This window comes from Streptomyces nojiriensis (assembly GCF_017639205.1).
GTDB classification, from domain to species: domain Bacteria; phylum Actinomycetota; class Actinomycetes; order Streptomycetales; family Streptomycetaceae; genus Streptomyces; species Streptomyces nojiriensis.
Map to the genome: position 1 here is coordinate 7,951,661 of NZ_CP071139.1, position 230,686 is coordinate 8,182,346.

Below are 230,686 nucleotides of genomic sequence, written 5' to 3' on the forward strand. Positions count from 1 at the left end.
CCCCGCATCCCGGTCGTGTCCAACCTGACCGGCGCCCTCGTCACCGACGAGATGGGCTCGCCCGACTTCTGGGTCCGGCACGTCCGCGAGGGGGTCCGCTTCCTCGACGGCATCCGGGCCCTGGAGGACGCCGGGGCGACGACGTACGTCGAACTCGGCCCCGAAGGCGTCCTCTCCGCACTCGCTCAGGACTGCCTCACGCGCGACGGCGCGGCCTTCCTCCCCGTCCTGCGCGCGGACCGCCCCGAGGAAGCCACCCTCGGTGCGGCCCTCGCCCAGGCGCACCTGCGGGGCATCGCCGTCGACTGGGACGCGTACTACTCCGGCACCGGCGCCCGCAGGGCGGACCTGCCCACCTACGCCTTCCAGCGGCAGCGCTACTGGCTGGAGGCACCCGCCCACGCCCTCACGGGCGACGTCGCCTCCGCCGGGCTCGGCCCGACCGCGCACCCGCTCCTCGGTGCGGCGGTCGACCTGCCCGACTCGGACGGTTTCCTCTTCACCGGGCGCCTCTCCCTGCGCACCCACCCCTGGCTGGCCGACCACCGCGTCGCGGGCACCGTCCTGCTGCCGGGTGCCGCGCTGGTGGAACTGGCTGTCCGTGCGGGCGACCACGCCGGGTGCGGCCGCCTTGACGAGCTCACCCTGGAGGCGCCGCTGGTGCTGACGGAGACGGGCGGGACGCAGCTGCGGCTCGCCGTGGCCGAGCCGGACGCGCGGGGCCGCAGGGCCTTCCAGGTCTACTCGCGCCCCGAGCGGATCACCCCCGATGAGCCGTGGACCCGTCACGCCGAGGGCGTCCTGGCTCCCGACGCCCCGGACGACCCCGACGCCACGGACGCCCGGGACACCGGTGTCCAGGCGCTGGGGGAGTGGCCGCCGGCCGGCGCCGTCGCCTGCCCCGTCGACGACCTGTACCCGGGCTTCGACGCCATCGGACTCGGCTACGGCCCCGCTTTCCGGAACCTCCGCCGGGCCCACCGGCTCGGCGACGAGGTGTTCGCCGAGGTCGCCCTCGACGAGGACCGCCTCCCGGAAGCCGCCCCGTACGGACTCCACCCGGCGCTGCTCGACGCCGCCCTGCACGCCGTCGGGCTCGGGGAGTTCTTCCCCCAGGGCCCGCAGGGCGCGCGGCTGCCGTTCTCCTGGGACGGCGTACGGCTGCACGCCGCCGGCGCCGCCGCGCTGCGCGTACGGATGGCACCGGCCGGCCGGGACGCGGTGACGCTGACCCTGTGGGACGGGACCGGAGCCCCGGTCCTGACCGTCGACTCGCTCGTGCTGCGCCCCTTCGCCGCCGACGGCATCGCCGCCGGTTCCGGCACCGGACCCGTCCGCGAGGCGCTGTTCCAGGTCGACTGGACGGCGCTGGCGCTGCCCGAGCCGCCGCCGGGCTCCGGCGACGGCCGCGTGGCACTGCTCGGCGCGGACCCGCTCAAGGCCGGCGCCGGTCTGGAACGGGCCGGATTCCTCGAAGACCCGCACGGAGCGGCGTACCCGGACCTGAACGCCCTGGGCGAGGCCTTCGACATGGCCGAGGCGCTGGGGGAGCCGGCACCGGAGACGGTCCTGCTCTCCCTGGCGTCCGACCTCGCCGCGCCGGCCCCCGGCCCGGCCGCGCACGCCGCGACCGCGCACGCCCTGGACCTCGTCCAGGGGTGGCTGGCGGACGAGCGGTTCGCGGCGTCCCGGCTCGTGGTCGTCACCCGCGGCGCCATCGCCGCCGACCCCGACGAGGACGTCACCGACCTCGCGCACGCCGCGGTGTGGGGCCTGGTGCGCTCCGCGCAGGCCGAGCACCCCGGCCGGTTCGTCCTGGTCGACCTCGACGGCGAGGACCCCTCCTACGGGGCCCTGCCCGCCGCGCTCGCCACCGACGAGACCCAGCTCGCCCTGCGCGGAGGAACCGTACGCGCGCCCCGCCTGGCCCGCGCCGCCCTCACCGCGTCCGCGGCCCCGTCCGAGGACGCCACCCGCACCGTCAGTCCCGAGGGCACGGTCCTGATCACCGGGGCCACCGGCACCCTCGGCGGCCTGCTCGCCCGGCACCTCGTCGCCGAGCACGGCGTACGGCACCTGCTGCTCACCAGCCGTCGCGGCGCGGCGGCCGACGGCGCCCCCGAACTCGCCGACGAGCTGACCGCGTCGGGCGCCCAGGTCACCTGGGCGGCCTGTGACGCGGCCGACCGGGACGCGCTGGCCGCCGTGCTCAAGGCCGTCCCGGCGGAACACCCGCTGACGGCCGTCGTACACACCGCGGGTGTGCTCGACGACGGCACCGTCACCTCGCTGACGCCCGAGCGGATCGCGAAGGTGCTGCGGCCCAAGGCCGACGCGGCGTGGAACCTGCACGAGCTCACCCGGCACCTCGACCTGGCGGCGTTCGTCCTGTTCTCCTCGGCGGCCGGCGTGTTCGGCAACGCCGGCCAGGCCAACTACGCGGCCGGCAACACCTTCCTCGACGCGCTCGCCCAGCACCGCCGGGCACAGGGCCTGGCGGGCCTCTCGCTCGCCTGGGGCCTGTGGGACGACGAGGCCGGCATGGCCGCCACCCTCGACGAGCAGGACCGGCGGCGCCTCGACCGCGGCAGCATGAACGCGCTGTCGGCGGCCGACGGGCTGGCCCTCTTCGACGCCGCCGTGCGGGCGAGGACGGCCGCCGTCGCCGATGCCGGGGAACCGGGGGCCGCGAGCCTGCTCGTGCCCGCCCGGATCGACCTGGCCGCCCTCCAGGCCCAGGTGGGCGACACCGTCGCCCCGCTGCTGCGCGGCCTGCTCCGTACGCCCGTACGTCGCAGGACGAGCGGCGGCGCCCCGGCGGACGCCCCGGGGACGCTCGCGGAGCGGCTGGCCCAACTCCCGCCCGCCGAACGGGACCGGGTGCTGCTCGACACGGTCTGCACCCACGTCGCCCAGGTACTGGGCCACAACGGCGCGGCCGCCATCGAAGCGGGCAGCGCGTTCAAGGAGCTGGGCTTCGACTCGCTCACCGCGGTCGAACTGCGCAACCGGCTCGGCGCGGCCACCGGACTCCGGCTCCCGGCCACGCTCATCTTCGACTACCCGACCCCCGAGCAGCTCAGCGGATACCTGCGCTCCGCCCTGCCCCTCGGCGCCGACGGACCCACCGTCTTCGGCGAACTCGACCGGCTGGAGACCGCCCTGGGCGCGGTGGACGCGACGGACGCGGACACCGTGACCCGCTCGCGGATCACGATGCGCCTCCAGGCCCTCATGGCCAAGTGGAACGCCGGCCAGGACACCGGACGGCACACCGGCGCCGACGAGGACACCGACGACGACCTCGACGCGGTGACCGACGACGAGCTCTTCGACCTGCTCGACGACGAACTCGGCGCCTGAGCAAGCCGGGCGGGGCACCCCGCCCCGCCCGGCAACCCGAACATCCCACGGACAGACCCGTACGACCGCCTCTCTGGCATGGAGCCCACGCACATGGTGAACGAGGACAAGCTTCGCGACTACCTCAAGCGGGCGACCGCCGATCTGCGCCAGGCCCGCAGGCGGTTGCGCGAGGTAGAGGAGCAGAACCAGGAACCCATCGCGATCGTCGCGATGAGCTGCCGCTACCCCGGCGGCGTCCGCACCCCCGAGGACCTGTGGCGGCTCGTCGCCGACGGCGACGACGCCATCTCCGGGTTCCCCGCCGACCGCGGCTGGGACGTGGAGTCGCTCTACGACGCCGACCCCGACAGCGCCGGATCCAGCTACGTCAGCGAGGGCGGATTCCTCTACGACGCCGCCCGCTTCGACCCCGCCCCCTTCGGGATCTCCCCGCGCGAGGCCCTGGCCATGGACCCGCACCAGCGGCTCCTGCTGGAGACCTCCTGGGAGGCGTTCGAGCGGGCCGGCATCGACCCGACGTCCCTGCGCGGCAGCCGGACGGCCGTCTTCGCCGGCGTGATGTACCACGACTACACCGCCCGCCTGGACTCCGTCCCCGAGGGCGTCGAGGGCTTCCTCGGCACCGGCAGCTCCGGCAGCATCGCCTCCGGCCGCGTCGCGTACACCTTCGGCCTCGAAGGCCCGGCCGTCACCGTCGACACCGCCTGCTCCTCCTCCCTGGTCACCCTGCACCTGGCCGTGCAGGCCCTGCGCGCAGGGGAGTGCACCATGGCGCTCGCCGGCGGTGTCACCGTGATGGCGACCCCGGCCACCTTCACCGAGTTCAGCCGCCAGCGCGGGCTCGCCGCCGACGGCCGCTGCAAGCCCTTCGCCGCCGCCGCCGACGGCACCGGCTGGGGCGAGGGCGTCGGCATGCTCCTGGTGGAGCGGCTGTCGGACGCCCGGCGCAACGGGCACCCGGTGCTGGCCGTGATCCGCGGGTCCGCGATCAACCAGGACGGTGCGAGCAACGGCCTGACCGCACCCAACGGGCCGTCCCAGCAGCGCGTCATCCACCAGGCGCTCACCAACGCCCGTCTGACGACGGCCGAGGTGGACGTCGTGGAGGCGCACGGCACCGGCACGACCCTGGGCGATCCGATCGAGGCGCAGGCGCTGCTGGCCACCTACGGGCAGGACCGGCCGGCGGACCGGCCGCTGCTGCTCGGTTCCATCAAGTCCAACATCGGGCACACGCAGGCCGCCGCCGGTGTCGCGAGCATCATCAAGATGGTCGAGGCGATGCGGCACGGCGTCGTACCGAAGACCCTCCACCTCGACGAACCGACCCCGCACGTGGACTGGGAGGCGGGCGCCGTCTCCCTGATCGGCGAGAACCTGCCCTGGCCGCAGACCGGTGCCCCGCGTCGTGCGGGTGTGTCGTCGTTCGGGTTCAGTGGGACGAACGCGCATGTGATCGTGGAGCAGGCGCCGGAGGCGGAGACGGCTGAGCGGGTCGCGGGCTCTGGGATGCCGGTGGTGCCGTGGGTGCTGTCGGGCAAGAGTGCGGGGGCGTTGCGGGGTCAGGCGGAGCGGCTCGCTGGTTGGCTGGCGGGTGTGCCGGGTGTGGATCCGGTGGATGTGGGCTGGTCGTTGGCGTCGACGCGTGCGGGTCTGGATCACCGGGCGGTCGTTTTTGGTGATCATGTGGCTGGTGTGGCCGCGGTGGCTTCGGGTTCGCTGGCCGCCGGTGTGGTGACCGGGTCCGTGGTCGGTGGCAAGACGGCGTTCGTGTTCCCGGGTCAGGGCTCGCAGTGGGTCGGCATGGCGGCGGGGCTGCTGGATGCCTCACCCGTGTTTGCCGCTCGGGTGGGGGAGTGTGCGAAGGCGCTGGAGCCGTTCACGGACTGGTCGCTGATCGACGTCCTGCGCGGCGTCGAGGGTGCGCCCACCCTCGACCGGGTGGACGTGGTGCAGCCGGCGCTGTTCGCGGTGATGGTGTCGCTGGCCGAGGTGTGGCGTGGGGCGGGTGTGCGTCCGGGTGCGGTGATCGGGCATTCGCAGGGTGAGATCGCGGCCGCCTGCGTCGCCGGGATCCTCTCCCTCGAGGACGCGGCCCGGGTCGTGGCCCTGCGGAGTCAGGCCATCGGCCGTGTGCTGGCGGGGCTGGGCGGCATGGTGTCCGTTCCCCTGCCGGCGAAGGAGGTCCGGGAGCGGATCGCGTCGTGGGGTGAGGAGCGGATCTCCGTCGCCGCTGTCAACGGCCCCTCGTCGGTGGTGGTGTCTGGTGAGGTCCAGGCGCTGGAGGAGCTCCTTGCTTCTTGTGAGGCGGACGGGGTTCGTGCCAAACGGATCGCCGTGGACTATGCCTCGCACTCCGCTCAGGTGGAGCTGCTGCGTGAGGAGCTCGACACCCTCCTCGCCCCGATCGCCCCGCAGGCGGCGGAGGTTCCGTTCCTGTCGACGGTGACGGGGGAGTGGGTCAGTGGTACCGAGCTGGATGCCGGTTACTGGTTCCGCAACCTGCGTCAGACGGTGGAGCTGGAGCAGGCGACCCGCACCCTCCTCGAGCAGGGTTTCGGTGTGTTCGTCGAGTCGAGTCCGCACCCGGTGCTGACGGTCGGCATGCAGGAGACCGTCGAGGACGCCGGCCGTGAGGCCGCGATCCTGGGTTCCCTGCGCCGTAACGAAGGCGGTCTGGAGCGTTTCTGGCTCTCCCTCGGCGAGGCCTATGTGCGTGGCGCGGCCGTGGACTGGGACGCCGTCTTCGCCGGTACGGGCGCCCAGCGCGTGGACCTGCCGACCTACGCCTTCCAGCAGGAGCACTTCTGGCTGGAGTCCGGTACCGCCCCGGACGCCGGGCCCGCCCTGTCCCCGTCCGACGCCGCCGAACCCCACTTCTGGGAAGCCGTGGAGCGCCAGGACGTGGCCGCCCTCACGGCCGAGCTGGCCATCGAAGGGGACGAGACGCTCACCGCCCTCCTGCCCGCGCTGTCCTCCTGGCGGCGCCGGCGGCAGGAGCGCTCCACGGTCGACGGCTGGCGCTACCGGATCACCTGGAAGCCGGCTCCCGAACCCGCCGCCACCCGTCTCACCGGCACCTGGCTCGTCGCGGTCCCCGAGGCCGGTGAGGGAGCCGACGCCGTCGTGCGCGCGCTCGCCGAACACGGCGCCGACGTACGGCGGATCGCGGTCCCCCGTACCCACGACGCACGGGCCGACCTGGTCGAGCGGATCCGTCAGGCGCTCGCCGACGGCCCCGCCGTATCGGGTGTGCTGTCCCTCCTGACCCCCGCCGGGGACGAAGCGGAGCCGATCGGCTCGGCCGCCCCCGCCGGGGTCATCGCCACCCTCTCCCTCGTCCAGGCCCTCGGTGACGCCGACGTCGCCGCCCCGCTCTGGTGCGTCACCCGTGGTGCGGTCTCCGTGGGCCGTTCCGAGCAGCAGGCCGATCCCGCGCAGGCCCCGATCTGGGGACTCGGTCGCGTCACGGCCCTGGAGCACGGCGAGCGCTGGGGCGGTCTCGTCGACCTGCCCGCGCAGGCCGACGCCCGCACGCTCGGACGACTCGTCGGCGTGCTGGCCGGGGACGCCGCCGAGGACCAGGTGGCCGTGCGGTCGTCGGGCCTGTTCGTACGACGTCTCGTGCGAGCCGGGCTCGCCGAGACCCCGGCGGTGCGCGAGTGGCGTCCGGCCGGGACGACGCTGGTGACCGGCGGTACGGGCGCGCTCGGCGCGCACGTGGCCCGCTGGCTCGCTTCGAGCGGCGCCGAGCACCTGATCCTGACCAGCCGCCGCGGGGCCGACGCGCCCGGCGCGGACGGGCTGCGCGAAGAACTGACGGCCCTGGGCGCCCGGGTCACGCTCGCCGCCTGCGACGTCGGCGACCGCGACGCCCTCGCCGACCTCCTCGCCTCCGTCCCCGCCGACCAGCCGCTGACCGCCGTCGTGCACACGGCCGCCGTCCTCGACGACGGCGTCATCGAGGCGCTCACGCCCGAGCAGGTCGAGCGGGTCCTGCGGGTCAAGGTCGATGCCACGCTGCACCTGCACGAGCTGACCCGCGACCTCGACCTGTCCGCGTTCGTCCTCTTCTCCTCCTTCGCCGCCACCTTCGGCGCCCCCGGCCAGGGCAACTACGCGCCGGGCAACGCGTTCCTCGACGCCTTCGCCGAGTACCGGCGCGCCGCCGGGCTGCCCGCGACCTCCCTCGCCTGGGGCCCGTGGGGTGACGGAGGCATGGCCGAAGGCGCCGTCGGCGACCGGATGCGCCGCCACGGCGTCATCGAGATGGCCCCCGAGCGGGCCGTCAGCGCGCTCCAGCACGCCCTGGACCGCGACGAGACCACCCTGACCGTCGCGGACATGGAGTGGAAGCGGTTCGTCCTGGCCTTCACCTCCGGCCGCGCCCGGCCGCTGCTGCACGACCTGCCCGAGGCGCGACAGGCCATGGAGCACGCCCGTACCGACGCGTCCGAGGACAGCGGCGGCGCCGCCGTGCTCACCCGGCAGCTCGCCGGGCAGCCCGAGGCCGAGCAGGAACGGCTGCTGCTGGAGCTGGTCCGTACGGCCGTCGCCGCCGTCCTCGGCTACGCCGGGCCCGACGCCGTCGAGGCCGGCCGGGCGTTCAAGGAGCTGGGCTTCGACTCCCTCACCTCCGTCGAGCTGCGCAACCGCCTGAACGCCGCCGCCGGCCTCAAGCTGCCGCCCACCCTCGTCTTCGACTACCCGACGCCCACCGTCCTCGCCCGCCACCTGCGGGCCGAGCTCGCCGGGCAGGGCGCGGCCGGCGCCACGCCCGTAGCGGCGGCCTCCGCCTCCGTGTCCGACGCCGAGCCGATCGCCGTCGTCGCGATGAGCTGCCGCTTCCCCGGCGGTGTCCGAAGCCCCGAGGAGCTGTGGCAGCTGCTCGCCTCCGGCGGTGACGCCCTCTCGCAGTTCCCCGCCGACCGCGGCTGGGACGTCGAGGCGCTGTACGACCCCGACCCCAACGCGCAGGGCACCTCCTACACCCGCGAGGGCGGGTTCCTCTCCGACGCGGCCGCGTTCGACCCGGCGTTCTTCGGGATCTCCCCGCGCGAGGCGCTCGCCATGGACCCGCAGCAGCGGCTGCTGCTGGAGACCTCCTGGGAGGTCTTCGAGCGGGCCGGGATCGACCCGGAGACCCTCCGCGGCAGCCAGTCCGGCGTGTTCGTCGGAACCAACGGCTCCGACTACTCCCACCTCGTACGGGGCGCGGCCGACGGCCTCGAAGGCCACCTGGCCACCGGCAGCGCCGGCAGTGTCGTCTCCGGCCGGCTCTCGTACACCTTCGGCCTGGAGGGCCCGGCGGTCACCGTCGACACGGCCTGCTCGGCCTCGCTGGTGGCCCTGCACCTCGCGGTGCAGGCGCTGCGCAGCGGCGAGTGCTCCATGGCCCTGGCCGGCGGTGTGACGGTCATGTCCACGCCTGGCACCTTCATCGAGTTCAGCCGCCAGCGCGGACTGTCCACCGACGGCCGCTGCAAGGCGTTCTCCGCCGACGCGGACGGCTTCAGCCCGGCCGAGGGCGTCGGCATGCTGCTCGTGGAGCGGCTGTCGGACGCGCGGCGCAACGGGCACCCGGTGCTGGCCGTGGTCCGGGGTACGGCGATCAACCAGGACGGTGCGAGCAACGGCCTGACGGCGCCGAACGGCCCCTCCCAGCAGCGCGTGATCCGCCAGGCCCTGGCCAACGCCCGTCTGACGACGGCCGAGGTGGACGTCGTGGAGGCGCACGGCACGGGCACGACCCTGGGCGACCCGATCGAGGCGCAGGCGCTGCTGGCGACCTACGGCCAGGACCGCCCGGCGGACCGGCCGCTGCTGCTCGGCTCCGTCAAGTCCAACATCGGCCACGCCCAGGCCGCCGCCGGTGTCGCCGGTGTGATGAAGATGGTGCTGGCCATGCAGCACGGCGTGCTGCCGCAGAGCATCCACATCGCCGAGCCGACCCCGCACGTGGACTGGAGCGCGGGCGAGGTCGCCCTGCTGACCGAACAGCGGGCCTGGCCCGAGACCGGTGGCCGGCCCTGGCGCGCGGGAGTGTCGTCGTTCGGGTTCAGCGGGACCAACGCCCATGCCATCATCGAGCAGGCCCCCGCGGAACAGGGGTCCGACGAGCCGGGGACCCCTGCGTCGCCGACCCCCCACCCCCTACTGACCGCGACGACCCCGCAGGACCCCGGTTCCGACCGGCGGACCCCGCTGCCGTGGCCGCTGACGGCCAAGACCGAGAAGGCGCTGCGCGGCCAGGCGGAACGCCTGCTGAACCACCTCGCCACCCGCCCTGACCTGCGAAGCGTCGATGTCGGCCACTCGCTGGCCACCACCCGTACGGCGCACGACCGGCGCGCGGTACTGATCGGCCGGGAACCCGGGGAACACCTCGCGGGCCTGGCCGCCCTGGCCGCCGGAGGCACCGCACCCCTGCTCGTCCAGGGGTCGGTCATCGGGGGCAAGACCGCGTTCGTGTTCCCCGGACAGGGGTCGCAATGGGTGGGCATGGCGGTGGCGCTGTTGGACGCTTCACCCGTGTTTGCTGCCCGGGTGGATGAGTGTGCGAAGGCGCTGGAGCCCTTCACCGACTGGTCGTTGGTGGATGTGCTCCGGGGCGCCGATGGCGCGCCCTCGCTCGACCGGGTGGATGTGGTGCAGCCCGCGCTGTTCGCGGTGATGGTGTCGCTGGCCGAGGTGTGGCGTGCGGCGGGTGTGCGTCCGGGTGCGGTGATCGGGCATTCGCAGGGTGAGATCGCGGCGGCGTGTGTGGCCGGGATCTTGTCTCTGGAGGATGCGGCGCGTGTGGTGGCTCTGCGGAGTCAGGTGATCGGCCGTGTGCTGGCGGGTCTGGGCGGCATGGTGTCCGTGCCGCTGCCCGCGGAGGACGTTCGTGAGCGGATCGCGCCGTGGGGTGAGGAGCGGATCTCCGTCGCCGCCGTCAACGGCCCCTCCTCGGTCGTGGTCTCCGGTGAGGTCCAGGCTCTGGAGGAGCTCCTTGCTTCTTGTGAGGCGGATGGTGTTCGTGCCAAGCGGATCGCCGTGGACTACGCCTCGCACTCCGCTCAGGTGGAGCTGCTCCGTGAGGAGCTCGACACTCTCCTCGCTCCGATCGTTCCGCGGGCGGCGGAGGTTCCGTTCCTGTCGACGGTGACGGGGGAGTGGGTCAGTGGTACCGAGCTGGATGCCGGTTACTGGTTCCGCAACCTGCGTCAGACGGTGGAGCTGGAGCAGGCGACTCGCACTCTCCTTGAGCAGGGTTTCGGTGTGTTCGTCGAGTCGAGTCCGCACCCGGTGCTGACGGTCGGCATGCAGGAGACCGTCGAGGACGCCGGCCGCGAAGCCGCGATCCTGGGTTCCCTGCGCCGTAACGAAGGCGGTCTGGAGCGTTTCTGGCTCTCCCTCGGCGAGGCGTACGTCCGTGGCGTGGCCGTGGACTGGGACGCCGTCTTCGCCGGTACCGGCGCGCAGCGCGTGGACCTGCCGACCTATGCCTTCCAGTCGCAGCGGTTCTGGCCCGAGGCCGCGCCGGTCGAAGCCGGTGAAGTGCCCGCGGAGAGCGTGATCGACGCCCGCTTCTGGGATGCCGTCGAGCGCGAGGACCTCGCCGCGCTCACCGCCGAACTGCGGATCGAGGGCGACCAGCCCCTGACCGCCCTGCTCCCCGCGCTCTCCTCGTGGCGGCGGCAGAGCCGTGAGCAGTCCACGGTCGACGGCTGGCGCTACCGGGTCACCTGGAAGGCCCTCGCCGAAGCCGCCGGCACCCGGCTCTCCGGCACCTGGCTGGTCGTCGTGCCCGAGGCGGTCTCCGGCCCGGCCGGTGACACGGCCGCCGCTGTCCTTCGTACGCTCGCCGACCGCGGCGCGGAGGTCCGTACCGTCACCGTGGCCGCCGACGCGGCCGGCCGGGACGCGCTGACCGCCGCCCTGAAGGCCGCCACGGACGGGGCGCCCGCCCCCGCCGGTGTGCTGTCCCTCCTCGCCCTCGGCGACGACGGGGCCGCGCTGCGCACGCACGCAGGGCTCCTCGGCACCGCCGCGCTCGTCCAGGCCCTCGGGGACGCCAACGTCGCCGCGCCCCTGTGGTGCGTCACCCGCGGCGCCGTGTCCGTCTCCCGCTCCGAGCGGCTCCAGGATCCGGCGCAGGCCCTCCTGTGGGGCTTCGGCCGCACCGCCGCGCTGGAGTTCCCCGACCGCTGGGGCGGTCTGCTCGACCTGCCCGCGCAGGCCGACGACCGGACCCTCGAACGGCTCGTGGGCGTACTGGCCGGTGACGGCTCCGAGGACCAGGTGGCGCTCCGCGCCTCCGGTCCGTTCGGCCGGCGGCTGGTCCACGCCCCGCTCGCCGACGCGCCGACCGCGCCCGAGTGGCGTCCGGCCGGGACCACGCTGGTGACCGGCGGTACGGGCGCGCTCGGCGCGCACGTGGCCCGCTGGCTCGCTTCGAACGGCGCCGAGCACCTGATCCTGACCAGCCGCCGCGGGGCCGACGCGCCCGGCGCGGACGGGCTGCGCGACGAACTGACCGCGCTCGGCGCCCAGGTCACGCTCGCCGCCTGCGACATGGCCGACCGGGACGCGGTAGCGGCCCTCCTGGCCTCCGTCCCGGCCGACCGGCCGCTGACCGCCGTCGTGCACACCGCCGGTGTCCTCGACGACGGGGTCATCGACGGGCTGACCCCCGAGCGGTTCGCGACCGTGCTCGCCCCCAAGGCGGACGCGGCGCTCACCCTCCACGAGCTGACCCGCGACCTCGGCCTGTCCGCGTTCGTCCTCTTCTCCGGAGTCGCCGGCACCCTCGGCGACGCCGGGCAGGGCAACTACGCGGCCGCCAACTCCTACCTGGACGCCCTCGCCGAACAGCGGCACGCCGACGGCCTGCCCGCGACCTCGGTGGCCTGGGGCCGGTGGGGTGACAGCGGACTGGCCGCGGGCGGCGCCATCGGGGAGCGGCTCGACCGCGGCGGTGTGCCGGCCATGGCGCCGCGCGCCGCGATCCGGGCGCTCCAGCAGGCCCTCGACCACGCCGAGCCGGCCGTCGCCGTCGCCGACATCCAGTGGGAGCGGTTCACGCCGGGCTACACCGCGGTACGGCCCAGCCCGTTCCTCGCGGACCTGCCCGAGGTGCGGCGGCTCGCGCAGGCCGCCCCGGCCGCCGGTGAGGAGGGCGGGGCGGGCGGCGAGGGTTCCCCGGGCGAGGCGCTGCGCCGGCGGCTGTCGGTGATGCCGCAGGCCGAACAGGCCCTGGCCGTACTGGAACTGGTCCGCTCGCACGCGGCGACCGCGCTCGGGCACCCCACCACCGACGAGGTGGGCGCGGGCCGCGCGTTCAAGGAGCTCGGCTTCGACTCCCTGATCGCGCTGGAGCTCCGCAACCGCCTGAACGCGGCCACCGGGCTGAAGCTCCCGGCGACGCTGGTCTTCGACCACCCGACCCCCGCGGTCCTGGCCGAGTTCCTGCGCGCCGAGATCGTCCAGGACGGCAGCACCGCGGCCGCGCCCGGCATCGCGGAACTGGAAAAGCTCGAATCCGCGCTGTCCGTCCTCGATCCGGACGGGCAGACGCGGGCCGACATCGCCTCGCGCCTGCAGGCCCTCCTCGCGAAATGGGGTGAACCGCAAGCCCCTTCGAGCGGCGGGGCCGTGGCCGAGAAGCTCCAGGAAGCCACGACCGACGAGCTCTTCGACTTCATCGAGAACGAGCTCGGGATCTAGCAGCACAGCGGACAGCAGGCAGTAGCAGCGCAAGGGTTTGTGACGAACATGGGTGAGGTTCCAATGGCGGATCAGGTAGCGGATCAGAACAAGATCATCGGCTACTTGAAGCGGGTGACGGCCGATCTGCACCAGACACGGCAGCGCCTGCGCGAGGTCGAGGCCCAGGAGCCGGAGCCGATCGCCATCGTCGGCATGGCCTGCAGGTTCCCCGGCGGCATCCAGTCGCCGGAGGACCTGTGGGACCTGGTCGCGGGTGGCCGGGACGCCATCACCGACTTCCCCACCGACCGCGGCTGGGACATCGAGTCCCTGTACGACGCCGACCCCGACCGGCGGGGCACCTCGTACACCCGCGAGGGCGGGTTCCTGGACGGGGTCGGCGAGTTCGACGCCGCGTTCTTCGGGATCAGCCCGCGCGAGACCCTCGGCATGGACCCGCAGCAGCGCCTGCTGCTCGAAACGTCCTGGGAGACCTTCGAGCGCGCGGGGATCGACCCGGCGACGCTGCGCGGCAGCAAGGCCGGCGTGTTCATCGGCACCAACGGCCAGGACTACCCCGACCTGCTCCGCGACGGCGTCCCCCAGGGCGTCGAGCAGTACCTCCTCACCGGGAACGCGGCCAGCGTCGTCTCCGGCCGCCTCTCCTACACCTTCGGCCTCGAAGGCCCCGCCGTCACCGTCGACACCGCCTGCTCGGCCTCGCTCGTCGCCCTCCACCTCGCGGTGCAGGCGCTGCGGGGCGGGGAGTGCTCCCTCGCGCTGGCGGGCGGTGTCACGGTCATGTCCAGCCCGCGCGCCTTCGTGCAGTTCAGCCGGCAGCGCGGACTCGCCCCCGACGGCCGGTGCAAGCCGTTCGCCGACGGCGCCGACGGCACCGGCTGGGGCGAGGGCGTCGGCATGCTCCTCGTCGAGAAGCTCTCCGACGCCCGCCGCCTCGGGCACCCCGTACTCGCCGTGGTCCGCGGCTCCGCGATCAACCAGGACGGCGCGAGCAACGGCCTGACGGCACCCAACGGCCCCTCGCAGCAGCGCGTCATCCGCCAGGCGCTGACCAACGCCGGGCTCACCCCGGCGCAGGTCGACGTCATCGAGGCGCACGGCACCGGCACCACCCTCGGCGACCCCATCGAGGCGCAGGCCATCCTGGCCACGTACGGCCAGAACCGGCCCGAGGGCCGGCCGCTGTGGCTGGGCTCCATCAAGTCCAACATCGGACACACCCAGGCCGCCGCCGGTGTCGCGGGCATCATCAAGATGGTCGAGGCGATGCGGCACGGCGTGCTGCCCGAGTCGCTCCACATCGACCAGCCCTCCAGCGCCGTCGACTGGAGCACCGGCGACGTCGAACTGCTCACGCGGGCCGTCCCGTGGCCCGAGACCGGCCAGCCGCGCCGCGCCGGCATCTCCTCGTTCGGCGTCAGCGGCACCAACGCCCACACCGTCATCGAGCAGGCCCCGCCCGCCGAGGCACCCGGCGCGGACACGAAGACCGACGGCACGGGCACCACGGCCGACGGCAGCGGCGACGACGCCGAAGCCGCCGCGGAAGGCGCCACCGGGCCCGTGCCGCTGCTGGTCTCCGGCCAGGGCGACGACGCCCTGCGCGCCCAGGCCGCCCGCCTCGCCGCACACCTGCGGGCCGACCCCGCACTCGCGGCGGACCCCGCGGCCCTGACCGACCTCGGTTTCTCCCTCGCCACCAGCCGCTCCGCCCTCGACCGCCGCGCCGTCCTGTTCGCCGCCGACCGCGAGCAGCTGCTCGCCGACCTCGCCGCGCTCGCCGCGGGCGAGCAGCCCGCGACCGCCGTCCTCGGCGCCCCCGGCGACGGCAACACCGCCTTCCTCTTCACCGGACAGGGCAGCCAGCGCCCCGGCATGGGCCGTGAGCTGTACGCCACCCACCCCGGCTTCGCCCGCGCCCTCGACGCGGTCCGCGACGAACTCGACCGGCACCTCGAACGCCCGCTGTACGACGTGCTGTTCGCCGCCGAGGGCACCCCCGAGGCGGCGCTCCTCGACGCCACCGCCTACACCCAGGCCGCCCTGTTCGCCGTCGAGGTCGCCCTCTACCGCCAGCTCGAACAGTGGGGCGTCACCGCCGACTTCCTCATCGGGCACTCCATCGGCGAACTCGCCGCCGCCCACGTCTCCGGCGTCCTCACCCTCCCCGACGCGGCCGCCCTCGTGGCCGCCCGCGGCCGCCTCATGCAGGCCCTGCCCGCCGGCGGCGCGATGATCGCCGTCGAGGCCACCGAGGACGAGGTCACCCCGCTCCTCACCGACCGGGTGTCCATCGCCGCCGTCAACGGCCCCCGCTCCGTGGTCGTCTCCGGTGACGCGGACGCCGCCGAGCAGGTCGCCGAGGCCCTGCGCGCCCGCGGCCGCCGCACCAAGCGGCTCACCGTCAGCCACGCCTTCCACTCGCCGCTCATGGACGGCATGCTCGACGCGTTCCGGGAGGCCGCCGAGGCCGTCTCCTACGCGCCGCCCGTCATCCCGATCGTCTCCAACCTCACCGGCGCCTCCGTCACCGCCGAGGAGATCTGCACCGCCGACTACTGGGTCCGCCACGTCCGCGAGGCCGTCCGTTTCCACGACGGGGTGCGCGGCCTGGCCGCGCTCGGCGTCACCACCTTCGTCGAGGTCGGCCCCGGCGGGGTCCTGACCGCCCTCGCACAGGACTGCCTCGCCGGCGAGGACGACCGCGACGGCGCCGTCTTCGTCCCCGCCCTGCGCGCCGACCGTCCCGAACCGGCCGCGTTCGCCGCCGCCGTCGCCCGGGCCCACGCGCACGGCGTCCGGGCCGACTGGTCCGCCGTCTTCGCCGGGCGCGGCGCCACCCGCGTCGACCTGCCCACGTACGCCTTCCAGCGGGGCCACTACTGGCCCGAACAGCCCACCGCCTGGACCGGCGACGTCACCGCCGCCGGCATCGGCTCCGCCGACCACCCCCTCCTCGGCGCCGCCATCGCCCTGGCCGACGGCGACGGCTACCTCTTCACCGGCCGGCTCTCCCTGGCCACCCACCCCTGGCTCGCCGACCACACGGTCATGGACACCGTGCTGCTGCCCGGCACCGCCTTCGTCGAACTCGCCCTCCAGGCCGGCGAGCACACCGGTTGCGAACTCCTCGACGAGCTCACCCTCCAGGCCCCCCTGGCCCTGCCCCCGCACGGCGGCGTCCAGATCCAGCTCGCCGTCGGCGCCCCCGACGCCGACGGACGGCGCGCCCTGACCCTGCACTCCCGGCCCGAGGACGCCGCCGACGACACCTGGGGCGAAGGCGCCTGGACCCGGCACGCCACCGGCTTCCTCACCCCCGCCACCGCACGCCCCGCCCCGCACCCCGGCTCCGACCTCGCCACCTGGCCGCCGCAGGGCGCCACCGCCGTCCCCGTCGAGGGCCTCTACGAGCACCTCACCGCCTCCGGCTTCGCCTACGGACCCGTATTCCAGGGCCTGACCGCCGCCTGGCAGCGCGCCGACGAGGTCTTCGCCGAAGTCCGCCTGCCCGAGCAGGCGCACGCCGAGGCCGCCCTGTTCGGTCTGCACCCCGCCCTGCTCGACGCCGCGCTGCACGCCGTCGGCATGGGCTCCCTGCTGGAGGACACCGAGCACGGCAGACTGCCGTTCTCCTGGAGCGGCGTCACCCTCCGCGCCATCGGCGCCCGCGCCCTGCGCGTGCGCCTCGCGCCCGCCGGCCAGGACACCGTCCGCGTCGACCTCGCCGACGAGTCCGGCGCGCCCGTCGCCACCGTCGAAGCCCTGCTGCTGCGCCCCGTCACCCCCGACCAGGTACGGGCGGCCCGCACCGCCTTCCACGACTCGCTGTTCCGCGTCGAGTGGAGCCCGCTGGCCCTGCCGGCCGCCACCACCGTCGCCCCCGGCCAGTGGGCCCTGCTCGGCGAGGCCGGGGCCGGCCCCCGGTTCACCACCGTGCTGCCCACCGCCGCCGCGCACGGCGACCTCGCCGCGCTCGCCGCGGCCATCGAGGCAGGCGGCCCCGTACCGCAGGCCGTCGTCGTCCCCGTCCCCGCCGTGGCCGGGCCCGCGCGGGCCACCGTCGACGCCGCGCTGTCCGGCGCCGTCCGGGACGCGCTGCACCACGCCCTGGACCTGGCCCAGGCCTGGCTCGCCGACGCCCGCTTCGACGGCTCCCGGCTCGTGTTCGTCACCGAGGGCGCCGTCGCCACCGCCGTCGGCTCCGACGTGGCCGACCTGGCGCACGCCCCGCTGTGGGGCCTGCTGCGCTCGGCGCAGTCCGAGCACCCCGACCGGTTCGTCCTGCTCGACCTGGACGACCGCGAGGAGTCCCTGCGCGCCCTGCCCGCCGCGCTCGCCACCGCCGAACCGCAGCTCGCCCTGCGCGAGGGCCGTGCCGTCGTCCCCCGGCTCGGCCGCGTCCCCGCCCTCCCCGCCGCCGAGGGACAGCAGACCCGCCCGCTCGACGCGGACGGCACCGCCCTCGTCACCGGCGCCACCGGCACCCTCGGCGGGCTCGTCGCCCGCCACCTGGTCACCGAGCACGGCGTCCGCCGCCTGCTGCTGACCAGCCGCCGCGGCGAGGCCGCCGCCGGAGCCGGTGAACTCCTCGCGGAACTGCGCGCCCTGGGCGCCGAGGTGACCCTCGCCGCCTGCGACGCCGCCGACCGCGAGGCACTCGCCGCGCTGCTGGACGGCATACCGGCCGAGCACCCGCTGACCGCCGTCGTCCACACCGCCGGCGTCCTCGACGACGGCATCCTCGAAGCGCTCACCCCCGAGCGGCTCGACCACGTCCTGCCCGCCAAGGTGGACGCGGCCGTCCACCTGCACGAGCTGACCCGTGACGCCGACCTCGCGGCGTTCGTCCTGTTCTCCGCCGCCGCCGGCACCCTCGGCGCCGCCGGACAGGCCAACTACGCCGCCGCCAACACCTTCCTCGACGCCCTCGCCCACCGCCGCCGAGCCGAAGGCCTGCCCGCCACCGCGCTCGCCTGGGGCCTGTGGGCCGAGCGCAGCGGCATGACCGGCGACCTCGCCGACACCGACCTGGAGCGCATCTCCCGCGCCGGAGTCGCCGCGCTGTCCTCCGCCGAGGGCCTCGCCCTCATGGACACCGCCCGCGCCACCGGCGACGCCACCGCCGTCCCCATGCACCTCGACCTGGCCGCCCTGCGCCAGGCCGACGCGAGCATGGTCCCGCCGCTGCTGCGCGGCCTGGTCCGCCCCGCCGTGCGCCGGGCCGCCGCCGCCCAGGGGACAGCCCCCGCCGACGGCCTCACCGAGCGCCTGCTGCCGCTGACCGCCGCCGAACGCGACCGGCTGCTGCTGGCCACCGTCCGGGTCCAGGTCGCCGCCGTCCTCGGCTTCCCCGGCCCCGACGCCGTCGACCCCGGCCGCGCCTTCAAGGAACTCGGCTTCGACTCGCTCACGGCCGTCGAACTGCGCAACCGCCTCGGCTCCGCCACCGGCGTCCGGCTGCCGGCCACCCTCGTCTTCGACTACCCCACCCCGAACGCGCTCGCCGCGTTCCTGCGCACCGAACTCCTCGGCGACCAGGCCGCCCAGGCCCCGGCCGCCACCACCGCGGCCACCGCCCGGGCCGTCGCCGACGAGCCCATCGCCATCGTCGCCATGAGCTGCCGCTACCCCGGCGGTGTCAGCACCCCCGAGGAGCTGTGGCAGCTCGTCGCCGGCTCCGCCGACGCGATCTCCCCGTTCCCCACCGACCGCGGCTGGAACCTCGACGCGCTCTACGACTCCGACCCCGGCCGCGCCGGCACCTCGTACACCCGCGAGGGCGGCTTCCTGCACGACGCCGCCGACTTCGACCCGGACGTCTTCGGCATCAACCCGCGCGAGGCCCTCGCCATGGACCCGCACCAGCGGCTCCTGCTGGAGACCTCCTGGGAGGCCTTCGAACGCGCCGGGATCGACCCCGCCGCGATGCGCGGCAGCCGCACCGGCGTCTTCGCCGGTGTCATGTACCACGACTACCTGACCCGGCTCCCGGCCGTCCCCGAGGGTCTGGAGGGCTACCTCGGCACCGGCACCGCCGGAAGCGTCGCCTCCGGCCGCATCTCGTACACCTTCGGCCTGGAGGGCCCGGCCGTCACCATCGACACGGCCTGCTCCTCCTCCCTCGTCGCCCTGCACCTCGCCGCGCAGGCCCTGCGCAGCGGCGAGTGCGACATGGCGCTCGCCGGCGGCGTCACCGTCATGTCCACCCCGGACACCTTCATCGACTTCAGCCGCCAGCGCGGCCTGTCCACCGACGGCCGCTGCAAGTCCTTCTCCGCCGACGCCGACGGCACCGGCTGGGCCGAGGGCGCCGGCATGATCCTCGTCGAGCGGCTCTCCGACGCCCGCCGCAACGGCCACCCGGTCCTGGCCGTCGTCCGCGGCACCGCCGTCAACCAGGACGGTGCCTCCAACGGCCTCACCGCCCCCAACGGGCCCTCCCAGCAGCGCGTCATCCGCGAGGCACTCGCCCACGCCGGCCTGACCACCGCGGACGTCGACGCCGTCGAGGCGCACGGCACCGGCACCACCCTCGGCGACCCCATCGAGGCGCAGGCGCTGCTCGCCACCTACGGCCAGAACCGGCCCGCGGACCGGCCGCTGCGCCTGGGTTCCATCAAGTCCAACATCGGCCACACCCAGGCCGCGGCGGGCGCCGCCGGCATCATCAAGATGGTCCAGGCCATGCGGCACGGCGTCCTGCCCGCGTCGCTGCACATCGGCGAGCCGTCCCCGCACATCGACTGGAGCGCCGGCGCCGTCGAACTCCTGACGGAGTCCGCCGCCTGGCCCGAGACGGGCCGCCCCCGCCGCGCGGGCATCTCCTCCTTCGGCGTCAGCGGCACCAACGCGCACGTCATCATCGAAGCGCCGGCCGCCGATCAGGAGCCGGACGCGGACGCGCACGCCGACGCCGGTCCGGCGGACGCCGCCGGCGTCCCCGCGGGCACCCCGCTGCCGTTCCTCCTCTCCGGCCGCACCCCCGACGCGCTGCGCGCCCAGGCCGCCCGGCTCGCCGACCACCTCGCGCAGCGCCCCGAAGCGGCCCCGGCCGACGTGGCGCTCTCCCTGGCCACCACCCGTACCGCCCTGGACCGCAGGGCCGCCGTCGTCGCCTCCGACCGCGACGGGCTCCTCACCGCGCTCGCCGCCCTCGCCGAGGGCCGCGACAGCGCCCGGCTCGTCCGCCACGACGCCGCCGACGGCCGCCTCGCCGTCCTCTTCACCGGACAGGGCAGCCAGCGCCCCGGCATGGGCCGCGAACTGTACGGCGCGTACCCCGCGTTCGCCGCCGCCCTCGACGAGGTGTGCGCCGCACTGGACCCGTACCTCGGACAGCCCCTCAAGGACGTCCTGTTCGACGAGGACGACACCCTCCTGAACCGGACCGGCCACACCCAGCCCGCCCTGTTCGCGCTGGAGACCGCGCTCTACCGCCTCGTCGAGACCTGGGGCGTGCGCCCCGACTTCGTCGCCGGCCACTCCATCGGCGAGATCACCGCCGCGCACGTCGCGGGCGTCCTGACGCTGTCCGACGCGGCCGCCCTCGTCGCCGCCCGCGGCCGCCTCATGGAGGAACTGCCCCAGGGCGGCGCGATGATCGCGCTGACCGCCACCGAGGACGAGGTCCGGCCGCTGCTCGCCGGCCACGAGGACCGGATCGGCATCGCCGCCGTCAACTCCGCCTCCGCCGTCGTCATCTCCGGCGACGAGACCCTCGCGCTGGAGATCGCCGCCGAGTTCGAGCGGCGCGGCCGCCGGACCAAGCGGCTCACCGTCAGCCACGCCTTCCACTCCCCGCTGATGGACGGCATGCTCGACGCCTTCCGCGACGTCGCCGCCTCCCTCACCTACCACGCCCCCGCCATCCCCGTCGTCACCCACCTCACCGGAGCCGTGGCGGGCGACGAACTGCGCACCCCCGAGCACTGGGTCTCCCACGTCCGCGAGGCCGTCCGCTTCCTCGACGGCATCCGCACCCTGGACGCCGAGCACGTCACCACCTACCTCGAACTCGGCCCGCAGGGCGTACTGTCCGGCCTCGGCCGCGACTGCCTCACCGAGACCGACGGCGAGAGCGGCAGCGGCGGCGGCGACACCGACGCCGTGTTCGTGCCGGCCCTGCGCCGCGACCGCGGCGAGGCCGAGGCCATCGCCGCCGCCGTGGCCGCCCTCCACACCCGCGCCGTCCCCCTCGACTGGTCCGCGTACTTCGCCGCGACCGGCGCCCGCCGCGTCGACCTGCCCACGTACGCCTTCCAGCGCCGCCGGTTCTGGCTCGAAGCCCCCGCCGGATTCATCGGGGACGTCGAATCGGCCGGTCTGGGCGCCGCCCACCACCCGCTGCTCGGCGCCGCCGTGCCGCTCGCCGACGGCGAGGGCTTCCTGTTCACCGGCCGCCTCTCCCTCGACACCCACCCCTGGCTCGCCGACCACGCCGTCATGGGCACGGTCCTGCTGCCCGGCACCGCCTTCGTCGAACTCGCCGTACGCGCCGGCGACCAGGCCGGCTGCGACGTCCTCGAGGAACTCACCCTCGAAGCCCCGCTGGTCCTCACCCCGCACTCCGCGGTACGCCTCCAGATCGTGGTCAGCGCCCCCGACCAGGACGGCCGGCGCACCCTCGACCTGTACTCCGGCGACCCCGACGCCGCCGACGACGAGCCCTGGACCCGGCACGCCGCGGGCGTCCTCGCCTCCGGCGCGCCGCGCCCCGCCTTCGACCTCACCGCCTGGCCCCCGCCCGGCGCCGAGGCCGTCGCCGTCGACGGCCTGTACGAGCACCTCGGCCAGGGCGGCTTCGCCTACGGGCCCGTCTTCCAGGGCCTGCGGGCCGCCTGGACCCTCGGCGGGGACGTCTACGCCGAGGTGGCCCTGCCCGAAGACCGCCACGCCGAGGCCACCCGCTTCGGCCTGCATCCGGCGCTCCTTGACGCCGCCCTGCACGCCACGTTGGTCTCCTCCGACGGCGACCGGCAGGCCGGACTGCCGTTCTCCTGGCGCGGCGTGTCCTTGCACGCCGTCGGCGCGTCCGCGCTGCGCGTCCGCCTCACCGCGGACGGCGACGACACCCTCCGCCTCCAGCTGGCCGACACGACCGGCGCGCCCGTCGCCACCGTCGACCACCTGATCGTCCGGCCCGTCTCCGCCGACCGGCTCGCCGGCGCCTCCCGCGCCGCGTACCACGAGTCGCTGTTCCGGATCGAGTGGGCGACCGTCCCGCTCCCGCCCGGCGCCGCCGACGATCCCGCGACCCCATGGGCCGTCATCGACGCCGGCCCGGCCTCCGGCGCGGGCTCCGCTGCCGGCTCCGCCGCGCTGCCCGGCCCGGTCCACGCCGACCTCGCCGCCCTCGGTGCGGCCCTCGACGCGGGCGCCCCCGCCCCCGCGTACGTCCTCGCCCCCTGCCCGTCCGCCCCGGCGCAGGCACTCACCCCGGACGCCGTCCGCGCCGCCACGCACCGGGCCCTCGCCCTCGTCCAGGGCTGGCTCGCCGACGACCGGTTCGCCGCGTCCCGCCTGGTGTTCGTCACCCGCGGCGCCGTCGCCACCCAGGGCGACTGGGACCTCGCCGACCCGGTCCACGCCCCCGTCTGGGGCCTGGTCCGCTCCGCGCAGTCGGAGAACCCCGACCGCTTCGTCCTGGCCGACCTCGACGGCGACACCCCGGCGGAAACCCTCGCCGCCGCCCTCGCCGGCGGCGAACCGCAGCTCGCGATCCGCCGCGGCACCGTCCACGCGCCCCGCCTCGCCCGGGTCCCCGCCACCACGCCGCTGACCCCGCCCGCGGACGGCACCGCCTGGCGCATGGACATCGAGGACAAGGGCACCCTCGACCACCTCACCCTGGTCCCCAGCCCCGAGTCCGAGGCACCCCTGGAACCCGGGCAGGTCCGCGTCGCCGTACGCGCCGCCGGCCTCAACTTCCGCGACGTGCTCAACGCCCTCGGCATGTACCCCGGCGACCCCGGCCTCATGGGCAGCGAAGGCGCCGGCACCGTCGTCGAGACCGGCCCCGGCGTCACCGACCTCGCGCCCGGCGACCGCGTCATGGGCATGCTCCCGGGCGCCTTCGGCCCGCTGGCCGTCGTCGACCGCCGCATGATCGCCCCGATGCCCGAGGGCTGGACGTTCGCCGAGGCCGCCGCCGTACCGATCGTCTTCATGACGGCGTACTACGCGCTCAGCGACCTCGGCGGCCTGCGCGAGGGCGAGACCCTCCTCGTCCACGCCGCCGCCGGCGGCGTCGGCATGGCCGCCGTCCAGCTGGCCCGCCACTGGGGCGCCGACGTCTACGCCACCGCCAGCCCCGCCAAGTGGGACACCCTGCGCGGACTCGGCCTGACCGACGACCGGATCGCCTCCTCCCGCACCCTCGACTTCGAGGAGACCTTCCGCACCGCCACCGCCGGACGCGGCGTCGACGTCGTCCTCGACTCCCTCGCCCGCGAATTCGTCGACGCCTCCCTGCGGCTCCTGCCGCGCGGCGGACGCTTCGTCGAGATGGGCAAGACCGACGTCCGCGACCCCCGCGACGTCGCCGCCGCCCACCCCGGCGTCAGCTACCAGGCGTTCGACCTCACCGAGGCCGGCCTCGACCGCATCCAGGAGATGCTCACCGAGCTCCTCGGCCTCTTCCGGTCCGGCTCCCTGCGCCCGCTGCCGGTCTCCGCCTGGGACCTGCGCCAGGCCCCCGAGGCCTTCCGCTACCTCAGCCAGGCACGCCACGTCGGCAAGATCGTGCTCACCGTGCCCGCCGACTGGAACCCCGACGGCACCGTCCTCATCACCGGCGGCACCGGCACCCTCGGCGCGCTCGTCGCCCGCCACGCCGTCACCGTCCGCGGCGCCCGCCGCCTGATCCTGACCAGCCGCCGCGGCGAGGCCGCCGCCGGCGCCGCCGAACTCGCCGCGGAGCTGCGCGCCCTCGGCGCCGACGTCACCGTCGCCGCCTGCGACGCCGCCGACCGCGAGGCCCTCGCCGCGCTGCTGGACGGCATACCGGCCGAGCACCCGCTGACCGCCGTCGTCCACACCGCCGGCGTCCTCGACGACGGCATCGCCGAGGCCCTCACCCCGCAGCGGATCGACCACGTCCTGCGGCCCAAGGCCGACGCGGCCCTCCACCTGCACGAGCTGACCCGCCACCACGACCTGGCCGACTTCGTCCTCTTCTCCTCCGCCGCCGGCACCTTCGGCGGCGCCGGCCAGGCCAACTACGCGGCCGCGAACGTCTTCCTCGACGCCCTCGCCCGCCACCGCCAGGCACACGGCCTGCCCGGCACCTCCCTCGGCTGGGGCCTGTGGGCCGAGGCCAGCGGCATGACCGGCGAGCTCGATACCGCCGACAAGGACCGCATGACGCGCTCCGGCGTCCTCGGCCTCTCCTCCGAAGAGGGCCTCGCCCTCCTCGACACCGCCCACCACACCGGCGACGCCCACCTCGTCCCCATGCAGCTCGACCTCGCGCCGCTGCGCCAGGCCGACGCCGGCATGGTGCCCGCGCTGCTGCGCGGCCTCGTCCGCGCCCCCGCCCGCCGGGCCGCCCAGGCCACCGCCGCCGGGGCCGGAACCCCGCTGGTGGAGCAGCTCGTACGCCTTCCCGAGAACGAGCGCGACGCGCTCCTGCTCGACCTCGTACGCGACCAGGTGGCCGCCGTCCTCGGCCACGCCACCCCCGACGCCGTCGAACCCGGCCGCGCCTTCAAGGACCTCGGCTTCGACTCGCTGACCGCCGTCGAGTTCCGCAACCGCCTCGGCGCCACCGCCGGGGTCCGGCTGCCCGCCACCCTCGTCTTCGACTACCCCACCCCCACGGTCCTCGCCGGCTACCTCAAGGACGAACTCCTCGGCTCCGAGGCCGCTGCCGCCGCCCTCACCGTCCGGTCGGCCGCCGCCGAGGCCGACGACCCCATCGCCATCGTCGCCATGAGCTGCCGCTTCCCCGGCGGCGTCCGCAGCCCCGAGGACCTGTGGGAGCTGCTCGCCGAAGGCCGCGACGGCATCGCACACCTCCCCGCGGACCGCGGCTGGGACACCGAGGCGCTCTACGACCCCGACCCGGACAACCCCGGCACCTCGTACGCCCGCGAAGGCGGCTTCTTCTACGACGCCCCCCACTTCGACCCGGCGTTCTTCGGGATCAACCCGCGCGAGGCCCTCGCCATGGACCCGCAGCAGCGCCTGCTGCTGGAGACCTCCTGGGAGGCCTTCGAACGCGCCGGGATCGACCCCACGGGCCTGCGCGGCGCACAGGTCGGCGTGTTCGTCGGCCAGATGCACAACGACTACGTGTCCCGCCTGAACACCGTCCCCGAAGGCGTCGAGGGCTACCTCGGCACCGGCGGCTCCAGCAGCATCGCCTCCGGCCGCGTCTCCTACACCCTCGGCTTCGAGGGCCCGGCCGTCACCGTCGACACCGCGTGCTCCTCCTCGCTGGTCGCCCTGCACCTCGCGGCGCAGGCCCTGCGGGCCGGCGAGTGCTCCCTCGCCCTGGCGGGCGGCGTCACCATCATCACCACCCCCGACGTGTTCACCGAGTTCAGCCGCCAGCGCGGCCTCGCCGCCGACGGTCGCTGCAAGCCCTTCGCGGCCGCCGCCGACGGCACCGCGTGGGGCGAGGGCGTCGGCATGCTGCTCGTCGAGCGGCTCTCCGACGCCCGCCGCAACGGCCACCAGGTCCTGGCGGTCGTCCGCGGCACCGCCGTCAACCAGGACGGCGCGAGCAATGGCCTGACCGCGCCCAACGGGCCGTCCCAGCAGCGCGTCATCCGCCAGGCCCTCGCCAACGCCGGCCTGGCCTCCGCCGACGTCGACGCCGTCGAGGCCCACGGCACCGGCACCCGGCTCGGTGACCCCATCGAGGCGCAGGCCCTGCTCGCCACCTACGGCCAGGACCGCCCCGAGGACCGGCCGCTGTGGCTGGGCTCCGTGAAGTCCAACTTCGGCCACACGCAGGCCGCGGCTGGTGTTGCCGGCATCATCAAGATGGTCCAGGCGATGCGCCACGGCATCCTGCCCGAGACCCTGCACGTGGACGAGCCGTCCCCGCACGTCGACTGGTCGGCGGGCGCGGTCTCGCTGCTCACCGAGCAGCGCCCGTGGCCCGAGACCGGCCGCCCGCGCCGCGCCGGCATCTCCTCCTTCGGCATGAGCGGTACGAACGCGCACGCCATCGTCGAGCTCCCCGAGAGCCCCGTCACCGCGGCCGCCCCGGCCGTCCCGGTCGCCCCGGCGGCGCTTCCGTGGCACCTGAGCGCCCGCACCCCCGAGGCCCTGCGGGCCCAGGGCGAGCGGCTCCTGTCCCACCTGGAGGCACACCCGCACACGCCGCCGGCCGACATCGGCCACTCGCTGGCGACCGGCCGGGCCGTGTTCGACCACCGCGCGACCGTGGTCGCCGCCGACCTCGACGGCTTCCGTACCGGCCTGGCCGCCCTCGCCGCGGGCCGCTCCGCAACGGGCCTGGTCCAGGGCTCGACCGCGGCCGGGAAGCTCGCCTTCCTGTTCACGGGACAGGGCAGCCAGCGCCTCGGCATGGGCCGTGAGCTCTACGAGACCCACCCGGTGTTCGCGGCCGCGCTGGACGCGGTGTGCGAGCGGCTGGAACTGCCGCTGAAGGAAGCCCTGTTCGGGGACGACGCCGCTGTCCTGGACCGTACGGAACACACCCAGCCGGCCCTGTTCGCCGTCGAGGTGGCCCTGTTCCGCCTCGTCGAGTCCTGGGGAGTGAAGCCGGACTTCCTGTCCGGGCACTCGATCGGTGAGATCGCCGCCGCGCACGTCGCGGGCGTCCTCTCGCTGGAGGACGCGTGCACGCTGGTGGCGGCCCGCGGCCGCCTGATGCAGGAACTGCCCGCGGGCGGGGTCATGATCGCGCTGGAGGCCTCGGAGGACGAGGTCCTGCCGCTGCTCACCGACCGGGTGAGCATCGCGGCGGTCAACGGTCCGCGCTCGGTGGTCATCGCCGGTGACGAGGACGCGGCGGTCGCCGTCGCGGAGTCGTTCGCCGATCGCAAGACGAAGCGGCTGACGGTCAGCCACGCGTTCCACTCGCCGCACATGGACGGCATGCTCGACGCCTTCCGCCAGGTCGTGGCGGGGCTGTCCTTCGGCGCCCCGCGCATCCCGGTCGTCTCGAACCTCACCGGCGCGCTCGTCTCGGACGAGATGGGATCGGCCGAGTTCTGGGTCCGCCACGTCCGCGAGGCCGTCCGCTTCCTCGACGGCATCCGCGCCCTCGAAGCCGCCGGGGTGACGACCTACGTCGAGCTCGGCCCCGACGGCGTGCTCTCCGCGATGGCACAGGCCTGCCTGACCGACGACACCGGTTCCGCCGCCTTCGCCCCCGCCCTGCGCGCGGGACGCGCCGAGGCAGAGACCCTGCTCTCGGCGCTGTCCACCGCGTACGTGCGCGGCACCGCCGTCGACTGGCCCGCGTTCTACGCCCCGCTCGGGGGCCGGCGCGTCGACCTGCCGACGTACGCCTTCCAGCGCAGCGTCTACTGGCTCGACGCCGGCCGTGCGGACGGCGACGTCGCGGCGGCCGGACTCGGCACCGCCGACCATCCGCTGCTCGGCGCCGAGGTCCAGCTGCCCGACTCCGACGGCCACCTCTTCACCGGCCGGCTGTCGCTGACCACCCACCCCTGGCTCGGCGACCACCGGGTCATGGGCTCCGCCCTCCTGCCCGGCACGGCTTTCGTCGAGCTCGCGCTCCGGGCCGGCGAGCACGTCGGATGCGATCTGGTCGACGAACTCACCCTGGAAGCACCCCTCGTGCTGCCCGAGCACGGCGGCGTGCAGCTGCGGCTCTCCGTCACGGCGGCCGACCCGTCGGGCCGGCGCCGCGGCCTGACCCTCCACTCCCGCCACGAGGGGGTGGACCCGGACGCGCCGTGGACGCGGCACGCCGTCGGTGTGCTCGCCACCGGGGCCGAACCGGACCCGCAGGGCCTCACCGAGTGGCCGCCGGCCGGGGCGGTGGCCGTCCCCGTCGAGGGCCTGTACGAGGGCCTCGCGGACTCCGGGTTCGGCTACGGGCCGGTGTTCCAGGGCTTGCGGGCCGCTTGGCGCCAAGGCGACGCCCACTACGTCGAGGTCGCGCTCCCCGAGGGAGCCGAGGACGACGCCGCACGGTTCGGTCTGCACCCCGCTCTCCTCGACGCGGCCCTGCACGCGCTCGGACTGCGCACCGAGCACACCGCCGGCACCGAAGGACGGCTCCCGTTCTCCTGGTCCGGTGTCAGCCTGCACGCGGTCGGCGCCCGCGCACTCCGGGTGCGCCTGACCACCGCCCGAAACGGCGAGGTGGCCCTCACGATCGCCGACGCCACCGGGGCGCCCGTCGCCTCGGTCGCCGGCCTGGCCCTGCGGTCCGTCAGCCGCGACCAGCTCGACACCGCTCCGGACCTGACGCGTGACGCCCTGTTCCGTGTGGAGTGGGCGCCGGCGGCCGGGGGCGGATCCTTCGACGACTGGATGATGCTGGGCGAGGCGGAGGGCGCTCCGGCGGCGCTGGTGGTGCCGTGCGTGGAGCCGGCCGCCGGCGATGTGACCGGCACGGTGCACGCGGAGACCGCCCGGGTACTGGCGCTCCTGAAGGACTGGCTGGCCGACGAACGGTCGGCGGACTCGCGTCTGGTGTTCCTGACGCGGGGCGCCGTGGCCGCCGTACCGGGCGAAGGCGTGTCCGATCTGGCGCACGCTCCGGTGTGGGGCCTGGTGCGCTCGGCGCAGTCGGAGAACCCCGGCAGGCTCGTCCTGGTCGACATCGACGCCGAGAGCGACCTGGCGGACGGGCTGTCGGCCGCGCTGGCCTCGGGCGAGTCCGAGGTCGCGGTACGGGGCGGTTCGGTCCTGGTGCCGAGGCTGGCGCGTACGGCGGTCGCCGCTGACGCGGGTGTCGAGTGGGATGCCGATGGCACGGTGCTGGTGACGGGTGCGAGTGGTTCGCTGGGCGGTCTGTTCGCCCGTCACCTGGTGACCGAGCACGGCGTACGGCGTCTACTGCTCGTCAGCCGGCGCGGCGAGGCTCCGGAGTTGTCGGCCGAGCTCGCCGCCCTGGGCGCCGAGGTGTCGTGGGTCGCGTGTGATGTGGCCGACCGCGAAGCGCTGGCGGCCGCACTGGCAGACATCCCCGCTGAGCACCCGCTGACGGCGGTCGTGCACACGGCCGGTGTCCTGGATGACGGTGTCGTCGGTTCGCTGACCGCCGAGCGGCTGTCGGCCGTGCTGCGGCCGAAGGTGGACGCGGCGTGGAACCTGCACGAGCTCACCCAGGATCTGGACCTCGACGCGTTCGTGTTGTTCTCGTCGGCCGCCGGTGTGTTCGGTGGCGCGGGCCAGGCCAACTACGCGGCCGCCAACACGTTCCTGGACGCCCTCGCCGCCCACCGCAGGGCGCAGGGACTGGTCGCCACCTCCCTCGCCTGGGGCCTGTGGACCGGCGTCGGCGGCATGGGCGGTGACCTGGCCGACGGCGACCGCGAGCGCATCAACCGCGGCGGCATCGGCGTCCTCGCGCCGGAGACCGGCCTCGCCCTCTTCGACGCGGCCCGCCGCACGGACGAGCCGCTGCTCGTGCCCCTCCCGCTCGACCTGGCCGCCCTCCGCGCCCAGGCGCGCACCGGCCTGGTTCCCGACCTGCTGCGCGGCCTGGTCCGGGTACCGGCACGCCGGGCGGCGGGCCAGGGGGCCACGGCCGACGGGTCCGCGCTCCGCGCGCGGCTGTCCGCGCTGCCCGCCGAGGAGCGGGAAGCGGCCCTGCTGGAGACGGTCCGGGCCGAGGTGGCCGCCGTACTCGGCCACGCCTCGACCGACGAGGTGCCGGCCGACCGGGCGTTCAAGGAGCTCGGCTTCGACTCCCTGACCTCCGTGGAACTGCGCAACCGCCTCGGCGCCGCCATCGGCGAACGGCTGCCCGCGACGCTCGTCTTCGACTACCCCACGCCGAGCGCGCTCGCCGCGTACCTGAGGACCGAGGTCCTGGGCCTGTCCCTGACCTCGGACGAGGAGACGGCCACCGCGGCCGGCGCCACTGACGCGTCCCTCGGCGCCGCGCTCCACGACGACCCCATCGCGATCGTCGGCATGAGCTGCCGCTACCCCGGCGGGGTCGAAACCCCCGAGGACCTGTGGCGCCTGGTGGTGGGCGGCATCGACGCCATCTCGGAGTTCCCGCAGGGCCGCGGCTGGGACCTGGAGTCCCTGTACGACCCGGACCCGGACGGCAAGGGCACCAGCTACACCCGCTCCGGCGGCTTCCTCCACGACGCGGGCCGGTTCGACCCGGCGTTCTTCGGGATCTCGCCGCGTGAGGCCGTCGCGATGGACCCGCAGCAGCGCCTGCTGCTGGAGACCTCGTGGGAGGCCTTCGAGCGGGCCGGCATCGACCCGGCCACGCTGCGCGGCAGCCGCACCGGCGTCTTCGCCGGCGTGATGTACCACGACTACGCCACCCGGATCACCTCCGTGCCCGACGGCGTCGAGGGGTACCTCGGCACCGGCAACTCCGGCAGCATCGCCTCGGGCCGCGTCTCGTACGCCTTCGGCCTGGAGGGCCCGGCGGTCACCGTCGACACGGCCTGCTCCTCCTCCCTCGTCGCGCTGCACTGGGCGATCCAGGCGCTGCGCGGCGGCGAGTGCACCATGGCCCTGGCCGGAGGTGTCACCGTCATGTCGACGCCGGGCACCTTCACCGAGTTCAGCCGCCAGCGCGGGCTCGCCGCCGACGGCCGCATCAAGTCCTTCGCCGCGGCCGCCGACGGCACCAGCTGGGCCGAGGGCGCGGGCATGCTGCTCGTCGAGCGCCTGTCGGACGCCCGCCGCAACGGGCACCCGGTGCTCGCCGTGGTCCGTGGCTCCGCGATCAACCAGGACGGTGCCTCGAACGGCCTGACCGCTCCGAACGGCCCCTCCCAGCAGCGCGTCATCCGCCAGGCACTGGCCTCCGGCGGGCTGACCAGCGAGCAGATCGACGTGGTCGAGGCGCACGGCACGGGTACGACCCTGGGCGACCCGATCGAGGCGCAGGCGCTGCTGGCCACGTACGGCCGGGAGCGTGCGGCGGCGGACGAGCCGCTGTGGCTGGGCTCGATCAAGTCCAACATGGGCCACACGCAGGCCGCCGCCGGTGTCGCGGGCATCATCAAGATGATCATGGCGATGCGGCACGGGGTCCTGCCCAAGACGCTGCACGTCGACGAGCCGACCCCGCACGTGGACTGGGAGGACGGCGCCGTCACGCTGCTCACCGAGAACATGCCGTGGCCGGAGACGGGCCGCCCGCGCCGGGCCGGTGTGTCGTCGTTCGGCATCAGCGGCACCAACGCGCACACGATCATCGAGCAGGCTCCGGAGGAGGCGGCTGTGACCGCCGCCGACGGCGACGCGGTGCCGGTGCTGCCGTACGTGCTGTCCGCGAGGTCGGCGGACGCGCTGCGCGGCCAGGCGGCCCGTCTGCGGGCGCGCCTGGAGGACTCGGCCGCGCTGAGGGCCACGGACGTGGCGTACTCGCTGGCGACCCGGCGTGCCGCCTTCGACCACCGTGCGGTGGTCGTGGCGGCGGACCGGGAGGAGCTGCTGCGTGGTCTGGGTGCCCTGGAGAGCGACGACCTGGCCACGGCCGGGGTCGTGCGGGGCACCGTGAGCGCCGCCGGGGCCGGGAAGCTCGCCTTCCTGTTCACCGGGCAGGGCAGCCAGCGCCTCGGGATGGGGCGTGAGCTGTACGACGCCTTCCCGGTGTTCGCGGCCGCGCTGGACGCGGTGTGCGAGCGGATGGAACTGCCGCTGAAGGACGTCCTGTTCGGGGACGATGCCGCTGTGCTGCACCGGACCGGGTACACGCAGCCGGCGCTGTTCGCGGTCGAGGTGGCGCTGTTCCGGCTCGTCGAGAGCTGGGGTCTGCGTCCGGACTTCCTGTCCGGGCACTCGATCGGTGAGATCGCGGCCGCGCACGTGGCCGGGGTGTTCTCGCTGGAGGACGCGTGTGCGCTGGTGGAGGCGCGTGGTCGTCTGATGCAGGCGCTGCCGTCCGGTGGCGTGATGGTCGCGGTGCAGGCGTCGGAGGACGAGGTTCTGCCGCTGCTGACCGATCGCGTGAGCATCGCGGCCGTCAACGGCCCGCGCTCGGTGGTCATCGCCGGCGACGAGGACGCGGCGGTCGCGGTCGCGGAGGCCTTCCCGGACCGCAAGAGCAAGCGCCTCACCGTGAGCCACGCCTTCCACTCGCCCCACATGGACGGCATGCTCGCCGACTTCCGCAAGGTCGCCGAGGAACTGTCGTACGGCGCCCCGCGCATCCCGGTCGTCTCCAACCTGACCGGCGCCCTCGTCACCGACGAGATGGGCTCCGCCGACTTCTGGGTCCGGCACGTCCGCGAGGCCGTCCGGTTCCTGGACGGCATCCGCGCCCTGGAGGCCGCCGGAGTCACCACGTACGTCGAGCTCGGCCCCGACGGCGTGCTCTCCGCGGTGGCCCAGGAGTGCCTGACCGAGGACCGGGCCCGGTTCGCGCCCGCCCTGCGCACCGGCCGCCCCGAGCCCGAGACCCTGAGCAACGCCCTCGCCCTCGCCCACACCCACGGCGCGGCGGTGAACTGGGAGGCGTACTTCGCCCCGAGCGCCGCACGCCAGGTCGAGCTGCCCACGTACGCCTTCCAGCGCGACTGGTACTGGCTCGACTCGGCACCCACCGCACAGAACACCCCGGGCGACGCCGCCGGCTTCGGCCTCGGCACGACGGACCACCCGCTGCTGGGCGCGGCCGTCGAACTGCCCGACTCGGACGGGTACCTCTTCACCGGCCGGCTCTCGTCGGCCACCCAGCCGTGGCTCGCGGACCACGCCGTCCTCGGCTCGGTCCTCCTGCCGGGCACGGCCTTCGTCGAACTCGCGGTACGCGCCGGCGACCAGGTCGGCTGTGACGTCCTGGAAGAGCTGACCCTGGAGGCGCCGCTCGTCCTCCCCGAGCGTGGCGGAGTCCAGCTGCGGCTGTCCGTCGCCGGAGCCGACGAGTCCGGCCGACGCTCCCTGTCGCTGTACTCCCGTGACGAGGACAGCCCCGCCGACGAGCCGTGGACGCGGCACGCCACCGGCGTCCTCACCACCGGCGACGCCCCGGCCCCCGCGGCCGACCTCACGGCATGGCCGCCGGCCGGAGCCGAACCGGTGGACATCGACGGCCTCTACGAAGGACTCGCCGCTGCCGGATTCGACTACGGCCCCGCCTTCCAGGGCCTGCGCTCGGCCTGGCTCCACGGCGACGCCGTGTACGCCGAGGTGAGCCTGGACGAGGAGACGGCGGAGGCAGCCGACTGGTTCGGTCTCCACCCGGCGCTCCTGGACGCCACCCTCCACGCGGCCGGTCTCGGCGCGCTCGTCGAGAACACCGGCCAGGGACGGCTCCCGTTCGCCTGGAGCGGCGTACGGCTGCACGCGGCCGGCGCCTCGTCGGTACGAGTCCGCCTGACCCCGGCCGGCCGCGACGCCATCGCGCTGGAACTCGCCGACACGGCGGGTGCGCCGGTCGCCTCGGTCGAGTCGCTCGTGCTGCGGGCGGTCTCGCCCGAGCAGATCGGGGCGGCGCGCGGCGGTCGCCTGGAGTCCCTGTTCCAGGTCGAGTGGACGGCCGTGCCGCTCACCCCGGTGTCCGCGTCGGAGCAGCGCCCCTGGGTGCTGCTCGGGGACGGCCATGCCGGTCTGGACACGGTGGGCGTGCGCTACGAGGCCCACCGTGGTGGGCTCGCGATGCTCGTGGATCCGGCGCTGGTGTGCGTCCCGCTGTCCCCGGACACAGGTCCGCAGGACGTGGCGGGTGCGGTGCACGCGGAGACGGGTCGGGTGCTGGCGCTGGTGCAGGAGTGGCTGGCCGATGAGCGGTTCGAGGATTCGCGTTTGGTGTTCCTGACCCAGGGTGCGGTGGAAGCCGTACCCGGTGAGGGAGTGTCGGACCTGGTCCACGCCTCGGTGTGGGGTCTGGTGCGTTCGGCGCAGTCGGAGAACCCGGGGCGGATCGTCCTGGCCGACACCGACGGCAGCGACGCCTCCTACCGTGCGCTGCCCGCGGTAGTGGCCTCGGGTGAGTCCGAGGTCGCGGTTCGGGGCGGTTCGGTGCTGGTGCCGAGGCTGGCGCGTACGGCGGTCGCCGCTGACGCGGGTGTCGAGTGGGATGCCGATGGCACGGTGCTGGTGACGGGTGCGAGTGGTTCGCTGGGCGGTCTGTTCGCCCGCCACCTGGTCACCGAGCACGGTGTACGGCGCCTGTTGCTCGTCAGTCGGCGCGGCGAGGCGGCCGCTGGTGCTGCGGAGTTGTCGGCCGAGCTCGCTGGTCTGGGTGCCGAGGTGTCGTGGGCGGCGTGTGATGTGGCCGACCGCGAGGCGCTCGCCACTGTGATCAAGGCCGTTCCCGCTGAGCACCCGCTGACCGGGGTCGTGCACACGGCCGGTGTCCTGGACGACGGTGTGGTCGGTTCGCTGACCGCCGAGCGTCTGTCGGCCGTACTGCGGCCGAAGGTGGATGCGGCATGGAACCTGCACGAGCTCACCCAGGATCTGGACCTCGACGCGTTCGTGTTGTTCTCGTCGGCCGCCGGTGTGTTCGGTGGTGCCGGTCAGGCCAACTACGCGGCCGGCAACGTGTTCCTGGATGCCCTGGCCGCCCAGCGTCGGGCGCGGGGTCTGGCGGCCACGTCCCTGGCCTGGGGTCTGTGGGCCGAGGTCGGCGGTATGGGTGGCGCCCTGGATGCCGAGGACGTGTCCCGGCTCGGCCGTGGTGGCGTCAACGCGCTCACCGCCGCCGAAGGCGTGGCGCTGTTCGACGCCGCCACCGCCACCGGGCAGCCGCTGCTGGTGCCGGTGAAGCTGGACCTTGCGGCCCTGCGGGCCCAGGCGGGCAGTGGCATGCTCCCGCCGCTGCTCTCCGGCCTGGTCCGTACGCCGGCACGCCGCGCCGCCGGCGCCACCGCCCCCGGTACGGACGGTGGAGCCGAGCTGCGCGAGCGCCTCACCGGGCTCTCGCCGGCCGCGCGGGACGAGGCGCTGCTGGAGCTGGTCTGCACGTACGTCGCCGGGGTCCTCGGCTTCGCCGGACCCGAAGCGGTCGACCCGGCGCGGTCGTTCAACGAGGTCGGCTTCGACTCGCTGACCGCCGTCGAACTCCGCAACCGCCTCGGCGCCGCCACCGGCGTCCGGCTGCCCGCCACCCTCGTCTTCGACTACCCGACGCCCACGGCGCTGGTGGAGTTCCTGAAGGACGAACTCTGGCAGGACGGCGCGGCGGCCGTACCTCCGCTGCTCGCCGAACTGGACCGACTGGAGAAGTCGCTCGTCACCTCGACGCCCGACGACGCCGGCCGCGACCGCATCACCGAGCGGCTGCAAGCGCTGCTGGCCGCCTGGAGCGAAGCCGGTGAACAGGCCGCGGTCGCCTCGGACTCCGACGGCGCCGACGTGGCCGAGGCGCTGGAGAGCGCGACCGACGACGACCTCTTCGACTTCATCGGCAAGGAGTTCGGCATCTCATGACGAGGCGACTCCGCCCTTCCCCCTCCAACGACTCTGACTTTCTGGCTTCTGTACAAGGGATGCACGCATGAACGAGGAAAAGCTCCGGTATTTCCTGAAGCGGGTGACGGCCGATCTCCACGAGACGCGCCGTCGGCTCCAGGAGGTCGAGTCGGAGGAGCAGGAGCCGATCGCGATCATCGGGATGAGCTGCCGCTACCCGGGGGACGTCGAGTCCCCCGAGGACCTGTGGCGGCTGGTGTCCGAGGAGACCGACGCGATCTCCCCGTTCCCGACGGACCGGGGCTGGGACACGGGGCAGCTCTTCGACGCGGACCCGGACGGGCGGGGCACCAGCTACGTGCAGGAAGGCGGCTTCCTGCACTCGGCCAACCGGTTCGAGCCGGAGTTCTTCGGGATCTCGCCGCGTGAGGCCGTCGCGATGGACCCGCAGCAGCGCCTGCTGCTGGAGACCTCCTGGGAGGCCTTCGAGCGGGCCGGCATCGACCCGACCTCCGTGCGCGGCAGCCGGACCGGCGTGTTCACGGGCGTCATGTACCACGACTACGCGTCGCGTCTGCGCGCCGTACCCCCGGAAGTCGAGGGCTACCTCGGCACCGGCGGCTCCAGCAGCATCGCCTCCGGCCGCGTCTCGTACACCTTCGGTCTCGAAGGTCCGGCGCTCACCGTCGACACGGCCTGTTCCTCCTCCCTCGTCACGCTGCACCTGGCCATGCAGGCCCTCCGCAAGGGCGAGTGCTCGCTCGCCCTCGCGGGTGGCGTCACCGTCATGCCGACCCCCGGCACCTTCACCGAGTTCAGCAAGCAGCGGGGCCTGTCCTTCGACGGCCGCTGCAAGTCCTTCGCGGATGCCGCCGACGGCACCGGGTGGGGCGAGGGCGCGGGCATGCTGCTCGTGGAGCGGCTGTCCGACGCCCAGCGCAACGGTCACCGCGTACTGGCCGTGGTCCGTGGTTCGGCCGTCAACCAGGACGGTGCATCGAACGGTCTGACCGCCCCGAACGGTCCCTCGCAGCAGCGCGTCATCCGCCAGGCCCTGGCCGACGCGCGGCTCACCGGCGCCGACATCGACGTCGTCGAGGCGCACGGCACGGGTACGACCCTGGGCGACCCGATCGAGGCGCAGGCGCTGCTGGCGACGTACGGCCGGGAGCACACCGAGGACCGGCCGCTGTGGCTCGGCTCGGTCAAGTCCAACATCGGGCACACCCAGGCGGCCGCCGGCGTCGCAGGCGTCATCAAGATGGTCATGGCGATCCGGAACGGCCGGATCCCGAAGACGCTGCACGTGGACGCGCCGTCGACCAAGGTCGACTGGTCCGCGGGCGCCGTGTCGCTGCTGGACCGGACCGTGGAGTGGCCGGAGACCGGCCGCCCGCGCCGCGCCGCCGTGTCGTCGTTCGGCATCAGCGGCACCAACGCGCACACGATCATCGAGCAGGCCCCGGTCGCGGCGCCCGCCGAGTCCGCTGGGCCCGCCGATTCGACCGAGCCCGCCGATTCCGCCACCGGCATCGACACCGCCACCGAGGAGCCCGGCGGCCAAGAGGCGCGGCGCCGCACCGTCGTGCCGCCCGTCGTGCCGTGGCTCGTCTCGGCCCGTACCGAAGAGGCCCTGCGGGCACAGGCCGAGCGCCTGCTCACCCACCTGCGCGCCCACCCCGACCAGCGGGCGCAGGACGTCAGCCACACCCTGGCCACCGGCCGCGCCGCGCTCGAACACCGCGCCGTCGTCGTGGCCGGCGACCGGGAGCAGGCCCTCGCCCACCTCGCCGCGCTCGCGGCCGGCGACACCGCCACGGCCCAGGTCGTACGCGGTGTGGCCGGGGCGCGCGGCAAGACGGCGTTCCTCTTCACGGGGCAGGGCAGCCAGCGCCTCGGCATGGGGCGTGAGCTGCACGAGGCCTATCCGGTGTTCGCGGACGCGCTGGACGCGGTGTGCGCCCAGCTGGACCCGCACCTCGAACTGCCGCTGAAGGACGTCCTGTTCGGGGATGACGCAGCGCTGCTGGACGAGACGCGGTTCACCCAGCCGGCGCTGTTCGCCGTGGAGGTGGCACTGTTCCGCCTCTTCGAGTCCTGGGGTGTGAAGCCCGACTTCCTGTCCGGTCACTCCATCGGTGAGATCGCCGCCGCGCACGTCGCGGGCGTCCTCTCGCTGGAGGACGCGTGCGCGCTGGTGGCGGCCCGCGGCCGGCTGATGCAGGCGCTGCCCGCCGGTGGTGTGATGATCGCGGTGCAGGCCTCGGAGGACGAGGTACTGCCGCTGCTGACCGACCGGGTGAGCATCGCGGCGGTCAACGGCCCGCGCTCGGTGGTCATCGCGGGTGACGAGGACGCCGCGGTCGCCGTCGCGGAGGCGTTCCCCGACCGCAAGGCCAAGCGTCTGACGGTCAGCCACGCGTTCCACTCGCCCCACATGGACGGCATGCTCGACGCCTTCCGCCGGGTCGTGGAAGGGCTGACCTTCGAGGCCCCCCGCATCCCGGTCGTCTCGAACCTCACCGGCGCCCTCGTCTCGGACGAGATGGCCTCGGCCGAGTTCTGGGTCCGCCACGTCCGCGAGACCGTCCGCTTCCTCGACGGGGTCCGCGCCCTGCAGGCCGCCGGAGTCACGACGTACGTCGAACTCGGCCCCGCCGGTGTGCTGTCCGCGATGGCGCAGTCCTGCCTGACCGACGGCACCGGCCCGGTCGCCTTCGTCCCGGCCCTGCGCAAGGGCCGCTCCGAGGCGGCGACGATCACCACAGCCCTCGCCGAGGTCCACGTACGCGGCATCGCCGTCGACTGGCACGCCTTCCACTCCGGCACCGGCGCCGAGCAGGTGGACCTGCCCACGTACGCCTTCCAGCGCGAGCACTACTGGCTCGATGCCGGATCCCTCGGCGGGGACGTGACCACCGTGGGCCTCAGGTCCGCCGACCACCCGCTGCTGGGCGCCTCGGTCTCCCTGGCGGACGCCGACGGGCTGCTGCTCACCGGGCGCCTGTCGCTGACGACGCACCCCTGGCTCGGCGACCACCGGGTCATGGGCTCCGTCCTGCTGCCGGGCACCGCATTCGTCGAGCTGGCCCTGCGGGCGGGTGAGCAGGTCGGCTGCGACCTGGTCGACGACCTCACGCTCGCCGCTCCGCTGGTGCTGCCCGAGGAGGGCGGCGTCGAGCTCCAGATCTCCGTCGCGGCACCTGACGCGTCCGGCCGGCGGTCGGTCGTCTTCCACTCCCGCGACGACCGCGCGGCCTACGACGAGCCGTGGATCCGGAACGCGACCGCGCTCCTGGCCGAAGGGGCGGGCGACACCCCCGGCTTCGACCTCACCGAGTGGCCGCCGGCCGGGGCGGAAGCCGTCCCCGTGGAGGGCCTGTACGAGGGCCTCTCCGACTCCGGTTTCGGGTACGGGCCGGCCTTCCAGGGCCTGCGGGCCGCCTGGCGCCGGGGCGAGGACGTGTTCGCCGAGGTGAGCCTCGACGGTGAGACCGAGCCGGGTGCGGAGTCGTTCACGATCCACCCGGCGCTGCTGGACGCGGTTCTGCACGGGATCGGGCTGGGCGCGCTGGTGGAGGACACCGGTCAGGGCCGGCTGCCGTTCTCGTGGTCCGGTGTGGTGGTGCACTCCGTCGGTGCGGACAGTGTGCGGGTGCGGCTCTCGCGGGCCGGGCGGGACGCGGTGCGGCTGGAGATCGCCGACGCGGAGGGTGTGCCCGTCGCGTCGGTGGACAGTCTGGCGCTGCGCGCGTTCTCGCCGGAGCAGTTCGGCCGGCAGGCCGGCGGTCACGGGGACTCCCTGTACCACGTGGCCTGGTCGGAGGTGGCGTCCGGCGAGCCGTCCGGTGACTGGCTGATGCTGGGCGAGGGTCCGCAGGTGTTCGCGGATCTCGCCGGGCTGGCCGTGGCCGTGGCCGAGGGCGGTGAGATTCCGGCGGCACTGGTCGTGCCGTGCGTGGAGGCGGCCGCCGAGGACCTGGCGGGCGCGGTGCACGCGCAGACGGGCCATGTGCTGACGCTGCTCAAGGAGTGCCTGTCCGACAGGCGTTTCGCGCGGTCGCGTCTGGTGTTCCTGACGCGGGGCGCCGTGGCCGCCGTACCGGGCGAGGGTGTGTCGGACCTGGTCCACGCTGCGGTGTGGGGTCTGGTGCGTTCGGCGCAGTCGGAGAACCCGGGCCGGTTCGTCCTGGTCGACGTCGATGCCGAGGGTGACGTCGAGGCCGGGCTGTCGGCCGCGCTGGCCTCGGGCGAGTCCGAGCTGGCGGTACGGGGCGGCGCGCTGCTGGCGCCGAAGCTGGCGCGTGCGGCGCTCGCCGCGGACACGGCCGCGGGGTGGGCCACTGAGGGCACGGTGCTCGTCACCGGTGCGAGTGGTTCGCTGGGCGGGCTGTTCGCCCGTCACCTGGTGACCGAGCACGGTGTACGGCGTCTGCTGCTGGTGAGCCGTCGTGGCGAGGCGGCTGAGCTGTCCGCCGAGCTTGCGGGTCTGGGTGCCGAGGTGTCGTGGGCGGCGTGTGACGTGGCCGACCGGGAGGCCCTGGCGGCCGTACTGGCAGGCATACCCGCGGAGCACCCGCTGACCGGGGTCGTGCACACGGCCGGTGTTCTGGATGACGGTGTGGTCGGTTCGCTGACCGCCGAGCGTCTGTCGGCCGTGCTCCGGCCGAAGGTCGACGCGGCGTGGAACCTCCACGAACTCACCCGGGACCTGGACCTCTCCGCGTTCGTGTTGTTCTCGTCGGCGGCCGGTGTGTTCGGTGGTGCCGGTCAGGCCAACTACGCCGCCGGCAACACCTTCCTGGACGCCTTGGCCGCGCACCGCCGGGCCCAGGGCCTGACCGCCACGTCCCTCGCCTGGGGCCTGTGGGCCGAGATCGGCGGCATGGGCGGTGACCTGGCCGACGGCGACCGCGACCGCATGAACCGCGGCGGCGTGGGCGCCCTCACGCCGGAGACCGGCCTCGCCCTGTTCGACGCGGCCTGCGCCGCAGGGCAGCCGCTGCTCGTGCCGGTGAAGCTGGACATGGCGGCCCTGCGCGCCGCGGCGAGCGGCGGCATGCTCCCGCCGCTGCTGTCCGGCCTCGTCCGGATGCCGGCCCGCCGGGCAGCCCGGGGAGCTGGCGGCGCGTTCGCCCGGCAGCTCGCCGCCCTGCCGAAGGACCAGCAGGCCGGCGCCGTCCTCGGGCTGGTCCGAGGCCAGGTCGCAGCCGTGCTCGGCTTCGCGGGGCCGGAGGCGGTGGACCCGGCGCGGTCGTTCAACGAGGTCGGCTTCGACTCGCTGACCGCCGTCGAACTCCGCAACCGCCTCGGCGCCGCCACCGGCGTCCGGCTGCCCGCCACCCTCGTCTTCGACTACCCGACGCCCACCGTCCTGGCGGACTACCTGCACGCCGAACTGCTCGGCGGCCAGGAAGCGGACGCGGCCCCGACCGCCGTCGCCGTGCACGACGACGAGCCGATCGCCATCGTTTCGATGGCCTGCCGCTTCCCCGGTGACGTCCGCTCGCCCGAGGACCTGTGGCGCCTCGTCCGCGACGGGCGGGACGCGATCTCGAACATGCCCGCCGACCGGGGCTGGGACCTCGAAGGACTCTTCGACGCCGACCCGGACCGGCAGGGCACCAGCTACAGCACGGCCGGCGGGTTCCTGCACGACGCGCACCACTTCGACCCGACGTTCTTCGGGATCTCGCCCCGCGAGGCCCTGGCCACCGACCCGCAGCAGCGACTGCTGCTGGAGACCTCGTGGGAGGCCTTCGAGCGGGCCGGCATCGACCCGGCGTCCATGCGCGGGAGCCGGACGGGCGTGTTCGCGGGCGTGATGTACAACGACTACGGCACGCTCCTGCACCGGGCCCCGGAGGGCCTGGAGGGTTACATGGGGACGTCCAGCTCGGGCAGTGTGGCCTCGGGCCGCGTCTCGTACACGTTCGGCCTGGAGGGCCCGGCGGTGACGGTCGACACCGCCTGCTCCTCCTCGCTCGTCACCCTCCACCTCGCCGTCCAGGCGCTGCGCAACGGCGAATGCGACATGGCACTCGCCGGCGGCGTGACCGTCATGGCCACGCCCGGCACCTTCATCGCCTTCAGCCGCCAGCGCGGCCTCGCGACGGACGGCCGCTGCAAGCCGTTCGCGGCCGCCGCCGACGGCACCGCGTGGGGCGAGGGCGTCGGCATGCTGCTCGTCGAACGGCTCTCGGACGCCCGCGCCAAGGGCCACCCGGTCCTCGCCGTGGTCCGCGGCTCGGCGATCAACCAGGACGGCGCCTCCAACGGTCTGACCGCCCCCAACGGCCCCTCCCAGCAGCGCGTCATCCGCCAGGCCCTGGCCAACGCGGGCCTGGCCTCGGCCGATGTCGACGTGGTCGAGGCGCACGGCACGGGCACGACCCTCGGCGACCCGATCGAAGCCCAGGCGCTGCTGGCCACGTACGGGCAGGACCGGCCGGAGGACCGGCCGCTCCTGCTCGGCTCCATCAAGTCGAACATGGGACACACGCAGGCCGCCGCCGGTGTCGCGGGCATCATCAAGATGGTGCAGGCCATGCGGCACGGGACGGTGCCGAAGACGCTGCACGTGGACGAGCCGTCCCCGCACGTCGACTGGTCCGAGGGCGCCGTCGAGCTGCTGACGGAGCCGGTGGCCTGGCCGGAGACCGGACGTCCGCGCCGAGCGGCCATCTCGTCGTTCGGCATCAGCGGCACGAACGCGCACACGATCATCGAGCAGGCCCCGGACGAGGCCGCGGTGGCCGTGGCCGAGACGGGTACGGGGCCGGTGCTGCCGTACGTGCTGTCGGCGAAGTCGGCGGACGCGCTGAGCGCCCAGGCGGCCCGCCTGCGGACCCACCTGCAGGACACGCCGGAGGCCGGAGCGGCCGACATGGCCTACTCGTTGGCCACCCGTCGCGCGGCCTTCGCCCACCGGGCGGTGGTCGTCGCCGGCGCCCGGGAGGGGCTGCTCGGCGCGCTGGCCGCGCTGGCGGACGGCGACGTGTCCGCCGCCGGGATCACGAGCGGCACCGTGGGCGCCGCCGGAGCCGGGAAGCTGGCGTTCCTGTTCACCGGCCAGGGCAGCCAGCGACCCGGGATGGGGCGTGAGCTGTACGAGGCCCACCCGGTGTTCGCCGCCGCGCTGGACGCGGTGTGCGAACGCATCCGACTGCCCCTCGGCAAGGCCCTCTTCGGTACGGACGCGGAGCTGCTGGACCGGACGGAGTTCACGCAGCCGGCGCTGTTCGCACTGGAGGTGGCCCTGTTCCGGCTGCTGGAGTCGTGGGGGGTGAAGCCGGACTTCCTGTCCGGGCACTCGATCGGCGAGATCGCTGCCGCGCACGTGGCCGGGGTGCTGGCCCTGGACGACGCGTGCACGCTGGTGGCGGCCCGTGGCCGGCTGATGCAGGCGCTGCCGGGCGGCGGCGTGATGATCGCACTCGAAGCCTCCGAGGACGAGGTCCTGCCGCTGCTGACCGACCGGGTGAGCATCGCCGCGATCAACGGTCCGCGCTCGGTCGTGGTCGCCGGTGACGAGCACGCGGCGACCGCCGTCCTGGAAGCCTTCCCGGACCGCAAGTCCAAGCGCCTCTCCGTGAGCCACGCGTTCCACTCGCCGCACATGGACGGCATGCTGGAGGACTTCCGCCAGGTGGTGGAGGGGCTGACCTTCGCCGCCCCGCGGATCCCGGTCGTCTCGAACCTGACCGGCGCCCTCGTCACCGACGAGATGGGCTCCGCCGACTTCTGGGTCCGGCACGTCCGCGAGGCGGTCCGCTTCCTCGACGGCGTCCGCGCCCTCGAAGCGGCCGGAGTGACCACGTACCTCGAACTGGGGCCCGACGGCGTCCTCTGCGCCATGGCGCAGGCCTGCCTGACCGACGACACGCGTGGTGCGGCGTTCGCCCCCGCCCTGCGCAAGGAGCGTCCCGAGACGGCCGCCCTCACGGCCGCCGTCGCCGAGGCCCACGCCCACGGGGCCCCCGTCGACTGGGAGTCGTACTTCGCGGGCACCGGTGCCCGGAGCATCGACCTGCCGACCTACGCCTTCCAGCACGAGCGGTACTGGATCGACCTCCCCGTCGGGTCCTCCGCCGACGCGACTGCCGCGGGCCTGCGGCCCGCCGACCACCCCCTGCTCGGTGCCTCGGTGATGCTGGCCGACGCCGACGGCCTGCTCCTCACCGGGCGGCTGTCCGTCGCCACCCACCCGTGGCTCGCGGACCACGTGGTCATGGGCGCGGTCACGCTGCCCGGTACGGCGTTCGTCGAGCTGGCGCTGCGCGCCGGTGAGCAGGTCGGCTGCGACCTGGTGGAAGAGTTGACCCTGGCCGCCCCCCTCGTCCTCTCCGAGGACGGCGCCGTCGAGCTCCAGATCGCCGTCGGGGCGCCCGACGAGGCGGGCCGCCGGCCCCTCGCCTTCCACTCGCGCGACGGCCTGGCGGCGGACAACGCCCTCTGGCTCCGGAACGCCACCGCGACCCTCGCGATCGGTGCGCAGGAGCCCCCGGTGTTCGACCTCGCGGCCTGGCCGCCGGCCGGCGCGGAGCCCGTCGACGTCGACGAGCTGTACGACGGCTTCGCGGAGTCCGGCTTCGGCTACGGGCCGGTGTTCCAGGGCCTGCGCGCCGCCTGGCGCAAGGGCGACGAGGTGTTCGCCGAGGTCGGCCTCGGCGACGAGCAGGGCCCGGATGCCGATCAGTTCACGATCCACCCGGCGCTCCTCGACTCCGTTCTGCACGCCATCGGGCTCGGCTCCCTCGTGGAGGACACCGGCCAGCCGCGGCTGCCGTTCTCCTGGTCCGGGGTCGCGGTCCACTCCACGGGAGCGGACACCCTGCGCGTACGGCTCTCCCGGGCCGGCCGGGAAGCGGTGCGTCTGGAGATCGCCGACGCCGAAGGCGTCCCCGTCGCCTCGGTGGACAGCCTCGCCCTGCGCGCCTTCTCGCCCGAGCAGCTCGGCCGACAGGTCGGTGGCCACGGCGACGCGCTGTTCCGCGTCGAGTGGCCCGAACTGATGCCGTCGGACGCGCTGTTCGGCGACTGGGTCATGCGGGACGCGGCCGACGCGCGGGTCCTCGACGATCTCGACGCGGTTCCGGGTGCGCTGGTGCTGTCGTGCCGGGAGCCCGCCGGCACGGACGTGGCCGACGCGGTGCACGCCGAGGCGGGCCGGGTGCTGACGCTGCTCCAGCGGTGGCTGTCCGACGACCGCTTCGCCGATGCGCGTCTGGCGTTCCTGACCCGCGGCGCCGTGACCGTCGCCCCGGGTGACGGTCCGGCGGACCTGGTGCACGCCTCGGTGTGGGGTCTGGTGCGTTCGGCGCAGTCGGAGAACCCGGGCCGGATCGTCCTGGTGGACGTCGACGCCGACGGCGACGTGGAGCACGCGCTCTCGGCGGCCCTGGCCTCGGGCGAGTCCGAGGTGGCGGTGCGCGGGGGCGTGCTGCTGGTGCCGCGGCTGGCGCGTGCGTCGGTCGCCGGCTCCGATCCGGAGTGGGCGGCCGGGGGCACGGTGCTGGTGACGGGTGCCAGCGGTTCGCTGGGCGGGCTGTTCGCCCGTCACCTGGTGACCGAGCACGGTGTACGGCGTCTGCTGCTGGTCAGCCGGCGTGGCGACGCTGCCGAGGGTGCCGCCGACCTGTCGGCGGAGCTCGCCGGGCTGGGTGCCGAGGTGTCGTGGGCCGCTTGTGACGTGGCCGACCGTGACGCGCTGGCCGCCGTCCTGTCCGCAATCCCCGCCGAGCACCCGCTGACGGCGGTCGTGCACACGGCCGGTGTCCTGGACGACGGTGTCGTCGGCTCCCTGACCGCCGAGCGGCTGTCGGCCGTACTGCGTCCGAAGGTGGACGCCGCGTGGAACCTGCACGAGCTGACGGCCGGCCTCGACCTGGCCGCGTTCGTCCTGTTCTCCTCCGCCGCCGGTGTGTTCGGCGGTGCCGGTCAGGCCAACTACGCCGCCGGCAACACCTTCCTGGACGCCCTCGCGGCCCACCGCCAGGCCCAGGGCCTGGCAGCGACGTCCCTCGCCTGGGGCCTGTGGGACGAGGCGGGCGGCATGGGGGACACCCTGGACGCCGACGACGTCTCGCGCATGGGCCGCGGTGGCGTGATCGCCCTGACCGCCGCCGAAGGCGTGGCCCTGTTCGACAGCGCGTGCGCCTCCGGGCAGGCCCTGCTGGTGCCGGTCAGGCTGGACCTGGCCGCGCTGCGCGCCGCCGCACGCGGTGGACTGCTCCCGCCCCTGCTCTCCGGACTCGTCCGCATGCCCTCGCGCCGTGCGGCCCGGGGCGGCACGGCCGCCGGCGGTGCCTTCGCGCGGAAGCTCGCCGCGCTGCCGCAGGACCAGCGGCCGGGAGCCCTGCTGGAGCTGGTCCGGGGCCAGGTGGCCGCGGTACTCGGCTTCGCGGGCCCCGAAGCGGTGGACCCGGCGCGGTCGTTCAGCGAGGTCGGCTTCGACTCGCTGACCGCGGTGGAGCTGCGCAACCGCCTCGCGGCGGCGACGGGCGTGCGCCTGCCGGCCACCCTCGTCTTCGACTACCCGAATCCGGCGGTCCTGGCGGAGTACCTGCACGCCGAACTGCTCGGCGGCCAGGGAGCGGACGTGGCCACGGTCGCGGCCTCCGTGCACGACGACGAGCCGATCGCCATCGTGGCGATGGCCTGCCGCTTCCCCGGTGACGTCCGCTCGCCCGAGGACCTGTGGCGCCTCGTCGCGGACGGCCGGGACGCCATCTCCGCCATGCCGGACGACCGCGGCTGGGACCTCGCCGGAATCCTCGACCCCGGCCAGCCGGGCGCCGACTACAGCCCGACCGGCGGGTTCCTGCACGACGCGCACCACTTCGACCCGACGTTCTTCGGGATCTCGCCCCGCGAGGCCCTGGCCACCGACCCGCAGCAGCGACTGCTGCTGGAGACCTCGTGGGAGGCCTTCGAGCGGGCCGGCATCGACCCGGCATCGATGCGCGGGAGCCGGACGGGCGTGTTCGCGGGCGTGATGTACAACGACTACGGCACCCTGCTCCACCGGGCCCCGGAGGGCCTGGAGGGCTACATGGGGACCTCCAGCTCGGGCAGTGTTGCCTCGGGCCGCGTCTCGTACACGTTCGGCCTGGAGGGCCCGGCGGTGACGGTCGACACGGCCTGCTCCTCTTCACTCGTCACCCTCCACCTCGCCGTCCAGGCGCTGCGCAACGGCGAATGCGACATGGCACTCGCCGGCGGCGTGACCGTCATGGCCACGCCCGGCACCTTCATCGCCTTCAGCATCCAGCGCGGCCTGGCGTCCGACGGGCGTTGCAAGCCGTTCGCGGCCGCCGCCGACGGCACCGCGTGGGGCGAGGGCGTCGGCATGCTGCTCGTCGAACGGCTCTCGGACGCCCGCGCCAAGGGCCACCCGGTCCTCGCCGTGGTCCGCGGCTCGGCGATCAACCAGGACGGCGCCTCCAACGGCCTCACGGCCCCGAACGGCCCCTCCCAGCAGCGCGTCATCCGCCAAGCCCTGGCCAACGCCGGTCTGTCCGCCGCAGAGGTCGACGCTGTCGAGGCCCACGGCACCGGTACTACGCTCGGCGACCCCATCGAGGCGCAGGCGCTGCTGGCCACCTACGGTCAGGAGCACACGGACGAGCAGCCGCTGTGGCTCGGCTCGATCAAGTCCAACGTGGGCCACACGCAGGCCGCCGCCGGTGTCGCGGGCGTCATCAAGATGGTCCAGGCGATACGGCACGGCGTCCTGCCGAAGTCCCTGCACGTCGACGAGCCCACCCCGCACGTCGACTGGTCGGCGGGAGCGGTCTCGCTCCTGGAATCGGCCACCCCCTGGCCGGAGACCGGGCGCCCGCGCCGCGCGGCCGTGTCGTCGTTCGGCATCGGCGGGACCAACGCGCACACGATCATCGAGCAGGCCCCGGACGAGGCCGCGGTGACCGCGGCCGAGACCGGTACGGTGCCGGTGCTGCCGTACGTGCTGTCCGCGAAGTCGGCGGATGCCATGCGCGGCCAGGCGGCCCGCCTGCGGACCCACCTGGAGGGCGAGGCCGGGCTCAGGTCCGCCGATGTGGCGCTCTCCCTGGCCACCACGCGGGCCGTCTTCGACCACCGCGCGGTGGTCGTGGCCGGTGACCGGCAGCAGCTGCTGCGCGGTCTGACCGCGCTGGAGGACGGGGCCGCGGCCGCCGGAGTGACGCGCGGCGCCGTGAGCACCGGGAAGACGGCGTTCGTCTTCCCCGGTCAGGGCTCGCAGTGGGTCGGCATGGCGGTGGGCCTGCTGGAGTCGTCCCCGGCGTTCGCCTCGCGGATCGACGAGTGCGCGAAGGTGCTGGAGCCGTTCACCGGCTGGTCGCTGATCGACGTCCTGCGCGGCGTCGAGGGCGCGCCCACCCTCGACCGGGTGGACGTGGTGCAGCCGGCGCTGTTCGCGGTGATGGTGTCCCTCGCCGAGGTGTGGCGTGCGGCGGGCGTGCGTCCGGGTGCGGTGATCGGGCACTCGCAGGGCGAGATCGCGGCCGCCTGCGTCGCCGGGATCCTCACCCTCGAGGACGCGGCCCGGGTCGTGGCCCTGCGGAGCCAGGCCATCGGCCGTGTGCTGGCGGGGCTGGGCGGCATGGTCTCCGTGCCCCTGCCGGCCGCCGCGGTCCGTGAACGCATCGCCCCTTGGGGCGAGCAGCGGATCTCGGTCGCCGCGGCCAACGGCCCCTCCTCGGTGGTCGTGTCCGGTGAGGTCCAGGCGCTGGACGAGCTGCTCGCCGCGTGCGAGGCCGACGGGATCCGTGCCAAGCGGATCGCCGTGGACTACGCCTCGCACTCCGCGCAGGTGGAACTGCTGCGGGACGAGCTGGCCGAGCTCCTCGCCCCGATCGCCCCGCGCACCGCCGAAGTTCCGTTCCTGTCGACCGTCACCGGTGAGTGGGTCGAGGGGCCGGAGCTGGACGCCGGCTACTGGTTCCGCAACCTGCGTCAGACCGTCGAGCTGGAACAGGCCACCCGCACCCTCCTCGACCAGGGCTTCGGCGTGTTCGTCGAGTCGAGCCCGCACCCGGTGCTGACCGTCGGCATGCAGGAGACGGCCGAGGACGCCGGCCGCGAGGCCGCCGTGCTCGGTTCCCTGCGCCGCAACGAGGGCGGCCTGGAACGCTTCTGGCTCTCCCTCGGCGAGGCCTACGTCCGCGGCGTGACCGTCGACTGGGACGCCGTCTTCGCCAGTACCGGCGCCCAGCGCGTCGACCTCCCCACCTACGCCTTCCAGCGCGACCGCTACTGGATCGACGTGCCGGCCGGCCAGGTCGGCGACGTGGCCTCGGCCGGGCTCGGGTCGGCCGGGCACCCGCTGCTCGGTGCGGCCGTGGAACTGCCCGACTCGGACGGCTTCCTGTTCACGGGGCGCCTGTCGCTCCAGAGCCACCCCTGGCTGGCCGACCACCGGGCGGCGGACACCGTCATGCTGCCCGGTACCGCCTTCGTGGAGCTCGCGCTGCACGCCGCCCGGCGGGCCGGCACCGACTACGTCGAGGAGCTGACCCTGGAGGCTCCGCTGGTGCTGCCCGAGCAGGGCGCGCTCCAGCTCCGCCTGTCGGTCGCCGCGCCCGACGAGGCGGGACGGCGCGCGCTGCACGTCCACTCGCGACCGGAGACCGGCGACGACCACGGCGCGCGGGGCCAGGAGGTGCCGTGGACGCGGCACGCCGGCGGTGTGCTCGGCGCGGCGGACGCGCCGGCCGCGCCCCGGGTATCGGGCCCCGAGGTCTGGCCTCCCGCAGGAGCCGAACCGCTCGAGGTGGCCGACCTGTACGAGCAGTTCGCCGCCATCGGGTACGCGTACGGCCCGGCCTTCCGCAACCTGCGGGCCGCTTGGCGCAGCGGCGACGAACTGTTCGCCGAACTCGCGCTGTCCGAGGGCCCGCAGGCCGATGCCGCGCACTTCGGTGTGCACCCGGCGCTGCTCGACGCGGGGCTGCACGGCCTCGCGCTCGGCTCCTTCCTCGCCACCGGGGACGACGCGGCGGGCGACGGCGACCGGATCCGGCTGCCGTTCTCCTTCACCGGCGTCGGCCTGCACGCGGTCGGGGCGGGCGCGCTGCGCGTGCGTCTGGCCCCCGCGGGCTCCGGAGCGGTGTCCCTCGCGGCCTTCGACGAGCAGGGTGAGCCGGTCGTGTCGGTGGAGTCCCTGCTGTTGCGGGAGCTCGACCCGACCCGGCTGCGTTCGGCCCTGCCGAGCTTCCACGAGTCGCTCTTCCGGCTGGAGTGGCCCGCACTGACCGTGACCCCCGCCGCCGCGGGCGGGCGCTGGGCCGTGGTCGGGACCGACACCCTGGGGCTGGAAGCGACGCTGCGGGGTGCGGACATCACCGCCGACGTCTACACGGATCTGGACGTGCTCGCGGCCGTGGTGGCGGCCGGCAAGCCGCTGCCGGACACCGTGCTCGTCTCGTACGCCGGGACCGACACCGACCGTACGGCGGACACGGCGGCCGGCATCGCCGGAGCCACCCGGCAGGCCGCTCACGACGCCCTGGGCCTCGTCCAGAGCTGGCTGGCCGACGAGACCCTCGCCGGGGCCCGCCTGGCGGTGGTCACCCGCGGCGCGGTCGAGGCACGGCCGGGCGAGGGCGTGGCGGATCCGGCCCACGCGTCGGTGTGGGGCCTGCTGCGGTCCGCGCAGTCGGAGAACCCCGGCCGGTTCCTGCTGCTCGACCTCGACGACGACGGCACGGCGGAGCTCGCCCCGCTGCTCACGGCCGCCCTGACGAGCGGAGAACCCCAGCTCGCCGTCCGGGCCGGAACCCTGCACGCCGCCAGGCTGGCGCGGGTCCCCGCCGCCCGCCCGGAGACGGACGCCGATGCCCAGGCCCCGGTCACCGCCGCGCTCGACGCGGACGGCACCGTCCTGATCACCGGCGGCACCGGAGTGCTCGGCAGCCTGCTGGCCCGGCACCTCGTGACCGAACGCGGTGTCCGGCACCTGCTGCTGACCAGTCGGCGCGGTCCCGCCGCCGCCGGCGTCGCGGAGCTCGTCGCGGAGCTCGCCGCGCTGGGCGCCGAGGCGGCCGTCGTCGCCTGTGACGCGTCCGACCGGGAGGCGCTGGCCGCGCTGCTGGCCGGCATCCCGGCCGAGCACCCGCTGACCGCCGTCGTCCACACGGCGGGCCACCTCGACGACGGGCTCGTACCGTCCCTGACCCCGGAGCGCATCGACGCGGTGCTGCGGCCCAAGGTCGACGCCGCCCTCCACCTGGACGAGCTGACACGGGATCTGGACCTCTCCGCGTTCGTCCTGTTCTCCTCGGCGGCCGGTACGCTCGGCAGCCCCGGGCAGGCCAACTACGCGGCGGCGAACGCCTTCCTCGACGCCCTGGCCCAGCGCCGGCGCGCGGCGGGACTGCCCGCGGTGTCGCTGGCCTGGGGGCTGTGGGAGCAGCGCAGCGAGATGACCGGCGACCTCACGGACGCCGACGTCCAGCGGATGGCGCGCGCCGGACTGGCCCCGCTCTCCTCCGAGGAGGGCCTGGCCCTCTTCGACACGGCGAGCGACCTGACCGGGACCGGCACCGTCTTCGTGGCCATGCGGCTGGACACCGCACCCCTGCGGGCCCAGGCGGACGCCGGGGGTCTCCCGCCGCTCTTCCGGGGACTGGTGCGCGGGGGCCTGCGCAGGGCCGCCGCCCACGGCGTCGCCGACGCGGCGGCGTCCGCCGCGGCGCGACGGCTCGCGGGCCTGTCGGCACTGCCGGAGGAGGAGCAGGAGCGGGTGCTGCTGGAGGTGGTGCGTGCCACGGCCGCGGCGGTGCTCGCTTATCCCTCGCCCGACGCGGTGGGGGAGTCCCAGGAGTTCCTGGAGCTCGGCCTGGACTCGCTGACCGCCGTCGAGCTGCGCAACCAGCTGAACGCGGCGACGGGCCTGCGACTGCCGGCCACCCTGCTCTTCGACCACCCGACCCCGCTCCTCGTCGCCGCCCGGCTGCGCGCCGAGCTGGCCGGGGCCCCGGGCGGCCCGGCCGGGCCCGACGGCGCGTCCGGGCAGGACGGTGAGGAGGGCGCCGGAGTCTTCGGAGCCATGCTCCAGGAGGCGGGGACGCAGGGTGCGTCCGGGCAGTTCATGGAACTGCTCATGCAGGCGTCGCGGTTCCGGCCGTCGTTCGCCTCGGCGGCCGAGCTGCGCAAGGCGCCGAGCCTGGTGCGGCTCTCGCGCGGCGGGACGCGGCCCGCACTGGTGTGCTTCTCCTCGATCCTGTCGATCTCGGGCCCGCACCAGTACGCCCGGTTCGCCTCAGCGTTCCGCGGCCGGCGGGACGTCCACGCGATGGCCGCGCCGGGCTTCCTGCGCGGGGAGCAGCTGCCCTCGACCGCCGAAGCGGTGATCGAGGCGCAGGCCGAGGCCGTCCTGCGGCACGCGGAGGGGGAGCCGTTCGTCCTGCTCGGGCACTCCTCGGGAGGCATGCTCGCCCACGCGGTGGCCGGCCGGCTGGAGAGCGCCGGGGTCTTCCCGGAGGCCGTGGTCCTCGTCGACATCTACTCGCACGACGACGACGCCATCATCGGCATCCAGCCGGGGCTGTCGGAGGGGGTGGACGAGCGGCAGGGCAGCTACGTCCCGGTCGACGACAGCAGGCTGCTCGCGATGGGCGCGTACTTCCGGCTGTTCGGCGGCTGGAAGCCGGAGGCCGTGAAGGCGCCGACGCTGCTGGTCCGGGCGGAGGAGCAGTTCTTCGACTGGAAGCGGTCGGCGACCGGCGACTGGCGTTCGTACTGGGACCTGGAGCACACGGCCGTGGACGTGGCGGGCAACCACTTCACCATGATGGAGCAGCACGCCACGACGACCGCGGGAGCCGTCGAGGAGTGGCTGGACGCCACGGTGTGAGGCCGGCCGGTCCGGTGACGTGAAAAGGGCCGGGCCCCACCCCCTCAGGGGGTGGGGCCCGGCCCGCGTCCGCTTCCTCAGGCGGTCACGGGCCCCGGGGCGGCGCGCCGGGCTCGGGTCGCCCGGGCCGCCCGGGACCGCTCCAGCGCCTGCTCCCGCTCGCGTTCGCGGGCCCGCTTCTTCGGCAGGCCCACCGGGACGACCTCGAAGTTCTGCTTGGTGACGTCCAGCCGGTGGAACAGGTTGTCGGGGCCGGTCATGTACAGCGTGCCGACACCGAGCCCCTTGAGGGACTCCACCATGGCCGGCCAGTGGATCGGCCGGTCGAAGGTGTCCAGCATCATCTCGCGCATCCCGGCGGCGTCCCGCACGACCGTGCCGTCGTGGTCGACGACCACCGGAAGGGAGGGGTCGGCCAGTTCGTACGCGCCGAAGACCTCCTCCTCCGCCTTGCGCCGCAGCGCCGAGAAGGCCGCCGCGTGCACGGGCGGCCGCATCGAGTACATGGAGTAGCCGCCCGCCGCGCTGATGCCGGCGTTCAGGGCGTCGAGCTCCTTCTCCCGTACGGAGAGCATGTGGAAGCCGGCGTCGAGGCGGCCGGAGAGGTCGTACCAGGCGCCCCGGTCGTCGAACTCCGCGAGGATCTCGTCCAGGCGCTCCTGCGGGGTGCGTACGAAGCAGTGGGTGACCACGTCCTCGTACGCCCCGGAGAAGTACTCCTCCTCGCAGCGGGCCAGTTCGGCGGTCAGCCGCACGACGTCGGGGAAGGAGAGCGACCCGGTGAAGGCGGCGGTCGCCTTCTGGCCGAAGCTCGGCCCCGCGCAGACGGTGGGGGAGACGCCGAGGGCGTCCACGGCCCGGTCCGCCAGCGCGATGGAGTTCACCAGGAAGGCGATCTGGAAATCGACGGAATAGTCTTCCTCGGCGTCACGGAAACGGTCGAACACCGAATATCCGAGCGCCTCGTCGGCCTCCGCCAGCCGGGCCCGCGCATACGGGTCCAGCATCAGGAACCTGCCGACTTCGGCAAACGACGCGGGGCCCATACCGGGGAATACGATCGCGGTCCCGGTCCGGGAATCGGAGGAGTCTGCCGCAGGAGCCGCGGCAATCGCATCGGAAAGAGTCATGGTCCGTGAATACCTTTGCTTCCGGGATGGTGGAGATGCTGTGGAGGGTGTGTGAGGTGGCGATGACGAGAAAAAGCCCCGCACCCGGCCGGGCGCGGGTGCGCCGGTCCGGGCACGAGGCCGGAGGGAGAAGCGGAGGAACAGGTTCAGTCCTGGGCCCTGCGGTGGAAGCCCTTGATGCCGATCGCGCCGAAGATCAGGATCGCCGCAGTGAGCGCCATCAGGTCCACCCACAGCGGGATCGAGCCGGGACCGCCGGGCGGCAGCAGCAGGGCGCGGATGCCCTCGCTGACGTAGGTCAGCGGGTTGAAGGCGCACAGCACCTGGAACCAGCGGATGTCCGCCAGCCCGTGCCACGGGAACTGGGTGCAGCCCGTGAACATCAGCGGGGTCAGCGTCACCGCGAAGACGATGCTGATGTGCCGCGCCGGGGCCAGGGTGCCGATGGTCAGGCCCACCGTGCTGCCGGCCAGCGCGCCCATCAGCAGCACGCCCAGGGTGGCCGGGAACCGGTCCATCGGCCAGGACACGTTGTCCAGGACCAGGAAGCCCATCGGGATCATCAGCAGCGACGCGACGATGCCGCGCAGCATGCCGAAGACCAGCTTCTCGACCGCCACCAGGGTGGTGGGGATCGGGGCCAGCAGCCGGTCCTCGATCTCCTTGCTCCAGGAGAAGTCGATGATCAGCGGCAGTGCCGTGTTCTGCAGGCTCACCAGGAAGGCGTTGAGCGCCACCACGCCGGGCAGCAGGACCGCCTGGAAGCCGCCGCCGGTGAAGCCGAGTTCACCGAGGACCTTGCCGAAGACGAACAGGATGAAGAACGGTTCCACGAGGATCTGGGCGAGGAAGGTGCCCAGTTCGCGGCCGGTGACGAAGATGTCCCGCCACAGGATGAAGAAGAACGTACGGGTCACCGAGCGGACGCCGGCCGGAGCGGGCTTCAGCTCCTGCGGGAAGTCGGCGACCGGGTCGGGTGCGATGGCGGGTGCGGTGGCGGTGCTCATCTCAGCTCCCGGCCGGTCAGCGCGATGAAGACGTCCTCCAGTGTCGCGGTGCCCACTTTGATGTCCTTGATGTCGCAGTTCGCCGCCGTCAGGGTGGTGATGGCGGCCGGAAGCACCGCACCGGACGGCGCGTCGCTGTAGAGGCGCAGCCGTACGGGCGCGTCCGCGGCCGGGTCCCCGGCGTCCGGCGCCGTGCCGTCCGCGGAGTCGCCCGAGTCGCCCGGGCCTTCCGGGCGGCCGGGCTCGATCCGTTCGACCCGAGTCACCGCCTCGATCTTCTCCAGCAGGCGGATGACCTCCACCGCGCCGGATTCCGCCGGCCGCACGGTGAGGGTCAGGGCGGTGCCGCTCAGGCTCTGCATGAGCGCCTGCGGCGTGTCCAGGGCGAGCAGCCGCCCGTGGTCCACGATCCCGACGCGGTCGCAGAGCCGGGCGGCCTCGTCCATGTCGTGGGTGGTGAGCACGGTGGTCACACCGCGCCCGCTCAGCTCGGCCACCCGCTCGTGGATGAACAGGCGTGCCTGGGGGTCGAGTCCGGTGGCCGGCTCGTCCAGGAAGAGGACGTCGGGCCGGTGCATCAGGGCCCGCGCGATCATCACGCGCTGGGCCTGGCCGCCGGAGAGCTGGTCGCCGCGGTCCTTGCCGCGGTCGCCGAGCCCCACCCACTCCAGGCACTCGTCGGCGAGCCGGCGGCGTTCGGTACGGCCCATGCCGTGGTAGCCGGCATGGAAGGTCAGGTTCTGCCGCAGGGTGAGCGACTGGTCGAGGTTGTTGCGCTGAGGGACGACGGCGAAGGCCCGGCGGGCCTGCGCGGGGTGGGCCACGACGTCCACGCCCTGTACGAAGGCGCGCCCCGCGGTGGGGGCCACGCGGGTGGTGAGGATGCCGATGGTTGTTGTCTTGCCGGCTCCGTTGGGCCCCAGGAAGCCGAACACCTCACCCCGTCGGACCGAGAAACTCAAGCCGTCCACCGCCGGACGGTCACGGTCCCGGTACTTCTTGACCAGTCCATCGACCACGACAGCGGAATCCACGAGTCTTTCAGATTTCATTTATGCCTGCGAATCAAGTGGGACGCGGCAACGGCAGTCCGGCGGGTCCGCGCGGGGAATATCGCGTGACCGGCCGCGCGTCGGGCGCCGACCGAATGGGACGCGGAAATGATGTGCTTGCGCCATGTCTAACACACCGGTCTGCACCGTGGTCCACCCGGCCCCGGGTCTAGGGGGAGGCGGGAAAGGCTTAGGGGGGAATAGGGGTGATCACGCATTGCGGTCCCGGCGAATATTCTCATAGCATCGTCGGGTGATTGCGCCGGATCAGCTCCGCCCGCCTCACCACTTGCACGAGGAGACCCCGTGAAAGCACTCGTCCTGTCGGGGGGATCCGGCACCCGGCTGCGCCCCCCGCCCGCCCCTTCCGCCGAGCGGTTCCACCACTCGGCGGACAAGCCCGCCCTCTTCCACGCCATCGAGGGCGTCGCCGACGCGGGCATCACCGATGTCGGCATCGTCCTCGGTGACACCGCCGACGAGGTCCGCGCGGCCGTGGGCGACGGCGCCCGCTTCGGCGTGAGCGTCACCTACCTCCCGCAGCACCGGCCGCCGGGCCTGGCCCATGCCGTGCGCACCGCGCGGCACTGGCTCGGTGACGACGACTTCGTGACGTACCCGGGCGACGCCCTGGTCCCCGGCGGGATCGGCGAGCAGCTGGAGGAGTTCCGCAGCCGCCGCCCGGCGGCCCAGGCCGTGCCCGGCCGGGCCGGGGTGTACTTCTTCACGGACGCCGTGCACCGGGCCGTCGAGGCCGTCCAGCCCTCCGCCCGCGGCGAGCTGGAGATCACCGACGTCCTGCGGTGGCTGGCCGGCCAGGGCCTGGAGGTCGTCTCCGGCACCGCCGACGGCCACGACGAGGCGCAGTTCCGTTCATGAAGGCCCTCCACTCAGGAGGAGCCGGCCGCGCGCCCGACCCGCGAGTCAGAGGCGCCACCCGAGGCGGAGTTCCAGGGAGCATGACCCATGCGTACGGCCGGCCCCCCGCCGGGGAGACCACCCCCGACGAGGTCGGCCTGATCCAGATCCGGCAGCCCGCGCTCCCGAGCAGCTACCGCATGATCTGCTTCCCGAGTTCACGCAACTCCCCGCTCTGCTACCTCGCCATGGCCGAGCTGTTGCTGCCCACCGTGGAACTGCTCATCGTGCAGTACCCCTTCCTGTCGGCGGAGGAGGAACTCGATCCGGCGGCATGCGAGTTGCTGGCCGACAAGGTCTTCGAGGCGGTACGGGGCTGGACCGACCGCCCGTTCGCCCTCTTCGGGCACCGGATGGGCGCCGAACTGGCCTACGCGGTGGGATGCAGGCTGGAGCGGGAGACGTACGGCGCCCCGCTGACCCTGTTCGTCTCCGGGCGGACGGCACCCGGACACCGCGGCAGCCTCGGCCCGCCCGCCCTCAGCTGCCGGGTCGTCGCGCTGACCGCCCAGCACGACCGGCGCGCCGCGCCGGAGGGCGTCCGCGGCTGGCGGCGGTGCACGTCCGGCAGCTTCGACCTGGAGGTGTTCCCCGGCGCCCAGGGGTATCTGAAGTCGCACCGCCGGGAGGTGGTCAACATCGTCCACGACCAGCTGATCTCGCTCGGTGAACCGGACCCCGACTGAGGGGCCCCCAGGGGTCGTTCAGGGGTACCCGCCCTCCGGACCGCTGCCTAGCGTGCGGGGGTGGAGACCCGTGTCCGAGGCGGCCCCACCGCACGAATCCAACGGGGCGGCACCGGCCCAATCCCCATCCCTTGTGAAGCTCGCGATTCCCGCGATCCACCCCTGAACGGGCCCCGAACCACCGCCGGCCCGGCGCACCGCACGCCGCCCGGCCGTGTCACGGCCCAGAGGAAGGACATTGTGCGACCGATGACCGCGAAGATATTTTCAGCCGACTCGGTACGGCCCGTCGACCAGTTCGAACAGGACGCCCTCCGGGTGGCCGAGGCGATCCGCGAACGCGGCGTCGGCCTCGGCGACCGGGTCATGCTCAAGGCCGGCAACTCGGCCAGCTACGTGTGCGTCCTGTACGCGCTCATGCACGTCGGCGCCTCGATCGTCCTCGTCGACCAGCAGGAACACGCGGAGGAGACCCGCCGGATCGCCCTGCGCACCGGCGTCAAGGTCACCTTCGTCGACGACGAGACCCCCATCTACCCCGACGCCGACCCCATCCACCTCTACGAGCTCATGGTCGCCGTCGCGGACCACGAGCCCACCGCCGCGGCCCTGTCCTTCGACGTCTGGGGCGAGCTTCCCGACGGCCTCATCATGTGGACCTCCGGCTCCACCGGATCCCCCAAGGGCGTGGTGAAGTCCGGTGGCTCGTTCCTGCGCAACCTCCAGCGCAACGCCGACCAGGTCGGGCACCGGGCCGACGACGTCCTGATGCCGCTGCTGCCGTTCGCCCACCAGTACGGCCTGTCGATGGTGCTCATCGCCTGGCTCACCCGCTGCTCCCTGGTGATCGCCCCCTACCGCCGTCTCGACCGCGCCCTGCGCATGGCACGCGACGCCGGGGTCACGGTCATCGACGCGACCCCGTCCAGCTACCGCAGCATCCTCAGCCTGGTCACCCGCAAGGCCGCGCTGCGCGCCCACCTCGCCGACACCCGCATGTTCTGCGTCGGCGCCGCTCCCCTGGACGCGCCGCTGGTGGACCAGTACGTGGCCGAGTTCGGGCTGCCGCTGCTCGACAGCTACGGCTCCACGGAGCTCGGCAACGTCTCCTTCGCCACCCTCGACAACCCGGTCGCCTGCGGCCGCGCCATGGAGGGCATCCGGCTGCGCATCGTCGACGAGGACGGCCGCGAGCTGCCTGCGGGGGAGACGGGCGAGATCCAGGTCGACACCCCCGACGCCCTCGAAGGGCAGGTGTCCGACGACGGCACCATCGTGCCGGCCCACGCAACCGGCTGGCAGGCCACCGGCGACCTCGGCCACCTCGACGCCGACGGCAACCTGCACGTCCTGGGTCGGAAGTTCGCCGTGCACCGCATGGGCTACACGCTCTACCCCGAGCTCATCGAGCGGAAGGTGGCCGCCCAGGGCTGCCCCACCCGGATCGTGCCCCTGCCCGACGAACTGCGCGGCTCGCAGCTGGTCTTCTTCGTCGAGGACGAGGAGATGCGGGACTCCGCCCACTGGCGGGAGCGGCTGTGCGCCCTGCTGCCCGCCTTCGAACAGCCCAACAAGGTCGTGGTGCTGGAGCAGTTCCCGCTCAACCGCAACGGCAAGCCCGACAAGAAGGCGCTGACGGCGCTCGCCGCCGACCAGGCCTGACCGGCCGTCCCGACGGCACGGTGAAGGCGCCCCCGCCCTGCGGCGGGGGCGCCTTCGCGCGTCATGCGCGTCATGCGCGCCGTGACGGTCGTGACCGTCAGTCGTCGTAGGGCAGTTCGACCGGCGCCAGCTCCTCGAAGAGGTCACCGGGGCCGGGATTGTCCGGGTGGGTCGCCCCGCCCAGGTGGTCCAGTACGCCCCACACCGCGTTCAGGGCCGTCGTGACGGCGCCCTCCGCGAAACCGGCGGTCCACGACACGTCGTCGCCGCACAGGAAGAAGCCCCGCTGCGCCTGCGGCTGCCCGCGCTGCATGAACTGCGTGAACAGCCTGCGCTGGTAGCGGTACTGGCCCGGCAGGTTCGACTTGAACGCGCCCATGAAGTGCGGCTCGGTCTCCCAGGTGATGGTCAGCGGCTCACCGATCACGTGCGAGCGGATGTCCAGCCCCGGATAGATGTCCGCGAGCTTCCCCAGCAGGACGTCCAGCCGCTCCTGCGCGCTGAGCGTCGCCATCTTCAGGGAGTCGTCGTTCCACGTGTACGACAGGCACATCACGCCCGGGCGGTCCGGGCCGTCGTCGAACAGGTAGACGCCGCGCGGCATCCGGTCGGTGAGCGTCATGCTCATCACCGGCAGCCCGGTGTCCGGATCGACGTCACGCCAGAAGGGTCGGTCCGTCAGCACGAACAGCTTGGACGAGCCCATGTAGTGGGTCCGCTCCACCGCCGTCCACAGCGGCGCGCTCAGCAGCTCCGGATCGGTCTCCACGCGGTTCAGCAGCGTCCACACGTGCGGCGTGTAGACCACGGCGGCGAACCGGTCCCGCCGCCCGTCGGCGTCGGTGACGGTGAACTCCGCCCCGTCGCGCCGCACGGAGCGGACCCCGGGCCGGGCGGCCCCGCCGTGCAGGGAGGCCAGCGAGGTACCCGCCGGCCAGTGCGCGCAGTCCCCCGGCCGGTGTTCCCACAGGCCGCGCGGCACCTGCTGGGAGCCGCCGAGGATGGCCACCTGGTGGTCGTCGGCCTCCGTGTAGACGACGCGCAGGATCTCCAGCAGCGAGTTGGGGAAATCGGTGTCCCAGCCGCCGGTGCCGAAACCCACCTGCCCGAAGATCTCCCGGTGCCGGAAGGACCGGAACGCCGCACTGGTGGCGAGGAACCCGTAGAAGGACTGGTCGTCGAACTCCCGGACCAGCCGGTTCCAGACGTGCTTGAGCGTCTCCACGTCACGCCGCCGGACGGCGTCGCGCATCGTGGACAGCTCCGCCCGCTCCTGGAGCGCCTTCTCCCAGGCCGCGGCCACCTCCTGGTAGACGTCGGGCAGCTGGTCCGCGGCGCGGGCGGTGTGGCGTACGCCGCCCAGGTCGATGACGGTGCTCGGGGTGTGCTCCGCCAGCGGGTTGGGGAAGGGGGCGGTACGCAGCCCCAGCAGGTCGATGTAGTGGAACAGCGCGCGGGCCGACACCGGGAAGCGCATCGCGCCCATCTCCGCCACACAGCCGGGCTGGCCCGGGAACGGCACCGAGCGCATCCGGCCGCCCAGCTGGTCCGCCTCGTATACGACCGGGCGCAGGCCCAGCCGCATCAGCTCGTGGGCGGCGGTCAGTCCGGCCATCCCGCCGCCCACCACGGCCACGGGCGTGCCGGCGCGCCCGGGCGGCAGGGAGCCCAGGCCCGCCGGGTGGCGCAGCCAGCCGTCGTAGGAGAAGGGGAAGTCCGGCACGAGCATGGTGGTCGGGGCCGGGCTTGCTGATGTCATCTGGAGTACCTCTCGGGCCGGTTCGACATCGCTTCCAGGGGAACCGGAGACGAGCCGGGCGCGGCCGGCGACGCGGCGACGCAGCGGGCCCGGAGGGCGGGGAGAGCCACGCGCCCTGGTACGCCGTGCACAGTCGGTCCGGTCCTCGCACGCTACGCAGCGGCGCCGGAACCGGACAACCCCTACCGACCCGGGTGACCCACCCCGCCCCCCCGCCCTACGCGGCCCGGCGGGCGGGTACCGCGATCGCGGTGACGACCAGGCCGCGTTCCGCGAGCCAGCGGCCGGTGAACTCCGTCACCGGCCGCCCGTCGGGAGCGGTCCCCGGACGCAGGACGCGGGCCCGGAACGTGCCGCGCCGCGGACCCCCGGCCGGGAGGTGCTCGTCCGTACGGAAGGACAGGGCCGCGTCGTCGAAGTCCAGCTCGGTGCCCACCAGGGGGTACCAGGTCTTGTACACGGCCTCCTTGGCGCTGAACAGCAGCCGGTCCCGGCACAGCCGGGCCGCACCGGTCACCGGGGTGCGGGCCCAGACGAGCTCCTGGGGGAGGGCGATCGACTCCAGGACTCCCCGGGGCAGCGGCAGGTCGGGCTCGGCGTCGATGCCGACCGCCACCAGATCGGTGTCCCGGGCGAGGACAGCGGCCCGGTAGCCGGCGCAGTGGGTCATGCTGCCCACCACGCCCGCGGGCCACTGCGGCACGTTGCGCTTCCCCGGCAGGACGGGCGTCGGCGGCAGCCCGAGCGCCGCCAGCGCGCGGCGGGCGCAGCCGCGTACGGTGGTGAACTCCTCGCGCCGCTCCTCCGTCGCCGCGGCGACCAGAACGGCCTCCTCGGGGTGGAGCACCGCAGAGCCGTCCGCCCCGAAGGCCTCGCCCGCGCGCACCTCTTCGGGCAGCAGGGTCTCTATCACGTGCGGGGCTCTTCCTCGGTGTAGGGCAGGATCTGCCGCAGCAGGCCCTTGGGGTGGCCTCGCTTGCGCCACTCGCGCGGGTAGCCGATCGACACCTCCTCGAACCGCACCCCGTCGTACCAGGTGGTCCGGGGGATGTGCAGGTGGCCGTAGACCACGGCGGCCGTACGGAACCTGCGGTGCCAGTCGGCGGTGAGCACGGTGCCGCACCACTGGGCGAACTCCGGGTGCCACAGCACGTCGGTGGGCTGGCGGACCAGCGGGAAGTGGTTGACCAGGACCAGCGGCACCGCCGGGTCGTGCGCCTCCAGCCGGCGCAGGGTGAGCTCGACCCGGGCCCGGCACCAGGCGTCCCGGCTCGGGTGCGGGTCGGGGTGCAGGAGGTACTCGTCCGTGCAGACGACGCCGGCCTCGTGCGCCCGGGCCAGCGACTCCTCCTTGGTCGTGGTGCCCGCCACCCGGAACGTGTAGTCGTACAGCAGGAACAGCGGGGCGACGGCGACCGGGCCGCCGGGTCCCCGCCACACCGGCCACGGGTCCTCGGGCGTCACCACGCCCAGCCCGCGGCACAGCTCCACCAGGTGCCGGTAGCGCTCCTCGCCGCGGGCCTGGACCGCGTCCTCGCGCGGGGTCCACAGCTCGTGGTTGCCCGGAGCCCACACCACCTTGGCGAAGCGCCCGGCCAGCAGGCGCAGCGCCCACTCGATGTCCTCGGTCAGCTCGCCGACGTCGCCGGCGACGAGCAGCCAGTCATCCGGGTGGGTGGGCTTGAGGGATTCGGTGATGGGCCGGTTGTCGGCCATCCCGATGTGCAGATCGCTCACCGCGAGCAACCGGGGACCGGCCGCGGCGGCGGCGGGCGCGGCTCCGGCGGTGCCGGGCGCGGGCTGGGCGGCGGGATCAGGCAGTATGCGCGACATCGATGTCCCAACTGACCGGGAGGTCTTGACGACGAGTGATATTGATCTTCCTGTAAACCCGCGTCAGATGCTGCTCCACGGTGCTGACCGTGATGAACAGCTTGGCGCCGATCTCCCGGTTCGTGTACCCGTGCGCGGCGAGCGCCGCCACCCGGCGCTCGGCGTCCGTCAGGATGGACGCCGCGGCCGGCTGCGCCCGCACGGGGCCCGGCGCCGGAGCGGCCGCGAGCCACGGCGGCGCGCTCTGCGAGGGCTGCTCGGCCTGGAGCTGGGACAGGTCCCGGGCCCCGCCCGCTTCGGCGATCCGCCCCGCCCGCCGGGCGTAGGTCTTGCCCTGCGCCGTGTCACCGAGCCGCTCGTGGGCGGTTCCGAGGTCGGTCAGCGCCCGGGCCAGCTCGAACGAGTCACCCTCCTCCTGGAGCAGGGCCACGGCCCGGTCCAGCAGGGCGGGCCGTTCCGGCAGCGGCCGGGCACCCGCCAGGACGCGCAGGGCCAGGCCCCGCACCCGCGGTCCGGGGTCCTCGGCGAGCTGCTCCCTCGCGAACCGCTCCGCCTGGTCGCGGTTGCCGAGGGCCAGCGAGGCCTCCGCGACCCCGACCCGCCAGGGCGCCAGGCCCGCCCGGTCCATGTTCCACTCGCGCATCAGCCGCCCGCAGGTCATGAAGTCCGTGAGCGCCGCGTGGTGCCGTCCGGTGGCGAGCTGGTGTCTACCACGCGCGTAGACAAAGTGCAGGCCGTAGCGGGTCAGCAGCATCTGCTCGGGCACCGGGTGGTCCACCAGCGCCGCCGCCGCCTCGTGGTCGCCCATCGCGGTCCGCGCCTCGATGAGCGCGGACAGCGGCATGCCGATGCCCACGCCCCAGCCGTGCGGCGGGAGTTGCTCCAGGGCCTCCTCCGCCAGCCGGCGCGCCTGTGCCGGCTCGCCGCGGCGCAGCGCCATGTGCGCGCGCATCGCCTGCATGACCGCGGTCCACCCGGGCGCCCCGCGCTCGGCGGCCTCCTCCAGCAGCCGGTCCGTCCACAGGGTCGCCGCGCCCAGCCGCTCCGCGTACAGCAGGGCCAGCAGGCACGCCCGCACGGTGACGTGCGTCTCCTCCGTGAGGCGGCTCCCGGACAGGATCCGCTCGGCGTTCTCGGTGAGCCGCTCGTCCGCCTCGGCGCGGTCCCGTACGCCCGGGGCCGTGCCGCCGGGGGCCGCCGGGGCGCCGGGCGCCGCCGGGCCGCCGGTGCCCGCGCTCAGGATGCCGTGCAACGCCACCATCGCGGCCAGGATGCCGTCCTCGGCGGCGCCCGCGGGATGCGCCGCCCCGTCCCAGGCCGGGGCGAGCGCGCCGTCCCACGCCGGGCCCAGCGCGCCGTCCAGCCGGTCCAGCAGCTTGGGGTACGTGGAGGCCAGCACCAGCCGTACGCTGCGAAGCTCGGCGGTCATCGCGGGATCGGGGTTCCCGGGCCAGCCCTCCAGGGCGTGCTGGATCGCCGTTGCCGCGTCGTCGATCCAGCCGTTCCACAGCAAGTCGCCGACCAGCCGCAGGGATTCCGTGACCGGGAGCGAACCCTCGTGCAACGCCGCGTTGAGCGGCCGCAGTTCGCGCGCCCAGGCGGAGGGGTTGACCCGCCATATGAACTTGGCCATGCTCGACCGGAGCTGGATCCGCTCCCGCTGGTCCGAGGAGCACTCCTCGGCCAGCCGCAGGCAGCGCACCGCGAACCCGACGCGCTGCGAGGCCAGCGCCGTGTGCGCGGCGTCGCTCAGCACCCCCGGCACCCACTCCTCGTCGGGAACGCCCGACCCGAGGCCCAGCAGGTGCGCGGCGACGGCCATCGGCGCCGCCCCGGCCCCGTACAGCAGCCGAGCGGCGCGCCGGCGCAGCCGGGCCACGTCCTCGTCGTCCAGGCTCTCCAGGACCGCCGTCCGTACCGCGCCGTGCCAGAAGCGCGAGCCCTGGAGGATGCCCGCGTCTCCGAGAGCGGCCACCACCTCCTCCACCGTCCGCTCCTCGGCCTCCACCAGCCGGGCCAGCAACGGCAGCCGGCCGGAGCCGCCGAGCAGTGCGATGCCCTGTGCGACCCGCAGGCCGTCGGCGCCCGTCCGGTGGATGCAGATCAGCGCGTCGCGCACGAACCGGTCGCCCGGCTGGAACGGTCTGTCGTCCGCTTCCACGCCCCGCCGCCGGGGGTCGTGGTCGTCCAGGAGGCCGCGCACGAGCAGCGGGTTGCCTCCGGTGGCCGCGTGCAGGGCGGCGGCCAGCCGGGCGGTGAGCGCGGGCGCGTTCGCGTGGGCGGCCGAACGGTCCATCTCCGCGGCCCGGTGGGCCAGCAGGGCCTCGACCCCCCGGACGCTGAGCGGGCGCAGCCGCAGGCGCGGCCCCTCGATCCGACGGAACAGTTCCTCCAGGACGCGCGGCGGGGTCGCGCCCGCGTCAGGGCCCCGGGTGACCATCAGCGAGAGGCCCGCCCCCGCGGTGCGCGCGCGGCCCAGGGCGTACAACAGGCAGTGCAGGGACTGCGGATCGGCGTACTGGACGTCGTCGATCGCGATCAGGACGGGCCCGCGCGCCGCGAGGCCGGCGAGCCGGGCGTGGAACGCCATGAGGGTCTGGGTGGGGACGAGGTCCTCGGTGCCGGCCGGCCCGTGGAGCGGGAGGGGGCCCGAGGCGTCCGCGGTGTCGCGCAGCAGTTCCTCCACCACGCCGAAGGGGATGTCCTGTTCGGCGGCGGAGGTCACGGCGCTGAGGAGCCGGACGCCCGAGTCGGCCGTCCGCTCCAGCACGCGGTGCAGCAGAGCCGTCTTACCCGAGGCGACCGGGCCGCTGATCACGGCGGTCCGGCCGGGCGCGCTGAGGTCGCCGGGAGTGCCGGCGAGTGTGGTTCCGTACGTGGCTCCGTGTCCGGTTCCGTGGGACCGGGCGGCGCCGGTCACCCAGGAGGTCAGCTTGGCGATCTGTTCATCCCGCTCCACCAACATGGCTGTGGAAGCCTCCCCGAGAGAGATAAGAAACGTCGCATGTCGGTCTCATGGCATGACATGGCTATTCACTTCGAGTTACCGCACGTACAGGAAGACGGTGCCCGAGGAGCGCCTGGAATTCAGCGCTCACCGTTGGTCAAACGGCAGGCCGGTACTTCCCGTTCGGCGGGTTGATTGAACTGTACCAACTTTGGCCCGGTCGGCTGCCTGCGCTCCTTTCCCGTGACACACGGAACCGATGCGCAGCCGGTTCAACTAAATCCGCCACCCTCCGTTTCGTCACGATCGGAAACCTCAAGGAAACCTCAAATACGTCTGGATTCGACTGTTTCCGCTCTAGGGGTGGTCACGCGGAGATTAGGGGTCGGAGGCGGTGGAGAAGCCGCGTCGGCCGCTCGTTTAATGGCGGGGGAGCGGCCCTTTGGAGGTCCGCGTGAACCGATGACGCCCGCATCCGCGGGGCCGGGGTCGAGAGGGCACATGACGACGAACCTCACCGGGAAAGTGGCCGAGTTGCGCGAGTTGCGCGAGCTGGCGCGGCGTGGCCCCAGTGACCGGGCGACCGAGGCGCAGCACGCCAAGGGCAAGCTGACGGCCCGGGAGCGGATCGCGCTCCTGCTGGACGAGGAGTCCTTCCGGGAGGTCGAGCAGCTGCGCCGGCACCGGGCGTCGGGTTTCGGCCTGGAGGCGAAGAAGCCGTACACCGATGGTGTGATCACGGGGTGGGGCACGGTCGAGGGCCGGACGGTCTTCGTCTACGCGCACGACTTCCGCATCTTCGGCGGCGCCCTGGGCGAGGCTCACGCCACGAAGATCCACAAGATCATGGACATGGCCATCGCGGCCGGTGCCCCGCTGGTCTCCCTGAACGACGGCGCCGGCGCCCGTATCCAGGAGGGCGTCTCGGCGCTGGCCGGCTACGGCGGCATCTTCCAGCGCAACACCAAGGCCTCGGGCGTCATCCCGCAGATCTCGGTCATGCTGGGCCCCTGCGCCGGTGGCGCCGCGTACTCCCCGGCCCTCACGGACTTCGTGTTCATGGTCCGGGAGACCTCGCAGATGTTCATCACCGGCCCGGACGTGGTCCGCGCGGTGACCGGCGAGGAGATCACCCAGAACGGCCTCGGCGGCGCCGACGTGCACGCCGAGACCTCCGGCGTCGCGCACTTCGCGTACGACGACGAGGAGACCTGCATCTCCGAGGTCCGGTACCTCATCTCGATGCTGCCCTCCAACAACCGCGAGAACCCGCCCGTCCACGGCAGCTCCGATCCGGCGGACCGCCGCAGCGAGGTCCTGCTGGACCTGGTCCCCGCGGACGGCAACCGCCCGTACGACATGCTCAAGGTCATCGAGGAGCTCGTCGACGAAGGCGACGTCCTGGAGATCCACGAGCGGTGGGCCCGCAACATCATCTGCGCGCTGGCGCGCCTGGACGGGCAGGTCGTGGGCATCGTCGCCAACCAGCCCGGGCATCTGGCCGGTGTCCTGGACATCCACGCCTCGGAGAAGGCCGCGCGCTTCGTCCAGTTGTGCGACGCGTTCAACATCCCGATCATCACGCTCCTGGACGTCCCCGGCTTCCTGCCGGGCGTGGACCAGGAGCACGGCGGGATCATCCGCCACGGCGCGAAGCTGCTGTACGCGTACTGCAACGCCACGGTGCCGCGGATCAGCCTGATCCTGCGCAAGGCCTACGGCGGCGCGTACATCGTCATGGACTCGCAGTCCATCGGTGCCGACCTGACCTATGCCTGGCCGACCAACGAGATCGCGGTGATGGGCGCGGAGGGTGCGGCCAACGTCATCTTCCGCAAGCAGATCGCGGACGCCGAGGACCCCGAGGCGATGCGCGCGCGCATGGTCAAGGAGTACAAGGCCGAGCTGATGCACCCGTACTACGCGGCCGAGCGCGGCCTGGTCGACGACGTCATCGACCCCGCCGAGACCCGCTCCACTCTGATCAGCGCCCTCGCGATGCTCCGCAACAAGCACGCCGATCTGCCGCAGCGCAAGCACGGCAACCCCCCGATGTGACCCCGCAGCACCCTGGAAAGGCACTGATCGCACCATGACCGCCCAGCCCAACGGAGTGACTCCGCCGCTGCCGCCGACCGAGACCGACCGGACGCTCCACTTCGCCGGTCAGGCCACGTTCGGGCGCGTCCCCCGCCTGGACCAGGTGGAGAAGGCGGACATCGCCGTGGTCGGGATCCCGTACGACGGCGGCGTCACGTACCGCCCCGGAGCGCGCTTCGGCGGCAACGCCATTCGTGAGGCCTCGCGCACCCTGCGCCCCTACAACCCGGCGCAGGACGTCTACCCGTACCACTTCAGCCAGGTCGCGGACGCCGGTGACATCAGCGCCAACCCGTTCAACGCGGGCGAGGCGGTGGAGACGATCGAGGCCGCCGCCGACGAGCTGCTCTCGGGCGGTGCCCGGCTCATGACGCTGGGCGGCGACCACACCGTCGCGCTGCCGCTGCTGCGCTCCGTGGCCAAGAAGCACGGCCCGGTGGCGGTCCTGCACTTCGACGCGCACCTGGACACCTGGGACGACTACTTCGGCCAGCAGTACACCCACGGCATGCCGTTCCGCCGGGCCGTGCAGGAGGGCGTCGTCGACACCTCGGCCCTCTGCCACGTCGGAACGCGCGGCCCGATCTACGGCAAGCAGGACCTCGACGACGACGCCAAGCTCGGCTTCGGCATCGTCACCTCGGCGGACGTGATGCGGCGCGGGGTGGACGAGATCGCCCAGCAGCTGCGCGAGCGGGTCGGCGACCGGCCCCTGTACATCTCCATCGACATCGACGTCCTGGACCCGGCGCACGCGCCGGGCACCGGCACGCCCGAGGCCGGCGGCATGACCTCCCGCGAGCTGCTGGAAATCCTGCGCGGCCTGTCGGAATGCCACCTGGTCTCCGCCGACATTGTGGAGGTCGCGCCGGCGTACGACCACGCGGGAATCACCTCGACCGCCGCGTCCCACGCCGCGTACGAGCTGATCACCATCATGTCCAAGCAGATCGCCCCGGTCCGCTGGGGCCTGACGCAGTAGCCGCCGCGCTCGCATGCGTGAATTCACCCGGCCGGCCGCTTGGCCGGCCGGGTCATTACCTTATTCACGCCCGGGTCGGCATGCAGGATGAGCGGGTGTCCTATTAAAATTCCACGAAATCTTGTGCCGAGCGCGGACGGGAATTGAACCAGTGCGGTCACGTCCCCGAATTCCGCGCCAATGCCCTGCCCGAATCCGGGCAGCGATGGAGTGATTCCGGCATCGGCGAACGCTTGCCCCCCGACCATGCCCCGCCGCGGGCGCTCACGTCATCCTTTCGTTCATTGAGTTCATGCCGGGCGTGCTCTGGGGGCGGGCCCGGCGCGACCGGTCCATCGGGGGAGCCCTGCACATGGACGAGTCGCGCAGGGGGGCTCGGTCGGCAAGCCGGCGCGCCCGCACGTCGGAAAGGTCAGGAAGGCCAGGAAGGCCAGGACCAATTGACCAGGCGATCCGACAGCCGTGCTCTAGCCGAAGAAGGGGTCGTCCACCACATGCGCCCAGCCGCCGTCCGGCTGGCGTCGGAGGATCTCCGTGGTCGTGGAGACGACCGGCTCGGGGCCGACGCCGGTGAGGGTGGCGGTGTTCGACACCAGGGCGATGTCGTCCACCCGTCGGATGTCGCGGAGTTCGAGCTTGAGGCGGGCGCCCGTGTCGATCAGCTGTTGCAGGCCCTTCCGGATGGGCGCGGTGCCCACCAGGTGGGTTCCACGGGTGGGCACGAAGTGGGCGTTCGGCTCGTACAGCGACACGAGGCCCTCGATGTCACCCGCCTCCAGGTACTCCATGAACAGGGACCCCACCTGCTCGGGCGTCTCCGCACGGCGCCGGGCCGCGGCGCCGACGGGCCTGTCGCCCCAGCCTGCCGCGGCGAGCAGGTCGTACCAGTCGGGATGGGCGCCATGGGGCAGATGGTGGCGGAGCAGGGCACCCGGGAAGGTCAGAGGGGACGCCTTGTGGGGCTTGGCCAGGGCCTGGGTGACGATCGCGTCGCTGAGCGCGTAGGCCAGGTCCATGCGGGGAAGCAGGGCGTGGACCTCGTCGGCGAGGCCGGTCGGAAGGTCCTCGCGCCGGACGCCGAGGATGTCGGTGCCGATCCCGGCCTGTGCCAGTGCCACCTCCGTACCCTTCCGCCCGGCGATGCCGTCCGAGGTGTGCAGGGCGATGGCGTCCCAGGCGATGGCGATGCGCCGTTCCTCGACGCCGCGTTCGCGGAGGAAGGCTGCCGCCGTGTCGGCGCCGTCGACTTCGAAACGCTGGTCGCCGTTGCCCTCCTGGCTCACTCCGATGTCGTGCAGGACACAGCTGAGGAACAGCAGTTCGTCGTCGAAGTCGGTACTGGCGTTCAAGCCCTGGTTCTGGGCGTGGGCCCGGGCGAAGACGTAGCTGCGCACGCTGTGATGGAGGACGAAGTCCGGCGTGGCCCTGGCCACATAGGTGTAGGCGTCCCGGGTGAGGTCTGTGTCGGGGAGGCGGAGCTGCTCGAAGACGGGCAGGGGAGCATCAGTGGTCATGGTGCGGCTCTTTCGTTCGGAATGGGCGACGTGAAGCGGCGTGGTGCGTGCGTGCCGCAGCCGGGTGGCGGTTCGGAAGATCCGCGCGGGCCCCTTGTTCGGCACGTCGATCGACGGCTCGCGCGTCGACGGTGCCGGCGTGACGGGCGTGGCCTACGCCGGGTGGTGGCGCCGGATCACACCGTGCGGGTCCAGGGTGCTTCCTGGACCTCCTCGATGAGCTCCTCGGTCCGGTTGAAGTTGACCGCGTCGTCCGGCCAGCCGGCGGAAGGCCGGCGGCAGGCGACGTCTTTGTCCGTCATGACGCGACCGTAGGCGTGATCCGGGCGAGGGAGTCATTGGCATGCATGCCACACAGCGATAGGATCGTGCCATCGGCATGGGAGATGAGATGTCCGGCAGACAGCACCGCGTGATCGTGGTGGCTCTGGAGAACGTCCTCGCACTCGACATCGGGATCCCGTTGCAAGTCTTCGGGAGCTGGCCGGACGGGCCCTACGCGCTGACGGTGTGCGCGGAACAGCCCGGGCTCGTCGCGATGCACGGCGGCCCCGCGCTGTCGGTCGCCAATGGACTGGACGCCCTGGCCACGGCGGACACCGTGATAGTCCCGGGGTACATGGAGCCCGAGGCGCCCTCCGCCGCAGTCAGCGCCGCGCTCGCGGAAGCGGCGGCTCGGGGCAGCCGCATGGTGTCCATCTGCCTGGGCGCGTTCGCCCTTGCCGCCGCCGGCCTGCTCGACGGCCGACGGGCCACCACACACTGGCAGTACGCGGCAACACTGGCGAAGCAGTACCCACAGGTGACAGTGCGGTCGGAGGCTCTGTACATCGACGAGGGCCACGTGCTGACCTCCGGCGGCGTCACCGCCGGCCTCGACCTGTGCCTGCACCTCATCCGCCGCGATCACGGCACCCGACTGGCGAACCAGCGAGCACGTCTGCTGGTCGCCGCTCCGCACCGCACGGGCGGTCAGGCCCAGTTCACGGACCTGCCCGTGCACCCCGACCCCGCCGACGGGCCGGCGCCGGTGTACGAGTGGGCGCTACGCAACCTGCACCAGCCGCTCACCGTCGACCAGCTGGCGCGCCAGGCCGGGATGTCGCGGCGTACCCTCATTCGCCGCTTTCACGCCGACACGGGCCGACCGCCCATGCGTTGGCTGCTCGACGCGAGGCTCGGCCGCGCTCGGGAACTCCTGGAATCGAGCGACCTGACGGTGGAAGCGGTCGCACGGCGCTGCGGCCTGGGTACGTCGGCGAACTTCCGGACCCTGTTCAAAGCCCATGTCGGAGTACCGCCCCGTGCGTACCGCGAGACGTTCAACTCGACTCCGCTGAGCAAGGCCTGATCTCCGACCGACCACGCTCGTGATCGATGAACGCGGTCAAGGCGTCCACAGTTGCGTCGGGCTGCTCGTCGGGAATGAAGTGTCCGGCTTGTGGGATGACGACGCCGGTCGCGTTCTTGGCCCACGGACTGACGGAGGCGGCCATGTCGGGGATCGAGCCATGGGAGCTGGAGATTCCCAGGACCGGGACGGTCAAGCGCCCTCGTTCGAGAGCGTCATGATTCCTGCGCGCTGATTCCGCGGCGTCGCGGTAGTAGGCGAGAGACGCTGAAAGCCCTCCCTCGGCCGCGATGGAGGCGGCGTAGTGGTCGATCTCGGCGCCGTCGAAGGTGTTCGGGGACAGGGCTTTGACCTTCAAGAACCAGCCGACGTAGTCACGCTCGCGGCCGGTGAGCAGAGTCTCGGGCAGTTCGGGCACCAAGTGGAAGGCGAAGTGCCAGGTCTTCCAGGCCCGGTCGGGGTCCGTTGGGATGGAGTCCGGGAGGGTGATTCCGGGAATGCCGGCGTCGAGCAGAGCGACACCGTGCAGGCGCTCTTCGTACTTCAGGGCCAGCGAGAAGGCGACCCAGGCCCCGATGTCGTGGGCGACGAGCCAGTACTTCGGCACGTCGAGCGCGGTCAGCGCGGCCTGGACGCGCGAAGCGACGGTGTGCGTGTCGTAGCCCCCTTGAGGGCGGTCGGAGTGGCCCTGCCCCGGCAGGTCGATCGCGAGCACGTGGAATCGCTCGGCAAGACCTGGCATCACCTTTCGCCAAGCCCACCAGGTCTGCGGGAATCCGGCGAGCAGGACGACGGTGGGACCGGCCGGCCGGCCGCCTTCGACGGCATGAAGTCGGATTCCTTCCGCGTCGACCCAGCGGTGGGTGAAACCCGCAAGGTCGTACAGCGGCAACCCGGGGACCGGGTTCGGGTCGCAGGAGCGGTTCGGGGCCATGGCGTCGGCGGTCATGTTCTGAGCCTACTGCATCTTGAACTGATCAGTTCAAGATAGGATGGGGGCAGGGCCCCAACGGCTGGTACGAGAACGAGGTGCATGCGTGATGGCCGGGAAGAAGCAGTTCGACGTGGGCATCGCGCTCGACGCGGCGATGGTCCAGTTCTGGCGGGCCGGATACGCCGACACCTCTCTCGACGACCTCTCCAGGACGACCGGATTGAACCGCAGTTCCATCTACTCCTCGTTCGGCGACAAGGACTCGCTCTACCTGCGCTGCCTGGACCGCTACGCCGCGCGGTACGGAAACAGGTACGACCAGGCGCTTTCCTGTGCGTCCGAGGAACCGCTCCAGGCGGTACGGGCGTTCTTCGAGGTCACCCTGCAGCGCATCGCCGACCCTGACGTACCTGACGGGTGCCTGATCGCCCAGACCGCGATGGCGGCACCGGCGCTCAGCCCCACCATCACCGCACGCGCGATCGAAGCTCTGGACTTTCAGCATGCGCGGCTGCGGACCGCCTTGAACGCCGCGCAGTTGACCGAAGGCGATGCCGACGACCTCGCGGTACACATGACGGCGGTCAACCAGTCGCTGGCCCTGATGAGCAGGACCAGGGCGAGCCAGAAGCAGCTCCGCACGGTCATCGACATCAGCATGAGTGCGCTCTCGCACGCCTTGCACGCCCGGAGCTGACCTCGCCGTTTCGCCTGGGCACGGCGGCTGTTGGGGCGGAAATGCGAAAGTGCCTTCCTGACCTGGAACCACGAACCTTGCTGAGGGGTTCTGTCGGTCCAGGGGGAGGGCACTCGCTACGTGCAGGGTGTCGGTGGCGTCCCAGGGTCCGTGTCACTGCTGATGGGGTGGGGGTCGTTGGTGATGCCGGAGCACGGTTGCCGGCGGATCTTGACGATGCCACGGGGCTGACCGCCGCGTACTGCGCCGCTCTCCGGCCGCTTCGACCACGCGGGACCGGACGTGATCCGGGACGGATCGCCACCGATCTGGCGGCGAGCTTCGCTGCAAGCGGCCCGGGCTTGGGCTCGGGAGGTCGCCTGGATGCAGGCCGTCGAGATCGGTGGGGGGATACCCGTCGTCCTGGCCGCAGGACGCGTGCTGCCCGGCCTCGCCCTGGACCTCGACACCACGCTGGTGACCTGGCACTCCGAGAAGGAGGCGGCCGCACCTGTACCCACAAGGGCGGATTCGGGTTCCACCCGCTGCTGTGCTTCCTGGCCAACACCGGCGAGGCACTGTCCGGCAGGCTGCGCCCCGGCAACGCCGGGGCCAATACCGCGAGCGATCACATCACGGTGCTCGACCAGGTACTCGCCGGCCCGGGCTCGTCGAGTCCGGGCCGCCCCGAGCGCGAGCGACGTCCATCCGCCCACGGGGCGACCAGGCGCTGCGCGCACACGTCCGTGGCCCGCTGTTCAGTCGTCTCCGTCTCCGTCTCCGCCTCCGGCACGGGTGAGCGAGGCGACGAGGAGACCTGCGACCGCTGCCCAGACCGCAGCGGTGGGGCCCGCTGTGGCCCACCCGACGACGCCGAGCGCCACGGCTGTGCCGGTTCCGATCGCCCATGCGCGTCGGTCGGTCAGGAAGGCCCACTGCCTCCGTCCGCTCCCGGGCACGCGGATTTCGGCGACCGCGGTCCTGATCACCAGGGCGGCAACGACGATCGCGACGGTGAGCAGGGTGACCGTCATGCCGCCTCCGGGTTCCGCTCAGCCGCCGTTCGCAGCGGCGGGTACCGGCCGAGTGTGCCGGTGGATGCAGGGGGTGCCGTAGGCGTCCGCATCCATGTCTCTTCATGGTCTCCTCCTCGAGCGACCCTCGCAGAGGATGTAGCGGCGGCGCAGATCCCACCGGATGGCTTACCGCCCTGCTGAAACGAACCTCCTCCCGGCTTTCGGCCGGGCCCCCGAGGGGCCGGGCCGCCGACGAGCATGCCCGTGTCAGCTCTTCGTACGCCTTCGGAGGCGCCCACGGGAGTCGAGGCGGGACAGCCGTCGGTGCTCCCGCCGCGCCCAGCGACGTACGCGCTCGGGATCCAGCGGAGTGCCATGGCCGACATGGAGGCGGCCGGGGCCGAGTTCGAGCATGGCGCGCAGGCTCGTGAGGTTGCCCAGGGGGTCGTCATGGAAGGGCGGGTTCGCCGGCTTGCCGGGGATGAGGCCCATGAAGGAGTTGGCCACGAGGTCACCGGCGACGAGGTCCCCGTCCTCGGTGAGAACGGAGACGGATCCCGCGGTGTGCCCCGGGGTGGGCATGATCCGTCCCGCCAGCCCGAAGTCCGACAGGTCGGTTTCGCCGCTGATCAGGAGCCCGGGTTCGAACGGGTCCGCCGCGACGTGGAGCTTCCTGTTCCTGTTCATCAGGCGACCCATGGGTCCCGTCGGGAGGTACGGCATCAGCGGTCGGCCGGTGCGGAACGGTTCGAGGTCGGCGATGTGCCCGGCGACGGGTGCGCCCGTGAGGCGGTGCAGTTCCGCTGCGGAGCCGAAGTGGTCGATGTGGCCGTGGGTGATCACGATCAGGGCGAGGTCGGCGGGGTCCACTCCGTGATCGGCGATCCGGTCGTGGATGAGGCGTCCGCTGCCCGGCGTACCGGCGTCGACGAGGACGGGGCGCCGGCCCAGCAGCAGGTAGGCGTTGACCGCGTGCTTGCCGAGCACCGGTATCGGAATGATCTTCGTGCCGGACATGAGGGCCTTTCGTGTACGGGGCGGGCGCGGGCATGCCTCGGCATCCGCCGGCCGCGGGCAGGGCCGACGGGCAGCGCCGACGGGCAGGGCCGACGGGCAGCGCCGACGGGCAGGGCCGACGGGCAGTGAGGGTGGGCGGTAAGGGATGGGCCGGCTTCAGCGGAATCGGCGGCGGTATTCGGCGGGGGTCGTCTCCAGGTGCCGCTGGAAGCACCGGTGGAGGGTCTGCAGGGAGCCGAGGCCGCTGGCGGTGGCCACCTGCGGCAGACCGGCGTCGCTCTCCTCGAGGAGGCGCCGTGCGGCCTCCAGGCGGGCCGACTCCACGTAGGCGGCGGGCGTGGTGCCGGTGCGCTGCGCGAAGAGCCGTGAGAAGTGCCGCGTGCTGAGACTGAGGCGCTGGGCGAGGGCCTCGGCGGAGAGGTCCGCGTCGGGGTGTTCGGTGATCCACCGGCGGAGTTCGCCGATGCGGTCCTCAGCGGGTGCCCGGACGGAAAGGGGAACGCTGAACTGGCTCTGGCCGCCGGAGCGTTTGACGTACATGACCATCATGCGCGCGGTGGCGAGCGCGAGGGCCTGACCGTGGTCCTCCGCCACCATCGCCAGTGCCATGTCCATCCCCGAGGTGATCCCGGCACAGGTCCACACCGGACCGGAGCGGATGAAGATCGGATCGGGGTCCACGTCGACCTCCGGATGCGCGGCGGCCAGTTGCGCCGCCGTGAGCCAGTGGGTGGTGGCGGTCCGGCCGTCCAGCAGGCCGGCCGCGGCCAGCAGATGGGCGCCGGCGCACACCGATCCGGTACGCCCCGCCCGCGGTGCCGCCGTACGGAGCCAGTCGGTGACCACCGGATCGACGACGGCCTGGACACCGCCCCCCTCGGGATGGGCGACCGCCCCGGACACCAGGAGGGTGTCGACGCGGCCGGTCACCTCGTCCAGCCGCAGGTCGGAGTGGACCCGCAGGCCGCTGGAGGTGGCCACTGGAGCGCCGTCCTCCGTGGCGACCTGGACGGAGTAGCCGGGGAACCCTCCCTCGGAGACCCGGGACGCGACCGAGAACACCTCGGCGGGACCTGTGATGTCCAGGAGTTCCACGCCGGGGAAGGCGACGATGACGACGCGGTGGGGTGCGGGCATGCACCGATCCTCGTTCCCCTGCCCTGGTGTCCGCAATGACGAGGCTGTCCCAGATCCGGCCATCGGGCCGTCCGGCGATGCCGCCTCCGGCCCGGAAGGCTCACGGCGGGGAGATCAGTGTGCTGTGGTGGAAGCCGAGTCGAGGGTCGTGCCACCAGGGGAGTCCGTCGACGTACTGCCGTAGCTGTGGCATGTGCACCCGCTGCCGGACCGTGTTGGCGGGATAGTCGTACACGGTGATGGTGTTGAGCCCCCGGTTGGCGGTGAACAGCAGGGTCTGGTCGTCGGAGAGCTGGCAGGCGTACACCGAATCGAGCAGGGTTCCGCGCGAGACCCGCAGAGCGGCGAGGAAGTGCCTGCTGCTCGCGGCCGGCGAACCGCGCGTGAAGGCGTCCGCCACCTGGTGGAGCGATTGCCGTCCGGCGAGCAGCTGTTCGGGCAGGCCGGGGCGCTCGTCGATGATCCGATGGGTGGCGAAGTCGGCCAGGTCGATCATGACGATGGTGCCGCTGCCGCCGTTGCAGTAGATCAGCTCGCGATCGGAGACGCAGACGTCCGAGTTGATGTGCGCCGGGGTCTCCCGAGGGGCCGCCCAGTGGCGCAGGACCTGCCCGTGCTCGGCGTCGATCTCGAAGACGTACTCCTTGAGGTAGGCCATGGCCCATTCGTGCCAGTCGTGCCCCTCCTGGGGCAGGACGCGGAAGGAGAGGGCGTAGAACCGGTCCTCTCGGGGGTGGACGGCCACGTGCCAGCAGGTGGCGGGCAGGTGGATGCGGCGGGCCGTGCCGGTGTGCAGGTCGAAGACGCCGACCTCACGGGCCTCGCCGCGCCCGGGGTGGTCCATGCCGCCGTAGACGAGGTACCGGCCCGACGCCGTGGTCTTCATGGCATGGGGCAGTTTCAGGCCGTGCGGGCCCAGGCGTTCGGGAGCGTCGAGCCTGTCGAGGTCGAACCGCCACAGGTGTTCGCCGACCGCGCCGACGATCTCCCGGTCACCCAGCCAGGCGATGTGCGTGGTGCCCTTGACGGACGAGTCGGTGGGTTCGATCCGCAGGGTGGACAGCCGGGCGGTCTCGTCGAGCGTCGCGGTGTCGTAGAAGAGCAGGTGCTGGCCGGTGTTGCCGAGGAATCCGAGCGCGTGGTCCGGGCTGACGCTGACGGCATGGCCGCCGGCGATGCCGTCGTAGTAGTCGATCTTGTACGCGTACCCGCCGGTGGCCGGGTCGTAGCGGAAGACGCAGATGCCGGCCCGGCCTTCGAGTCCGTTGAGGCCGTTGCCGTCGAGGGCGATGTGGAAGGCGTACGGATACGCGTGCGGATACGCGTGCGGCGGGTCGGAGGGCGGCGTCAAAGGGGCTGCCTCTCGGGACTGAAGTGGCGGAACCCGGAACTGTCGGTGCACTCCGGCCGCGTCGGCTTCCATGGGACCGACCTGGCCGACAGGATCAACGGCCCGGCCAGGCGGGAGACGGTGCCCCAGAGCGAGGAGGTCGCACCTGCCCCCTCATCGACCGGTCCGGCGCTTCCCTGCCCGCGTGCGGCGATGGTGCGCAGGGTGATGCCGAAGGACTTGCGGTAGGCGTCCTCCACCAGAGCGCGCCGGACCGCGGGCCACAGTACGGGGGTGATCGCCCGCCACAACGGGGGGAGGACGAATTGCTGCTGGGCGCAGATGGTCACACCGGTGCCGCCGCCCGGGGTCCGGGCGAAGAGCACCGAGCCGTCGTCCTGAACCGCGGAGCCGTTCGCACTGTGGACCTGTCGCCAGCGCAGCACCTGTTCGTCCGGGCCGTAGTCGATGGTCTCCAGCTTGCAGACGTCGACTACATCCGCGCCGGCCAGCGCGAGGTGGGCGGGCTGGGCCCGGCTGATGCTGCGCTCGAGCTGCCGGACCGGCCTTCCGGTCTCGTCGCGCGCCAGGACCTCCGTACGACCTGAAAGGTAGCCGCTGGTCAGACCGATCACCCGGCTGATGTCGACGCGCGCGGTGAACTCGTCGAACGGCGTACCCATTTCCGCATCGCAGCGGAACAGAACGGCTTCGTCCAGGTAGCGCCACCGCATCCCGTCCGCGCCCGGCGGCACGGCCGCGATCAGCTGGTCCAGCAGTTCCAGATGACGGGCCAACGCTTCGAACTCCGCGGGTCCGAAGGCCGGTACATCGACCCCGAGCGGTATCGCCGCCGTGCGGACCGCGGCGTCGTCGGGGCGCATCCGAAGGGCGGTGGCCAGCTCTGTCGCCAGCTCCGCCGTCCGGTCGGCGACGGCCAGCACCCTTCGCAGTGCCTCTTCGGCCAGGGGGATGTCGGACATGACCCCGCCCTACCCGGCGCCGTCATCTCCCACACCGGCCGTCCCCGCCAGGGATGAACCTGTCGGACGGCGGCAGGGCGGACGTTCGGCTCTGCTATGGGCGCTGCCGGAGCATGGGCGCCTTCCGGAACCGTGCGGGAGTCACAGGAACCGGCGGAGGGGGGTGACCGCAAGCTCGCGCAGGCGTTGCGCCGCAGAGCGGCGGTTCCAGCGTGCTGGCTCCATTGGCTCGCTGACCTGCAGGTCCTCGTCGAAGTGCTGGTCCAGGGTTGCGGTGAAGTCTTCGTCAAGGACCGCGAGCATGACCTCTTCGTCATGGTCCAGGGAGCGACGGTTGAAATTGGTGGAGCCGATGAGTGCCGCGATCCGGTCGACGGTGATGACCTTGGCGTGCATCATCGTCGGCTGGTACTCGAAGATCTTCACCCCGCAGGCGAGGAGGTCCGCGTAGAAGTTCTGACCGGCCAGCCGGCAGACGCGCTTGTCGGTGTGGGGGCCGGGCAGGAGTATCTCGACCTCGACGCCCCGACGTGCTGCCGCGCACAGCAGCTCGATGAAGTAGGCGTCCGGAGCGAAGTAGGCGGTGGACAGGCGGAAGCGATGCTGGGCGGATTCGATGGCGACCCGGATCAGGGTCTGCATGTCCTGCCATCCGATGCTGGCCGACCCCCGGACGACCTGTACCACCGCCCCGCCCTGCGGCGCGTGCTCGGTGAAGCGGTCCCGGTCGTCGAAGAGGGTGTCGTGGCACTCGGCCCAGTTCTGTGCGAAAGCGGCGGCGACGCCGTCCACGGCGGGGCCGCGCAGCCGGACGTGGGTGTCGCGCCACTCGTTCTCGTTGCGGGCGTTGCCGCACCATTCCTCGGCGATGCCGACTCCGCCGGTGAACGCCGTCCGTTCGTCGACGACGAGCACTTTGCGGTGGCAGCGGTGGTTCTGCTTGAGCGGGGAGAGGTGGAGGGGCTTGCGGAACCACGCGACGTCGACCCCGGCGTCCTCCATCAGATCCAGCAGGTCCTGCTCGATGAGCCGGCTGCCGAAGCCGTCCAGCAGCAGCCGCACCCGGACGCCCGCTCGGGCCCGGTCCGCCAGTGCCTGGGCGAACTGCCGGGCTATCGCGCCGCGCCAGTACACGAACGTCATCATGTCGACGGTGTGTTCGGCGGCGCGGACGCTGTCCAGCATCGCAGTGAAGATCTCGTCCCCGTTGCGCAGGGCGAGCAACGCGTTTCCTTCGGTTGCGGCGATGCCGATCAGCCGCTCGAGGCGGCGCCGCATCCGCTGCTTGCGCTCGGCCACCGACAGCGCTGGGGCGGGCGTCGTTCCGCCGGACAGTCGCGCCCCGCTGGTTGCACTCGTCATGACTCCACCTGACCGGTCGGGGACGCCGCCCCGGACGTCCGGCAACCGCCGGGGCGAGCCGACTGTACACAGCCGCAGACCGGGAAGGGGTGCGGGTCTTCCCCTCGTCGTGCGGTTGCGGCGCTGAAGGGGCCGCAGCGCCGGCACTCGCGGCCGGTGCCGTTCGAAGCTGATTACCTACCCTTCGAACACGCGAAAATCTATGTTGGTCAGAGTAGACATTGGGCGGTGGCCTAGTTATGGTTTCTCTCGTAGCCCAGAGAGACAGCAGGGCCCGGCAGAGATGAACTGCCGGGCGTGGTGCCCGTAAGCGCAGTGCGTAGGACGGTGCGGCGGTGGAGTTCCGAAGCCAGGGTTGTTGCGCAGGGCGACGGGACTGATGGCCGGACCGGGTGGCCCGCAGTGATCAGGGGTCGCCGTGAGCAGTGCCGCAGTTGACGCAGCAAGCAGGTTGATCACCGAGGGAAGAACGGAGGAACCGCGCCATCAGGATCGCCCGGGCGGAAGTCCTGAGCCCGGGTACCGCAGGACATCGATAGTGAGGTGGTCTCCGGTCAAGCAACCGCGATCCCCGCGCCCCCGACATCGTTCGAGTCGGGCATGCGGAAACAGAAGGGCGGCTCGGAACTGGTGCCGGCAGATGGTGTAGAAGTTCCCTCGGGGCCCTGGTGCCGTACGGCACCAGGGCCCCTCCATGTGTTCCAGAGAGGTGCAATGACAGCAGAGAATCCGACAGGCCCGCTCGGCGGCCACCTGGACGACGACGACTACCCCGCCTACACCATGGGTCGTGCCGCCGAGATGCTCGGCACCACCCCGGGCTTCCTCCGCGCCATCGGCGAGGCCCGCCTGATCACGCCGCTCCGCTCCGAGGGCGGCCACCGCCGCTACTCCCGCTACCAGCTGCGCATCGCGGCCCGAGCCCGGGAACTCGTCGATCAGGGAACCCCCGTCGAGGCCGCCTGTCGCATCGTCATCCTTGAGGACCAGCTCGAGGAAGCCCAGCGCCTCAACGCCGAGTACCGCGCCGCCGCCGCGTCGTCCGGCCCGCCGCCCGCGGCCTGAGGTGGGCGGGCCCGCCGGTCCCGGTGGGCCGCGCACCCGCGCGCCTCGGGGCGTGGTGGTGCTCGTATCCCTCTGTCCGAAAAAGTGTTGGGCCCGGGCTGCCAATATCTGTCACCGCGATACGAGGATTTAGCGGTCCATGCGGAGAGGGTTTTTATCGCGGCGACCACGGTGAATTGCTATTCGTACGCAGATCGCTACGGCATGCTATTGTCGATCTCAGTTGCAGTCGTGGTTCCCAAAACTTCAAGCGCCTCCAGTCGGCCTCCGTGTCGTGGGAGTGCTTCGTATTTCCGGGTTGTTTTCCGGTGGGGCGTCATCGCGGCGACACGGTGTCCGTACAGTGCGGATGCCGGTGTACTGCCCCAAAGGAGATCTGACATGGCATCTGGCACCGTGAAGTGGTTCAACGCGGCAAAGGGTTTCGGCTTCATCGAGCAGGACGGTGGCGGCGCCGACGTGTTCGCCCACTTCTCGAACATCGCCGCCCAGGGCTTCCGCGAGCTGGCTGAAGGCCAGAAGGTCACCTTCGACATCGCGCAGGGCCAGAAGGGTCCGACGGCCGAGAACATCGTTCCCGCCTGACGCTGACGCGTACTTCGTAGCTGGGGCCCGCATCCTTCGGGGTGCGGGCCCCAGCTGCAGGCATCTCCCGCAGTGGGTTCACCTGCGGGACGCCCCCTCACCACCCAGAGGCGCCGATCCGGCAAGCGGACCTCTTCGGACCTGCACCCGAGTCGATCTCGGGAATTTCACGTCCAGCGTCACCCATTTTCATGGCGGCGCCCGCACGGACTTCATGCGGCCGTCTTCGCTTTCGCATTCCATTCGGTCCGTTCTTGCGATTCCCCGTGCTGTTCTTCGGCTGCCGGAATTCCTTGATGCGCGCCGTGTCAAGGAAGGTTCTCAATGAACCCCGTACGTACGAACAACCGCTCCGCTCACACCCGCAGCCGCACCGGCGGCCCCACCTCCGGTTCCGCCGCCGGTTCAGGCCGGGGCAGTCGTTTCGGTTCCTCCGCCCCGAGCCGTTCCTCCGCCCCGAGCCGCTCCGGCGGCTACGGCCGCCGGCTCGCCGCGGTGCAGGGCGAATTCGCCCTGCCCAAGACGATCACTCCCGCCCTGCCCGCCGTCGAGGCCTTCGCCGACCTCGCCATGCCCGCGGAACTGCTCGCCGCACTGACCGCGGAGGGCGTGACCGTACCGTTCCCGATCCAGGGAGCCACCCTGCCCAACACCCTCGCGGGCCGCGACGTGCTCGGCCGCGGCCGCACCGGCTCCGGCAAGACCCTGGCCTTCGGCCTCGCTCTGCTGGCCCGCACCGCCGGGCAGCGCGCCGAGCCCCGCCAGCCCCTCGCCCTGATCCTCGTACCGACCCGCGAGCTGGCCCAGCAGGTGACCGACGCCCTCACCCCCTACGCCCGCTCGGTCAAGCTGCGGCTGGCCACCGTCGTCGGCGGGATGCCCATCAGGCGGCAGGCGAGCGCGCTGCGCGGCGGCGCCGAGGTCGTCGTCGCCACGCCCGGCAGGCTGAAGGACCTCATCGACCGCGGGGACTGCCGGCTGAACCAGGTCGCGACCACCGTCCTGGACGAAGCCGACCAGATGGCCGACATGGGCTTCATGCCCCAGGTCACCGCCCTGCTCGACCAGGTGCGCCCCGAAGGCCAGCGGATGCTGTTCTCCGCCACCCTGGACCGCAACGTCGACCTGCTGGTGCGCCGCTACCTGACCGACCCTGTCGTGCACTCGGTGGACCCCTCGGCCGGTGCCGTCACCACGATGGAGCACCACGTGTTGCACGTGCACGGTGCTGACAAGCACCGCACGACGACGGAGATCGCGGCGCGCGAGGGCCGGGTGATCATGTTCCTGGACACCAAGCACGCCGTCGACCGGCTGACCCAGGACCTGCTGAACAGCGGTGTCCGGGCCGCCGCCCTGCACGGCGGCAAGTCGCAGCCGCAGCGCACCCGCACCCTCGCCCAGTTCAAGACCGGGCACGTCACCGTCCTGGTCGCCACCAACGTCGCCGCCCGCGGCATCCACGTCGACAACCTCGACCTGGTCGTCAACGTGGACCCGCCGACCGACCACAAGGACTACCTCCACCGTGGCGGCCGTACCGCCCGTGCCGGGGAGTCCGGCAGCGTCGTCACCCTCGTGACGCCCCACCAGCGCCGCGACATGACCCGCCTCATGGCCGCCGCCGGCATCGTCCCGCAGACCACCCAGGTCCGCTCCGGCGAAGAGGCCCTCAGCCGGATCACCGGCGCCCAGGCCCCCTGCGGCATCCCGGTCACCATCACCGCGCCGGTGTCCGAGCAGCCCAAGCGCAGCGCAGCCTCCCGCGGCCGACGCGGTCCCGCTTCGGCAGCCCGGCGCTTGAACGCGCGCCGGTCCGCCTTCAACGCGGCGGCGGCCTGAGAACCACGTGATCAGGAAACTGACCCATCTCTGCAGGAGGCACGTTGTGACGCTGGTCCAGATGCAGTTCCGCTCGGTGAGCGCCAACCCCGCGCACCAGACGGTGGCCGATGCCATGGAGGCCGCCGGGCCGCAGGTCTGCGACGACATGACGGTCGAAGTGGCCCTGTCCGTCATGGCCAGTGCCCGCGCGGGACATCTGCTGGTCTGCGACGAGGACGGCGTGTGCGCCGGTCTGGTCACCCCGGCTCAGCTCGCGGCCGTCCGTGACGGCGACGCGTACACGGACCGAACCCGGCTGCGCGACGTCCTCGGTGACCGCGCGCCGTCCGCCTCGCCTCTCACCACCATGGCCGAAGCCGAGCACGCGATGCGTTACCGCCGCCTCGATGCCCTGCCCGTCGTCGACGAACAAGGCAGTGCCCTGGGCGTCCTGGCCCTTGCACGCTGAACCGCCCCACCGCGGTCGGACCGTTCGCGCCGCTGCCGGCGGGGCCCCTCGGCGCCCCGCCGACCGTACGACGGACGGGACCGGCGCGGGCCCACCCCCGATCGCGTCGGCAGTGCTGACGCTCCGGACCGACGAACAGGATGACGGGATGGATATCCTCCGCAGGAACAACGTGAAGGTCAGCGGATCACCCGGCAGCCCCGTGGTGATGCTGGCGCACGGGTTCGGCTGTGACCAGAACATGTGGGGCCTGGTGGCCCCGGCGCTGGCCGAGGAATTCCGGGTGGTCCTGTTCGACTACGTCGGGTCGGGCGGCTCCGACCCGTCCGCTTGGAGCGCCGAACGCTACGGATCACTGGACGGATACGCCCGCGACGTGGTCGAGGTGTGCGAGGCCCTCGACCTGAGGGACGTGGCCTTCGTCGGGCATTCGGTCAGCGCGATGATCGGGGTACGCGCGGCGGCCACCGCCCCCGAGCGGTTCCGCTCCCTGGTCATGGTCGGCCCTTCTCCTCGCTACATCGACGACGACGCCTACCGCGGCGGCTTCAGCGCCGAGGACATCGACGAGCTGCTGGAGTCGCTCGAGTCGAACTACCTCGGCTGGTCGGCCACGATGGCACCGGTGATCATGGCCAACCCCGAACGTCCGGAACTGGGGGAGGAGCTGACCAACAGTTTCTGCGCCACCGATCCGGCTATCGCCCGCGTCTTCGCCCGCACCACGTTCCTCTCCGACAGCCGTGACGACCTGAAGTCGGTGGGCGTACCGACGCTGGTACTGGAATGCGCCCAGGACGTGATCGCGCCGCGCGAGGTCGGCGGCTACGTCCACGCGGCCATCCCCGGAAGCCGCCTGATCACCCTGGACGCAACGGGTCACTGCCCCCAGCTGAGCGCTCCCGAGGCCACCACGTCAGCCATCCGCGCGTTCCTGCGGGAGCTACGGTGATGGGGTGCACCGCCCAGAACCCTGAGCGGCCCGAGGGCGAAGAGTCCGCCACCGACGCGGTGTTCTCCTCCCTGCTGGAGGACACCGCCGAAGAGCTCTACGAATCCGCCCCCTGCGGCTACCTGTCCACCCTGATGGACGGCACCATCGCCAGGATCAACGGAACGCTCCTGGACTGGCTCGGCCTCGCGCGCGAGGAGGTCGTGGGCCGCAGACGCTTCACCGACCTCCTCACGATCGGCGGCAAGCTCTACCACGAGACGCACTTCGCGCCGCTCCTGCGGATGCAGGGGAGGATCAGCGAGATAGCGCTGGAACTCAAGGCGTCGGGCGGCGGGCGCCTCCCCGTCCTGGTCACCTCCCGCGTGAAGACGAGCGACGACGGCGAGCCGACGCTGATCCGCACCACCGTCTTCGACGCACGACAGCGCCGAGCCTACGAAGGCGAACTGCTCCGCGAGCGCCAGCTGGCGGAGGAAGCCCGCCGACAGGCCGAAGCCGACAGGCAGCGGCTGCGTGAAGCACTCGCGGTGCTCCAACAGAGCCTGCTCCCCGCTGCCCTGCCCGCGGTGCCCGGAATGGATGCGGCTTCCTACTACCACACCGCCTCCGTCGACCGGCTCGGCGGAGACTTCTACGACCTGTTCCCGCTGGACGAGAAGCGCTGGGCGTTCTTTCTCGGCGACGTCTGCGGCAAAGGTCCTCAGGCTGCCGCAGTGACCTCCCTGACCCGCTACACCCTGCGCGCCGCGGCCCTCCACGACTCCGACCCCGTAGCCGCGCTGTCCACCCTGAACACCGTGCTGCACGAGCGGTTCACGGGTGGGGACCCGCGCTACTGCACCGCGATCTTCGGCGTGATGGAACCCGATCCCAGCACCGGGACGGTTGCCGTGCACCTCGCGTCCGGGGGCCATCCCCCCGCACTCGTCGTGCGCGCCGACGGCCGGGCCGACTACCTCCCCACCCCCGGCGGCCTCCTCATCGGAATCCTGCCCGACCCCCGCTTCACCTCTGCCGCGACCACCCTCGGCCCCGGCGACTCCCTCCTCCTCTACACCGACGGCCTGACCGAAGCCCGCGTCGGCACGAACCGCGAGCTCTACGGCGAGGACGCCCTGCGCACTTTCACCGCCGGCCTCGCCCCTGCAGGGGCACATGAGCTGATCACCGCCCTCACCGGTCTCCTGGACGGCTTCGGTGAAGGCCTGGACGACGACACGGCTCTGCTCGCCCTCGGCGTGCCCCATCCCATCCCCGCCGCGCGAGAGCACGATCTGACATGAGCGCCCTGACGATCACCGCCCGAGACGCCACCACCGGCCCCGTCCTGGAAATCGCGGGCGACCTCGACTACGACCAGGCTCCCCGCCTTCGACAGGCGGTGACAGCGCTCAGCCTGGAGCCGGGACAACGCCTCGTCCTGGACCTCTCCCGGATACGGTTCTGCGACTCCAGCGGCATCACCGCCCTCATCGTCGCCCGCAACCACGCTGTCGCCGCCCGGGCGGACATCGCCCTGGCGGCCGTCCCCGACAACACGATCCGCATCCTGCGCATCGTCGGCCTCGACCGGGTCTTCACCATCCACGCCGACGTCGGCACGGCCACAGCACACCGGCCGGGCACCAGGCGTTCCTGACGACGCCGGTGCCGTAGGAGGCGTCCGTCCGGGACGCGTGACCCGGCCGCCGACGTCACGGCGAGGATTTCGGCGGGTTCCCGGCAACCTTTCGGGATCCGGCGGCAACTGAGGGGTGAACAGCGCACCTCACCCCAAGGAGCCACCGCCCATGTCCGCTTCCCCCCACCGCCGCCCCACCGGACGTCGAAGGCTCGCCCTGACCGGAGCGGCCACCCTGGTCGCCGCCGGCCTCGGCGCCGTGCCGCTCGTCGTGAAGGCCGATGCCGTGGCACCCTCCGACCTCGCCCACGGCGTGCTGCCCGCCCGGGACGGCTGGGCCGCGAGCGGCTCGGGCACCACCGGCGGCCGTGCCGCGGACGCAGCTCACGTCTTCACGGTCTCCACCCGCGCCGAGCTGGTGAGAGCCCTGGCCGCGGGCCCGGCCGGCGCCCCGCGGATCGTCCGGGTCAAGGGCCTGATCGACGCCGGCACCGACGACAGCGGGAAGCCGCAGAGCTGCGCCGACCACGCCGCAGGCACCGGCTACTCGCTCGACTCCTACCTCAAGGCCTACGATCCCGCCGTCTGGGGCCGTGCCAAGGTGCCGTCCGGCGCCCAGGAGGACGCCCGCAGGGCGGCCCAGGCCAGGCAGGCCGCCCGCATGGTGTTCACCGTGCCGGCCCGTACCACGGTCATCGGAGTGCCCGGCACCGGAGCGGGCATCACCGGCGGCAGCCTCGTGGTGAAGAACGCCGACAACGTGATCATCCGCAACCTGTCGCTCACCGATGTGCGGGACTGCTTCCCGCAGTGGGACCCGACCGACGGCTCCACCGGCAACTGGAACTCCGCCTACGACGCCGTCAGCCTGCGCGGCGCCACCCATGTCTGGGTCGACCACAACAGCTTCTCCGACGACCCGCACCCGGACTCCGCCAACCCGGTCCGCTTCGGACGTGAGTACCAGGTCCATGACGGCGCCCTCGACATCACCAACGCCTCCGACCTGGTCACCGTCGGATACAACACGTTCAGCAACCACGACAAGACCATGCTGATCGGCAGCAGCGACAAGGACACCAAACTGCGGGTGACGCTCCACCACAACGTCTTCCGGGGCATCGTCCAGCGCGCCCCGCTCGCCCGCGTGGGCCAGATCCACCTGTACGACAACTACTACGACACCACGGCGTCGGAGGGCTACGCGCACAGCTACAGCGTCAACTCCCGCGCCGGCGCCCAGGTCGTCGCGGAGAACAACTACTGGAAGCTCTCCTCCGACCGGAAGACCTCCCAGCTGCTCAGCGGCGACGGCACCGGAGCCATCGCGGGCAGCGGCAACCTCGTGGGCGGCGCCCCGGTGGACCTGGTCGCCGCCCACAACTCCGCCGACCCCGGGAAGAAGATCAAGACCACCGTCGACTGGCGGCCCACCCTCACCGCCGGACTGGAGCCCGCCGCCGGACTGCCGGCCAAGCTGGCTGCGAAGGCGGGCGCCGGAGTCCTCACCGAGACCGGCGCCAAGGCGGCACCCGCCCCCTCCGGTCCGGTCGGCGGCCGTACGCTGACGGTCGCCGCCGACGGCTCCGCGGCCCACCGCTCCGTGCAGGCCGCCGTCGACGCCGCCACCGCGGGCGACACCGTCCTCGTCTCGCGCGGCCCCTACCGGGAGACGGTGAACGTCCCCGCCTCCAAGCACGGACTGACCCTCAAGGGCGCCACCGGCAATGCCGAGGACGTCGTCATCACCTACGACAACGCCTCCGGCACGCCGAAGCCCGGAGGCGGTACGTACGGAACCGCAGGCAGCGCCACCGCGACCTTCTCGGCGAACGACATCACCGTCACAGGCGTGACGGTCGAGAACACGTGGGAGCGGTCGGCTCACCCCGACGTCAGGGACACGCAGGCCGTGGCGGTCAACGCGTCCGGCGACCGGCAGAAGTACCTCGACTCGCGTTTCATCGGCCACCAGGACACCGTTCTCAACTGGGCTCCCGCCGCCACCGGCCAGTACCGGCAGTACTTCCGTCACTGCTTCATCGCGGGTGACGTCGACTTCGTCTTCGGCAACGCCACCGCCGTCTACGACCACGTCAACATCACTCTGCGCGACCGGGGCGCCGCGGCCGGCGGACCGGCCGGATACCTCGCCGCGCCGAACACCGACGCGGCCAAGCCGTACGGGATCCTCATCACCGACAGCACGATCAGCAGCCCCGCCCGGCCCGGGACCTACTACCTCGGCCGTCCCTGGCACCCGGGCGCGAGCGCGGTCGGTCAGCTGGTCATCCGCAACACGAGCCTGCCCGCAGCCGTGAAGACCGAGGGACCGTGGACCGACATGGGGGGCTTCTCCTGGAAGTCCGCCCGGTTCGCCGAGTACGCCAACACGGGCCCCGGCGCCGGAACCGGAGCGAACCGGCCCCAGCTCGGCCCCGACCGGGCCGCAGCCCACACCGCCCGCGCCTACCTGGCCGGCACCGACGACTGGAACCCGACGCACTGATGGGCGTCACCGTGCGGACCAGGCCCGGGCCGACCGAGGTGTGCGAACGAACGCGCGAACGGACTGTTACGCTCCGGCACCTGCCTGAGCACGCCCCCGCCGCACCGAGAGGCCGTACCGAGGCCATGACCGAAGATGAGGCGGCCGCGGAATTCCACGCGTTCTTCGAACGCCACCACGCCGAACTCTCCCGCCTGGCGTACCTGCTGACCGGGGAGGCGGACGCCGCCGACGACCTCGCCGCGGACGCGATGGTCGCGCTCTGGCACCGCTGGGACAGGGCCCGCCGTGCCGACTCTGCGGCTGCCTACGCCCGCGGAATCGTCGCCAACCTCGCCCGCAGCCGGATCCGGAGCACGGTACGCGAGCGGCGGCGCGTCCTGCTGTTCTGGTCGCACCGCCCGGAGCGGACCGACGGCCCGGACCTGGCCGCCGTCATGGACGTACGGGCCGCGCTGGACAGGCTGCCGTTCCGCAAACGCGCCTGCGTGGTACTGCGGTACGCCTTCGACCTCTCGGAGAAGGACACCGCGGCGGCACTCGGGATATCGGTGGGTACGGTGAAGAGCCAGACCTCGAAGGGGACGGCGGAACTGCAGCGGCTGCTCGGTACCCGGGCCGCCGGCGAGCTGGTGGGAAGGGGAAGCCGGTGACCGACGAACTGCGAGGCCTGCTGCGCGAGAGCACCGAAGCCCACCTGCCCGACCGGGCCCGCATGCTGGCCCGGGTCGAACGCGGCATGGCCCGTCCCGGTACCGCCCGATCGCGGGACCGCGAGCGCACCCGCGCCCTGTCCTGGCCGAAGACCGTCCTCGCGACCCTGGCCACCGTCGGAACCCTGACCGCCAGCGCCCTCATGGTGGTCGCCGCCGTGCACGACCCGGACCCGCCCCGGAACCCGTCCGCCGCCGCCGCCCCGTCCGCCGCCGGTCGCGCGGTGCCACCGACGGCCGCGGGCAGCCGGACCGAGGACGGTCCACTGTGGGCCGACGGCTCCGTCGACCCCCACAGCAACTCCTACTGGGCGCAGAGCAACGTCACCCTGAAGACGGGGAAACCGCTCACCGCGCTCGTGGTCGAGCTGCGCATCGCCCTCACCGAGGGAGTAAGGGACACCGGTAGCTGGCGGACCCGCCCCGCCACGGACTTCGACCTCTCCGCCCGCCAGGAAGGCGGCTTCCTCGTCTACCGGTGGACCCTCAAACCCGGCAGGACCGTCCCGCCCGGCGAGCACGTCTTCGCCGGCCAGTACGACCACGCCGCCGGCGGGCGCGATGCGAAGGACGACACGTACCGGATCGACGCCACTGCCGGTGCCGCGGAGGGCGGCTCCGCCGTATGGGGCGGGTTCGCGTAGGCCGCGTCCACCCCGCGGGCAGCGTGGGCCGACATGCCACGCATGGCGCAATGCGCCGCTCCGGCGGTCTCCCAGGTCACCTTGTGCGGAGGCGGTGACCGGCGTGGGTGGGCAGAACGAGGCGGCGAGGCGGGTCATGAACGAGGAGAGCGTGGACCGCGCCGTGGGGTTCGGCGAGCGGCCGCTCGGCCTGCTGCTGCACCGGGCGCGGCTTGTGCCGCCGCAGCTGATCGGCCCACTGATCGCGGAGGAGATGGCCGGGATCGGAGGCCGTGACGTCTCCATCCTGCTCCAGGACTACGCGCAGGAGCTGCTGGTGCCGTTTCCGGGCAGGAAGCTGCACGTCAGCCGACCCCAGCCGATGGTCGACTCACCGGCCGGCCGGGCCTTCCTGCGCGGGGAGACCGTCGAGGTGCCGCAGGCCGACGGCGGCGTCCGGACGTACGTGCCGCTGCTGGACGGAAACGACACGGTGGGCGTCATGGCCCTCACCCTGGACCACGTCGGTGACGACGACCGGCGCCTGCTGTGCCGGCTCGGCGGCCTGGTCGCCGGCCTGCTGGTCACCAGGAACGCCTACACCGACGAGTTCTTCCTGGCCCGGCGCCGGGAGCCGATGAGCGTGTCCGCGGAGATCCAGTGGAGCCTGCTGCCGCCGCTGACGATGACCGTGCCGCAGGTCGCGGTGGCCGGCATCCTGGAGCCCGCCTACCGCGTCGCCGGAGACAGCTTCGACTACGCACTCAACGACGACATCCTGCACATGGCCGTGATCGACGCGATGGGCCACGGCCTGGACGCCGCCGCGATGGCGACCATCGCCATCGGTGCCTACCGGCATGCCCGGCGCGTGTCCGTCAGCCTGGCCGAGAAGTACACGTACATGGACGACGCCATCTCCCGGCAGTTCGGTCCCGACCACTTCGTCACCGCCCAGCTGATGCACCTGAACATCGCCACCGGTGAGTTGGAGCTGGTCAACGCGGGCCACCCCGCGCCGCTGCTGATCCGCGACGGCAAGGTCGTGCGGCAGCTGGAGAGCGCGACGACACTGCCCGTCGGCTTCGGCGGCGAGGAGCCCCGGATCGGAGAGCACACGCTCCGGCAAGGCGACCGCGTGCTGTGCTACACCGACGGCATCATCGAAGAGCACGTCGCCGGCGGGGAGCTGTTCGGCGAGGAACGCCTCATCCGTTGCGTCGACCGCCTCGGGGAATTGCCGTCAGAGGGGATGCGGGCAGATCTGCGCCGGCTCTCCCACACGTTGAAGAGCGAACGAGGCGGGCACACCAGCGACGACGCCACCCTCTTCATGATCGAATGGCGTGGGGGCGCCGCCGACCATCTCGCGGTTGCCGACTGAACGCCTCGAAAGCTGAGCAGGTCGGCGGCCCTCCCCAGCGCCTCCGCCGGAAAATACCTGGTCACAACGGTCTTTGCCCACCGAACGGGCGTACAGTGAAAGGACCGGGAGTACTTCGAACACCGGCTTCACGCGGGTGTCATTTCCGGCGATCGCCTCAAAACCGGGCTGCCGACGGGCAGCCCGGGGGCAGGTCCACACCATGACCACCACCCTCGACCGGACCGCGCCCCGCGACCTCGCCGCACAGTCCCCGGCTCGCTTGTCCCTCACCCCGAAGACCACGCTCGCCGGCCAGCTGGACGGGGCCTGGTGGCCCTACTCCCGCGACCTCGAAACCGAGCTCCCGCCGCTGGCCGCCGCCCTGGAGGAACCCTGGGGGCGCATCACCCGCGTCAGCGTGAATCCCGCCCGCTGGCCGGTCGTCCCGCGCAAGGTTGCCGTGGCCGGGCACGTGCTGCACGTGGGCTGGTTCACGGAACAGGACCCCGACAAGCTGATCCTGCTCTCCTACACCGTCGGCCGCTGGGACCTCCTGGTGATCCCGCCCGAGACCGAGCCCGCGGCCGCGGCAAGGCTGATGGCCGCCGCCGCGATCCCGGGCAGCGTCCTGGCCGCGGACGTCCTGATGGCCAACGAGATCGTCATCGGGCGCGGCATCCGCGACGCCCGCCGCCGGGAAGCCACTTGGGAGGGCGAGGGCGGGGCCTGCATGTCCCCGTTCGGGGTCGCGATGGGTCGAAGCGCCCTCCCGCTGTCCGCGAACGGCTGGAGGTGAGTTCGGTGGAGACCGTCGTCCTCATCGTGGTGATCATCTTCATGATCGGCGTCGCCATGCGTTGGATCCACGTGCTGAACGCCCGGGACGAGGCGCGGATCGAGGCCCATCGGTTCAGTGACCCCCTGCCGAGGCCTCCCGGCCTGCCGGACGACACCGGTCGTCGAGCCCACCACACGGGTGCCGACCGGTGAGGAACAGACCTTCCTCCGACCGGGGGCAGCTGGTCGGGGCGCCTCGGCGCCCCGACCCGCCGGGCTCCTCACCCGCCCTCGACGGCTACACCTGCCCCCGCGTAGGACCCCGGCCGGCCTCGGAGCCCACCCCACCCCACACACGGAAGGACGCGGTCATGGCCACATTGCGCGAACGCAAGACCTACCGCGACCAGGTGCTCCGGGTCCTGTACGAAGCCGTCGAGGGCAACCGCCTCCTCGGCATCACCGGGGCACAGCTGCGGCGCGACCTCCACGTACCGGAACAGGACCTGGCCGCCGCCTGCACCTACCTGGCGGGCGAAGGGCTGATCACCGTCGACTGGGACCCCGGCAACACCCCGGCGATGGTCACCCTCACCCACGAGGGAATCCGGCACATGGAAGCCGATGAGGAAGAGCACGGCTGAAGCCCTCACACACGTGAGGGCCGGGGACGCGGGTAGCCGGTCAGTGCTTTCAGTCGGGTTTCCGGGTCCCCAGGACCGAGGACGCACGCCCGGTGGAAAGCGCAGTGCCCTGCTGCTCTGCCGGAGCGGCTCGGTGCTTCGAGCTGGATCGGCTGGGCCGGCCCTGCGGCGGTACCGATGCGGATCCCGCCGCTCGGCCGGGTGCCGGCCGCCACATCCCCGTGCGCCGTGCTGCGCGTCGCCACAGGTGAGGCAGGAAGGCGTAGAAGCGGTCGGGAAGGAACACGGCGTCCGCAATGATCATGGCGCCGGAGAAGAGAGGCAGTCCCAGAAGCACCGCGATGCCGATGTGCATGCCCAGCAGCACGATCAGAACGGGGTACTTGAGCCTGCCGAAGAGTACGAACGGGAAGGCGACCTGCAGGAGCACCGTCACGTAGCCGGCGATCGCGATCACCATCGGGTAATCGTCCACGAGGTGCGAGAGCGCGGGCCAGGGCTGGAAGAGTTCGAGGTTCAGCGCGTAGTGGAGGGCGGTGCCGCCGCCCCAGGTCGGGCCCTGGATCTTGTACAGGCCGGCCGACCCGTAGAGGAAGCAGACCTGTGCCGCGATGACGAGGATGCCGCAGTTGTGCACCACCGTCGTCAAGGTGACACGGGCATCGTGCAGTTGCTGTGCGTACAAGCTCCTCACCGGCTCCGGCGCGTCGCCCGCACGGGATTCCCTGAGCCGGTTCCCGCGCGCGTCCAGGGACCAGCGCCGACCGCACGCGGTGAGGACGAGGTAGAGGGCCATCAGCAGGATCAGGTTGTCGCCCCCGTCCGTCATGAAGATCGATCTGGCATGGAACGAGGTCACCACGACGGCGAAGAGGACGGACACGGCGCGGGTCCGCCAGCCCAGCATGAACAGCGCGGACGTGACGAGGGCCGTCACGTAGCAGAATTCGAAATAGGCGCGGCTGTCGGACAGGATCAGGATGCTGTTCCAGCCCGTCTGGTCGAAGAGCTGCTGTGCCAGCGCCGGTGTCCAGGGGGCGCCGGGGCCCCAGATCTCGTCACGGTGCGGGAACTCGCGCAGCAGGAAGACCAGGTAGAGCAGCCCGTAGCCGATGCGCAGAACCGACGCGGCGTACAGCGAGATCGGCCGGTCGGTGAGAAGCGCCCACAGATCGCCGATCCGTTTGAGGAGCCACCGGTGGGCCGTGCCGGCGACCGAGGCCTCCTGGGGCGCGGGCCGGTGCGGCGTGGCCGCCGTGGAAGGGGGCTGGGGGATCTGTTCACTTCCCATGGGAGGTCACCTTCCACCAGGGCAGGAGCCGGTCCTCGGTGGCTGCCGGCGGGTGGTTCCCGGCTGCTGCGCCGGGCGCAGCGACGGGCAGTGTGACGACCCGGAGCTGAATGAAGTCGAAAGCGCCGCCGTCGTTGTGGGCGGCGATGCGGTCCGCGGCGATGTTGCGCAGGTACGTCTGCAGCATCACGGCGCGTTCCGAGCGTGCCGTGTCGCTTCCTCCGTGTGTCTCGACATAAGAGGTCCAGGCGCGGCGCAGAAGGTTCTGGGACGTATGGCTCGGAAAAACGTTGTGGTCGACCGCGGAATGGTCGACGGAAGCCAGGTCGAACCAGGGGGTCACCTGCACCGATCCTTCGGAGTCGGTGTGTGCGGTTCTCGCCAGGATTTTTCGGTTGAAGGAGTCCGGGTCCGGAGCGAAGAGCCGCCAGTTCTGTTCGAAGAGCGGGTACACCCATCCGTTGACCTGTGAACTGTACCGCTTCGACACAGGGTTGGCGGGGGCCACATGAAGGAACACCAGGACGACGTGGACCAGAGTCGTTACCAGGCAGAGGGCTACGGCGGTGCGCAGCCCTGCTTCCACTGCGCGAACTCTTATGGGCCGCTTGCCCGGCATGGTCGCTTCGTCATGGCGCCGTTGGGGGACCGGACCGGAATCGGACCGCTGAAGTTCCTTCACATCCGCAGATTCAATTCCGCTCGACACCGCCCACCCGGTCCTTCTCATGTCTGCTGTTCGCCTGAGGTCTCTGCGATTCACTGACGGCGCGCGGCGGAATCAATGAGGATTCCGCCGCGCGCCGTCACCCGATGAACGGGCTTCGTGCAGGCTGTTGTCTAGCCCTCGTGGCCTTGGTGACCCTCGTGGCCCGCGGGCTTGTTGCCGTAGCCGTAGTGGTCGCCGGGCTTCCCGCCGTGGTCGTGGCCATGGCCGTGGTCCGGCTTACCGGGTCCCTCGTCGTGCCCGTTGCCCGGCCCGCCGTGCTCCGGCCCGTGGTGCTCCAGGCCGCCGTGGTCCGGTCCGCCCGGTCCGCCGTGTTCCGGGCCACCGGGCTGACCGCCGTGCCCGCCGGTGACGTTGCCCCCGGTCGTGTTGCCGCCGGTCGTGTTCCCCGCCGTGTTGCCCGCGGTGTTTCCGGAGGTGTTGCCGGCGATGTTCCCCGAGGTGCCGCCCGACACGAGGTCGACGATGGGTCCGCCCAGGAGGCCGCCACCGATCAGACCCACGGTCGTACCGGTCGTCGATCCGGGGGTCGGCGTTCCGGCGGTCGTGCCCGTGGTCGTGCCGGTCGTCGTTCCGGTGGTGGTCGTACCGGTCGTCGTACCGGTGGTCGTACCGGTGGTCGTACCGGCGGTCGTGCCCGTGGTCGTGCCCGTGGTCGTCCCGCCCGTGGCGCACCCGCCGAGGAAGATCCGGTTGTTGTCCATCGTCACTTCGCCGTTACGGGCCAGGGCCCGGCCCTCGATATTCGTTCCGGTTCGCAGGAAGATCGAGGTCAGCGCCATGATGGTGCCCACGAAGGTAGTGTTGGTGTTGAGCTCCGCCGAACTCCCGATCTGCCAGAACACGTTGCACGGCGAAGCGCCGTTCGTGAGGAGGATCCGGCTGGAGGTCGCCGTCGTCAGGGCTGCAGGAATCTGGAACACCCAGACCGCGTTGGGGTTCCCCCCGGCATTCAGGACCAGGTCGCCGGTGAGTCCGACACTGCCGGCGGGGTCTCTCGTGTATACGCCGGGAATCAGCTCTGTGGGGCCGGACGTTCCCGAGCCGATGGCCGCCGGAAGGTCGAAGTCCTCGGCCTGGCCGGCCGCGTTGTTGTACGCGATGATCAGATCGCTCTTGGCCTGGAGGGCCTGGGCATCCGCAGGGTGCACGGCGCCGAGGACCAGGCCGGGCGGGAATCCGGTGATGGCCGGGTTCGGGTGCGTCCCGAGGTCGTGGTCGATCACCGTGGGGCCGGTGTTGGTGACTCCCTGACCTGCCAGAACGGAGTAGCTGGCGGTGGTGCCCAGAGGTACGGCTGTCGCGATGGCCAGGGCCTGCGTCGGCAATCCCGCGACCATGACAGCGGCAACCGTTACGGCGACGGCCGAGGCCAGCCAGCCGGAAAAAGTGCGGCGCTGAGCCGCTTGGATTTTCAGCTTCATCGAGGGGGCCACTTCCTATGGGGGCCGTGGCAAACCGGGCTCCTACCGATCGCCCGGGAAGCCTTGTCGTTGTCGCCGCATATTACGCAGCAACAATCATGTGGCAAAAACAGGCAAGGAGAAGGAGGGGGAATTACAAGCATATTCAGCACCGCGCAGCGCGATGAAGATATCAAAACTCACCCCGCCTATCATGTGATATTCCCCCCGCCGGATGGGTTCGGATTGACTCGTACGAGGCGGAGCCGCTCATATGGAAATGCATTCAAACCCGCCATGCGCGAGAAGTGCCGCCAGGAGGGTGATTCCATGAGCTTGCTGGAGGGTGGGCGCGCCGATCGATCCTCCGTCAATCCATATGACTCTGATCGGGAGCGATCGCGCTCCTTTTCTTGCACGGGTTCGAACACCGACCTCGTCGAATTGATGAGCGATGTCGGTTCCGTCAGATGGGGCGTGAGTTCATCCGCAGGTGACTTCCGTCCGCTTTTCATCTCCGGCCACACCGGATGGCCCGGCTCGCGCACCGCCCGACGCAGCATCCAGGCCCTCACCCCGTACGTCGAGCGGGAGGCGAAGACCGTCGTCCCCCCCCCGCCGCTGCCCGGCAGGCCGGTACCCGAAGCCCCGGAGGGGTCTCAGCGGAGCGTGCGGTGGCGCCGACCGGAACGCCGGATGTGCAGGACCAGGTACACCAGGGCGCCGATGAATACGACGATGCCGATGATCAGCAGATAGGACAGCCCTTCGGCGACGGCGCCGATGAGGCCCAGCACGATCGCCACGATGACGAGAATCAGGAAGAGCGTCATGACGTAGGACACCTCCTCGAAGGGCCGGTCAGCGGCGGGCGAGCTGCCGCTCGCCGTTCACGCCGGGCTGATAGGGCAGGTCGTAGTGTGCGAAGACCGCCGCCTCGTCCTCGGCGGGCAGGACGTCGTCCGTCCCGATCGCCGGGCACTTCTTCACCAGCGACCTGTCATAGTCGACCTTGACGTAGCCGGGCCCTACGACCGCGCCGACCAGCGGGACGAAGACCAGGTGGCGGCGGGTGGGCAGCCCGACCAGGACGGTGGCCATGGCCGGCTCGTCGGTGCTGGTGTCCACGTAGACCGCCTCCAGCACGCCGATCCTGCGGCCTGCGGCATCGACGACGTCGTGGGTACGCCACTCCCGGATATCCGCGATCCCGATCATCCCGAGCGCCCCTTTCCCGCAACGTTGCGCCGACAGGCGTTGTACTTTTCAGCCTGCCCCGCAAAGCCCGCCCGCACCAGCCCGGACACCCCGCAACGTCATACGGCAAGGACGAGCTCTTCTCCCGCGTGCGCCGCACGACCGCCAGACCCCTGGCGACGTCCCCACGCACGGGACTTGGCAGATAAGCGGTCGTTTCCGGCGGATAGGTGGTGGGGTCGTGGCATTCGGGTGAACTCTGCTCGGGCTGTGCACGCGGTTGCGCTCGCGCCACGTGACACTCGACAGCGGGGCCTGTTGATCATCATTCCGCGGCGCATGCGTTCACCCGGGCCCGGCCGCGGAGATTTCTGTGGCTGGTAGACAGTCCCGAGCCGGAGGTAGACCGCCCGTGGCGGTGAACGGAAACCCGACCGTCCGACGACGCCGGCTGGGTGCGGAGCTGCGCCGGCTCCGTCTGGCCCGCGGTCTGACCAGCACGCAGGTGGCTGAGCACCTGTTGATCTCCCAGCCCAAGGTCAGCCACTTGGAGACCGGCCGCCGAGGGATCAGCCCGCGCGATGTGCGGGACCTGTGCGGCCTCTACGGGGTCACGGACCAGCAGGTCATCGACTCGTTGATGGAGATGGCCAGGGAAGCGAACCGGCAGGGCTGGTGGGTCGCCTGCGGGGAAGTCCCGTACGCCGTCTACATCGGCCTGGAGACGGCAGCCGCTTCTGTCCGCTCCTACGAACCCCTGGTGATCCCCGGCCTGCTGCAGACACCCGCCTATGCGGCAGCGATCACCGCGGAAACGATCCCTCTGGCCACGGAGGAACAGATCGCGGTGCGCCTCGAGGTGCGGCTGCGGCGTCAGTCCCGCGCCCACCACCCGGCCCGGCCTTTCCGCTTAGGGGTCGTGCTGGACGAATCAGCCCTGCGCCGCCTGGTGGGCAGCCCCGAGATCATGCGCGAACAGCTCGAGTACCTGAACCGCCTCGGCGAGCAGCCGCACATCACCGTGCAGGTCCTCCCGCACAGCGCGGGAGCCCATCCGGGAGTCTCTGGACAGTTCTCCATCCTCGACTTCCCGGACACCGCCACGGGGACGGTGTACCTGGAGCGGTTCACCAGCGACCTCTACCTGGAGAAACGATCCGACGTGCGGCACTACAGCGCCATGTTCGACCGCCTTCAGACCCAGGCCCTGAACCCGGAGCGCACCCGCCGCTTCATCACCCGTGCCGCGCAGGAGCTGCCGGCCGCCGCAGCGCTGCTCGCCGGGCGGTGATCGCCGCACCGGCCGCAGGTCGCTGCGTCGCGTGTAGCCGTCGGCGCGCGAGGCGACGGCGCATCGGCGAGGGGGCGGTTCCTCCCTGCCGATGGAGGCGCTGAACCCCCGGGACGCGGCGAGCCCGCACCCCCGGCCGGGGGTGCGGGCTCGCTCGGCTCCGGGACGCCGGGGTCAGGCGGGGCGACCGCCGAAGGGGCCTCCGGTGCCGTAGTACGTACCCAGCTCCTCCCGGTAGCCGGCGTCGCCGAGGTGCTTGTCCCGGTGGAACTCGGGCGCGCTCTTGATCTGTTCCTTGGTGCGGTCGACGAAGACCTTCCGATCCTCCGGGTCGACCTTGACGACCGTGCTCGCCGGCAGCAGGACCTCCTTGCCGAAGATCCATACGCCGGTGTCCACGACCAGGTAGGCGTCACCGACCTCGTCGGAGTGCTTGTCGACCTTGCCGATGTTCCCGTCGGTCGCCTCGACCTTGTAGCCGGTCAGGTCCGTACCGGCCAGGTGGCCCGCGGTCGGCTGGTAACTCCACACATGTTCAGTCACGCGAAAACAACTCCTCCGGTCAACGGGGGACGGCGGGGAAGTGCTTCTCCGCCGATCCTCCTTGTTCCGTACGCCGTGCTCGGCGGATGTGCTGCGTTCCGCCTGGACTTCGCCTGCCCCGCTTTCACCGCTTCACGCACCCGGATCGAAGGCAGGACCGGGACGGCACCCGCCATGTGGTGCCCGGGTCGTGAGGATGCCTTGCTCCGTACGGCTCAATCGGCGGCTCGGGAAGGCCCCTTGAGGGCAGAAGATCACCATGGACAGCAATCGCGAGATGGACCCGGAGAACCGGGTGCCCGAGGGCGTCGACGAGAAGACACTGCGCGCCCTGGGTGCGCTCTCGAAGGCTCTGGAGACCACGGAGCGGGCCCGCGGGCACCTCTACGGATTCCACCAGCTGACCGGGACCGCTGACTTCGAGCTCGGCGACGCCGTCCGGCTCTTGCGCGAGGCGGGCCACGAGGAGCAGGCCGCACGCCTCGAGCGCGACATCGTGGGCCGCAACGTCATCCCGGGACACTGGACGTTCCAGATCATCGAGGCCTACGACTCCACCTATCACCGGCCCTTCACCGCGATGGAAGGCGACATCGTCGACGAGCTGGCCGGCGGGCGTGAGCACCTCCTGGAGGCCCGCCTCAAGACGATCCGCCGCACCCACGGCCATCCGGACCACACCGCCACGCCGCCCGCCTCCTGAAACGAGGGCCGAGTCCGGAGGGAGGGGAGCCCGCCGGTGTCGCTCATGTTGCCGGGTACCCTCCGACCGCCCGGCGATGGGCCACGTGCCCGCCCAGGGCGCCGGTGACGGCGACGGCGGCCAGCCCGCCGAGGGACCACAGCCGGCCCTTCGCCGGGCGGCCGCGCAGCCGCGACGTCAGGGACATGGCGTAGCAGGCCACCGCGGCCGCGTTCGAGGCCGCGTGGGCCAGGCCGACCCGGGCCTGTTCGGGAGGCAGGTCCGCCCAGTCCACCCAGCCGGCCACCGCTGCCGGGGCGATCCCGGCCAGTCCGACGGCGGTGAGGGTCGTGCTCGCCCGCTGCGTCGCGGGTACGACGTCCAGCACGGCGGACGAGAGCCAGCACCCGATGGGTACCTGCACCAGGACGGGATGCAGGGGGTGACCGAGCGGCCTGCCACGCAGCAGATCACGCAACCCGCCCAAGGGGAGTGCGCGGATGCCCCGCTGGAGCACCCGGATCGCCGGATCGGCGACCGTGGTCCGTTCGAGCCGGTCCAGCGCGGTCAGCCACCGGGTCGAGGCAGTGTCGAGTACTGAGGTCCGCCCGGTCACGGCCGAGGCATCGAGGGTGTGTGCGTTCATACTCGACGCCTACCCGGTGTCACGCCGCGATCCCGCCCCGGTCCCCACTGGCACCCGAACGACCAGCCTCCCGCCGGGGCGCTCGCGCGGGCATGTCCATGCCCTCGGATCCCGGCCCTCCGGACGGCTGGAGAGGTCATGCGCTGGGGACGGCCAAGGGATCGGGCGGGGCGGTCTTCTTCGCCGCTTCCATCTGCTCGCCGAGTTCGGTGAGGCGGTTGCGGCCCATGGCCTTGCGGACTCCGGGGAACCACTCCTTCTCCTCCTCCTCGACGTGGTGGCGGACGTTTTCCATGAGGACCGTCATCTTGGCGTCGAACCGCTCGTCGCTCGCGTCGAGACCCTTGAGTTCGGAGAGCATCCACAGCACGACGTGGTGCTCCTCGATGCTTTCCAGGACGTGGTCCTTGGTCTCGGGGTCGGCCTCGCGGGCGGCGGGGTAGAAGATCTTCTCCTCGATCCAGGTGTGCGTGGTGAGTTCCTCGATCACCTGGTCGGCGATCCTCCGCTTCGTGGCGTACGCGTTGTCGCCGGCCTTCTCGAACTGCTTGAACAGCTTCTCGACCGTCTTGTGGTCTTCCTTGAGCAGCACGATCCCGTCCACCAGGTCTCCTTCGATCGTCCGTCGGGGGCGTGGCCGACCGCCCTGACGCGTGTACCCGGTGGGGTGGTGGTGACACTGTCGGCCGGGCGGGATGCCTCGTACGGACGACCTTCCCTACGCCGAACGCCGACGTTTTCCCAGCCTGTCGGGTGGACCCGGCCCCGGCGCGGCCCGGGCGCGGGGCCGGGGCAGGCACGGATCAGAGGGCGGCGGAGAACCGGTCCCAGGCCCCGTGCACGCCCAGCGCTGCGATAGCCGGAGGGCCGCCCGAGGGCGCCGAACTCTATGTCCGGCCGCGCGGACCCGTGCCTGGGGCGATCAACCGTGCCGCCTGCGCAGAAGGATCTGTTCGTGGCGTGGGTGCTCGTGCGTTTACCGGGTAGGCGCGCTATGAGAACGGCGTGCGCATCGCAAGAGGGGTCCCCGAGGCCGGCGCATCCGTTTCCGGAGCAGACAATCGACAGCGTCAGGGCCGACCCGGCCGCGATCAAGGAGAAAACGTTCCGATGACGAACGAACCCCGAACCGCTATCGGCACACCCACCCCCGACGAACTGCGCGAGCAGGTCGAGCGCACCCGCGACGGACTCGGTCAGACCATCGAGGCGCTGGCGGACAAGGCCGATATCACGGCACAGGCACGAGAGAAGGCGGCCGCCGTGAAGGAACAGGCCGCCGCAACGGCCGGCGTGGTCGCCGACCGGATCCGTACGAAGACCCTGCATGTGGCGCAGCTGGTCAAGGACACGACGCCCGAGCCGGTTCTGGACAAGGCGGGCCGGGCCGCGAGCGTGGCACGGGCCAACCGCAAGCCGCTGCTCGTGGCCGGCGGCGCCGCTCTGATCGTCCTTCTGTTGGTGCGGCGCGGCCGCCGAAGCCGATGAAAGCGTCCGAGGTCGCGTACAAGCCGGTGGGCCTTGCCCTGGGTGCGGTCAGCGGCATGATCGCGGGGGCGGCGTTCAAGCAGGTCTGGAAGATCGTCGAAGGGGAAGGCGATGCTCCCAGCGCCACGGACGAAGACCGCTCCTGGACGCAGATCCTGATCGCCGCCGCCATCCAGGGCGCGATCTTCGCCGTGGTCAAGGCCGCTGTCGACCGCTCGGGTGCCGTGGCCACACGTCGCGTGACGGGCACCTGGCCGGGCTGACCCCCGCGCGGACCCGCGCGGCCGTCCTCCGGGCCGGTGCGTTCTGGTACGGCCGCCGACGCAGCGCGCGGCGCAGGGCCCCTGTCCGGCCGCCGACCGAGCGGAATCCCGTGGCGCGGAGGCCGCGTGTGAGGCGGCCCGGCGCGCTCCAGGACGCGAGGCACGTGGTGGCCGCCCGTGGAACTCAGGGGAAAGCCCCATATCCGAGAGTCTTGAGTTTTCCGCCCTGCTGCAACTGATCGACGAGCGGTCGGCCGCGTTCCGGAGTGCGGTTGCCGCCGCGCCCGGCCTTGACGCGCCGGTGCCGTCCTGCCCCGAGCGGACGTTGTTCGATCTGGTGCACCACCTGGGTACGGGCCAGCGCTGGTGGGCCGCGATCGTCGCCGCGGGCCCCGCCGAGGCTCCGCCGGCCGAGGACGCCGCGGAGGTGCCGCACGAGCCCGCCACCATCCGCTACCACGCCACCGAGGGCCGCTCCTGGCTCCTCGCGCCGGACGGCACCGGCGCCTGGCCCGCACCCCTCACGGACGACGCCGCGCCCGCCTCCGCTTCGGCCACGGGCACGGCCGAGCAGCTGATCGCCTGGGAGCCCGAGGAGTAGCCGGCCCATACCGTCGGCGGACGGCCAGTACGGCCTCGTACAGCTCGGGCCCGAGCGCCTCCCGCAGCACTGCCGACTCAGCCAGAACGGGGATGTGGCGATGTGGCTACGACCAGGCTTTCTGTCAGGTGCTCTTAATCGGCGGCGGAGGCCGGATCGTCGAGTTCGTGCAGCCCCGCCGGGTCCTCGTCGGTCAGCAGCTCCCCGGTCGCGGTGACGAAGCGCTGGCCGTGGCCCCGGTGGACGCAGAGGAGTTGGTCGCGGGTTCCGGTCCGGTCCCGGTGCACGGCCAGCGCCGGACCGTACTTGCTGCTGTGCCCCGGCATCGCGGTGTCCGTGCTCCACCCTGCTCCGTCGAAGGCGGACCACCACAGCTGCTGGCGGGCGGGGTCCCGGTGGACGCACATCAGCTTGCCGTCGAAGACGGCGAGGCCGATGTTGCTCCGGGTGCGGTGGCCGGGCAGCGCGCCCTCGGAGGTCCAGGCGGTGCCGCGCAGCCTGGTCCAGTGGATCGCCCCGTCCTTGGGGTTGCCGTACAGCAGGTGCAGGTCGCCGTCGTACACGGCGAGCGCCGGGGACCTCGTGGTGGCGCAGCCGGGGACGGGTTCGGGGGTTGTCCAGCTGCGGCCGTCCCTGCTGGTGGTGACCATGATCCGCTGGGCGGCGTCGGCGTAGGCGAGGTGGAGTGCGTCGCGGAAGACGGTCAGCGCCGGGCCGTAGACGCTCTCGGCGTCCGGGACCGGCCGATCCGGCGTCCAGGCATCACCGTCGTACGAGGTCAGCGCCATGCCCCAATCGCCCGAGCCGCCGCGGTGCGCGCAGTACAGGCGGTCCCGGTACACGGCCAGGGCCGGGCTGCCCAGGGTGTGGTGACCGGGGAACGGCTGGTCCCCGGACCAGCTGCCGTCCGCGCGGTGGGCGGTCCACCACAGGTCGGGGTTGTCGCCCCGGCCCTGGTAGACGCAGTACAGGTCATCGCGGAAGACGGCCAGGGCCGGTGTTTCGGAGGCGTAGCGCGCCGTGAACTGAACGTCGGCTCCCCAGCCTTCGCCCGGTTCGAACACGCTGAACCACAGGCCGGTCTCGCGCGGCGGCGCGTTGAGGGCCACGGGGGCGAGGAGGGTGGGCGCGGCCCATGGCGAGACCAGCTCGCACCCGGCACCCCGAGCGGCCGCCCCGATCTGTCCGGCGCGTCCGGCCAGCCCCGCGCCGACGGTTTTGGCGAGGGCCTCGGGCAGTGAGCCGGCGACCACTTCCTCCACCAGGCGGGGGAAGCCGCTGTCGGGCCCGGTGCTGTTGGGGCGTGCGAGGCGGTCGGCGGCGAGCTGGTCGAGGCGGAGGGCGAAGCCCCACTCCAGCAGTCGGACGGAGACGGCCGCCCCCGCCGCGGCGAGCTCCGCGCCCACCCGTTCCGCGTTCTCGACGGCCTTGGACGACGGAGCGTCCGCGCCGAACTCCGGTGCCTTGCCGCTCTGCCGCCCGGGGGCGGCGCCTTCGATCGCCATGCTGTCCTCCTGTCTGCTGGGCCACGGGGCGGAAGGCCGCATTCCGCGCGGCGCGCGGGCAAACCGTTCCGATCCGCGGATTGACATGGACGCTTGCGGCCCGTTTCCGGCCAGGGGATGCACTGGTGGTGGCGGGCATCCGTGCCGTCCTCAGGGAAGGTCGGACGTAACGGGGGGCGCGAGCTGCCGCGCGTCGTGCGGCAGCGGGAGGATCCGGTCGCCCACTCGGATCGTCCCGCCGCGGACCACTTCGGCCCGCAGGCCGCCGCGGTGCAGCAGGCCGCGGATCAGGCCGGGGCGGACCAGCTGTTCGAGACGGGCGCAGGGTTCGCTGAGTTTGAGTCCGCGCAGGACCACCACGCCGATCCGGAACTCCTGGTCCACCAGAGGGTTGAGCCGGATCTCGCGGCAGACGAGGTTGCGTCGGCATTCGGCGGGGGTGAGCGTGATGCCGTGTTCGCGGGCCAGGGCCTCGAGCGCCTCGGCCTCGATGAGGGTGACGTCGCAGACCCCGGACGCCCGGCCGGTGCCCCGGCGCCGGGGCCTGGGGCCCTCGCCCGCCCAGTAGTTGCGGTCTCCCGCCAGCCCGCGGCCGGTCACTGCGCGGGCCTCTGCAACGCGGAAGGTGGGCTCCCCGGTGCGCGCGGCGAGGTGCAGGGAGGTGACCCGGCCGGGTCCGTACGGCGGCGGGGACTGTGCCATGGGCGGCTCACCCCTTCAGGAAGTGGTCCGTGAGGGACCGAAGGGTGCGGAACTGGTTCACGTCGATCTGGTCGAGCTGCAGCTCCCGGCCGATCAGGTCCTCCAGCAGCAGGATGAACTCCATGAAGCCGAGCGAGTCGATCAGCCGGTTCTCGATCAGGTCGAGGTCCTCCGGGATCTCCTCGACGGTGGGGTTGCGTTCGCGCAGCCAGTCCACGACCGGCTTGGTCACGTCATCCATGGTCACCTCTCCTGGATCCGGTGCGGCTGGCGGGAGTCCGTCGGGGGCCGGCGTGCGCTCTCGTACTCCAGGCGCACCCGGGCAACGGTGACGGCGGCCGGGTGCAGGGCGGTGACGCGGGTGCAGGACCGACCGCAGTACATGGCCATCTGCTCGATGTGGCCGGTGGTGGCCTCGCTCGGAGCCGCCGCGCCGTAGCGCGGTACCGGGTGCTCCCGGCCGTCCACCCGGGTGGTGGCGATGAAGGTGGCCGGGGCGCGGTCCGAGGCGCTGGTGAGGGCATTGCGCAGGACGCGGTGCGGGCGGTTCGGCCAGCCGATGTCGAAGAGGGAGGTGATGAGGGTGTCGTCGGCCACGGCCTCGACCACCCGGCGTTTGAACTCCGGGTGCGCGGTGGATTCTGCGGCCGGGACGAACAGGGTGCCGGCCATGGCCCCGTCCGCGCCGCGCGCCACGGCCTCCGCGAGGTCCTCTCCGGTGGCGATCCCGCCCGCGACGGCCAGCACCGCGTGCGGGTGGCGGGCCCGGACGGCGGCCAGGAGGACGTCCGCGGGCAGTCGGCCGAGCAGGTGGCCGCCGGCTTCGGTGCCCTGGAGGACCAGGACCGCCGCGCCCTGCCCAAGGGCCGTGTCGGCGTCCTCGAGGGTGCCGACCTGGACCACCAGTGGGTGTCCGGCTGCCCGCACGGCCTGGGCCGCGTCGGCGTCGGGCAGCCCGAACGAGGTGACGAAGCCGCCCCGGGGCAGTTCGGGCAGGACGGCCCGGAGCTGGTCCAGGCAGCCGGCCGGCCCGGTGACCTCGGGGACCACGTTCACCCCGAACGGGCGGCCGGTGGCGGCCGCCACTTCCCGGACCAGCCGGGCGGCCCGTGCGGGTGCTTCCTTGTACAGCGCGAGGGTCCCGCCCGCTCCGGCCCGGGACACCTCGGCGCACAGGGCGGGGCCGGCGACGGCGCCCATCCCGGCTTGGAGGAGGGGCAGTTCGAGGCCGAGCCGGGTGGACAGCCGGGTCACGAGCGTTCCCCCGTCTGCCGTACCGCGCGGTGCGCGGCGGCCAGGTCCCCTTCGAAGAGGTCGCCCAGGACGTGCACCCAGCGTTCCAGGCCGAAGGCGACGCAGCCGGTGAAGGCCGGGCGGCCCGCGTGGCTGATGGCGCGACGCTCGCCGAAGAAGTTGCGGTGGTGGTTGGTGGACGCGATGGCGGTGCCGTCGGTGTGCAGGTACTCGTCCTTGACGGGGGCGAGCAGCTGCATGACGGTGCGGGCGCCGTCCTTCTCGAAGAACGGGTCGGTGGCGGGCTGCCGGTCCAGGGTGAGGCCGAGGGCCGCGCCGAAGGCGAGGATCCGCTCCTGGTGCCGGTGAAGGTGGTTCGTACGGCTTCGGCGGAGCCGACGCACACGATTTCCCTCATGGTGAAACCCCAGAGCCTGCGCAGCCCGTCCTGGTGGTCCTCGTTGCGGAAGCATTGCGCGACGGTGGTGATCAGGACGGTGTTGTCGGCGCTGGTGCCGGTGAGGTGCAGGAAGCAGCCGTAGCAGGCAGCGGAGGGCAGCACGTGGGTGGCGTCGGCCAGATCGGCGGCAGGCAGTGCGGTGGTGGCCCCGGGCGGAGCCGCGGCGAGGGCGGCCAGCCGGTCGGGGCGGATCCGGGTGACCGGGCTGCCCAGGTGCGGGAAGTTGCGGAAGTAGTCGAGGGACCGCAGGTCTTCGGCTCGCAGCAGCGGCGGGTAGCTCCGCTGCCGGGCTCCGGCCTCGGTGCCCCAGCGGGTGAACACCGCGTCGAGTGCGTCCCTCAGCAGAACGGCGGGTTCGTCGAGGGTGGCGAGTCCGTCCCGGACCGACCAGGTGGTCCCGGTGGCCGTGGGGTCAGTGACGGGCATCGAACACCCCGATCCGGTGGAGGAAGTCGGTGGTCTTGTGCAGGGCCTTGGCGTGGGCGGCCTGCCGGGCGGGGTGGGCGAGCAGTCGCCGGCGCAGCGCGAAGCCGTTCGCGAGGCCCGCGTCCCGGTAGACGGCCGGGTTGTAGAAGGACTCCATGCTGGTGGTGATGTAGCGGCCGAGATAGCTGCGCAGTTCGAGCCGGGTCGCCTCGTCCAGGCCGCTGTCGAGGAGCCGCTCCCACAGCAGTTGCACCAGGCGGCGGCCGAAGGCGATGTGCCGGGACTCGTCCTGGTGGTGCAGCCGGTTGATGTGCCGGATGGTCGCGTGCAGTCGGCGGTCGGCGGCCAGCTGGACGTTGTAGTGGTCGACGATCTGCTCGAAGATCAGGATCCGGGCGAAGACGAGGAAGTTCTCGATGTCCGGGTCGCGCGGGGCCTCGGGCAGTCTGACCGACTTGTCGGGGTAGATCTTGTCGGCGTACTTGAGGCAGAAGGTGGCGAAGAACCACATGTGGTCGTTCTCCTCGCCGATGAAGTGGTGGAAGAACTCGGAGGGGAGCTCGAAGCCGGGCGTGTGGATGCGCCGGGTGACCTCGATGAGCAGTTCGCGGATCCCGTGCACGTTGAGGCTGTAGAAGTTGATGCTCTCCCACCGGCACAGGGCCTGGATCCGGTCGGGGCCCAGTTCGTCCATCAGCTCGGTTCCGTGGACGGAGAGCAGTTCGGGGGACATCCAGAGCCCGTCGGCGGGGATCGTGGGCGGCCAGTCGAATGTGGTGAACGGGTTGTAGTAGTCCGCGGTGGCCTTGTCGGAGAGCCGGTCGAGCAGGGCCCTGAACTCGGTGTCGTCGGCGGTGGCGGTGCCGGCCGATCCGGCGGGCGGGGTGTTCCGGGGGCGCATGGGCGTCACTCCTTCCATCGGACGGCCGACAGCAGGGCCCGATGCAGCTCGGGGGTGGATGCGGCCACGCAGGACCGCTGGTTGTCGATGCTCAGGTCGGTCAGGACGGTGTCGCCGAGCGGCTGTCCGTAGCCGTCGGTGATGACTGCCCCGGCGCGCTCGGCGAGGAAGACGGCCGCCGCGATGTCGTACGGGAACAGGTGCAGGACCCGGCCGTTGCCGACGCGTTCGAACTCGGGCAGCAGCGCCGGGTCGTCACGCAGCAACCGGTTGCCGATGTCCACGTACGCGTCGAGCTGGCCCGTGAGCAGCCGGGAGACGGACCAGGTGGCGCTGTTGAAGACGAAGACCCCGCCGGTGTTGGCCGAGCGGTCGATGAGGTGGCCGTAGGCCTCGGTCATCAGGCGGGCCGGGTGGCCGTTGAACTCCAGCGACCAGAACATCCGCGCGGGGTCGGTGGTGCGGGTCAACGCCGGTACGGGGCGGTCGTAGCCGTGCGCAGTGATGCCGGGCGTCGCCAGGTCCCCGTAGAGGTAGGCACCCGTGCGCAGTTCCATCAGCAGCGCTTGCTCGACGTCGGCGATGCGCGGGCGCTGCGACATACGGGCGACGGCGACCGAGACGGTGGCCGACTCCAGGCCGGCGACGGCAGGCCGGGTGCCGTCGATGGGGTCGACGACCAGCAGGTGGGCCGGGTCCGTGCCGTGGTACTGCAGGCCGCGGTCCTCGGAGTAGACGGCGACGGGCAGGTCGTGACCGACGACGTACTTCCAGACGGCGGCCTCCGCGACCTCGTCGAGGCCGAACTGGGCGTCCCCGCCCGGCGAATGGCCTCGGATCAGGCGGCTGCCGGCCCGGTGCCGGGCGGTCAGAACGGCCTCGCGGACGGCACCGGCGAGGCCGGTCACGTACTGTCGCACAGCTGCGGCCTCAGAGGCGCTGCCGTGCTCGGGGCCGGTCATGCGGCGGCCTCGGCGGCGAAGAGGGCTTCGAGCCTGTCGCAGAGCAGATCGGCCTCGGCGCGGGTGAGGATCAGCGGCGGGCGGATCTTGATCACGTTGCCCCGGCCGTAGCGGGAGGTGCGAAGGATCAGGCCGTGGTCCATCCCGCGTTGGGCGAGGGCTTGGGCCCGTTCGCTGTGTGGGCGGCCCCGGTCGTCGCCGATCTCGATCCCGATCATCAGGCCGAGGCCTCGCACGTCCACGACGGCGGGGTGCAGGGCGGCCAGTGCGCGCAGCCGTTCCATGATGTGGGCGCCGACCTCCCGGACGTTCTCCAGGAAGCCGGGGCGGCCTATCACCTCGAGGGTGGTGGCCGCGGCGGCAGCGGCGAGGACGTTGCCGCCGTAGGTGAAGGAGTGGTGGTCGGCGCTGAGCCCGGACATCCGCTCGTCGGCGACGATGGCCGCGATCTGGGCGCCGGAGCCGCCGAGGCCCTTGGCGGTGGTCAGGATGTCGGGGCGGACCCCGTAGTGCTCTGCGGCGAACATCCGGCCGACCCGGCCGATGCCGGTCTGGATCTCGTCGAAGACGAGTGCGATGCCCCGTTCGTCGCACAAGGCGCGCAGCGCGGGCAGGTAGCCGTCGGGGGGCACGATGTTGCCGCCGCTGCCGGAGACCGGTTCGACGACCACGCAGGCGACGCTGCCGGAACCGGCATGGTCGAGGAAGTCGTTGATGCGCTCGACGCAGAGCATGCCGCAGCTGTCGGGGCCCGCCTGGCGGTAGAAGCAACGCAGGCAGTAGGGGTCGGGGACCTGGAGCACGCCGGGCATCAGATGTGGGAACGGGGCCTTGCGGAAGGACTCGCCCGACATGGTCGTCGTCATCATGGTCTGGCCGTGGTGGCTGCGGAACAAGGTGACGACGTCGCGGCGGCCGGTGGCGAGCTGCGCCATCTTGACCGCGCCCTCGTTGGCGGTGGAGCCGCCCGACACCTTGAGGTGCACCTTGGTCAGGTTCGGCGGCGTGACCTCGACCAGCCGCCGGACCAGCTCGTTGACGGGGGCGGTCTGGAAGGTCGAGGTGGTGTGCACCAGCCGTTCGGCCTGGTCGCGCATGGCCTTGACCACTTCGGGGTGTCCGTAGCCGAGGCTCAGGTTGAAGGTGCCGGACGCGCAGTCCAGGTACTCGTTGCCGTCGGTGTCGTACAGGTGGACGCCTTCGCCGTGGTCCATCTCGTACGCGCTGACCGGGTAGTACAGGTGGTTCTGCGCGTAGCTCAGGGCATCGCCGCGGACGTCGCTCCGGGCACCGATTCGCGTATCACTCCCGGCATCGCTCTGCGTATCGCATTGGGCGCGCATGAGATCAGCCATGTGTCTCCTGTCGACTTCCGTCCCGCAGACTTGGTGGACGGCGGATATCGATATCTCCGGGCAGCGGACCAGAAGGTTCCCTATGGATTCGATGGCCGGATTTCACACGTCCAGAACGAAGGTGAATGCGGCGTCCCACCCCTCGGACGTCTCCCGCACATCCATCAGGCATTCTGGCCGGAAATATTTGTCAAGATGGTTTCGGCGTTCTCCGGGGAAATACAGCATCGTGGTCAGTACGGTTCCGCCGGGCGGCTGCACCTTCACGTGCACGTGCCGCGTCCGCCCCGGGTACACGGCAGGCAGCACCGTCTCCAGCCGCCACCGTCCCTCGGCGTCGGCGAACTGGTGGCCACGCAGCCGAAAACCGTCGTCGTCGTAGACCCCGGTGTCCCCGACCTGCCAGAAGTCGAGCAGGGTGCCGCCGATCGGCTTGCCCTCGGGGGTGCGCACGGCGCCGTGCAGCAGCATCGGAACGCCTCCTGCCACATCGCCCCGGAAGCTGGTCCTGCAGGGGGTGTCGGGCTTGTAGTACGGCCCTTCGCGCAGGGCGGGTGTGGGCGGCGTCCCGTTGCAGCGAACGGTCGGCGTGAGCGTCTTCAGGTCATTTCCCGGACTTCCGTTCTCCACGGCGGAATTCTCCCTTGGTCGAGGATCTTCACTTCCGTCCAGGGAGACTAACCGGCATTCCCGATGTTGAGAAGAAGGCCCTGTGTCACCTCTTCGCCATTTGTTGGACGCCTATTGCCAGGGCTTCCGTGGTTCGCGCGAACAGCAGTCGTCTCCTGGGAAGAGAGCGGCGCACGGGCCGGATGGGGCAGGGAGACAATCGGTGGCGCGCTCGTCCGTCCGCACTCAGTGCCGGTCGGCGGCGGACCGGCACAGCGCGGCGCGGGCGCGGGCGAAGTAGGCCGGGTCGGGTGGTGCGGTGAGGATGTCGGCGAGTGCGAAGAGGTCCAGTGTCCGGCTGAGCCGCAACCAGTCCACGGGCAGCCGGCCGTTCCCGTCCCGGAAGCCCTCGACGAAGCCCGCGGTGAAGGCCGGCGGGTACTCGTGGGCGAAGCGCAGCATGTTCCCGACGTCGAAGAGCGGGGAGCCGCTGAAGGCGAGTTCCCAGTCGAGCACGGCGGCCACCGCCCACTGCCCGCCGCGCCGTTGGACCAGGACGTTCTTCGGGTTGAAGTCGCAGTGCACCAGGCTGCGTTCACCCGCCACGGCGGCGAGTGCCCGGGGCCCCCGGCGGGCCAGGTCACGCAGTGCGGCCGCATCCGCCCCGCTCAGCGGCCCGTCCGCAGCCGAGGCCGCCAGACAGCGGTCGACGAAACCGGGCAGGTCGCCCAGAGGGGCCGTGGCGTCCGGGGCCGGGACCAGCGAAGAGTCTCCGAAGGCGCCGGGGCGGGGCAGCCTGACCCGGCCGATCCGCGCCAGCACTGCGCCGACGGCCCGGCCCAGGGCCCTCGCTTCGCCGCTCACCGGGCCGTCCGCGAGCACCCGGCTGAGCGGGGTCCCGTCCACGAACCGGTAGAGCAGGGTCGGGCGACCGGTGGCCCGGCCGTGCGGATCGGCCGCGACCACCGTGGTCACCGGGACGGTACTGGCCGCCGCCCGGTCGAGGACGGCGACCTCCACCGCACAGGTGTTGCGTGGGACCCGACTGCCGCTGGGCCGGTAGCGGCGCAGCACGTAGCGCTCCGCTCCCGGTGCGTCGGCGGGCTGGGCCGTGAGCAGGGCCATGTCGTTGGTGAACCCGCCGGGCAGCGGGTTCACCTCGTGCAGCCGGGCGCCGGGCAGGGCGTGCCGGGTCAGCCAGGCGCGGGTGGCGGGGTCGAGGAGGCCCACCGGATCGGGGCGCGTCACATCGGCCAGCCTGCCCGGCCCGGGGCTGACCTCATGCCTCGGTTCCCCCCGATGGCCCAGGGCCGGACCACGGCCGCTGCCGCGCGGCGGCGGCCGCCCCGGCGGCCAGGACCAGTCCGCCCGCCGGTCCGGCGAGGCGGCCGAGCCGGGCCGGGACCACGAATTCCTCGGTCGCGTGCTCGGGCAGCCCGGGGTATCCCGCCAGCGCCGCGGCCAGTTCGGCGCGGAGCAGGGGGAACAGCCCGGGGAGTTCCGCGACGCCGCCTCCGATCACGATCCGCTGGGGCGCGGTCGTGTAGACGATGTTGCGCAGCCCCGCGGCGAGGTAGGCCACTTCCAGCCGCAGCGCCTCGCGCAGGGTTTCGCCGGTCAGTTCTTCGGCCGGGGTCCCCCAGCGGGCTTCCATCGCCTCGCCGCCCGCCAGCCCCTCCCAGCAGTCGCCGTGGAAGGGGCAGGAGCCGGGGAAGGCGTCGTCCGCGATCCGGGGCACCGCGAGGTGGCCCATCTCGGTGTGGACCAGGCCGCTGACCACCTTGCCGCCGATCACCGCGCCGCCGCCGATGCCGGTGCCGACGGTGAGGTAGACGTAGGTGTCCAGGCCGCGCGCCGCGCCCCAGCGGCCCTCGCCGAGGGCCGCGCCGTTGACGTCGGTGTCGATGCCCACCGGCACGCCGAGCGCGGCGGCGACAGGGCCGGCGACGTCCACCCCGGACCAGCCGGGTTTCGGGGTGGCGGCGAGATGGCCGAACTTGGCGTGGTCCGGGCGTAGTTCGAGGGGCCCGAAGGAGGCGATGCCGATCGCGTCCACCGGTCCGGTCGCGGCGGCCGTCTCCTGGAAGAAGGCGATGGCCCGGGCCAGGGTGGGGCCCGGTTCGCCGGTCGGGAACCGGATCTCGGCCTCGATCCGGTCGGGCGCCGAGCCGACCAGGCAGACGAACTTGGTCCCTCCGGACTCGATCGACCCGAGCCGGGGCGCGCTCACGCGCCCACCGGCCAGCCGTCGCTGCCGACCGGGCCGGAGTGCGAGCGGATGACGACCTTGAGCGCGTCGTAGCGCGGTGGCCGTCCGGTGGCGCCGTACCCGTCGCCCTGGGCGAGACCGCCGAGCGCGGCGAAGGCCTCTGCGTGACGTTCGAGCGGAAACTCGTGCGTCACCAGCCGCTCCAGGACCGGTACGGCACCGACGCCGGGTCGTCGTGGGTCGCCCAGCTCGGCGGCCAGGTCCACGGCGACCGGGAAGATGTCGGCTCGGTAGTCCCCGGCGCCGATCAGCCGGATCCCCCGGTTGGTGAGCCGGAGCGGGCGCAGCGGCACGGTGTAGGTGTCGTCGAAGCCCATGACCACGACCCGGCCGCCGTCGTCGACCAGCCGCAGCGCCGAGTCGAGGCCGGTGCCGGAGGTGTCGAAGACGACGGAGGGACGCTCGCCGCCCGAGGCCTTCACCACGGCTTCGGCCGGATCTGCATCGGCCACGTCCACCACGTGCGTGAACCGTTCGCGGGCCTGCTCCAACCGGTAGCCGTCCGGTTCGGCGACGGTGACCCGGCGTGCCTGGCGGGCGGCGACGAGTGCGGTCAGCATCCCGATCGGGCCCGCGCCGAGAACCACCACGGTGTCGTCGAAGGTGACGGAGGCGGCCTCGACGTTGTTCAGGACGCAGGCGAGCGGCTCGATCAGGACCGCGCTGTGGAAGGGCAGCCCGGCGGGGATCCGTTCGACGAAACGTTCCGGCAGGGTCACGGCCTCCGCGTACGTTCCGTCCCGGTCGACGCCGACCTCGGTCCCGGCCTTGTGACGGCAGAAGTTGGTCGCGCCCCGACGGCACGGAACGCACCACCCGCAGTACAGCGTGGGGTTGACCACCACCCGGTCCCCTACCCCGACCGAACGCACCTGCGGCCCGGTCTCCCGCACCACACCCACCGACTCGTGCCCGAGCACCACGCCCGGACGGGCCGGGAACCGCCCGAGCAGGATCTTGCGGTCCGTCCCGCAGACCCCCGTACCAACGATCTCCACCACGACGTCATCACCGGTCACGAGTTGGGCGGCGGGCCGGTCCTGCAGTTCGGCGGAGCCGGGACCCTGATACACGAGAGCGCGCACGAGACCTCCCCATCGGTGTTCGGGAGGGCGACGCTAGCGCAGCCGGACGCGGCCGGACACGACGCCTCTGAGCCACTCCGTGTCCGAGGCCGGCGGGCCGGAGCCCGGCGGCTTCCGAGCCGACCGGCATGTCGGCTGGTCAGGGCCTCGAGTACGGTCCGTCCAGGTGTTGATGGACGACAGGCGTCCAGGAGGACCGACTTCACCTATTCGAAGGCGTTGGACCGGGTCGCCAGGGCCGGCGCCGTCGCGCTCCATGGCGCGGATCAAGCCGTCGACGACCTTGTGGTCGAAGGTGCTCATCCGACGGCTGCCGAGGCTGGGCACGATGTGCTGTTCGAGGAGGGACCCGCTGCATCGGATCGTCCGAGGTCGTACGCGTTGGCGAGGTAGGTGGGCAGGTAGACGCTGAAGGCGACCGCGTAGAGGAACGCCGGCTGCACGGTGGCGGGCATGCGCAGGGTCGCCGTGGTGCGCGCGAGCAGGGAGCCGGCCGGCACGGCACGGCCGGGTTTGTCCCGCAGAAGGAGGCAGGCCGCGGCGGCGTATGCGGCCAGGAGGCCGGCCGCCAGGTCTAAGGGGAAGCTTGGCCCGACGGCGTCGGCCGGCTGCGCGGTGGTGAAGGACGACAGGGCGGTGCCGCCCGTGCCGATGCCGAAGATGATGGGAGCGCCCGGGTTCGTAGCGGAGCCGCATACGGATGCCGCGGCCGGGAAGTTCGCCGCCTGGGTGGTCGCGGTGACGGAGCCGCCGACGATGGCGTCGCGGACGTCGCCGGTCGGGGGCGTCTCGGTCACGCCGTGTGTCTCAGGCCTTCGGCTTGGCGTCGATCTCGGCGATCAGGCCCTCGATGAGGCCCTTGATCTCGTCGCGGATGGGGCGGACGGCCTCGACGCCCTGGCCGGCCGGGTCCTCGAGCTGCCAGTCGAGGTACGTCTTGCCGGGGAAGTACGGGCAGGCGTCGCCGCATCCCATGGTGATGATGTAGTCGGACGCCTGGGCGGCCTCCGGGGTGAGGACCTTCGGCTTCTGGTCGGAGATGTCGATGCCCAGCTCGGCCATGGCGGCGACGGCGGAGGGGTTGATCTGCTCGCCGGGCATGGAGCCGGCGGAGCGGACCTCGACGCGGTCGCCCGCGAGGTGGCGCAGGAACCCGGCCGCCATCTGGGAGCGGCCCGCGTTGTGGATGCAGACGAACAGGACGGAGGCGGCAGGAGCGGAGGACATCTGTTCTTCCTTGGGGTGAGGCGACTGCGGTGGGGATCCGTGGGGCTTTACGGGGCGAGCCGAGCGAGCGGCCCGTTGATGCGGGTGTCGACGGCGTCGCGGATGTCGTGGATGTCGCGGACGGCGGCGATCGTGGCTCCGCCGGGGTCGGCGACGGGCCCGTCGAGGCAGCGGCGGCCTGGCATCACGGGGCGGCCGTCGGCCAGGAGGGCGGGGGCATGGCGATCCCGTTCAAAGGAGCCAATAGGATCAGCTCGGGCTGGTGTCAGCCTCGGCTGATGTGACACTATCAGCCCATGATGACGTCAGTCGACACTGATCTGATCCGGGTTCTGGCCGACCCGCTCAGGCTCCGGATCGTGACCCTGCTCGCCCGCGAGACGCTCTGCACCACCCACCTCGTGGAAGAGACGGGCGCCAAGCAGACGAACCTCTCCAACCACATGAGGGTGCTTCGGGAGGCCGGGGTCGTCGATACGGAGCCATGCGGCAGGTACATCTACTACCGCCTGCGCCCGGAAGTCATCGAAGCCCTCGCCGGTCAGTTCGCCGACCTCGCCCAGACCGCGCGAGCCACCGCCGAAGCGAACCTCAAGCGGTCCTGCCCATAAGCCCTCGCGGGCTCGTCCGCCCTGCCTCACCCGCCCGAGGAGAACCAGCCTTGACCGCCACCGAGCCCGTCGGCACCCCGATACCTGCCGACGTGCCCCAGCCCGCACCCGGCGCGACCCCGCCCCGCACCCCGCTGATCGCCCGCGCCGCCGCCGAGCTGGTCGGTACCGCGGCCCTCGTCGCGGTCGTCGTCGGCTCGGGCATCCAGGCCACGAAGCTCACCCAGGACGTGGCCCTGCAACTGCTGGCCAACTCCACCGCCACGGTCTTCGGGCTCGGCGTCCTCATCGCGCTCCTCGGCCCGGTCTCCGGGGCCCACTTCAACCCGGCCGTCACACTGGCCGAGTGGTGGACCGCCCGCCGCAGCGGCGCCGGCGTCAACGCCCGCGAGCCGGCCGTGTACGTGCCCTCGCAGATCGCCGGTGCGATCGCGGGCGCGATCCTGGCGGACGCGATGTTCGGCGAGCCCCTGGTCCAGTGGTCCACGCACGACCGCTCCGCCGGGAACCTCCTCCTCGGCGAGGTCGTCGCCACGGCCGGTCTGATCCTGCTGATCTTCGGCCTGGCACGCACCGACCGGCTCCGCTTCGCCCCCGTGGCGGTCGCCTCGTACATCGGCGCCGCGTACTGGTTCACCTCCTCCACCTCCTTCGCCAACCCGGCCGTCACCATCGGCCGCGCCTTCACGGACACCTTCGCGGGCATCGCCCCGGCCTCCGTGCCCGGCTTCATCGGCATGCAGCTCGCGGGCGTCGTGGTGGGCCTGGCGCTGGTGGCGGTCATCTTCATGCGCGGCAAGACGGACAACGGGACGCCCCCGGCATGACGCAGCGCACGGACGTGGTGGTGATCGGCGGCGGCCAAGCAGGTCTCGCCGCCGGCTACCACCTGCGCCGCCTGGGCATCGAGCACGTCATCCTCGACGCCCAGACGGCGCCCGGGGGAGCCTGGCAGCACGCCTGGGACTCCCTGCGCCTCTTCTCCCCGGCCCCGTACTCGTCCCTGCCCGGGCGGCTCATGCCCGTCCAGGAGGACGGGCTCTACCCGCACGCCGCCCACGTCGTCGACTACCTCACCGACTACGAGAAGCGGTACGCGCTTCCCGTCCAGCGAGGCACCCGGGTCGAGAGCGTGCGCCGCGACGGGCCCGGCCTGCGGGTCGAGACGGACTCCGGATCCTGGACGGCGCGGGCGGTCGTCAGCGCCACCGGCACCTGGACCCGCCCCTTCCTGCCCGCCGTCCCCGGGCGGCGCGAGTACCGGGGCCGCCGGCTGCACACCGTCCAGTACCGCAGCCCGTCCGAGTTCGCCGGGCAGCGTGTGGTCGTCGTCGGCGGAGGCAACTCGGGAGCCCAGATCGCCGCCGACCTCGCCCACGCCGGGATCGACCTGACCTGGGTCACCCGGCGTCCACCCCGCTATCTGGCCGACGACATCGACGGCCGGGCCCTCTTCGACGCGGCGACCGCCCGCCGCCGTGCCCTGGACGAAGGCGGCACCGACACCGGCGGCGTCGCCTCCCTCGGCGACATCGTCGCCGTCCCGCCCGTACGCGCGGCCCGCGACTCCGGCCGGTTGACGGCGAAGCCGATGTTCAGCCGCCTCACGCCGACCGGGGTCGAGTGGGCCGACGGTACCCGGGCCGAGGCGGATGCGGTCATCTGGTGCACCGGCTTCCGTCCCGCTCTCGCGCACCTCGCCTCCCTGCGCCTGCGCGGCACCCGCGGACACATCGCCACCGCCGGCACCCGCGCCGCGGACGAACCGCGCCTGCACCTGCTCGGCTACGGCGACTGGACCGGCCCGGCCTCCGCGACCCTCATCGGCGTCGGCCGCCCCGCCCGCGACGCGGCCCGCGAAATCTCGGCCCTTCTCAGCCCCTGACCTCCCGGGCCGCCGTGCGGTCAGTCATCCCGCCGTCCGGGTGATCGCACGGCGTCGCTAGCATCACGGGCATGCCCATCCGCTCGGCCCGGCGCCTGCAGCCGGCACTCACCGCCTTCCTGGCCGGTGTGCTGCTGCTGTGCGCGTACCTGATGTCCGGGCCCGGCCATGCGGACACGATGAGCATGCCCGCCGCGATGGACAGCACCGCCGGCCGTGCGGGCATGCCCGCGATGGCGAACGGCTCGGACCCTTCGTACGGGCCCGCCGTCTCGGAACACGGCGCTGACAGTTGCCCGATGACGGCGATGGAGTGCCCCCTGGCCTCCGCCCAGCCCCCGGCTGCTCCCGTGCTCTTCGCCGCCCCCGGTCCCGCCCTTGAAGCGGAAGCCCCCGGCGCCGCCGCGCGGTCAGCGCGGCCCCTCGGCGCCTCCTGCGCCTGGCCGCGGGCCCCCGATCCCGTCTCGCTCCTCTGCGTAAGCCGGACCTGAGCCGCCCGGCACCCCGCCCCCGGCCCCTCAAGGGCCCTCGGGCCGGCAGGTGCCCTGCCATGTCCTCGCTCCGGCTTCCCCTTCCTCAGAGGAGAGCTCTTCCTTCATGGCTTCCACCAGCACCCTCTTCTTCACCGGTGTCACCACCGGTCTGTTCGCGGGCGGCGCCTCCTGCGCCGCCGTCCAGGGCGGTCTGCTCGCCGGCGCCGTCGGCCGCCGTGCCACCGCATGGCCGGCCGAAGCGTGGGAGCGCAGCGGGCTGTTCGCGCCCGTCGCCGCGTTCCTCGGCGCCAAGCTCGCCTCCCACGCCCTGCTCGGCGCCGTACTCGGACTCCTCGGCGCCGCCGTCCAGCCCGGCCCGCAGGCCCGCGCGATCCTGCTCGTCGCCGGCGCCGTCCTCATGGTCGTGTTCGCGCTCGACATGCTCGGCGTCCGCGCCGTGCGGCACCTGGTGCCGCGACTGCCCGCCTCCTGGGGTCGGCGGGTGCGCCGCTCGGCGAAGTCCACCGCCGTCAGCACCCCGGCCGTCCTCGGCTTCCTGACGGTCCTCATCCCCTGCGGGGTGACCCTGAGCGTGGAGCTGATCGCCGTCACCTCCGGCTCCCCGTACGCCGGGGCGGCCGTCATGGCCGGCTTCGTCCTGGGCACCGGACCGCTCTTCGCCGTCCTCGGGTTCTTCCTGCGCTCCGCCGCCAAGCTGTGGCAGGGCCGCCTCACGGCGGTCACCGGCATCGTCGTCCTGCTCGTCGCGGTCTGGACCCTCGGATCCGGACTGCGCCTGGGCGGCTGGTGGCCCGCCCCCACCCCCCGGGCCGCCGCTGCGAGCGTTCCCGCGGAGACGGTCCGGACGGCCGCGGACGGCACGCAGACGATCACCGTCCAGGCCCGCACCAACTCCTACACGCCCGCCGCCGTCACCGCCCGGGCCGGGGTGCCCACCAAGCTCGTCGTCGCCACCCGCGGTACGAACGGCTGCGTACGCTCCTTCGTCGTCCCCGACCGCGGCGTACAAGAGGTCCTTCCCGTCACCGGCGAGAAGGTCATCGACCTCGGCACACCCGAGGCCGGCACCCTCGCCTTCACCTGCGGCATGGGCATGTACGGCGGCCAGATCACCTTCAATGCCCCCGACCAGGCCCCGGAGGCCGCCAAGTGAGCACGACCCGCATGACCTTCGCCATCACCGGCATGCACTGCAACAGCTGTGGCCTGCTCATCGACGACGAAGTCGAAGAACTCCCCGGCGTCACCGCCAGCACCACCGACGTACGCACCGAACGCACGGTGGTCGAGTGCGAGACTCCCGTGGACCCGGAGCAGATCATCGCCGCCATCACCGAAGCCGGATATCAGGGCCGTCATCTGAGCTGAGCCTTCCACGACCTCGTTCGGGTGCCGCGGCGCCCGGACGAGGTCGTCTGCACTGCGCGTCCGCGGGGTGCGCTGTTCGCGTTCCTGCCGTACGACGTGGTCCCGGGCGGAGAACCGCCAGGCCGCAGTCACGCGGGCACGCCAGGGGGTTCGACAGCAGGATGCGGGCCTCCGCGGTCGCGGGCAGCGGGCTTGACCTTCGAGTCGGGTCGAAGATCTACGTTCGAGGTATGAGCACGCTGCGCATCTCGCAGCCGGCCGAACGCTCCGGCGTACCGGCCTCCACGCTGCGGTTCTACGAGACGGCCGGGCTGCTGCCCGCCGAGCGGACGTCGTCCGGGTACCGCCAGTACGGGCCGGACGCGGTGGAGCGGCTGGCGTTCATCTCCTCCGCGAAGCTGCTGGGTCTCGCACTGGAGGACATCCGCGACCTGCTCGACGTACGGGACGCCGGGGTGTGCGCCGCGGTGCGGGCTCGGATCGTGCCGCTGGTCGCCGACCGGATCGCGGACGCGGACCGCCGCTCGGCCGAGCTGGTGGCGTTCTCCGCCCGCCTCGCCGAAGTCCGCCGGCAGCTGTCCGGGCCGGCGCCGTCCGGCGGGTGCGGCCCGGACTGCGGCTGCACCACCGCCGAGGAACAGCCCCCGGCACCGGGTCCGGTCATGGCCGCACTCTCCACCCGTCCCCGGCGCGCGGCCGACGAGCCGTGGCGGGAGGCCCGGTGGCCTGCGCGCTCGGCGGGGCCGAGCTCGGCGGGGCCGCGCTCGGCGGGCGCACCGCCCGGTGGCAGGCCCTCGTGGCGCGGGCCACCAGCCGTGCAGAGATCACCGACGGAATCCGCCTGGCCTTCCCCAGCACTCCGGAGCTGGCCGCCGAACTCGCCGCCCTGGCGGCGGCCGAGCAGGACTGCTGTGCGTTCTTCGACTTCACCCTGAGCCTGGCCCCCGCCCGCCCGCCTGACGCTGACGGTGCGCGCGCCCGAAGCCGCGGGCTCCCTGCTCGCCGACCTGTTCGGAGCCACCGCATGAACCCCGAGACCTCCGCCTCCTCCGCCGCCTCCTCCTCCGGAAAGTCCCTCCTCGGCGTGGGTGTGCTCGGCTGGGCCTGCCCACCCCGCCGCCCGCAGACGGACACGCCCGCTTGCCACAATGAGCCGGGCCGCGGGCAGGGCGCAGCAGGATCGGCACGGACGTACAGCAAGGGGTCATCAGGGTGTCGCAGGAACCGCAGGGTCTGGTCGCGCGCATGGAGCACCACCAGATCCCGATCTACCTCGGCGCCATGGTCCTGGGCGCATTCCTCGGCCGGGCGGCGCCCTCGGCGGGGCCGGGACTCGAACACGCCATCAACCCCGTCCTCGGGGCACTGCTCTTCGTGACCTTCCTCCAGGTCCCGGCCGGCGATCTGATCCGCTCCCTGCGCGACGGCCGGTTCCTGTCCGCGGCCCTGGTCGTGAACTTCGTCGTCGTGCCCCTGGTCGTCGCCGCGATGTTCACGTTCCTGCCCGCCGACCAGGCCGTACGCATCGGTGTCCTGCTGGTGCTGCTGTGCCCGTGCGTGGACTACGTGATCGTCTTCAGCGGCCTGGCCGGTGGCGACAGCCGCCGGCTGCTGGCCGCGACCCCGCTCCTGCTCGTCGCCCAGATGCTGCTCCTGCCAGGCCTGCTGTACCTGTTCATGGGTCCCGGCCTGGCCGACGTCGTCGAGGTCGGCCCGTTCCTGGAAGCCTTCCTCTTCCTCATCGTGATCCCCCTCGTGCTGGCCTGGGCCCTCCAGGCCTGGGCGGCCCGCGCCACGGCGGGGCAGAAGGTGTCGGATGCGGCCACGACGACGATGGTGCCGCTGATGGCCGCCACGCTCATCACCGTGGTCGCCTCCCAGGTCCCCGAGCTCGGTGGAAGTCTCGGTGACGTCGCGGCCGTCATCCCCTTCTACGCCGCGTTCCTCGTGGTCATGGCCTTCGCCGGACGCATCGTCGCCCGGCTCTTCCGCCTCGAGGTGCCCGCGGCCCGCGCGATCGTGTTCACCGGAGCGACCCGCAACTCACTGGTCGTGCTGCCCCTGGCCCTCGCCCTCCCCGACGAGCTCGCGGTCGCGGCGGTCGTCGTGGTCACCCAGACCCTGGTCGAGGTCATCGGCATGGTCGCCTACGTGCGTCTGGTCCCGCGCCTGGTCCCGGAGCCGGTCACGGTCGCGTGAGGATGGTGCAGACCTCGCCTTCGGAGCAGGTACCGGGGTCGGTGGCAGCGGCCCGCCGGGCGAGTTCGCGCAGCGCGATGTCCGTCAGCCGCTGATCGATGAGGCTCGTGACCTGTCCGCAGGGGGCCTGCCCGCTGTCGCGGATCTCCGGTACCGAGCGGATCTCGGCGAGCGTCAGGCCCGCGCCCTGGGCGTCCCGGGTGAAGATGGTCTCGGCCGTCGGTTCACGAGGCCACCTGCCACCGAACCGGAAGGACAGCGCGATGCGGATCACGATCCTCACGGTGCCGGACTGCCCGAACGCACCGGTCGTACGGGACCGGCTCACGGCGGCACTCGACGGCCGCGAAGTCGGGATCGAGCTGGTCGAGGTGTCCGAGGAGGGCGACGCGGCCCGGTGGGGCATGACCGGCTCTCCGACCGTCCTCATCGACGGAACGGACCCCTTCGCCGTTTCCGGTGCTCCGCCGTCGGTCTCGTGCCGCCTCTACCGCGACGCCGAAGGCCGCGCCGACGGTGCACCGAGCGTCCGGGCCCTGCGGGAGGCACTGGCGGGAGCGCACCGGATCCCGAGCCCGAACCCTTCGCGGCCCCAGCTGGGCGGACAGCCCCCGACGTCCTGACCCTCGACGTTACGCCCGGCCTGGAGCGGGCATCATTGCCACCCCCGGCCGACTCGTTGAGTCCCGGCCCAGGACTGGCAGGCCATGATGAACGCGATCGCGATGGACCGGCAGGCCGTGCACGAGGACTACGAGCGTGCCCGCCAGACCTTCCACCGCCTGCTCGACAGCGCCTCCGAGGAGGAACTCTCCGGTGCCACCCACGGCACCAAGTGGACCAACGAGCAGCTGCTGTGGCACATGCTGTTCGGCTACATGGTCGTCCTGCGCCTGTTGCTCCTGGTCCGCGTCTTCGGCCGGCTGCCCCGGAGCGTGAGCAGGGTGTTCGCCCGAGTGCTGGACGCGGCGACCGTACCGTTCGACCGGGTCAACTACGTCGGCCCGCGCGGGGCGGTGAAGTTCTACGGGCCGCGGCGGATGGGCGCGGCGTTCGACCGGGTCATCGACTCCCTGCACCGCCACCTGGCCTCGGAGCCGGATGCCCGGCTCGCCCGCGGCATGCACTACCCCGTGCGCTGGGACCCGTTCTTCAAGGACTTCATGACCCTCGCGGACATCTATCGCCACCCCAACCGGCACTTCGACTTCCACCGTCGCCAACTCACCCTGAGCAACGGTGGCTCCCCCGCGGCGTCGATCCCCGACTGGTAGATGCCCGGCACCTGCTCGGCGTGCTCGGGCAGCAGCGCCTCGATCCGGACCGCGGTCACGCCGTCTTCGCGGCGCCGGCCAGCAGCGCGCCCATGGCGGCGAGCACGGACGGCTCGACCCGGTAGTACACCCACGTCCCGCGGCGCTCGGAGGACAGCAGCCCGGCCTCTTTGAGCTTCTTGAGGTGGTGGGAGACGGTGGGCTGGGAAACGCCGACGTCGGAGATGTCGCACACGCACGCCTCCCCGCCCTCGTGGGAGGCGACGGCGGAGAACAGCCGCAGGCGCACGGGGTCGCCGAGGGCCTTGAACATCTTCGCCGCGACCTCGGCCTCCTCGGCCGACATCGGGCGCTCGTTCAGGGGCGGGCAGCAGGCCGCGACGACGTCGGGCTCCAACAGCGGCAGAACCTTCGCATTCGACATATGTCTATGTTGACACACGTCGAACTAAGGCGCAGGGGGGCAGGCGCGAGCCGGGTGGGCGGCCCTGCCGCGACAACCCCAATAATTAGATGAACGTCTATGTTGACGTCTGTCGATGCAAGTGTCACGCTGATCAGGCAAGACATAGACAAACTTCGAAACACGAGGGAGCCGCCGCCGGCGCCGGCTGCGGCTGACCACCTGAAGCCCCCGGAGACATGCCATGAGCGAGACCACCACCGAGCTGCCCGTCGTCGTCATCGGGGCCGGCCCCGCCGGACTCGCGGCCGCCGCCCACCTCCTCGACCGCGACATCACGCCCCTCGTCCTGGAAGCCGGCCCGCTCGCCGGGGCCGCCGTGCGCGAGTGGGCTCACGTGCGGCTGTTCTCCCGCTGGGGCGAGCTCGTCGACCCGGCCGCCGAGAAGCTCCTGGCCCCGACCGGCTGGACCAAGCCCGCCGAGGACACCTACCCCTCCGGCGGCGACTGGGCCGAGCGCTACCTCCAGCCGCTGGCCGACGTACTCGGCGAGCGGGTCCGCTACGGAGCGCGCGTCACCGGCGTCTCCCGCACCGGCCGCGACCGCATCGTCGACGCCGACCGCGACACCCAGCCCTTCGTCGTCCACTACGAGAACACCGACGGCCACGAGCACCGCCTCTTCGCCCGCGCCGTCATCGACGCCTCCGGCACCTGGTCCACCCCCGGCCCCGCCGGCGGCAGCGGACTGGCAGCCCTCGGCGAGAAGGCCGCCGCCGACCGCATCGCCTACCGGGTCCCGGATCTGAGGGACCCCGCCGTCCGCGCCCGCTACGCCGGGAAGCGCACCGCCGTCATCGGCTCCGGCGCCTCCGCCTTCACGGCCCTCGCCTACCTCGCCGACCTCGCCAAGTCCGCCGACGGCACCGGCACGCACGCCACCTGGATCCTGCGCCGCGGGATCTCCGGCTCGGCCTTCGGCGGCGGCGAGGCCGACCAGCTCCCCGCCCGCGGCGCCCTCGGACAGGCCGCCAAGACAGCGGTCGACGGCGGCTACGCCGACGCGGTCACCGGTTTCCGCACGGACGCCGTCGAGCGCACCGAAGACGGCCGCGTGATCCTCATCGGTGAGGACGGCCGCCGTCTCGGCCCGGTGGACGAGGTCATCGTCCTGACCGGCTTCCGCCCCGACCTGTCCTTCCTGGGCGAGCTCCGCCTGGGCCTGGACGAGCGCCTCCAGGCCCCGGTCGAGCTGGCACCGCTGATCGACCCCAACCAGCACTCCTGCGGCACCGTCTACCCCCACGGCGCGGGCGAGCTCTCCCACCCCGAGAAGGACGTCTACCTCGTCGGCATGAAGTCCTACGGCCGCGCCCCCACCTTCCTCGCCATGACCGGCTACGAGCAGGTCCGCTCCATCGCCGCCCACCTCGCAGGCGACCGGGAAGCCGCCGCGCGCGTCGAACTCACCCTCCCCGAAACCGGGGTGTGCGGCGGCGCGGGCCTCTTCGACGAGCCCGCAGCCGCGGAGGCGACCGGCGGCGGGTGCTGCGCGGCTCCGGCCACCCTCACCATCGGCGCCGCTCCCGGCTCCGCTTCCTCCGGCGGCTGCTGAGGTGAGCGACCTCCGAAGCGGCGTGGCCGCGGCCGGGACGGGGGACCGGTCGCGGCCACGCGCGGTCCTGCCCGCCCTGTGCCTCACCCAGATCACTAGCTGGGGCATCGTCTACTACGCCTTCCCCGTGCTCAACCCGGCCATCACCGCCGACACCGGCTGGAGCGCGGGCGCGACCACCGCGGCCTTCTCCGCCGCCCTCGTCGTCTCCGCCGTCGCCGGGATCTACGTCGGCCGCGTCCTGGACCACCGCGGCCCCCGCACGGTCATGACGGCCGGCTCCATCCTCGGTTCCCTGAGCCTGCTGGTCATCGCAGCGGCCCCCCACCCGGCCGTCTTCTTCGCCGGATGGCTGCTCGCCGGGGCGGCCATGGCCGCCGTCTTCTACCAGCCCGCCTTCGCCGCCCTCACCCGCTGGTGGGCCCCCGACCACGTCCGCGCCCTCACCATCGTCACCCTCGCCGGCGGACTCGCCTCCACCGTCTTCGCACCCCTGACCGCGATACTCGCCGACCATATGTCCTGGCGCGCCACCTACGCGGTGCTGGCCGGCATCCTCGCCGCCCTGACCGTCCCGGCCCACGCCCTCGCGCTGAAGGCACCCTGGCCGCCGGCCCCTCCGAGTCCGCCGCACGTCACGGGCGGCCACGAGCAGGTCGTGCGCAGCCGGGCGTTCCGGATGCTGGCCGTCACCTTCACCCTGTCCGCGTTCGCGATGTACGCCGTCGTCATCGGCCTCGTACCCCTCTTCCTCGAACGCGGCTACACCACCGCCCAGGCCGCATGGGCCCTCGGCCTCGGTGGCGCCGGCCAGACCCTCGGCCGCACCCTCTACGCGACCCTCGCCCGCCGGCTCGGCGTCACCGCCCGCACCGTCACCCTGATCGCGCTCGGCGCCCTCACCACCGCAGCACTCGCCACCGTGGCCGGCCCCTACGCCCTGCTCGTCGCCGCCTCCGTCCTCGCCGGGGTGATCCGCGGCAACCTCACCCTCCTCCAGGCCACCGCCGTCACCGACCGCTGGGGCACCACCCACTACGGACGGCTCTCCGGCCTCCTCGGCGCACCCGCACACGCCGCGGCCGCCCTCGCCCCTTTCGCCGGTGCGGTACTGGCCGGCCCGCTCGGCGGTTACCCCGCGCTGTTCGCACTGCTTGCCGCACTGTCGATCACCGCCGCTGTCACCGCATCCGGGACCAGTCCGGGCAACGGCCCGAGCGGATGACCTTCAGCGCTCCTCGGCCCTGCGGAAGAAACACGTACGAGTGTGACCAGGCGGGGTCTGTTCTGCCAGGGCTCAGGTGGCGCTGCCGATGACGATCTCGCGCTTGAGGATCTTCCCCGTGGGGCCCTTGGGGAGTTCGGCGGTGAAGGTGACGATGCGGGGGTACTTGTACGCCGCCACCCGCTCCTTGACGTAGTCGCGGATCTCCTCGGCCGTCGCCTCGGCGCCGCTGCGGAGGGCGATCACCGCCGCGACCTCCTCGCCGTGCACCTCGTGCGGCACGCCGACGACCGCGGCCTCGGCGACGGCGGGGTGCCCGTACAGGACTTCTTCGATCTCCCGCGGGTATACGTTGTATCCGCCGCGGATGATCAGGTCCTTCTTGCGGTCGACGATGAAGTAGAACCCCTCCTCGTCGACGCGGGCCAGATCACCGCTGTGGAACCACCCGTCGCGTACCGCGTCCGCGGTCGCCGTCGGGCGGTTGAAGTACCCCTTCATCACGTTCTCGCCGCGGATCGCGATCTCGCCGACCTCGCCCGGGCCGACCTCGGAGCCGTCCTCGGCGACGAGCTTCATCTCGACTCCGCGGATCGGAATCCCGATGGAGCCGGCCTTGCGCGGGCGGTCCGGGTGGTTGAAGGAGGCGACCGGCGACGTCTCCGAGAGGCCGTAGCCCTCCAGCACGGTGGCGCCGAAGCGCTGTTCGAATGCGTGAAGCACTTCGACGGGGATCGCGGCGCCGCCCGAGACGGCCAGCCGCACCGAAGAGACGTCGTACCCCTCGGGGAGCTCGGCATGCAGCAGCGCCGAGTACATCGTCGGGACGCCCAGGAAGATGGTCACGCCGTCCCGGTGCATGACCTCCAGCGCCTGGTGCGGATCGAAGCGCGGCAGCAGGGTCAGCGTCGCCCCGGCGGCCACGGCCGCGTTGAGCGCACAGGTCTGCCCGAACGCGTGGAACAGCGGCAGGCCGCCGAACAGGACGTCGTGGGGGCCGGCGTGCAGCAGCGTCTCGGCGGTGGTGGCCGTGTTCGAGACCAGGTTGCGGTGCGTCAGCTCGGCTCCTTTGGGCGCGCCGGTGGTACCCGAGGTGTAGAGGATCAGCGCGGTATCGTCCTCCTCCCGGTCGACCATGCCGGACAGCGGCTCGGCGGCCGTGAGCAGGTCCTGGAACGCGGAGGCATCCGTCACCAGGCAATCGATCCCCACCTCGGCAGCAGCTTTCGCGACCTCCTCTGCGAACAGCGGGAACGCCACCGCGACCCGGGTCCCGCAGTCGCGCAGGACGTAGGCCACCTCACGGGCCTTGAGCAGGGGATTCATCGGCACGACCACGCCCCCGGCCCGGAGGATCCCGTAATAGACGACGGGGAACAGCGGGACGTTGGGCATGGTCATGGCGACGCGGTCGCCCGGCCGCAGACCGCGGTCCTGCAGCACGGTGGCGAACCTGGCACTCGCGTCGTCCAGTTCGGCGTAGGTCAGCGTGGTGTCGTCGTGTCGCACCGCGACCCGATCGCGGCAGGCCGTGGCGGAGCTCACCAGGAACGCGGCGAGGTTGGTCATGTCGGCAGTCTCCTTCTGTTCGGCTCAGCCGTCGCCACGGTGCGGGCGGCGGTCGCGGCCTTCGTGGCCGGTGCGGGTGGGGGTGGTGCTCAGGCTACGGAGCCTGATGACGTCACGGGGGGCGGTCCCGCGACGTGCCGCCTTGGCACGTGGACCGTAGGTGGTGGCAGTACCCGGCGGATCCGTGTCCCGGTGCCGGGCCAGCCGCAGCGGCAGCAGGTGGCGGTGGTGCCCCCGTTCGGGTTCGTCGAAGTCCTCGAACTCCGACCGGGCGTGCATGACCGCGTGGTTGTCGAGCAGCAGCAGGTCGCCTGCTTCCAGGTGCAGGTCGAGCCGGAGACGGGGGGAGCCGGCCAGGCGGTCGACCAGGTCGTACAGCTCCGTGTCCGCAGGTTCCGGCCGGGGCACCCCGGCCAGGCTCCGCGCGGCCTCCAGCCTGCACCGGTCGTAGCGCATGCTCAACGCCGCGCCGTACCTGGTCGCGATCGGGGCGGCCAGGTACGGGCACTCGCCGGGCGCATGCCGGTCACGCCGGTCGAAGAAGTGGGTCCGGTACAGGCGCTCCACGAGGTCCGGTCGGAGGTCCGCGAGGGCGTTGTGGACGGCGGCGGAGCTGACGAGGGACGTGACTGCGCCCGAGCGTGCCGGCCGGAGGCAGAGCAGGCCGAGGAGGTCGGACTCCTCGGTGTGGAACGGCGCCCTCGCCCGCGTCCGGCAGTCGGAATGTGCGGAGCCCGCCACCGTACCCCCGGTGTCCCCGATGCGGCGGAGAGCGTGGCCGTCCGCTCCCTGGGGGAGGGGCCGCCCCAGGTACTGGCCGACGGCCCGGAGGACGGCGCCGGCGTCCGCCTCGCCGAGCTCACCGACCGGGACGCCCTTGATCAGGACCCATCGCCGTCCGGATGCCAACTCCTCGGCGGCGCCCTCCAGCTCACCCGCGAGCGTGGGAAGCAGGAAGTGTGCGACGGCCGTCCTCAGCGGGGTGGTACCAGGAGTGCGTGCCGTGTGCGGCGCCGCCCTCAGCTCGGCGATCTGCCGGGACGAGAGCCGCAGGACCCGTTCGTCGCAGTCCGCCAGATCCGGGCCGTGCCAGACGGCCGGACCGGTGAAGGGCCCACGCATCCTGTCCCTTATGTCGACAATATTAGATATGTCTGCCTCCGTTTCGTGACGAGCCGATCCGGTCCGCCGTACCGGCCCGCACCCGGGTGTGCCCGATCGCCGATCGCCGGGGCCCGCGTTGAGGGGATGCTAGGGTGCGCCGCGTCCCCGTGCTTGACGTGCGGGGACGGGAAACTTAACTTCTGGGGACCAAGCATCGGGAGCGTCCCCATGAGGCCTCTTGTCCGTACCGCAGCGCTGAGCGGCTATGTCGAGCTGAGCCGTTCCGTCGGCATCGACCCCCACGCGCTGATGAAGCGCGAGGGCCTGGACACCGCCGACCTCGCCGTCCAGGACCGCTGGATCTCCGGCCCGGCCGTCGTCCGCCTCCTGGAACGCTCCGCGGCCGCCTCGCACCACGACGACTTCGGCCTGCGCATGGCCGAACTGCGGCGCTTCTCCAATCTCGGCCCCATCAGCCTGGTCGTTCGGGAGGAGCCCGACGTCCGCAGTGCGCTGGGACTGCTGCTGCGCCACGAGCACATGTACAACGAGCTCCTCCACGCCCGCCTGTCCGAACGGAACGGCCTGGCCACGATCAAAGTGGACCTCCGGCTCGGCGAGGCGGCGCCGCCGGCCCGGCAGGCCATGGAGCTGGCCGTGGGTGCCTTCACCCGGATCCTGCGAGGTTTCCTCGACGCGCGGTGGCAGCCGGTCTCGGTGTGGTTCGCCCATGGTGCTCCGGCGGACGCCGGCAGGCACCGCAGCCTGTTCGGCCCCGGGCTGGAATTCGACCGCGAGTTCAACGGCATCGTCTTCTACGCCGACGACCTCGACGCGCCCAACGCCATGGCGGACCCGCAACTGCGGAACTACGCCCGGCAGTACTTCGACGCGATCGCCGTTCCCCGGGACACCTCGGTGGTGGACCGGGTGCGCGAGCTCATCGAAGCCCTGCTGTCCACCGGCCGTTGCTCGATCGAGCAGGTCGCCCGCAGTCTCGGGGTCGACCGCCGCACCGTCCACCGTCACCTGGCCCTCTCGGGCGAAACGTTCTCCTCACTGCTCAACATCACCCGGATGCGGCTCGCGGAGCAGTTCGTGGCCAATCCCCGCCGCTCGCTCACGGAGATCTCCGACGTCCTGGGCTTCTCGTCACTGAGCGCGTTCTCCCGCTGGTTCCGGGAGCAGTTCGGGTGCAGTCCGAGGGAATGGCGCAAGGAGCAGGGCCGGCAGCAGGAGCCCGGCCAGGGCTGACGCCCACAGCGGCACGACGCCCGGGCGGCGCGTCGGCATCCGGCCCGGCTGTCCCCAAATGGCAAGTCACCTGTCACCACGGGCCAAGCAGCCGTGCTCACCCGGCCCTACCGTGGCTGCACCGCTCAAGGCGGCGGCTGCCGGAGGCGGGCCGGGCCGATCCCCTACGGCACGCTCGCCTCCGGACCCGCCGATCGCAGTCGGGCCGGTGCGCCCGACGTCCTCCCTGACCCGCCCCAGGCCCTGCCGCCGAGAGGCTCCGACAGCGCAGGTGCCGCCGGTCACGGCAGGTGATCATCTGTACGCAAAGGAGAAGGACCATGCATTTCCACGACGACTCGCTCTTCCCCGAGAACCAGGAGAAGCTGGTCATCCAAGCCGCCCCGTACGGGCCGGAGTGGCTGCCCGGCGACGCCGACGACCTGCCCCTGACCATGGACGAGCACGTGCAGGCGGCCGTCGACTGCTACGACGCCGGTGCCACGGTGCTCCACATCCACGTGCGCGAGCTCGACGGCAAGGGCTCCAAGCGGATGTCCATGTTCAACGAACTGCTGGGCCGGCTGCGCGAGGCCGTCCCGGACATGGTCCTCCAGATCGGCGGGTCGATCTCCTTCGCTCCCGAGGGCGAGGGCGGCGACGCCAAGTGGCTCGCCTACGACACCCGCCACCTGCTGGCCGACCTCACCCCGGCGCCGGACCAGGTGACCATCGCGATCAACACCAGCCAGATGAACATCGTCGAGATCATGACCGACGACGACCTCGAGGGCACTTCGATCGCCAAGCCGGACTACTACCGGGCCTACCGTGACATGGTCGTCGAGGCCGGCCCCGACTTCTACCTCGAGCACCTCAAGCGCCTGCAGGGGAACGGCATCCAGCCGCACTTCCAGCTCGCCACCCTCGCCCAGCTCGAAACCGTGGAACGGCTCATCCGCGCCGGCATCCACACGGGCCCCCTGATCCTCAACTACGTCGCGATCGGCGGCGGTTTCGCCGGACGGCACCCCGCCGACCTCATCGAGTTCGTCCGCCGCGTTCCGGACGGCGCGGTCCTCACGATCGAGAGCTCCATGCGCGCCGTGGCACCCATGAACGCGATCGCCATCGCCCTCGGCGTACACGTCCGGGTGGGCAACGAGGACAACCTGTGGCGACGCAAGGGCGAGCGGATGTCCTCGGTCGAGCAGGTCGAGCAGATGGTCCAGATCGCGAACGCCCTCGGGCGCGACATAGCGACCGGTGCGGAAGCCAAGGAGATCTACAAGATCGGCGAGTACTACGCCGACGCCGACGAGACCCTCGCCCGTCTCGGCATGGTCCCGAACCGCCGGCCGGGGCAGCGCGGCTTCATGCTGCGCGACTCCGCGAGCTGATCCGGCCCTCTGGCGCCCGTACACGAGCCCCCACACACAAGCCCCCACACGCAAGCCCCCGCACACGAGCAATCGGAGCAACCCTGTGGCACATGCCGTCCGCTTCTACGAAACCGGTGGCCCCGACGTCCTGACATGGGAGAAGGCCACCGTTGGCGACCCGGGTCCGGGCGAGGTGCGCATCCGGCACAGTGCCGTCGGCCTCAACTTCGCCGACACGTACTTCCGTTCCGGCCTCTATCCGGTCCGGCTGCCCGACGGAATCGGCGTCGAGGCCGCCGGTGTGGTCGAGGCCGTCGGCGAGGGCGTCACCCAGGTCGCCGAAGGCGATCGAGTCACCTACACCGGCAGCCCGCTCGGGGCGTACAGCACCGAGCGGGTCATGCCCGCCTCGCACCTGATCAAGCTGCCGGACGGGATCGGCTGCGAGACCGCGGCCGCGATGACCATGCGCGGTCTCACCTCGGCGTACCTGCTCCGCCGGATCCATCCGCTGAAGGCCGGCGACACGGTGCTGCTCCACGCCGCGGCGGGCGGCGTCGGCCTGATCGTCTCGCAGTGGGCCAAGCTCCTCGGCATCAGGGTCATCGGAACGGTCTCCAGCGAGGAGAAGGCGGAGCTCGCCCGGGCCCACGGCTGCGAGCACGTCATCCACTACCGGCGCGAGGGCGTGGCCGAGCGGGTGCGCGAGCTGACCGACGGCGCCGGGGTACCGGTCGTCTTCGACAGCGTCGGCAAGGACACCTTCGCCGGTTCGCTGGCCTCGCTGAAGCGCCGCGGCCTGCTGGTCTGCTTCGGCACGGCCTCCGGTCCGGTGCCACCGATCAACGCCATGCAACTCGCCGTGAACGGCTCGCTGTTCGTGACCCGACCGGCGCTGGCCGACTACATCGCCGACCCCGCGGAGCGGGACGCACTGGCCGGCGAGCTGTTCGGCCATGTCGCTTCCGGACGCATCAAGATCGAGATCAACCAGCGCTACTCCCTCGAGAACGCGGCACAGGCGCATCGCGATCTGGAAGCCGGACGGACCACGGGATCCTCCGTCTTCACCCTCTGAGCCCTCCGAGCACAGCCCGCCACACCTCACCCCAGGAGTGAGCACCATGCCCGACACCCTCCGGCCCAAGGAATTCCCTCCGGCCCCGCCGCGCCCCGGCGTGCTCCGCAGCTCCCTCGACGTCGAGCCGCTGACCTGCGTCATCGGCGCCGAAATCTCCGGCGTGAGCCTCGCCGACGCCGCTCGTGACGACGACCTCTTCGCCGAGATCAGGAGTCTGCTGCTGCAGTACAAGGTCCTGTTCCTGCGCGACCAGGACATCACTCGCGCCGACCACGTCGCCTTCGCCGAACGCTTCGGCGCGCTGGAGGACCACCCGGTGGCCGGCAGCGACCCGGACCACCCCGGCCTGGTCCGCATCTACAAGGACCTGGACAGCGCGCCCGAGCACTACGAGAACGCACTGCACACCGATGGCACCTGGCGCGAGAACCCGGCCATGGGAGCCGTACTCCGCTGCGTCGAGTCTCCACCCGTAGGCGGCGACACCATCTGGGTCAACATGGCCGAGGCCTACCGCCGCCTCCCGGAGCACATCAAGGCGCAGATCCAAGACCTGCGGGCCCGGCACAGCATCGAGGCGACCTTCGGCGCGGTCATGCCCGAGGAGCAGCGTCACGCGCTCAGGGCCCGGTTCCCGGACGCGGAGCACCCGGTGGTGCGCACCCACCCGCAGACCGGCGAACAGATCCTCTTCGTCAACGCCTTCACCACGCACTTCGTCAACTACCACACCCCCGAGAACGTGCGCTTCGGGCAGGATTACGCTCCCGGCGCCGGCCTCCTGCTGAACTACCTGATCAGCCAGGCCGCGGTCCCCGAGTACCAGGTCCGCTGGCGCTGGCGGAAGAACAGCGTGGCCATCTGGGACAACCGCTCCACCCAGCACTACGCAGTCCAGGACTACTGGCCCGCCGTCCGCAGGATGGAGCGCGCCGGGATCGTCGGCGACAGGCCCTTCTGACCCTTCCTCACCTTCCCCCTCTCTATCCAGAGTTCCCTTTCCGACAAGCGCAGTCGAGGTGATGACAATGGGGTTTCTCACCACTGCGGAACCCGCTCCGGGGAGAATCGGCTCCTCCGAGTGGCCCGTGTCCCGGCGGTACGCCTGGGTGGTCTTTGCACTGAGTTTCGGACTCCTGCTCTCGGACTACATGTCCCGGCAGGTGCTCAACGCCGTCTTCCCGATGCTGAAGGCCGACTGGGCGCTCTCGGACGCCCGACTGGGCTCGCTCAGCGGCATCGTGGCGCTGATGGTCGGTCTGCTCACCTTTCCCCTCTCGCTGCTGGCCGACCGATGGGGCAGGGTGAAGTCCCTGGTCCTGGCGGCGACGATGTGGAGCCTGGCGACCCTCGGGTGCGCGGTGGCGGCGAGCTACGACCAGATGTTCACCGGTCGGCTCCTGGTCGGCGTCGGTGAGGCCGCGTACGGCAGCGTCGGCATCGCCGTGGTCCTCAGCGTCTTCCCGCGCGCCCTGCGGGCGACGCTCTCCGGGGCCTTCATCGCCGGTGGGGCCTTCGGCTCGGTCCTGGGCATATCCATCGGTGGGGCCGTCGCCCAGGCGTACGGCTGGCGCTGGGCGTTCGGCGTGATGGGCGTCCTCGGCCTGGTGCTCGCCGGCCTCTACGCGACGGTGGTTACCGAGAAGCGGCTGGCTCCCGGATCGGACCCGGCCCCGGGCAAGGTGGATGCGCAGACGCGGGGCCGGATTCGAGTACTCCTCCCGAAGCTGTTCTCCTCCGTCTCGGTGATCAGCGCCTACGTCGGCAGCGGTCTGCAGCTGTTCATCGCGGGCGCGCTCATCGCCTGGCTGCCCAGCTACTTCAACCGCTACTACGACATGCCGACCGCGAAGGCCGGTGCGACCGCGGGCCTCTTCGCCCTGGTGATCGGGATCGGCATGATCGCCGGCGGCATCGTCTCGGACCGGATCAGCCGCCGCTCTCCGATCCGCAAGTGGGCCGTCGCCATCGGCTGCAGCGTGGGCTCCCTCGTGTTGCTGACGACCGCGTTCCGCCTGCCGGCCGGCCCGGTGCAACTGCTGGTACTGGCGATGGGATCCCTGCTGTGCGCCGGTACGGCCGGGCCGGGGGCCGCCATGGTCGCGAACCTGACGCCCGCCGCCATCGCCGCGACGGCGTTCGCCACGCTCACGCTGGCCCAGAGCCTGCTCGGACTGGCCCCCGGCCCCGCGGTCACCGGGATGCTCGCGGACCGGTTCGGTCTGCTGGGCGCGCTCCGGCTCGTCCCGCTCGTGGCGATCGCGGCCACCGTGGCCTTCCTGATCGGCCGCCGCCGGTACGAGCACGATCTCCGCCGCCTCACCGCCCCCGCCGAGACGATGGATCCCAGGGAACCGGAGCCCGTCTCATGACGGGGAACGCGAAGCCGACGATCGTGATCGTTCCCGGCATGCGGGAACACGTCGAGGACCACTGGCAGACCATCGTGGCCAGGCGGCTCGGCGATGCGGGTCGCACCGTCCGCACCGTTCCACCGCTCGTGCGCGACCGGCTCAGCCGTGCCGCCCACGTCACCAACGTGGTCGACGTGATGGCGCAGATCACCGGACCGGTCCTCATCGTCGCCCACAGCGCGGGCGTCATGACCACGGTGCAGTGGGCCCGGCGGCACGACGCGGACGTCCGGGGTGCACTGCTGGCCACGCCCCCTGATTTCGAGACACCGCTGGCGGACGGCTATCCCACTTCCGAAGAGCTGGCGAGGTACGGCTGGACACCGGTGCCCCGGAAACCGCTGCCGTTCCCGAGCATCGTCGTGGCCAGTGCGAACGATCCGCTCGGATCGCCCGAGCGCGTCGCCGGACTCGCTCGGGACTGGGGGAGCAGCCTGGTGGAAATCGGCCGCGTCGGACACCTCAACCCCGCCTCCGGGCACGGTCCGTGGCCCCGAGCCGAGGAACTCATCGAAGCCCTCGAACACGGCTGATGCCGTACAGCACGGGCGCCACCACGCAGGCCCGTGGCAACACGGACACGGACACGGACCCGTCGTGGTCACCCGGTCGCTGCGCCGGGTCGGTCACAGACGGGTCGCCCGGATGATCCAGGTCGCCGAGGCGTAGCGAACGCCGTCGTCGGTCTCGTGGGCGGTGAGGGTGGCTCTCAAGCCGTCGACAGCACGACGCCGGCCTTCGTCATCGAGGCCGCCGAGCATCCAGCCGTGCAGGCCGAGCACGAACCGCTCCGCGTCGGCCGTGTCCTCACCGAACCACATCACCTCGCTGTGCGGCTCCAGCTGGATGTCCGTGAAGCCGGCGGCCCCGAGCACGGTCCGTACGCGCGCGGGGTCGGCCAGCGAGAACGGCCCGGGTGCGTCGTGCGGGGGCGTGGGCAGCGGTCGTCCGGCGGCCAGCGCCTGGGTGAAGGAGCGGAGCCACTCGTTGCCCGCCGGCGATTGCCACACCAACTGCACGAGGCGCCCGCCCGGACGCAGCGCTCCGCCGATGTTGCGGAACGCGGCGACCGGGTCGGCGAAGAACATCGTCCCGGTGCGGCTGACGGCCACGTCGAACGATGCGGGGGAGAAGGCATGGACCTGGGCGTCCGCCTGCACGAAGTCGACGTTGTGCAGCCCCTCGTCCGCCGCTCGCCGCCGGGCCGCCCGCAGCATCGCGGCCGACAGGTCCACGCCCAGTGCCCGTCCGTCGCCTGCCCGCCGTGCGACGTCGCGGGTGGTCTCGCCGGTGCCGCAGCCGATGTCCAGGACGCGGTCGGCGGCGGATACGCCGGCCGTGGCGAGGAGAGGGGTGCGATAGGGGCGCAGCGCGCGATCGAACCGGTCGGCGTGCTCCGCCCAGTACGCGCCTTCCTGCCCGTCCCAGGCTCGGGCCTGCTCGGCGTTGGACGGAGCGACCCGAAGAGTGCTGACCATCGCCACCACCACCTATACGTCAAAAATAGCCATAAATGGACCATTTTGCGCCCGGGGTACCCGCGAGCTCGCACCGCAGATGGACCGCATCCAGCAGTGGCCCGACCGCCCCGCAGATGCCGACCCCGACCCCATCGGAGATCGCCGAGACCCTGCGACGGGCGAGCTGGAGCACGTGAGCGACGGGAGCGACGCCGATCCGCCGACGGGTCGCTGCTACGCGTCTTGTCGAGGGCCTGGCGACGGATGCGGTGCGCGTAGAAACTCCTGGATCTCCGTCGTTCCGGGCTTGTAGCCGTCCGACGTGTCCACGATCAAGGTCGGGGCGGCAATACTGATGGGCTTGAACCGCTCGGGGTCGTAGGTACCGGCTGCCAGGTCGGCGAGGAGGGCCTCGTCACCGTGGGCGGCTCGGTGGCTGTCGATCCGGGCTCGGTCGGTGATCCGCTCGACGATGATCGAAGTGGCCGTGGTGCACCGGATGACGCGGAGGTCTGCGACTTCCACGAGGGGCTCCAGGCCGGGGCGCCAGAGCCTGTCCTGGAAGGCCGCCTCGACGACCAGGGTGACCCCTGCCTGCACGAGGACGGTGATCGCCTTGAAGAAGGCCTCCAGCGTGGGGATGTTGAGGTGGTCGTCGCCGTTGGCCTGGTGATGCCGCACGTTCATCACCATGCCTTGCTTGATCTCGTCGCGAATGACGGCCGGGCATCCCAGGTCTTGGGCGAGGGCGCGGGCGAGCGTGGTCTTACCCGTGGCAGGAGGACCGGTAACGGCGACGATGGTCGGGCGGCCATCCATGGGCAGTACTCCAGGAGAGAGATCGCAGCAGGTCAGGACCGAGATCGGGAGGCGCCTCGCCGCGAGCGGAGGTCGCAGGCGTTGAACCCGGGCTCGTGGTCCACTCTCTCGTGGTCGGCCGGATGAGTACGGGCCATCGAGGCGGCGGGTCGGCGTCTGGGCGGAAGCGGACAGGGATACGTTCATCACGGCCCTCCCCGGTAGACGGTCGACCGTGCCCGGACCAGGCCCCCTGGCACGACCCGTCCGTCCACACGGTCCACATGAACTTCCGCGGTGTCGCTCTCCAGGCGCGGATCCGGCCCGGCCGCCCACCGGCACGTTCGTCCACCGGAACCATCGACGGAACCCCGGTCCATAACCTCGCGTTGGCCGTCCGCTGCGAGGCGCACGGATTCCGTGGCCGGGGGCGCCGGGCGAGCGAGGGCATCCTGCTATCGGACGCCTGATGCCGTGTGGAGCTCGTCCGGGATCAGGCGACGGGACAGTCCGTCCGTAGGGGTGGGCCCTGCGGCGGCGGTGCGTCAGCTCTGTGCGGTGTCGTCGCCCGCTTGGCCGGGGCCCTCGGCTGCGCGTGCCTTCTCGCGCATCTTGCGCACCAGCTCCGCCTTCCGGTCGGCCGCACCCTGGCGGTCGAGGTTGCGGTGCGGACCGTTGTTCTGCCGTTCGGCGCGGGACAGCTTCTTGCGCTGGCCGCCACCCTGGCCCACGGGGTTGTTGATGTTCTTGCTGTCGGTCACGGGTTCTCCCGGTGGTGATGTGAAGTGATCTACGGATTCATCGGTGGGGGTGGGTGCGGCGACGTCGAAGGACGTCAGCAGGCCCATCACGCCCTCACTCGTAGATCGGCCTCTGGAAGAACATGACAAAGACGTTACCCGGTTCCGTCGGTTCCGGAGACCACCCCTTTCGCCGCCCCGGCGCCGGCCGGGCCCTCGGCGGGAGCTGAGGTTCCCCACACGCCTCCCGGGCTTACCGACGGCGGGGACACCCTGCGCACAGTTGCCGGGCGCATCGCCGTCTGGAGCCGCCGCCCGTCGGTAGCACAGCGCCTGGCTGAGACGCGCACGCTGCTGACGGGCATCGAGTCCACCTCGGCCGCCCCCCCCGTGCTGTTACGTCGTCACGACCGCCGCGGCCTGCGCGGCTGGGCCCAGCGCGTTGAGATGTTCCACACGGAGGACCGCCTTGATCGCCGTGCAGACCTCATCACGGCTGCCCCCTGCGGCTCGGAGTCGTCGGTGAAGGGGCGGTGTCGGGCGAGACCGTTGACGACGCGGCTCGTGGGGAAGGACAGCCGTCCCACGGGGACGACCCGTTCACCCCAGGCGGAGAGCGGTGCGGGCAGGGGCAGGTGATGCTTGGCCGCACTCGCACCGATCGTCTCCAGTGCGTCGAGCAGGGCCTGCCACTCCTGGGCCTGGACAGCAGTCATGTTCGGGTCGGCGATGCTGGACCAGCGGTTGTCCTTCGGGTTCCGCTGTGGCCTGAGGGAGGTGCGGAACTCCGCCCAGGAAGTGGCGGGGAGGGTGATCGTGGCGGATCGCGGTGAGCAGGCCGTAGCTGTTCGCCAGGCGTTTGACCGCGCGCGGGGTGGACACCGGCAAGGGCGGGCCGAGCAGCTCCAGGAGAGCCAGTTCGTCGGCTTCGAGGACGAGCGGATCGACGCGCTCGACGACAGGCGCCTCGGGCAGGATGACGCCGAACATGTCCGTGTCGATGTCCGCTCTCCCGGCCCCGGCCGGAGAATCGGCCCGATCCGCCTGTTTCGAGCCCGGGCTCGGGACCGCACCGTCTGCGTCAGCAGTCGTCCGTCCTGTCCCGGGGACCGGTACGGCCGGTCGCCGGCGGGGCTGACGAGGGTGTGCGGCACGCTCCGGTAACCGTCGGGGTCCAGGGGCGGCAGGGCCAGGACCACCTGGAAGATCTTCTCCCACAGCTCCTTGTCGTCCGGGTCGACCAGGCCCGGCTGCTCGACCGTGCCGCCGGTCGGAACTCTTCGGCTGCTCGCCCGAGGGGGCGGCGAGCAGCTGCCCCATGTTCTCGAAGTCCTTGCGGATCTGCGTCATCACCCCGAGCCTGCCGAGGTAGTCCCCGGAGGCGAACCGGTCGCTCGGCGACCTCGGCTGCGGACTCCCGTTGGACGGCCTGCCGGGCGAGGATCTGCATGGCCCTCTCCCATGTCGCGTTCGTCCGGTCGAGGTAGGAACGCAGGCGCGAAAGCCACCCGCTTGCCACGAACAGGAGGCCGAAGAGACCCGGAACGAGCGCCCCGAGCCACAGCCCCGGACGCCCCCGGACGATTCCGTAGGTGGCCATCGTGGTAGTCGCCACGAATGCGATGAAGGCGAGAAGGCCCAGGGGCGTGCGGCTCATCCGCCACAATGCGTGGATGGTGAGCTGCACTGCCGCCGTTGCCCCGACGGCATGCTGGTAGGTCTCCTTGGCATCCGCAGAGAGCAGTTGCAGGGCCGCCCGCTGTTCCGAGGCGAGGTCTTCCCACGCTTTCTCCGGCTTGCGCAGCGCGTGCTTCAGCGTCTCGTGACGCTCCCGGGCAGCGGCGCGGTCCGCTCTGCCTTCGGCCCCTCGGCGAACCCGACCGGCACGGACGAGGACCGGCGGACCGGGCGTGCTCCGGATGCGATATCGCGCCGCCCCCGCGAGAATTGGAGTACCGGAAGCCTGAGTGACGCCTGCGGCCGATGCAGCCCGATGCCGACGCGCGGACGAGACACGGCTGGGGCGGTCCGGCCCGGGGCTCGGGGTGCGGATCAGACCGAAGATCTCTCGGAAGGCTCCGAGATGTCCGTGCTGTTCTTCGATGTCGGGGCAACGCTCGCCAACGTGACGTTCGAGGACGACGGCTCGTCGAGCTACCGCCCCCGTGCGCGCCTCATCGAAGCAGCGGATTCCTTTGCGCCGGTGTGCAACGGCATCACTGTGCCGGGTGCCGAACCGCTCGTCGCCGTGCGCCGCGCGCGGCCGCCTCCGCCGGGGACAGCATCGTCGGCGTCTTCCGGACGAACGTGATCGCGGGCCGCCGGAACGGCGAACGCACGAGGGAGATCCACGCGGGGGCCCGGCGGTGTCGACAGGCCTCACGCTCGACCGGCTCCGCAGAGCACCACGCTCGCAGGACTTTGAGAACTCGACAGCGGGAAGCAGGTGGTGAGCATGACTACGTTGATCGACAAACGGGACATGACCTACGACCGTTTCGAAGAGGTCGCCGGGTCCGACGGCTTCCTCGCCGACACCGCGCGGGAAGTCGTCGATTCCGACAAGGTGAACCGGTTCACCGGGCACCTGGGTGAGCTGCGCGCCGACGGCGCCCCGGCCTTCGAAAGCCGGCACTCGGCCGTACCGGAGGACGCACCCGACAGCTTCTACATCAACCGGGCCAAGGAGTACGTCGAATCCGTCTCCGGGGCGATCGGGTTCGCGGCCGACGAGCCGGCGGAGTTCCAGGCCGACCCTTCGGTGACGGCGACCAGTACGGGCATGCGCAGCGTGAGCCTTCAGCAGATGCTCAACGGCATCGAGGTGTGGGGCATGTCGCCCAAGGTGTGGCTGCTGGACGACGGCACTGTCGAGCGGGTCGTCGGCGACACGGCGAGCCTCTCGGCCGACCTCCCGGTCACGCCCGTGGTCTCCCCGGAGACCGCCCTGGCCGTGGCGGCGGCGAAGGCCGCCGAGGCGGTCACGCTCGAAACGCCGTTCGGGACGGACGAGCTCCCGGCCCTCGACGTATCCCAGGGCTTCCGGCGCCTGTCGGCCCAACCCGGGAACAACCAGCCGATGACCTTCTCCAACGGCCCGTTCGAGGAAGCCGTCCCGGCCCGGCTCGTGTACCTCTACATGGGCAAGGAGGCACGATTGGCCTGGTTCTTCACCTTCTCGAGGAAGAACCTGGTCGTCCAATACCATGCCTTCGTCGAGGCTGCCGGGCAAGGCGTCGACGCCGAGGCCCCGGAGATCCTCTACTTCTACGACGCGACCAACCACGTGGTCGCCGGTACCGTCTTCAAACACAACCCGAACGAGGGAGCCCTCGTCCAGGTCACCTTCCCGCCGCCGCTGGCCGACTATCCGACGCTGGTGCCCGCAGGACTGCCCGAGGGTTTCCCGGGTGCCTGGACCAGCCCGACCAACGGGAGCGTGGCGACCGAGGGAAACAACGTGCGCGCGCTCGGGGGGAACCGTCTGCCGTTCGAGGTCCAGGTCGGTCCGGGCGACGGCATCACCGTCTTCAACCCGTTGGCGAACAGTCCCGAGCAGCTGGTCACCAGCATCTTCTACTTCTGCAACTACATGCACGACTTCTTCATGATGCTCGGCTTCACGGAGGAGTTCGGCAACTTCCAGAAGGTGAACGTCACGGGGCGCGGCAAGGGCGCGGACCCGGTCAACGCCTTCGCGATTCCGGTCGAGATAGACGGCACGGCGACCATGGGCACCCGGGCCGACGGCCTGGCCGCCGAGATGAACATGGGCCTGGTCGAGGGGACGAACCGGCACACCGCGCTCGACGCCGACGTCGTCTTCCACGAGTTCTGCCACGGGGTGAGCAACCGCCTCGTCGGCGGCCTGGCGGACGCGAACGGTCTGCGGGAACAGCAGTCGGGGTCGATGGGTGAGGGCTGGGGCGACTTCTTCGCGCTCAGCATCGTCAACTTCTCGCGAGCCCAGGAGCGTACGGTCCTCGGGAACTGGGTGGTCAACGACCCCGGCGGCATCCGGAACCGGCCTTACGACAGCCAGTACCCCGGCACGTTCGCGCACATCGGCCTAGGAAGGGGCCAGGTCCCCGGCAATCCGGACCTGAACTACCGGGAGGTCCACAACGTCGGCGAGATCTGGTGCGCCACGCTCATGGAACTGATCCGCAAGACCTCCGCCGCGCTCGACAGCAAGGAACGGGGGTACCGGGTGACCTGGCAGGCCGTTGTGGACGGCATGAAGCTCACCCCGCGCAACCCGTCGTTCCTCGGCGCCCGCGACGCGATCCTGCGTGCCCTGAGGGCGATGGAGGGCGGATCGCTGACCAGCGCCGAGTACGCGGCCGTCCGCACCGGAGCCTGGGAGGCGTTCGCGCGATTCGCCATGGGCTTCGACGCCGTCGCCACCAACGCGTCCTTCAACGGTTGCCAGGGCGGCGTGGCCATGCCCCCGCCCGGATCCCAGGATTAGCAACGCGCCTGTCCATCCCTCGTGCCGGCCACTCCTGGAGTGGCCGGCACGAGGGATGGACAGGCGGATGGACAGGTGGGCGGGCGGGGTCCTCGGCTCAGGGCCAGGCACCTGCGAAGTCGATCTCCTCGGCCCACTCCGGGTGGTCTATCAGCGGATTGCGGTTGCCCTGCATCTCGGCTATCGCAGCGTTGCGGTGCTGCTCGTAGAGATCCACCGGATGGTCCTTGTGCCAGTTCAGCAGCAGCTCGAGGCCGGTCCGCTGGAGTTCGCGCGCCTCGTCGCCGATCTCGCCGGGATAACGGAGCAGGAAGTAGAGCGTCGCCCTGGCGACCGGCCCCTTGCCGTTCGAGGGCTCGAACTTGCCCGGCTCCCGGCGCCCGCAGCCCTCCATGACGACCTCGTTGAAGTCCGGGAAGTCGAAGTAGGGGATGTTCCCGCGGAAGCTGTTGCACGGGGGCTCGCAGGCGAAGAGATGGTGCAGGTCCCCGCGCATGGGCTCCTTCTTGGCGAACCAGGACTGGGGTACGACGTGTTCGCAGTTGAAGGGCAGCGACGCCTCCAGGAGGTCGAGCTGGGCTTCGACGGCCTCCGGGCCGGGCGCACTCTCGTGGAGCATGAACTCCTGCCAGCGTCCGATCCGGGCGGCCTCCACCGCCGCGTCGGCCTCGATGAGTTCCTGCGGAGTGAAGTCCTGGCCCGAGTAGATGCTGCGGAGCTTCTCGTCGGGGTGCAGGTCCACAAACGGGTAGAGCAGACGCATCGGCTTGTACGCCGGCCGGCGCTCGTGCGTGGACTCCAGATGCTCCGTGAGCGCGAGGCGCAGGCTCGTGGGATTGCCGACGTGAATGCCCGCGTAGTAGGCGTCGCGTGCCACCCGGTCCGCGGCCTCGTCGAAGTAGGGACGGGAGCTGAAGGCCGCGAGGTTGACCATGGCGGCTGCCAGGTCCCGCTCGGCGGGCGACTGACCGTCGATGCTTCCGATTCCGGCCGGCAACCCCACGTACGAGGGGGTGGTCGCACGCTGCGCCGGTCCCGCGGCAGGTGACGGGGCCGGGGGCTGCGGCGCGTTGGCGTCGAGGCTGACGCTGATGTGCAGGGGGACGCTCCAGCGGACCGATCCCGGCGTGGCGTGCTGCCCACCGTCCCCGTCGATCGTTGCGCTCTGCGGCGCGGTGCCGTTCGTCCGGTCCGTCAGGACCGTCGGGGGAGTGACTTCCACGGGGTGCAGGGACGAGCCGACCGCGAACAGTTCCGCGCGGAGCGCTGCGGCGGCGCCGGACAGGGGGACCTGCTGGATCGCGCCGAGGACGCGGCTGACCCGCACGCCCTCATTGGCCTTCCAGTCCACCCGGTGCTCACCCATGCTCGGTTGCCAGGGCGTTCCGTCGACGGCCAGTACGTTGCCGTCGCGGTCCTTTCGGGGAGCGCCCGCGTGGTGCAGTGCCACGACCTCCCACTGGTCGTTGAGCACCGGAGCGCCCGAGGAGCCGTGCGCCGTGTCGGCCGAGTAGTGCAGGTAGTCGTCCAGCACGTCCACGATCTGGTTGTCCCGGAGGGCGAGTTGCTTGGGCTCGCCGTTGGGGTGCTGGATGATGTTGACCAGTTCCCCGATGACGGCCTTGCCCCGGGCTTCCTTGAGCGGCAGTCTCCCGAAGGACGCCAGCGGCTGACCGTCCCGGGAGCGGGCGGATACCGCGACCACGGTGAAATCGAGGTCACGGTGGGTGACGAAGAAGCTCTGCGGATCGAGCTGGAAGACGACCGGAACGAGCGGCAGCCCGTCCAGGCCCGCCTGGAAGTTGAACTCGACAACTCCGGCGGCCGCCTCCTCGGCGGAGCCCAGCACGTGGTTGTTCGTCATCAGCAATGAGGGGGACACCAGGAAACCCGTTCCCTGGTGGGACGACCCGGGATTCCGGACGGTTATTCGGCCGACCGAGCGGGCGGCGAGGTAGCCGCCTTCGAGGTAGTCGATTCCGATGAGATCGTTGCGGCCCATGAACCGTTCAAGCGTCAACAGGTCGGTACTGACCAGCTCGCGGTCCAGATCCAGGCTGGTACCGGTCGTGGCGGTCGCCGGTGTCCGCTCGATCGCCGCGGCCATAGCCCAGTCGACGCCCAGGCGGTTCAGCCTGCTGCTGACCCGTTCCCGGGTGTCGGCGTAGAGGATGCCGTGCTGCTCGAGCGCCTCCCGATGGCCTTCACGCTCTCCGGTACGGCCTGCGTAGCGCCGACCGGCATCCTCCATCTGCTCCAGGAAACCCTTGTCGACTTGTGACAACTGCCCCACTGTCATATCGGCTCGCCTCCTCGGCGGCACTCTTCATGCTCAGATGTCAGGATTCCTCCCCTCATTTCAGTATGGGCACAGGGGCCAGGGTGCCGCTCAGCCGAACAGGGGGGCGCTCCGGAGTGGTTGCTGCGTCAATTTCTCGCCGCGGTCGGTCCACGGTGAGCCAGCCAGCCAGCCAGCCGGCCCGGCCCGGCGTAGGTACCCCATCCGGGTGCCGACGCCCCGGACCGTGCAGCACCGGCCCCGTGCTGATCAGTACGGCCAGGACCAGCCCGCGACGTCCGGCAGGTCGGTGCCGTGTTCGCGGATCCGGTCGTGGTGGTGGATGCGCCGGTCGGCCATGGCCTGGCGCAGCCCTTCGGCGCGGGTCGCGAGGCCGGGTACGCGGTCGATGACGTCCATGACGAGCCGGAAGCGGTCCATGTCGTTGCGCACGACCATGTCGAAGGGGGTGGTCGTGGTGCCGGACTCCTTGTAGCCGCGGACGTGCAGGTGGGGGTGGCCGGTCCGGCGGTAGGCGAGGCGGTGGATGAGCCACGGGTAGCCGTGGTAGGCGAAGACCACCGGCCGGTCGGTGGTGAAGAGGGCGTCGTACTCGGGGTTCGTCATGCCGTGGGGGTGTTCCTCGTGGGGCATCAGCCGGGCGATGTCGACGACGTTGACGACGCGGACGGCCAGCGAGGGGAGGTGTTCGCGGAGCAGGGCCGCTGCGGCCAGCACCTCCATGGTGGGTACGTCGCCGGCGCAGGCGAGGACGACGTCCGGTTCGCGGGAGCCGTGGTCGGTGCCCGCCCACTCCCAGATGCCGGCGCCGCGCGTCACGTGGGTGCGGGCCTCGTCGATGGGCAGCCAGTCGAAGCAGGGCTGTTTGCCGGCGACGATCACATTGACCTGGTCGCGGCTGCGCAGGGCGTGGTCGGCCACGGCGAGCAGGGTGTTGGCGTCCGGCGGCAGGTAGACCCGTACGACCTCGGGGCTCTTGTTGAGGACGTGGTCGACGAAGCCGGGGTCCTGGTGGGAGAAGCCGTTGTTGTCCTGGCGCCAGACGTGGGAGGTGAGCAGGTAGTTGAGGGAGGCGATCGGCGCGCGCCAGGACAGTTCGCGCGAGGTCTTCAGCCACTTGATGTGCTGGCCGACCATCGAGTCGACGATGTGGGCGAAGGCCTCGTAGGTGGAGAAGAGGCCGTGGCGGCCGGTGAGGAGGTAGCCCTCCAGCCAGCCCTGGCAGACGTGTTCGGAAAGGATCTCCATGACCCGGCCGTCGCGGGACAGGTTCCGGTCCGTGGCCTCCGTGCTGCCCTGCCAGGCCTTGCCGGTGGCTCCGTACAGGTCGTCCAGCCGGTTGGAGGCGGTCTCGTCCGGACCGACGACCCTGAAGTCCCGGCGCCCGGCCGTGTCCCGCATGATCTGCGTGAGGAAGCGGCCGAGGACGCGGGTCGGTTCGTGGAGGGTGCTGCCCGGTTCGGCGACGGGGACGGCATGCGCCTCGAGCGCGGGCAGGGGGAGCGGCCGCAGCAGGCGGCCTCCGTTCGCGTACGGCACGGCGCCCAAGCGGCGCTCGCCTTCCGGGACACAGGCCAGGACCCGCGCCGTCGGGTGGCCGTCGGCGTCGAAGAGCTCCTGCGGCCGGTACGAGCGCAGCCAGTCCTCCAGTTGCCGCAGGTGTGCCGGGTTCTCGCGTACCCCGGCGAGCGGGACCTGGTGGGCCCGCCACGTGCCCTCGACCGGGTCGCCGTCGACGGACACCGGGCCGGTCCAGCCCTTGGGCGTACGCAGGACGATCACCGGCCAGCGCGCGTACCCCCGTCCCGGGTCGGTGCCCGCCGCCCGTGCCTCCTGCTGGATCACGGCGATGCGGTCCACGGCGTGGTCCAGCGCGCGGGCCATGGCGTGGTGCACCTGGGCGGGGTCGTTGCCGGTCACGTACAGCGGGTCGTGCCCGTAGCCGCGCAGCAGCGCGTCGAGCTCGGCCTCGGGGATCCGTGACAGCACGGTCGGATTGGCGATCTTGTAGCCGTTCAGGTGCAGGATCGGCAGGACCGCGCCGTCGTGGACCGGGTCGAGGAACTTGTTCGAATGCCAGGAAGCGGCGAGCGGGCCGGTCTCGGCCTCGCCGTCGCCGATGACGCAGGCGACCAGCAGGCCGGGGTGGTCGAAGGCGGCTCCGTAGGCGTGGGAGAGGGCGTATCCCAGCTCCCCGCCCTCGTGGACGGAACCGGGGGTCTCCGGCGCCACGTGGCTCGGCACGCCGCCGGGGAAGGAGAACTGCCGGAAGAGCTTGGCCATGCCGCCGGCGTCGCGGCCCACGTCCGGCCAGGTCTCGCTGTACGTCCCCTCCAGCCAGGAGTTGGCGAGGACGGCGGGTCCGCCATGGCCCGGGCCCCAGACGCACAGGGCTTCCAGCGAGCGTTCCCTGATGACGCGGTTGAGATGGGTGTGCACCAGGTTCAGGCCGGGCGAGGTGCCCCAGTGGCCCAGCAGCCGCGGCTTGATGTGCTCCGGCCGAAGCGGTTCGGCCAGCAGCGGGTTGCCCATGAGGTAGATCTGGCCGACAGCCAGGTAGTTGGCGGCGCGCCAGTGGGCGTCCAGTTCCGAGATCGAATACGCGGTCAACGCGGTCATGTCCGCTCCTGCGTGCGAGGGTCCGGGACGTTCGTCGACTGAGCCGATGCCGACACCCTGCGCCCCGCCAGGGCACGGCCGACAGGGGAGGACCGGCCCTCGGGGAGGGACGGTCGGCCCTTATCCGCACCTGCCGGGCCCCGGGAGAGTGGGTCCCGGTGGCGCCCGGTCCTCCCCGGCCGGCGCCACCCACCCCTGCCGGCGAACCCGATGCCCCGCGCATCAGTACGGAGGACAGACCTGTGAAGAGCACCCTCGTCGTCGGAGTGGACGGTTCAGCCGAGAGCCGGGCCGCTGCCGACTGGGCCGCGCGGGAAGCCGTGCGCCGCGACATGCACGTGCACGTGGTCCACGCCTGGCTGTGGCAGCCGCTCGCCGTCCCGGTCGTCCAGGACCGAGGCACCGAGGCCCGCCGGGCCCGGGAGATCCTGGAGGAGACGGAGGCCCAGCTCACGCGTCGGCACCCGCGGCTCTCGCTCTCCGCGGAAGTGGTGCCGGACGTTCCCGTGCCGGCTCTGCTGCGCGCCGCCAAGGAAGCGGAGATGCTGGTGCTCGGCACCCGCGGGCACGGCGCGCTGGCGGGCTTCCTGCTGGGCTCCTGCGGGCAGCAGCTGATCGCCTCCGCCGAGTGCCCCGTCGTCTCCGTCCGGGCCCGGGACGGCGAGCCGGTGTACGGGGGCGCCGAGGGCCCGGTCGTCGTCGGGCAGCAGGGCGGCGTGGAGGAGTCCGCCGAGGTACTGCGCTTCGCCTTCGAGGCGGCCGCGGCGCGCAAGGTCCCGCTCCGCGTGGTCCGGGCCTGGAGCCTGCCCCCGGTCTACGGGTACAGCCCCGGCTCGATGTGGATCGCCGAGCAGTTCGCCGGTCTGGAGCCGTTCGAGGAGGCCGCGCTGGACCAGGCACTGGAGCCGTGGCGGCCGAGGTTCCCGGAGGTGGAGGTCGTCGCGCACGTGGAGCGGGGCAGCGCCGGCCACGTGCTGTTGTCCGAAGCCTCGGACGCCCGGCTGGTCGTCGTCGGCCGCCGGGTCCGCGAGTCGGCGGTGGGTACGCGGATCGGGTCGGTGGCCCATGCCGTGCTGCACCACGCGGCCTGCCCCGTCGCCGTCGTCCCGCACCACTGACCACCGGGCGGACGGAGGGCCGGCGGCGGGCGGACGGCGAAGCCGGGCACGCGATCGTACGGCGTGCCCGGCTCTTCCCGCGGACGGCTCCTACTCGGCGGCCGGGGCCGGGTGCCGGCCGGGCGGGGTCAGCGCGTGACTGGCGATCACCGCGGCCTGGACGCGCCGTTCCACGCCGAGCTTGACGAAGAGCCGCGAGATGATGTTCTTGACGGTCTTCTCCGCGAGGTACAGCCGCTGGCCTATCTCCCGGTTGGTGAGACCCTCGCTGACCATGAGGAGGATCTCCTTCTCCCGGTCCGTGAAGCCGGGAAGCCCCGGGGCCCGCTCCTCCTTGGGTACGTCGCCGCGCATGCGGGCCATCAGCCGCGTGGTGGCCCCGGGGTCGAGCATCGACTGGCCGGCGGCCACCGTCCGGACGGCGGTCACGAGGTCGGTGCCGGTGATCTGCTTGAGCACGTAGCCCGAGGCCCCCGCCATCACGGCGTCCAGCAGCGCCTCCTCGTCGTCGAACGACGTGAGCATCAGGCAGGCCAGTTCGGGCATCCGCGAGCGCAACTCCCGGCACACGCTCACCCCGTCGCCGTCCTGGAGCCGTACGTCCAGGATCGCGACCCGGGGGCGCAGGGCGGGGATGCGGACCAACGCCTGTTCCGCCGTACCCGCTTCACCGACCACGGTCAGGTCGGGCTCGGCGTCCAGCAGGTCGTGCACCCCCCGGCGTACGACTTCGTGGTCGTCGAGCAGGAAGACACTGATGGGCTCCGCCGCGGGGGAGGGGACAGAGGGGACACCGCTGCCGGTCATGACGCAACTCCTTCGCCTGGGTCCGTCCTTGACGCACGAACACCGGCATCCTGCCTCCCGTACGGCCGGACGGACAGGGCCGATCGGCCCCCATCGGCCAAGTGCCGTGCGCGGCAAGGACGGTCGGAGCTTCCGGAAGAAGGGACCTTCGGCCCTGTCCGCAGGACCTGCCGGGCCTTCCCGGCGCACGCGGCACCGGATGAACTGAGGGCGCACGGGGAACGGCGCGACTCGACGGAGCCGCACGCAGCGCGGAGGACACCATGGCGACCGCCTTGATCGACCTGAAGACCGTGGGCCGGGACGACCACGGCCTGAGAATCGCCCTCGCCGGAGAGCTCGACTTCTACACGGCCGGGCAAGTGGCGCCGCGCCTCGGCGAGTTCGCCCGATCCGGCCACCGCAACCTCGTCCTGGACCTGTGCGGCCTCTCCTTCTGCGACAGCGCGGGCATCGACCTCTTCGTCCGGCTGCATCGCCGCTGCCGCGCGGAGGGAACGCGGCTCCTCCTGTGTGACGTGCCGCCCCTGGTGGTGAAGTCCATGCGGGTGCTCGCTGCCGACCGCGACCTGCAGCTCGTCGTCTTGTGAAGGGCACACCATGGATCAGGAAGCCTTACGGCGCCCCGGCGGTCGGACCGGTGACATGACCGCCGCCCGGCACATGCGGGAGCTGGACAGGGCCGACGCCCTGCGACTGCTGTCGACGGTGTCACTGGGACGCATCGTCTTCACGCAGCACGCCCTGCCCGCCGTCCGGCCGGTCAACCACCTCGTCGAGGGCGAGGACGTCATCGTCCGGATCCACGACGGCGGGGCGCTGGCCTCCCTGGCGGCACCCGCCGACGCCCCCGGCGTGGTGGTGGCCTACGAAGCGGACGACATCGACCCCGTCACGCACCTCGGCTGGAGCGTTGTCGTCACCGGCTACGCGAGGGTGGTGGTCGACACCGACGAGGTGGACCGGTACGCGCACCTGCTACGCCCCTGGGTGGCCCGCCCGATGACCAGCGCCCTGCGGATCCACCCCGACCTCGTCACCGGATTCCGGCTGGAGGCGGACCCGACGCGGCTGGTGTCGGCGGTCCGGGGCTGACAGCGGACCGGCCCCGGTCGGCCCCGGTCCGCTCCGGTCCGCTCCGGTCCTCAGCTCCCGGTGTGGAGGGGCGCCCGCCAGACGAGCCTGGTGCCCCCCTCGTCGGGAATCTCGTGGGTGAAGGACCCGCCCAGGCTCCGCGCCCGCTCGTCGAGGTTGCGCAGGCCGCTCCTGCGCCCCTGGGCCGGCAGGCCCTTCCCGTCGTCCGACACGGTCAGCATGATCTCGCCCTGGCCGGCCTTGAGGGTCACGCCGACCCGGGTGGCCTGCGCGTGGCGGGCGGCGTTGCTGAGGAGTTCACCCAGTACGGCCATGACGTGGTCGGCCAGCTGCGGTGTCACGTCGGTGTCGAGCAGGCCCTCCATGCTCAGGCGCGGCGGGAGACGGAGGGTGGTGGCCGCGTCGCCGACGGCCCGGGCGGCGCGTGCGCGCAGACCGGGGTCGCTCTCGCGGTCCTTGGTGCGGAGTCCGAAGATCGTCGACCGGATGATCTTGATTGTTTCGTCCAGGTCGTCGACCGCCCGGCCGACCCGTTCGGCGGCTCCCTCGTGCTCGACGAGCCGGGCGGCGCTCTGCAGGGTCATGCCGGTGGCGAAGAGCCGCTGGATGGCCAGGTCGTGCAGGTCACGGGCGATCCGGTCGCGTTCCTCCAGCAGGGCTATCTGCTCGGCGTCCCGGCGCCGCTCCGCCAGTTCCAGGGCGAGAGCGGCCTGACCCGCGAAGGCGACGAGGGGCTCCAGCTCGCCCTCGCCGAACGCCGGTTCCCCCGCCGCGCGCGCGAGCAGCAGCACGCCCCGGCTCTCGCCCCCCGCGGTGCCCAACGGGACGGCCACGGCGGGCCCCGGTACGCCCTGCACCTGGGCCTCGGCCGGGTAGCGTCCGTCGGCCGAGGGCAGCACGGCCGTGACGGGCTTGCCGGCCTGGTGCGCCGCCCCCGAGAGCGTGCCGGCGAAGGGTACGACGAGGCCCTGCCGCGCGCTCGCGTCCGAACCGGCCGCCAACTCCACGACCAAGCCGTCGATGCCGGCCACGGGCATGGCGATGTCCGCGAGGCGGGCCGCGGTGATCTCCTGTGCGCGGCGGGCGATGAGCTCCAGCACCGCCGGGCGCGAACTGCCGGACAGCAGGCTCTCGGTGATCTCCGCATTGGCCTTCAGCCAGCGCTGCTGGCGCTGCGAGTCCTCGTAGAGCCGCGCGTTGTCGATCGCCACGCCCGCGGCCACCGAGAGGGTGGAGATCACGGTCTCGTCCTCGGTGTCGAAGTCGAGCCCGCCCCGCTTGTCGGTCAGGTAGAGGTTGCCGAACACCTCGTCGCGGACCCGGATCGGCACGCCGAGGAAGGTACGCATGGGCGGGTGATGGGCCGGGAAGCCGTAGGACGAGGAGTGCGCGCCGAGATCGGTGAGGCGCAGGGGCTCCGGGTGGTGGATGACCTCCCCGAGCAGACCGTGGCCGGCCGGCAGGGGGCCGATCCCGGTGATCTGTTCGTGCGTGAGTCCCACCGTCAGGAACTGGGCGAGCGTGCGGCCGTCGGGTCCGATCACCCCCAGGGCGCCGTACTCGGCGTCGACGAGCAGCGCGGCCGCCTCCACGATCCGCCGGAGCACCTGGGCGAGGTCCAGCTCCCGCCCCACCGACACGACGGCCTCCAGGAGGCTGTGCACCCGGTCGCGGGTGCCGCGCACGGCGTCGATCCGCACTTGGAGCTCGTCCAGCAGCTCGTCCAGCCGCATCCTCGGTACCCGGGTCAACGGATTCCCCACACCCACGCGCTTTCCCCTCCGGTGGCTCGCTCGGTTGCCCGATCCACGGTCAGCGTATCGACACGCCCGGGCTCGATGGGCGTCGTTGCGCAGGGATGTCCACTGTGACTGACTTGATCGAAACGCCGGACGACGACGGGGAGGAGATGCCATGGGTCTGAAGAAGGCGGTCTACGAGGACGAGCTGCTGCGGCTCCAGACGGAACTGATCAAACTCCAGGAGTGGGTGCGTGCGGAAGGTGCCCGTCTCGTCGTCGTCTTCGAAGGGCGCGACGCGGCGGGCAAGGGAGGCACGATCAAGCGGGTCGCGGAACACCTCAACCCCCGCGTGGCACGCATCGCGGCCCTGCCGAAGCCGACGGAGCGGGAGCGCACCCAGTGGTACTTCCAGCGCTACGTGGAGCACCTGCCCGCCGCCGGCGAGATCGTCCTGTTCGACCGCAGCTGGTACAACCGGGCCGGGGTCGAGCACGTCATGGGCTTCTGCACGCCTGCGCAGCACCGGCTCTTCCTGCGCCAGTGCCCGGTGTTCGAGCACATGCTCGTGGAAGACGGGGTCCTGCTCCGCAAGTACTGGTTCTCCGTCAGCGACGCGGTGCAGGAGGAGCGCTTCCGTCGCCGCACGCAGGACCCGCTGCGGCGGTGGAAGCTCTCCCCGATGGACCTGGAGTCCCTCACCCGCTGGGAGGCGTACTCCCGGGCCAAGGACGAGATGCTCGTCCACACGGACACGGTGGACTCCCCGTGGTACGTGGTGGAGAGCGACGACAAGCGCAGCGCGAGACTCAACATGATCGCCCACCTGCTGTCCTCGCTTCCCTACGCGGATGTGGCGCTGCCGTCGCTCACCCTGCCGCCCCGTCCCCCGTCGACGGGTTACCAGCGCCCGTCCAAAGAGCTTCAGAACGCCGTTCCCGACCATGCGGCCACGCTCGGGAAGGACTGAAGCGCGGCGTTGGACGCGCCTGCGGAAAGTGGGAGATTCCCGATTCGGCCAGTGCGCATCTGTTTCGCGCCGGTTCGGGCGGATCCGGCTGTCGGGTTGTCCGGTAAGTGCTGTGCTGGAGGGGCTGCGCCCGTCGGGGCGAGCGTCGGACAGCGCAAACAGGGGGTCTTCAGCGATGGCTTCTCTGCACTACGAAGTACTCACCGATCCGGCTCCGCTCCAGGTGCCGGTCGCGGGCGAGGAACGCCAGGGATCGGTCTACGTCATCGTCTCCAATCCGACCATGGACGAGGTGATCTGGTACTCCATCGAGATACGAGTGCCCTGCGGCCAGGCGGACGGTGATCTGACGGCACATCCGAAGACGATCACCGCGCGGGTCGAGCGGAACACGGCGACGAAGAACGGGGAGGAGCCGATCGTCGCCTGGGACGACAGCACGGGCGTCCTCACCGTGACCGCCCGGCCGAACACGCTGTTCCAGGAGGCCGGTTCCATGGCCCTGGTCCTGGACGGCTTCCCCGTCTCCAGCGCATCGGGACTGGTGCTGCTGCGCGTGACGGAGAGGGCGGCGAACGGCGCCAGGGTGCAGAAGAACCCGGTGACCTTGAGCCTCCTGAAGCAGCTGCCGAAGGTGCCGCGCAACTTCCGTGCGAAGCGGTCCCTGGTGGCCGGCGGCCAGGACGTCGTCCTGCAGTGGGACGGACCCGACACCCTCACCTACCGGATCCAGGGTCCGGAAGGCACCTCGGAGGCGGTTGCGCCGAGGCAGGGCACGACCGGCTGGCAGTGGTCGCCGACGGCGGGCCAGGACCCGAAGCGGGACGCCACGTACACCCTGATCGCCACCTCCCCGGGCGGGCAGCAGCCCGGGTACTTCCTCACCACGACCGTCCACCTGCGCAGCCCCGAGTTCGAGGGCGTCACCGCGACGACCGGTATCCACAGCCCCTGGGTCGAGGGCACGACGGACCGGGGCCGGATCGTCTTCACCGCGCAGGGGGCCCAGATCCGCGACGCCGCCGACGGCCTCGGGACCCTCTCCGCCGCCAGGGCCGACGTCGACACCGTGACGGCGGCGTGGGTCCGGGGGCGCGAGAGCGACGCCGGGTGGATCCGGTTCCCGTCCGACGGGATCAGGGTCGGGCGCGGCGGTGGAGACGACTTGGGAACCGTCACGGCCGACAAGATCGGCGTGCACGGCATCAACACCCAGTGGGTGGGGGACCGGGACTCGGGCAAGGGATGGGTGGAGTTCCCGCAGTCGGGAGTGAACGTCCGCAAGGACGGAAAGCAGGACTGGGGAACCGTCGCCGCTGACCTGGCGGACCTGAACGGCATCAACACCAAGTGGGTGCAGGGCCGCACGGCCGCCGACGGATGGATCGAGTTCCCTGCCTCCGGGATGAACGTGTTCCAGGGCGCCGGGAGCCGCCAGTGGGGGACCGTCGCGGCCGACAAGGCGGACCTGAACGACGTGGTCACCCACCGGGCCCAGGTCAGGGAACGTCTCACCCTGCAGGGCGGGCTGACCGTCGACAACGTGCTGGAGACGCAGGACGGCCCGCCACGGCTGATCGTCCACGGCCGCCTGGATGCCGAGGGCGAGGTGAAGGCCGACCGCACGGTCACCGTCACCGGAGACCTCACCACCGTCGGCATGCTGCGCGTTCAAGGTGAGTCGCGCCTGCAGGGGAAGGTGAACGCCGGCGCGCACCTGTCGGTCCGTAACGGTGGCGCCTGGATCATGCACACGAACGACGGGAAGGTGGCGATCAACGGCGACCTGCGCGTCCACGGGGCGTTCCGCTCCGATTCCTGACCACGCTGTCGAGCAGACGTCCCCCCGCCGGGCTTTGCGCCACTACGGACTTCCCCCGGCCGGGGGAAGTCCGGACGGCCTCCGGGGATCCGGACGGACCCCGCGGACGGCTCGTCGGGACCGCAAACCAGGCTCCTGGGTTGCGGGGTTACTTGGCGCCGAGGCCGGCGTCGGAGACCTCGGGCTTGCCGGCGGCCTTGAGCACCTTGTTGAGGAGCGTGAGGTCGTAGATGCCGGTGAGGTCGGGTTCCTCGATGAGCTTGGCCTTGACCGCCCATTCGGACTGGGTCTTGAGGGTGGCGGCCAGCGGGTCGTCGGTGATGGCGATGCCGGGCCAGGCGGGGTCGATGACCTTGGCGTCGAGCGGCTTGCCGCCTTCGGCCTCGAGGCGGGCGTTGGCGGAGGCCTTGGCCTTGTCCTGGTTGGCGTGGATCCACTCGTTGGTCTTGACGGTGCCGCGCAGCACGGCCTCGACGACGTCGGGGTGCTCCTTGAGGAACTTCTGCGACACGATGATGTTCGTGATCACGAACTTCTTGTCGGGCCACAGGCTGGTCTCGTCGAGGAGGACGGAGCCGCCGTCGGAGACGAGCTTGGAGGCGGTGGGTTCGGGGACCCAGGCGCCGTCGATGGAGCCCTGCTTGAAGGCGTCGGGGGTGACCTTGTTGTCGGTGCGGACGACGGAGACGTCGCCCTTGCCGGATTCGGGGTCGACCTTCCAGCCCTTCTCGGAGATCCAGTTGAGGAAGGCGACGTCCTGGGTGTTCCCCTTCTGGGGGGTGGCGATCTTCTTGCCCTTGAGGTCGTCGAGGGTTTTGATCTTGTCCGGGTTGACGACGAGCTTGACGCCGCCGGAGGCGGATCCGGAGATGATCCGCAGGTTGGAGCCCTTGGACTTGACGTAGCCGTTGATGGACGGCGAGGGGCCGATGAAGCCGATGTCGAGGGAGCCGCCGTTGAGGGCTTCGATCTCGGACGGGCCGGCGTTGAAGGACTGCGGCTTGATCTTGGTGCCGTTCAGTTCCTTCTCGATCAGGCCTTCCTGGAGGCCGACCAGCGCGGTGGCGTGCGTCAGGTTCGGGAAGTACCCGATCCGGACCTCGGAGGCGGAGAGCTTCTTGCCCGCATCGGCCGCGGTGTTGGCGGCCTTGTCGTCCTCCTTCTTCGCCTCGGAGCCGTAGCCGCAGGCGGTGAGCAGGAGCGGAAGGGTCGCAGTGACGGCGATGGCACGCAGGGCGGTGAGCGGTCTTGCGGCAGACACGGGGGTGTCCTTTCACGGGATGGTGTTCAGGGAGGTACGGGGACGGAGACGGGCGGCGAGAAGCCGTCGGCGCACACGGAAGTCACTCCCGGCCGTCGGCGGCGGGGTCGCGGTGGCAGGCGGGGGAGCGGACATCGGACGCCCGCGCTCGAACGCGCGTGGCCGGTGAGGCCGGCCGAGGGGACCACCCGGCCGGGTGAGAGCGGGCTGGGGCAACGCCCAGGGGTGACCTGGGCAGGGGGCCGAGCCCGGCGAAGTGTGTCAGCCGGGCTGACAGATGGCGCTGGACGTACGGACCAGGTCGATGTGCCGACGGGAGGTCAGGGGCAGCATCCGGCCTGCGTGATGCAGTGTTCGCACGGCGACCTCCCCGGATTCCTAGTTTTCCCACCTGGTTGGTAGGCATATTGGCAGAGGCGGAGACCCGCCCCAAGGGGGTGACCGAATGGTGGACGTCGGAATCTCAAAATGCGAGAAAGTGCAGGTAGGGCGGGGCCGGCAAGATCCGGAAGAGACGGCCTAGGGGGTGGGGGTCAGGGATTGGTCCAGGCCCCGGGCGTGTCGGCCAGTGCCGATACGTCGGCGGGCAGGTCGGACGACGCGACGTCGGCGAGCGTCACGCCGTCGAGGATCTCGCGCACATTGGCCCGCAGCGCGATCCACAGGGGGAGCAGCGCCTGGGCGGGGCCGGTGTAGGACAGGTCCGGCGGGCGTACCCCGCGCACCGAGACGAGCGGTCCGTCCACGATGCGGATCACATCCGCGATGCTGATGGACCCGGCGGGCTTGGCCAGCCGGTAGCCGCCGTTGCCGCCTCGCTGGCTGAGCACGAGACCGCCTCGGCGCATGTCGTTCAGGATGCCCTCGAGGAACTTGTGCGGGATGTCCTGGGCGTCGGCGATGGCCTCGGCCTTCACCGGCCCGTCATCCTGTGACGCGGCAAGCTGCAGCGCGGCACGTACCGCATAGTCCGCCCTGGCTGAGATCCGCATGCGGACATTATCCGGCATGGCCGGGGCCGGTGTCCGTCGCGGGTCCGCGACCTGAGCCGTGCCGTGCGTCAGCGGAAGGCCGGCACCGCGCGGTGGGAGCCGTTGAGATAGTGCTCGCCGATGGAGCGCAGGCGGTGCGCGACGGGGCGGTGGGCCGTCAGGACCCTGGCGTTGCGCCAGAACCGGTCCAGGCCGGGCGCGTCGGCGAGCTCCAGCACCCGGGCGGTGATGCGCAGGGCGGCCTTCGACGTCACGGCCTCGGCCGTGGCGACCAGGGCGGCGGCGCCCGCGGCTCCCTCCGCATCGAGGCGCGGCCCCAGGTCGAGGGCCTGCGCCAGCATGTCCGTGGCCCGGTCGACCACGGCGGTGGCCGTCTGGGCGGCGGAGGCGAGTTCCCCGTAGGTGAGGAAGAGGTCCGGGTCCTCACCGGGCAGCCGGTGTGCGCGGCCGCCCCTGCTGAGGTCGCGCGCCTCGGTGAGGGCGCCCTCGGCGATGCCGAGGCCGACGTGGCACAGGGCGAGCCGGAGCGCCGGCTCCGCGAGCGCGGTGAAGGGTGCCGTCGACTCCTCGTCGTGCGGCCGGCGGCCCAGCACCTGCTCGGGGGTGATGGCGACCCGGTCGAGGACGACCTCGCCCGCGCCGGCGACGCGCTGCCCCAGGCGGTCGTGGGCCGGCTCGACGGTCAGGCCCCGTGCACCGGGTGGGATCCGCACGACCAGGACGTCGCCGTTCGCGGCGCTGACGGCGTCGAGCACGATCTGGTCGGCCGTGGCCACCGCCGTGTGCACGGACCGGCGCCCGCTCAGCAGATGGCCGGTGCTGTGCCGCCTCAGCGTGAGGTCCGCTCCGTCGGTGTCCTCGTCGGGCCACGGAGCGCGGACCGCGCCGGTCCACAGCCACTGCTCGCGCACCGACTCCTCTTCGAGGATGCTCGCGTGCTGCTGACCCGCGTAGAAGCGTCCGCTCCAGGTGTGGACGTAGTGGCGGGCGAGTACGTCGCCGACGGAGCTGTCCGCCGCGGCGATCTCCCGGATGACGGTGCATGCGGTACGCCAGTCCGTCCCGCGGCCCGGCCCCGGCGGGGTGAGGGCCGCGGGCAGGCCGGCTTCGCGGAGGCGGGCCGTCTCGTCGGTCGGCGGTTTACCCGCCTGATCGCGGACGATGGCGTCCGCCGCGAGGTCGTCCGCCACATCGCGGGCGGTACGCAGGAGCGCGCGGCGCCGTGCGTCGACGGAGCGGTGGTCGGCGGTGCTCGGCGTCGTCGGCACCGGCGTCACCGACAGGCCCGGGCGCCGCTGCGTGGCGCGCGAGCCGGGTGGACAGCGGTGCCATGGGGGATGGCGGTCGTCATGTCGACTGCTCCGGAACATTGTCGGGCGGCGTCGGCCGGTTGCTGAACGTGTGGGACGGGGCGCGGGGGAGAGGCCGCTATCCCCACCTTTCCTATCGGAGTGATAGGAATACTCGCTCGGAGCGGCCTTCCCGGCAAGACACTGACCGGATGGTGGACAGTTCGATCTCGAAGTGAAAGACGATGCAGGTCAGGGGCCGGCCTGGGGGATCGGGGCGGCTGTCGGCAGGTGCTTTCCTATCCAATAAGTAGGGAAGTGTTGACGCGCGCCCGCCGTACGCCCCACCATGTGGCCATGCCCCTGTCCCAGCCGATGCTCGTACGCCGCAGGCACGTTGACTTCCGTCTCGTCGCCAGCGCCGTCTGCCGACCCGTCTAGGGCTTCTTCGACAGGGCGTTTCCCTGACGCGCACCGGTGTGCCGGATGCCGTCCCCCTCCGCACGCCGCGCACTTCGCGACCCCGGCCTTCGCGCCGTACGGGTCCGCCCGGCGTACGACGCGCCACCCTCCCGCTCGAATCCGTCGCGGAGACCCCTGCCCCGTCGTGGCCGGACACCCGGCATCCGTATCCGACTCCGAGCAGCCGAAGGGGTTCATCATGACCACCGCAATTCCCGCACCCACACCCGCACTCCGCCGTTCCCCGGCCCCGCGCCTCCAACTGGTCGGCGACCGCCCGCCCTTCGTCTTCGTCGACGGGACCGATGGCGGTCGCGTCGGGTACCTCGTGTTCCTGCCGGCGCATGTCGACCCCGTGGCGGTGATGGGCGCGCACGGCGTACGTCCGGAGATCCAGCCCCTCGAGCCCGGGGCGCCTGCGGGACCCGACCACTGCGACGACGCCATCCGGGTCGACCGCGCACGTCGGCTGGTCGAGGTCGACGGGCGCGAACTCGATCTCACCTACCTGGAGTTCGACCTCCTGGCCCACCTCGTGGCGCACCCGTACACGGTCCACACCCGGGATGCCCTCATCTCCGGCGTCTGGGGGTACGGGCACATCGGCGACGGCCGTACCGTCGACGTCCACGTGGCCAGGCTGCGCCGCAAGATCGGTCCCGCATACCGGGACCGCATATCCACCGTGCGTCGCGTCGGCTACCGGTACGTTCCCGACCACCGGTAGCCCCCGGGCCGGCCGGGCCGGCCGGTGTGCCGTCGAGGAGTTCCCGCACCGGTGCCGCGCGGCGCCGCGTCAGCCGGTGCCTCAGCCGGATGTGCCGCGCCTCGCGGCATCGGCCTGCCGCCACTGCTCGGCCGCCTCGATCATGGTCCGGCCGACGTGCTCGAAGAAGTGGCCGATGTCCTGCATCCGGATGCCGGCGGGTGTCGTGGCGCCGAGGACCTGGGCGCTGCGCAGGGTGAAGTCGGCGAGCATGGCGTTCTGACGGGCGCTGGCCATCCAGCCGCGGAACCAGGCGTCGGCGTCGATGACGTACCGGTCCCGTCGCCGGCCGGTGTCGCGTTCCCGCCTGATGAGCTCCTGCTGTTCGAGTTCACCGACGGCCTTGGAGACGGACGCGGGGCTGACCTGGAGGCGCTGGGCGAGCTCGGCGGCGGTCAGGCTGCCTTCGTCGGTGACGTACAGGCACGTCAGCACTCGGGCGGTCATCCGCGGGAGACCCGTACCGACCATCATCGCCGTGAACTGTTCCTCCAGTTCGAGGACGGCCTCCGGGTCGCGACCGTGCATGGCGCTCGTGGCGGTCGGGGAGGTGGCCGGGGCCGGGGACTGCTTGCTGCGGCGGGCACGTCCTGTCGTGGCGCGATGGGCCGCGTCGGCCCGATAGGCGGCGGGACCGCCGTTGCGGGCCACCTCCCGGGTGACGGTGGAGATGGGCCTGCCCAGGCGCCCGGCGATGTCGGTGTAGCTGAGTCCTTCCCCCAATCCCCCGGCGATCGCCTGCCGTTCGTGGTGGGTCAGTCTGCCTCCGGGCATCGGCATTGCCTCCGTGTCGGGTCCGCGCGTGCGGTCAGTATTGCTTTCGCGGTCAGGTCATTGCAAGTCTCCTCCTGCTGTATTTGCATTCACCTCCATGGTCATTGCAAGAGTTGCGTGCTTTGACCTGCATGATTCCCGACAGGTTCACCTTTTTGATTGACGAAAGAGTGAAAGCAATTTAGCTTTTGGTCATTCGCGAACGAGCGATGTGAACCGAGCCGGCCCGGGACGAGGGCTGCTCGTCGCCCTGATCGGAGCCCTTCATGACGTCCTTACTCACACCCGTGCGCGGCTGGCACCGGCCGTTGGTGGTCTGCGCCGCGCTCATGTTCGCCCTGGTGCTGGTTTCCGGCGTCGGCACCCTCGTCGACGGACGGACCCTGCTGGACGAGTCGGTGTGGGTGAAGCCGCTCAAGTTCGGCCTCGCCTTCGGCCTCTACGCGGCCACGCTGGCATGGCTGCTGACGAAGCCGACCAGGGGCAGGCGGCTGGGACGGTGGCTGGGTACCGTCTTCGCGGTGGCCGCCACCGTGGAGGTGGGCGCCATCACCGCCCAGGCGGCGCGCGGCACCTTCAGTCACTTCAACGCGGACCGGACCGACCCGGTCACCCTGGCCCTGGTCCCGCTCCTCACCTTCGGCGTGATGGTCATCGTCATCGCGCAGTTGGTCCTCGCGGTCGTCGTCCTGATCCAGCGCACCGGCGGAGCGGCGCTGAACCGCGCCATCCGCGCCGGCCTCGCGCTCGCCACCTTCGGCATGGTCGTACCGGTCTTCTGGATGGTCACCGAGATCCACTCCCGTACGGTGACCGACGCCAACGGCCACTCCGTCCGGATGTACCAGGGCCACGGCATCGGCGACCCCGACGGCCACGGCATGCCCCTCACCAACTGGAGCGTGACCGGCGGCGACTTCCGGGTACCGCACTTCTTCGCCCTGCACGGCATCCAGGTGCTCCTCCTGATCACCGCGGTACTGGCCGCCCTGGCCGCCGAGCGCGTATGGCTGCGCGACGAGAAGGTACGGGCCCGCCTGGTCGGCAGTGCAGTCCTCGGCTACACGGGGCTGGTCGCGGTGGTGACCTGGCAGGCGTGGCGCGGACAGTCCCTGATCCATCCGGACGCCGCCACCCTCCTCGCCCTCGCCGCGGTGCTGCTGCTCACGGCGGGGACCACCGCACGAGTGATCGTGACCGCCAAGCGCACGACCGCCGAGCGCACGGCCGCCGAGCGCGCCACACCTCAACCGGCCGGGTGCCCCGTGCCTGCCCACCCGGCACGCTGACGTCACTTCCCTGAACCGGCGAACCGAACTCCCGAGAGGAAGAACCGACATGAGCAGGCAGCCCTTCTCCACCGCGGCCACCCCCGACCGCTCCGCACTGCAGGACGTGCTGGACCGCGCCACCGCCCCGGGCGGCGCTCCCGGCATCGTCGTCGACGTACGGGACGGCCACGGCGCGTGGTTCGGCTCGGCGGGCGTCTCCGACACCGGGACCGGGGAGGAGCGCCGGCCGTCCGAGCGGTTCCGGATCGGGAGCGCGACGAAGGCGTTCACCGCCACCCTGGTCCTGCAGCTGGCGGCCGAAGGCCGGCTGGACCTGGACGACACGATGGAGCAGTGGCTTCCCGGGATGGTGGAGGGCAACGGCTACCACGGCGGTGCGATCACCATCCGGCAGTTGCTCAACCACACCAGCGGCATCTTCAACTACGGCAACGACGCGCAGTTCTTCGCGAAGGGCACCGGCGCTGCGTGGTTCCGGCACCGCTACGACACCCACGCACCCGAGCAGTTGATCAGGATCGGCCTGGCCACCCCACCGTCCTTCGCTCCGGGGGACGCCTTCCTGTACTCCAACACCAACTACTTCCTGGCCGCCCTGATCGTCGAGAAGGCCACGGGCGGGACGCTCGCCGAAGCGCTCACCCGGCGGATCGTCCACCCCCTGGGGCTCACCGGGACCTACCTGCCGGGCACGGAACCGACCATCCGAGGGCCGCACCCCCGGCACTACTCCACCCTCTTCGCCGCCGACGCCCGGCCCGAGGTCCACGACGCGACCGAGATGAACCAGTCCTTCGCCTGGGCGGCCGGCGGCATCATCTCGACCCTGGGCGACCTGCAGCGATTCTTCGGCGCCCTGCTCCAAGGCCGCCTGCTGCCGGCCGAACAGCAGCAGGAGATGTTCACCACCGTGGCGACCGCGGGACCCGTCCCCTGGATCCCGGGCACCCGGTACGGCCTGGGCGTGTTCTCCTGGGCACTGCCGTCCGGCGTCACGGTCTGGGGCAACGCGGGTGCGACGTACGGCTCGTGGACCTGCGCCATGGGCTCCCGTGACGGCGAGCACCTGCTCACCAGCCAGGTCAACGGCGACTGGAGTGGCCTGGGCGTCTTCGCTGACATCCTCACCGCCGAATTCGACGCGACGGCCGGAAGCTGACGGCCGGAAGCTGACGTCCGGGAGCCCCCCGGCCACCGGACGTCGAGCAGCAGCTTCCGCCGGCCGATCAGCCTGCCGGGATGGGTGATGAGGATCTCCAGGAGGTGCCACTCGGCGGGGGTCGGCCCCCTGACGGCGCAGGTCGGCAGGCCACCTCCGGTGCGTCAGACCTGGCGGGGCAGGCCGGCCGAATCCAGGGCGACACCGGCCTGCGCGGCCAGCGTGACGGCTACCAGGCGGGCCTCCTCGGGCGGCAGGGGCCGGCCGGGGTACGGGTCGAGCAGGAAGCGGCCGTAGTAGTGCCCGCCACCGACGGCGCGCAGCTCCGTCTCGCCCTCCGGCCACTCGGTGTACTCGGTGATCCGACTGCCACGGCGCAGCCAGAGGCTGCCGTCGTGCTCCAGCCGCGGCAGGTGCCCCATCAGGGTTCCGTACTCGAAGCGGCAGCCGCGCAGCTCCAGCAGGCCCACGAGCTCCCGGCGGGCGTACTCGACCACCGCCTCCGGCGAGGCGCCGTCCTCGGCGAGGCGGGCGGTGCCCTGGAGGCTCGACAGGTGTGCCGCGTCCGTGACCGCGACCGCTTGGAGCCGACGGGTACGGGCCGCCAGCTGGGAGACGATCAGCCCGACGGCGAGGAGGAGGACCGCCGTCTGGATCTCGTCACCGTCGGCGATGGTGAACTGCTGGTAGGGCCTGGTCAGGAAGAAGTCGAACCACGCCGCCGCCGAAAGGGCGGCCAGCGCGCCGGCCGCCCGCGTACCCAGGGAGGCGACCGCGACCACCACGACGACCATGATCAGTGCCTCGTTCGTCGCCGAAAGGTCGGTACGGAAGGGCACGAGCGCGAGCGCGACGAGGAAGGGGGCCACGAGGGCCGCGACCAGTGCGAGGGGGTCGTGGAGCCGGGACCAGTAGCCGGACATGTGAGGCCTCCCGTCCGGACGAGCCGATGGTGACGGAGAGCGTCGCTCAGAACTCCTCGAGTTCAAGCCTGCCCCTTTGCGGGGGCGGCGCAACGCGGGGCACCGCACCTTGACGGACCCCGTACGCCGTTCCCACCCGTGCGTACGGCACGCGTGGCGGCCACCGCGTACGAGCCGCCGCCGCCCGATCGCATTTTTAGGTCATCTGACCTAGGATTCTGGACATGATCACCGAACGGCACGACGAACTGCGTCCGGACCCCTCCGGCCCCGTACTGATCACCGGCGGATACGGCACCGTGGGCGCCGAGATCGCCCGCATCCTGGCCGTGGACACCCCGACCCTGCTCACCGGCCGCAACCCCGGCCGGGGCGAGGCGCTCGCCGCCGAAGTCGGGGGCGAGGTGCGTGCCTGGGACCTGGCGGACCCGTCCCCCTTCCGGGCCGGCGTCCGGGCCGTCATCAGCTCGGTCAACGACCCCGAGGACCGGGTGCTGGCCGCCGCCGCGGCCGGCGGCGTGCCCTACGTCGACATCACCCGGTGGACGGGCCGCCTGCAGCGGGCCGTCACCGTCGCCGCCCTGCTCCGACCGGCCGCCCCGGTGCTGCTGTCCTCCGCCTGGATGGGTGGGGTCAGCAGCCTGGTGGCGGCTGCGCTGGCCGCGGAGCTGGGCGGCGCCGAGCAGGTCGAGATCGCCGTTCGGTGGGACATGGCCGACCGGGCCGGGGCGGATTCCGTCGAGTTCATGGACCGGCTGGGCGTGGCGTTCGAGGTGGTGGACGGCGGGAGGCGCCGGCTCGCCTCCCCGATGACGGAGTCCCGTACGGTGGCCATCGGCGGAACGCCCGTACGCGTCGCGCGCATCGACACTCCGGAGCAGTTCACCCTGCCGCTGACCCTCGGCACCACCACCGCAGCCACCCGCATCGGGTTCAGCTCCCCGGCCGCGACCCGGGCGCTCCTCGCGCTGCGGGGCACGGGATTCTTCCGCTGGGCCGGCGGGGAACGCTGGGCCCCCGCGCGCCGGGCCCTGCTCCACTCGCCGGGCGACGGTGGTACGGCCCGGCTGCGCGTGGACGTCACCCATCGCGGGCGCACGCGTACCGCGACCGTGACCGACCCGCTCGGCCAGCACCATCTGACGGCGGTCGGAGCCGTCGTAGGCCTGCGCCGCGTCCTCGGCACCGACGGTTCCCCCGCCCCCCGGGGCGTGGTCTTCCCCGAACAGCATCCGGATCCCGCCCGCGCGGTCGAGCTGCTCGCCGCACACGGTGTCGCCCTCGCCTTCGACTCCTTCGACGAGGGCGGTGCCGTCGGTACGGGCCGCGGCCGGGCCGGAACGCAGGCCGCCGCATGAGCGCCGCGACCGGACCGACCGCCAAGGGCCGCCAGCGGCGTACGGCCCTCCTCGACGCGGCCGAGCACGTCCTCACCGGCGCCGGAGGGTCCGAACTGACCCTGCGGGCGGTCGCCGAGGAGGCCGGCGTCCGGCTGGGCCACCTCCAGTACTACTTCCCGACCCGTGCCGCCCTCCTTTCGGCGCTCCTCGACCGCATCCTCGCCTCGTCCTTGGAACGGGTCACCGCCCTGACCGTCGCGCCCGCGCACGGCAGCGGCCGCGAAGCCCTGCTCGACGCGATCCTCTCCGACCACGACGATCCGCGCCTGGTGCGGCTGTTCACCGAGGTGTGGGCACTGGCCGCGCACGACGAGGAAGCGGCCTCGGCGGTCCGCGCCTTCTACGGCCAGTACGTCACGCACGTGGCCGCGTTCGTCCGGGACCAGGCGCCGGGCCTCAGCGCCGCCGAAGCGCAGCACAGGGCCGAGGTGTTCGTCATGCTGATGGAGGGGGCCGCCCTGTTCCGCTCCGGCGTCACCGGCCGCCGCACGGCCGCCACCGACGCCCGCCTGCGCGAGGCCGCGCTCACCCTGCTCGGGGGCACTGTCCACCCCGCGTAGGCGGATGCCGCGCGGCCTGTGTCGGACCGCCGCGCCCGCAGGTGCGTACGGGCGGGGATGGCCTCGGGCCACCCCATGACGGGACCTTGACGGCGGCGGTCCGAGTCCGTACGGATCACTGACGGCGCCGAGCCGGGACTGCCGCACCACCCGAGCCGCGCCGCCGGTCGGGGCCCGCCCGGGCCGACCGGCTCGCGCCCTCGGGACCTGCACATTCGACCCGGAGGGCAGTCACCGGGACCGGCTGCGAGGACATCTCTGCTGAGTCGGAGGAGCATCTATTGCTGGGGGCCTGTACGGCGCACATCGGTCGGCCGTGAGGAGGAAGGCCATGATCGTCGACTGCGCACACTACCGCGACGGGCGTCGACAGCATGAGGGCGCGATGCCCCTGGAGCAGGCGGCCGCGCGCTGTCGGCAAGGCGGATTCGTCTGGCTGGGCGTCTTCGAACCGGGTCCCGAGGAACTGGACCGGGTCCGCGAGATCTTCGGACTGCACGAGCTCGCCGTCGAGGACGCCGCGGCCTTCCACCTGCGGCCGAAGGCCGAGCAGTACGAGGACGGCACCGAACTGATCATCCTGCGCACGGCCCGCTACGACGACGAGCGCGAGGAGATCGACACCGGCGAGATCAGCATCTTCCTCGCCGACCACTTCGTGATCACCGTCCGCCAGGGCATCGCGAGCGAGCTGCACGAAGCGCGGAGCCGGCTCGAAAGCCGCCCCGAACTGCTCAAGACCGGCAGCGCCGCCACGCTGTGGGCGATCCTCGACCAGGTCGTCGACAGCTACGCGCCGGTCGTCGGCGAACTGGAGCGCGACATCGAGCAGATCGAGGCCACGGTGTTCTCCGGGGAGGTCGCCCCGACCGAACGGATCTACTCCCTGCGCCGTGAGGCCACCGACTTCTACCGGGCCGTACACCCGCTGCTCGCCGTGCTCACCAGGCGGCTGCAGCCCGGCAAGACGCCGCCCCCGCTCCAGCCGTACATGCGTGACGTGCACGACCACCTGCTGCTGGTCAACGAGGAGGTCGCCGCCCAACGCGACCTCCTGACCACCGTCCTGGAAGCGAACATCGCGGTGATCTCCGTAGAGCAGAACAAGATCAACCTTCGGCAGAGCGCCACGATGGAAAGGCTAACGATCCTCGCGAGCGTGTTTCTCCCGCTGTCCTTCGTGGTCGGCTTCTTCGGGCAGAACTTCGCGTGGCTGGTCACCCACATCAGCAGTTTCGAGGCGTTCCTCACCCTCACCCTCCTCGGGGTGCTGCTGCCGTGCCTGATGCTGTACGTCTGGCTGCGCCGACGGCGAGGCCGGCCGGCACCGCCGATTCCCGAGGCGACCCACACCACCGGCTGGCAGGCCCCGGCAGCCTCCCGGAGGTGAAGGCGGCGCTGCGGCCCTGACCGCAGCAGGCGTGTGAATGCGGCGCGTGTCGGCCGTGGGCCTTGCTCGCCCCGGTCTACGGTGGAGCGCGGCGTCCCGGGCGCGGTCGTCGAGGTCCTAGGGGGTGTCTTGCCGATCAGGCCGGGCTCGCGGGGTCTGGCACCGCGCCTCGCCGCGTTGTCCTCGGTCCCTGATCCGCCCTGATCGACAAGACACCCCCTAGGGCAGCCGCCCCGTACGACTCCACCTGCGAGGAACGGCACATGAACCCGAATTCGACGGCACATGCGATCTGAGCCGCCACCGGGCCCGGGAGGCAATCGGCCGTGACCGGACCGAACCCGCCCGACACGGACCGTAGGAGCCGGCGCGCGCCGCATCCGAGATCTGCCGACCGCACGGAGAGCCGCTGGCCGATGGCCGCAGCGGTCATCGCTTCGGCGGTGCTCACCCTGCTTCTCCCCGACGACCTGCGTCTCGGACCCCGGTGGGCGCTTCCCATCGCCGAAGGCCTCCTGCTGGTGGCGCTGATCTCGGGGGACCCCGGTCGGATCAGCCGCCGCTCCACCGTCCTGCGCTCAGTGGCGATCTCCCTGGTCGTCGTGCTCGTGGGCAGCGCCGGCTGGTCGACCGTCCAGCTGATCGACGACCTCATCCACGGCGGACACGAGACCAGCTCCGCCAATGCACTCCTGCTGGCCGGCGGCAGCGTCTGGTCCTCCACCGTGCTCGCCTTCTCCCTCCTGTACTTCGAACTCGACAGCGGCGGACCGGCCGCGCGGGCCCACCACATGCCCCCCACTCCGGCGCTCGCGTTTCCCCAACACCTCAGCCCCGAACTGAACGCCTCGCACTGGCGCCCCCACTACATCGACTACCTCTACCTCGGGTTCACCAACTCCACCGCGCTGAGCCCCACCGACGTCATGCCGCTCGCCCCCTGGGCCAAGAGCGTCATGACCCTCCAGTCCGTCCTGTCCCTCATGATCCTGGGACTCGTCGTCGCCCGGGCCGTCAACGTCCTGGCCTGAGACGGCCCGGCCCGGTGGGTGTGGCTACAGGCCCGCGAAGGTCAGGGCGGTCGCGGTGACGGAGCAGGCGATCGTGGCCGCGTACCGGGTGTCGTGGTCCTCGTCGAGGAGGGTGTCGCCAGGGGTGTGGTACTGCCGGGTGCCGGTCGCCGGTCCGCCGTCCGGACCGAAGAGGTTCTCGGAAACGGCGATGGCCGCCCATCCCCGCTCGTGGAAGCTCGCGTGGTCGCTCCGCCCCAAGGCGGGGTCCCCGGGTCCGGTGAGCTGCTGGATCTCGAAGCCGGAGGTGATGGCAGGGACGGTCCGTGCGACCAGGTCGCCGAGCGCGTCCGAGGCGGCCGCGACCGGCCCGGGCACGGAGGAGCCGGCGTGGATCTCCACCGCGGGCGGGCTGCCGTCCTGCAAGCCGGCGATCATGTCCATCTGGAAGACGCCCGCGATGCGGTCGTCCGCCGCCGCGGCGGCGCGCGCGTAGCGCTTGCTGCCGACGAGCGCCTGTTCCTCGGCGTTGAAGAGGACGAAGCGAACGTGCCGCGTCGGCGCCCGGCCCTCCGCGACGAGCGCGTGCAGACATTCCGCCGCGGCCATGACCGCCGCGGTGCCGCTCCCGTCGTCGTCCGCGCCGGGCGCCGGGTCCGCCTGGGGGTCGTAGGGGCGGGGATCGCCGTTCGCATCGACGAAGTGACCGCTTTGTGCCGTCGAATCCAGATGTCCCGTGATGAGAACGGCGGAGTCGGCCCCTTCGACGCGGTGCTCGGCCTCGACGTTGAACAATTGGCGCCCCCGCCATCTGAACGCGTGCCGTCGGACCACCAGCCCCAGATCCTCGAAGTGCCGGACCAGTGCGTCCACGACGAGCCCGTTGTCGGCATGTCCGGCGTCACGGCTGCGGACCTTCAGCGGATCGCCCGGGACCAGTGGTTCGACGCCGGAGATGCGTGCCACGTGAGTGCGGAGCACCTCGGGCGTCACGGTCGCGCGTACGGCGGCGAGCGTCTCGGGGGAGGGAAGACCGTTGCCCGTCCCGTCGAATCCGGCGGGCAGGGCCGGCGCGAATCCCTCGGCCTGCGTTTCGCCAGGGCGTGACAGGAGCGCCGGGTCCGGCAGCAGGCGCTCGGTGTGTCCGGGCTTGGCTCCCTGCGTGTGCACCTCCTCGATCGGGACACCGGTGGGCGCGGCGACGTAGACACCGCCGGGTGCGGGCCCGAGCGACGAGATCTGCCGCGGGTACCCGGTCAGCTCGCCGGAGGCGAAGCAGAACGCGGCCGCCGCGCGCATCGCTCGTTCGGCCGCCGTCCGCGACTCGTCCGAGGCGCCCGCGAAGGCCTCCGGCACCGGGACCGAGCGGTCGTCCCTGATCAGGAATGCCGCCGTGTCCTCCACCTGTCCCCGTACGTCGGTCGTGAACCCGGCCTGTTGGAGCGTTTCGACCCCGAGTGCGGTCGCCATCGCGAGTACGAGCCGAGGGGAGGCGACGTGCACGGGAACCACCTCCGTGCCGCCTGCCACCGACTCCAGCAGGCTCAGGCTCCCGCCCTCCGGCACGTCGATCCTCGTCCAGAAGACCGGGCGGCTCTCGATGGCGGCCCGGGTGAACACGGGATGGGGCGCGACCCGCATGCCCGCCGTGCGGGCGAACGCGCGCTCGTCGTGGTCCTCGCCGACGAAGACGCAGTCGTCGGCCGCGCCGCCCGAGCTCGCGACCGCGTCGTCGAAGATCGCGCGGCTGGTCTTGGGGCCGAAGTGGATGAGGCGGTCGTCCGTGAACCGGTCGGGGAATGCCTCGTGCAGGGCTTGCGTGATGTGCGCGACCGCATCCTGTTCGGCGCCCGGGTTGGAGATGACGCCCTTGGGTTCCCCGGCGAAGGCGTCGAGAACCTGCAGGACGCGCGGGCGGGGACGCAACAGCCAGGATCCGTCCGCCTCGACCTGGCCGTCCGCCAATGTCGCCCCGATGTCGAAGAAGAGTGTGGTCATCTCGGTGCCTCCGATGGATGAACGGAACGCAGTCGAACGGCATACCCCCTCCTCGACTCCCCCTCCAATCGTCACTCACCGTAACGGAAATGGCAATCGGGAGGATGGTGTCCTCGGCGGGTCCACGACCCGGCGAGCCGGTCATCTGGCCGCGTCGGACGCCGTGTACCTGCTGTTCGCGATCCACGGACCAGCGCTCGTCGGCCGGGTGGTCCGCTACAGGGGGTGATTGAAACGTCATCATTGTTCTGCTGGACCGTTGAAGCGGTGATCGACGGCCGAAGTTGCCCGCGGCAACCGCGGAACCATCGGAATGATGCCCGGCCGCCGTCGTGGTGACGCCCCGCACGCCTCCGGCTCCCCGGCGGGTGGAGGCTCTACCGTGCGAGCAACCCGTCCGCACAGCGGACCACGTCCCGCCGCTCAGGCGTTCCCCTCGGAGGTCACGATGCCCAGTCCAGCTCAGCCGTTCGGCACGGTCGTCAGCAGCAGCGGCGTGAACCTGCGGAGGTATCCGAGTACTGATTCCTCCCTCGTCGGCAACCTGAACCACGGCGCCGTGATCGGTCTGCACAGCAAGGTGCACGCGCAGGCCATCGACGGCAACAGCATCTGGTACCTGCTGCGCGACCAGGCCGTGTGGGTCGCCGCCCGCCACGTCGACAACACCGGCGAGGTGCCGCTGTCCAAGGACGCCCAGCCCGCTTCCCCCCAGGGCTGACGGCGGGCCGGCCGCCGGCTCGCCCAGGCCGTCCGGGGGCAGCGCACGGCTGTCCCCGGGGCCCGGACCGATCGGGCGGTCAGCGAGCCTGCGGTGAGGCGCTGTTGAGGAACCGCTCCAGTGCCAGACGTGCCGCCTCCCCCCGCCCGGCCCGGTCCTGTTCGTCCTGTGCCGCATGAATCCCGGTCGTGGCGTCGAGAGCCTCCTGGGCCAGCCGGACCAGGGCGGAATCGCCGCATATGAGGCGGACCCGGCAGAGCGCTGCGGTGGAGTCCGCCCGCCGCTGGTAGGACGCTTCGCGAGCGCTGAGGAACCGAGGGCTGTCCGGGTCGGCCCGCTCCAGGTGCCAGCGGTCGTTCTGACTCCGGCGGAAGTCGGTGAGGGTCGCCGCGAAGCCGCTGTACGCGCCGATCCGTTCGTGCCACAGCTGTTGATCTCGGGCGAAGCGTTCCGCCTGCCGGGCGATGTGCCGTTGGAAGAGGAAGGTGAGGGTGGACCCGGCCAGCGTCGCGAAGACGGCGACGAGGCTCGTGAGGGCGGCATTCATGCCGTGAGGCTCCCCGGTGCAGGTGTGCCGCATCCGCGCCGTGCCCGGGCCCCGCCGGACGCGCCGCTGCCGACGTGCAGCGGCGCGGCGATACTGAAGGTAGGCCGACTGCTCGTCCCCTGGTCATCGACCACTGTGGGCAGTCGCTGCGGCAATGCCCGCTGTGCGGTCCGTTCGGCAGGTCGAAGGGTGGCAGCGATGGACGCACCGGCGCCGGGACCGAGCGAGGTGCCCGAGGACCCGTTCGCACTGCGCAACTCGGCCTCGGCGGTACTGGACGACCACGGCAGGGTCGTCGGCTGGAGCGAGCGCGCACAGGAGCGCCTCGGCTACCCGCCCGACGAGGTGCTGGGCCGCATGGCCGCCGAATTCCTTTTCGAGTCCCATGACCTTGAGGCGGTCCGGGACGCGGTGGCCGCGTGCGAGCGCGACCGGAGCTGGTCCGGTGTCCTGCCCGTCCTGCACCGCAGCGGGCGACGGGTGGAGCTGGGCTTCCGCGCCCGCGCCGTCATCCGGGCCGGCTCGGCCCGCGAGTGGTTCCTCGTCGTCGCCCCGGCGGAGGAGGTGCTCCAGTGGGAGACGGACCGGTCCGTCCTGGACGGTCTGTTCCGGCGCTCCCCGATCGGCCTGTCCGTCCACGCCCCCGACCTCAGCATCCTGCGGATCAACCGGGCGCTGGCCCGGTTCACGCAGCTTCCCGCGGCGGAGATCCGGAGCCGGCGCATCGGCGACTTCCTCATCGGTCCGGACCTGAAGATCATCGAAACCCGGCTGCGCCGGGTGCTGGAGACGGGCGCTCCCCTGATCTTCACCGAGCAGCGCTGCCGCCTGAGGAGCGACCCCGACCACGAGCGGGTGGTCTCGGTGTCGGCGTTCCGGATGGAGGACCCCTCCGGCGGGATCCTCGGAGTCACCCAACTGGTGGAGGACGTCACCGACCGCTACCGGGCCCGGCGGCGGCTCGCCCTGCTCAACCGGGCGAGCGCCCGCATCGGCACCACACTGGATCTCGGCCAGACCACCCGGGAACTGGCCGACGTAGCCGTCCCCGAACTCGCGGACGCCGTCTCGGTGGATCTGCTGGAGTCGGTGGCCCGGGGCGACGATACCGCCGAGGAGGAGGGCGGACCGGTCCGCAGAATGGCCGTCCAATCGGTCATGGCAGAGGCCCTGCAGGTGATGTACGCCGCCGGCGAGGTCTTCCACTTCGACCCGCGCACCCCGCAGGCCAGGTGCCTCGCCGAACAGCAGCCCATCCTCGAACCGGAGCTCCGGAGCAACCCCCGCTGGTACTTCCAGGATGCGGAGCGCACCCGGCGCGCCGTCGACCTGCACGCGCACTCACTGATCGTCGTACCGCTGACTGCCCGCGGCCTGCTCCTCGGCCTGCTCAGCCTGTGGCGGGCCGATCGGCCCGAGCCGTTCGAGGAGGACGACCTCACGCTCGCGGAGGAATTCGCCGCGCGGGCCGCCCTGTGCATCGACAACGCCCGCCGCTACACCCAGCAGCACCAGGCCGCGTTGACCCTGCAGCGCAGCCTGCTGCCGCAGGAGCTGCCCGAGTACAGCGCGGTCGAGGTCGCGCACCTCTATCTGCCGGCCGATCCCGCCACCGGCGTCGGCGGCGACTGGTTCGACGTCATCCCCCTGTCCGGGGCGCGCGTCGCCCTCGTCGTCGGCGACGTCGTCGGCCACGGTCTGCACGCCGCGGCCACCATGGGCCGCCTGCGCACGGCCGTACACACCCTGGCCAGCCTCGATTACGCACCGGACGAGGTCCTCTCCCACCTGGACGACCTGGTCAACCGCCTGGCAGACGAGCAGGAGCCGGCCGACGGACGCTCGCGGGGCCCGCAGATCGTCGGCGCGACGTGTCTCTACGCGGTCTACGACCCGATCTCCCGGCGCTGCACCCTGGCCCGGGCGGGCCATCTGCCCCCCGCCGTGGTGACCTCCGACGGCACGGTCAGCCTGCCCGACCTGCCCGAGGGGCCGCCGCTGGGCCTGGGCGGACTCCCTTTCGAGTGCGCCGAATTGGAACTCGCCGAGGGAAGTCTGCTCGCGCTGTACACGGACGGCCTGGTCGAGGCCCGTGGCCTCGACCTCGATGAGGGACTCTCGCGGCTGCGGGAAGCCCTGTCCCGGCCCGGCCGCTCGCTGGGGGAGACCTGCACGGCGGTGCAGGGCGCCCTGCTGCCGGAGCACCCGCCGGATGACGTCGCACTGCTCCTCGCCCGCACCCGCGTGCTGGCGCCGGAGCAGGTCGCCTCCTGGGAACTGCCCGGGGAGCCGACCGCCGCCGCCCGGGCACGGCATCTGACGGAGACCACACTGACCGGGTGGGGCCTGGAGGAGCTGGCCTTCACCGCCGAACTGGTCGTCAGCGAACTGGTCACCAACGCCTACCGGTACGGCGGCGGCACACCGGTGACCCTGCGGCTCATCCGCGACCGCAGCCTGATCTGCGAGATCTCCGACAGCAGCAGCACCGCTCCGCACCTACGGCGGGCACGCACCACCGACGAGGGCGGGCGCGGGCTCTTCCTGGTGGCCCAGCTCACCGAACGGTGGGGCACCCGCTACACCCGGGACGGCAAGACAGTCTGGACGGAGTTCCCCCTCGCCGCAGCGGTGCCGGGGCACTTCGCGGCCGCGGCGAACCACGTGCCCGACGGGTGACACCGGAGGGATCACCAAGGGACCTGCCGGTAGTCCTTCAGGAGGACGCCGTGGACGGGTGCTCCTGCCCGCCCCTGCACGATGGGGTGGTAGATGCGGGCGGCGCCGTCGACGATGTCCAGCGGCGGGCGCCAGCCGGTGGCGGCGTGCCGCTCCCGGGCGGGGAGGGGCTTCTCGTCGGTGACCCAGCCGGTGTCGACGCTGCAGGTGTGGATGCCGCGGGTGGCCAGGTCGGCGGCGCTGGTGCGGGTCAGCATGTTCAGGGCGGCTTTGGCCATGTTGGTGTGCGGATGGTCGCTGGTCTTGTTGCGGACGGTGAACTGGCCTTCGACCGCGGAGACGTTGATGAGGTAGCGGTCGGGATGCGGGGAGGCGTCGAGCAGCGGCAGCAGGCGGCCGGCGAGCAGGAACGGCGCGACGGCGTTGACCAACTGGACCTCCAGCAGCTCGGTCGGGTCGATCTGCCCCAGACGCAGGGTCCAGGAGTTGGTCGCGGTCGTCTCCGGCAGCAGGCCCGCCTCGTCGACGGCCTCCTGCGGCAGCGCGGCGGCCACCGGGGCGTGGGCCGCGGGTGCGGTGGCGGGCAGCGCGTGGGGCGTCCGGATGCGCGGGGCGAGCTCCGCCGTCCACGGCAGAGGTGCGGTGCGCGGGCCGGGTACGGAAAAACCCGGAGCGGTCCAGATCCGTGGCGCGGCGAGGGACGCGGGGGTCGGGGTGGGCTCGGCGGCGGACAGCGCGGTGTACGCCTGGGGGGAACGGCGCAGGGTTTGGGCCGCGTTGTTGATGAGAACGTCCAGGGGCAGCCCTTGGGAGAGCATGTGGTCCGTGAAGGCGAGCACCTGCCGGGGATCGCGCAGGTCCAGGGCGGCGATCCGCAGCCGGTGCCACCACTGCGCGGCGCCGGGCGCCGCCGCGAACCGGCGCGCCGTGTCCTGGGGGAAGCGGCTCGTCACCGTGAGCTCGGCACCGTCCCGAAGGAGCATCAGCGCGACCTGGTAGCCGATCTTGACGCGCCCGCCGGTCAGCAGCGCACGCCGGCCGGTGAGGTCGGCGCGGGCCGTGCGGCGGGCGAGATTCTCGTCGGCGCATGCGGGACACAGCAGGTGGTAGAAGTCGTGGACCTGCCGGTAGTGGTTCTTGCAGACGTAGCAGCGTTGGGGACGGTTCAGCAGTCGTGAGGGCCCGTCACCGTCCGGTGTACGGTCCGGCAGCCGGCGCGCCGCGGACGGCCCCGGGCGGACCTGGACGTACTCGCCGACCGTGAGTCCGCGCTCCGGCGGGGCCGGGGCGGGCAGGGCGGCGTCCATGACACGGTCGCAGGCGCCCATGGCGGTGGCGGCGAGCAGCTCGGCGTCGGCTGCGGCCCGTTCCGCGCGTGCCTCGGCACGGCGTCGAAGGCGGCCGTCGCGGACGAGTTCACCGGCGGCCTGCTCCAGCAGGCGGCGCTGAGCATCGTCCACGGGTAGCTGCTGTGCCTGGTGGATCAGGTCCAGGCAGCTCTGTATGCGCTCACTGTCCATGGTGTGCCTTAGGTGTGATGGGTCGTTCGTGGCCGACTCCCCCCACCTGGAGGCGTTCCTCGCACGTGAACGAGCGCACCACGCGCGGTGCGGTGCGGCCGGGCGCCGGTGAGGAGGGAGAAGGCGTGCTCACGGCGGACGCGTAGCACGGGCGCCGCGTCCGGAGGTGGTGATCAGAATAGGCCGTGGCCAGAAAAGTCGGGCACCCTTTTCCGCCCGCCCCGGTTCCACGCCCCTGAACGCCGGTCGAGGCCGGTCCGATCGGCAGGACACTGCCTAGAACGAGTGCGGCAGCCAGGGAGCGGTCTCGTTGCCGAAGGCCAGTGAGGCCGGAGCGAGCGCTCCCCTTCTCAGCTCGCAGGCCCGGCCGGCCCGGGCCAGGGCGGTCAGCGGGACGCCGCCCAGGTAGGCGGAGGCCAAAGCCCGTACCGGCACGGTCGCATCGGCCGCCGCGCGCGTACGCGTGCAGGACGCGCCCTCTTGGTCTCCCGAGAGCCGCCAACGGCCCTCGTTCCAGGGGCAGAAGGAGTCCTCGATCTCGAGGACGACGTCGACAGGGGAGCGGTACGGGCGGGCTTCGAGCGCGGCGCCCACATCCACCAGCCGGACGAACAGACCGTCCCGCAGCTGCCTTTCACACCTGCGGACGTCCGAGACGAGGTGCTGCCACGCATCGTCCACCGGGCGGTTCTGCGCCACGAGCGTCGAGGTCAGATCGATCCCGAAGAGGAACTGCCACAACGCCGCGTACGCGGCCGGATCCCGGGCTTCGAGGTCGCGCAGCACGATCGTGCCGCGTGCGCCCGAGACGTCCCACTGCGGCGTGTGGTGGAACCGGGCGTACCCGACCGTGGTCCCGCCCTGCTCCGCGACGACGCACTCGAGCGGTGAGCCGCCCTGGCTGCCGCCGCCCTGGGGTGCCGCCACGGCCAGGCGCTCCCACCCGGGCGCGCGGGCCGGCATGCCCGGGCGCCCGGCCACCTGGTCCGCGTACACCGCTTCGCAGGCCGGCAGCGCGGACAGCGGATCGGCGTACCGCAGCCGTACTCCGTCGGTGCCGAGTCCGGCCGGGGCCTCCAGGCGTACGCGCGCCGTGTCGATCGTCGCCGACAGCTGCTGGGTGGCCATGCCGAAGCCGAAGCGGCCGTAGATGCCGGGCTCGGACGCCACCAGTGCCGCCAGCGGTTCACCCCGTCCGCGGACGTCGTCCAGCTGGCGCCGCATCATCGCTGTCATCAGGCCCCGCCTACGGTGCGTGGCCGCCACGCTCACCATCGTCACCCCGGCCGTGTCGACCAGGGCTGCGCCCGGTACCGACAGGCGCAGCGAGAAGGCTCCGGCGGTACCGACGCAGGCGTCGCCGTCCCAGGCGGCGATGGACCGGTCGTGTTCGGTGAGGCTCTCCCACAGCTCGCGCGTCTCCGGGGCCGTGGGCGGGCCGCCGAAGGCCCGTTCCAAGGTCCGGTACCAGGTGTCCCACTCCTGGGCCTCCAACGTCCGCAACTGTGGCGCCATGGGCCACCTCTACCAGGGACTTTGCGTGGCGGAGGCCTTACGGGGCGGCGGTGCCACCCGACTGGGTCACCGGTGGGAGCCGGCCGCGTCGCCGAGGTCGGGGCTTGACGATCCCGGTCCGAAGATATGACACTCGAAGTGCAAGTTGTTTTGTATCTATTCGTGGTTGGTTCTTGCTGTCTGTAACGAAAGGCGAGACATGTCCGTCTACAGCGCCCGAGCGGGTTCCCGGCCCAGCCGAACCGGGGCGCGTACGCGGTCGGCCCGGTCCACGCGCACGCCCGCCTACGCGGCCGCGGGCGCGGCCGTGGGCGCCGTGTGGGCTTTCGGCGGGGACATGCCCGCGTGGGAGCACGCACTGCGCGTCCTCGTGGTGGTGCTCTGCGTCAGCGTGGTCGGACGCCTCGTCGGCCGCCGCCTCGTCCGCGCCGGGAGGACCCCGGTCGACCGCGGTCTGTTCTTCGGCCTGGTCGCGGCGAAGGTGTTCCTCGTGGCCGTGGCCCTGCTCGTCGACCAACTCGCCGGCCTGTGGTTCTCCGAACCGGCTCTGATCACTGCCGGGTTCCTGTTCGCCCTGGTGGCCGTCGGTGGTCCCGCCCTGCACGGCCGGTTGTCACACGGTACCGGCGGCCCTCAGTCGCGCTAAGGGGCGTCCAGGGGGTGTCCGGTCCGCTTCGTACCGGCGTCGGCACGAAGCGGACCGGCTCGCCTCAGAGGAATTCGACGAGGGGGAGCGCCCGGTGGCGGCGCGGCGGCGTGAGGAAGTTCTGGCGCCGTGTCGCCGTCAGGAACCGTTCCAGCCCGTTCTCCTCCTCGGGGACACCGTGGGCCGCCGCCAGGTCGAGCGAGGCCTGATGGGTGCGCATCGTGGCGAAGAAGTCGGCGCTCGGGACGAACACCGTGAACTCCAGCTTGGGCTGGGCGGAGCCGCCCGGTACGTCCATGGTGCTGTAGCCGGGGCCGTCCATGCGGACGTGCAGCGGCCTGCCGTCGGCCGTGCGCGACGACCGCTGCAGGCAGGAGAGGTGGCCGATCCGGTGCTCCCCGTCCGGGGTGCCCCGGCCCTGGGCGCTCAGCAGGGCGTCGTCGGTGCCCTGGAAGGTGTTCGGCAGGAACGCGGGACCTCCACCGTCGGTGATCTGGTCGGCGTTCCCCGGTGCAGGCGGCGGTGTGGAACGGAACATGTACTGCACGCGTTCCGTGAACGAGGCGTCGTCTCCCGGCACACCGGCGTCGTCGACGTCGTAGAACTGCTGGAGGTCCAGGAGTACGTGCGACAGGTGCTGGACGGCGCCGTGGTCGAAGTAGGAACCCGGCTTCGCCGTGGTCAGGCCGCTCCCCCGGAAGGTGACGCCGTCGGCGGCGGCGGTTCCGGCGGTCTGCTGGTCGGCGAAGCCCATCCACATCGGCGAACGCGGGTTGACCATGAACGCGTAGGGGAGGGCCGCGTCGTCCGCCAGCTTCCTGGGCAGGCCGATCTGGGTGAACATCGCCCGGGCGGAGGTGAAGGACAGGAGGTCGGAGAGGGCCGGTGAGGGCTGGGGCCGGCCGGCGAGGGTCTGACTCCCGCCGAGCCACCGGAGCACGTCCTGGATGTGGGCGGCGTGGTCGCTGCGCAGGGTGAGCAGCAGGTCGTTGCCCTCGATCGACACGGGTACGTGGAACCGGCGCTTGGTGATGCCGCGGTTGGCGGGGGACACGTCCGTGGGGCCGGGCACCGCTTCCTCCAGGACGTACCGGTTGGCTGCCGAGCGCAGGCGCGGCATGTGCGCGGACACCAGAGGGCCCTGCAGTCCGCCGGGTAATCGTCCGAAATACGGAAGGCCGTACGCGAGGAACGTGAACACTCCGGAGGGGCTGAAGGGGTACGCGCGCTCGATGGCGGCCAGTGCCCCGGTCAGCTTGACCTGGTCGATGCGGGTGGGCGGCCGCAGCAGGCGGGCGGTCGCGAACAGGGTGTGCACGGGGCCGAACTGCACCTGGACCCCGTCGACGTCGGTGACCGGTGCGATGAAGTCCGCGATGTCGAACTGGATGTCGGGCAGCACGGGTGCGGGGCCGGCCCCGTCGTCCCCGCCTGTCGCCGCGAGCGCGATGTTCCTCGACGGTATGACCGAGGACTGTCCGAGCAGTTCCAGACCGGCCACGGCCGCGGCCAGTACCCCGCCCCGCAGGACGCTGCGGCGGGTGCGTCCCGTCGCACCGCGGGGGTCGGGCCGAGGGGCGGCGGTAAGGGGCCGCGGCTCGGAGGGGCTTGCGTCTTCTGAGTTCCGGGCGTCGTCCGTCACGTCTTCCACTCCTGGATACGGGCGGTCCCGCGGCCGGCCGGGCCGTGGGCTTGAACGCGGCGCCCCTCCCGCACGTGGAGGGCAGCCTTCGGCGTGCATTGATTGCACTCGAAGTGCAATTAACGCGCCCAGCATACGCACGACACGCGCGTACTGTCAGGGGTTCGGGCCCTCGGCCGAGGGCTCGGCCGCCCGCGACGCCGTCCACGGCACCGTCCACGGACGCGCGCCGCCGTGGCGCAGTCGCAGGAGGAAGTCGAGGATCCCCGCCGCCCCGTTGCCGTACTCGGAGCCGCTCGTGGCATCGGCGACGAGGCGCAGCCCGTCGGACGTGCAGTGCTGGGCGTCGATGACCGCGGCGATCCCCTCGGCCTGCGCACGGTAGCGGGCCTCTCCCGTGATGTCGGCCATGTCCAGGAGGAAGTGGCCGGTCCCCGCGTTTCCGCAGCACACGCCCGCGATCGCACGCCACGGATCGCCGACGGCGGCCGCCGCGGCCTGTTCGGCGAGGTCCGCGAAGCGCCGCTGGCCGGTGGCCGACCACAGCCGGACGAGGAACGTGCCGATGCCCGCCGGGCCGTTGCACCACTGGGTGGCCGGCCGGAGCTGCGGTTTGCCTCCGACTTCGGCAGGCCACGCGGCCCGGCCGTCCTGGACGCGGGCGGCCCGTACGAGCGTGTCGCCGGCCCCGATGGCGGCGGCCGTGAACCGGCCCGCGTCCCCGGCGTGCCCACGCGCCTCGGCGGCGGCGGCCGCGGTCAGGAGGAACGTTCCGACGCCCGCCGTTCCGTGGGCGAATCCGTACGTGTGCGCTCCCGCGAGCACGGAGTCCGTGTCGTGGGAGGTCGGCCAGGTCCAGTCGCCGTCCGCCCGGTCGGCGGCGCCCAGGACGGCATCGGCGCAGGCGAAGGCCGCGTCGAGGAGCGAGTCGTCGGCGGTGGCCCGCCACAGGTGCAGCCGTGCGGTGCCCGCCCCGGAGAGGCCATGGGTGAAGTCGGGGCTCGGCCAGCGGGTCGGGAGCCGCTCGGCGAGCGTGATCGCCCGACCGGCCATGGCCGTGTCACCGAGGAGCCGGGCGGCGTCATGGAGCGCCCAGGCGGTGCCCGATCGGCCGAAGCACAGGCCGGGCAGCAGCCGGTCCACGCCGAGCAGGCGCGCGTCGAGCCAGCGGGCGGCCTCGGCCACGGTAGTGCGCACAGTGGCGTCACCGAGGGCCTGCGCGGCGTGGGTGAGGGTGGCGAGTACGCCGGCCGCGCCGTTCCAGGTGTTGCAGGGATCGCTGCGCGGCACATTCCATTCCGGTGCCGGCCAGAGGGTGCTGCGCCAAGGGGTCATGGTGCGTTGCAGGTGGGCGAGACCGTCGTCGAGCAGCCGGTCGATCGCCGTGGGACGGTACCGGGGGAGCGCGACTCGCGGGGACGCGGCCCCGGCCGCGGTTTCGGGTGCGCCGGCGCGCATTCCGCTGGGCCCGCTGGGCCCGGCCAGCCAGGTCAGGGCGTACGGGAGGGTCCACCGGGCGCCGGGGTCGGCCCGGGTCAGGCCGTCGATCAGTTCGCCGAACGGGGCCAGCGGGGGATGGGCGAGGGCGATCAGCGGGAGTGTCGGCTGCGCGTCTTGTGGCCGGCCGTCGTCGGTCCAGCCGGCCGCCCACCGTGGATCGAGGTCGGTCAGGACGGAGAAGAGGACCACCCCGAGGCTGAAGCGGTCTGCCTCCGGTCCGGCCACCCGGCCGGCCTCCGCGGGTGACGCGTGCAGGCCCAGGGCTCTGACCTCGGGTGCGGCGAATCCGCGCGTATATGCGGGCGCGCGCTCCTGCCCCGGTTCGATGACGTACTCCGTGTCGATCAGCCGTAGGTCCCCGGCCGGGGTGACCATGATGTTGTGCGGTTTGAAGTCGCGGATCACGAACCCTGCCTCGTGAACGGTCCGCAGCAGGGTCAACAGCCGTGTGACCGTCTCGACGGCCTCGTCCGCGCCCGGTCCGCCGTCCCGCGCACGAGCCGACTGCCACAGGTGCAGGGGCTGTCCGGGCACGAGTTCCTCGACGAGGAACAAGTCCCCCTGCTCTTCGAACAGATCCACCTTCCCGGGTGAGATCCCCAGCGGTGCGAGCCGCTCCAGCATCCGGGCCTCGCCCCGCAGCCGGTCGCGCACATCGGTTCCGTCCAGGCGGGCCCCGACGTGGGCCCGCGCGTGCTTGACGATGACATCGAGGCCCGTCCGCTCGTCCAACGCCCGGTAGACGCCGCCCTTGTTCGCGTGCCGGACTGCCCGGACCACCTTGAACCGTCCTCCCAGCAGCACCGGTGCCGTCGTCGTCGGGGCGCCGGGTTCGTCGGGGAAGGGGTAGGCGGCCCATGGCGGGAACACGAACCCCGCGGTGCGCTCGTCCTTGATCCTGCTGCCGTCCGGGCCGGTCATCCACGGTTCGAGGACGCCGTCGTCGGTCAGGATCATGTCGCCGCCGAACTGCCCGTACCGGAAGGAGACGAGGCTGCCGGGCCGCACCGGCCTGTCCGACAGGATCCGCGGTCCGCTCAGTCCGGCCGTCGCGACGTCCAACTCGCGTGCCAGGACGCCGAAGTGGGCGTCGTCGTCCGGGTACACGGTGATGAACTTCCCGCCCGTGCCCCGGTCGTGCCAGATGTCCCCGAGGCGTACGACCCGTTCGAGATCGACGGCGAACTTGAAGGAGGCCGTGCGGTGTACGAGCACCTCCGCCGAGCGGGCGAGGACGAGTGCGGCCGACAGCGGTGTCGCCGACACGTGGAGCTTCCAGCCGTGGGCGCGCCGCCCGGCCGGATCCGGCGGCCGGGCGAAGCACCACGCGTCCGTCGGCTGCAAGGTCCACCGCTGCCCCCCGGAACGGCTCAGCACCGCACGTGCGACATCGAGCAGCAGCAGTGAGTCGGCCGATTCGTCGCGCGGCCGGGCGGGATGCGGATGCGTGGTCATGGAGGTCAGCGCTCTCTTGGATCCTCGGACGTTCACGGTCCGTGCGCGCAGCTCACCAGTCTATGCCCGCCCCGTCGTGCCTTCCTGTCGGCCCGGCGGGGCCGAACGTAAGTATTTGCACTTGAAGTGCAAAGAAATCCCCAAGTCCGGTGTTCTATCGATTTGTCGGGGTATCGACCATTTGTCGGGTCGAGGTGACCCGAGAGGTTCGAGGAGAGAGGCAAAACGATGAACGGGACGACGGCCGACCTCAACGCCCTGGAACTGCTTCCGCAGGAGCAGGAACAGGAACTGTCGGAGCGGGACTGCACCGGCTGGTCCACCTGCACCCTCACGCTGGCGGCCGACGAATGACCCGGTGACCACCACCGGCCCGCCGATCCGGTTCGGACCGGCACTCCGCCCGGCAGTCGACTGCCCGATCCCCGCCCGCGAGGCGGGGATCAGCTGTGTGTCGAACGGTGGTCGGGCGTTGCCGAAAGTGACCGGTATGTCCCGGAGTGGCAGACCTAGGAGCCCGTCCCGGGCCGGTCGGTGGTGGCGAGCAGGGCGTGCACGGCCGTCTTCATGGTGCCGGCCGCCGCTTCGGCGCTCAGGCCGCTGCTGCGCCAGTGGTACCAGGCGCCCCAGGTCGTCACCGCGTCCAGTCCGTAGAGCACTTCGGCCCTGCGTGCGGCGGGCAGGCGTTCGAGTTCCTCCGCGAAGATCTCGGCCAGTCGCGCCCGGGCCAGGTCCAGCACCTCGCGGGTGACCTCGGCGACACGGCCCCCCGGGGCTTCCAGGCGCAGCAGGGTCAGCTGGGCCGGGGTGATCCACTCCAGGATCCGGGCCCGCTGTTCCGTCAGGGCCGCCACCCGGGTGTCGCGCGGACCGGACGTCGGAAGTGGCCTGATCTGCTCGATCAGCTGCTCCAGGCGGCGGGTGATGGCCGTCTCCACCAGCTCGGACATGTCGGCGAAGTGGTGGAACACGAGGCGTCGGGACACGCCCGCCCGCTCGGCGACCCGTTCCGCGGGGAAGCTGGATTCCCCGTCGTCGAGCAGGGACAGTACGGCCTCGGCGATCTTCACCCGGGACTGGCGACCGCGCTCGGCGCGACCGTCCGGGGCGCGACCGCCGGTGGCACGGTCTTCGGACCGCGGTCGTCGGGCCGACTGGTTCACGGCGCCCCTCCCCACTTCGCTGGGTGCCATTGTCGCAAAAGAACGGGAGCGACTCCCCCGGCGGCGCGTGGACGCCCGCCCGGGGCCGGGTCGCGCGGGGGGCGACGGAACGGTGCCGAGCCCGTCCTCTCCCTCCAGGTGCCGACCGTAAGGGTGGCGGAGCGCGACCGTCCCGGGGAGCCGTGTGGCGCGCCTGTTTGGTTCGATCCGTACGTGTCTACGGATCGCGGGCCGGTGTTCGAAGAACAGGCCGGTGCCCCTCCGCTTCCGAAGGAGACCTTCCCACCATGCCCAGAAACCCGCGATGGCTCGTCGCGCTGGCGGCCGGAGCCGCCGTACTGAGCGCGGGCCCGGCCGTGGCGTCGGCAGCGCCGCCGGCCGCGGTCAACCCGGCCCCCTTCACGACCATCACCGTCGACCGCAGCACTGTGGCACACGGCGAGAGCTTCACCGTGTCCGCCAGTCGCTACTGGCCGAACGAGGAGGTGTACGTACGGCTGATCCCGGAAGGCCGGGCCGATGAGACCCGGGCCGTGGCAGGAGCCGACGGAGACGACGACCTGCACGCCGGCCGGCGCATCGTCACCCTCGCGATCCTCCTGGCGAACGGCGAGGGAGAGGTCTCCGGCACGGTCAGGGTCCCCGAGCGGCACGGCCGTCACCACCATCTCCGGGGCGAGTACCGCCTGGAGCTCGCCGGGCACGGATCCCAGCTGTGGCAGTCGATCCCCTTCAGGGTGGTCGCGGCCGAGGTCGACGGGCACCACAAGCCCGGCCACGGCCCGGTCGGGAAGCCCGGCCGGGACCCCGGCCAGGACCCCCACGGGGACTCGGACACGAAGCCCCACGAGGACGCGCCGCAGGAGGCGCCCGAGAGCGCCCCGGAGGACTCCCCGGAGGACTCCCCGGAGAAGATCCCCGGGGACTGACCTCGGCATGACCGGTTCCCGGTACGCCGGTGTTCCGTGGCGCGTGCACGCACGACGTGCACGCGCCACGGAGCGGTTCTGAACCGCCTTAGGCCGGGCGTCGTATGACAGTCACTCAAAAGGGAGCGGAGCGGACGCGGACAACCCCGCGGAGGGTAACGATGCCGCGACCGCTCTCCTCCTCCCCTAGAAAGCAGAAGCTCATTGATGCGCTCTGATCTCCCTCGGCGCGGCCGTTCGGGGTCGCTGCCCGGTCGGCGGATCCCCCACGTCTGCGGGGCCTTCGTCGTGCTCACCGCGGCCGTGGCCGGGTTCGCGGGCACCGCGGAATCGGCCCCGGTGCAGACAGCGAGCTCCTCGGCCGTGGCGCAGGCGGACCCCGGACCGCCGAACAGGCTCTGTCCGCCCTGGGTGGACTGCGGTCCCCTTCTGTCGGACCCGTCGCACGGCGGACCGCCCCACCACGAGGACGGTCCGCCGCCCCACGAAGGTCACGACGGGCACAAGCGTCCGGGTCCTCCCGGCCCGCCCGGCCCGGTCGGGCCCACCGGGCCCACCGGTCCTCCGGGTCCTTCGGGTCCGGCGGGTCCCTCCGGTCCGCCGGGGCCGAGCGGTTCTCCGGGTGCCATCGGCCCTTCGGGTCCCGCAGGTCCTTCGGGTCCCGCAGGCCCGTCGGGTCCTGCAGGTCCGTCCGGTTCTCCCGGTGCCACCGGTCCGGCCGGGCCCGTGTCGACCACCGAGACCGTCGGCGATCCGATCACCGTGGCCCCCGGCAACGAGGCCACCGTGTTCGCCACCTGTCCGGCAGGGAGCACCCTCGTGAGCGGCGGGTACCTCATGAGCGGCTCGCTGCAGGTCCTGCTGACGTCGCGGGCAGCGACTCCCAACACCTGGACCGTCACCGTCCTGAACCCCTCCACAACGACCTCCGCCACCGTGGCGGCCGTCGCACAATGCGCGCCGTGACCGCACGCCGGGCCCATCCGCCCGCCCCTGAAGGGAATTTCATGCTCAGATCGGAAAGGGTCGTCAAGGCCCTGGGGACCAGCGCATGCCTGGTCTCCGTCCTGGCGCTCTCCGCACCGACCGCCTCGGCGACGACGACCGCCATCTCGTGCGGCGAGATCCAGACCGGCGTGGTGTCCTGCCAACTGCCGGACGGCCTCTCCTCGTACGACACCACCGCCCTGCTGGCGGCGGCGCAGACCGCGACGCAGACCTCGCTGACCACGACCACGCCCATGGTCGTGACGGCGTTCGGCGGTGCCGGACGGTACGGCAGCAACGGCGGCGGCCTCTACCGTGGCGGTAACGGCGGCTACGGTGGCAAGGCGCAGACCGTGACGTCGATCGCAAGCTTCCAGACCGGGTTCGGACAGACCCTGTACTACTACATCGGCCAGCTCGGCGCGACGTCCGCCGGCGGTCGCGGCGGCGCCTCCACCCTGGTCTCCGGCGTGGACCTGACCACGCAGGACCCGTGCATCGAGGGCTACGGCTCGTGCACCACGACCACGCTGCTCGCCGATGCGGGTGGCGGCGGCGGTGGTGGCCAGGGCAATGCCAATGGCGACGGCGGCGCCGGCGGCGACGGCGGCACAGCGGTCTCGGGTCAGATCATCTCGGCCGGAGTCGCGGGCAGTGACGGAAAGGCGACCACCGGCACCCTGACGCGTACCGGTGCGGGCGGCAGCGGCGGCAGCAACGGTGACGGCGGTTCAGGCGGCCGCGGCGGCTCCGGGGTGGACCACAAGGCCGGGACCAGTGGCATCGACGGCATCGGCGGTCTGGGCGGCCCGGTCCACACCGGCAACGGTCCCAACGCCGGTGCGACGTGGACGAACAACTCCTCCCTCTTCTTCGGCAATGCCGGGCAGGGCGGCGAGGGGGAGTGGCGGACCAACAGCACGAACTACGGCAGCGGTGGCGGTGGCGGTGGCGGCTGGGGTGGCGGCGGTGGTGGTGGCGGCGGCGGTGAAGCCATCACCGGTGGTGGCGGCGGCGGTGGCGGCAGCTGGGCGGTGGCGAACACCGACACGGCCGCGAGCGTCCCGGTGATCTCCAACGGCAACAGCGGTGCGAACGGCTCCGTCTACGTGACGTTCGTCGGTTCGGGCAGCTGACAGCCGGCACGGCCGGCGAAGGCGCTCCCCGTGGTCCGGGGCTCCCTTCGCCGGCCTTGCCCTGCCGTCGGTGCGATCCCCGTTCGCGCGACGCGACGATGGACGTACGAAGCGCCCTGCGGCCCCGCCCCCTCTCGGGGCGGGGCCGCAGGGGCGTCGACGGGGCGGGGTCAGCCGACGCAGGACGTTACGGCTGCCGGGCTGTAGAGGCAGTTCGTCGGGGTGTTGTTGGCGATCGTGGTGGTCGTGACCGAGGTGATCGCGGTGTTCGTCCAGATACCGCCGGGCGCGGGGGCGTCCGGTGCGACGTTGAACTGAACCGAGGCGTCGGTCAGGTTGTAGGTGCCGGACGCGTTGTAGATGCCGCCGGCCCGTGAACCGGTGCCGGAGACCTTGTTGCGGTCGATGGCGGAGCCGTTCACGTTCACCGACGGGGTGGTGGCGAGGGTGGCCGTGTAGATCCCGCCGCCCAGCGAGTAGCGGCCGGCGGCCAGGTTCTCCGTCACGTCCGAGGCGTTCAAGAGGTTCAAGGTGCCTCCCAGCGCGTTGATTCCAGCCCCGTGACCGGCCTCTCCGATGAGCTTGTTCCCCTTCACCTGGGTGTTGTCCAGCGTGAGCGTTCCGCCGTGCATGGTGATGCCGCCTCCGCCGTCGTCCGCGGATTGGACGGTCACCGTGTTCCCCTCGATGACGGAGTCGGTGAAGGTCCGGTTGCCGCCGAACCCGATGTACACCCCGCCGCCGGAGCCCGACCCGAGACCGCCGGTGGTGAGGCGGTTGTCGGTGACGGTGGTCCCTGTCATGTTCAGGGTGCCGTTTCCGTCGGAGGAGATGCCGCCGCCGAGGTCGAAGGCGGTGTTGTGCTTGATGCTGCCGCCGTTGATGGTGAGCGTGCCGACGGTGTGGCCGATACCGCCGCCGATACGCGCACGGTTGCTCGTGATGTGGGTGTTCGTGAGGGTGAGCTGCCCGTCGGACTGCAGCCCGCCTCCGGCGCTCGCCCCGCCGGTGGTCTGGTTGTCCGAGATGCGGCTGTTGGTCAGGGATCCCGTGGTGCTGGGCCGGAACCTGATGCCGGCGCCGAGGTTCGCCGTCGCTCCCTGGAAGGAGACGTTGGTTCCCGTGAACGTGCTGTTCTCCCGGACCAGCACGTTGCCGCCGCCGATGGAGTTGGAGGGCTGCCCATTCATGACGGTCAGGTCGTTGAGTGTCAGCTTGCCCGGGACGGCCGAGGAGGTGCCGACCTCGAACAGGCGGAAGGACGCGGTGCCGACACGCTTGATGGTCGCGTTGCGACCGTTGATGGTCACGCCGGCGGTGTTGTTGGTGATGGGCGGAAGCCCGGTGTCGGTCACGTTGGCAACCGAGACCTCGTAGAGGCAGTACGGCTCCAGGTCGAGGACCGTATCGATGTTCGCGTTGGCGTCGTTGATCGCGGTGATCAAGGCCGCGGTGTCGCACGGCACTGTGACCGCGTGGGCGGGGACCACGGCGGTTGCCGTCGCCGCGCCGGTCAGGGCAAGGGTGACAAGGGAACTCAATCCCCGGTGACGCGTGCTGCGCCGTCTCATCGTCGTACCTTTCGTGAAGCCGTTCGTGGAGCCGTCCGTGGTGCGGTACGCGGCTTGACGCGATGCCGTCAGACTCTGCTGCGCTCCTACGCCGAGGAGGCTGGGACCCGGGGAAGGGGTAACCGTCCGGGGCGCGGTTCATGCCCGGTACCGCAGCGTGGCCGTGGTCTGTCACACGTCCGGGCCCAGCCTGAGAGCCGGACGGCGGGTCGGGCGCCGGGTCGGGCCGTCCGTCCGCACTGGTCAGGAGTCCGTGATCCTGACGAGGCCCCCGACCACGCCGACGTAGGCCGATCCGTCCCTGCCCAGGGTCACCGGCGCGTAGTGGTCGTTGAACAAGGGGCCGGAGCCGACCAGCCGGCTCCACACCCGCTCGCCGGTCCGTACGTCCAGCGCCGTGAGGTACCAGGCGTCGGGCATCGCGGCCGTGCCCGTCCGGTGGGCAGACCGCAGTTCGTCGGCGCTCGGGTGCGTGAAGGTGTACAGGAGGCCCGTGGCGAGGGAGACCTTGCTGACGACGCTGGGAACCCGTTCGACGCTGTCGGACCAGGCCAGGGAGCAGGTGCGGGTCGTGTAGTCGACGTGGACCCGGGCCAGGCCGGGCTCGGTGTCGACCTGACGCCCGCCGGCCATTCCCTTCAGGAGGGCGTGGTCCTCGACGACGTAGCCGTAGTTGTTCTCCACGACGAGGTCACCGCCCACGGCGACGAGGCTGTTCTCGTCGGCACCCCTTCCCGGGGCGAAGACCGGCTGTTCGCAGACCTTCTCGGGCCCGGCCTTCCCGCGCTCCATCACGAGCACCTTCATCCGGGGGTCGGCGTTGTCGGTGATGGCGACGTACCCTCCGCCCGGGCCGGATGCCGGGCCGATGAGCGTGGGAGTGGTGCCGCTGCCCTGGCCGAGCTGGCCGGGCTTGTGCCGCGAACCCCTGTCGTACGCGGCCCGCCAGGTGACGACGGGCCGGCCGCCGGCGGGCGCGTCGAAGTCGAAGCGGTAGAGGGCGTGGTCGCTGACGACGAAGACGCCGCCGGACTCGTCGACCGCGATGCTGTTGGCGATCGTCTCGCCGTGCAGTACGTGGGTGGAGACCGCGCCGGTGGCCGGATCGAGGACGCCGACCACACCGCTGCCGGTCACGAACCACATCCTCCCCGACCAGTCGGGGAGGACGGACACGATGCCGCTGCTGCCGATCACCGGCCTGAGGTCGTAGCGCGCCTGCGGCACGAGCGCGTCGCGCCGGACGGCCACCACCTGAAGGGTGCCGTCCTTCGTGGGGACGACGGCCCGGTCGAGCTGATCGAGGTAGAAGTAGCCGCCTCCGGAGACTTCCGTGAGGCTGCTGCCCGCCTTCCCGGGCAGGGTGAGGGAGGAAACGGCCGCGAGGTCGTTCGGGTCGAGCAGCATCAGCCGGGGAGAGTGCCCCGGGGTCATGCAGACGGTGACGATCCGGCCCCTGGAGTCGAAGGTGACCGAACCGCAGAGCCCGCCCTGCAGCCTGCTGCGTACGGCGAGTTCGCGGCCGGTGGGGCCGGGGCCTTCGTACGTGTCGCTCTGATAGGCGTCGCCGTGCACGTTGCTGGAGCCGTTGGCGGCCATGAACGGGTGCTGCGGGACCGGGGGGACGGCGACCGGTCGCGGTGCGACGGCCTGACCGGTGAACCGGGTCAGGCCGGCTCCGCGCGGATCCCCGGGTATGGACAGGGCGGGCAGGGTCACCGCTGCGGCCGGGGCGGCGGCGGTGAGGGGCGGTAATACGGCGGCCGCCACCAGGACGGCCAGGACACGGAGGAACGTGCGCATACGGAGGCCTTTCGTTCGCTGACCTGTGAGGGCGCGGCGGGAGCGGAGCCCTCCGAAAATACTTGCACTGTCAGTGCAATAACGATGATGCGGCAGCGGCCGACAGGCTGTCGAGGGCCGGGCGGACCCGGTGCCGCGCCCCCGAACGTCGACGTGCGGCCGACGGCCCGTGCGCCGGGGCTGTGACCTGTGGTTTCGCCGCCCGGCAGGCGGTCCCCAGGGCCTCCGTGCATGCTGGGAAAGCCGGGGAACCGGAGTCGGCCGGAGACCGGTGTCGGAACGACGACGGAGGGGCCCCGATCCGCCGGTCCCGCGAGCCGCACAAGGACGCACCATGAGCCGAGCCATGCTCCGGCAGATCCTCGACTACTCCCACCGCGCCGACCCGTACCCGCTGTACGAGGAGCTGCGCAGGACGCCGGTGTTCCACGACGAGGACGGCCCGTACGTCGTCAGCACCTACTACGAGATCCGGAGCCTGCTGCACGATCCGCGCATCAGCTCCGACCCCCGCAACCTGACGCAGCCGTCGAGCGATCCGCTGGCGCAGGAGGACGGCGGCGACTCGGCGCTGCCCCCGGTGTTCCTCAAGCTCGACCCGCCGGACCACGACCGTCTGCGCGCCATCACGAACCGGCCGTTCGGGCCGCCGCACTCGCCGCGCAAGGTCCACGACATGCGCGGCGAGCTCGGCGGCATCGTCTCCGGTCTCATCGAAGGCATCGTCGACGCGGGTTCCCCGGAACGCATCGACCTGGTCGACCAGTTCTCCTACCCCTTCCCGGTGACCGTGATCTGCCGGCTGCTGGGCGTGCCCCCGGAGGACGAGCTCCGTTTCCACGGCTGGGCCGACACCATCGCCGCCGGCCTGGACCCCGATCCGGACGCCGACCCGACCGAGAGGCCGAAGGCCGCCGCCGACGCGCAGATGGAGCTCGGCATGTACCTGGCCGGGCTGATCGGGGAGCGCCGCAAGGAGCCGGGCGAGGACATGCTGTCCCAGCTGGCGGCAGCCACCGACGATCCGGACGGGTCCATGAGCGCGCTGGAGGCGATCAGCACCGCGGCGCTGCTGCTGATCGCGGGCCACGAGACCACGGTCAACCTGATCACGAACGGCATGCTGACGCTCCTGCGCCACCCGGAGGTCCTCCGGCGGCTGCGCGAGGACCCACAGCTGTCCGTACCGATCGTCGAGGAACTGCTGCGCTACGAACCCCCCGTGCAGCTCCTGCCGCGGCGCAGCACGATCGACGACATCGAGGTGGCCGGGGTGAACATTCCCAAGGGGGCCACGGTTTCGCTGATCCTGGCCTCCGGCAACCGCGACCCGAAGCGGTTCGAGAACCCGGACCGCTTCGACCCCGACCGCGGGGACATCCAGCACCTCGGGCTCGGCAGTGGCATCCACAGCTGCTTCGGCGCCCCGCTGGCACGCCTGGAGGCCCAGTTGGCCCTCGGTGAACTGGCCCGCAGGCTGGAGAACCCGCGGCTGCTGGAGGATCCGCCCCCCTACCGCCGGAACGCGGTGCTCCGCGGCCCCCGTCACCTGCCGATCGCCTGCGACGGCATCCGTCCCTGACTCCGGGCTCGTACCCGGCCGAGGGGCCGCATGGGGTCGTGGCGATGGGAGCAGCATGCGGGAAGCGCACAGCATCTCCACAGGATTTATCTAAAGGTGATAACTTCCCGCAACACGTCTCGGCACATCCAACAATCCGGAAGATCTCCTTCCGACGGGTTCATGACAGGTCGTCGTCGCCCTGCCTGCCAACCCCCGGGTCCCCACGACAGCAACGAGGCACCGCTGAGGCGAGACAGCAGCGACCGGATGCCTCACGAGGCGACGCCCAGGCACCAACCCGTGTATGCGGCAAGGAGATTGACGATAGAGATGCTCCGCGGGCGGCTCCCCGCCTTCCTGCGGGGCAGGCTTCACCCCGGCATGAACGAGGAAAACGATGTGCGAACTCCTGAACCGCATCTGGTCCCGCCCCCGAGGCGAGTGGGTCCGCGTCCTGCGCAGGGAGCTGCCCGTGCTGGCCGACGAGATAGCCAAGGAGCTCCTGCGTGGGACTCCGGCCTTCACCGCCCTCGTCGAAGACCACGAGACGATCGATGACGAATGGCTCAGGGACTCGGTGGAAAACGCGCTGTGCAGCGTTCTCGGCTACCGGCAGCCCGATGACCGGAACCCGAGCGGCGACCGCCCCCGCCCCGACCGGGCGAGCGATGACAGACACGACGGCAGACAGGAGGCAAGCCCCCGGTTCGCCGGGGAAGTGATACGCAGGGCCGGCCTCGTGCCCGGGCAGCGCGACCGCCGCAGCGCCACCGTCGCTGCCGCGGCCACCACCACAGGCCCTGCCGCGGACACCGCCGTGGACCGGGACCGGTGCGCGTCCGCCGCACCGCCCGACCGGGCCCGCGAGGAGCTGTTCAAGGCGCTCACCGACGACAGGGCCGCCTCGAAGCAGTCCCTCACCGAGCTGGCCGAGGCGACCGGGTGGCCGCTGCCACCGGCCGTGCGAGGCGTCGTACTGGCCACCCCCGGCGAGACGCAGCAGCTGGCGACCGTACTGGAGAACTCCCTCGCCGGCGTATTCGCGGGCCAGCCCTGCCTCCTGGTCCCGAGTCCGGAACCGGACACCCGTGCCGCGCTGGAACTCCCGCTGCGCGGCCGCTTCGCGGCCGTGGGCCACGCGGTCCCCCTGACGGAGACCGCGTCCTCCCTGCGCTGGGCGCTGCGCCTGCTCGCCCTCACCCCGGCCCGCCCGAGCGCCGAGACCCGGCCGGTCTTCGTCGACGACCACCTCTCCGACCTGCTCCTCCTCCAGGACCAGCCGCTGGCCCATGCGTTGGCCGCCCATTGGCTGAGGCCCTTGGCCGGCCTGACCCCACGCCAGAGCGAGCGGCTGGAGGTGACCCTCCTCGCCTGGTTCGAAGGCGGGGGAGCCCCCGAGGCCGCGAAGGCCCTGAGCGTCCATCCCCAGACCGTGCGGTACCGCATGCGCCAGCTGGAGAAGCTCTTCGGGCCGGGACTGCGTGACCCCCGTACCCGGTTCGAGCTGGAGATGGCTCTGCGCACCCGCCGGCTGATGGCGCAGGTACGGCTCCAGCACTCCCGGGTGGGCCGCAGGACGGGCCGGGCCATCACGACGAACTTCCCGCCGCTGGTCGCGGAGAGGATGGCCCGGGTCAACGGCCTGTGACCCGAGGCGCCCGGACCGGCCCGGCCGCCCCACCCCTTCGCGGGGCGGGGCGGCCGGGCCGTTCCACGGTCGCGCCCCCGGAGTACTGGTCTGCTCCTGGTGTCCCGCGCGCCCGTTAGAGCCGTGTTGGCGGCCCGTTACGACCGTCGGACACGATGCGCGGCGAGCAGCGAATCGACGTGCCGCGGCGGGGGCGCGCAACGGCTACCGCTGCCCGTACATCCCCGCGCCCGCCGGCCGCCGGCGGGTCCTCGTCCCGCCCCCTGCCTCAGGAGACGCCCATGTCCAAGAAGTCCACTTCCCGGATCGCCGTCGTCACGGCGGCCGCCGCCCTGCTCACCGGCGTGATGACCGGCGGCAGCGCGAGCGCTTCCACCACGGCCCCGTACATCGGGAACGGCTACACGAACAACACGCACGCGGTGTGGTGCGTGCAGCGAATGATCAACTACGCGATCGACCGAGGCCGTTACTGGGGCGTCGACAAGGTCGCCGAGGACGGCGCCTGGGGCCCGAAGACCCGTCAGGCCGTCGTCGACGTCCAGAAGGGCACGGGCGGCAGCCTGCAGGCCGACGGCATCGTGGGCCCGATGACCGGCGACATGCTGATGTTCGAGGGCGACCCGTACTACAGCGGCGGCGGCGCGGGCAACGGCTACTGCCACACCTACCTGCCGACCACGTACTAGACCGGCGTTCCGTCCTGGCAGGGAGCTGCGGGGACGGACCGTGGCCGCCGTGCCGGCGGTACGGGTGCGGGCGGGGCGGGAGACCGCCCGCACCCACCGAAATCCATGGATCTCGCGCACCCCGAGCGGCTTACGATCTGCCCTGGCCGGTCCCGCCGACACGGCGGATGCCGACCGTTGACGCTCGGGGGGCGCGATGTTGAGGTTCGGGTTGCTCGGACCGCTGGTGGTGTACGACGGCACGGGGCTGACACCGGTCGCGGGACTCAAGGTTCGCGTCCTGCTCGCAGCCCTGTTGCTCCAGGCCAACCGGGTGGTGCCCAAGGACGCCCTCAAAGAGGCCATGTGGGGCGACCGGCTCCCGTCCAGCGTCGAGGCGTCCTTCGCGAACCATGCGACCCGGCTGCGCAGGATCCTCTCCGCCACCGGGGACAAACGACTGCTCACCGTGGCGCCGGGCTACCAGCTCCTCGTCCGGGAAGGCGAACTGGACGTCGAGGTGTTCGAGGGCCGGGCGCACGCCGCAGGCCTCGCGCACCGCGCGGGGGACTGGCGCAAGGTCCGTGCGGAGAGCGAGGCGGCGCTGAGCCTGTGGCGCGGCGAGCCCCTCGCCGACCTGGCTCCGTTCTCCGAGTACCGGGCCCCGTCCCTCCGCGTCCACCAGCTCGACGAAGCGCGCCTCCAGGTCCACGAGTGGGCCTTCGACGCCGACCTCCACCTCGGACGGCACCGCGAGATCTGCGCCGAACTCGCCGCCCTGGCCGCCGAGCACCCGCTGCGCGAGGCGCTCCACCGCCAGCTCATGCTCGCCCTGCACCGCAGCGGCCGTCAGGCCGACGCGTTCGAGGTCTTCCACGCGCTGCGACGGTCGCTCGTCGACGAACTCGGTGCGGAACCCGGTGCCGCCGTCCACCAGGCCTACCGGGAACTGCTCGACCAGGACCGGGGCCCGGAGCAGGAGCAGGGCCCGGAGGCGGAGCCGGACCGGGCTCCGCCCGCCCGCAGCCCATCGCACGGGCCGGTGCCGGTGCCGGTACCCGTACCCGTAGCGGTACCGCGACCGTGGCGGTCGGGTGCGGCGGCGGCCGCATATCCGTATCAACTCCCGCCATCCATACCTGAATTCACCGGTCGGGAAGCCGAGACGGCGGCGCTCCTGGAGCTGCTGCGCCGACCGGTGCCGCGCCCGGACGAAGACGACGCCGACGGTGACGGCGCCGCGTGCGGCAGCGAGGGCCACCGGACCGCGGCGGCGCCCCTGCGGCCCGTCGTCATCTCGGGCATGGGCGGCATCGGCAAGTCCGCCCTCGCCGTCCACGTGGCGCGCCTGGTGCGTGACGCGTTCCCGGACGGCGTGCTCTACGCGGACTTACGGGGGTTCAGCAGCGGGGGCGCGCGCAGCGCCCACGACCTGCTCGCCCGGTTCCTGGCCGACCTCGGGGTGCGCCCCGACGTACTGCCCGACGACACCGACGACCGGGCCACCCTGTTCCGGGCCGCGGTCGAAGGCCGCCGCATCCTGCTGGTCCTGGACAACGCGCGGGACGCGACCCAGGTCGCCCCGCTCCTGCCGCCCGACGGACCCGGCGCGGCCCTGATCACGAGCCGCCACCTGCTCGCGGACGTGCCCGGCGTCACGATGGTGCCCCTCGGTCCGCTCGGCCCCGACGAACAGCTGACCCTGCTGTCCAGGCTCTGCGGAGCCGACCGGATCACGGACGAGCCGGCCGCCCTGGCCGACATCCTGACCGCATGCGGCGGTCTCCCGCTGGCCCTGCGGATCGTCGGCGGCCGGCTCGCCTCCCGGCCGTCCTGGCCGCTGGCGCTGCTGGCCGAGCGCCTCACCCCGCACCGAGGCCGCCTCCAGGCCCTCGCCATGGGCTCGGTCGCCGTACGGCACACCTTCGACATGAGCTACCTGGCGATGCGTGCGAGCGACAACGACCTGGAGCGGGAGGCGGCCCGCGCCTTCCGGCTGCTGGGCCTGTGGCAGCCCCATGCCGTGACCACCCGGTCGGCCGCCGCCCTGCTGGGCGCGACGGAGTACGACGCGGCCGCCGCACTGGAACTGCTGGTCGACGCCAACCTCGTACACAGCCCCGAGCCCGACGCGTACGCGCTCCACGACCTCCTCGGCGAGTACGCGGCGCAGCGGGCAGCGGAGGACGTCACCGGGGCGGAGCAGGAGAGCGCCATCCTGAGGCTGCTCACCTGGTACGCACGGGCCGTGGCCGCGGCCTGCGCCGTGGCCAGCCACGAGACGCAGTCCCCGCCGCCGCTCGCCGGCCCCCGGGACCCGGGGTTGCCCGCGTTCACGGAGGAGGCGGACGCCTTGGCGTGGACCAAGCGGGAACTGCCGGCCATCCGTGAGGCGATCACCCGGGCCGGGGTGCTCGGACGCTCCGACATCGCGTGGCGCCTGGCCGTCGGACTGTTCGGGTACGCGACCACGCACTGGTGGACCGGCGAATGGGACGCCTGCCTGCGACAGGCCATGGACATCGCTCTGGCGCACGACGACACGCTCGGGCGCGCCTGGCTCCACCGCAGGATCGCCGTCGCCCACGGGATGGCGGACCGCAACGAGCAGTGCCTGGAGCACCTGAACACGTCGCTCGGATTCTTCACCGACGCCGGCGACGAACTGGCGCAGGCCTCGATCCTGGGCAACCTGTCGGGCCTGTACGTCCAGATCGGGGACGCCGAGCGGGGGATCGCCCACGCCGAGCGGTCGTACGAGCTGTACCGGAACGTCGGCAACGCCGCCAGCGAGGCGCTGGCCCTGAGCCGGATCGCGGACGCCCAGGAGATGTGCGGCGAACACGCCCTGGCGGCGGCGTACCACCAAAAGGTCATCGAGGTACTTCGCGAGCAGCGGCACGGGGTCTTCCTGGCCACCAGCCTGACCAAGCTCGGCGACATCCACCGGCAGCTCGGCCGCCGTGAGGCGGCGTTGGAGGCGCAGACGGAGGCGCTGGCCATCCGGCAGCGGATGAACGACCTCGGCGGAACGGCCGACTGCCTGGCCTTCATGGCCCGGACGCACCACCGGTTCGGCGAGTGGGAGGCCGCACGGGCCTGCTGGGAGCAGTGCCTGGACCTGGGGCTGCGCCACGGTATGACGCAGCACATCGAGCGGAGCCGCGCGGGCCTGGCCGAGCTGCCGTAGGGGGCGTCCTGGGGGTGTGGCCCCGAGCGCGTGCCCGGGGCCACCGCCCGGAGAACCGGGGGTACGTCAGCTGACCCAGTCGGTGCACTTCAGCTCGATGCCCTCGACGTTCACGCAGGCGCGCAGCCAGGTGCCGTCCGGCCAGTACTGCATGGGCGTGTACACATCGCCCCCGTCACGGTGCTCGTATCCGCGCATTCCGTCCCAGGTCTTGCCGCCGTCCGTGGAACGGTCGATCCACACACCGTACTTGTAGTACCGCGTGGCCGTCTTCGCCCAGCCGTACCAGCGGCCGTCCTTCTTGCCGGAGCGCAGGGCAACGGTGGCGTAACCGCTGACGGTCGCCGTCGAGTCGGTGCTCGGACCGGAGTCCCAGCTGACCGGGCCCGGGTCCCAGCCGTCACAGGCGTAGCCGCTGCAGTCCAGCCCGGCCGCCGAGGCGGGATTGCCCGTGGTCATCAGCGTGGCGAGGGCCATGGCCGCGACCGGCAGAGCCCGGGTGAGTATCCGGCTTCCCTTGTTTCGCATGATCCGTCCCGTGTTCGTCGAGTGCTCAGTGGTGAGACCCGCACCGGGTCTCTGCCGACGCCCGGGCGCGGTGCCCGGAGCTCCTCGGTCGACGTGGGAAGAGTGCACGCGCCCCCCAACGCGTCCCCAACGCGCGGCCAACGAGACCGCCGCAGCGGGCACGCCCGGTCCGTCGGTCTCAAGAGACCGTGACGAAGACGCTGTGCCGGCCGCTCGCGCCGTCGGGGACGGTCCGGGCGCGCTGCTCGGTCTGTACCGCCCCGGTGCCGTCGGTGGCGCGGACGGTGATCGTGTGTCCGCCGGGGGCGGCCTGCCAGCGGTAGGACCACTGGCGCCAGGTGTCGGCGGTGTCCTGCGCGGCGAGGTCCGCGTCCTGCCAGGGCCCTTCGTCGATACGGAGTTCCACGCGGGTGATGCCGCGGCGCTGCGCCCAGGCCACGCCGGCGACCATCACGGTGCCGGCGGCGGGACGGGCGAACGGCTTGGGGGTGTCGATCCGGGACTGCGTCTTGATCGGCGCCCGGCGGGCCCACTTCCGCTTCACCCAGTACGGGTCGTACGCGTCGAAGGTGGTGAGCTCGATCTCGGCGATCCACTTGCAGGCGGACACGTAGCCGTACAGCCCCGGTACGACCATCCGAACGGGAAAGCCGTGCTCGAAGGGCAGCGGCCCGCCGTTCATGCCGACCGCGAGCATCGCGTCGCGCCCGTCCATGACGTCCTCGACCGGGGACCCCAGGGTCATGCCGTCCACGGAACGGGCCACCAACTGGTCGGCCGTGCCGCCCTTGGACGGCGGCCGGACACCGCATTCGGCCAACAGGCCGGCCAGCGGGACACCGAGCCAGCGGGCGGTGCCGACGTACGGCCCGCCGACCTCGTTGGACACGCACGTGAGGGTGATGTCGCGTTCGATCAGCGGGCGGGCCAGCAGCTGGTCGAGGGTGTAGCTGCGAGGCCGGGTGACGCCTTTGCCCAGGATCCGCAGCCGCCAGGTACCGGCGTCGACCTTGGGGACGACGAGGGCGGTATCGACCCGGTAGAAGTCCCGCCCGGGCGTGGTGAAGGCACTGATCTGCGGAACCTCCAGCTGCGCGCCGGCCGGAACCGCGGGTGCCGGTGAAGCGGGGGCGGGCAGGGCGAGGCCGTTGCGGGAGGCCACGGCGCCCTGGCCGCGCCGTCCGGACAGGGCGCGACCGGCCACCCCGGCTCCGGCGGCGGCCGCGGCGGTCAGGGTCGCCGCGGTGAGGAACCCCCGTCGGCTCCAGCCGCCCCCGGTGCCCTCATCACCCGAAGCGGAGCCGACGGGGGCGGCTTTGCCGGCCAGGACGTACAGCACGGCCGCGCCCGCGAGGGCGCCGAGGAGGGAAGGGAGGGCGTCACCGGCACCCTCGGAATCGGGCCTGCTCAGGGCCGCGGCCACGCCGACGACCCCGAACACCAGCACCCCGGCCGCCCCCGCGCGCCGGTACCGCAGTGACACGACTCCCAGGGAGACAGCGAACAGGGACAGCACGAGCAGGATGCCGAGCTGGAGGACGATCTTGTCGTTCTCCCCGAACGTGCGGATCGCGAAATCCTTCAGCGCGGCAGGGGTCCGGTCGATGACCGCACCGCCGACCACCGTCACCGGCCCGGCGGCCGGCCGCACCAGGGCCGCGGCCAGTTCGGCCACGGCGAGCGCCGTGAACCCGGCCAGAAGCCCGGCCGGTGCCCCACGGGAGGTGCGGAGGAGGGTGGTGCGGAAGCTGCTCACACCCGGCATTCGGCCTGACCCGCCCGGCGGATGGGTCCGCCACCCGAACGGGTGACAGTCGCCGCCCGCCACCGTGTGCAGCGGTCCCGCCCCCCGGGCCCCCTGTCCCCTCGGCTCGGCCACAGCGGTGCGGTTCCCTCGATCGGGGGAAGCGGGGTCCGCGCCGCTGACCGCCTGCCGGCCCATCCGCAGCTCCTTCCGCTACGAAGTACGGGTCAGAGGCACCTGCACGGCCACTTCCTACGGACGAAGGACTGCCATGTCACGGACACCCCGCCGCCGGGAGCCCGCCCGGTGAACCAGCCCCTTCCGTTCGGTTCCGCCCGGCACACCGGTCCCCCCGCCGACCTCGCCCAGGTCATGCAGCAGGTCGCGCGCGGGACAAGGACGCCTTCTCGACCCTGTACGACGCTCTCGCACCCATGGTCTTCGGGATCGTGGTGAGGGTCGTACGCGACCGTGCCCAGTCGGAGGAGGTCGCCCAGGAGGTCATGATCGACCTGTGGCGGCAGGCCGCCCGCTACCGGCCCGAAGCGGGCGGTGTGAGTACGTGGGCGGCGACCATCGCCCACCGGAGGGCGGTCGACCGCGTCCGCTCGGCGCAGGCCGCCGCGGACCGTGAGCACGCGCAGGCCGCCCGCGAGCACCGCACGGCGTACGACGAGGTCGCCGAGCAGGTCGAGATCCGCCTGGACAGCGAGCAGGTCCGGCGCTGCCTGCGCGGCCTGACCGAACTCCAGCGCCAAGCCGTGACCCTGGCCTACTACCAGGGCCTGACCTACCGCGAGGTCGCCGAGACGCTTCGCACGCCGCTTCCGACCGTCAAGACGCGCATGCGCGACGGGCTGATCCGGCTCCGCGACTGCATGGGGGTGACCCCGTGAACCACCACGCAGCCGATCTTCACATCCTGGCCGCTCCGTACGCGCTGGATGCCTTGGATCCCGCCGAGCGCACGGAGTTCGACGCCCACCTGACCGGGTGCGACGGCTGCCGGGAGGACGTGGCCGACTTCCTGGCCACCGCCGCGCGCCTCGCGGCCTCCGCGGCCCAGGCCCCGCCCGCCGCGATGAAGCAGCGGACCATGACGGCGGCCGACCACGTACGACAGCTCCCGCCCCACCTCCCCGCGACGTCCCCCGTGGCCGTACGCGGCGTGCTGCGCCGCAAGGCGCTCCCCGTGGCCTTGGCGGCGAGCCTGGTGGCGGCCGCGTCGTTCGCCGGCCTGGCCGCCTGGCAGAACCAGGAGAACCGGCAGCTCGAACAGCGGGCCCGGCAGGTCGAGCAGCGCCTGGGCGCCGTCGGCGGCGTCCTGGCCGCGCCGGACGCCCGCACCGTCCACGGCCGGGCCGACAACGGGGCCCTCACCACCGTGGTCGCCTCCGACCGGCAGGACAAGGCCGTCTTCACCGCCACCGGCCTGCCCGCCCCGGCCCCGGGGAAGACCTACCAGCTGTGGCTCGCCCACGACGGCACCATGAGCCCCGCCGGATTCATCCACCAGGACGGCACCGTCCTGATCGACGGGAACACCGCCGACGCCGACGCGCTCGGCCTCACCCTCGAACCCGCCGGAGGATCCCCGCAGCCCACCACCACCCCCGTGCTCCTGATGACCCTGCCCGCCTGAGGGCGCGAGCCCGCGACCGGACCGTCCCGCGCCGGAGGGAAGACCGTACGAAGTGCACGGGCGGGGCCGCCCGTTCCGGTACCCTGCCGGGGTAACCCAGCCAGGTTCGGGCGAGAGCCCGGTGGGATGGAGATCGGCCATGGCCCTTCGATTCGACTGCTCCACGGCTTCGGGCCGGACCGGCGGACTGAGCGCGGCCGCCCGGGCGGTACGCCGGGGCGAGCTGGTGGTGCTCCCGACGGACACCGTCTACGGCATCGGCGCGGACGCCTTCGACCCGGACGCGGTGGACAGGCTGCTGGGTGCCAAGGGCCGGGACCGCGCGATGCCCTCGCCGGTGCTGGTCGCCTCCCCGGACGCCCTGCACGACCTGGTCGCCGATTTCCCCAAGCAGGGGTGGGCCCTGGTGGAGGCGTTCTGGCCGGGCGGGCTGACCCTGGTCGCCCGCCACCTGCCCTCGCTGTCCTGGGATCTCGGGGAGACCAACGGCACGGTCGCGGTCCGGATGCCGTCCCATCCCGTGGCGCTCGAACTGCTCGCCGAGACCGGACCGATGGCGGTGTCCAGCGCCAACCTGACCGGCCGCCCCTCGCCGCAGGACTGCGACGCCGCACAGGGCATGCTGGGCGACTCCGTCGCCGTCTACCTGGACGGCGGGCCCACCGAGGCCGCCGTCGCCTCCTCGATCGTGGACCTCACCGGCCCGGCACCGGTCCTCAGGCGGGCCGGCGCCATCAGCGCCCCCACCTTGCGCAGCGTCGTGCCCGACCTGCTGGAGTCCTGACCCTCGGCAGGCAGGCAGGCAGGCAGGCAGGCCGCCGCAGGCCGCTCCTGCGCCGGACCCCGCGGTGTGGAGGTCCGGGCGGGGTCGTAGCCTGCGGTCATGAGTACCTCGCTGCCACCGACCCCGTCCGAGGCCTTCGAGCTGCTGCTGGCCGGCAACCGGCGCTTCGTCGCGGGCGCACCCGAGCACCCGAACCAGGACGCCGCCCGCCGCACCGAGACCGCACCGGCTCAGAGCCCCTTCGCCGTGTTCTTCGGCTGCTCCGATTCGCGGCTGGCCGCCGAGATCATCTTCGACCGCGGGCTGGGTGACCTGTTCGTCGTCCGCACCGCGGGCCACGTCGCGGGTCCGGAGGTGCTGGGCAGCATCGAGTACGCGGTGAGCGTGCTGGAGAGCCCGCTGGTCGTCGTACTGGGCCACGACCAGTGCGGTGCGGTCGCCGCGACCCGCGCCGCCCTGACCGACGGCGTCAGCGCCACCGGGTACGTACGCGACGTCATCGAGCGGGTCACCCCCAGCGTGCTGGCCGCCCGCGCGGCGGGACTCACCGACGAGGACGACATCATCGCCGAGCACATACGGCACACCGTCGACCTTCTTCTGGACCGCTCCCGCGTCCTCGCCGACCAGGTCACGGCAGGGCGCGCCGCCGTGGTGGGGCTGTCCTACCGGCTGGCCGACGGCAGCGCCCGGGTCGTCACCACCCGCGGCCTCCCGAGCGAGGTGTCGGCCTGACCGCCCGGTGACCGCCTCCGGCGCCGTCGGTCACGAACCGTTCGGGGATCCGTAGACGGCGCCCATCGGGGAGACGCCGGTGGTGACGTAGTCGTGGATCCCGGCGAGGTAGGCATCGCGTCCGACGAGTCCGTCGCGGTCGGTGTCCAGGTCGTCGAACGCCCGGTCGGCGTCCGAGGCCGTGTTCCGCGAGGCGACCCGCAGCCGGGTGAACTCCGCACGGGAGAGGCGGCCGTCGCCGTCGAGGTCGGCGACATCGAAGAGCGAGCCCAGAGCGGGACGACAGGAGCGCTCGAACGCGTCGTGTCCGGCCCAGGTGCGGTACTCCTCGAACGTCACCCGGCCGTCGTGGTCGGCGTCCATGTCCGCCCAGACCTCCTCGTGAGCGGTGCGTGCGGCATCGACCACGAGGTGGTCGGGTTCTCGGCCCATCGCCGCAGCCGCGCGATCCACCCGCGCGAGGTACTCCGCCCGCGTGATGACGCCGTCACCGTCCACGTCCAGCATGGCGAAGATCCGCCGCTTGGCCGCATCGGTGATCGCCACGGTGGTTCCCTGAGACATCGCTCCCGCTCCCGCCTGTTCGGTCGACGATCCCTCCGACACCCGCATCGGCCGTGCCTCGGCCCGCCGCACAGCTACCGGGGGAGTGACACGCACAAGATCACCACAGACCGTCGGAGCGCCGCCACCTTCCGCACCCGCCGTCCCCCGGACGGCCGAACGCCGGCGCCCGGCGGGCCGGTCGGCCGGTCAGGCCGGTCCGCCGGCCGCGTCGTGGTGGCGCAGTGCGGCGGGGACGCCTACGCCCCGTCCTGGTGTTCCGCGCGGCGCGCCGGTGCTTCCGGAGAAGCACGGAATGCTGGGGCGGGGTGAGGGCGGGTGCCCGCCCTCACCGGCCGCGTCCGTACGCACGCCCTCCAGCCGGGAGTTCCTGATGTCCAGAGCGATCACCTTCTCCGAGTACGGCGCGCCCGAGGTGCTGCGCCTGTCCGACGTCACCCCGCCGGAGCCCGGTCCGGGGCAGGTCCGGATCCGGGTGCGGGCCGCCTCCGTGAACCCGTTCGACATGAAGTTCCGCTCCGGCCTGATGGCCGGGTCCGTCCCGGCCCGGTTCCCCGTGGTCCTCGGTCTCGACGCGGCCGGTGTGGTCGATGCCGCGGGTGCGGGAGCCGAGGCGGCCGTGGGCGACGAGGTCCTCGGCGTCGCCGTCGGCGGCAGCTACAGCGAGTACGCACTGCTCGACCGGCCGGTGGCCAAGCCCGGGGCCCTGTCCTGGGAAGCCGCTGCCTCGCTGGTCACGGTCGGTCAGACCGCCTTCCGTGTCCTGGAGGAACTGGGTGTGCGGCCCGGGCAGACCCTGCTCGTGCACGGCGCCGCCGGCAGCGTGGGCACGGTCGCCGCGCAGTTGGCCGTGGCTCGGGGCAGCACGGTCGTGGGAACGGCCGGCGAGCGCGACCTCGAACGGGTGACCGCGCTGGGAGTCACGGCCGTCCGCTACGGGGACGGCTGGCCGGAGCGGGTGAACGCCGCCGCTCCCCAGGGGGTGGACCTCGTCTTCGACACCTCCGGCGCGGGTGTGCTGGCCGAGTCCGTCGCGCTGACCGGTGACAGCGCGCGTGTCGTCACCATCGCCGACATGTCGGCGGCGCAGCACGGCGTGCGCTTCAGCGCGGGCAGCGCGGGCGGCGCCGACCGGACCGGGGACTCCCTGCCGGAGCTGGTACTGCTGGCCGCCGAGGGGAAGCTCTCGGTGCCGGTCTGGCGCACCTACCCGCTGGCGGAGGCCGCCCGGGCCCACGCCGATCTGGAAGCCCACCGCAACCGCGGCAAGGCCGTCCTGTTGCCCTGAGCCCTCGGCCGGCCCCAGGCCGAGGAGGCGGTTCGCACGGGAGTTCCCGTGGCCGCCCGCTCCGGCGGGCCCACGGCCGGTAGGGTCCGGCCATGTCCACGCACGAACGTGAGATCGTCGCGCCCGTCGACCTGTGCCGCGGTGACGGAAGGCTCGCCCCGGCCGCGATCGGCTGGTCCCGAGGCGACCACCTGGCGCCGTGGTCGGTCCGCAGCCCTGGATCGGACCGGGTGGACCTGGTCTTCACCCCGTTCCACAACCGGTCCACCCGCACCGACGTCGGTCTCCTGGCCAACCGTACGGACCAGTGCTTCGGCCACTACACGGGCTCGATCCGCACGGACGACGGCGAGCGGATCGCGGTGGACCGTCTGCTGGGATGGGCCGAGGACGTCCGCATGCGCTGGTAGGCCGGCCCACCGGCGTCCGTGCCCGGGCGCCCGCCCGGCTCGCGGCTGCGCTCCGGCCCGTGGGCGTCAGCCGGTCCGGGCGACGAAGGGGCCGTCGCCCGCGAACGCGAGGCGCGCGAAATTCTCGGCGATCCGCCGGTGTCCTTCGGGGCCGGGGTGGATCGCGTCCGGCAGCGGGAATTCGGCGTGGTCGGCCTCGCCGTACAGGGCGCGTCCGTCGAGGTGGTGGAGGTTCGGGTCGTCGGCCGCCCGCTCCTCCACGACGGCCGCGAGCACGTCGCGGATGATCGTGAGCGTGAGCCGCCCGGCGGCGCGTTCGGCCGGATCGCCCGTGGCCCTGAACCGCAGGGTCCCGCCGTCGAAGTCCGGCGCGAGCGGGCCGGGGGTGTCCTCCTGGACCGGGCACAGGATCGGGGAGACCACCAGCAGCGGTGTCGTGGGCCGGCCCTCGCGGATGGTGTCGAGGAAGCCGTGGACGGCGGGGGTGAAGGCGCGCAGGCGCATCGTGTCGCCGTTGACGACGTTGATGCCGATCTTGAGGCTGATCAGGTCCGCGGGGCTTTCCCGCATCGCACGCGCGGTGAACGGGTCCAGCAGCGCGCTGCCGCCGAACCCCAGGTTGACCAGCTCCACTCCGCCCCGCGCGGCGGCCAGCGCGGGCCAGATGGCGCTCGGGTGGACGGCGTTCGAGCCGTGGCTGATCGAACTGCCGTGGTGCAGCCAGACCCTGCGCCCGCTGCCGCGTGCCGGTTCGACAGGAGCATCGGTGCGCAGGGCGATCAGCTCGGTGACCTCCGTGTGCGGGAGCCAGATCTCGATGTCCTTGTCACCGGCCGGGAGGGAGGTGAACCGGGCGGTGCCCGCGGGCCCTTCGGTCAGCTCCGCGGTCTGGCCGACCAAGTCGGTGACCGTACGGACGTTACCGCCGGCCACCGTGGCCTGGGCGGTGAGACGGCCGTCGACCAGCAGGTCGTACACACCGTCCGGCGGGGCCGGGAAGCCCTGGTAGACGCGCTTGGTGGGCAGCGCGTCGAGCTCGATGACGGTGGCCCGGGTGCGGAAGGCCAGCCGTACGCCGGAGGGCTGGGCCTCGGCCACGGCCAGCCGGTCGTCGGGGATCTGCCGCCGCGCCCGGGCCGGCAGCCGGTGCGGCAGCAGACCGTGCGCGGTCCGCTCCACATCGAGGTGCCCGCGCAGGAGGTCCGCGGTGACGGGTGTGGTGATCCAGCCCTGTTCGCTGCTCATTGCCTCAGCCTGTTGATCGGGGTGTGCGGGGGTGTACGGGGGGTGGACGGGGCGGCGCAGCCGGTCAGGGGGCTGCGCGGTGCCGCAGCACGGCGTCCAGGGATTCCAGGGTCCAGATCCAGGATTCCTGCGAGTCGACGGCCGTGTGACTGAAGCCGCCGGCCGCCTCCAGGCTGACGTAGCCGTGGAAAACGCTGCCCAGCATGCGGACCGCGTGCGTCTGGTCCGGCTCCGCCAGGTCGTAGCCGCGCAGGATCGCCCGCGTCATCTGCGCGTGGCGCACCCCCGCACTGTCGGCCGCCGTCTGCGGGTCGAGCCTGAGCCGGGCGGCGTCGTAGCGGCCGGGGTGCGCCCGGGCGTAGTCGCGGTAGGCGTTCGCGAAGGCGATCAGGGCGTCCTTGCCCGCACGGCCGGCCACGGCGGCGGCGACCAGGTCGGCGAGTTCCTCCAGCGCGAGCAGGGCGATCCTGGTCTTGAGCTCGTGGGAGTTCTTCAGGTGCGAGTACAGGCTCGCGACCTTGACGTCGAACCGCCGGGCGAGCGCCGACAGGGTCACCTGGTCGAACCCGGCCTCGTCGGCCAGTTCCGCCCCGGCCAGGGTCAGCCGCTCCGGGGTCAGCCCCACCCGCACCATAACCTTCACCTTCCTTCGATCTGGCTTCAGCCATTATGTATTTACCTAAAGACTATAGGCAACTGCCGGCGTCGGGCGAATCCGGTTCCCGCGCGGCGATGAGTCCGCCGGTGCCGACCGGTCTATCTCTTGACGGAGACAACGGAGACAACGGATTCATCGGGAGTGAGCCATGGGCCTCATCCACATCGAGCTGTTCGCGACCCTGGACCTCGTCGGGCAGGCGCCCGGCGGCCCCGACGAGGACCCGGTGGGGTTCCCGTTCGGCGGCTGGCAGGCGCCCCTGCTGGACGAGGTCGCCGGGGCGCAGGTCGGTGCCGCGTACGAGGGCACGGACGCCCTCCTGCTCGGCCGGCGGACGTACGACATCTTCGCCGCCTACTGGCCCCATCAGGAGGGTGGTGAGGACAATGAGATCGCCACGCTCTTCAACCGCGTCCCGAAGTACGTGGCCTCCCGCGGCAGGCCCGACCTCTCGTGGGCCGGGTCCACACAGCTCGGCCCGGACCTGGCCGGCGCGGTCCGCGAGATCCGTGACCGCCACGAGCACGTGAAGGTCGTCGGCAGCCTGAACCTCGTGCAGACCCTCCTGCGCGACAAGCTCTTCGACCGCCTCGACCTGTGGCTGCACCCGATCGTGCTCGGCGTCGGGAAGAAGGTGTTCGACGGCGGTGCGGTGCCCACCAACCTCACGCTCCTCGCACCCCCGGCAGCCGGCCCGAAGGGCACCGTCTACCTGCGCTACGGGCTCGCCGACGGCATTCCCGCGACGGGGGACATGAGCGCACCCGACCGTGGTGCCGGTGGCTAGGCCGTCTCTTCCGGATCGTGCCGGGCGACAAGATCCGGAAGAGACGGCCTAGCCGCCCCGCCGGGCCGATCGGGGGGACCTCCTGCGGCGTACGCCGTGGAGGTCCGGTTCGGCGGGACGGTGCCGCGGGCCCGGCATACGCTGGTTCGGGGGGCCGAGATCCGGGTGGCGACGCATGCCGGAAGGGACGCCCTGATGGACGAGTACCCGCTGATCGAGAACCACGGCCTGATAGGTGATCTGCAGACCGCGGCGCTGGTGACCTCCGACGGAGTGGTCGACTGGTTCTGCTGCCCGCGCTTCGATTCGCCCAGCGTGTTCGGAGCCCTGCTGGACAAGGGCAAGGGCGGCCATTGCGCGGTCCGCCCGGCTCACACGACCTACGCGACCAAGCAGTTGTACCTGCCCGACACCGCGATCCTGGTGACCCGCTTCATGACCGAGGCCGGCGCCGGGGAGGTGGTCGACTTCATGCCCCTGACCGGCACCACCGTCACGGCCCGGCACCGGCTGGTCCGCATGGTCCGCTGCGTGCGCGGCAGCATGAACTTCGACGTCGACATCGCGCCCCGGTTCGACTACGGGCGCAAGTCGCACGACCTGAACCTCACGGAGAACGGGGCGGTGTTCACCGCCGACGGCACGAACCTGACCGTGCACACCATCCGGGAACCGGACGACGAGCGGCTCGGCCGACTCCTCAGCGCCGGCGAGCGCGACCTGCATCTCACCCTGCGCCTCACGGCGGGCCAGCAGCGCGGGCTGATGCTGGAGTCGGCCGCCGACGGACCGCCCCGGCAGATCCGCCTCGCCGAGTACGAGGAGCTCTTCCAGGCCACCATCGACTACTGGCGGAAGTGGCTCAGCACCTCCCGCTACACCGGCCGCTGGCGCGAGGCGCTGGAGCGCTCCGCCGTGACCCTGAAGCTGATGACCTACGCCCCCACCGGCGCGGTCGTCGCCGCCCCCACCACCGGACTGCCCGAACAGCTCGGCGGCGAGCGCAACTGGGACTACCGCTACACATGGATCCGGGACGCCTCGTTCTCCGTGTACGCCCTGCTCGGCATGGGGTTCACGGAGGAGGCGAAGGCGTTCATCGGATGGCTCGGCGACCGGATCGCGGAACGGGCGGGCGGCGAGGGGGACACCGGGCCGCTGAACATCATGTACGCGGTCGACGGCTCCTCCGACCTGAAGGAGGAGACCCTGGACCACTGGGAGGGCTACGAACGCTCGTCGCCCGTCCGCATCGGGAACGGAGCGGCCACCCAGCTCCAGATGGACATCTACGGCGAGGCGATGGACAGCATCTCGTTCGCGCAGAGGCACGGCATCCACCTCGGGTACCGGGGCTGGACCGGCCTGATCCGCGTGCTGGAGTGGCTGGCGGACCACTGGGACTCGGCCGACGAAGGGCTGTGGGAGACCCGTGGCGGGGCCCAGGACTTCACCTACGGCCGTGTGATGTCCTGGGTGGCGTTCGACCGTGCGCTGCGGCACGCCGTATTCAGCGGCCGGCCCGCACCGGTACTGCACTGGAGCGCCACCCGGGACCGGATCTTCCAGCAGGTCATGGAGAAGGGGTGGAACGAGGGCCGCGGCGCCTTCGTCCAGCACTACGGCAGCGAGGTCCTCGACTCCTCGCTCCTGCGCATGCCGACCGTCGGCTTCCTCACCCCGCAGGACCCGATGTGGGCCTCCACCCTCGACGCGATGGAGCAGGAACTGGTCAGCGACAGCCTGGTGTACCGCTACAACCCCGAGGCGTCCCCGGACGGCCTGCGGGGCTCCGAGGGCACCTTCTCGCTGTGCACCTTCATGTACGTCGACGCACTCGCCCGGGCCGGACGGATCGACCAGGCCCGGCTGGTCCTGGAGAAGATGCTGGGCTACGCCAACCACCTGGGCCTGTACTCCGAGGAGATCGACCTGACCGGCCGCCAACTGGGCAACTTCCCGCAGGCGTTCACCCACCTCGCCCTCATCGACGCGGCGATCACCCTCGACGCGGCCCTGAACCGGGGCTCCACTCCGTAGGGATGACCGTAGGCTGGGCGGGTGACGACCACCGCATCGCAAGAGGCGTTCCTCCAGGCGTTCCACGCGGAGTACCCGGCAGTGACCGCGGAAGCACTCGGGACCGGCCGCGCCCCGGACGGCCGGTCCAGCTATGAGCTCTTGTGCGATCGGGTGACCGGAAGCACGCGCGTGCTGGATCTCGGCTGCGGCGACGGCTTCCTGCTCGAACTACTGGCCCGAAGGGCCGGGAGGGAACTCGCCGGGGTGGATCTTTCGGCGGACTCCCTGGCGCTGGCACGACGCCGACCGGCGCTGGCCGAAGCCAAGTTGGAGGAAGGCCGGGCCCAGGAGCTGTCCTTCGCCGACGACAGCTTCGACGCATGCGTCTCCCACATGGCGCTGATGCTGATGGGCGAGATCGAACACGTCGCGTCCGAAGTCGCGCGCGTGCTGTCTCCCGGAGGGGTTCTGGCCTGTGTGGTGGGGGGCGGGGCCGTGGGCGGAGAGGCCTACGAACGGTTCCTCGCGCTGCTGCGGGCCGCGATCGAGGAGGTACCGGCCGCACAGCGCATCCCGGCGTTGGGGGACAGCAGGGCACGCAGTCGCGAAGGGCTCGATGACGTCCTCGGACCCGCGGGCTTCACGGCAGTGGACTGGGAGACCGTCCCCATCGACCTGAGCGGACCGGTGGAGCAGGTCTGGTCCGCTGTTTCCGGCCTCTACGATCTCGGCCCGCTCGATCGCGCGACGGTGGAGCGTCTGCGCCGATCCTTCTTCGCCGAGGTGAGGGACATGACGACGCCGGACGGGCACGTCCCCTGCGCCTTCAACATCCACCTCGCGACGGCGCGCCTGCGCTAGGCCGTCTCTTTCGGATCGTGCCGGGCGTCGCGGGCCCGGCAGGATCCGGAAGAGACGGCCTAGGACCCTCCGGTCCGCTCAGGCTCGGGGGCGGCCTCCTCGAGGGCGTGGACGGTGCCCGACATGACGGTCCGGATGTGTGCGGTGAGGTGGGCCGGCGGCCAGTCCCACCAGGCGATCGAGAGCAGGCGGGCGATCTCGTCGTCGGTGTAGCGGGTGCGGATGAGGCGGGCCGGGTTGCCGCCGACGACGGCGTAGTCGGGGACGTCGTCGACCACGACGGCACCGGAGGCGATGACGGCTCCGTGCCCGATGCGCACTCCGGGCATCACCATCGCGTGGTAGCCGAACCAGACGTCGTTGCCGACGACCGTGTCCCCCCTGCCGGGCAGGTCGGTGAGCAGGTCGAAGTGCTCGGCCCAGGAGCCGCCCATGATGGGGAAGGGGAACGTGGAGGGGCCGTCCATCCGGTGGTTGGCCCCGTTCATGATGAACCGGACCCCGGTGCCCAGCGCGCAGAACTTCCCGATGACCAGCCTCTCCGGCCCGTAGTGGTAGAGGACGTTCCTGGTCTCGAACGCGGTCGGGTCCTCCGGGTCGTCGTAGTACGAGTACTCCCCGGCCTCGATCAGCGGTGACGTCAGCAGCGGCTTCAGCAGCACCACACGCGGCTGGTCCGGGAACGGGTGGAGCACGGTCGGGTCCGCGGGAAGACGGTTCACGGCGGTCGCTTTCGGTACGGCGATGGCTGGTGAGGGCTCCATTCTGCGCGTGCCGTACGGGCTTTCGGCGGACCGGGTCAGGCCCCCGGTTCCGGATCGCCGCCGCGGCGCAGGTCGGCGTCGGTGAGGGGTTCCAGTGTGCCGCGGGTGTCGAGCCGGTACAGGAAGGCCACCGCCGGGAAGACCAGGACCGCGGCCACGACGGTCACGATGAGCAGCCAGTGCAGGGTGCTGGGCGCGCCCGCCGCCTCGGCCACCGTCAGCCGGCCCGGAATGAGGTACGGGCGCTGCGCCACGCCCCACGCGATCACGGCCGAGGCCATGAGGACGACGGCCGCCGGCCGGGACCACGCCCCGGAGGTGCGCAGCAGCAGCCAGGCCGTGACGAGGGTGGCCAGAACGGCCAGGACGAGCAGGGCGAGCCCGGCGCCGTGGGTGAGGCCGTGCCACAGGTGGGGGGCGTCGGCGTGGGCCACGACCAGGGTGACCGCCCCCAGCACGGCGAAGGCGGCGAGGGTGGCCAGTGCCCGCCGCCGGAAGTAGGCGTGCAGGTCGGGGGCTTCGTAGCGGACGGCGTCCGCGGCCAGGAACACCGCCCCGAGCAGCGCCGTCCCGACGACGGCCAGCAGGCCGAAGAAGACGGAGGTCGGGTTGAACCAGGCGTGCGCCGTCGGCTCGGTGCCCGGTCCCACGCGCCCCGAGGCGATCCCGCCCGCGGCGGCACCGAGGAAGAACGGGGTGAGGAGCGAGGCGATCGCGAACACGGCGCCGTAGACGCGCCGTCCGGCGATCCTGCGGGTCGGCTTGCGCAGCGCGAAGCCTGCGCCGCGCAGCACGATGCCGATGACGGCGAGGGCCAGGGGCAGCCACATCGAGGAGAACACGGTCTGGAAGAACTCCGGGAACCCGGTCCACATGATGACCAGGACGAAGATGAGCCAGACGTTGTTGACCTCCCAGACCGGGGCCATGGCGTGGTCGATGAGCCACCGCGGGCGCTTGCCGCGCTCCGCGCCGCCCGCCGTCAGGTCCCAGAAGCCCGCCCCGTAGTCGGTGCCGCCCGCGCAGGTGTAGGCGGCCACCGCGAGGAGCAGGACGGCGGCGACCACACCGGCCGCGGTCACGGCCTGCCGTCCTCGGTCGGTGCCGCGACGGCGGAGCGGGGGCCGTAGGGGGTGTCGGTCTCGGGTGTCGTCATCGTGTCCGCCTCACGGCTTCGTTCGTCGTCCAGGCGCCATCGGGTGCGCATCTTCAGCAGCACGGCCAGGAAGGAGCCGAAGATGAGCACGTACACGACGACGACCACGGCGAACATGGTCCACAAGGAGCCGGCGCGGGCCCCGGTGACCGCTTCGGCTACCCGCATGTTCTCGTAGACGATCCACGGCTGGCGGCCCACCTCGGTGGTGATCCAGCCGCACTCGACGGCGATGACGCTGGCCACGCCGGCGCATGCGGCACTGCGGTAGAACCACGGCGAGGCGGGCAGCCGGCGGCGGCGCCACCACACGAACGCGTACCAGACGACGAGCAGCACCAGCACCGAGCCGATGCCCACCATGATGTCGAAGGTCCAGTGGATGAGGGTGGCCTGGGCGACGGTGGGCCGGTTCTCCGCCGGTACGGACGTCAGGCCGTGCACCTCGGTGTCGGGGCGGAAGCCGGCCAGGATGGAGTCGAGTTGCGGGATCTTGATGCCGCCGGTGACGGTCCCGTCGGGGTGGAGGCGGCCGAAGAGGTACTCCGGGACGTGCGTGTCCGTGTTCCAGACGATCTCCATCGCCGCGAACTTGACCGGCTGCTTCTGGAACACCGCCCGGGCGATGGCGTCGCCCAGCATGAACTGGACGGGCGTGAACACGGCCGCGACCGTGAACGGAACGGTGAAGCCGAGCCGGTGGTAGCGGTCGCGGCGCCCGCGCAGCCAGCCGACGGCGTAGACACCGGCCACGACGTATCCGGCGGTGAGCAGCATCGCCACGACGAAGTGCCAGTACTGCGGCCCGAACATCGGCGTGAAGATCGCCTTCCAGACGTCCACGTCGACGGGATTGCCCTCGGAGTCGAGGGAGAAGCCCCGCGGGGTGTTCATCCAGGAGTTGGCCGCCAGGATGCCGAAGGCGCCCAGCAGGGCCGTCGCCGGCAGCGGCAGCCCGAGGAGGAAGTGGGTACGGGCGGGCAGCCGCCGCCACCCGTAGAGGTAGATCGCGATGAGGACGGCCTCCAGGAAGAAGGCCCATGCCTCGACGCCGAAGCCGATCCCGAACACGTCGCCCCACCGGCCCATCAGCCCCGGCCACAGCAGGCCGAACTCGAAGGACAGGACGGTGCCCGTGACGACGCCGATGGCGAACTGCACCGCCATGACCGCCGACCAGCGGCGCGCCAGCAGCAGGGCGGTCGCGTCGCCCCGCCGCAGCCCGTAGCCGTGCATGATCAGGGTGATCAGCGGCAGCGCCACACCCATCGGCACCAGGATGATGTGCGAGGCCAGGGTGAAGGCCATGAGCGAGCGGGCCGGCAGCATCTGAGGCGGTGCCTCCGCCAGCAGGTGGAGCGTGGTGTGCATGCGTCCCTCCGCGGGGCCGAGCGGATGGAGGTCAGCCGCCGGTGGCGAAGCCCGGGAAGAGGGTCATACCGCCGTCCACGTAGAGCGTGGCTCCCACGACGTAGTCCATGAGGTCGGAGGCGAGGCCGACGGCCGCGTGGGCGATGTCCTCGGGGTCCCCGACCCGGCCGTACGGGATCAGCTTGAGCAGGTCCTGCTCGGCCTGCTCGGTGTCCCAGGCACTGCGGTTGATGGGCGTCCGGATCGCGCCGGGGGCGATCGCGTTGACGCGGATCTTCTGCGGGGCGAGCTCCTGGGCGAGGGTCTCCATCATCATCTGCACGCCGCCCTTGGAGGAGGCGTAGTTCACGTGCCCGGCCCAGGGGATGATCTGGTGCACCGAGCTCATACAGATGATCTTGCCGGCGGAGCTGGAGACCTCCGGGACGACCCCGCGCCGCAGGAACTCCTTCGTCGCCTCGCGGGCGCACAGGAACTGTCCCGTCAGGTTGACGTCGATGACCTTCTGCCACTGGGCGAGCGTCATCTCGGTGAAGGCGGAGTCCCGCTGGAGGCCGGCGTTGGCGACGAGGATGTCGATGGTCCCGAACTCCTCGACCATGCGTTCCGTCATGGCCACGACCTGGCCCTCGTCGGACACGTCCGCCTCGTACGCCGCCGCGCGCACCCCGAAGGAGGCGATCTCCGCGACGACCTTCTCGGCCTCCTCCCGTCCGGCCACGTAGTTCACGACCACGTCCGCCCCGGCCCGGCCCATGCCGATCGCCGTGGCCTTGCCGATTCCGGAGTTCGCACCCGTCACCAGTGCCTTCTGGCCCCGGAGCAGGTGCGCGGGGATCACGCCCCGGGGTACGCCCTCGGTCGAGCTCACGACGGACTGCCTCCTTCGCACCGCCACCCCGTGCCGTCGGGGCGACGGCACCCCGGCGGGTCCGGCGTCACCCAATCACCGCCTCCGGAGCGCGGCGGCCCGCTGCGGCCCGCGTTGCGCCACCCGGCGCAGGATCTTCGCCCGGTCGGCGGTGTCCGCCGCCGCGGTGCCCCGACTCCGGTCAGCCCATCCGTTCGAGGAGGTGGTCGCCGACCCGCAGGGCGTTCGCGATGGCCGTCAGGGACGGGTTGACCGCGCCGATGCTCGGGAAGAAGCTCGTGTCGACCACGTACAGGTTGTCCAGTTCGTGCGCCTTGCAGTGGAGGTCCAGGGCCGACGACGCCGGGTCGGTGCCGAACCGCACGGTGCCGGCCTGGTGCGCGGTGGCCCCGATCGGCATGCCCTTGTGCAGGTACAGGCTGTGGTCCAGCAGGTGGTGCTCGTGCATGCCCAGGCGGCCCAGCATGCTCTGGAGCTTGTGCCGCAGCCGCTTCAGGCCGGCCGTGTTGTGGGACTCGTCGAGCGCGAGGTGGATGCGGCCGTCGCCGTCCAGGGTGACGCGGTTGTCGTCCAGCGGCAGGTCCTCCCCGCACAGCCAGAAGTCGACCGCGTGGTGGGCCATGACCTCGAAGGGCATGTTCGGGGTCACCGCTCCGGCCCAGCGCGGGGCCTCGCCGTGGATCTGCTCGGCGTCCGACTTGCCGAGCATCTGGATCCCGCCGAGGGGGTAGTCCCAGTCGTCCGCGCCCAGGTACCAGTCGTGCAGGGCGAGGGTCTTCTGGAACTGCGTGTCGTTCGGCTCCCTGGAGACCGCCATCAGGGCCAGGTTGTTGTGGCGCATGTAGAACCGTCCGACCACGTCCGAACCGTTCGCGAGGCCCCGCGGGTGCCGGTCGTTCGCCGAAGCGAGCAGCAGCGCAGCCGAGTTGACCGCGCCGCAGGCCACGACCACCAGGTCGGCGGAGAAGCGGGCCTCCTCGCCGTCGGCGAGGCGGGCGACGACCGCGCTGACCGTGCGTCCCGTCGGATCGGTCTCCAGCCGCAGCACGTGGGCATGGGTGACCAGCTCGACGCCGGGATGTTGCAGCGCGGGCTCCACACAGATCACCTGGGCGTCGGACTTGCCGCGGACCAGGCACGGGAAGCCGTCGACCCGGTTGCAGCGGATGCAGACGCTGGACGGGGTCGCCCGCCCGGCCGCGTCCTGGTCCAGGTCGACCCCGATGGGCAGGTGGAAGGGGTGCAGGCCCTGCTTCTCCAGGTCGTCGCTCAACTGCTGGATCCGCGGCTCGTGTTCCACCGGCGGGTGGGCGTACTGGGCACTCGCCGGACCCTCGGTGGGGTCCTCGCCGTGCCGGCCGTGCACCCGGTAGAGGTGCTCCGCCTGGGTGTAGTACGGCTCCAGGTCCTCGTAACGGAGCGGCCAGGCGGGCGAGATCCCGTCGTGGTGGCGCAGCTCCCCGAAGTCCTCCGGGCGCAGCCGGAACAGGGCCGCGCCGTAGAACTTGGTGTTGCCGCCCACGTAGTAGTTGACCTCGGGAGGGAACTCGCGGCCGTGCCGGTCGAACCAGAACTCGGGCGCGCGGTACTTCCCCTTGACGAACACGGCAGTGGAGTCCCAGTTGTCGCGTTCGCGGGGGAGGAAGCCGCCGCGTTCGAGGATCAGCACCCGTTTCCCGGACGGGGCGAGCCGGTGGGCGAGCGTGCCGCCTCCCGCGCCCGTTCCGATGACGATGACGTCGTAGTGCGGAGCGTCGTTCAACCGGATCACCGTCCTCGGCCTGCGGTGCCGCCGCCCGGACGGGCCTGTCGCGGCAGGGTCCCCCTTCGAACGTATACGCCCCCCGCCGGTGCGGCACCCGGGGATGCGCGGGTCACAGGACGGCGATCGGGTTCACCGGGGAACCGGTGGCCCCCGGCAGCCGTAGCGGTGCCACGGTGCACAGGAACCGCCAGCGCCCGAGCTCCGCGCACGCGTGGGCCAGTTCGTCCAGGTCCAGGTAGTCCATCAGGTGCATGCCCAGGGCGTGCAGGGCCAGGACGTGCACCGGGAAGGAGACACCGGGCACCGGACTCGGGGCCGTGTCGTTGTTGCCGTCCGAGCCGAGGACGGCGACCTGCCGCTCGGCCAGCAGCCGCATGCACGCGGGATGCAGGCCGGCCCGGGTGTGCGCCGCGTCCCACGCGCCGCTCTCCCGGCGCCGGCGCCGGTGTCCGACGCGTACGAGCAGCAGGTCGCCCGGACCGATCCGGACGCCCTGGGCCTCCTCGGCCGCCGTCAGCTCCTCGACGCCCACGAAGTCCCCCGGCTCCAGCCAGGGGACCCCGCGCAGCCTCGGGATGTCCAGCAGGATCCCGGGGCCGACGATCCCGTCGCACACCAGGTCGAGGGTGATGCCGAGGGCGGCGCCCGCCGCCAGACGGCTCTCCGGGACGCCGCCGTGGAGCTCGCCGTCGAACACGACGTGGCACAGTGCGTCGAGATGGCTGTGGGCGTCCCCGTGCACGTTCATGGCGAACCGGTCCAGGGCGAAGTGCACCCCCGGGGTTCCGGTCTCCGGCGCGGTCGGCGCCGTCAGCCGGTAGACGGCGGGCTGTGGATCGTCCGGCCCCGGCTGCGTCTCGATGGGGGCGGCCAGCGACACGGTGCGCCCGTGCCGCACGTCGGCCGCGGCCGCGGCCACGCGCGCCGGGGTCAGGTGGGCGAGGGTGCCGCGCCGGTGCTCAGGGCCGGCGGGTGCCCGCCGGCCCAGCTCGGCGTGCAGGGACCGGAAGGCCGCCTCGGTCATGAATGGCGAAACCGTCCGGTCGGGCGTCGGGTCGTCGTCCGTCACGCGGGTCCTCCCGGTCTGCCGAAGGCCCCGCCTCCACTGTCCGCCGCCGCGGCGTCCCGTGCATCCCGGCGGTCCGGCGCCGGCCCAGCGGCCCGCCGGACCGCGGCGCACGGCTTCCTCAGGAGCGGTGTCCGGCGACCGACCGGTGCGCGACGGGGAAGTCGAAGTAGGTGTCGGGGAACAGCTCCGGCTTGTGCGTGAAGTGCCACCACTCCTCGGGCAGGTTGACGAAACCCTCCGCCGCCAGGGCCGACCTCAGCAGGTCCCGGTTGGCGCGCTGTGCCCCCTGGACGCGCGGGTCGTCGGTGTGCGACAGCGTGTCGAAGCAGTCGAAACCCGTACCCATGTCCACCGAGTTGTCCGGGTACCGCTCCGCCCGGGGCGCGTAGCAGGGCACCGACTCCTGACCCGGCCGCGGGCGGGGCGCCGGCAGCGCCGGCAGCCGCACCAGCGTCACGTCCGTGGTGCTGCCCCGGCTGTGCCCCGACTTCCCGGCGATGTAGCCGTCCTCGAACAGCCGTGACTTGTCGACGCGCGGATAGAACTCCGCCTTCCGCCGCTCGTCGCCGAGGTCCTCGGCCCACCGTACGAAGTGGTCGACGGCCCGCTGCGGCCGGTAGCAGTCGTACACCTTGAGCGAGTAGCCCTGGCGCAGCAGGCGTACCTGGGCCCGGTGCAGGGCCTCGGCGGCCGGCCGGGTCAGGATGCAGACGGGCTGGCGGTAGCCGTCGATCGGCTCGCCGACGAAGTTGTGCGGACGCACGTACCGCATCTCCTGCAGGATCGTCGGGTCGACCGAGCTCAGAGCCACGAACGCGCGCGGCGCCTTCGCCGCGGACGGCGGTGCGCTCGCCCCGGCGGGGGTGGCGGCCACGGCCGCCGTCAGAGCGGCGGCGAGGGCCGTTACGGTCACGGCGAGGCGTGCCCTCATCGGCGGTAAGGACGTGGAACCGGTCATCCGGGCCTCCAGCGGCGGTGCAGTGGGGACGTGATCGGGCCCCATGCTGCCCGACGCCGGGCCCGTCCCGTCCGGATCCGGCCGGACCCGCCCGAACTGCGCCCGCCGCGGGGCGGACCTACGCTGATCAGGTGACCGGGTTGCGCCGGAGGAGCGGTGATGCCTGCCGCCGTACCGGACGCGGCCCGAGGGAGGTGGTGCCCGATGTCCGCACCCGGGGCGGCGGCGGCCCGCTGCGCGACCGCCGGAGCCGTCTGCCTGCTGGTGTTCACGGGCGGGGGCGTGGCCCGAGCCGATGACAACGGCATCGCCGACGACAGCGCCCAGGCCATCGCGCAGGCCTCGCGCAAGGCCATGGCCGAGGTCACCTCCATGCGCATGGTGGGCAAGGTGACCGACAGCGCGGGCACCACCAAGCTCGACCTGCGCTTCGACGAGCAGGGCGACTGCGTCGGCACCGTCACGCCCCCCGGCGGCGCGGGCACGGCCGCCGTCGTCAAACGCGGCGACGACGTCTGGATGAAGCTCGACGACGCCCTGCTCAGGTCCCAGGTACCGGGCCCGGCGGCCGACGACGCGATCGCGCTCATCAACGGCCGCTACCTGCACGGCACCACGGCCAGCCCCCTGCTGAGCGATTTCGCCCAGGTCTGCGACCTGGACTTCTTCAAGAAGGAGTTCTCCTCGAAGCCGCCGAGCGAACAGCTGGCCAAGGGCCCCCGGACCACCGTCGACGGCAAACCCGCCATCACGGTCACCAGCCGGCGCGGCAGCGCGACGGGCACGTACCAGGTCTCCACCGAGGACGAGCCGTACCTCCTGCAGGTACGGGGCACCGATGCGTCCGGCCGGAAGGTGGACGCCTCCTTCTCCGACTTCGACGAGCCCGTGTCGCCCAAGCCCCCGGCGCCGGCCGACTCGGTCGACCTGTCCGAGCTCCGGTAGCGTCAGCGCAGTTGGCGGCGGACCAGGCCGTGGAAGAGGCCGGTCGTGTCGGCGAGCAGTTCGGCGGGCGGGCCCTGCTGGACGATCCGGCCGTCCGACACGACGATCACCCGGTCGGCGTCCATGACCGTGGAGAGCCGGTGGGCGATCACGAGGCGGGTGGTCCGCAGGGCGCGGGTGGATTCGGTGACCACACGCTGGGCCTCGTTGTCCAGCGCGCTGGTGGCTTCGTCGAGGAACAGGATGCGCGGCTTGCGGATGAGGGCCTGGGCGATCATCAGCCGTTGGCGCTGACCGCCCGAGACGGTCCCGCCGCCGTCGGACAGGATGGTGTGCATGCCCATCGGCATGGCCTCGATGTCCGCCGCCAGGCCCGCCATCGCGGCGGCCTCCCACGCCTCCTCCGGCGAGAACGTCCCGGTGCCGCGGATGCAGTCGAGGATCGAGCCGGAGAGCGGCTGGGCGTTCTGCAGTACGACGCCGCACTGGCGGCGTACGGCCGCCCGGTCCAGCGCCGCCAGGTCCTGGCCGTCGTAGAGCACACGGCCCGAGACGGGCCCGTCGAAGCCGATGAGCAGCCGCAGCAGGGTCGACTTGCCGCAGCCACTGGCCCCGACGACCGCGACGAACTCGCCCGGTGCGATCCGGAGGCTGACGTCGTCGAGGACGAGCGGGCCGTCGTCGGCGTAGCGGTAGGACAGGTTCTCGGCCTCGATGGCACCGGTCAGCCGTCCCGGGCGGGTACTGGAGCGGTCCACCTCGGGGATCTCCCGCAGGAGCGGCCGGACCTGCTCGAACATCGGCAGGACCGATGCGGCCGAGAGGAGCGCCCCGGTCACCTGCGTGACCGACGACAGCAGTATCGTCAGCGCGGTGCTGAAGGTGAGGAACTCACTGGCGGACATGGCGCCGCGTGCCGGACCGGCCAGCAGGACGAACATCACCAGCGTGCACAGCGGCAGGTGGACGGCGCCGAGGACCGTGCTGACGTTCTGCGTCCGGCCGATGCGCTGCTGCAGGTCGCGGGTACGGGCGAACTCCCTCGCCCAGGCGGCGTACGCGAAGCTCTCGGCCGCGGCGACGCGGAGCTTGGGCAGGCCCCGCAGGATCTGGAAGGCCTGGTTCCCCAACCGGTGGCCGAGCGTGTTCAGCCGGCGCTCGTACCGCAGCTGCCACAGCCCCAGGCCCAGGAAGACCACCGCGATGACGACCAGCATGCCCAGCGCGGCCATCGCCAGCGGCACGCTGTGGACGAGCAGCAGTACGAAGCTCACCACGCCGACCGCGCCCGCCTGTACGCAGACCGGGCCGATGCCGGACAGCACGCGGCGCATCGCGCTGATGCCCATCGCGGCACCGGCCAGTTCGCCGGTGGAGCGACCGGTGAAGAACGTCGCCGGCAGGCGCAGCAGCCGGTCCCACACGGCCGGTTGCAAGGTGGCCTCGATACGGCCCTCCATGCGCAGGAGGGAGGTGTTCTGCAGCAGCATGAACACCGCCGCGACCACGGCGGTCGCGACCAGCGCCAGCCCCGTCCGCACGATGAGGCCGGTCTCGCCCTGCGGGACGTAGCGGCCGAGGACCTGGCCGGTGGCGACCGGCACCAGTGCCCCCAGCACCACCGCCACCAGCCCGCCCAGCAGCAGGCTCCGCAGTTCGGGGAAGGTGCCGCGCAGGGTGAACCGGAGCAGTGCGGGCAGGCCCACCCGCCCCTCGGGCAGGGGGCGGTACAGCATGACGGCGCGCGGTTCGAAGGCGGCTTGGCCGGCTCGCCCGACGCGCTCGCGCCTGCCGGTGGCGGGATCGACCGCCTCGTAGCCGCCGCGCCGCCACAGCAGGGCGACCGGCGTGCCGTCCTTCTCGCGCCGGCCCACCAACGGCCCGTGGTCCTCCCGCCACCAGCGCGCGCCGAGACCGACCGCGCGGGTGCGGATCCGCGACGCGAGCGCGATGCGTTCGACGGGATCCAGCTGCTCGGACGTGGTGCCCGCCCCGCCCGGTGGGGTCAGGGCGATGCCGGCCGCGCCGGCGACGACACGGCACGCCGCGAAGGTCGCGTCGGCGTCCGCGGCCCGGTGCCGGTCCCGGCCGCCGGTGCGGACGATGGACGCCAGCAGCGTCCGGTCCGCCTGGGTGCGGGCTGCCCGGCCGGCCTCGATCCCGGCGGCCGTGCGGTCCTCGTGGGCGCGCTCCAGCTGCTCGATCCAGCCGTCCAGGGCGTACAGCAGCCGGTACTGCTGGTCGACCATGCCCTGCCACATCGCCGCGTCGACGAGGAGGGTACCGACCGGCTCCGTCTCGTACTCGGCGCCGTAGCGCACGCTGCCGGGAGCGATCCGCATCCACAGGATGTCGTCGTCGGCTCCGCCGTGCCCGGCCGTGGCGGTGCCGGCCGGCGGCGCCTCGTGGAGCACGCGCAGACCCCGGCCGATGCCGCGCGCGAAGGCGTCCTCCAGCGGGCTCGGCCGTCCTGCGGCAGCGGCGCCGTACGGCCCTTCGCCGGCCTGCTGCGGGTACTGCGCGTCCTGCGGGTACGGCGTGTACTCCGCGGGGTACAGCTCCCGCAGCTCGATACGGCGCAGCCGGCATCCCTGCCGGGGCCGGCCGACCAGCGTGTGGTCAGGGCCCTCGGCCGGACCGAGCAGCAGCGTGCCCGGCTCCAGCCGGCCCAGGAAGTGCCAGTGCCCGCCCTGCGCGGCGTCCACCGCGAACAGGTCCAGCTCGCCCTCCACGACCAGCCACAGGACGAGCGGCCCTTCCAGGGACAGGCTGCGCAGCCCCGTGCAGTCCACCGGCGAGCCCAGTGCGCCCAGAGCCGCGACGACCGGATCCGGAGCTCCGGCCGGCGTACCGGTGGCGGCATCGGAGGTGCCGTGGTCCGTGTACGTCACCTCAGTGCTCCTCGACCAGCGCGGCGTACGGGCCCCGGGCGGCGACCAGCCGTTCGTGCCGCCCGCGTTCCACGACCGTGCCCCGGTCGAGCACGACGATCTCGTCGCTGTCGCGCACCGTGCTCAGCCGGTGGGCGATGACCACACAGGCACAGCCGCGGCGGCGCAGGTTGTCGATGACGAGCTGCTCGGTCACCGCGTCCAGGGCGCTGGTCACCTCGTCGAGCACCATGACGCTGGGGCGGCGCACCAGCGCCCGTGCGATCTCCAGGCGCTGGCGCTGGCCGCCGGAGAAGTTGCGGCCGTCCTGTTCGACGCGGCTGTGGATGCCACCGGGGCGGCGGGCCACCACGTCGTGCACGGCGGCGTCCTCCAGCGCGGCGATCACGGCTTCGTCCGTGATGGAGGGGTCCCACAGCGTGACGTTGTCGCGGACGGTGCCTTCGAAGAGGAAGACGTCCTGGTCGACGAAGGAGACGGAGGCGGCCAGCGCCCCGCGCGGGATGTCCTCCAGCCGCATCCCGTCGATGCGGATGGCCCCGGCCCACGGGACGTGGAGGCCGGAGACCAGCCGGGAGACGGTGGACTTGCCGCTGCCGGAGCCCCCGACGAGCGCGACCTGCTGCCCGGGCCCGACCGTCAGCGAGAAGTCCTTGAGCAGCGGGGCGTCCAGGGGGTTGTAGCCGAAGGTGATGCCGTCCAGCTCCACATGGCCCTTGAGGCGGCGGGTGGAGGCCGCGGGCTCGCGCCGTGAGTAGACCCGGTCGACCGGGAAGTTCTCGACGTCCTTCAGCCGGGCGATGTCGGCCGCGAAGTCCTGGATCCGGCCGGCGACGCCGCCCAGCCGCGCGACCGGGGCGGTGAAGCCGGTCACCAGGGCCTGGAAGGCGACGAGCAGCCCCACGGTGAGGTGGCCCTCCACCGCGCGCAGGCCGCCGATCGTGAGGATCAGCGCGCTGTTGAACGCCGCGAGGGTGGGCGCGACGATCGCCAGCCACGCGCTGGGCACGCCGAGCCGCTGCTGCACGTCGAGGGTGACCGCGTGCTGTCCGGCCCAGCGGCGGAAGAAGCCGTTCTCGCCGCCCGTCGCCTTCATCGTCTCGATGAGCTGGAGACCGCCGTACGCGGTGTTGGTCAGCCGGGCGCTCTCGGCGCGCAGCTTGCCGGTACCGGTGGCCCGCAGCCGGATCGCGATCCGCAGGGCGACCACGTTGAGCAGCGCCACGGCCACGCCGACGAGGGTGAGCTGCGGATCGTAGGTCCACAGCAGCACGGCGTAGAGCACGACCACCACGGCGTCCACGGCGGCGGCGGACAGGTCCCGGGCGAGGGTCTCGGCGACGGTGTCGTTGGACTGCAGGCGCTGGACCAGGTCGGCCGGGTTGCGCTGGGAGTAGAAGGTGACCGGAAGCCTGAGCAGGTGCCGGAAGAAGCGGGCACTGCTCAAGGTCGAGGCGATGATGCGCCCGCGCAGCAGGTTGGCCTGCAGCAGTGCGGTGAGGGTCGCGGTGAGGACGAGGGCGACCGCCATCGAGGCGAACAGCACGCCGAGCAGGGAGGTCTGCTCGCCGATGAGGAACATGTCGATGTACGTACGGCTCAGGGCCGGTACCGCCGCCCCGACGGCGACCAGGAGGAGGCTGGCGGCCACGGCGGCGGCCATGGTGCCCGAGGTGCCCCGCAGGCGGGCCGGCACGGCCCCGAGGACACCCGGTCCGCGGCCACCGCGGCGGAACCCGTCGCCGGGCTCGAAGGTGAGGACGACCCCGGTGAAGCTGGTGTCGAACTCGTCCATGGGGACGAACCGGCGGCCCTTGGCGGGGTCGTTGACGTACACGCCCCGGCGGCCGAGCCGCCGGGCCGTGCCCTCGTAGACGACGTAGTGGTTGAACTCCCAGAAGAGGACGGCCGGGGCCCGCACTTCGGCGAGCGCGGCCAGGTCCATCTGCATGCCCTTGGCCGTCAACCCGTACCCACGGGCGGCCCTGAGGAGGTTGCCGGCGCGGGAGCCGTCGCGGGAGACACCGCACGCGATGCGCAGCTCTTCGAGCGGGACGAAGCGGCCGTGGTGGCCGAGCACCATGGCCAGCGCGGCGGCGCCGCACTCCACCGCCTCCATCTGCAGCACGGTGGGGGTGCGTACGGGTCGGGGCGTCCTGCCCCTCGGTACGGGCGCGGATGCGGCCCTGCGGCGGGAACCGCCCTTCGGCCCGGGGCGGTGGCGCCGGCGCCCGGCGGGAGGCAGGTGCGGCGCGGTCACGGCAGCAGCCAGTCGACCGGGCGCTGGGCGGCGAGGCGGACGGCTCCGGTGACCGGTGTCCTCGAATCGACGGCGTACGGGGGCCCGTCCGCGGAGGACCACCGGTAGCCGGAAGGGGTGGCGGAGGACCGTTCGAGCCGGACGACCACGGCCACCGGGCTGCCGTGGCGGGAGAACTGTTCGGCGAGCCCGCTGTCGCCGAGGAAGCCGCCGATCTGCGCCCGTGTCAGGGGTGCGCGGCCGACCGCCGTGACGCGCCCGCGCAGCATGCCGAACCGCTGCTGGGGGACGGACTGCACGCTCAGGTCGACCGGGGCGCCCACGGCGATCGCCGAGCCGCCGGCGCCCGGCACGTACAGCACGGCCACCAGCGGGTCCTGCGGGCCCGTCGCGCGTTCCACGGTGGCCACGTCCGCACCCGTGGCGACGACCGAACCCACCTTGGCCACCAGGGTCGTCAACCGGCCGCCGGCCACCACGCGCACGGGCCGTTCCCCCTGCTCCGTACGGACGTTGAGCAGGGGCGCACCGGCGGCCAGCAACTGGCCCTCCTCGGCGAGGACTCCGGTCACCTGTCCCGCGACCGGCGTCTGCAGCACGTAACTGCCCTCGGCCCGGGTGAGGATGCCGGATGCGCTCAGCTTGGACGACACGGTCCCGGTGAAGGCCCAGTAGGTCGCGGCCGCCATGACGGCGATCGTGACGGCGAGGACGAGTCGCCCCTGCGGGCGGGCCAGACGAACCGGCAGATCCAATTCCTCGGGCGATTGCAGCTTGGAAAGAGCCTTTTGGCGAAACTGCACGGACTTGTTCCTTCAGCTGCATTCGTATCGTCGGGCGGACATACGGGCGGCCGTGAACCCCGGAGCCGTGGGGGATGATCCGGGGTTCACGGGTTGTTTCCGATCAGAGACCGGCGCGACCGGAGTTCACCGAAACGCCGGTGACGCCCGTGACGAGACCGGGGACGTGGGACACGATGTCCGTCGCGGCCCGGACGGTGCCGAGGGAGCCCACGACGCCGACGACATTGCTGACATCGCTGGTCACGGCGCCGGCCAGGCCGCCGGACACGCTGATGACGCCGCCGGACACGGCGTCCAGCTCGGTGTCGTCGATCTCACGGGTCTCAAGGTCGTTACGCATGGCGCGCACCTTTCATTGGGGGGAGGAATTCATCGCCGCGCGGCGGGCGGCGCGAAACTCGGCCGCCTTCCTGACTGCTGCGATGCGCAAGATGAAAGCACGCGAACGCACCCCCGACCCAATCCCGTTGACTGCCCGTCACGTGCGGACAGCCGCCTCTGCGAATGGACGTGGAGCTTGATTCACCGAATGGTGGCGACTTCTTCACAGGATCGAGTAACAGAAAGAGGCGGTGTGCTCCTTACAAGGAACCGAACGGGATGAACGACCACCAAGTGGATCGGACATAGCCCGACAAACCGCAGTGCGGGGGAGGTTGGCTGTCGAGATCGCGGACGCGATGTGCAGGTTTCCCGGGGGTGCGCGAAGTGTCGAGCCCGTCACGCCCGGTGCGCCCCTGTCCGACGGCTACGGGCGCACGGCGTCCACGAGTTCCGCCAGCGCCGCCGCCAGCGCGACGAGGCCGGAGCCGGCGGGACCGCCGGGCTCGGACATGTACACGTCGCGGCGGATCTCGACCATCAGTGCGCCGACCCGCGGGTCCTTGGCGTAGTGGTCGAGCGGCACGTACGTGCCGGCGAAGGGGCTGTCGAGCCCCGTGCCGCCGAAGCCCGCGAACGCCTTCTCGGCCGCCGCGAGGAGTCCGGGCTCGGTGTGGAAGGGGTCCGTGCCCAGGCAGATCGGGGGCCGGGGGCCGGCGCCGTGCAGTTCGTACGGGAGCGGCTCCGTCGGGTACGAGTGCACGTCGATGATCACGGCGCGCCCGACGGCCTCGAGCCGGTCCGCCACGGCTCGCGCCATCGCGTCCGCGTACGGGTGGAAGTAGCGGTCGATCAGCGGCCGGCCGTCGAAGCCGTCGGCGCGCAGGCGCTCGCGGTGGGTGGTGCGCGTGTACACCGCTCCCATCCCCACGGCCAGCATCTCCTCGCGCTCGTCGGGGAAGCGCTCGGGGTCGACGACGAGGCGCGACAACCCGTTGACGAACCGCCACGGCGTGACGGCGGCTCCGGCGGCGGCCGCCGCGGCGATGTCCGCGGTGTGGGAGTCGGTGATGTGGTCGAGCTCCCGCTCCAGCTCCCGGTCGTCCAGGAGGATGCCGCCGCGGACGGACTCCGGTATGACGCGCGAGGAGTGCGGCACGTGCAGGATCACCGGCGACGTGCCGGCGCCGGGCAGGATCCGGAAGGGCTCGGGCGCATGGTTCATGTGTGTTCCTCGGTGAGGCGGGACCCGTGAGGGCGTGACGGCCCCATCCTCCCGGCGCCGGGCCGGAAGTCACCGTTCCGTTCGCCGCCCGGAGGCCGGTGTCCCCCTGGGTGCCACGCCCGCACCGGCCCTGCGCACCACCGGGGTCACCGTGTGTCGGCCCTGCGCACCACCGGGGTCACCGTGTGTCGGACGCCGGCTCCAGAACCCGCTTGAGGTTGCGCAGGGTGGTGCGGATGTTCCCGCGCTGGAAGTCGGCGAAGGTGTGTCCCCGCGTCGCGATCCGGTCGAAGGCGTGGGCCGCGAAGTCCGGCCACGAGCGCCGGTCGTCGGTCCACGTCTCGGTCACCCGGGTGCCCTCGGGGACCGGCTCGAACCGGTACTCCCAGGTGGCGATGGAGCCGGGCACCCGCGGCCGCCGGATCCCGATGGCGTGCACCCGGAACCGGAACAGCCGGTCCTGCTCGACCGCCGTCACCGTGCAACGGGTGGTCCAGCGGAAGGCCCCGCGCTTGTTCCGCCCGTCGAAGACCGTCCCGACGCGGGCCTCCCCGGCATCTCCGTGCACGGTGGCGCCGAGGTTCTCCGGGCTCCAGTCGCCCATGCGGGTGGGATCGCAGACGTGCCGGTAGACGTCGGCGGGGCTGACGCGGACCACGATGCTGTCGGACACGGTGAACGTACGAGGCATGGCTCCCCCTCTCGGCGGACGACGCTACCGTCCCCACGGACCCTGCGGCTACCCCTCGGTAACTTCATGTGGCCGAACGCGGGCGACCCGGCTCCGGTACTCCCCGCCGGCCGGCGGCGAGGAGCGTCGGTTCCGGGCGGGGAGCACGGCTGAACCGGCTACTGCCAGTCGTCCCACGGCGGCGGAGCCATCTCGTCCAGGTCGAAGGGCGGCTCGTCCTCGTCCGGGGCCGACGCCGTGGGCGGTGCCGCGGGCCGGGCGGCCGGGAGAGCGGGAGCTGCGGACCCGGACCCCGCCGGGGGAGAGGCCGCTGCCCCGCACTCCGCCAGGGTGTCGAGGACGCCCTCGGCGTACTTGGCGAGCTTGGCCTCGCCGATACCGCCGATCGTGCCCAGCTCCTCCGCCGTCGCGGGCAGCCGCGTGGCGATCTCCCGCAGCGTGGCGTCGTGGAAGACGACGTACGCCGGTACGCCCTGCTCCTTGGCCGTCTCGGCCCGCCAGGCGCGCAGGGCCAGGAAGACCGGCTCGGCCGCGGCCGGCAGGTCGACCGGCACACGGGCGCCCTTGCCCGAGCGCGATCCGGACTCCTTGCGGGCGGGTCCGGCGGGCGTCTTCTCCTTCCGCATCGGAACGCTGCGGCGCCCGCCCAGCACCTCGCCGCTGTCCTCCGTCAGCACCAGCGTCCCGTACTCGCCCTCCACCGCCAGCAGCCGCTGCGCCAGCAGCTGGCGTACGACGCCCCGCCACTCCGCCGTGCCCAGGTCCGCCCCGACGCCGAACACCGAGAGCGCGTCGTGGTCGAACTGGATGACCTTGGCCGTCTTCTTGCCCTGGAGGATGTCGATGATCTGGCCGGCGCCGAACTTCTGCCGCCGTTCGTTCGCCAGCCGCCACACGGTCGACAGCAGCTTCTGCGAGGCGACCGTCGCGTCCCAGGACTCGGCCGGTGTCAGACACGTGTCGCAGTTGCCGCACGGCGCGCCCGACTGGCCGAAGTACTCCAGCAGCCGCACCCGGCGGCAGTCGACCGTCTCGCACAGCGCGAGCATGGCGTCCAGGTGCATGCCCAGGGAGCGGCGGTGCGTCTCGTCGCCCTCGGAACCGTCGATGAGCTTGCGCTGCTGCACCACGTCCTGCAGGCCGTACGCCAGCCACGCCGTGGCCGGCTCGCCGTCGCGGCCCGCCCTGCCGGTCTCCTGGTAGTAGCCCTCGACCGACTTCGGCAGGTCGAGGTGCGCCACGAAGCGCACGTCCGGCTTGTCGATGCCCATGCCGAAGGCGATCGTGGCCACCACCACGACCCCGTCCTCCCGCAGGAAGCGCGCCTGGTTCGCCGCGCGCGCCCGGGCGTCCATGCCGGCGTGGTACGCCACGGCGTCGATGCCCTGCTCCACCAGGAAGGCGGCGGTCTTCTCCACGGAGGCCCGCGAGAGGCAGTAGACGACCCCGGCGTCACCGGCGTGCTCGCTGCGGATCAGCTCCAGCACCTGCTTGAGCGGGTTGTTCTTCGGGGCGATCCGGTACTGGATGTTCGGCCGGTCGAAGCTGGCGACGAAGTGCCGGGCCTCCTCCAGGCCGAGCCGCGCCACGATCTCGGCGTGCGTGGCCTCGGTGGCCGTCGCGGTCAGCGCGATCCGCGGCACCTTCGGCCAGCGCTCGTGCAGCATCGACAGCGCGAGGTAGTCGGGCCGGAAGTCGTGACCCCACTGGGCGACGCAGTGCGCCTCGTCGATCGCGAAGAGCGAGACCGTCCCCCGGTCGAGCAGCCGCTGGGTGCTCTCGGTGCGCAGGCGCTCGGGGGCCAGGTAGAGCAGGTCCAGCTCGCCGGCGAGGAACGCCTGCTCGACGGCCTGCCGCTCGTACGGGTCCTGCGTCGAGTTGAGGAATCCGGCCCGCACCCCGAGGGCGGTCAGCGCGTTCACCTGGTCCTGCATCAGCGCGATGAGCGGCGAGATGACGATGCCCGTGCCTTCTCTGACGAGTGCCGGGATCTGGTAGCAGAGCGACTTGCCGCCGCCGGTCGGCATCAGTACGAGGGCGTCACCGCCGCCGACGACCTGCTCGATGATCTCCTGCTGCTCACCGCGGAAGGAGCCGTAGCCGAACACGCGGTGCAGTACCTGCAGAGCGTCGGAGGTCTCCGAGGTCTCGGAGGTGTCGGGGGAAGCGTCGGGGAGTGCCATCCATGAAGCCTATCGACACCCACCGACACCGGATCCCGTCCGCCCGGATCCGGAAAGGGGAGGGCCCCGCCCGGCGACGCCGGGTAGCCTCCCCGGATGGCGGCGAAGACGATCAAGAAACTGACCCCGGAAGCCGGGCGGACCGACACCGCGGGCCTGCGCGCGTTCGACGCGGACGCCCTCGCGAGGTGCGCGGCCGACGCGGCCCAGCCGTGGTGGCGCCGCCAGGCCTGCGCGGAGGCACTGGCCGGACGGGTGCCGGAGCGGCGCGTGCCCGAGCTGATCGCCCGCGTCCAGGACACCGGCGACGTGAGCCATGTACGCATCGCG

The 230,686-nt window shown here is 72.3% G+C and carries 166 protein-coding genes and 4 pseudogenes (2 of these 170 cut by a window edge); 85 read left to right on the forward strand and 85 right to left on the reverse strand.

The genetic code is table 11. The features are described 5' to 3' along the window. The 4 genes from JYK04_RS36145 to JYK04_RS36160 form a co-directional block, all read left to right on the forward strand. Positions 1-3,363: the 3' portion of a type I polyketide synthase gene (locus tag JYK04_RS36145; RefSeq protein ID WP_208809281.1), read on the forward strand. Its footprint begins 12,882 nt before the window's first position; the window shows 3,363 of its 16,245 coding nt (coding positions 12,883-16,245); the start codon falls outside the window, past its left edge; it ends in the stop codon at positions 3,361-3,363. A 96-nt stretch (positions 3,364-3,459) separates the two neighbouring features. Beyond that, positions 3,460-13,074 (forward strand): type I polyketide synthase, encoded by a 9,615-nt coding sequence (locus JYK04_RS36150; protein ID WP_373317565.1) that lies wholly within the window; start codon positions 3,460-3,462, stop codon positions 13,072-13,074. A 114-nt stretch (positions 13,075-13,188) separates the two neighbouring features. Continuing rightward, the gene (locus JYK04_RS36155) at positions 13,189-35,604 is read left to right on the forward strand and encodes an SDR family NAD(P)-dependent oxidoreductase (RefSeq protein ID WP_373317566.1); all 22,416 of its coding nucleotides are present in this window, start codon (positions 13,189-13,191) and stop codon (positions 35,602-35,604) included. 67 nt (positions 35,605-35,671) lie between these two features. Continuing rightward, positions 35,672-52,444 carry a type I polyketide synthase gene (locus JYK04_RS36160; RefSeq protein ID WP_202185948.1) on the forward strand — a complete coding sequence of 5,591 codons (16,773 nt, stop codon included), beginning with the start codon at positions 35,672-35,674 and terminating at the stop codon, positions 52,442-52,444. A 77-nt stretch (positions 52,445-52,521) separates the two neighbouring features. On the opposite strand, the gene JYK04_RS36165 is transcribed toward JYK04_RS36160, so the two are convergent. The 3 genes from JYK04_RS36165 to JYK04_RS36175 all read right to left on the reverse strand — a co-directional run bounded on the left by JYK04_RS36165 (position 52,522) and on the right by JYK04_RS36175 (position 55,600). Next, entirely contained in the window at positions 52,522-53,451 is a 930-nt protein-coding gene (locus JYK04_RS36165) for an ACP S-malonyltransferase (protein ID WP_308431151.1), read from the reverse strand. A 269-nt stretch (positions 53,452-53,720) separates the two neighbouring features. Continuing rightward, positions 53,721-54,581 carry an ABC transporter permease gene (locus JYK04_RS36170; RefSeq protein ID WP_229876965.1) on the reverse strand — a complete coding sequence of 287 codons (861 nt, stop codon included), beginning with the start codon at positions 54,579-54,581 and terminating at the stop codon, positions 53,721-53,723. Further along, a complete protein-coding gene (locus JYK04_RS36175; RefSeq protein ID WP_229876964.1) occupies positions 54,578-55,600 on the reverse strand; it encodes an ABC transporter ATP-binding protein in 1,023 nt (340 codons plus the stop codon). Before JYK04_RS36175 ends, JYK04_RS36170 begins: the two co-directional genes overlap by 4 nt. A 339-nt stretch (positions 55,601-55,939) precedes the next feature. On the opposite strand from JYK04_RS36175, the gene JYK04_RS36180 reads away from it, so the two are divergent. The 3 genes from JYK04_RS36180 to JYK04_RS36190 all read left to right on the forward strand — a co-directional run bounded on the left by JYK04_RS36180 (position 55,940) and on the right by JYK04_RS36190 (position 58,899). After that, complete coding sequence (locus JYK04_RS36180; RefSeq protein ID WP_189748346.1) at positions 55,940-56,512, forward strand: sugar phosphate nucleotidyltransferase; 573 nt, start codon at positions 55,940-55,942, stop codon at positions 56,510-56,512. Between the two features lie 80 nt (positions 56,513-56,592). Continuing rightward, positions 56,593-57,237: a thioesterase II family protein gene (locus JYK04_RS36185; protein WP_229876963.1), complete on the forward strand. Its 645-nt coding sequence runs from the start codon at positions 56,593-56,595 to the stop codon at positions 57,235-57,237. A gap of 249 nt (positions 57,238-57,486) precedes the next feature. After that, positions 57,487-58,899, forward strand: coding sequence for a class I adenylate-forming enzyme family protein (locus JYK04_RS36190; protein ID WP_189748343.1), 1,413 nt, complete (start codon positions 57,487-57,489; stop codon positions 58,897-58,899). Positions 58,900-58,996: 97 nt separating this feature from the next. On the opposite strand, the gene JYK04_RS36195 is transcribed toward JYK04_RS36190, so the two are convergent. The 4 genes from JYK04_RS36195 to JYK04_RS36210 all read right to left on the reverse strand — a co-directional run bounded on the left by JYK04_RS36195 (position 58,997) and on the right by JYK04_RS36210 (position 65,450). Next, positions 58,997-60,658 (reverse strand): flavin monoamine oxidase family protein, encoded by a 1,662-nt coding sequence (locus tag JYK04_RS36195; RefSeq protein WP_189748341.1) that lies wholly within the window; start codon positions 60,656-60,658, stop codon positions 58,997-58,999. A gap of 217 nt (positions 60,659-60,875) precedes the next feature. Continuing rightward, positions 60,876-61,571, reverse strand: coding sequence for a 4'-phosphopantetheinyl transferase family protein (locus tag JYK04_RS36200; protein WP_189748339.1), 696 nt, complete (start codon positions 61,569-61,571; stop codon positions 60,876-60,878). After that, entirely contained in the window at positions 61,568-62,491 is a 924-nt protein-coding gene (locus JYK04_RS36205) for a metallophosphoesterase family protein (protein WP_189748337.1), read from the reverse strand. Before JYK04_RS36205 ends, JYK04_RS36200 begins: the two co-directional genes overlap by 4 nt. Continuing rightward, a complete protein-coding gene (locus tag JYK04_RS36210; protein ID WP_208809282.1) occupies positions 62,472-65,450 on the reverse strand; it encodes a helix-turn-helix transcriptional regulator in 2,979 nt (992 codons plus the stop codon). The genes JYK04_RS36205 and JYK04_RS36210 overlap by 20 nt, the downstream gene beginning before the upstream one ends. Before the next feature lie 489 nt (positions 65,451-65,939). On the opposite strand from JYK04_RS36210, the gene JYK04_RS36215 reads away from it, so the two are divergent. Further along, a complete protein-coding gene (locus JYK04_RS36215) occupies positions 65,940-67,496 on the forward strand; it encodes an acyl-CoA carboxylase subunit beta (protein WP_202185950.1) in 1,557 nt (518 codons plus the stop codon). A 34-nt stretch (positions 67,497-67,530) separates the two neighbouring features. Next, positions 67,531-68,520 (forward strand): agmatinase, encoded by a 990-nt coding sequence (gene speB, locus JYK04_RS36220; protein ID WP_229876955.1) that lies wholly within the window; start codon positions 67,531-67,533, stop codon positions 68,518-68,520. Between the two features lie 467 nt (positions 68,521-68,987). Here the strand turns inward: speB and JYK04_RS36225 are convergent, their stop codons facing one another. Continuing rightward, a complete protein-coding gene (locus JYK04_RS36225) occupies positions 68,988-70,034 on the reverse strand; it encodes a nuclear transport factor 2 family protein (RefSeq protein ID WP_189748257.1) in 1,047 nt (348 codons plus the stop codon). 176 nt (positions 70,035-70,210) lie between these two features. After that, the gene (locus JYK04_RS42030; RefSeq protein ID WP_268254195.1) at positions 70,211-70,336 is read right to left on the reverse strand and encodes a hypothetical protein; all 126 of its coding nucleotides are present in this window, start codon (positions 70,334-70,336) and stop codon (positions 70,211-70,213) included. A gap of 89 nt (positions 70,337-70,425) precedes the next feature. Here JYK04_RS42030 and JYK04_RS36230 point away from each other — a divergent pair, with 89 nt between their 5' ends. Beyond that, positions 70,426-71,385, forward strand: a complete 960-nt coding sequence (locus tag JYK04_RS36230) for a GlxA family transcriptional regulator (protein ID WP_189748258.1) — start codon at positions 70,426-70,428, stop codon at positions 71,383-71,385. Here JYK04_RS36230 and JYK04_RS36235 read toward each other — a convergent pair. After that, complete coding sequence (locus JYK04_RS36235) at positions 71,357-72,334, reverse strand: alpha/beta fold hydrolase (RefSeq protein ID WP_189748259.1); 978 nt, start codon at positions 72,332-72,334, stop codon at positions 71,357-71,359. The two genes, JYK04_RS36230 and JYK04_RS36235, sit on opposite strands and share 29 nt — an antisense overlap. A 91-nt stretch (positions 72,335-72,425) precedes the next feature. Here JYK04_RS36235 and JYK04_RS36240 point away from each other — a divergent pair, with 91 nt between their 5' ends. Then, positions 72,426-73,016, forward strand: a complete 591-nt coding sequence (locus JYK04_RS36240; RefSeq protein ID WP_189748260.1) for a TetR/AcrR family transcriptional regulator — start codon at positions 72,426-72,428, stop codon at positions 73,014-73,016. A gap of 737 nt (positions 73,017-73,753) precedes the next feature. Here JYK04_RS36240 and JYK04_RS36245 read toward each other — a convergent pair. The 6 genes from JYK04_RS36245 to JYK04_RS36270 all read right to left on the reverse strand — a co-directional run bounded on the left by JYK04_RS36245 (position 73,754) and on the right by JYK04_RS36270 (position 79,756). Then, positions 73,754-74,029, reverse strand: coding sequence for a hypothetical protein (locus JYK04_RS36245; protein WP_189748261.1), 276 nt, complete (start codon positions 74,027-74,029; stop codon positions 73,754-73,756). A gap of 249 nt (positions 74,030-74,278) precedes the next feature. Continuing rightward, on the reverse strand, positions 74,279-75,028 hold the full coding sequence (locus JYK04_RS36250; protein ID WP_189748262.1) for an MBL fold metallo-hydrolase: 750 nt from the start codon (positions 75,026-75,028) through the stop codon (positions 74,279-74,281). A gap of 156 nt (positions 75,029-75,184) precedes the next feature. After that, a complete protein-coding gene (locus JYK04_RS36255; protein ID WP_189748263.1) occupies positions 75,185-76,165 on the reverse strand; it encodes a GlxA family transcriptional regulator in 981 nt (326 codons plus the stop codon). 100 nt (positions 76,166-76,265) lie between these two features. Then, entirely contained in the window at positions 76,266-77,516 is a 1,251-nt protein-coding gene (locus tag JYK04_RS36260; protein WP_189748265.1) for a hypothetical protein, read from the reverse strand. Beyond that, a complete protein-coding gene (locus JYK04_RS36265; RefSeq protein ID WP_189748267.1) occupies positions 77,513-78,478 on the reverse strand; it encodes a hypothetical protein in 966 nt (321 codons plus the stop codon). The genes JYK04_RS36260 and JYK04_RS36265 overlap by 4 nt, the downstream gene beginning before the upstream one ends. Before the next feature lie 141 nt (positions 78,479-78,619). Next, positions 78,620-79,756 (reverse strand): phospholipase D-like domain-containing protein, encoded by a 1,137-nt coding sequence (locus JYK04_RS36270; RefSeq protein WP_229876957.1) that lies wholly within the window; start codon positions 79,754-79,756, stop codon positions 78,620-78,622. A gap of 798 nt (positions 79,757-80,554) precedes the next feature. On the opposite strand from JYK04_RS36270, the gene JYK04_RS36275 reads away from it, so the two are divergent. The 15 genes and pseudogenes from JYK04_RS36275 to JYK04_RS36345 all read left to right on the forward strand — a co-directional run bounded on the left by JYK04_RS36275 (position 80,555) and on the right by JYK04_RS36345 (position 92,991). Further along, the gene (locus JYK04_RS36275; RefSeq protein ID WP_189748271.1) at positions 80,555-80,905 is read left to right on the forward strand and encodes a MerR family transcriptional regulator; all 351 of its coding nucleotides are present in this window, start codon (positions 80,555-80,557) and stop codon (positions 80,903-80,905) included. Positions 80,906-81,286: 381 nt separating this feature from the next. Next, on the forward strand, positions 81,287-81,490 hold the full coding sequence (locus tag JYK04_RS36280) for a cold-shock protein (protein WP_030722003.1): 204 nt from the start codon (positions 81,287-81,289) through the stop codon (positions 81,488-81,490). Positions 81,491-81,814: 324 nt separating this feature from the next. Further along, positions 81,815-83,332: a DEAD/DEAH box helicase gene (locus JYK04_RS36285; protein ID WP_189748273.1), complete on the forward strand. Its 1,518-nt coding sequence runs from the start codon at positions 81,815-81,817 to the stop codon at positions 83,330-83,332. Positions 83,333-83,378: 46 nt separating this feature from the next. Next, positions 83,379-83,783: a CBS domain-containing protein gene (locus JYK04_RS36290; protein WP_189748275.1), complete on the forward strand. Its 405-nt coding sequence runs from the start codon at positions 83,379-83,381 to the stop codon at positions 83,781-83,783. A gap of 148 nt (positions 83,784-83,931) precedes the next feature. Continuing rightward, a complete protein-coding gene (locus JYK04_RS36295) occupies positions 83,932-84,735 on the forward strand; it encodes an alpha/beta fold hydrolase (protein ID WP_189748277.1) in 804 nt (267 codons plus the stop codon). Beyond that, positions 84,735-86,021, forward strand: a complete 1,287-nt coding sequence (locus tag JYK04_RS36300) for a PP2C family protein-serine/threonine phosphatase (protein ID WP_189748279.1) — start codon at positions 84,735-84,737, stop codon at positions 86,019-86,021. Before JYK04_RS36295 ends, JYK04_RS36300 begins: the two co-directional genes overlap by 1 nt. After that, complete coding sequence (locus tag JYK04_RS36305; protein WP_189748281.1) at positions 86,018-86,377, forward strand: STAS domain-containing protein; 360 nt, start codon at positions 86,018-86,020, stop codon at positions 86,375-86,377. Before JYK04_RS36300 ends, JYK04_RS36305 begins: the two co-directional genes overlap by 4 nt. A gap of 151 nt (positions 86,378-86,528) precedes the next feature. Then, positions 86,529-87,869, forward strand: a pseudogene (locus tag JYK04_RS42470) (pectate lyase family protein); the annotation flags it as partial. Positions 87,870-87,935: 66 nt separating this feature from the next. Beyond that, positions 87,936-88,868 (forward strand): annotated as a pseudogene (locus JYK04_RS42475) (pectinesterase family protein); the annotation flags it as partial. Positions 88,869-88,993: 125 nt separating this feature from the next. Then, positions 88,994-89,521 carry a SigE family RNA polymerase sigma factor gene (locus tag JYK04_RS36320; RefSeq protein WP_189748285.1) on the forward strand — a complete coding sequence of 176 codons (528 nt, stop codon included), beginning with the start codon at positions 88,994-88,996 and terminating at the stop codon, positions 89,519-89,521. Then, entirely contained in the window at positions 89,518-90,225 is a 708-nt protein-coding gene (locus JYK04_RS36325) for a hypothetical protein (protein WP_189748287.1), read from the forward strand. The genes JYK04_RS36320 and JYK04_RS36325 overlap by 4 nt, the downstream gene beginning before the upstream one ends. A 136-nt stretch (positions 90,226-90,361) precedes the next feature. Continuing rightward, positions 90,362-91,588, forward strand: a complete 1,227-nt coding sequence (locus JYK04_RS36330) for a PP2C family protein-serine/threonine phosphatase (protein ID WP_189748289.1) — start codon at positions 90,362-90,364, stop codon at positions 91,586-91,588. A gap of 202 nt (positions 91,589-91,790) precedes the next feature. After that, complete coding sequence (locus JYK04_RS36335; protein WP_202185951.1) at positions 91,791-92,366, forward strand: DUF5994 family protein; 576 nt, start codon at positions 91,791-91,793, stop codon at positions 92,364-92,366. A gap of 5 nt (positions 92,367-92,371) precedes the next feature. Then, a complete protein-coding gene (locus tag JYK04_RS36340; protein ID WP_189747658.1) occupies positions 92,372-92,560 on the forward strand; it encodes a hypothetical protein in 189 nt (62 codons plus the stop codon). A gap of 158 nt (positions 92,561-92,718) precedes the next feature. Further along, positions 92,719-92,991 (forward strand): hypothetical protein, encoded by a 273-nt coding sequence (locus tag JYK04_RS36345; RefSeq protein WP_189747656.1) that lies wholly within the window; start codon positions 92,719-92,721, stop codon positions 92,989-92,991. A 49-nt stretch (positions 92,992-93,040) separates the two neighbouring features. On the opposite strand, the gene JYK04_RS36350 is transcribed toward JYK04_RS36345, so the two are convergent. The 5 genes from JYK04_RS36350 to JYK04_RS36370 form a co-directional block, all read right to left on the reverse strand. Continuing rightward, positions 93,041-94,282 carry an HTTM domain-containing protein gene (locus JYK04_RS36350; protein ID WP_189747654.1) on the reverse strand — a complete coding sequence of 414 codons (1,242 nt, stop codon included), beginning with the start codon at positions 94,280-94,282 and terminating at the stop codon, positions 93,041-93,043. Beyond that, positions 94,272-95,012 (reverse strand): DUF5819 family protein, encoded by a 741-nt coding sequence (locus JYK04_RS36355; RefSeq protein WP_189747652.1) that lies wholly within the window; start codon positions 95,010-95,012, stop codon positions 94,272-94,274. The genes JYK04_RS36350 and JYK04_RS36355 overlap by 11 nt, the downstream gene beginning before the upstream one ends. A 110-nt stretch (positions 95,013-95,122) precedes the next feature. After that, positions 95,123-96,433, reverse strand: coding sequence for an ice-binding family protein (locus JYK04_RS36360; RefSeq protein WP_189747650.1), 1,311 nt, complete (start codon positions 96,431-96,433; stop codon positions 95,123-95,125). 638 nt (positions 96,434-97,071) lie between these two features. Further along, complete coding sequence (locus JYK04_RS36365) at positions 97,072-97,245, reverse strand: hypothetical protein (protein WP_189747648.1); 174 nt, start codon at positions 97,243-97,245, stop codon at positions 97,072-97,074. Positions 97,246-97,273: 28 nt separating this feature from the next. Continuing rightward, positions 97,274-97,630, reverse strand: coding sequence for a PRC-barrel domain-containing protein (locus JYK04_RS36370; RefSeq protein ID WP_189747646.1), 357 nt, complete (start codon positions 97,628-97,630; stop codon positions 97,274-97,276). Positions 97,631-98,021: 391 nt separating this feature from the next. Between JYK04_RS36370 and JYK04_RS36375 the strand changes: the two genes are divergently transcribed. After that, positions 98,022-98,900 carry a helix-turn-helix domain-containing protein gene (locus tag JYK04_RS36375; protein WP_189747644.1) on the forward strand — a complete coding sequence of 293 codons (879 nt, stop codon included), beginning with the start codon at positions 98,022-98,024 and terminating at the stop codon, positions 98,898-98,900. 174 nt (positions 98,901-99,074) lie between these two features. Here the strand turns inward: JYK04_RS36375 and JYK04_RS36380 are convergent, their stop codons facing one another. Beyond that, positions 99,075-99,443, reverse strand: a complete 369-nt coding sequence (locus tag JYK04_RS36380) for a PRC-barrel domain-containing protein (protein ID WP_189747642.1) — start codon at positions 99,441-99,443, stop codon at positions 99,075-99,077. 259 nt (positions 99,444-99,702) lie between these two features. Here JYK04_RS36380 and JYK04_RS36385 point away from each other — a divergent pair, with 259 nt between their 5' ends. After that, a complete protein-coding gene (locus tag JYK04_RS36385) occupies positions 99,703-100,146 on the forward strand; it encodes a hypothetical protein (RefSeq protein WP_189747640.1) in 444 nt (147 codons plus the stop codon). Positions 100,147-100,189: 43 nt separating this feature from the next. On the opposite strand, the gene JYK04_RS36390 is transcribed toward JYK04_RS36385, so the two are convergent. Beyond that, on the reverse strand, positions 100,190-100,771 hold the full coding sequence (locus JYK04_RS36390) for a DUF2231 domain-containing protein (RefSeq protein ID WP_189747639.1): 582 nt from the start codon (positions 100,769-100,771) through the stop codon (positions 100,190-100,192). Positions 100,772-100,907: 136 nt separating this feature from the next. Beyond that, positions 100,908-101,375, reverse strand: a complete 468-nt coding sequence (locus JYK04_RS36395; protein ID WP_189747637.1) for a hemerythrin domain-containing protein — start codon at positions 101,373-101,375, stop codon at positions 100,908-100,910. A gap of 506 nt (positions 101,376-101,881) precedes the next feature. Here JYK04_RS36395 and JYK04_RS36400 point away from each other — a divergent pair. From JYK04_RS36400 to JYK04_RS36410, 3 genes are all read left to right on the forward strand, one after another. Continuing rightward, on the forward strand, positions 101,882-102,259 hold the full coding sequence (locus JYK04_RS36400) for a DUF3618 domain-containing protein (RefSeq protein WP_189747635.1): 378 nt from the start codon (positions 101,882-101,884) through the stop codon (positions 102,257-102,259). Continuing rightward, the gene (locus JYK04_RS36405; protein WP_189747633.1) at positions 102,256-102,522 is read left to right on the forward strand and encodes a DUF4235 domain-containing protein; all 267 of its coding nucleotides are present in this window, start codon (positions 102,256-102,258) and stop codon (positions 102,520-102,522) included. Before JYK04_RS36400 ends, JYK04_RS36405 begins: the two co-directional genes overlap by 4 nt. 238 nt (positions 102,523-102,760) lie before the next feature. Next, positions 102,761-103,123 carry a maleylpyruvate isomerase N-terminal domain-containing protein gene (locus JYK04_RS36410; RefSeq protein WP_373317567.1) on the forward strand — a complete coding sequence of 121 codons (363 nt, stop codon included), beginning with the start codon at positions 102,761-102,763 and terminating at the stop codon, positions 103,121-103,123. A gap of 134 nt (positions 103,124-103,257) precedes the next feature. Here JYK04_RS36410 and JYK04_RS36415 read toward each other — a convergent pair whose 3' ends face one another. The 15 genes from JYK04_RS36415 to JYK04_RS36485 all read right to left on the reverse strand — a co-directional run bounded on the left by JYK04_RS36415 (position 103,258) and on the right by JYK04_RS36485 (position 116,045). Beyond that, the gene (locus tag JYK04_RS36415) at positions 103,258-104,628 is read right to left on the reverse strand and encodes a sialidase/neuraminidase family protein (RefSeq protein WP_189747631.1); all 1,371 of its coding nucleotides are present in this window, start codon (positions 104,626-104,628) and stop codon (positions 103,258-103,260) included. Positions 104,629-104,778: 150 nt separating this feature from the next. Further along, entirely contained in the window at positions 104,779-105,330 is a 552-nt protein-coding gene (locus tag JYK04_RS36420) for an MOSC domain-containing protein (protein WP_189747629.1), read from the reverse strand. A 7-nt stretch (positions 105,331-105,337) separates the two neighbouring features. Then, positions 105,338-105,571: an acyl carrier protein gene (locus JYK04_RS36425; RefSeq protein WP_189747628.1), complete on the reverse strand. Its 234-nt coding sequence runs from the start codon at positions 105,569-105,571 to the stop codon at positions 105,338-105,340. 2 nt (positions 105,572-105,573) lie between these two features. Next, entirely contained in the window at positions 105,574-106,584 is a 1,011-nt protein-coding gene (locus JYK04_RS36430; RefSeq protein ID WP_189747626.1) for an NAD(P)H-dependent flavin oxidoreductase, read from the reverse strand. Next, the gene (locus JYK04_RS36435) at positions 106,581-106,967 is read right to left on the reverse strand and encodes a class-II aminoacyl-tRNA synthetase family protein (protein WP_189747624.1); all 387 of its coding nucleotides are present in this window, start codon (positions 106,965-106,967) and stop codon (positions 106,581-106,583) included. Before JYK04_RS36435 ends, JYK04_RS36430 begins: the two co-directional genes overlap by 4 nt. 468 nt (positions 106,968-107,435) lie before the next feature. Continuing rightward, entirely contained in the window at positions 107,436-108,350 is a 915-nt protein-coding gene (locus JYK04_RS36440; protein ID WP_189747622.1) for a diiron oxygenase, read from the reverse strand. 5 nt (positions 108,351-108,355) lie between these two features. Then, positions 108,356-109,270: an inositol monophosphatase family protein gene (locus JYK04_RS36445; protein WP_229876915.1), complete on the reverse strand. Its 915-nt coding sequence runs from the start codon at positions 109,268-109,270 to the stop codon at positions 108,356-108,358. 38 nt (positions 109,271-109,308) lie between these two features. After that, positions 109,309-110,667: an aspartate aminotransferase family protein gene (locus JYK04_RS36450; protein ID WP_229876914.1), complete on the reverse strand. Its 1,359-nt coding sequence runs from the start codon at positions 110,665-110,667 to the stop codon at positions 109,309-109,311. Between the two features lie 102 nt (positions 110,668-110,769). After that, positions 110,770-111,297: a dioxygenase family protein gene (locus JYK04_RS36455; RefSeq protein ID WP_189747619.1), complete on the reverse strand. Its 528-nt coding sequence runs from the start codon at positions 111,295-111,297 to the stop codon at positions 110,770-110,772. A gap of 225 nt (positions 111,298-111,522) precedes the next feature. After that, positions 111,523-112,524 (reverse strand): phosphotransferase, encoded by a 1,002-nt coding sequence (locus tag JYK04_RS36460; RefSeq protein ID WP_189747617.1) that lies wholly within the window; start codon positions 112,522-112,524, stop codon positions 111,523-111,525. 31 nt (positions 112,525-112,555) lie between these two features. Beyond that, positions 112,556-113,506 carry an ROK family protein gene (locus JYK04_RS36465; protein WP_189747615.1) on the reverse strand — a complete coding sequence of 317 codons (951 nt, stop codon included), beginning with the start codon at positions 113,504-113,506 and terminating at the stop codon, positions 112,556-112,558. Further along, a complete protein-coding gene (locus JYK04_RS36470) occupies positions 113,503-114,630 on the reverse strand; it encodes a zinc-dependent alcohol dehydrogenase (protein ID WP_189747613.1) in 1,128 nt (375 codons plus the stop codon). Before JYK04_RS36470 ends, JYK04_RS36465 begins: the two co-directional genes overlap by 4 nt. A gap of 299 nt (positions 114,631-114,929) precedes the next feature. Beyond that, positions 114,930-115,427, reverse strand: coding sequence for a hypothetical protein (locus JYK04_RS41640; protein WP_229876913.1), 498 nt, complete (start codon positions 115,425-115,427; stop codon positions 114,930-114,932). Positions 115,428-115,437: 10 nt separating this feature from the next. Further along, positions 115,438-115,857, reverse strand: coding sequence for an arsenate reductase ArsC (locus JYK04_RS36480; RefSeq protein ID WP_046776622.1), 420 nt, complete (start codon positions 115,855-115,857; stop codon positions 115,438-115,440). A gap of 47 nt (positions 115,858-115,904) precedes the next feature. Then, positions 115,905-116,045 carry a hypothetical protein gene (locus JYK04_RS36485; protein WP_189747612.1) on the reverse strand — a complete coding sequence of 47 codons (141 nt, stop codon included), beginning with the start codon at positions 116,043-116,045 and terminating at the stop codon, positions 115,905-115,907. Between the two features lie 108 nt (positions 116,046-116,153). Between JYK04_RS36485 and JYK04_RS36490 the strand changes: the two genes are divergently transcribed. The 8 genes from JYK04_RS36490 (at position 116,154) to JYK04_RS36525 (ending at position 122,414) form a co-directional block, all read left to right on the forward strand. After that, complete coding sequence (locus tag JYK04_RS36490) at positions 116,154-116,468, forward strand: ArsR/SmtB family transcription factor (RefSeq protein ID WP_189747610.1); 315 nt, start codon at positions 116,154-116,156, stop codon at positions 116,466-116,468. 50 nt (positions 116,469-116,518) lie between these two features. Then, a complete protein-coding gene (locus JYK04_RS36495) occupies positions 116,519-117,295 on the forward strand; it encodes an aquaporin (protein ID WP_189747608.1) in 777 nt (258 codons plus the stop codon). Further along, positions 117,292-118,353, forward strand: coding sequence for an ArsO family NAD(P)H-dependent flavin-containing monooxygenase (locus JYK04_RS36500; RefSeq protein WP_189747606.1), 1,062 nt, complete (start codon positions 117,292-117,294; stop codon positions 118,351-118,353). Before JYK04_RS36495 ends, JYK04_RS36500 begins: the two co-directional genes overlap by 4 nt. A gap of 71 nt (positions 118,354-118,424) precedes the next feature. Then, entirely contained in the window at positions 118,425-118,844 is a 420-nt protein-coding gene (locus tag JYK04_RS36505; protein ID WP_189747604.1) for a hypothetical protein, read from the forward strand. A gap of 106 nt (positions 118,845-118,950) precedes the next feature. After that, the gene (locus JYK04_RS36510; RefSeq protein WP_189747602.1) at positions 118,951-120,000 is read left to right on the forward strand and encodes an urease accessory protein UreH domain-containing protein; all 1,050 of its coding nucleotides are present in this window, start codon (positions 118,951-118,953) and stop codon (positions 119,998-120,000) included. Beyond that, the gene (locus JYK04_RS36515; RefSeq protein WP_229876912.1) at positions 119,997-120,215 is read left to right on the forward strand and encodes a heavy-metal-associated domain-containing protein; all 219 of its coding nucleotides are present in this window, start codon (positions 119,997-119,999) and stop codon (positions 120,213-120,215) included. Before JYK04_RS36510 ends, JYK04_RS36515 begins: the two co-directional genes overlap by 4 nt. A gap of 230 nt (positions 120,216-120,445) precedes the next feature. After that, entirely contained in the window at positions 120,446-121,150 is a 705-nt protein-coding gene (locus JYK04_RS36520) for a heavy metal-responsive transcriptional regulator (RefSeq protein WP_229876911.1), read from the forward strand. Between the two features lie 277 nt (positions 121,151-121,427). Beyond that, positions 121,428-122,414: a bile acid:sodium symporter gene (locus JYK04_RS36525; RefSeq protein ID WP_189747600.1), complete on the forward strand. Its 987-nt coding sequence runs from the start codon at positions 121,428-121,430 to the stop codon at positions 122,412-122,414. On the opposite strand, the gene JYK04_RS36530 is transcribed toward JYK04_RS36525, so the two are convergent. Then, positions 122,401-122,688: a MerR family DNA-binding protein gene (locus tag JYK04_RS36530; protein WP_229876910.1), complete on the reverse strand. Its 288-nt coding sequence runs from the start codon at positions 122,686-122,688 to the stop codon at positions 122,401-122,403. The two genes, JYK04_RS36525 and JYK04_RS36530, sit on opposite strands and share 14 nt — an antisense overlap. On the opposite strand from JYK04_RS36530, the gene JYK04_RS36535 reads away from it, so the two are divergent. Together JYK04_RS36535 and JYK04_RS36540 are read left to right on the forward strand one after the other, a co-directional pair. Next, positions 122,678-123,037 (forward strand): thioredoxin domain-containing protein, encoded by a 360-nt coding sequence (locus JYK04_RS36535; RefSeq protein ID WP_189747666.1) that lies wholly within the window; start codon positions 122,678-122,680, stop codon positions 123,035-123,037. The genes JYK04_RS36530 and JYK04_RS36535 overlap by 11 nt on opposite strands. Positions 123,038-123,121: 84 nt before the next feature. Next, positions 123,122-123,688: a DinB family protein gene (locus JYK04_RS36540; protein WP_202185952.1), complete on the forward strand. Its 567-nt coding sequence runs from the start codon at positions 123,122-123,124 to the stop codon at positions 123,686-123,688. A 55-nt stretch (positions 123,689-123,743) separates the two neighbouring features. Here the strand turns inward: JYK04_RS36540 and JYK04_RS36545 are convergent, their stop codons facing one another. Beyond that, a complete protein-coding gene (locus JYK04_RS36545; RefSeq protein WP_189747597.1) occupies positions 123,744-124,112 on the reverse strand; it encodes an ArsR/SmtB family transcription factor in 369 nt (122 codons plus the stop codon). Positions 124,113-124,335: 223 nt separating this feature from the next. Here JYK04_RS36545 and JYK04_RS36550 point away from each other — a divergent pair, with 223 nt between their 5' ends. Then, the gene (locus JYK04_RS36550; RefSeq protein ID WP_189747595.1) at positions 124,336-125,706 is read left to right on the forward strand and encodes an NAD(P)-binding domain-containing protein; all 1,371 of its coding nucleotides are present in this window, start codon (positions 124,336-124,338) and stop codon (positions 125,704-125,706) included. 1 nt (position 125,707) lies between these two features. Beyond that, entirely contained in the window at positions 125,708-126,931 is a 1,224-nt protein-coding gene (locus JYK04_RS36555) for an MFS transporter (RefSeq protein WP_189747593.1), read from the forward strand. Positions 126,932-127,003: 72 nt separating this feature from the next. Here the strand turns inward: JYK04_RS36555 and JYK04_RS36560 are convergent, their stop codons facing one another. Both JYK04_RS36560 and JYK04_RS36565 read right to left on the reverse strand, forming a co-directional pair. Beyond that, the gene (locus JYK04_RS36560; protein WP_189747591.1) at positions 127,004-128,500 is read right to left on the reverse strand and encodes a long-chain-fatty-acid--CoA ligase; all 1,497 of its coding nucleotides are present in this window, start codon (positions 128,498-128,500) and stop codon (positions 127,004-127,006) included. Positions 128,501-128,524: 24 nt separating this feature from the next. Further along, positions 128,525-129,622: a TauD/TfdA family dioxygenase gene (locus JYK04_RS36565; RefSeq protein WP_189747589.1), complete on the reverse strand. Its 1,098-nt coding sequence runs from the start codon at positions 129,620-129,622 to the stop codon at positions 128,525-128,527. Positions 129,623-129,832: 210 nt separating this feature from the next. Here JYK04_RS36565 and JYK04_RS36570 point away from each other — a divergent pair, with 210 nt between their 5' ends. The 6 genes from JYK04_RS36570 to JYK04_RS36595 all read left to right on the forward strand — a co-directional run bounded on the left by JYK04_RS36570 (position 129,833) and on the right by JYK04_RS36595 (position 136,247). Then, the gene (locus JYK04_RS36570; protein WP_189747587.1) at positions 129,833-130,858 is read left to right on the forward strand and encodes an AraC family transcriptional regulator; all 1,026 of its coding nucleotides are present in this window, start codon (positions 129,833-129,835) and stop codon (positions 130,856-130,858) included. A 320-nt stretch (positions 130,859-131,178) separates the two neighbouring features. After that, the gene (locus JYK04_RS36575) at positions 131,179-132,237 is read left to right on the forward strand and encodes a beta-keto acid cleavage family enzyme (protein ID WP_189747585.1); all 1,059 of its coding nucleotides are present in this window, start codon (positions 131,179-131,181) and stop codon (positions 132,235-132,237) included. 85 nt (positions 132,238-132,322) lie between these two features. After that, positions 132,323-133,297, forward strand: a complete 975-nt coding sequence (locus tag JYK04_RS36580; RefSeq protein WP_189747583.1) for a quinone oxidoreductase family protein — start codon at positions 132,323-132,325, stop codon at positions 133,295-133,297. A 46-nt stretch (positions 133,298-133,343) separates the two neighbouring features. Beyond that, positions 133,344-134,261, forward strand: coding sequence for a TauD/TfdA dioxygenase family protein (locus JYK04_RS36585; protein WP_189747581.1), 918 nt, complete (start codon positions 133,344-133,346; stop codon positions 134,259-134,261). A gap of 148 nt (positions 134,262-134,409) precedes the next feature. Beyond that, positions 134,410-135,672 carry an MFS transporter gene (locus tag JYK04_RS36590; RefSeq protein WP_229876909.1) on the forward strand — a complete coding sequence of 421 codons (1,263 nt, stop codon included), beginning with the start codon at positions 134,410-134,412 and terminating at the stop codon, positions 135,670-135,672. Next, positions 135,669-136,247 carry an RBBP9/YdeN family alpha/beta hydrolase gene (locus JYK04_RS36595; RefSeq protein ID WP_189747576.1) on the forward strand — a complete coding sequence of 193 codons (579 nt, stop codon included), beginning with the start codon at positions 135,669-135,671 and terminating at the stop codon, positions 136,245-136,247. Before JYK04_RS36590 ends, JYK04_RS36595 begins: the two co-directional genes overlap by 4 nt. A gap of 93 nt (positions 136,248-136,340) precedes the next feature. Here the strand turns inward: JYK04_RS36595 and JYK04_RS36600 are convergent, their stop codons facing one another. The 4 genes from JYK04_RS36600 to JYK04_RS36615 all read right to left on the reverse strand — a co-directional run bounded on the left by JYK04_RS36600 (position 136,341) and on the right by JYK04_RS36615 (position 139,428). Continuing rightward, on the reverse strand, positions 136,341-137,192 hold the full coding sequence (locus tag JYK04_RS36600; protein WP_189747574.1) for a class I SAM-dependent methyltransferase: 852 nt from the start codon (positions 137,190-137,192) through the stop codon (positions 136,341-136,343). A gap of 216 nt (positions 137,193-137,408) precedes the next feature. After that, on the reverse strand, positions 137,409-137,993 hold the full coding sequence (locus tag JYK04_RS36605; RefSeq protein ID WP_189747572.1) for a P-loop nucleotide/nucleoside kinase family protein: 585 nt from the start codon (positions 137,991-137,993) through the stop codon (positions 137,409-137,411). A 524-nt stretch (positions 137,994-138,517) separates the two neighbouring features. Then, positions 138,518-138,733, reverse strand: coding sequence for a DUF6243 family protein (locus JYK04_RS36610; RefSeq protein WP_189747570.1), 216 nt, complete (start codon positions 138,731-138,733; stop codon positions 138,518-138,520). A gap of 383 nt (positions 138,734-139,116) precedes the next feature. Then, positions 139,117-139,428: a hypothetical protein gene (locus tag JYK04_RS36615; protein WP_189747569.1), complete on the reverse strand. Its 312-nt coding sequence runs from the start codon at positions 139,426-139,428 to the stop codon at positions 139,117-139,119. A gap of 1,367 nt (positions 139,429-140,795) precedes the next feature. Here JYK04_RS36615 and JYK04_RS36620 point away from each other — a divergent pair. Continuing rightward, positions 140,796-141,023 carry a hypothetical protein gene (locus JYK04_RS36620; RefSeq protein WP_189747567.1) on the forward strand — a complete coding sequence of 76 codons (228 nt, stop codon included), beginning with the start codon at positions 140,796-140,798 and terminating at the stop codon, positions 141,021-141,023. A 144-nt stretch (positions 141,024-141,167) separates the two neighbouring features. Continuing rightward, positions 141,168-143,183 (forward strand): M36 family metallopeptidase, encoded by a 2,016-nt coding sequence (locus JYK04_RS36625; RefSeq protein ID WP_189747565.1) that lies wholly within the window; start codon positions 141,168-141,170, stop codon positions 143,181-143,183. Between the two features lie 97 nt (positions 143,184-143,280). Here JYK04_RS36625 and JYK04_RS36630 read toward each other — a convergent pair whose 3' ends face one another. Both JYK04_RS36630 and JYK04_RS36635 read right to left on the reverse strand, forming a co-directional pair. Beyond that, a complete protein-coding gene (locus JYK04_RS36630) occupies positions 143,281-145,482 on the reverse strand; it encodes an endonuclease (RefSeq protein WP_189747563.1) in 2,202 nt (733 codons plus the stop codon). 249 nt (positions 145,483-145,731) lie between these two features. Next, positions 145,732-148,149 (reverse strand): phosphoketolase family protein, encoded by a 2,418-nt coding sequence (locus JYK04_RS36635; protein WP_268254187.1) that lies wholly within the window; start codon positions 148,147-148,149, stop codon positions 145,732-145,734. Positions 148,150-148,343: 194 nt separating this feature from the next. On the opposite strand from JYK04_RS36635, the gene JYK04_RS36640 reads away from it, so the two are divergent. Beyond that, positions 148,344-149,219, forward strand: a complete 876-nt coding sequence (locus JYK04_RS36640) for a universal stress protein (RefSeq protein WP_189747559.1) — start codon at positions 148,344-148,346, stop codon at positions 149,217-149,219. Positions 149,220-149,309: 90 nt separating this feature from the next. Here the strand turns inward: JYK04_RS36640 and JYK04_RS36645 are convergent, their stop codons facing one another. Continuing rightward, positions 149,310-150,026: a response regulator gene (locus JYK04_RS36645; protein WP_189747557.1), complete on the reverse strand. Its 717-nt coding sequence runs from the start codon at positions 150,024-150,026 to the stop codon at positions 149,310-149,312. A 263-nt stretch (positions 150,027-150,289) separates the two neighbouring features. Between JYK04_RS36645 and JYK04_RS36650 the strand changes: the two genes are divergently transcribed. Both JYK04_RS36650 and JYK04_RS36655 read left to right on the forward strand, forming a co-directional pair. Beyond that, positions 150,290-150,616 carry an STAS domain-containing protein gene (locus JYK04_RS36650; RefSeq protein ID WP_189747554.1) on the forward strand — a complete coding sequence of 109 codons (327 nt, stop codon included), beginning with the start codon at positions 150,290-150,292 and terminating at the stop codon, positions 150,614-150,616. A 10-nt stretch (positions 150,617-150,626) separates the two neighbouring features. Beyond that, a complete protein-coding gene (locus tag JYK04_RS36655) occupies positions 150,627-151,121 on the forward strand; it encodes a pyridoxamine 5'-phosphate oxidase family protein (protein ID WP_189747552.1) in 495 nt (164 codons plus the stop codon). Positions 151,122-151,171: 50 nt separating this feature from the next. Here the strand turns inward: JYK04_RS36655 and JYK04_RS36660 are convergent, their stop codons facing one another. Beyond that, positions 151,172-152,854 (reverse strand): sensor histidine kinase, encoded by a 1,683-nt coding sequence (locus JYK04_RS36660; protein ID WP_189747550.1) that lies wholly within the window; start codon positions 152,852-152,854, stop codon positions 151,172-151,174. Positions 152,855-153,035: 181 nt separating this feature from the next. Between JYK04_RS36660 and ppk2 the strand changes: the two genes are divergently transcribed. Together ppk2 and JYK04_RS36670 are read left to right on the forward strand one after the other, a co-directional pair. Next, a complete protein-coding gene (ppk2, locus tag JYK04_RS36665) occupies positions 153,036-153,830 on the forward strand; it encodes a polyphosphate kinase 2 (RefSeq protein ID WP_189747548.1) in 795 nt (264 codons plus the stop codon). A 175-nt stretch (positions 153,831-154,005) separates the two neighbouring features. Then, a complete protein-coding gene (locus JYK04_RS36670; RefSeq protein WP_189747546.1) occupies positions 154,006-155,652 on the forward strand; it encodes a hypothetical protein in 1,647 nt (548 codons plus the stop codon). A gap of 148 nt (positions 155,653-155,800) precedes the next feature. Here JYK04_RS36670 and JYK04_RS36675 read toward each other — a convergent pair whose 3' ends face one another. From JYK04_RS36675 to JYK04_RS36685, 4 genes are all read right to left on the reverse strand, one after another. Then, on the reverse strand, positions 155,801-156,913 hold the full coding sequence (locus tag JYK04_RS36675) for an ABC transporter substrate-binding protein (protein ID WP_202185953.1): 1,113 nt from the start codon (positions 156,911-156,913) through the stop codon (positions 155,801-155,803). A gap of 261 nt (positions 156,914-157,174) precedes the next feature. Beyond that, the gene (locus JYK04_RS42480; RefSeq protein WP_351157054.1) at positions 157,175-157,246 is read right to left on the reverse strand and encodes a putative leader peptide; all 72 of its coding nucleotides are present in this window, start codon (positions 157,244-157,246) and stop codon (positions 157,175-157,177) included. Positions 157,247-157,446: 200 nt separating this feature from the next. Then, a complete protein-coding gene (locus JYK04_RS36680; RefSeq protein WP_189745413.1) occupies positions 157,447-157,905 on the reverse strand; it encodes an RrF2 family transcriptional regulator in 459 nt (152 codons plus the stop codon). A 68-nt stretch (positions 157,906-157,973) separates the two neighbouring features. Continuing rightward, positions 157,974-159,173: an acyl-CoA dehydrogenase family protein gene (locus JYK04_RS36685; RefSeq protein WP_189745411.1), complete on the reverse strand. Its 1,200-nt coding sequence runs from the start codon at positions 159,171-159,173 to the stop codon at positions 157,974-157,976. A gap of 682 nt (positions 159,174-159,855) precedes the next feature. Between JYK04_RS36685 and JYK04_RS36690 the strand changes: the two genes are divergently transcribed. Then, positions 159,856-160,383: a winged helix-turn-helix domain-containing protein gene (locus JYK04_RS36690; protein WP_189745409.1), complete on the forward strand. Its 528-nt coding sequence runs from the start codon at positions 159,856-159,858 to the stop codon at positions 160,381-160,383. 81 nt (positions 160,384-160,464) lie between these two features. On the opposite strand, the gene JYK04_RS36695 is transcribed toward JYK04_RS36690, so the two are convergent. Continuing rightward, a complete protein-coding gene (locus JYK04_RS36695; RefSeq protein WP_189745407.1) occupies positions 160,465-161,196 on the reverse strand; it encodes a GbsR/MarR family transcriptional regulator in 732 nt (243 codons plus the stop codon). 266 nt (positions 161,197-161,462) lie between these two features. On the opposite strand from JYK04_RS36695, the gene JYK04_RS36700 reads away from it, so the two are divergent. Next, the gene (locus tag JYK04_RS36700) at positions 161,463-162,485 is read left to right on the forward strand and encodes a hypothetical protein (protein WP_189745404.1); all 1,023 of its coding nucleotides are present in this window, start codon (positions 161,463-161,465) and stop codon (positions 162,483-162,485) included. Positions 162,486-162,534: 49 nt separating this feature from the next. After that, complete coding sequence (locus tag JYK04_RS36705; RefSeq protein WP_189745402.1) at positions 162,535-163,647, forward strand: serine hydrolase domain-containing protein; 1,113 nt, start codon at positions 162,535-162,537, stop codon at positions 163,645-163,647. A gap of 164 nt (positions 163,648-163,811) precedes the next feature. Here the strand turns inward: JYK04_RS36705 and JYK04_RS36710 are convergent, their stop codons facing one another. Continuing rightward, positions 163,812-164,570 (reverse strand): DUF4118 domain-containing protein, encoded by a 759-nt coding sequence (locus JYK04_RS36710; RefSeq protein WP_189745400.1) that lies wholly within the window; start codon positions 164,568-164,570, stop codon positions 163,812-163,814. A 224-nt stretch (positions 164,571-164,794) separates the two neighbouring features. On the opposite strand from JYK04_RS36710, the gene JYK04_RS36715 reads away from it, so the two are divergent. The 4 genes from JYK04_RS36715 (at position 164,795) to JYK04_RS36730 (ending at position 168,951) form a co-directional block, all read left to right on the forward strand. After that, positions 164,795-165,928 carry an SDR family oxidoreductase gene (locus tag JYK04_RS36715; RefSeq protein ID WP_229876745.1) on the forward strand — a complete coding sequence of 378 codons (1,134 nt, stop codon included), beginning with the start codon at positions 164,795-164,797 and terminating at the stop codon, positions 165,926-165,928. Beyond that, positions 165,925-166,530 carry a TetR/AcrR family transcriptional regulator gene (locus tag JYK04_RS36720; protein ID WP_189745399.1) on the forward strand — a complete coding sequence of 202 codons (606 nt, stop codon included), beginning with the start codon at positions 165,925-165,927 and terminating at the stop codon, positions 166,528-166,530. The genes JYK04_RS36715 and JYK04_RS36720 overlap by 4 nt, the downstream gene beginning before the upstream one ends. 385 nt (positions 166,531-166,915) lie before the next feature. Next, positions 166,916-167,920: a magnesium and cobalt transport protein CorA gene (locus JYK04_RS36725; protein WP_202185954.1), complete on the forward strand. Its 1,005-nt coding sequence runs from the start codon at positions 166,916-166,918 to the stop codon at positions 167,918-167,920. A 416-nt stretch (positions 167,921-168,336) separates the two neighbouring features. Then, positions 168,337-168,951 (forward strand): hypothetical protein, encoded by a 615-nt coding sequence (locus tag JYK04_RS36730; RefSeq protein WP_229876744.1) that lies wholly within the window; start codon positions 168,337-168,339, stop codon positions 168,949-168,951. A 24-nt stretch (positions 168,952-168,975) separates the two neighbouring features. On the opposite strand, the gene JYK04_RS36735 is transcribed toward JYK04_RS36730, so the two are convergent. Next, entirely contained in the window at positions 168,976-170,928 is a 1,953-nt protein-coding gene (locus JYK04_RS36735) for a M20/M25/M40 family metallo-hydrolase (RefSeq protein ID WP_189745393.1), read from the reverse strand. A gap of 448 nt (positions 170,929-171,376) precedes the next feature. Between JYK04_RS36735 and JYK04_RS36740 the strand changes: the two genes are divergently transcribed. Continuing rightward, positions 171,377-171,649, forward strand: coding sequence for an SH3 domain-containing protein (locus tag JYK04_RS36740; protein WP_189745391.1), 273 nt, complete (start codon positions 171,377-171,379; stop codon positions 171,647-171,649). Positions 171,650-171,728: 79 nt separating this feature from the next. On the opposite strand, the gene JYK04_RS36745 is transcribed toward JYK04_RS36740, so the two are convergent. Further along, complete coding sequence (locus JYK04_RS36745) at positions 171,729-172,196, reverse strand: hypothetical protein (protein WP_189745389.1); 468 nt, start codon at positions 172,194-172,196, stop codon at positions 171,729-171,731. Positions 172,197-172,394: 198 nt separating this feature from the next. Here JYK04_RS36745 and JYK04_RS36750 point away from each other — a divergent pair, with 198 nt between their 5' ends. Further along, complete coding sequence (locus JYK04_RS36750) at positions 172,395-174,875, forward strand: SpoIIE family protein phosphatase (RefSeq protein ID WP_189745387.1); 2,481 nt, start codon at positions 172,395-172,397, stop codon at positions 174,873-174,875. Positions 174,876-174,886: 11 nt separating this feature from the next. On the opposite strand, the gene JYK04_RS36755 is transcribed toward JYK04_RS36750, so the two are convergent. Together JYK04_RS36755 and JYK04_RS36760 are read right to left on the reverse strand one after the other, a co-directional pair. Further along, the gene (locus JYK04_RS36755) at positions 174,887-176,395 is read right to left on the reverse strand and encodes an SDR family NAD(P)-dependent oxidoreductase (protein ID WP_189745385.1); all 1,509 of its coding nucleotides are present in this window, start codon (positions 176,393-176,395) and stop codon (positions 174,887-174,889) included. Between the two features lie 276 nt (positions 176,396-176,671). Further along, positions 176,672-177,910 (reverse strand): GNAT family N-acetyltransferase, encoded by a 1,239-nt coding sequence (locus tag JYK04_RS36760; protein WP_189745383.1) that lies wholly within the window; start codon positions 177,908-177,910, stop codon positions 176,672-176,674. Positions 177,911-178,109: 199 nt separating this feature from the next. On the opposite strand from JYK04_RS36760, the gene JYK04_RS36765 reads away from it, so the two are divergent. After that, a complete protein-coding gene (locus JYK04_RS36765; RefSeq protein ID WP_189745382.1) occupies positions 178,110-178,556 on the forward strand; it encodes a hypothetical protein in 447 nt (148 codons plus the stop codon). 64 nt (positions 178,557-178,620) lie between these two features. On the opposite strand, the gene JYK04_RS36770 is transcribed toward JYK04_RS36765, so the two are convergent. Both JYK04_RS36770 and lanL read right to left on the reverse strand, forming a co-directional pair. Beyond that, on the reverse strand, positions 178,621-180,198 hold the full coding sequence (locus JYK04_RS36770) for a DUF7405 family protein (protein WP_202185955.1): 1,578 nt from the start codon (positions 180,196-180,198) through the stop codon (positions 178,621-178,623). Between the two features lie 156 nt (positions 180,199-180,354). After that, the gene (gene lanL, locus JYK04_RS36775; RefSeq protein WP_189745380.1) at positions 180,355-183,153 is read right to left on the reverse strand and encodes a class IV lanthionine synthetase LanL; all 2,799 of its coding nucleotides are present in this window, start codon (positions 183,151-183,153) and stop codon (positions 180,355-180,357) included. Positions 183,154-183,381: 228 nt separating this feature from the next. Between lanL and JYK04_RS42035 the strand changes: the two genes are divergently transcribed. Next, positions 183,382-183,507: a hypothetical protein gene (locus JYK04_RS42035; RefSeq protein ID WP_268254173.1), complete on the forward strand. Its 126-nt coding sequence runs from the start codon at positions 183,382-183,384 to the stop codon at positions 183,505-183,507. Positions 183,508-183,662: 155 nt separating this feature from the next. Here the strand turns inward: JYK04_RS42035 and JYK04_RS36780 are convergent, their stop codons facing one another. Next, a complete protein-coding gene (locus tag JYK04_RS36780; protein WP_189745378.1) occupies positions 183,663-184,316 on the reverse strand; it encodes a TetR/AcrR family transcriptional regulator in 654 nt (217 codons plus the stop codon). Between the two features lie 287 nt (positions 184,317-184,603). On the opposite strand from JYK04_RS36780, the gene JYK04_RS36785 reads away from it, so the two are divergent. The 3 genes from JYK04_RS36785 (at position 184,604) to JYK04_RS42040 (ending at position 187,368) form a co-directional block, all read left to right on the forward strand. Continuing rightward, positions 184,604-185,245 carry a hypothetical protein gene (locus JYK04_RS36785; protein ID WP_189745376.1) on the forward strand — a complete coding sequence of 214 codons (642 nt, stop codon included), beginning with the start codon at positions 184,604-184,606 and terminating at the stop codon, positions 185,243-185,245. 726 nt (positions 185,246-185,971) lie between these two features. Continuing rightward, positions 185,972-186,211 (forward strand): hypothetical protein, encoded by a 240-nt coding sequence (locus tag JYK04_RS41645; RefSeq protein ID WP_229876743.1) that lies wholly within the window; start codon positions 185,972-185,974, stop codon positions 186,209-186,211. A gap of 41 nt (positions 186,212-186,252) precedes the next feature. Further along, on the forward strand, positions 186,253-187,368 hold the full coding sequence (locus JYK04_RS42040; RefSeq protein WP_189745372.1) for a hypothetical protein: 1,116 nt from the start codon (positions 186,253-186,255) through the stop codon (positions 187,366-187,368). 170 nt (positions 187,369-187,538) lie between these two features. Here JYK04_RS42040 and JYK04_RS36800 read toward each other — a convergent pair whose 3' ends face one another. After that, positions 187,539-188,813: a hypothetical protein gene (locus JYK04_RS36800; RefSeq protein ID WP_189745370.1), complete on the reverse strand. Its 1,275-nt coding sequence runs from the start codon at positions 188,811-188,813 to the stop codon at positions 187,539-187,541. 369 nt (positions 188,814-189,182) lie between these two features. Beyond that, the gene (locus JYK04_RS36805; protein WP_189745368.1) at positions 189,183-190,742 is read right to left on the reverse strand and encodes an NHL repeat-containing protein; all 1,560 of its coding nucleotides are present in this window, start codon (positions 190,740-190,742) and stop codon (positions 189,183-189,185) included. Positions 190,743-191,076: 334 nt separating this feature from the next. Here JYK04_RS36805 and JYK04_RS36810 point away from each other — a divergent pair, with 334 nt between their 5' ends. The 4 genes from JYK04_RS36810 to JYK04_RS36825 all read left to right on the forward strand — a co-directional run bounded on the left by JYK04_RS36810 (position 191,077) and on the right by JYK04_RS36825 (position 197,812). After that, positions 191,077-192,324, forward strand: a complete 1,248-nt coding sequence (locus JYK04_RS36810) for a cytochrome P450 (protein WP_189745366.1) — start codon at positions 191,077-191,079, stop codon at positions 192,322-192,324. Positions 192,325-192,703: 379 nt separating this feature from the next. After that, complete coding sequence (locus JYK04_RS36815) at positions 192,704-193,954, forward strand: PucR family transcriptional regulator (protein ID WP_189745364.1); 1,251 nt, start codon at positions 192,704-192,706, stop codon at positions 193,952-193,954. Positions 193,955-194,235: 281 nt separating this feature from the next. Further along, on the forward strand, positions 194,236-194,643 hold the full coding sequence (locus JYK04_RS36820) for a peptidoglycan-binding domain-containing protein (protein WP_189745362.1): 408 nt from the start codon (positions 194,236-194,238) through the stop codon (positions 194,641-194,643). 196 nt (positions 194,644-194,839) lie between these two features. Beyond that, positions 194,840-197,812: an AfsR/SARP family transcriptional regulator gene (locus JYK04_RS36825; protein WP_189745360.1), complete on the forward strand. Its 2,973-nt coding sequence runs from the start codon at positions 194,840-194,842 to the stop codon at positions 197,810-197,812. A gap of 66 nt (positions 197,813-197,878) precedes the next feature. On the opposite strand, the gene JYK04_RS36830 is transcribed toward JYK04_RS36825, so the two are convergent. Continuing rightward, a complete protein-coding gene (locus JYK04_RS36830; protein ID WP_189745358.1) occupies positions 197,879-198,340 on the reverse strand; it encodes a hypothetical protein in 462 nt (153 codons plus the stop codon). Between the two features lie 178 nt (positions 198,341-198,518). Next, positions 198,519-200,105 carry a molybdopterin-dependent oxidoreductase gene (locus JYK04_RS36835; RefSeq protein WP_189745356.1) on the reverse strand — a complete coding sequence of 529 codons (1,587 nt, stop codon included), beginning with the start codon at positions 200,103-200,105 and terminating at the stop codon, positions 198,519-198,521. A gap of 285 nt (positions 200,106-200,390) precedes the next feature. Between JYK04_RS36835 and sigK the strand changes: the two are divergent. The 4 genes and pseudogenes from sigK (at position 200,391) to JYK04_RS36855 (ending at position 203,245) form a co-directional block, all read left to right on the forward strand. Beyond that, positions 200,391-200,980 (forward strand): annotated as a pseudogene (sigK, locus tag JYK04_RS36840) (ECF RNA polymerase sigma factor SigK). Next, positions 200,977-201,726 (forward strand): anti-sigma factor, encoded by a 750-nt coding sequence (locus JYK04_RS36845; RefSeq protein WP_189745353.1) that lies wholly within the window; start codon positions 200,977-200,979, stop codon positions 201,724-201,726. Before sigK ends, JYK04_RS36845 begins: the two are co-directional and overlap by 4 nt. Before the next feature lie 139 nt (positions 201,727-201,865). Next, a complete protein-coding gene (locus JYK04_RS36850; protein WP_189745351.1) occupies positions 201,866-202,510 on the forward strand; it encodes an L-threonylcarbamoyladenylate synthase in 645 nt (214 codons plus the stop codon). 99 nt (positions 202,511-202,609) lie between these two features. Then, positions 202,610-203,245, forward strand: a complete 636-nt coding sequence (locus tag JYK04_RS36855) for a carbonic anhydrase (protein ID WP_272933157.1) — start codon at positions 202,610-202,612, stop codon at positions 203,243-203,245. Positions 203,246-203,275: 30 nt separating this feature from the next. On the opposite strand, the gene JYK04_RS36860 is transcribed toward JYK04_RS36855, so the two are convergent. After that, a complete protein-coding gene (locus JYK04_RS36860) occupies positions 203,276-203,809 on the reverse strand; it encodes an EF-hand domain-containing protein (protein WP_229876742.1) in 534 nt (177 codons plus the stop codon). A gap of 373 nt (positions 203,810-204,182) precedes the next feature. Here JYK04_RS36860 and JYK04_RS36865 point away from each other — a divergent pair, with 373 nt between their 5' ends. Together JYK04_RS36865 and JYK04_RS36870 are read left to right on the forward strand one after the other, a co-directional pair. Then, complete coding sequence (locus JYK04_RS36865; protein ID WP_189745349.1) at positions 204,183-205,097, forward strand: NADP-dependent oxidoreductase; 915 nt, start codon at positions 204,183-204,185, stop codon at positions 205,095-205,097. Positions 205,098-205,240: 143 nt separating this feature from the next. Continuing rightward, positions 205,241-205,507 (forward strand): annotated as a pseudogene (locus JYK04_RS36870) (DUF2804 family protein); the annotation flags it as partial. Positions 205,508-205,573: 66 nt separating this feature from the next. Here the strand turns inward: JYK04_RS36870 and JYK04_RS36875 are convergent. Then, positions 205,574-206,752, reverse strand: a complete 1,179-nt coding sequence (locus JYK04_RS36875) for a GDSL-type esterase/lipase family protein (RefSeq protein WP_189745345.1) — start codon at positions 206,750-206,752, stop codon at positions 205,574-205,576. A gap of 64 nt (positions 206,753-206,816) precedes the next feature. Next, positions 206,817-207,386, reverse strand: a complete 570-nt coding sequence (locus tag JYK04_RS36880; RefSeq protein WP_189745343.1) for a TetR/AcrR family transcriptional regulator — start codon at positions 207,384-207,386, stop codon at positions 206,817-206,819. 172 nt (positions 207,387-207,558) lie between these two features. On the opposite strand from JYK04_RS36880, the gene JYK04_RS36885 reads away from it, so the two are divergent. The 3 genes from JYK04_RS36885 (at position 207,559) to JYK04_RS36895 (ending at position 211,080) form a co-directional block, all read left to right on the forward strand. After that, positions 207,559-208,197 (forward strand): dihydrofolate reductase family protein, encoded by a 639-nt coding sequence (locus JYK04_RS36885; protein WP_189745341.1) that lies wholly within the window; start codon positions 207,559-207,561, stop codon positions 208,195-208,197. Between the two features lie 195 nt (positions 208,198-208,392). Beyond that, entirely contained in the window at positions 208,393-210,237 is a 1,845-nt protein-coding gene (locus tag JYK04_RS36890) for a glycoside hydrolase family 15 protein (protein ID WP_189745339.1), read from the forward strand. Positions 210,238-210,258: 21 nt separating this feature from the next. Beyond that, on the forward strand, positions 210,259-211,080 hold the full coding sequence (locus JYK04_RS36895) for a class I SAM-dependent methyltransferase (protein WP_189745336.1): 822 nt from the start codon (positions 210,259-210,261) through the stop codon (positions 211,078-211,080). Between the two features lie 59 nt (positions 211,081-211,139). On the opposite strand, the gene JYK04_RS36900 is transcribed toward JYK04_RS36895, so the two are convergent. The 7 genes from JYK04_RS36900 to JYK04_RS36930 form a co-directional block, all read right to left on the reverse strand. Then, positions 211,140-211,844, reverse strand: coding sequence for a CatB-related O-acetyltransferase (locus tag JYK04_RS36900; RefSeq protein ID WP_373297503.1), 705 nt, complete (start codon positions 211,842-211,844; stop codon positions 211,140-211,142). 35 nt (positions 211,845-211,879) lie between these two features. Then, the gene (locus tag JYK04_RS36905; protein WP_189745332.1) at positions 211,880-212,926 is read right to left on the reverse strand and encodes a cytochrome d ubiquinol oxidase subunit II; all 1,047 of its coding nucleotides are present in this window, start codon (positions 212,924-212,926) and stop codon (positions 211,880-211,882) included. After that, positions 212,923-214,371 carry a cytochrome ubiquinol oxidase subunit I gene (locus tag JYK04_RS36910; protein ID WP_189745330.1) on the reverse strand — a complete coding sequence of 483 codons (1,449 nt, stop codon included), beginning with the start codon at positions 214,369-214,371 and terminating at the stop codon, positions 212,923-212,925. The genes JYK04_RS36905 and JYK04_RS36910 overlap by 4 nt, the downstream gene beginning before the upstream one ends. A 31-nt stretch (positions 214,372-214,402) precedes the next feature. After that, positions 214,403-215,197, reverse strand: coding sequence for an SDR family oxidoreductase (locus JYK04_RS36915; RefSeq protein WP_189745448.1), 795 nt, complete (start codon positions 215,195-215,197; stop codon positions 214,403-214,405). A gap of 226 nt (positions 215,198-215,423) precedes the next feature. Then, positions 215,424-217,004 (reverse strand): GMC oxidoreductase, encoded by a 1,581-nt coding sequence (locus tag JYK04_RS36920; protein ID WP_189745328.1) that lies wholly within the window; start codon positions 217,002-217,004, stop codon positions 215,424-215,426. Positions 217,005-217,116: 112 nt separating this feature from the next. Further along, positions 217,117-218,031, reverse strand: a complete 915-nt coding sequence (locus tag JYK04_RS36925) for a cyclase family protein (protein WP_189745445.1) — start codon at positions 218,029-218,031, stop codon at positions 217,117-217,119. A gap of 163 nt (positions 218,032-218,194) precedes the next feature. Further along, a complete protein-coding gene (locus JYK04_RS36930; protein WP_189745444.1) occupies positions 218,195-219,007 on the reverse strand; it encodes a M15 family metallopeptidase in 813 nt (270 codons plus the stop codon). A 231-nt stretch (positions 219,008-219,238) separates the two neighbouring features. Between JYK04_RS36930 and JYK04_RS36935 the strand changes: the two genes are divergently transcribed. Then, a complete protein-coding gene (locus JYK04_RS36935) occupies positions 219,239-219,979 on the forward strand; it encodes a hypothetical protein (protein ID WP_189745326.1) in 741 nt (246 codons plus the stop codon). 2 nt (positions 219,980-219,981) lie between these two features. Here the strand turns inward: JYK04_RS36935 and JYK04_RS36940 are convergent, their stop codons facing one another. From JYK04_RS36940 to recQ, 7 genes are all read right to left on the reverse strand, one after another. Next, positions 219,982-222,870 (reverse strand): NHLP bacteriocin export ABC transporter permease/ATPase subunit, encoded by a 2,889-nt coding sequence (locus JYK04_RS36940; protein WP_189745324.1) that lies wholly within the window; start codon positions 222,868-222,870, stop codon positions 219,982-219,984. A 1-nt stretch (position 222,871) separates the two neighbouring features. Next, on the reverse strand, positions 222,872-225,130 hold the full coding sequence (locus JYK04_RS36945; protein ID WP_189745321.1) for an NHLP family bacteriocin export ABC transporter peptidase/permease/ATPase subunit: 2,259 nt from the start codon (positions 225,128-225,130) through the stop codon (positions 222,872-222,874). Next, positions 225,127-225,933, reverse strand: a complete 807-nt coding sequence (locus tag JYK04_RS36950) for an HlyD family efflux transporter periplasmic adaptor subunit (protein ID WP_189745319.1) — start codon at positions 225,931-225,933, stop codon at positions 225,127-225,129. Before JYK04_RS36950 ends, JYK04_RS36945 begins: the two co-directional genes overlap by 4 nt. Before the next feature lie 103 nt (positions 225,934-226,036). Further along, positions 226,037-226,276 (reverse strand): hypothetical protein, encoded by a 240-nt coding sequence (locus tag JYK04_RS36955; RefSeq protein WP_189745317.1) that lies wholly within the window; start codon positions 226,274-226,276, stop codon positions 226,037-226,039. A gap of 408 nt (positions 226,277-226,684) precedes the next feature. Further along, on the reverse strand, positions 226,685-227,482 hold the full coding sequence (locus JYK04_RS36960; RefSeq protein ID WP_189745315.1) for an N-formylglutamate amidohydrolase: 798 nt from the start codon (positions 227,480-227,482) through the stop codon (positions 226,685-226,687). A gap of 178 nt (positions 227,483-227,660) precedes the next feature. Next, entirely contained in the window at positions 227,661-228,173 is a 513-nt protein-coding gene (locus JYK04_RS36965) for an SRPBCC family protein (RefSeq protein WP_189745313.1), read from the reverse strand. 158 nt (positions 228,174-228,331) lie between these two features. Then, complete coding sequence (gene recQ / locus JYK04_RS36970; protein WP_189745311.1) at positions 228,332-230,356, reverse strand: DNA helicase RecQ; 2,025 nt, start codon at positions 230,354-230,356, stop codon at positions 228,332-228,334. A 96-nt stretch (positions 230,357-230,452) separates the two neighbouring features. Between recQ and JYK04_RS36975 the strand changes: the two genes are divergently transcribed. Further along, on the forward strand, positions 230,453-230,686 hold the beginning of the coding sequence (locus JYK04_RS36975; RefSeq protein WP_189745309.1) for a hypothetical protein. Its footprint extends 984 nt past the window's final position; only the first 234 of its 1,218 coding nucleotides appear in the window; the start codon lies at positions 230,453-230,455; the stop codon falls past the right edge of the window.

Bases quoted from the DNA above. Each gene is read 5' to 3' on its own strand.
- JYK04_RS36700 (WP_189745404.1), top strand. From the start codon at position 161,463: ATGACGTCCTTACTCACACCCGTGCGCGGCTGGCACCGGCCGTTGGTG.
- JYK04_RS36280 (WP_030722003.1), top strand. From the start codon at position 81,287: ATGGCATCTGGCACCGTGAAGTGGTTCAACGCGGCAAAGGGTTTCGGC.
- JYK04_RS36835 (WP_189745356.1), bottom strand. From the start codon at position 200,105: ATGCCGGGTGTGAGCAGCTTCCGCACCACCCTCCTCCGCACCTCCCGT.
- JYK04_RS36705 (WP_189745402.1), top strand. From the start codon at position 162,535: ATGAGCAGGCAGCCCTTCTCCACCGCGGCCACCCCCGACCGCTCCGCA.
- JYK04_RS36505 (WP_189747604.1), top strand. From the start codon at position 118,425: ATGCCCATCCGCTCGGCCCGGCGCCTGCAGCCGGCACTCACCGCCTTC.
- JYK04_RS42040 (WP_189745372.1), top strand. From the start codon at position 186,253: ATGCTCAGATCGGAAAGGGTCGTCAAGGCCCTGGGGACCAGCGCATGC.
- JYK04_RS36370 (WP_189747646.1), bottom strand. From the start codon at position 97,630: ATGATCGGGATCGCGGATATCCGGGAGTGGCGTACCCACGACGTCGTC.
- JYK04_RS36255 (WP_189748263.1), bottom strand. From the start codon at position 76,165: ATGCCCGCACCCCACCGCGTCGTCATCGTCGCCTTCCCCGGCGTGGAA.
- JYK04_RS36285 (WP_189748273.1), top strand. From the start codon at position 81,815: ATGAACCCCGTACGTACGAACAACCGCTCCGCTCACACCCGCAGCCGC.
- JYK04_RS36865 (WP_189745349.1), top strand. From the start codon at position 204,183: ATGTCCAGAGCGATCACCTTCTCCGAGTACGGCGCGCCCGAGGTGCTG.
- JYK04_RS36405 (WP_189747633.1), top strand. From the start codon at position 102,256: ATGAAAGCGTCCGAGGTCGCGTACAAGCCGGTGGGCCTTGCCCTGGGT.
- JYK04_RS36630 (WP_189747563.1), bottom strand. From the start codon at position 145,482: ATGACAGTGGGGCAGTTGTCACAAGTCGACAAGGGTTTCCTGGAGCAG.
- JYK04_RS36850 (WP_189745351.1), top strand. From the start codon at position 201,866: ATGGCCCTTCGATTCGACTGCTCCACGGCTTCGGGCCGGACCGGCGGA.
- JYK04_RS42035 (WP_268254173.1), top strand. From the start codon at position 183,382: ATGAACGGGACGACGGCCGACCTCAACGCCCTGGAACTGCTTCCGCAG.
- JYK04_RS36855 (WP_272933157.1), top strand. From the start codon at position 202,610: ATGAGTACCTCGCTGCCACCGACCCCGTCCGAGGCCTTCGAGCTGCTG.
- JYK04_RS36440 (WP_189747622.1), bottom strand. From the start codon at position 108,350: ATGCGCCCCCGGAACACCCCGCCCGCCGGATCGGCCGGCACCGCCACC.
- JYK04_RS36550 (WP_189747595.1), top strand. From the start codon at position 124,336: ATGAGCGAGACCACCACCGAGCTGCCCGTCGTCGTCATCGGGGCCGGC.
- JYK04_RS36680 (WP_189745413.1), bottom strand. From the start codon at position 157,905: ATGCGGATCTCAGCCAGGGCGGACTATGCGGTACGTGCCGCGCTGCAG.
- JYK04_RS36270 (WP_229876957.1), bottom strand. From the start codon at position 79,756: ATGCGGCGCCGCCTCGAGCGGCTGATCGGCATCGCCGCAACCGAAGGA.
- JYK04_RS36755 (WP_189745385.1), bottom strand. From the start codon at position 176,395: ATGGACAGTGAGCGCATACAGAGCTGCCTGGACCTGATCCACCAGGCA.
- JYK04_RS36450 (WP_229876914.1), bottom strand. From the start codon at position 110,667: ATGGCTGATCTCATGCGCGCCCAATGCGATACGCAGAGCGATGCCGGG.
- ppk2 (WP_189747548.1), top strand. From the start codon at position 153,036: ATGGGTCTGAAGAAGGCGGTCTACGAGGACGAGCTGCTGCGGCTCCAG.
- JYK04_RS36690 (WP_189745409.1), top strand. From the start codon at position 159,856: ATGACCACCGCAATTCCCGCACCCACACCCGCACTCCGCCGTTCCCCG.
- JYK04_RS36860 (WP_229876742.1), bottom strand. From the start codon at position 203,809: ATGTCTCAGGGAACCACCGTGGCGATCACCGATGCGGCCAAGCGGCGG.
- JYK04_RS36245 (WP_189748261.1), bottom strand. From the start codon at position 74,029: ATGACGGTCACCCTGCTCACCGTCGCGATCGTCGTTGCCGCCCTGGTG.
- JYK04_RS36880 (WP_189745343.1), bottom strand. From the start codon at position 207,386: ATGGTGCGGGTGGGGCTGACCCCGGAGCGGCTGACCCTGGCCGGGGCG.
- JYK04_RS36305 (WP_189748281.1), top strand. From the start codon at position 86,018: ATGAGCGCCCTGACGATCACCGCCCGAGACGCCACCACCGGCCCCGTC.
- JYK04_RS36240 (WP_189748260.1), top strand. From the start codon at position 72,426: ATGGCCGGGAAGAAGCAGTTCGACGTGGGCATCGCGCTCGACGCGGCG.
- JYK04_RS36545 (WP_189747597.1), bottom strand. From the start codon at position 124,112: ATGTCGAATGCGAAGGTTCTGCCGCTGTTGGAGCCCGACGTCGTCGCG.
- JYK04_RS36935 (WP_189745326.1), top strand. From the start codon at position 219,239: ATGTCCGCACCCGGGGCGGCGGCGGCCCGCTGCGCGACCGCCGGAGCC.
- JYK04_RS36230 (WP_189748258.1), top strand. From the start codon at position 70,426: ATGTCCGGCAGACAGCACCGCGTGATCGTGGTGGCTCTGGAGAACGTC.
- JYK04_RS36275 (WP_189748271.1), top strand. From the start codon at position 80,555: ATGACAGCAGAGAATCCGACAGGCCCGCTCGGCGGCCACCTGGACGAC.
- JYK04_RS36830 (WP_189745358.1), bottom strand. From the start codon at position 198,340: ATGCGAAACAAGGGAAGCCGGATACTCACCCGGGCTCTGCCGGTCGCG.
- JYK04_RS36605 (WP_189747572.1), bottom strand. From the start codon at position 137,993: ATGGATGGCCGCCCGACCATCGTCGCCGTTACCGGTCCTCCTGCCACG.
- JYK04_RS36645 (WP_189747557.1), bottom strand. From the start codon at position 150,026: ATGACCGGCAGCGGTGTCCCCTCTGTCCCCTCCCCCGCGGCGGAGCCC.
- JYK04_RS36350 (WP_189747654.1), bottom strand. From the start codon at position 94,282: ATGGGAAGTGAACAGATCCCCCAGCCCCCTTCCACGGCGGCCACGCCG.
- JYK04_RS36595 (WP_189747576.1), top strand. From the start codon at position 135,669: ATGACGGGGAACGCGAAGCCGACGATCGTGATCGTTCCCGGCATGCGG.
- JYK04_RS36875 (WP_189745345.1), bottom strand. From the start codon at position 206,752: ATGAGCAGCGAACAGGGCTGGATCACCACACCCGTCACCGCGGACCTC.
- JYK04_RS36510 (WP_189747602.1), top strand. From the start codon at position 118,951: ATGGCTTCCACCAGCACCCTCTTCTTCACCGGTGTCACCACCGGTCTG.
- JYK04_RS36575 (WP_189747585.1), top strand. From the start codon at position 131,179: ATGCATTTCCACGACGACTCGCTCTTCCCCGAGAACCAGGAGAAGCTG.
- JYK04_RS36265 (WP_189748267.1), bottom strand. From the start codon at position 78,478: ATGTCCGACATCCCCCTGGCCGAAGAGGCACTGCGAAGGGTGCTGGCC.
- JYK04_RS36345 (WP_189747656.1), top strand. From the start codon at position 92,719: ATGGCCACATTGCGCGAACGCAAGACCTACCGCGACCAGGTGCTCCGG.
- JYK04_RS36560 (WP_189747591.1), bottom strand. From the start codon at position 128,500: ATGACCAACCTCGCCGCGTTCCTGGTGAGCTCCGCCACGGCCTGCCGC.
- JYK04_RS36250 (WP_189748262.1), bottom strand. From the start codon at position 75,028: ATGTCCGGCACGAAGATCATTCCGATACCGGTGCTCGGCAAGCACGCG.
- JYK04_RS36890 (WP_189745339.1), top strand. From the start codon at position 208,393: ATGGACGAGTACCCGCTGATCGAGAACCACGGCCTGATAGGTGATCTG.
- JYK04_RS36825 (WP_189745360.1), top strand. From the start codon at position 194,840: ATGTTGAGGTTCGGGTTGCTCGGACCGCTGGTGGTGTACGACGGCACG.
- JYK04_RS36740 (WP_189745391.1), top strand. From the start codon at position 171,377: ATGCCCAGTCCAGCTCAGCCGTTCGGCACGGTCGTCAGCAGCAGCGGC.
- JYK04_RS36190 (WP_189748343.1), top strand. From the start codon at position 57,487: ATGACCGCGAAGATATTTTCAGCCGACTCGGTACGGCCCGTCGACCAG.
- JYK04_RS36670 (WP_189747546.1), top strand. From the start codon at position 154,006: ATGGCTTCTCTGCACTACGAAGTACTCACCGATCCGGCTCCGCTCCAG.
- JYK04_RS36710 (WP_189745400.1), bottom strand. From the start codon at position 164,570: ATGTCCGGCTACTGGTCCCGGCTCCACGACCCCCTCGCACTGGTCGCG.
- JYK04_RS36390 (WP_189747639.1), bottom strand. From the start codon at position 100,771: ATGAACGCACACACCCTCGATGCCTCGGCCGTGACCGGGCGGACCTCA.
- JYK04_RS36565 (WP_189747589.1), bottom strand. From the start codon at position 129,622: ATGCGTGGGCCCTTCACCGGTCCGGCCGTCTGGCACGGCCCGGATCTG.
- JYK04_RS36750 (WP_189745387.1), top strand. From the start codon at position 172,395: ATGGACGCACCGGCGCCGGGACCGAGCGAGGTGCCCGAGGACCCGTTC.
- lanL (WP_189745380.1), bottom strand. From the start codon at position 183,153: ATGACCACGCATCCGCATCCCGCCCGGCCGCGCGACGAATCGGCCGAC.
- JYK04_RS36820 (WP_189745362.1), top strand. From the start codon at position 194,236: ATGTCCAAGAAGTCCACTTCCCGGATCGCCGTCGTCACGGCGGCCGCC.
- JYK04_RS36695 (WP_189745407.1), bottom strand. From the start codon at position 161,196: ATGCCCGGAGGCAGACTGACCCACCACGAACGGCAGGCGATCGCCGGG.
- JYK04_RS36570 (WP_189747587.1), top strand. From the start codon at position 129,833: ATGAGGCCTCTTGTCCGTACCGCAGCGCTGAGCGGCTATGTCGAGCTG.
- JYK04_RS36930 (WP_189745444.1), bottom strand. From the start codon at position 219,007: ATGAGGGCACGCCTCGCCGTGACCGTAACGGCCCTCGCCGCCGCTCTG.
- JYK04_RS36620 (WP_189747567.1), top strand. From the start codon at position 140,796: ATGTCCGTGCTGTTCTTCGATGTCGGGGCAACGCTCGCCAACGTGACG.
- JYK04_RS36955 (WP_189745317.1), bottom strand. From the start codon at position 226,276: ATGCGTAACGACCTTGAGACCCGTGAGATCGACGACACCGAGCTGGAC.
- speB (WP_229876955.1), top strand. From the start codon at position 67,531: ATGACCGCCCAGCCCAACGGAGTGACTCCGCCGCTGCCGCCGACCGAG.
- JYK04_RS36655 (WP_189747552.1), top strand. From the start codon at position 150,627: ATGGATCAGGAAGCCTTACGGCGCCCCGGCGGTCGGACCGGTGACATG.
- JYK04_RS42030 (WP_268254195.1), bottom strand. From the start codon at position 70,336: ATGACGGACAAAGACGTCGCCTGCCGCCGGCCTTCCGCCGGCTGGCCG.
- JYK04_RS36165 (WP_308431151.1), bottom strand. From the start codon at position 53,451: ATGCTGGACCCGTATGCGCGGGCCCGGCTGGCGGAGGCCGACGAGGCG.
- JYK04_RS36900 (WP_373297503.1), bottom strand. From the start codon at position 211,844: ATGGAGCCCTCACCAGCCATCGCCGTACCGAAAGCGACCGCCGTGAAC.
- JYK04_RS36625 (WP_189747565.1), top strand. From the start codon at position 141,168: ATGACTACGTTGATCGACAAACGGGACATGACCTACGACCGTTTCGAA.
- recQ (WP_189745311.1), bottom strand. From the start codon at position 230,356: ATGGCACTCCCCGACGCTTCCCCCGACACCTCCGAGACCTCGGAGACC.
- JYK04_RS36360 (WP_189747650.1), bottom strand. From the start codon at position 96,433: ATGAAGCTGAAAATCCAAGCGGCTCAGCGCCGCACTTTTTCCGGCTGG.
- JYK04_RS36520 (WP_229876911.1), top strand. From the start codon at position 120,446: ATGAGCACGCTGCGCATCTCGCAGCCGGCCGAACGCTCCGGCGTACCG.
- JYK04_RS36170 (WP_229876965.1), bottom strand. From the start codon at position 54,581: ATGAGCACCGCCACCGCACCCGCCATCGCACCCGACCCGGTCGCCGAC.
- JYK04_RS36235 (WP_189748259.1), bottom strand. From the start codon at position 72,334: ATGACCGCCGACGCCATGGCCCCGAACCGCTCCTGCGACCCGAACCCG.
- JYK04_RS36215 (WP_202185950.1), top strand. From the start codon at position 65,940: ATGACGACGAACCTCACCGGGAAAGTGGCCGAGTTGCGCGAGTTGCGC.
- JYK04_RS36925 (WP_189745445.1), bottom strand. From the start codon at position 218,031: ATGACCGAGGCGGCCTTCCGGTCCCTGCACGCCGAGCTGGGCCGGCGG.
- JYK04_RS36650 (WP_189747554.1), top strand. From the start codon at position 150,290: ATGGCGACCGCCTTGATCGACCTGAAGACCGTGGGCCGGGACGACCAC.
- JYK04_RS36715 (WP_229876745.1), top strand. From the start codon at position 164,795: ATGATCACCGAACGGCACGACGAACTGCGTCCGGACCCCTCCGGCCCC.
- JYK04_RS36745 (WP_189745389.1), bottom strand. From the start codon at position 172,196: ATGAATGCCGCCCTCACGAGCCTCGTCGCCGTCTTCGCGACGCTGGCC.
- JYK04_RS36540 (WP_202185952.1), top strand. From the start codon at position 123,122: ATGATGAACGCGATCGCGATGGACCGGCAGGCCGTGCACGAGGACTAC.
- JYK04_RS36425 (WP_189747628.1), bottom strand. From the start codon at position 105,571: ATGGATGACGTGACCAAGCCGGTCGTGGACTGGCTGCGCGAACGCAAC.
- JYK04_RS36195 (WP_189748341.1), bottom strand. From the start codon at position 60,658: ATGACATCAGCAAGCCCGGCCCCGACCACCATGCTCGTGCCGGACTTC.
- JYK04_RS36320 (WP_189748285.1), top strand. From the start codon at position 88,994: ATGACCGAAGATGAGGCGGCCGCGGAATTCCACGCGTTCTTCGAACGC.
- JYK04_RS36355 (WP_189747652.1), bottom strand. From the start codon at position 95,012: ATGAGAAGGACCGGGTGGGCGGTGTCGAGCGGAATTGAATCTGCGGAT.
- JYK04_RS36730 (WP_229876744.1), top strand. From the start codon at position 168,337: ATGGCCGCAGCGGTCATCGCTTCGGCGGTGCTCACCCTGCTTCTCCCC.
- JYK04_RS36420 (WP_189747629.1), bottom strand. From the start codon at position 105,330: ATGGCACAGTCCCCGCCGCCGTACGGACCCGGCCGGGTCACCTCCCTG.
- JYK04_RS36815 (WP_189745364.1), top strand. From the start codon at position 192,704: ATGTGCGAACTCCTGAACCGCATCTGGTCCCGCCCCCGAGGCGAGTGG.
- JYK04_RS36185 (WP_229876963.1), top strand. From the start codon at position 56,593: ATGACCCATGCGTACGGCCGGCCCCCCGCCGGGGAGACCACCCCCGAC.
- JYK04_RS36960 (WP_189745315.1), bottom strand. From the start codon at position 227,482: ATGAACCATGCGCCCGAGCCCTTCCGGATCCTGCCCGGCGCCGGCACG.
- JYK04_RS36805 (WP_189745368.1), bottom strand. From the start codon at position 190,742: ATGCGCACGTTCCTCCGTGTCCTGGCCGTCCTGGTGGCGGCCGCCGTA.
- JYK04_RS36385 (WP_189747640.1), top strand. From the start codon at position 99,703: ATGGACAGCAATCGCGAGATGGACCCGGAGAACCGGGTGCCCGAGGGC.
- JYK04_RS36965 (WP_189745313.1), bottom strand. From the start codon at position 228,173: ATGCCTCGTACGTTCACCGTGTCCGACAGCATCGTGGTCCGCGTCAGC.
- JYK04_RS36760 (WP_189745383.1), bottom strand. From the start codon at position 177,910: ATGGCGCCACAGTTGCGGACGTTGGAGGCCCAGGAGTGGGACACCTGG.
- JYK04_RS36330 (WP_189748289.1), top strand. From the start codon at position 90,362: ATGAACGAGGAGAGCGTGGACCGCGCCGTGGGGTTCGGCGAGCGGCCG.
- JYK04_RS36160 (WP_202185948.1), top strand. From the start codon at position 35,672: ATGAACGAGGAAAAGCTCCGGTATTTCCTGAAGCGGGTGACGGCCGAT.
- JYK04_RS36535 (WP_189747666.1), top strand. From the start codon at position 122,678: ATGCGGATCACGATCCTCACGGTGCCGGACTGCCCGAACGCACCGGTC.
- JYK04_RS36765 (WP_189745382.1), top strand. From the start codon at position 178,110: ATGTCCGTCTACAGCGCCCGAGCGGGTTCCCGGCCCAGCCGAACCGGG.
- JYK04_RS36335 (WP_202185951.1), top strand. From the start codon at position 91,791: ATGACCACCACCCTCGACCGGACCGCGCCCCGCGACCTCGCCGCACAG.
- JYK04_RS36490 (WP_189747610.1), top strand. From the start codon at position 116,154: ATGATGACGTCAGTCGACACTGATCTGATCCGGGTTCTGGCCGACCCG.
- JYK04_RS36300 (WP_189748279.1), top strand. From the start codon at position 84,735: ATGGGGTGCACCGCCCAGAACCCTGAGCGGCCCGAGGGCGAAGAGTCC.
- JYK04_RS36615 (WP_189747569.1), bottom strand. From the start codon at position 139,428: ATGACTGCTGTCCAGGCCCAGGAGTGGCAGGCCCTGCTCGACGCACTG.
- JYK04_RS36910 (WP_189745330.1), bottom strand. From the start codon at position 214,371: ATGCACACCACGCTCCACCTGCTGGCGGAGGCACCGCCTCAGATGCTG.
- JYK04_RS36225 (WP_189748257.1), bottom strand. From the start codon at position 70,034: ATGACCACTGATGCTCCCCTGCCCGTCTTCGAGCAGCTCCGCCTCCCC.
- JYK04_RS36480 (WP_046776622.1), bottom strand. From the start codon at position 115,857: ATGTCCTCCGCTCCTGCCGCCTCCGTCCTGTTCGTCTGCATCCACAAC.
- JYK04_RS36785 (WP_189745376.1), top strand. From the start codon at position 184,604: ATGCCCAGAAACCCGCGATGGCTCGTCGCGCTGGCGGCCGGAGCCGCC.
- JYK04_RS36725 (WP_202185954.1), top strand. From the start codon at position 166,916: ATGCCCCTGGAGCAGGCGGCCGCGCGCTGTCGGCAAGGCGGATTCGTC.
- JYK04_RS36205 (WP_189748337.1), bottom strand. From the start codon at position 62,491: ATGTCGCGCATACTGCCTGATCCCGCCGCCCAGCCCGCGCCCGGCACC.
- JYK04_RS36585 (WP_189747581.1), top strand. From the start codon at position 133,344: ATGCCCGACACCCTCCGGCCCAAGGAATTCCCTCCGGCCCCGCCGCGC.
- JYK04_RS36400 (WP_189747635.1), top strand. From the start codon at position 101,882: ATGACGAACGAACCCCGAACCGCTATCGGCACACCCACCCCCGACGAA.
- JYK04_RS36600 (WP_189747574.1), bottom strand. From the start codon at position 137,192: ATGGTCAGCACTCTTCGGGTCGCTCCGTCCAACGCCGAGCAGGCCCGA.
- JYK04_RS36810 (WP_189745366.1), top strand. From the start codon at position 191,077: ATGAGCCGAGCCATGCTCCGGCAGATCCTCGACTACTCCCACCGCGCC.
- JYK04_RS36500 (WP_189747606.1), top strand. From the start codon at position 117,292: ATGACGCAGCGCACGGACGTGGTGGTGATCGGCGGCGGCCAAGCAGGT.
- JYK04_RS36885 (WP_189745341.1), top strand. From the start codon at position 207,559: ATGGGCCTCATCCACATCGAGCTGTTCGCGACCCTGGACCTCGTCGGG.
- JYK04_RS36415 (WP_189747631.1), bottom strand. From the start codon at position 104,628: ATGGCGATCGAAGGCGCCGCCCCCGGGCGGCAGAGCGGCAAGGCACCG.
- JYK04_RS36295 (WP_189748277.1), top strand. From the start codon at position 83,932: ATGGATATCCTCCGCAGGAACAACGTGAAGGTCAGCGGATCACCCGGC.
- JYK04_RS36720 (WP_189745399.1), top strand. From the start codon at position 165,925: ATGAGCGCCGCGACCGGACCGACCGCCAAGGGCCGCCAGCGGCGTACG.
- JYK04_RS36660 (WP_189747550.1), bottom strand. From the start codon at position 152,854: ATGCGGCTGGACGAGCTGCTGGACGAGCTCCAAGTGCGGATCGACGCC.
- JYK04_RS36735 (WP_189745393.1), bottom strand. From the start codon at position 170,928: ATGACCACACTCTTCTTCGACATCGGGGCGACATTGGCGGACGGCCAG.
- JYK04_RS36365 (WP_189747648.1), bottom strand. From the start codon at position 97,245: ATGACGCTCTTCCTGATTCTCGTCATCGTGGCGATCGTGCTGGGCCTC.